Source organism: Mesorhizobium sp. Ca11 (assembly GCF_020165275.1).
In the GTDB taxonomy this organism is placed as follows: Bacteria; Pseudomonadota; Alphaproteobacteria; order Rhizobiales; family Rhizobiaceae; genus Mesorhizobium.
Map to the genome: position 1 here is coordinate 111,102 of NZ_JAIUHU010000008.1, position 192,793 is coordinate 303,894.

The window sequence follows — 192,793 nt, forward strand, 5'->3', positions numbered from 1 at the left end:
GTTGTAGACGATGCCGGGGATCAGGAAGCCGCTCTTGTGCTTCACCGTCGGGTCGGCGATCTCGAAGGCCGGCAGATAGGCGAGCGGGAAGCCGAAGAATTCGAAATTCGAGTTTTCGAAGCGGACCGTCTTCTTCTCGCCGTTCCAGATGATCTTTCGCGCCTTGATGCGCCAGGTCGGCGCTTTGTCCGGCTTGTCTTCGCAAGGCTCGCAGGCGGTGTAGACGCCGTTGTGGAAGGTGGTGAGCACGCCGCCCATGCGCTCCGCGCTCTCGGCGGCGAAATAGGCTTTGTCTATCGTCTCGACGCGCAGCGCGTTCACAAAGCCGTCGGCAAAGTCGTCGGTGATGTCGATATGGTCGGAATTGACCTTGGTGCCGTCGCTGTTGATCAGTTCGACGGCGCCGCTGGCGACAAGGCGCTTGGTGTCGCGGTTATACACCACGCGCTGGGCGACCAGCTTGTTGCCGCCATAGTCGATCTGCACGCCGCCGACGGCCGTCACCGTGTGCTTGTCGTTGTCGTAGACAAGCGTGTCGGCGGCCAGCAGCATCTGGGTGCCGGAAGGGACGGACTTGGCAGTGATCTGCTGCGCCAGCGCGGCTGCCGTCGGCACCGCGCAAGCGAACAGACACGCCAAGGCAGTCGCCCCATAGAGGCGTGCCAAACCGGCCTGCCTATGGCTGCGCAAAACCGCCTCCCTCACTAGCCGTCTTCCTTGTATAGCAGAAACGTCACCCCAAAGAACATAGCCACGACAACCGGAACCCATGCAGCCACCACAGTAGGCACGAATCCGGCTACACCGAATGCCTTGACCAGTACCGAAACGACATAAAGCAGAAAGCCGGCCACGACGCCACCCAGAATCATCGTTGCCGACTGTCCCATTCGCGCAAATCGCATTGAAACCGTTGCAGCAATCAGCGTCATGGCGACGAGAAGGAACGGCAAGGCTACCAGCGAATCAAACTGCATGGCGAAGGCATTCGCCTTGAGTCCGAAGGACCGGGCAACCTCGATCTTGCGCGGCAGCTCGTAGAAGGGGATGGTTTCCGGGCGCGCCAGGCGCTCCTGCACGAATTCCGGCTTGAGATTGGTCGGCACCCTGTCGGACGCCAGCGCCTGGATATTGCCCGCCTTGAAGACCTTTACGTCCTGCAAGTCCCAATAGCCGTCGCGCAGGAAGGCCTTGGCTGCATCCTTGCGTTCGGCGATGTTGCCCTGCGGGTCGAGGATGAAAAACACCGCGTCCGCCATCTCCAGCCCCTGATTGAGGATGGCGCGGGCGCCGATGATGGTGTCGCCCGATTCGGTCTTCTGCCTGAGCCACGGCGTGACGTTGGTCGTGACGGCATTCGACTTGCCGGCCCTGAGGTCGTTCTCCATCTGCTCGGACCAGGAAAAGCCATGCGCTGCGATCGGATTGATCACGGCGACCGACAGCACGCCGAACATCAGCGCGCCGACGCAGCACGGAAACAGGAACTGCCAGGCCGAGACGCCGGCCGAGCGGGCGATCACCAGCTCGTAACGGCGGTTGAGCGACACCAGAGTTGCCATTGCCGAGAACAGTCCGACGAACGGCACCGTCTGCAGCATGATCATCGGCATCCTGAGCGCCGAAATGGCGAAGGCTGTGCCGTAGGTGAAGCCGGGCAGCCCGGTCGTGCGGCCGGAAAGCTCGGTAAAGTCGATCAGGAACACCAGCGCCAGCAGGCCGAGGAAGAACCAGAAGGTGATCGAGACGTAACGGAAGAAGAAATAACGGCTCAGCGTCCAGCCCATGGTCAGGCTCCCTGGCCGGAAGTGCGCCGGACGAGCCAGAGCTTGAATGCTGTCCAGTTGTCGCCGGCACGCTTGGCGAGGCCCGTCAGCCAGTCCGCCCAGCTGACCGGCAATTCCATGGTGCGCGACGATACGATGAACCAGATCGAAACCGCGGAGGCGATGAGCGGTATGGCGTAGAGCAGGTAGACATAGTACCAGACCCTGTCGGCCTTGCCTGCGGCGAAGAAGCCCAGCCACCGCACGAAAAGTGCTATCGCGATTGCCGTGATCAGCGGATTGATGCGCGCCTCCCGGTGCGAGCGCGCGTCACCCGCAACGGCAAGCGCGATCAGCGCGAACACCAGCGAATAGGACCATTCGGCGAGACGCTGGTTGAGCTCCGCCCGGTAGCTGCCCGGTTCGCGCTGGAACATCTTGTCGTTGGGATCCGGGCTGAGCAGATATTGCGTCGTGCGGTCCTTGGGCAAAAGCGTGATGTCGTTCGCCGCCGACATAAACGCCGACATGTCGAAGGCATACGAGGTGAAGCGGATGACGGAGAGGTCGCCGGTCACCGATTTGCGGTTGATGACGCCGTCATTCATCATCAGCACCTTCTCGTCGCCCTTTTCGACGATGCTGCCGGTCTTGGCGTAGTAGGTCAGGCTGGCGCCTTCCTCGCGTGAATCGGCCACGAAGATGCCGCCGAGCCGGTTGCCGGGAAGCCGCTCGCCAACCTGCAGGAACAGGCCTTCGTCGATCTTGCGGAACGTGCCTTCCTGGATGATCAGCGACAGAAGGTCGGCGCGCGATGCTGCCACCAGCTGGCGGTTCTTCTGCCTGGCATAGGGATCGATGGCGTTGTCGACGATGAAGGAAAACGCGCAAGCCGCTATCGCGAGCAGCAGGATCGGCCGCGCGATCGTCCAGCGTGAGGCGCCGGCGGCGCCGAGCACGGCCAGCTCCGAATCAGTGTTCATGGCGCTCAGCGTCTGCGCCACCGCCACCACCAGGGCGAACGGCACCACGATCGGGATGATCGAGGGGATGATGAGTGCCGCGACTTCGAAGAAAGTCAGCGCCGACTGGCCATTGTCGGTGACGAGGTCGATCTTGGCCAGCACCTGCGTGGTCCACACGATCGCCAGCGTCCAGACCAGCGCCGCGAGGAACATCGTCAGCGCGCGGCGCATGATGTAGCGTTCAACGACCTTCATGAAGGCTTTTCTCGATTTTGCCGAACGGCATCATGCCCGCCGACAAGGTAGTGATCCGGCGGCGCCCGCACAACTGCGTCATGGGCGGCTCGCTCCGGTTTGTCGCCCCACGCCACGTGCCCCGGCGTGGCGGAGTCTCCGCGCCAATGAATAAGAAATGCAAAACATCGATGGTTAACAGCAGGTTGCGGCAGCAAGCTAAGGCCGTACCGAGGCGAATCCTTTGTCTATGGTGGCACCGATATAGACCGCGATTTCGGCCAAAGTCTTGCCAAATGGCGGAAAACGACCAAATGTCGCGCACTCTTGCCAAACCTCTCGCCCGTTGAAAATTACCTTTGCCGGCACCCTACGGCCATCCCCGAAAGCAGGACCTGATGACGTCGAGACCATCCATTTCCTTCGCCAAATTCGCCGCGCCCAAAAAGGGCAGCGTCTTCGTCTTCGCGGCCGATGGCGGGCTCGGCGAGGCGGCGAAGGCCTGCGATCCGGCTGGTGCATTGGCTCGCGCCTTTCCGGTCGCCGATTTCTCCGGCAAATTCGCAAGCTCGGCCGAGGTGCTGGCGCCGGAAGGAACGCCGGTCGACCGGCTGGTGGCGGTCGGCGCCGGCAAGGTCTCGAGCCTCGACGACTATGCCTGGCTGAAGCTCGGTGGCGCCGTTGCCGCTTCGCTGCGCAAGGCGACCGAGGTGGCCGTCATCCTCGATCTGCCGGAGCTGCAGCCCGACGGTCGCCAGGCGGCGAGCCTCGCCGCCGGCATCCTGCTGCGCAGCTATTCCTTCGACAAATACAAGACCAGGAAAGACAAGGAAGACGCCCAATCCGACACGAAGTCGGGCAAGCCCGCCAGGGTAACCGTTCACTGCGCCGATCCCGCTGCCGCGAAAAAGGCTTTCGCCGGCGAGGAAGCGGTGGTCGACGGCGTGCTGCTTGCGCGCGATCTGGTCAACGAGCCGGCCAATGCGCTTGGGCCCGTCGAATTCGCCGAGCGCGTCAAGGCGCTGGAGCAGCTCGGCGTCGAGGTCGAGATCCTCGCCGAAAAGGAGATGAAGAAGCTCGGCATGGGCTCGCTGCTCGGCGTCGCGCAAGGCTCGCCGCGCGGCGCGCGCCTGGCGGTGATGCGCTGGAACGGCGGCAAGGCCAAGGACGCGCCGCTCGCTTTCATCGGCAAGGGTGTCACCTTCGACACCGGCGGCAATTCGATGAAGCCGGCCTCGGGCATGGAGGACATGAAGGGCGACATGGGTGGTGCCGCCGCCGTCACCGGTCTTATGCGTGCGCTCGCCGCTCGCAAGGCGAAGGCCAATGTGGTCGGCGTCATCGGCCTGGTCGAGAACGCCGTCGACGGCCATGCCCAGCGTCCCGGCGACATCGTCACCTCTATGTCGGGCCAGACGATCGAGGTGCTCAACACCGATGCGGAAGGCCGCCTCGTTCTGGCCGATGCGCTCTGGTACGCCAACGACCGTTTCAAGCCGAAATTCATGATCAACCTGGCGACGCTTACCGGCGCCGTCATGGTGGCGCTCGGCCAGCATTATGCCGGCCTTTTCTCCAATAATGACGAGCTTGCCGGCCGGCTTTTCGGCGCCGGCCAGGCCTCGCAGGAGCGGCTGTGGCGCATGCCGCTCGGGCCTGAATACGACAAGCTGATCGATTCCAAGAACGCCGACATGAAGAACATCGGCGGCCGCTATGGCGGCGCCATCATCGCCGCGCAGTTCCTGCAGCGCTTCGTCAAGGACACGCCCTGGGCGCATCTCGACATCGCCGGCACCGCGATGGGCGCGCCGTCGAGCGAGATCAACCAGTCCTGGGGCTCGGGTTTCGGTGTGAGGCTGCTCGATAGGCTGGTCCGCGACCACTATGAGGGTTAGGTTTCCGGGATGACCGACATCCTGTTCTACCATTTGACCGAATCGACGCTCGAGGAGGCGCTGCCGGGCCTGCTCGAGCGTAGCGTCGAGCGCGGCTGGCGCGCGGTGGTGCAGACCGGCACGGAAGATCGCCGCGACGCGCTCGACCAGCATCTGTGGATTTTTCGCGACGATTCCTTCCTGGCGCATGCCACCGACCGCGAAGCCTATCCGGCCGAGCAGCCGATCCTGCTCACCACGGGCGAGGGCAACCAGAATGCCGCTCAGATCCGTTTCCTGGTCGACGGCGCGACGCCGCCCAACTTGTCCGGCTACGAGCGCGCCGTCTTCCTGTTCGACGGCCATGACGCGGCACAGCTCGAAGCCGCCCGCGGCCACTGGAAGACGATGAAGGAAGCCGGTCACGCCGTGACCTACTGGCAGCAGACCGCCGACCGGCGGTGGGAGCGCAAGGCCTAAACGGCGATCAGCGGATCCTCAAGTCTATTTCTTTCGGCGCCTCTGGCCGCTCATCCAAGCGTCGGCTTCGGCTTGTATAAATTCAAGATTCTTGCGTTGGAAAGAATCCTCATAGATCACTGTGGCGACAGTCAAGTTGTCACTATGGCCCAATACGATTTCACCGAGCTCGCGCTTACGGATTTCTTCGATAGGTCGCCGGTCGAAATGTATAATGAGTCCATCGAGGTAAAAACGGAAATGCGGAACCTCATAGTCGGGACCGTCCGCCGCTCCGGGAATAACTTTAGTCATCGCTATGGGCGTGTGATTGTGCTCCATGCCCATCGTTGACAACTGAATGAACTGTGTCTGGTAGAAGTCGATCGGATCGGGGTTTCCCTCCAAAACCATTATCCGCAGAGTATCTAGGTCCTCGACGTTGATCTCGACTTCTGCAAATTCCATGCGCTTCGTTGCCCCAGCTCTCCAAAGCAGACTGAGCATGAAGACACGCAATCGACGCCAATCTACTCCGTTTATGGTCCGAATACCCCAGTCGGTCCCGGGAATGGCCCGAACATCTGTCAATTTGGTCATTGGTCCCCAACCTGACCAGACCAACTTGGCCTTGCGTAGCTCTTTGATTGCCCAATCATCCAGCTTCGCAAGAACGTCTTCTCCGGCTCGCGTCACCAATCGATTGTCATACCAACTGCTATGTCTAGTTGTTGGTGCTAGTCCCTTGCCGCCCTGAATAAACGGCGTACCCAAACCGCCCGCCTTGGTGAGCGCGCGCGGTAGAAGGTGAGAGTCGACGAACTTGCCAGCCTTCCCCGTTAGCTGACAGATGCCTTGAACCATTAACTCCCTCCGCCTGGCGCGGGGCATTCGACCGAAATTCTCAGAAATTCGCTGCGGTGCTGTAGTTACACATGCATAGCAGCAAAACAAACGCGAGGCTGGTCGAACGTTGCATTGGGTTGAGGTCCCAGAGTCACTGTTGTCCGCCAACTTGTTAGCACTGATCTTTAGGACAAAAGAACGGCAAATTATCCGTGCGCGACGGGCTGAGCTCGACTCTGCGCCTGAAGATGCCGCCACAACGCCTCGGCCACAGGTCCGTGCGGCTTGTCGCGTCGCCGCACCGCGGCGACGGTTTCGGTGCGGCCGGGAATATGCCGGCCGGCAATCGAGAGCAGCCGTCCGTCGCGCAAGTCGTCCTCGATCAACCAGTCGGGCAGGTGGCCCCAGGCAAGCCCGTGCAGGATCAACTCCTTCTTCATCATATGGTCGGGCACCGAGCAGGAGTGTGCGCCGTCGATGACGAAGAAGTTTTCTGGTGAAGGACGCCGCGCCGTGTCGCGGATCACACATTGGGTGAAGGGCCGCATCGCTTCTGGCGTGACGTCATTCCTCGGGTCGAACGGCAGGAAGCCCGGCGCCACCACCGGCACGAAGGCGACTTCGCACAGGTTGATTCTCTCGAGATGCGGATCGGACGGGTTGGCGCGGTGGAAGACGAGGTCCGCTTCGCTGTCCATCAATCGCTCGACCGGCCCGCCGATCGCTTCATAGTCGAGATGCAGGCGCGTGCGCGGCCGCTCGGCGAAGAAGCAGCTGAGCAGGCCGAGTATTCTGGGCCGAGGGCAGACGTCGCCCATGACGAGGCGCAGCATGGTTTCCTCGCCGCTCGCCAGCTGGCCCGCATAGGTCCGAAGATGCTCGAATTCGCGGATCGTCAGTTGCGCCCGCGCATGGAACAGGCGGCCCTCGTCGGTCAAGCTCACCCGGTAGCCGCTGCGATCCAGCAGCCTCAGGCCAAGTTGCTCTTCGAGCCGGGCGACGGCTGCGAACACCGAGGGATGCGTCCGGTGCAAGGCCTGGGCTGCGGCCTGGAAGCTGCCTCGGCGAGCGACCGCGTCGAAACATCTGAGATCGTGAAGTTTCACGCCATCCATAGTCGAAAAGTCCTACAAAGATTGTCGCATCATAGTAATTTTCTTCGATAGTTACGATGCCTACTTTGCCTCATCGAAAGCCTTCCAAAAGCGCCGAAAGGATGAGGATCCAAAATGACCGACACGCTGCACTTCACTGCGGGCGATGGCGTCCGCATCGGCTACAGGTTGGACGGTCCGGAAGACCGTCCGGTGCTGATGCTCTCCAACTCCATTGCCACGACGTTCCACATGTGGGACGGCCAGGTTCCGGAACTCGCCAAATCCTTCCGCGTGCTGCGCTATGATTTTCGCGGCCATGGCGGCTCCGACGCGCCGGCCGGCGCCTATTCGCTCGACCGTCTCGGCCGCGACGTGTTGGAACTGCTCGATTTCCTCGGGCTTGCCCGCGTGCATTTCCTCGGCCTGTCGCTGGGCGGTTTCGTCGGCCAGTGGCTGGGCATCCATGCACCGGAGCGCATCGAGCGCCTGATCCTTTCCAACACCTCGCCACATCTCGGGCCGGCATCCTATTTCGACGAGCAGATACGCAACGTGCTTGCGGCCGACGACCTGTCGGCGACGGCGGACATGTTCATGCGAAACTGGTTCCCTGCCTCCATGCTTGCCGGTCAAAACAAGACAGTCGAGCCATTCCACGCCGCGATCCTCGCCATGTCGCCGCAAGGCTTGGCGGGATGCTTCGCCGCGGTCCGCGACGCCGATCTGCGCCGCCCGATTTCCCTCATCGCCGCGCCGACGCTGGTCATCGGCGGCGAGGACGACAAGGTGACGCTGGCAAGCCACAGCGAGGCGATCGCGGCGGCGATCCCCGGCGCGGAACTCCTGCTTTTGCCCGGCGTCCACCTGCTCAATGTCGAGCGTCCAGCGGAGTTCATGGAAGCGGTGACGGGCTTCCTTCGGAAGCGATGATCTGGCAGTGCCGCATGAGCTTGGAAACGTCGCTATCGATCGCTTTTTGCGTTAGATAGTGGCCAAGCTCATGCGGCGGGGGGAGAATGCGGATCAGGATCGTCGGAACCGGCAGGGCGGTACCGGCTGAGCGCGTCACGACGCGGACGCTGGAGGAGCGGCTTGGCCTCGGCGAGGGCGCGCTCGAAACCGCGACCGGCGTCGTCGAGCGCTATGTCTGCGAGGGCGAATCGCAAATCGATCTAGCTTGCGCGGCGGCGACGCTGGCGCTTGAGGATGCCGGCCTCGATCCCGGCGCCGTCGACCTGATCATCGGCGGCTGCGGCGTGCCTTATCAGCCGCTGCCGGCGACCGCGCCCTTGGTCATGCAGCGCCTTGGGCTGGCCGACGGCTCGGCTGCCGCCTTCGACGTCAACAGCACATGCCTGGGCTTCCTCACCGCCTTCGAGACCGCGGGCCGCATGATCGAGGCCGGGCAATGCGAGACGGCGCTGGTGTTTTCCTCCGAGATCGCCTCGCGCGCCTTGCCGTGGCAGGATGCGCCCGAGATCGCCGCGCTCTTCGGCGACGGCGCCGCGGCCGCCGTGCTGCGCAAAGGCGGCCAAGGCGAGGGCAAGGTGGCGGCCAGCCTGATGCGCACTTATCCGTCGGGCTGGGAAGCCTGCGGCATCGGTTCGGGCGGCACGCGCTTCGATTTCCGCAAGGAGCAGGAAGCGTTCGCCGCGCACAGCCTGTTCCACATGGACGGCAAGGAATTGTTCAGGCTCACCGCGCGCCATTTCAACGGCTTCGTCGCCGCTCTGCTCGAGCGCGCCGGCTGGCGGCATGGCGATGTCGATCTCGTCGTGCCGCACCAGGCGAGCCCGTTCGCGCTTGCCCATATGGCGCGCCAGACCGGCTTTGCGCCGGAAAAGCTCGTCGACATCTCCGCCCGCTTCGGCAACCAGATAGCGGCTTCCATTCCCTTCGCGCTGGACGTCGCGCGCCGCGAGGGCCGCGTGGCGCCGGGCATGAAGCTGCTCATCCTCGGCACGTCGGCCGGCGTCTCCTTCGGCGGCATGGCGCTGGAGGTCTGAGGAATGGCCGTGCTCGTCACCGGCGCCAGCGGTTTCTTGGGCTCGCATGTGCTAGAGCGGCTGGCTGCGTCCGGCACGCTGGCGCTCGGGCTCGGCCGCGATGAAGCGTGCTGCGCCGCGCTGGAGGCCGCCGGCCATCGCATCGTCCGCCACGATCTCGCGCAGCCGCTCGACGCCGCGCTCGATCCGAGGCTTGGCAGGGTCGAACGGATCATCCATTGCGCGGCGCTCTCTTCGCCTTTCGGACGCCTCGCTGATTTCGAGGCGGCCAACGTCACGGCAACGCGCAACCTTGTCGATTTCGCGCAGCGGCAAGGCGTCAGCCGCTTCGTCCACATCTCCACCCCGTCCGTCTGCTTTGCCTTCCGCGACCAGCTTGGGCTCAGCGAGGACGTGGCCTTGCCGGAGCCCGTCAATCACTATGCCCGCACCAAGCGCGAGGCCGAAAAGATCGTGCTCGGCCAGCCGGACATCCATCCGCTGGCGCTGCGGCCGCGCGGCATCTACGGCAAAGGCGACCACGCGCTGCTGCCGCGCCTGATCAAGGCGGCCAAAAGCCGGCCGCTGCCGCTGTTTCGCAATGGCCGGGCGGCCATCGACCTCACTCATGTCGACGACGTCGTCGACGCGGTCATGGCGGCGCTTACCGCGCCCGGGGAGGCGGAGTGCCAAATCTTCAACATCTCCGGAGGCGAGGTGCTGCCGGTCCGCCGCATTGCCGACGAGGCCTGTGCCCGCGCCGGTCTCGAGGCGCGCTGGCGGCCGACGCCGCTCATGCCGGCGATGCTGGCGGCGGGCCTGATGGAAGCAGTGGCGCACCGGTTGCCTGGCCGCCCCGAGCCGCCGGTCACCCGCTATGGGCTCGGTCTCTTCGCCTATGCGCAAAGCCTCGATATTTCCAAGGCGAAGCGGATGCTTGGCTGGGCACCGAAGATCTCGTTCGAGCAAGGGCTTGACCGCACGTTTTCCGGTGATGCGCAGGCATGAGGATCGTCTTCGCCAACAGCGCCTGGGTGAGCGCCGCCGAGCGATTGATCCTGCGCGGCGGCAGCTGGCAAAGTGTCAGGCTGCGTGTCCGCTACGGGCTGTTCTTTCACCCAACTGCCGGGCCTGTGCTCATCGACACCGGCTACACGCAAGAAGCTTTGAGCGGGGCGCGGCGCAGCCGCATGCTTCGGCTCTACGGTGCGCTGCTGAAACCCGAGCTCAACTCTGCCGAACAGGTGTTGCCGGTGCTACAGAGTTTCGGCCTGTCGCCCGACGACATCCGCACAATCATCGCCACCCACTTTCATGCTGACCACATTTCGGGCCTGTCGCTGTTCCGCAACGCGCGCTTCATCGCCAGCGATGCGGCCTGGGCTCGGGTCAAGGCGCGAGGCCCGGGGCGGAATCTGCGGCATGGCGTCTTCGCCGAACTCTTCCCTCCGGATTTCGAGGCGCGGCTGGAGGGCATCTCCGCAAAGCCCCGCGTAACGCGGCAGGGCGCTATCCCCGGCGGCGCCGATCTCTTCGGCGACGGCAGCGTGATCGCGGTCGATCTTCCAGGACATGCCGACGGCCACTTCGGCCTGCTGTTTACCGGACCGGACCGGCCGCTGCTCTACGCCGTCGATGTGCAATGGCTGCTCAAGGCCTTGACCCATAACCGCGCGCCGGGTTTCCCGGCCACTCTGATCGCCGAGGACGCGGTGGCGATCGAGCCGACCAGCGCCATGCTGCGCCGCTTCATCGCTTCCGGCGGCGAAGTGATGCTCTGCCATGATCCCGCTCCGACATCTTACGACCTCGCACCGGAGGCCGCATGAACGGGCTGGCGGAAGCGGCAGGCTCCTTCGCCTTGACGCGCTGGGTCTCGCGGAAGAGCCGCGCGGATTTCGAGCGCTGGCAGGCGGCCGCCTTGCGGCGCTTCCTCGAGCGCGACCTGCCGCGCGCGCCGTTTTACGGCAAGGCGCCGGCGTGCCTCATCGATCTGCCGGTCACCGAAAAGGCGCTGCTGATGGCGCGTTTTGAGGATTTCAACATCCACCGTCTCACCGTCGCGCAAGCCTGGGCGGTCCTGGCGGGCGAGGGCCGCGCCGGACCGCTCACTATCGGCGCCAGCACCGGAACATCGGGCAATCGCGGCCTGTTCGTGATTTCCGAGGCCGAAAAATACCGCTGGCTGGGCGCGATCCTGGCCAAGGCGGCGCCCGATCTTCTCTGGCGCAGCATGCGTGTCGCCGTCATCCTGCCGCAGAACACCGGGCTTTACGACAGCGCCCGCAAATCGCGCCTGATAAAGCTCGCCTTCTTCGATCTGACCTCGGGCCCGGAAAGCTGGCGCTCCGCGCTCGAAGCCTTCGATCCGACGGTGATTATCGCGCCGCCGAAAATCCTGCGGCATTTCGCAAGCGAGGGTTTCCGTCTGCGTCCGAAGCGCGTCTTCTCGGCGGCTGAAACGCTGGATCCGGTTGACCGTCCGGTTATAGAGGATTTCTTCCGGCTGGCGCTCGATCAGATCTACATGGCGACCGAAGGCTTGTTCGCGGTCACCTGCCGGCAGGGCGGACTGCATCTCGCAGAAGACTCCGTCTTCTTCGAATTCGAGCCGGCGGGCGAGGGGCTGGTGACGCCGTTGGTGACAACCTTTCGCCGCCGGACACAGATCATGGCGCGCTACAGGATGAACGACCTGCTGCGCTTGTCCGAAGCACCTTGCCGATGTGGTTCGCCGCTGCGCTGCCTCGACGAGATCGTCGGCCGCATGGATGATGTGTTCCGGCTCATGTCGCCGGACGGCCCGGTGCTCGTCACGCCGGATGTGCTGCGCAACGCTGTGCTCAAGGCCGATCGCCGCATCGACGATTTTCGTCTTGTCCAGACCGGGCCGGACAGGGTCGAGCTCAGCCTTCCGCCAACGTTCGCGGATGATGCCGCGGCGGCCGCGCATCAAGCGGTGCAAGCGTTGCTGGATGCGCGACAGGCGGTCGCCACCGTCACGCTCGTCCGCGCGCCGCTGCCGCTGGAGACAGGCCACAAGCTGCGTCGCGTCGAAGCCCGCCTGGAGCGCGCGCGATGAGCGGCGCGGCGATGTCGCAAAGGCCTGTGCAGCAGGCCGACCGGGTCGAGAACAAGCCGGCAAAGGTCGAGGCTTTCGTAAGGCTCTTCAACGAGATGCCGGTGCGCCATCTCATCGCCAATCTGGACACGAAAGTCGAGACGCTCGAAATCGCCGCGCGAGTTTTTCCGCTGACGTTGAACGACGGGAGTAAGGCGCACAATTGCTATATCTGCTGCCCGACCAGCGCCTATATCGACTACGCTATGGACGAGACGCGCAACTTCGCCGCCCATCCTCTGTTGCGGCGCGCGCTGAGTACCCTGATTGGAGCCTGCGCGCCGCTGGTCAGGGCGAGCGGCCTCGACCGTCAGGCGCAGGTCAACAACTGGCTCTATTCGACCAATCCGGTGCCGCTGCTCGACCGGCCGGCGATCGCGTCGCTGCGCGCGGCCCTGACCGCGCGTTTCCCCGATCGCGCCATCGTCATCCGCTCGTTGAACGATATTGCCGATCCGGCGACCATTGCCGCCTTGAAGGCCGAGGGGTTTCGCATGCTGGCGGCGCGCCAGATCTACATCTTCGCCGATCGCAGCGCCGCGCCCGCAATGACGCGCGACATGAAACGCGATCGCGCCTGCCTGCGCACAACGCCGTTCGAGCGAGTGGGCAATGAAGATTTCACCGAGGCCGATTATGCGCGCGCCGCTCAGCTCTACACCATGCTCTATCTCGACAAATACACGCCGCTCAATCCGCACTACACCGCCCGCTACATCGCCGAAATGCATCGGCGCGGCATCATCAGCCTGGCGGGGTTGCGCCGGCCGCGCGGCGAGCTGGTCGCCGTCACCGGCCTGTTCGAAAACGGCGGCACGCTGACCCAGCCCATCGTCGGCTATGACACCAGCCTGCCGGTCGCCGACGGGCTTTATCGCATGATGATGGCGGTGGCGCAGGACCATGCGACTTCGCGCGGCCTGTTCTTCAACATGAGCGCGGGCGCCGCCGATTTCAAACGCCGGCGCGGCGCGGTCGCCGCGATCGAATACAACGCCGTCTATGCCGGGCATCTTGCGCTTCGCCGGCGCTTGGCGATCCGTATCATGGAGGCCGTGCTGGCGCTGGTCGGCATTCCCCTGCTCAGGAGGTGCGAACTGTGAGCGAGCGCGGCGGGAAAGCCCATTGGCAGGCGGTGGCGTTGTCGACCGACATCGGCAGGCGGCCGAAGCGCATCCTGTTCGACGGCGCGCCCGTAGTGCTGTTCCGCTCGGCGCAAGGCATTGCGGCACTTTTCGATCGTTGCCCGCACCGATTGGTCGAGCTGTCGAGCGGCAGGATCGTCGGCGGGGAGATTGAATGCCCCTATCATGGCTGGCGTTATGACGGCGAGGGACGCTGCACCGCGATCCCCGGCCATGTCGGCGCCATGCCGCATTACCGGGTCCGCCGCTACGCCGCGATCGAGCGCGACGGCATCGTCTTCATTTCTTCCGGCTCGCCGACGAGCGAGCCCTACCTGCACTGCATGCAGGGCAAGGATGTCATCGTGCGGCGGGTGCGCTCATCGACGCAGTCGACGGTCATCGATGCGGCGGAAAACATCCTCGATGCCACCCATACCCATTTCACCCATAAAGGCCTGCTGCGCGGCCTGACCTCGAAGCGCCATCTGGTGCGGGTCGAGGTGACCGGCGGCGAGGGCTGGGTCGAGGCCTGCTATACCGGCGAGGACCGTCAGCAGGGCCTGATCAGCCGGCTTTTGGAAGGCGAGCGTGCGAAGACCATCGGCCGCTTCCGCCATCCCGGCATCGCCGAGCTCGAATATTGGGGCAGGGACGGGCTGGTCTTAGCCACCACCTTCCATCTGCGCCAGGCCGACGAGCGCACCGTCGAGGGCGTCGGCTGGCTGATCGGACGGCGCCAAGGCCTGCTCGGCGAGCTGAAGGCGCTGGCCTTCAAGCCGCTTTTCAACATCGCGCTGCACCAAGATCGCCGGGTGCTGAAATCGGCCAGCGACAATGCCCGGCTACCGCCCCAAGCCCTGCCGGTGATCGGCCCCCTCGATTTCCTGCGCCGCGACATCGCCGCGATCATGGATGGGAAGATGCCAGCGGCTGCGAGTGAGACAAGGGTGCATGAGATTGAGCTGTGAATTATAGTGCACATACCTTGATTTGAACGCTTTCGTGAATTATAGTTCACGCATGATCGAGGTCCGGCAGACCGCCGATTTCACCAACTGGCTGGACGCGCTTCGCGACACCGCGGCTCGACAGCGCGTCGTCGCCCGCATCCGTCGCGTCGAGATCGGTAACATCGGTGATGTCAAATACTTCGATGGCATCGGCGAGCTTCGGATCGACCATGGCCCAGGCTACCGGCTCTACTTTGTGAAGATTGGAAACGCCGTGATCATACTGCTCTGTGGCGGCGACAAGTCCAGCCAAAGGCGCGACATCGCCAAGGCGAAACAGATGGCAAAGGAGATATGACTATGCCTCTCGAAACCACCCGCTTCGACATTCTCGACCACCTGAAAACTCCGGAGGATCGCTTGGCCTACATCGAAGCTGCCTTCGAGGATGGTGATCCCGCGCTCATTACGCACGCGCTTGGCGACGTAGCGCGCTCCATAGGCATGACGGCCGTGGCGAGAGAGGCTGGCGTTACGCGCGAGGCGCTTTACAAAGCACTGAGCGAGAAGGGCGACCCGCGCCTCAGCACTCTGCTGGGCGTCACTAGGGCGCTGGGTTTGCAACTTGAAGTCAAGCCTGTCGGCCCGGGCTCACTCGGGGCTTGAAGCGCTTCCAGCAGGCCCATTCCATTCGATATCGCGCGTCGATGCCGCCTGCAGGCTGATGCGTTCGCGCAATGCCACCCCAGCAATCTCCGCCAGCGCCGGCCATTGCGCTCTTGTGGGCGCCGAATCGGCTGGCCAATCGAGCAATTCCTTGCCCCCGCGCATCGCCTTTCGGAATTCGCCAAGCCCGCCCGAACGCAGCGCCGCCGGCAGTCCGTAAATCCACATCGCGAGCCGCACCGTTTGCGGGGCGATGACGTCGGGCGTGACTTCCTGACCGTCGCCGAGCACGGCATCCACGAAGCGCCCCGGATCGCGGAAGAAATGCAGGCCGCTCACCGCGCGCGGATTGCATTCGAGCGGCAGCACACGGCCGCTCGGCTCGCGCATCAGGTCGAAGGAAATCTGCCCGGTCCACGTGGTGCCGGCTACGATCCGCTCAACCAGCTCGCGCGCGGCCTCGTCCTCGATCCGCTCGAAGAAGATGCCTGCTCCCTTTCCGGCACGATAGAGCGAGCGGTAGAGCGCGAGCGCCTTGAGCCTGCCCTGGCGCGCCACCGCATAGGCGCTGATCTCCTCGCCTTCGACAAAATGCTGTGCCACCCAGGGCATGGTGGCCGAGGGCGCGATCGCATCGAGTGCTTCAGGCGGCGGACGCAGCAGCACATGGCTAGCAAAGCGCGACCAGACCGGCTTCAACGCCAGCTCGCGAGAGCAGCCGCGCACAACCTCGCTATCGCTACGCGAGCTGAGCAGCGTCGTTTCCGGCACCTCCAGCCCGAGCCGTTCGGCGAGCCGGATGAAGCTGTGCTTGTTGTGGACCTCCGCCAGCAGCTCGATATCGGGTGCGAACAGAAGCGCCGGCATGCTCCTGCCGCGCCAGGCAAGCGCAAGGTGAAAGACCTCCTCGCAGGTCGGGACGACGAGGCCGATGCCCTCGGCCCGGATCAGCTCCTCAACCGCATCGGCATAGGCCCGCGGCTCGAAGCGCGGCGGCGGCAATCGATGATAACGCGCGCAGGCTTTGCTCGCCGCCGCGATCGGCCGCGCCGGCGTGTCGGCCAGGATCACCCTATGGCCCGCGCCATGGAGAAGGCGCGCGAGATGCAGCGCAACCGGCGCCCGCGCCCCGGTAATCAGGATGGATCCGTCAGCCCCCGGCATCGCTCATTCGCGTCGTTCCCATCGCGAAAAATCGTTGCGCGAAATCGGCGTGATTGGCAACGCGGGCAGCGATCGATGCCGGAGCGGCAAGATCATTTCTTACGCGGCTTCGCCTTCTCGGTCGCCGGCTTGCGCGGCCAGTGCCAGCCTTCGCCCTCGCCATGCGCGGCCTGCGGCCGCGCCACATAGGCGAGCGCGCCATTGGCCTCGAGATAGACGCGCGACAGCATCTCGGCGAGCACGCCCGACGTCACCGCCTGCAGCCCGGCGATCACCAGGAAGAAGCCGGTGATCAGCATCGGCCTTGTGCCGATATCCTGCCCCCAGAAAACCTTGATAGCGAGGAGATAGGCAAGGATCAGCGAGCCGAGCACGCCGAACACGATGCCGATGCCGCCGAAGAAATGGCCGGGCCGCGTGCGGTAGCGCAGGAAGAAGAACATGAAGACGAGGTCCAGCACCACGCGGAAGGTGCGCGAGATGCCGTATTTCGACTGGCCGTGGATGCGGGCGTGATGCGTCACCACCTCCTCGGCGATGCGGCGCGGCGTCGTCACCGTCGCGAGCCAGGCCGGGATGAAGCGATGCATCTCACCATAGAGCCGCACGCTGCGGATGACGCTGCCGCGGAACACTTTCAGGCTGCAGCCATAGTCCTTGAGCCGCACGCCGGTGACGCGGGCGATCAGCCTGTTGGCGATGCGCGAGGGCAAGCGGCGCATCCAGAAACCTTCCTTGCGGTCCTTGCGCCAGCCGGCGACGAGGTCGAGATCCTCGGTCAGCAGGCGGTAGACCATGCGTGGAATGTCGAACGGGTCGTTCTGCAGATCGCCGTCGAGCGTCGCGATGACGTCGCCGCGCGCGGCGTCGAGGCCGGCCTGCATGGCGGCGGTCTGCTTGTAGTTGCGCACCAGTTCCACGCCATGCACATGCGGCCCGTATTGGGCCGCCAGCCGGCGGATCTCGGCGGGCGTGGCGTCGGTGCTGCCATCGTCGACCAGCACCACTTCCCAGGGCTGGCTGTAATTTTCCATCGCCTGATGGATGCGGACCAGCAGCGGCTCGACATTGTCGGCTTCGTTGTACATCGGGACGACGATGGAGAGCTTGTGCTCGGGCATGACGGCGCCCTCGGGCAATCCAGAAGCCGGAATGGGAAGTACGTTCATGGCGCTCATTTCCTTGCCGGCCCCGCCGACGGGGTTTCCGGCAGCGTCGATTTCGAGGGGAACAGCCAGGCGATCGCACCGGTTGCGACCGCCGAGCACAGGATGAAGAGATGCAGCGCGAGCGCGGCCTGCAGGCCGTCCTTCATGGCAATGCCGGAATAAAGCAGTGCGGCGGCCGCGCCCGCTTCATAAGTGCCGAAGCCGGCGACACCCTGCACCGGCAGGATGGCGGCCGCCTCGGCCCCGACCGCGCCGGGAAAGGCGGTCTGGAACGAGGTATCAAGTAGCATGGCGAGCAGCCAGCCCTGCACGCCGAGCTTCAGCGCCCAATTGGCCATCGTCCACCACCAGCCGTAGCGCGAGCGTCCCGTCGCTTCGGTGAAGATGTCGCGCAATTTGCCGAGCTTCGAGACGATCCTGCCGCCCGCCGCCCAGTTGTGCGGCGCGCGCGCCCAGCGCGGCAGGTACCATGCGGCGGCGATCAGCGCCGCGATGCCGGCGGCCCGCAGCGCCGGATGCAGGCCCGGCCAGACGAGGCAAGCCAGCACGCCGACGACGAAGGCGTCCTGCAGTCTGAACCACAGTAGCGAAGCGCTGGCGCGCACGATCGGCACGCCGAACACCTGGCGCAAAAGGATCGGAAACGCCGTCTCGCCGCCGCGGAACGGCACGATGTTGATCATCGCATTGTGGATCAGGATGACGCGAAGCACGGCGCCGAAGCGGCCGTTCACGTCGCCGCGGAACTCGTCGCAGACACGCAGCGCCCTGAGCACATAGGTGACGAACAGCGCCCCCGCGACCGCTGCAAAGGCGCCCGGCGTGATGGAGGCGAAGGCATCGCCGACCATCTTCCAGCGCTGGTCGCTGGCAAGCCATGCCAGCAGCGCCAGAGTGACGATTATCGATATCGCTCGCTTCAAACAGGTCTCCAACGGGCCGCCCGGTCGGGGCGGAAGCGCCATTCGAGGGCCTGCAAAGGGGGCGCTCTCGAATGTCGGCCCGGCCGGCGCCGGTCCGATATCGGATCCGTGCCGGCTTTTTCAAGGCGCTGTTCCTATAGAGCAATTTCAGGAAAAGTGTGAGCGGTTTTCCGTCCGGAATTGCGTCAAAACAAAGAGATAGAGCGGTTCGCCGTTTCCGTGAAACGGTGAAACGCTCTGGCGCAGCGGCGGCGGCGAATCCACAAGCTTGGTTGGAGCAGCGATTGGGGCGGCGAAAAGCGGGCGGACATCGCGTCCGCCCGATATGCCGATTAAGCCTTACTCTCCGCCCATCTCTTTCTTGAACTGATCGAAATCGACCTGCATGCCATTGAAGATGGTGCTCCAATGGCGCGTCAGCGCCGCCATGGTGACGGCCTCCTGGATCTCCTCGTCGGTGGCGCCGGCGTGCTTGGCGTTCTGGGTGTCCGACCAGATGCAGTAGCTGCAGGGGATCTGCGCCGCGACCGCCAGCGAGATCAGCGACTTCTCCTTCGGCGTCAGCGCCGTCTTGTCGCTGAGCTCGATGGCCTTGACCTCGGCCCAGGCGCCGGGCAGACCGGCCTTGGGGAATTGTTTGATGAAGCTCGGCACACCGCCCATGGTCGACTGGATGTCCTTCAGCGCCGCGTCATAGTCATCGGCGCGGGCCGGCGCGGAGGCGAGCAATGCGGCAGACACGCCCGCCGCGGCGATCAGCGAGGCGAAGCGAAGGCAGGAATGCGCGGTTGAGATGATGCGAATGACTGACATGATATTCTCCTCTGGTTTTTGTTAGCCTTACGATGTAAGGTGTGTGGAAGATGAACCTTACAGTGTAAGTTGTCAAGCGCCATGGATGCACCGAGCAGAAAAAAGCGACCCCGCGGAAAACTCTCCCGCGAGATGATCGAGGACGCCGCCTTCGAGGTGATCGAGCGGGAAGGGCTTTCCGGGTTTTCGATGCGCAAGCTCGCCGCCAGGCTCGGCTGCGAAGCGATGAGCATCTATCACCACTTCCCCTCGCAGGCGCATCTCTACGAGGCGCTGGTTGACCGCCAGATGAGCGGGCTTGTAATCCCCGACGACAGCCTGCCCTGGCGCGAGCGGGCCCGCATCGGCATGCAGGAATTCCGGCGCGTCGCCACCGAGCACCCGGCCTTTGCGCCGTTCATCGTCGTCTACCGAATGAACTCGCCGCCCTGCCTCGCCAAGCTCAACGCCATCATCGGCCTGTTCGAGGATGGCGGCTTCGGCCCCGAGCTCAGCGCCCGCCTGTTCCGCGCCGCCGGCTACTATCTGATGGGCGCGATCCTCGACGAGACGGCCGGCTATGCCAAGGGGCCTTCGGCGGTCACCACCGTCAGCGATGAGGAGCTGGCGCGCGACTATCCGAGCGTCGTGAAGGCCGGCGCCTATTTCGGCGCCGCCGGCTTCGACAAGACTTTTGAGCTTGGCCTGGAAATGTTTCTGGACGAGATGGAGCGGGTCCGCGAAGCTGCGCGAAACGAACCCGCCAAAAATAGCAGCGATCTCGCTCAGAAACCAAGGCTCTGAATGCGCTTCCTGTGTGTCCTTCTCCTCATCGCCGGTGCCGCCATCGGCATCTTCTATCCCTGGGCGATGAGCAATTTTTCCGGCCACCCCATCGGCACGTATCGCGTCTATGAGGGCGGCCGCTTCCGGCCCGCCACCGTGCAACTTGCCGCAAGCGACGCTCCGGTAAGGGTGCTGGTCGACCTGACCGCGCGGGCCGAGCGCGTCGCGGGCCAGCAGCGCACGGTGCTGACGCTGACCGCAGCGCATGGCGGCCGTACGGTGCTGGCCTCGGCGCTCTCCTTCAACCACACGGACAATCCGCGCCAGGCCAGCCCGCAACTGCCCGACAAGATCTTTCGCGACGAGGCCGGCGTCATCGATAAGGTCGCGCCCGGTCCTTACCTCTTCACCGTCGGACCCGGCGATGCCGACGGCATCGCCATGCGCGCGGTCGATCTCATCCTGCGTGCGGACACCGGCTCGATCGACGAACGCGCGCGGCCGGCCGGCTATACGCTGATGGGCGTTGGTCTTGCCGGACTGGCGGTTTCGCTGGTCTTCGGGCGCCGCGGCGGCGGCCCGCAAAATCCCAATTCGCAACCGCCACCGCCGCGCTGGGGCCGCAACGGTTCGCCACGAGCATGATGCCGAAAAGTGTGAAGCGGTTCTCGCTCGACATCATGCTCTCCAAAGGTAAGCGCGCATGAACTATCGCCACGCCTACCACGCCGGCAATTTCGCCGATGTCGTCAAGCATGCCGTGCTCGCGCGCCTCGTCGAATATCTCAAGCAGAAGGACAAGGCTTTTCGCGTCATCGACACCCATGCCGGGATCGGCCGCTACAATCTTGCCTCGGTCGAGGCCGGCAAGACCGGCGAATGGCAGACCGGCATCGGCCGGCTGGTAGAGTCCGCGCTTGAGCCGCAAGCGGCGGCGCTGCTTCAGCCCTATCTGGAAGCGGTACGCGCGCGAAATCCCGACGGCGGCCTGAAACATTATCCCGGCTCGCCGCTGATCGTGCGCCATCTCCTGCGCAGCCAGGACCGGCTGACAGCGATCGAGCTGCATCCCGAGGATGCCGCGCGGCTGAAATCGGTCTTTGCCGGCGATTTCCAGACAAGGGTGATCGAGCTCGACGGCTGGCTGGCGCTCGGCGCGCAACTGCCGCCGAAGGAAAAGCGCGGCCTCGTCCTCATCGATCCGCCCTTCGAGGAGGAGGGCGAGTTCTCCAGGCTCGTCGAAGGCCTGCAGAAGGCGCATCGGCGCTGGTCGGGCGGCATCTACGCGCTCTGGTACCCGATCAAGGACCGCAAGGCGGTCACCGCTTTCCGCACGGCGTTGACGGAGACCGGCATTCCGAAGCTGCTCGACATCGCCTTCGAGATCCGGCCCGCCTCGAACGAGCCCAGCCTCGACGGCAGCGGGCTGGTGGTGGTCAATCCGCCCTACACGCTGGAGAGCGAATTGGGGCTGATGCTGCCGGTGCTGCACAAAGCGCTCGCCCTCCAGCAACCGTCGCGCTGGTCGCTCGAGTGGCTGGCGGGCGAGTAAGGCGACCGCATCGCCTAAACCAGCGCCGTGGGCGTAATACCGGTCAGCCGCCGGCTTTCGCGGATCAGATGCGCCTGGTCGGCATAGCCGGCCTCGATGGCGAGCAGCGCGGTCGAGGCGTCGCCTTGCTGTCGTTGCAAGCGCCGGTACCGATGGAAGCGCAGGATGCGGTCGAGCGTCTTGGGGCCATAACCGAAGGCGTCCTCGAAGCGGCGTCGCAGCGTCCGTTCGCTCATATGCAGCTGGCGCTGCAGGAAGGGAACCAGCGGCGTTTCCGGCGGCAAACCTTTGTGAATGACGTCGAAGGCCCGGCCCATCTGCGGGTCGAGCGTATCGCGGCCTTCGGTGCGCATACCGACCGTCTCTTCCAACTGCCGCAACATGGCCGGCAGATCGGTCGGAGCCTTGATGCGATCCGATAGTTCGCGGGCCCGCGTACCCCATAGTTCCTGGAGATCGAGCCGCCCGCCGACGATTTCGCAGGCCGGCACGCCCAGCCAGCCGGCGGCCGCGCCGGGACGGAAGCGGAAGCCGACGATCACCGCGCCGGCCGGCGGCCTCTCGATCTGCGGCTCCTTGTCCGGCCCGGCCACGCGGAAGCGGCCGTCGATCCATTGTAGGTCGATCGTCGCGTCCGGCGTGATGACGATGGGCGGAACGGCGCGGTCGTCCATGCGGTGGACCCAGACCGCGCAGAAGGCAGCGGCAAGGCCGCCAGCGACGGGCCGCTCGCGAAAGAAGCCGGTGGTCTGCGCCAGGACCGGTTCCATTCTCTCTCCGATCTGCTCCAGCAAGGTTGCCGGATCGGTGCGACGGTCATTTTGGCCGAAATATTCAAGGCCGGCCACGTCATCCATGGCAAAACGGACGCAACTTCACCGCGCTTCACGCGCTCGCATCAGACCGCATCCGTTTGCGGCTGTGTCACGGATATAGAAAGGAGTGAGAGAAATGAAAGCTCGCATCACCGTATTGACGCTCGGCGTCGACGATCTGGAAGCGTCGCTCAAATTCTATCGCGACGGCCTTGGGCTGCCGACGGAAGGCATCATCGGCCGGGAATTCGAGCATGGCGCCGTCGCTTTCTTCGAACTCGCCGGCGGCTTGAAATTCGCCATCTTCGAACGGTCCAGCATCGCCCATGACGCGACGGTGCCGCAGAGCGGCCGCAGCCCGACCGAGCTCACCATCGGCCACAATGTCGGCAGCGAGGCCGAGGTCGATGCCGTGATGGCCGAGGCCGTCAAGGCCGGCGCACGCGTGGTCAAGCCGGCGCAAAAGACTTTCTGGGGCGGCTATGCCGGCTATTTCCAGGATCCCGACGATCATCTGTGGGAGGTCGTCTACAACCCGGCCTTCATTCCGCTGGATTGAGCAAAGCGAAGCGCGTCGTCGAGAGAGGAGGCCATCATGCCCGTTCAATCCGTTCAAGCGCTTGGCGCTCTCCTCATCGGCGGCGTGTTCGTCTTCGCCGGCATCGAGCATTTCCTGAAATTCGGCGCGATGCGCGACTATCTGGCCGCGCAGAAATTTCCGGCTCCGGCCTTGATGCTGGCCGTCGGTTCGACGGTCGAGGTCGCTGCCGGTTTCCTGCTTGCCGTTGGCATAACTCGGCCCTTTGCCGCCGGTGCGCTCACGCTGGCGACGAACGTCATGCTGCTACGCTTCTGGGCCGTGGAGGAGCCCGCGAGGCAGGTCCTGCGCAACGCATTCCTGATCAACATTGCCGTCATCGGCGGGCTGCTGCTTGCCGGCACAGTTTAGGTTGGATGGGGTTTCAGGTCAGGCCGGCTGACCTGAATCTCCATGCAACCCAATTAGCCGGTGAAGTCTGGAACGAAGTTTTACGGAAACCATTGTTTTCGCAACCGCTTGACCGCCGCCAAGTGCTCCCGCACAGTGTGCGGAACCGACCTTGAGAGGCTGTCATGACTCGCTTCGCCCATTCCGCCCTTGCCGCGCTGATTTCGCTATGCACCCCGTTGGCCACATCGCTGGGCTTCAGCCAGGCAGCGCATGCCGCCGACCTATCCATCTACACCGAGGATGACGGCAGCGTCTGTGGCGAGGCCTGGGTGCTGAACAAGATCACCGACCGCTTCTCTTATCAGGTGCATCACGTGCCGCATCTGCCGGACGTCGCGATCACTGATTTCCGCAACATCCGCCAGCATCGTTATGAGCCGGCGAGCGATGAATGGCCGATCGGCCGCCACTATTGCCGCGCCACCGTCAACCTGACGGACGGCCGCGACCGTTCGATCTTCTACCTGATCGAGGAAGGCCAGGGCTTTGCCTCGATCGGCGACAATGTCGAATTCTGCGTCTCCGGCTTCGACCGGTGGCTGGTGTATAACGGCCGCTGCCGCGTGCTGCGATAATATTTTGCGGGCTGGTAGACATTGAGGTCGGCGCTCTACGGCGCCCCCCTCTGGCCTGCAGGCCTCTCCCCCACAAGAGGGGAGATTAGCGGCTTCGGCGTCCAGCTGCATTCTGCAGCCTTGGTGATTGGCGAAAGCCGGCGCGCCATCTGATTTCCCCCCTTGTGGGGAGATGGGGCGCTGTCCTGCCGACCTGTCGGAAGTTGGCTTCTGGTTTTCAGAGGTCGCCGCCGGCAGCCATGCAAGCAGCTCCCGCTCACAGCCAGCTCCGCTGCCGCTCACTCAGGCTGCCTTGCGGCCCGATACGTAAGCCTCGATCAGCTCGACCAGTTGCTTCTGCAATTCCGGCGCGTCGAGCATGTTGCGCCGTGCCGCGTTGTGGATCACGCCCTCGATCGCCGAGGAGAGCACGCGCGCCATCGTCTCGGTATCCTTGCGGCGCTTGCGATACTGCGCGACGGCAGCCGCATAATGTTCGAGATAGCGCGCCTGGAACGAGGCATGGGCGGCGCGCGAGCCGCGGTCGCCGGGCGCCTCGTCCAGCAGCACCTGGTGCAGCGTCGGATGGATCGAGTGCGCGCCGATCATGCCGCGCACCAGCTCGCGCGCGAATTGCCTGAGCGGCTTCTCGTCGGCCGCCGCTTCGCGAATCACCGACAGCACATGATCGAAGTGGCGGCGCCGGATCGCTTCGACCAGGGCGAGCTTGTCGGGGAAATATTGATAGAGCGAGCCGATGCTGACGCCCGCGGCCTCTGCCACCTTGTTGGTGGAAAAGCCTGCCCAGCCGAGCTCGCTCAAAACGTGAGCACCGGCTTCGATGATCGCCTCGACGGTGGCGATCGAACGCGCCTGGCGCGGCTGCTTGCGCATGCGTGCGGCCGGCTTTGCAACGCGAGTAGACATGCTGGCCCGTCTCCCGAGAATATAGACAGGATACTCACATTCAATTCACCAACGCAAATGGGGCGGTAAAGATGAGTGCCAAGACCTTGCTGAAGGGCATGCTCGCCTACCAGGCGCGGGCGAACGACGAGCTGGTGGAGAAGCTTGCCGGGATGGATCCGTCTCGCGACGCCGGGGAACGCCACGCCGCGATCCGCCTGATGAACCATATCCATGTCGTGGCGCGGATTTTTGCCGCGCATCTGAAGGGCGTCGCCCATGGCTATGCGAGCGACAATACGCCGGACACGCCCGAGCCGCGCGCGTTGCGCGCCGCCTTGGCCGAGATCGACGGCTGGTATCTCGACTATCTCGAAGCCGTTTCGGAGCAAAGGCTTGCCGATCCTGTCGCTTTCACCTTCACTGACGGCGACAGGGGCTGCATGACGAGGCAGGAGATGCTGATCCATATCGTATTGCACGGCAGCTACCATCGCGGCGAAATCGGCCGCATGCTGGCCGCCATCGCGCTCTCGCCGCCCTGGGACACCTACGCCGTCCATCTGCACCAGGCCGAGCCGGCGCGCCGCCTGCGGCGCGGACGCCACCCGGCGGGCGTTTGAATGCGGCGCGTGAATATGAGCTTTAAGCTCACTTTAAAGCGCTCAAGCTTTGGTCGTCGCATCTGGCCGGTTCGTCTGTAGATGTTTCTGCTGGACAAGATGAAGTCGACGCTCGACGGCCTCTTGTCTATTATGAGCACTCTGCTCACATTGTGATGCAAGGTTATGCCGCTGGTCGATGGAGGATCGGGCGATAGAAGCCGCGCGAAAATCTGTGCGCCAGGCCGTCACTTCGAAAGTGATAGATTCGCTCACAATTTTTCCATGAGATGCATCTTAAAGCGTTTCGTGTAACCAAAATTCAATAACTGAAAATCATTGTGTTGCTTCGCTGGCTAGACAGTCGCGAGTCAGATATGCATAGACACGCCGGGTCACTCACGACCATTGGCAAAACGCAAGGGGCATCGCATGGCAAAGACGACAACCAAGGCGCCGGCGGCGAAAGCGCCGGCAAAGAAGCCGGCAGCTAAGGCTGCCGCGAAACCTGCAGCAGTGAAGAAGGCAGCCGCACCGAAGGCAGCCGCCAAGGCCCCGGCCAAGGCAGCAGCGAAGCCGGCAGCGAAGGCTGCGGCTAAGCCCGCCGCCAAGAAGCCGGCAGCGAAGGCTGCGGCCAAGCCCGCCGTCAAGGCAGCGGCAAAGCCGGCGGCCAAGCCCGCCGCCAAGAAGCCGGCAGCGAAGGCCGCGGCCAAGCCCGCCGCCAAGGCTCCGATGAAGGCCGCCGCCGCCAAGGCACCGGCAGCCGTGAAGAAGGCAGCTCCGGCCAAGAAGCCGGCCGCCAAGAAGTAATCGCGTAGCTTCGCTCGCGAACCGCAACAGGTGAGGGCGGGTGCCACTCAGGCACCCCTCTCGCCAATTCGGTGTCACGGCGAGCGGAGTCGGAGCGCACGCTCCTCCTAAAGCTCTCGGTAATTTTGCTGCCAGGCAAAACTTCCGGGAGCTTTTTTTGTTGCCGCGCCCGGGCGTCAAAAATGTATTGGCCAAGCTGGATCGGCCTTGCTGGGCCGTTGCCCTGGAGACCCATTCGGTCAACAGTGCCGCAGATAAACTGGAAAGCCGATCATGCCGAAGCTGCTTTACGCGCCCACGTCTCCTTATAGTTCGAAGGTCCGCATGGCGGCCCTCCATGCCGGGATCGCCATCGATCTCGTGCCGGTCAAGACGGAGGACAGGCCGGCCGAGCTGATCTCGGCCAATCCGCTCGGCAAGATCCCGGTGCTGGTGCTGGAGGACGGCCGGTCGGTCCATGACAGCCGCGCCATCACGCAACATCTCAACCGGCTGTCGAAGAATGCGCTGTTCCCTCGCAATCCCGACAAGCGGCTCGAAGCGGAAGTTCTCGAGGCACTGGCCGACGGCATCTGCGACTGCGCGCTGTCGATGGTCTATGAACGACGCACGCGTCCGGAAGCGATGGTCCACCAGCCCTGGCTCGATCGCCAGTGGGCGAAGATCACCGCCGCGCTCGACCTCATCAACGCCAACCCGCCGAAGCTGCCGAAGAAGATCACCGCCGGCCATATGGCGCTGCGCGCCTGCCTCGCTATCTGGCGCTGCGCTTTCCCGGCCAATGGGAGAAGGGCCGCAGCCGGCTCGTGCGCTGGGCCGCGAGGTTTGATGAGAAGTTTCCGGAGCTGAAGGGCAGCGTGCCGGGGTGACGGCGGCGCCTCCTTCTCCCCTTGTGGGAGAAGGTGGATCGGCGCGCAGCGCCGAGACGGATGAGGGGTGTTGGACGGAGTGGGACTCTGGCGAACCCGGTGCCGTCCATCGCTGATGAATGCGTCAAGCTGGAGCACCCCTCATCCGTCCGAGCTTCGCTCGGCCACCTTCTCCCACAAGGGGAGAAGGGGAAGACCGCCTTGAACCCCGTCCGTTTCCATGCTTGCCTGACACCGCCCAAGTCGGAGTGGTGACATGGCAAAGCCCTCAACCAGCCTCGCGCCCGACCCTATGGTCGAGCGTCTGCGTGCGGCGCTCGACCGGCGCGCCTTCACCGAGCAGAAAATGTTCGGCGGCACCTGCTTCATGATCGACGGCAACATGCTGATTGGCACGTCGAAGCGCGGCTTGCTAGTGCGTGTCGGCAAGGCCGCGCATGCGGCCGCAGTCGCGCGGCCCCATGCAAGCCCGATGGAAATGGGCGGGCGCTCGATGGAAGGGTATGTCCATGTCGCGCCGGAAGGCACAGCCACGGAGGCGGATCTCCGTGGCTGGCTCGGCCTTGCGCTGGCATTCGTCGAAACTTTGCCGCCGAAACCCGCCAAGGTCGCAAAGAAACGCGCGTAAGCCGCTCGTCGCATCGGCCTTGCGGACCGCGATGGGTCAGTGTTGTTAAGCTGGCCTCGAGGAACGAACGGCCAGGGGAGGAAGCAATGGCACTCAATGGGCATTGCATGTGCGGTGCTGTGGCCTGGACCTATTCAGGCGAGATCACGCGCAACCTGGTCTGTCACTGTACCGATTGTCAGCGGGCGACATCCGCCCCCTTCACGGCCTTTCTGGGAATGAGGCCGGACAAGCTGAGCTGGAGTGGCGACATCAGGCACTATGAAAGCAGCCCGAATACTTTTCGCGGTTTCTGCCCGTCCTGCGGCGCGAGGCTCTACTTCCGCTCCGACCGATGGCCTGCCGAGATCCATGTCCACGCCGCCACGCTGGACGACCCGGGCGAGTACCGTGCGGATGCGCAAGTCATGATGCGCTCAAGAGCAAAATGGCTCGACCGGCTGCAGTCGATTCCAGTCCATGAGGATTTCCAGCAGGCGCCGTCGACGCCGACTCCCTGAAGTCAGGGCGATACGGCTCGCGTGCAGTTTGTTGCCTGCTCGTACAAGGTTCTCGAAACCGGCAAGGGCAGAAGGACAGGATTACAAACACAAAAAAAGCCGGGCTCAAGGCCCGGCTTTTTCGTGTCGTGGCTTCTACGACTTAGAACTTCATACCGACGCCGAAGGTGACGCGGTTGTCCTTCGACTTGACATTGCCGAAGCCGTCAAAGTCCTTGTCGCCGTAATCGGTGTAGCGGTACTCGACGCGGCCGAACACGTTGTCCGTGATCTTGATGTCGGTGCCGACGCCGGCCGTCCAGCCGAGCATGGCCTTGCTGTCGCTAACTCCGGGAGCTTCCACCTTCTGGTTCTTGGCAGCGAGACCGCCAGTGCCATAGAGCAGGATTTCCGGGGTCACTGCATAGCCGAGGCGGGCGCGCAGCGAACCGTCGACACCGCCCTTGGCGCGGATGCCGGCGCTGTCGCCCTTGACGCCGTTGTAGCCGAGATCGGCTTCAGCACCGTAGACGAAGTTATCCTGCTGCCAGTTGTAGCCGCCGAACACGCCGCCGACGAAGCCCTTGGTCTTGACATCCGGACCGCCGGAGCGGAAGTCGGCATGCCCGCCGAAGCCGTAGCCCAGGCTGATACCGGCATAGGGACCGGCCCAGGAAGCGACCGGAAGCTCCGCAACCGGGGCGGGAGCCGGCGGCTCTTCGGAAACGACGTCAGCCGCAAAGGCGGTGCCAGCAAAGGCGAACAGCCCGAGCGCAGCGGCAAGCGGCGCGAATTTGAGATTGGTCTTCATTGTTATACTCTCCTTAAGCCACAAGACACTTAGGCTTTTTTGTTCATGAAACGCCCCGGCCCGTCCGGGGGGATAAACGGGCTTGGCGCTCAACGGTTCCGAATGTCGTGCTGAAATGCGGCTGAAGCGAACCTGAACTTGGGTCATTCCCCGGCGCGAATAAGGCCGAAAGTTGACGTTGCATCTTCGCAACAGCGAATGTCAGCAGGCTAATCATGTTGCGCTGCACACCGCTTGGTTCAAGGGGTCCGGCGACATATATTGCCGTGAACGGCGCCCCGAATCCGATGGGGCGGAGGCGCGTCCGGGCCGCTTCGCCACATTCCTGCCCCAGGTGGAAATGGCATTTAACGCTTGGCCCGTCACATTGTGCCGGCTTCCCGGAATCGTGAAGCCGATTGAGGATTGACACCATGAGACAAGCCACGACCGTCGCGCTGGTGACGGGTGGAGCAAGGCGGATCGGCAAGGCGATCGTCGAGGATCTGGCCGCCAATGGCTTTGCGGTCGCCATCCACGCCAATCGCTCCGGCGACGAGGCCGAGGCGCTGGCGAAGACGATCGTGGCCGGTGGCGGCCGCGCCGCCGTTGTCGCCGCCGATCTCACCGACATGGATGCCGTGGGTGATCTTGTCGGTCGCGCGCAGGCGGCGCTCGGACCCGTCACGCTGCTGGTCAACAACGCTTCCTTGTTCGTCGACGATCGCGTCGAGGATTTCGACTGGCAAGCCTGGGACCGCCACTTCGCCATCCATGTGAAGGCGCCGGCGCTTTTGGCGCAGAACCTTGCTCGCGCGCTGCCGCAAGACGGGGAGGGGCTGATCGTCAACATCATCGACCAGCGCGTCTGGCGGCCGACGCCGCGCTATTTCTCCTATGCGCTGTCGAAATCAGCGCTGTGGACGCAAACCCAAATGCTTGCACAGGCGCTCGCACCGCGCATCCGCGTCAACGCCATAGGCCCCGGCCCGACACTGAAGAACAAGCGCCAGGACGACGACGATTTCGAAAGCCAGGTCGAGGGCCTGATCCTGAAGCGCGGCCCGCAATTGCCCGAATTCGGCGCCACGATCCGCTATCTGTGGCAGGCACGCTCGATGACCGGCCAGATGATCGCGCTCGATGGCGGCCAGCATCTTGCGTGGCAGACGCCCGATGTGACAGGCATGGTGGAATGAGTCCCGTAGCCCAAAGAGACAAACGAAACGGCGCCGCCGACGATCTGCCGCCCGATATCGACCCCGAGATGGACGTTGAGGACGAGGCGACGGAGGAGATCGTCGAGGCCGAGCCTTTGCCGTCCGGCCCCGAGGTCGCCTTCACGGCCATCGACTGGACGCCGCATGCCGGCGACGCCGACGGCATGGTCGGCGCAGAGGTGATCCAGACCCTGGTCAAGCGGCTGCCCAACCAGCCCGGCGTCTATCGCATGATGAACGCCGCCGGCGACGTTCTCTATGTCGGCAAGGCGCGCAGCCTGAAGAAGCGCGTCACCAATTACGCGCAGGGGCGCTTCCACACCGCCCGCATCGGCCGCATGGTGCGCGAGACGGCGACAATGGAATTCGTCGTCACCCGCACCGAGATCGAGGCCCTGCTGCTCGAGGCCAACCTCATCAAGCGGCTGCGGCCCCGTTTCAACGTGCTGATGCGGGACGACAAGTCCTTCCCCTATATCCTCTTGACCGGCGACCATGTCTCGCCCGGCATCTACAAGCATCGCGGCGCACGCTCGCGAAAAGGCGACTATTTCGGCCCCTTCGCTTCCGCCGGCGCCGTCGGGCGCACCATCAATTCGCTGCAGCGCGCCTTCCTGCTTCGAAGCTGCACCAACTCTTTCTACGAGAACCGCACAAGGCCGTGCCTGCTCTATCAGATCAAGCGCTGCGCCGGGCCTTGCACCGGCGAGATCTCGCATCAGGGCTATGCCGAGCTGGTCGCCGAGGCCAAGGACTTCCTCTCCGGCCGCAGCCAGAAGGTAAAGACCGAAATCTCGGCCGCCATGCAGCAGGCCTCCGAAGAGCTCGATTTCGAGCGCGCCGCCATCTACCGCGACCGTCTTGCGGCGCTCTCGCATGTCCAGGCACATCAGGGCATCAACCCGCAGACGGTCGAGGAGGCCGACGTCTTCGCCATCCACCAGGAGGGCGGCCAGACCTGTATCCAGGTATTCTTCTTCCGCACCGGTCAGAACTGGGGCAACCGCGCCTATTTCCCCAAGGCCGATCCGGCGCTGGAGCCGGCGGAGGTGCTGGGCTCGTTCCTGGCGCAATTCTATGACGACAAGCTGCCGGCGCGCACGCTGCTGCTTTCCCAGGCCGCGCAGGAACAGGAACTGCTCGCCGAGGCGCTCTCCACACATGCCGGCCGCAAGATTACGATTTCGGTGCCGCAGCGCGGCGAGAAGAAGGAACTGACAGACCACGCGTTGCAGAACGCGCGCGAGGCGCTTGGTCGCAGGTTGGCCGAGACCTCGACGCAGGCGCGGCTGCTCGCCGGCTTCGCCGAGACCTTCGGCCTGGCAAAGCCGCCGGTGCGCATCGAGGTCTACGACAACTCGCACATCATGGGTACCAACGCGGTCGGCGCCATGGTCGTCGCCGGACCGGAAGGTTTCGTCAAGAACCAGTACCGGAAATTCAACATCCGCTCCACCGAGATCACGCCGGGCGACGATTTCGGCATGATGCGCGAAGTGATGCAGCGGCGCTTTTCGCGGCTGCTCAAGGAGCATGGCGACGTCCAGCCCGGCTCGGCCGTCGAGGACGAAGCCGGCGAGGAGGATCTGGTCGCCGGCAATGGCGGCTTCCCGGCCTGGCCGGATGTCATCCTGATCGACGGCGGCCAGGGCCAGATGACGGCCGTGCGCCAGATTCTTGCCGATCTCGGCGTCGAGGACAGGGTGGTGGCAATCGGTATCGCCAAGGGCCCGGACCGCGACGCCGGCCGCGAGCGCTTCTTCGTCAAGGGCAGGGACTCTTTCATGCTGCCGGTGCGCGATCCGGTGCTCTATTTCGTCCAACGCCTGCGCGACGAGGTGCACCGTTTCGCCATCGGCTCCCACCGCGCCCGCCGCAAGAAGGAGATGGTCAAAAGCCCGCTCGACGAGATCGCCGGCATCGGCCCCGGCCGCAAGCGTGCGCTGCTCCACGCCTTCGGCACCGCCAAGGCAGTCAGCCGCGCCGCGGTCGAGGACCTTGTCAAGGTCGACGGCATTTCGGAGCACGTGGCGAAGCTGGTCTACAATCACTTCCACGAGAGCTGAGGGCTGGTCGCGAGCATGGAAGGTTGACCAAGGCGTCGGTGTGGTGAGGGGTGCCATACCATGGAGCGTCCGCTTCGCTCCCGCTCCGCCCGTGGTGACGAAGTGCCTGGGCTTCGCCCAATCCTCGACGTTTCAAGTAAAGGCCGACTTCGAAGCCGCAATCCTCCGCCTCCGAAACAGAAATACCGCAAGTCGAGAGAGGTGCTTCACGCCGACCTTCGCGCCATTTTTCCCTGGTCAATCGAATCTCGGCTGTTGACCCCCTACATTGGCTTCTGATTTGAGTACGTCTGGCGGTGGAGATTTCCCGAGACGACATGGCACAGCGCGCGTTCAACCTGCCGAACATCCTTACCTATGCCCGCATCATCGCGGTGCCGCTGGTCGTGCTGTGCTTTTTTCTTGAAGGCCACCTGAAGTCGTCCGACTTCGCCCGCTGGTCGGCGCTGGTCATTTTCCTGCTTGCCTCGATCACCGATTACTTTGACGGCTATTTCGCGCGCGCCTGGCAGCAGACTTCCAACATCGGCAAGATGCTCGACCCGATCGCCGACAAATTGCTGGTCGCCACCTGCCTGCTCCTGCTTGCCGCCGACACCGACCGCCATGGCGGCATCGCCGGCTGGTCGCTATGGGCGGCAATCATCATCCTGTGCCGCGAGATCCTGGTTTCGGGCCTGCGCGAATATCTGGCCGCCTTGAAGGTGTCGGTGCCGGTGACCCAGCTCGCCAAATGGAAGACCACCATACAGATGGTCGCCATCGCCTTCCTGCTGGTCGGCCCGGCCGGCGACAAGATCTTTCCGCTGACCACGCAGATCGGCCTCGTGCTGCTGTGGGTCGCGGCACTTGTCACGCTCTACACCGGCTACGACTATTTCCGCGCCGGCCTCAAGCACATCATGGACGAGTAGGAAGCGCGGATGTCGACGAAACTCATCTATTTCGCCTGGGTGCGCGAGCGGATCGGCAAGCCGGAAGAGGACGTCGACTTGCCTGCCGGCATCGAGACGGTCGCCGATCTGCTGCGCTGGCTGAAGTCGCGCGGCGAGGAGTATGAGAACGCGCTGCAATACCCTGACGTCATCCGCGTCGCCATCAACCAGGAGCATGTCGGCCATCGCGAGAAGATCGAAGGCGCGCGCGAGATCGCCCTGTTTCCGCCAATGACCGGGGGCTGACATGGCCGGCGCGGTCGTGCCCGCCATCCGCATCCAGCGCGAGGACTTCGACGTCGCCGCCGAGATCGCCGGCCTGACCAAAGGCCGGACCGATATCGGCGCCGTGGTCACTTTTTCCGGCCTTTGCCGTGACGAGCAGGGCGCGCTCTCGGCGCTCGAGCTTGAGCACTATCCCGGCATGGCGGAGGCCGAGATCGGCCGCATCGCCGCCGAGGCCGCCGGGCGCTGGCCGCTGCAGGGGCTCACCGTCATCCACCGCCACGGCAAGATAGCGCCGGGCGAGAATATCGTGCTGGTGGTCGCGGCCTCACCGCACCGGCAGGCGGCCTTCGAGGCGGCGAATTTCCTGATGGACTACCTGAAGTCGCGTGCGCCCTTCTGGAAGAAGGAACACCGCGCCGACGGCTCCGAGGGCAGCTGGGTCGAGGCCAAGGAAGCCGACGATCAAGCTGCGGAGCGCTGGAAGAAACAGGGCGAATAATGCATGTCGCCCAGAACTGTGCAGCGGTTCTGGGGCAACGACATGCATCAGAAAAACTCCCGTTCGGCCATTGAACGACCGCAATCCCTCCCCAGCCTGCCGGGTGGTTTGATTTGCTTGGCGGGAGCAATCTCATGCTGGACCGGATCGCGGAATTCTTCATTTTCGGGCTGGTGCCATTGGTCGTCGGTGCGCTCGCCGTGCCGGAAGCGACCAACGCCGGCGAAATGACGATCGCGGGCGAGGTGACCTACCGCGAGCGCATCGCGCTGCCGCCCGACGCCGTGCTCGTGGTGGAGCTCGCCGATGTTTCGCTGGCCGACGCGCCGGCAACCGTGGTCGCTAGGCGCAGGATAGCGCCCACCGGCCAGGTGCCGATCAGGTTCGACATCGGTTTCGATCGCAAGGCGATCCAGAACGGCCGGACCTATGCGCTGCAGGCGCGTATTACCGTTGGCGAACGGCTGATGTTCGTTACCGCTACAAGTCATCAGGTCGATCCGCTGACGGGCAAGCCTCAGACGGTTCTGCTGAAAATGGCGCGCTGACGTCGCGCGCCGAGCCCGACCGCGCAACTTTTGTGCCTGGACACCGTTTTCTCCGGAATAAACCGGCAACGCCGGGCGTTCACCTATGCAGATGGCGGGCAGGCAAAGGGACAATGTCCCTTCACTTAAGCCGCCAGACCGAATGCGCGGGCTCGATCTGGCCACTCAAAGGAGACCAGACATGAAAAAGCGCACGCTCATCCTCGCAGCCGCGGGTGTATCGTTGATTGCCTTTGCCGGCGTTGCCCGGGCGGACGACCATCTGTTCAATGCCGAGCAGCATGGCCTCAGCCCTGACAGCCAGCCGTTCCAGACCAACAAGGCCGGCCACAGCGGCGACCTTGCGCCTGGACAGGGCAGTCCGTTCACCGGTGAGGAGACGAAGACGCCGTCTACCGATACCGAGGCAGCGAACGCCCATGCGAATGTGAAAGACCGTCAGGCCAAATGACGTCCGCCCGCCGGGGGCCGGCGGGTTTTATGAGCAATTCCGGGAAAAACGGGGCGCGTTTTCCGTCCGGAATTGCATCGAAAACAACAGAGCATGATGTCGTCCGAAAACCGCTCCGCTTTTCGGCATCATGCTCCGGCGGGCCTGACCGTCTCAACGGCTCTGTCCGTCATTTAAGCACGCCGCAATTGACCACGCTGTTGCAACCGCCTAGCTTCCCTCGAAAATGGGGATGGGGTTCCCCCGAAACCGCCCTTATGGGCTGATGACTCCTGCCAGGCGTGCTCTCGCGCGGCAGGATTTGTTTTTCCGCTCCGCTTCGTGCCTGTTCTTGTGAGGTGATTCCGGTTTGGGATCGCGTTTGGAAAGGCATTGAAGCGATGACCCTTGCGGCTTGCGCCCTGGTCCTGATCGGCGGTTTCTTCGGCGGCATTTCCCGCTTTTTCCTCTCCGGCGTGGTCGGCCGTTCCATCGGCGAGACCTTTCCCTGGGGCACGTTGTTGGTCAATGTTTCCGGCGCCCTGGCCATCGGCGCCTTCGCCGGCGCGGCACGCTCGGTCGGCGGCGTCTTCGCCAGCGATCTCGTGCGCGACCTGATCGTCGTCGGCCTGTTCGGCGGCTACACCACGGTGTCGTCCTTCTGCCTGCAGACGCTCAACCTGGCGCTCGAAGGCGAGGGGCGGCTGGCCGCCTTCAATGTCGTCGCGTCGTCGGCTCTGTGCGTGCTGTTCGTCGCCCTTGGCTTCTGGGCGGTGGTGTGGGTGTTTGGTTCATCCATCGGGGCTGCGGGCTGAGCGATGGTGGACAGGCAGATGGCAATGCGGCTTTATCTGGCGGTCGGCTGCGGCGCGGCGATCGGCTCGCTGGCCCGCTTCCTGTCGGGCTATGTCATCGTCTCCCTGCTCGGCCTGAATGCGCTTTGGTCGACCGCTTTCGTCAATGTCGTCGGCTCCTGGATCATCATGGCTTTCGCCACGCTCACCGGGCCGGACGGCCGCCTGATGGTCGGGCAGGCCGGGCGCAACTTCGTCATAGCCGGCTTCTGCGGCGGCCTCACCACGTTCTCAGCGATGAGCCTCGACACCTTCACTCTGCTGTTCGAGGGCGACTTGCCGCTGGCCGCGACCTATCTCATCAGTGTGGTCGGCCTGTCGCTCGCCGCCGCGTGGCTGGGCTATCTCACGGCGTCCAGGCTCAACCGCCTGCCGGTCGACAGGCAGTCGGCCAATAGGTGATGGGCCACACAGGTGATCAGGGAGAAGAGAACATGGAACTTCCCGCGCAATGCGCGCTGCTCAGGATATTCTTCGGCGAGGACGACAGGGCGGCCGACGGCAAGCCGCTGCATGAAGCGATCGTGATCAAGGCGCGCGAGACCGGCATGGCCGGCGCCACGGTGCTGAGGGGCCCACTCGGCTTCGGCCGCTCCAGCGTGCTCCACACCGCCAAGATCCTGCGCCTGTCGCAGGATTTGCCCATCGTCGTCGAGATTGTCGACGCGCCGGAGAAGATCGATGCGCTGATCCCAGAGATCAAGGCACTGACCAGGACGAAGAGCTGCCTGATCACCCGGGAGAAGGTGGAAGTCATCCGCTACGGTGACGGGGATTGAACTCCCCGGTCTCCCCGTCACCGCCTCGGAGACGGCGGCCGATGGCTACTTCATCGAAGACACCGGCGGAAAACAGTCTCATCGCCTCTATCGCCAGGTCCGACGCCTCGGGACTGCCTAAGACGATGCCGCGCTCCTCGCAGACCTCGTCATAGATACGCTTCAACAGGACAAGATCGTCCGGATAGGCAAGGCCACTTTCAGAAACATGAGGCTTGATCATGCCTCCCTCCTCGGTTCGGCGGAAGCGCGGCTCACAGCCGCCGACGCCCAGCGCTACTTTTGCCAATTTCGCTGAACCTAGGGCAGGCGGCGGATGTGACCACCCGCTTCAAACAAAAACGGCCCGCTGGAGCGGGCCGTTCCGTGAAACTCGAGCTTGCGCCTCAGCCGACGATCTCAGTGTCCGAAAACCAGTACTTGATCTCCTGCGCGGCGGTTTCGGGCGCGTCCGAGCCATGCACCGAATTCTCGCCGATCGACAGTGCATGTACCTTGCGGATGGTGCCCTCGGCGGCGTTCGCCGGATTGGTGGCGCCCATCACTTCGCGGTTCTTGGCGATGGCGTTCTCGCCCTCCAGCACCTGCACGATGGTCGGCGCCGACGACATGAATTCCACCAGTTCGCCGAAGAACGGGCGATCCTTGTGGACGGCGTAGAACCCTTCCGCCTCGCGGCGGCTCATCCACACGCGGCGCGATGCGATGACGCGCAGGCCGGCGTCTTCCAGCATTTTGGTGATGGCGCCCGTCAGGTTGCGCCTGGTCGCGTCCGGCTTGATCATGGAGAAGGTGCGTTCGATCGCCATAGGGTCGTCCTTGTTGTGGGAATGCAAATTGGAGTGGCGGGCTCTATACAAGCCGCCCGGCGGCTTGCCAAGGGGAGGCGGCTTCTGGTCAAGGCGAGCGCTTTGCGGGATAATTGGACGGCTGCGAACGCGCTGGACGCAGCTTGGAGCCGAGGCGATGAACTGGCCCTATCTCAGTCGCGGCGACATGGCGGGCATTGTCTTAGTGGCCGTGGTTCTTGCCTTGGCTGTCTTCGCCCTGCTGTTCTTCCCGCAGCGCGCGGAGCAGAATTTCGGCTTCGGCCCGGAATGGCAGTGCGTGCGCATGGAACAGGGCGATCCGATCTGCGTGAGGCTGGCCGACGGCAATGCGCCGAACGGGGACGCGCGCGACAAGGACGCGTCAAAATAGACGCGAATGGCACTGCACAGGGATTTTGACCGGTCGGCTTCAGTCGGCTCTGATCTAAAGCTCGACCTCAATGGTCAGCTTCGGCGAATCCCCTGCCTTGAGACCTTCGCGCTGGCGCACCGAGGCCTTGACGGGCAACAGAAGGCTGCCGGACGCCTTGTCGGGAAAGAGCGATGTTTGCCACCTGGTCTTGCCGATCGCCGCCGTGATGCCGAGCGAGCCCCAAGGGCGCGCCAGCCCCGCCATCGCCGCCTTGATCCGTGCCGCGAACTCCACCGGTAGTGTCACGAAATGCCAGCCGCCCTTGCCCGGGTAGACCCAAATCTCGGCTCGCATCTCATAGCGCAACATGCCAGCCCCCAACACTCGCAGACTTCACGCCGCCGCCGCGACCTGCCGGCCGAGCCCGCCATGCAGGTCGAGACAGCGCTCGAACCAGCGGGCGATGCTGTCGCCGTCGTCGAGCAACCGGAAAGGCGAGGCGATGCGGCCCCATTGCAGCGCCCCGAACACGATGTAATCGGCAAACAGCGGCGCCTCGCCGCCGATGAAAGGCTGATAGGCGAGTGTCGAGCGCAGCGGCTCCAGCGCGGCGCGGAAGGCCGGGAGCCCGGCATCGCGGTTGGCCACGACGTCTTCCAGGCGCTTGCCATAGCGCTGCTCGCGATTCTCGCGGAAATAGGCAGCGTTCGGTTCGTCCTGCATCGCATGCAGATTGGTCAGCGCCACCGTCGCGATGTAGGGGTGTATGGTGAGCTGCGACCAGCGCTCGATGAAGCGTGCCATCGCCTTGCCGCCTTCGCCGGAAAAAAGCGTCGGCCGTTCCGGATAGGCTTCGTCGAGATAGAGCGCGATGGCGAAGGAATCGGCGACAACCCGCTCGCCGTCGCGGATCACCGGCACCGTCCTCGACACGCCGGCTTCGACTTTCGGCACCTCCAGGAAGCGCGTCGGCACGTTGGTGGCGGCAAGTCCCTTATGCGCCAGTGCCATCTTGGTCTTCCAGCAATGCGGGCTGAACGGGCGGGCGACGTCATGGCCGACGAGGTCATAGAGCAGAATGGTCATTGGCGGGTCCGTTGCTGCGGGTTACGAAGGGTCCGGATTCGGGTCAAGCCGGGTGGGAAGAATGAAGCAGCATTTCATGATGTTTGCGGCGTACAATCAATGGGCCAATGGCCGTCTCTATGATGCCGCCGCCGATCTTGCCGAAGACGAGCTCGGTCGCGACGTCGGCGCCGTCTTCGGCTCGATGCTCGGCACGCTCAACCATCTGCTCGCCGTCGACCGCGTCTGGATGAAGCGCTTCACCGGCGAGGGCGACGCGCCTTCGAACACCGCCGCCATGCTCTACCACGCCTTGCCGGCCCTGAGGCTGGCGCGCGAGGCCGAGGACAGGAGGATCGTCGACTGGGTGGGCGGGATTGGTGACAAGACGCTCGCCGGCCGTTTCTCCTACATGACCGTCGACATGCGCACCGTCTCGCAGCGCCTTTCGCCGGCGCTCGGCCATTTCTTCAACCACCAGACCCACCATCGCGGCCAGGCGCATATGGTGCTCACGGTGCTCGGCCGGCCCTCGGTGTCGCTCGACCTGGCACTATTCCAGCGCTCCGAGGAAGGTCGCGCCTACGCCTGAGCGCTGCGTGGTCCAGGCTTTTCCGCGAGCCGATTGTTGATCAAACTCGACCATCAAGGAAGACGCGGAATCAGCGAATTTTTCCTTGAAAAAATGGAACCCTGACCGAGCCCGTTCGTATTCCCTTCATTCCCTCTCGCACAGGCATGCGCACGGACCCGGCAGTCCGGCGATGCAGTGCGAAAAAAGTGGCAACGAAGGAGAATGCCATGAATGGTATCGTAGAAAAAATCGCCGGCACATTGATCGGCGGCATCGCCATTCTCGCCGTGCCGGCGAATGCCGCTGGTCTCGACATCGGCTTTGGTATTGGCAACACTGGCGTCGCGGCGGGTAACCCGGGCGGCGCGGGCACCGGCACGGGCTCCTCGATGGGTGGCTCAACCGGTCTCGGCACTGGCTTTGGCAGCAGCATCGGCGGCGTCGGCGTGGGCGGCACCGGCGGCTTCAACGCCGGCACTACTGGCTCGATCGGCGGCGTCGCGGGCACGACTACCGGGACAGGCACCTCGTTCGGTGCGACCGGCGGCATCGGCGGCACCGACACGGTGGGCGGCGCCAGCGGCTTAAACGCCGGCACCAGCGGCTCGATTGGCGATGCCATGGGCACGACCACCGGCACCCCGTTCGGTGAGACGGGCAGCATCGGCGGCGTCGGCACAGTAGGCGGCGGTGGTTTGAACGCCGGCACCAGCGGCTCGATTGGCGGTGCCATGGATACAACCACCGGCACCTCGTTCGGTGCGACCGGTGGCGTCGTCGGTACCAGCTCCGTGGGTGGCGGCGCCGGCGGCTTGAACGCCGGCACCAGCGGCTCGATTGGTGGTGCCACAGGCACAATCATCCCCAACACTGGTACCTCGTTTGGTGCGACGGGCGGCGTCGGCGGCACCGGCACGGTGGGCGGCTCCGGCGGCTTCAACGCCGGCATCGGCGGCTCGGCCGCCGGCTCCACCATAGGTTCCGGCAATACCTCGACCGGTGGAATCGGTGGCACCGTGGGTGGTTCGGGCAGCTCGACAGCCCACTAAAAGGAAAAGCAGAGCCCGCCGCCGTGGAGGCGGGCCTGCCGTTCGCGTTATTGCTGCGCGCACCGAGCTTGCATTGAAGCCGATATTGTTCTCCCGCTGGACAATCGACCGGTTGCAGCGGGGCAATACCATGCAGCCAACGGCCAACCGGGAGCATCGGACCGGCCGTGAGGCTCTGCGGCACTCCTGCCGCGTTGCCGGCTGCGGCCGGCGGTGCCTGACGAGGCCTCCGGCCAGTCGGAGAGCCTTCCGTGGTGGCTTTCTGCTTGCCCCCACCGCAGGCGGTGCCGACGGCGTGTTAACCACACTTGCATTGAAGCTAATATGTTAGGACTTCTTTTGCGCTCGCGCTCCACAATAAGCGTGTTGCAGTGGGAGCAAAGGGCATGCGCATCGATTTGTCCCCGACAAGTTGGGGCAGGGTCGTGGTGGTCACCGCCGCCGGTACCGCCTTTTTCATCGCCGCCGCTTTCTTCGTCGATTCCTTCAATTTCCCCTCGCTGTCGCCGCAGGCGCTGCTTTGGGCGCAACTCACGGACCTTTTCCTGCCGCTTGTCCTTGGCGGCTCCTTCCTGTTCTTCCTGATGTGGAAGATGCGCCAGCTGGCCATCACGCAGAAGGAACTCGGCGTCATTGCTGCGACCGACAGCCTGACGGCGGTCTTCAATCGCGGTGCCTTCTCGATGCTGGTCGAAGCCTATCTCGAGCGGGCGCGCGACCAAACGGTCGCCGACACCGGCGCGCTGCTGATCGTCGATGCCGATCACTTCAAATCGATCAACGACCGCCTCGGTCACGATTGCGGCGACCAGGCGCTGAGGTTGATCGCCGCGACGATCAAGGGGCAACTGCACGGCGCCGACATTGTCGGACGCATCGGCGGCGAGGAATTCGCGGTCTTCCTGCCCGGCGCCGACGCCGCACGCTCGTTTCTGGTCGCCGAATCCATCAGGCGCCGCATCCGCGAGGCCGAGTTTGCGCCCGGCGGGCGGCCTTGGCCGCTTTCCGTGAGCATCGGCGGCACCGCCTTCAGCGGCCCGACCACCTACCATGACATGTTCCAGGTCGCCGACCGCCATCTCTACAAGGCCAAGTCCAATGGCCGCGACCAGGTGAGCTTCGAGATTCCGCGCGGCGGGCCGGCGGGTGATGCCGCCGGCACGGTCCACTGAATCCGAGGACAACGGTGCCTGCGGTTGAGCAGCGGCCTCTGCTGGCGGATCAACTGGCGCTCGACATCGAGATAGGCCTGATCGGGCCCGCCGCGGTCGGGGTCGACCCCGGCTGATGCACCACCGCCATCAGCATGCCGTGTTCGGCGAGCAGGTTCAGCCACTTCAGCGCTTCCCATTTAGGCGTCGCGCCGCCGCGGCCCGTGAGGCTGCGATTCATGTAGCCGGGATAGGAAAGCAGGCGCTTGCCCGCCGAGGCGCCGCAGGTGCCGATCCTGACCGCCTTGCCGTCGGCGGTGACCCAGGCATAGACGGCTTCGCCGAGTTCGCAGGCCTTCGGATCGGTTATCGTCACTCGGATCGACGACTTGTCCCGGCCAAGCCGCATTTCGGCCGCCGGCTTGAAACGCTCGCGATCGAGAAACATCCGCCCTCCCGATGCATGTCGCCGGAAGTGTGCAACGGTTCCGGGACAACGACATGCATCAAAACAAAGACTTAAAGCGCGTCCGCAACTGACATTGTGAACGGCAACCGTCCGTGTGGTGTTTCACGCAGCCGTCGAAAGTTTTCACGCGATTTCGCAGCGCCGCGTATGCCAGCAACGGTCCGTTCATTCTTTGGCGGCTAGTGTCGGAGACTGGCCTCAGCCGATCCGCGAGCGACCGTGTTCGATCTCATCGACTACAAGGCGGTGCTGGTCATCGCCCTCATCTTCATTCCGCTCGAGCAGCTCCTGCCGCTGCATGCCGAGCAATCGGCCACGCGCCGGCATTGGCTGAACGACGTCTTCTATCTGCTCTTCAACGGCATCGTCATCAAGTTCGGCCTGTTGCTGGTGATCGGCGCTGCGATGCTGGTGGTCCCGCGCGTCCTTCCCGAGGCGCTTTCGGCCGCCGTCCGGTCGCAGCCTTTATGGCTGCAGACGATCGAGGCCCTGCTCATCGCCGATATAGGCTTCTACTTTGCCCATCGCGCCTTTCACACGGTGCCGTTCCTGTGGCGTTTTCACGCCATCCATCACTCGATCGAGGAGATGGACTGGCTGGCCGGCCACCGCGTGCATCCGGTGGATCAGATCCTGACCAAGTCGGCTTCGTTCCTGCCGCTCTTCGCCCTGGGTTTTTCCGGGGAAGCGGTTCTCATCTATGTGCTGATCTATCACTGGCAGTCGGTGTTCATTCACTCCAACACCCGCATCAAGTTCGGGCCGCTGAGATGGCTGATTGCCTCGCCGCAGTTTCATCACTGGCACCATGCCAACGAACGCCAGGCCTATGACAAGAACTTCGCCGGACAGTTGCCCGTCCTCGATCTGATCGGCGGCACCTTGTTCATGCCGCAACATATGCCGGAAAAATACGGCATCGACGAGCCGGTGCCGCAGCTCTATCACCAGCAGCTCGTCTATCCCTTCGTGACCGCGGCCGAGCCGGTCGCGCCGATCGCAGAAACGTTACCGGCGGCCGCCAAGCCGGAATGACGTCACGGAAAAACCCGCCACTGAGGGCGGGCTTTCCGGGAGGGCGGTCTTCTGTTGTAAAATTCAGGCGGCAAAGCCGCCATAGCCGCGCGCCACCGGCTTGACCGAGACGACCGGCTGCTCCGAAGGCCACAAGACGCCTGCCGTCACCGCGAAGGTGATCAGCGCATCGCGCGCGGCCTCGACCGGGATTTCTCCATTCCGCGCGGCCTCGCAGGCCTTCACCGCGGCGCCATAGCTTAGGCGGCGGCGCGACGGCGGGAACTCGGTCAGGAAATCATGCATCTCGAACAGCGAGGCGATCATGCGCTTGTGGCCGGCGCCGACGCTGAGGGCGACCGGTGTGAAGAACGTCCTGTCGTGCATTCGGACCTCGTCAGTTGGCTGCGGAGGCGGCGAGCCTCCCTGGCTGGGGAAGGACGCCACACAACGCGGCTTGCGGCGGGAGGTTCCACGCATGCCGCTGTTTTCTCAAGGATGGCGTGCTCCCCGCTGGCGCGGAGACAAATCGGGCTCTTTGCCTTGCAGTCGCTGGAACGGCCAGACAGCCTATTTCCACATGCCGCGCATGCGGGCGCCGAGGTCGACCTTGACGCCCGGCCGCTGGCGCGGGTCGTCCTTGAGCGCGGCGCTCGCCCAGGACGACTGCTCGAAGGCCGAAAGCATCGAGGCCGGGATGAAGCGCGTGCGCGAGGCATAGACGTGGCGGTCGCCGCGCGCCGCCTGGTTGTGCGGATAAAAGCGCTGCGGCACGACGAGATGCAGGCTGTCCTTGGCCCGGGTCATCGCCACATAGAGCAGGCGTCGCTCCTCCTCGATGTCCTCCTTGGTGCCGACGCCGAGATCGGCCGGGATGCAGCCGTCAACGGTATTGAGCACGAAGACGTTCTTCCATTCCTGGCCCTTGGCCGAATGGATGGTCGATAGGATGAGATAGTCCTCGTCGCGATGCGGCGGTCCGGCCTGGTCGCTTGTGGCGTCGGGCGGGTCGAGGGTGAGCTCGGTCAGGAACCGCTCGCGCGACGGATAGGTCGATGCGATCTGCTCAAGCTGGTGGAGATCGGCCCGGCGCGTGATCGCATCCTCATGGATGCGCTCCAGATGCGGCTCGTACCACAGCCTGATCCGCTCGAGGTCGGCCGGCCATTTCGCGCCGGCGCGTAAACCGCCATAGATGTCGAGGAAGACCGGCCAGTCCTGCGCCGCGCGCTGCGGCGGCCGGAACCGTGCGAGGCCCAGTGTCTCGTCCAGCGATGTCGCCATGGCGTCGACGATCTGCGAGGCGGCGGACGGGCCGATGCCCGGCATAAGCTGCAGCACGCGAAAACCGGCGATGCGGTCGCGCGGGTTCTCGGCAAAGCGCAGCATCGCCAGCATGTCCTTGACATGCGCGGCATCGAGGAATTTCAGCCCGCCGAACTTGACGAAGGGAATGTTGCGGCGCGTCAGCTCCACCTCCAGCGGCCCGCTATGGCTCGAGGTGCGGAACAGCACCGCCTGTGCCTTCAGCGCCGTGCCCGCCTCGCGCTCAGCCAGGATCGCCTGGCATACATAGTTGGCCTGCTCGGCCTCGTCGCGCACGCTGACCAGTTGCGGTTTGTGCGAGGACCGGCGCTCGGTCCACAGATTCTTGGTGAAGCGCTCGCTGGCCTCGCCGATCACCTTGTTGGCGGCGGCCAGGATCGTCTCGGTCGAGCGGTAGTTGCGCTCCAGCATGACGATCTCGGTGGGCTTTGCGAATTGTTTCGGGAAATCGAGGATGTTGCGCACTTCGGCAGCGCGGAAGGAATAGATCGACTGTGCGTCGTCGCCCACCACGGTCAGCCCGGCGCCGTCCGGCTTCAGCGCTAGAAGGATCGAGGCCTGCAGCCGGTTGGTATCCTGGTACTCGTCGACCAGCACGTGATCGAAGCGGCCGCCGAGATGCGCCGCGATCTCCGGCTCGGCCGCCATCTGCGCCCAGTAGAGCAGCAGGTCGTCGTAATCGAGAACGTTCTGCGCCTGCTTGGCCTCGACATAGGCCGCGAACAGCTCTTTCAGCTGGTCCGCCCATCCTGAGCACCAGGGGAAAGCCGAGCCAAGCACTTCTCCCAGCGGCGCCTGCGCATTCACCGCGCGCGAATAGATCTGCAGGCAGGTGCCTTTGGTGGGAAAGCGGCTTTCGGTCTTCGAGAATCCCAGCTCGTGCCGCGCAAGGTTCATCAGGTCGGCCGAATCCTCGCGGTCATGGATGGTGAAGGCCGGGTCGAGGCCGATCTGTTCGGCATAGTCGCGCAGCAGTCGCGCGCCGATGCCGTGGAAAGTGCCGGCCCAGGCCAGCGCGTCGGCGATGATTGCCGCGTCGCGCCCCAGCACCTCGCCGGCAATGCGCTCGACGCGCTTGGCCATCTCGGCCGCCGCGCGGCGCGAGAAGGTCATCAACAGAATGCGGCGCGGATCGGCGCCCTTGACGATGAGATGGGCGACGCGATGCGCCAGCGTGTTGGTCTTGCCGGAGCCGGCGCCGGCGATCACCAGCAGCGGCGCCGCCACCTTGCCGTTGCCATGCATCACCGCCAGCCGCTGCGCGTCGTTCAGCCGGCCAAGATAGGCGGGCGCCTCGAAGGACGAATCACGAGCGGCGATGTTCATCGCCCATCAAGCATCGTTTCCGCTTTGTTCGCAATAATTTCCTCGCCCCGCGCGAGCGGGAAGAGGTGGCCGCGAAGCGGCCGGAGAGGGGCAGCGCCGGCATCCACGCTTCACCGGAAGGGGCTATTCCCAATCGAAAGAGCCGCTACCGCTTCGGCTCGACCCCCATCGCCGCCGACTGGCGCCGCAAATTGCGCCTTTCGTCGCCCGGCATATCCAGCGGCGCGACGTCTCCAGGCACTTCGTCGATGATCCTCACGGCAACGCGATAGGCGGTGTAGGCAAAAAGCCCGGCAAGCAGAAGGCGGACCATAATTAGTTTCCTCGTTGCGTTCGATTGGCTCGGGATTCCAACCGGACTCGGATCGGTTGGTTCCCGCCGGTCAACGCAACCAAACCGCCACCGCCCCGTTTGCCCCTCAAAGGAGCGAACGAGAGGAGGTCGTCATGAAGAAGCTTCCTGTGCTGCTGGCTCTTGCGGCAGGGCTCGTGCTCGCCGCCTGCGACAACAGCGTGCCGCCCACCAAGGCGCCGGGCGATGAAGTCAACCAGAACCCGCAGGTCGACAAGAACCCTGTGCCGAAATCGACCACCGGCGGCGATCAGCCAGGCACACCGCCGAAGCAATAGCGCCAGGGCCGGCCTTGCCGAGATTATCGTCGGGCTGAAACGAAGAAGGCCGGCGCTGCTTGGGAGGAAGCTGGGTAGCGCCGGCCAAGCGGGAAAATCAGGCCCGCCGCACAATCCAACATAGCTGAGTCTCCGCTTCGCGTCATGGTGCGATCGCGGTAGCCGGCTATGGAGCCACCGGAAAATCACGAAATTCTGCAGGGCCCGTCATTGCGAGGCCTCCGATGGTGCGGGATTCGCTCAAGTGAGCATCCGTGGAAGACTGGCCTTCACGCCATCGCCACGCGCCGTACCGGCACGTTGGCGATCTCGATGTCCAACTGGCGCTGCGTCAGCGCCGCTTCGGCCATGATCCACCGCTTGAACAGCTCGACCTTGCGGGCGCCGACCGCCTTGATGGGGCTGACGAAATACCAACCCGCCGTGTTGGGATGGTGGACCGCGAAGGGGGCCACCAGCCGTTCGGCGCGGATGTCGCTTGCCATATAGGCGCGGTTGGCGACGGCAAAGCCCATGCCGGCATTGGCCGCTTCGTAGGACATCATGCAGCTATCGAAATAGACGCTCCTCGTTTCGCCAAGCACGAAGCTTGCGCCGGCAAAGCCCAGCCACGACTGCCAGTTCTGCGTGCACGTGTCAGAGTGTAGCAGCGTGAAATAGCGCAGATCCTCCGGCACGACCTTCGACAGCGGTTTGTCGCCCAGCACCTCATGGAAGAGTTTGCGGCTGCACACCGGCGTCAGGTCTTCCTTGAACAGCAGCTCCGACGTGAGACCGGGGAAATTGCCGTCGCCATAACGGATTTCGAGGTCGTATTCCGAAGTCGAGAATTCATGCGTGGCGTAAGAGGTCGACACCCGCATCTCAATATCAGAATATTGATGCTGGAAGGCCGAAAGCCGCGGAAACAGCCAGCGCGCCGCAAAGGTCGGCAGCACGCAGATCCGCAACACATGCGCCTGCGACTGGCCGGTAGCCTCCATGCTGGCCGCCACGATCCGCTCCAGCGCCTCGCGCACGCGCGCCACATAGGTCTCGCCCTCCGGCGTCAGCGACACGGCATTGCCGCCGCGCTCGAAGATCTTGAAGCGAAGCTGGTCCTCCAGGCTCTTGACGCGCTGACTGACGGCGGAAGCGGTGATGAACTGCTCCTCGCCGGCACGCGTGAAATTCCTGTGCCTCGCGGCGCTTTCCACGATTTTCAGCGAATTGAGATTGACCTGACTGAGCAGTCGCACGGGGTTTCGACCTTAAGCTGCGCTTACGCTACCACCAGCATTCCTAAATTTACAGGGGTAGGCGTTTAAATGACTGTTAACCAAGTGTTGCCCCCATCTTGGAGAAAATAGAATGAACGCCCATACAATTCCCGAACTGCGCTGTGCAATGAGCCGCGAGGCCATCATTGGTCATGAGACCTCCTGGAAAGTGTCGGGTTTCGGCGTCGCCCAGTATCGTCACGGTTACGACCCGGCTCTGCTTGCCGCCATCGAAGAAGCGGCGCTCAAATTGAAGGCCAGCCATGCCGTGCACAAGCACCTCGACCTCACCTTCATCACTGGTGCCGACCGCTATATTCCCGAGATCAAGGAGCTCTTGCACGACAAGCTGCGCCTGGAAAGATTGTCCGACATGATGGGAACCAAGCTCGAGCCCTATCCGCTGTCGATCGTCGGCTCGACCGTCACCTTCATGAATCCAAGGGATGGCGCGGTCGAATGGCATTGCGACGGCGTTCCGGTGACGGAGCTCATTCCGCTGTCGATCAGCGATCCTCTCATCGGCGGTCATCTGGAAATCTACTGCGACGATTCCGAGACCGGCCGCTCGATTCTGGAATCCGGCCGCGAGCTGCCGCGCAACAAGATCATGCGCATCGACCACAAGATGAATTACGCCACGCTCGGCCAGTTCCTCGGTGTGCTCCACCGCACCGCGCCGATCCAGCTCGGCGAGCGCGTCACCCTGGTGCTCAACCAGCGCTCGACGGCCAAACCCTATGTCGACGACAACCGCATGTTCTACCTCGCCGCCGACAACGACCATGACCGTGCCTGGGTGAACGAGCTGGCCGAGGATGTCTGGACCAACCAGCTGCCCGCCTACCGCCGCCATGCCGAGGAACATCCCGTGCCGCAGCCGACGGCGGAAGCGGTTTCCGGCGGGGCGAGGGAGTCTTGGTAATGACCGACGATCCGGTCGAGTGTCAGCCGCCTTCAGTGTCGCTGAGCCTCGGGCCGGTCATGCCGGAAAGCCAAAGCCTTTCCGGCGCCCGCGGCGCGGCGCTTGCCTTCGCCCTCGGCGCCGTGGCGCTGTGGGCGACCAACGCCCTGGTCGGCAAGACGTTGCTTGCCGTCTATCCGGTGTCGCAAGTGCAGTTCCTGCAATTTTGCGGCGCGACCCTGGTTTTCGCGCTGATCCGGCTCTTTCCTTCCCCTCTTGTGGGGGAAGGTGGCCGAGCGAAGCTCGGTCGAATGAGGGGTGCTGGACGGATCGCCGACGCCGGAGTTCCTTCCAACACCCCTCATCCGTCTCGGCGCTTCGCGCCGATCCACCTTCTCCCACAAGGGGAGAAGGGAAATGCCGCGCTCGCCTATCTCGTTGGCTTCCTCGGCCTGGTCGGCACCATGGTCCTGCAATATATCGGCTTCGCCTCGGCGCCGGTCATCGAGGCGAACCTTGTCGCCTATACTTGGCCGCTGATGACTGCCGCGGCGGTCATCCTGCTTGGCAGGCCGCGGCGTCCGCTGTTGCTCGGGCTGGCGGCGGCGCTTGGTTTCGTCGGCGTGGCGCTAGTGATCTCCGGCGGCCGAGCGCATTTTTGGTCCAACAGTGCATGGTTCGAAGGCGGCAGCCTTGTCGGCTATCTCGCCGCTTTCGGCTCCGCGCTCTGCATGGCCTTCTACTCGTTCGCTGTCGGCCGCCTCGCCGTGTCGCCCGAGCGGCTGCTCCTGCCTTCGGCGCTGATCGGTGTCGCGCTCACCTTCGCCTGGTGCCTGCATGATGGCGTCGTGCGCCCGAGCGGCGCGCATCTTCTGCTCGGCTTCTATCTCGGCGCCGGCCCGATGGGGCTCGGCTATTATTTCTGGTCGCGCGCGGCAAAGCTCGACCACGGCGGCAGGATAGCGGTCGTCGCCTATCTGACGCCGATAGCTTCCACGTTTCTGCTGACGCTCTCGGGCGAAAGCTTGTCGATGACGGCTGTTGCCGGCGCCGTCCTCGTCATTGGCAGCTGCCTTGCGGTCGGCATCGAAGGTACGGAGAGCAGGCACAATGTCCAAAATGGCCGTTGACGAGGACGAACGCCGCGCCAGGCAGGAGGCGCACTGGCTGGTCAGGGAGTTTGGCGCGGAGGCGCCGCTCTATGCGGCCATGAAGGCCGAAAAGGCCATCGAGCAGAAGGACTTTAGCCGCTGCGCGCGCTGGAAGCGCGTGCTGGAGATCCTCGCGGAGAGGCCGCCTGCCGAGCTCAGGCGCGGTATCGCCGCCGGATGAGCGATTTGCCATGGGGCCGCCGAATCGCGCATGGTCGAGCATCCGGCGGGGGGATTGCCGTTGCCGTGCTGGAACTTGGCCTGAACTTCGATTTTTCAGCAACTCCTACCGTAGGTTGAAGTGCTATAGCCCTTTTTACCTATCCAGGCGGGCGGCCGGTGCTATAAAGCGTGCGCTATAGCTATTAGAATTCCTAACTTGCGCGTTTCCAGTCCGTGTAGAAACATCGCCTGGTATTGAGTCTCGTAGCTTTACTGACTCTGGACGGTCCGTTGGGGGACAGGTCCAATTCGATACACCGACGAAAGTCTTAAAAAAAGAGCTGGCGATTTGAGGGCCAGCAGAAGGTGAAAAAATTGTCCAACATCGACGACAAGACTGCAATCGAACTGACCGCCGACATTGTCTCGGCCTATGTCGGCAACAATCCGCTCCCTGCATCCGGCCTGCCCGATCTGATCGCCAGCGTCAGCGCGTCGGTGCGCAGGCTCGCCACCGGCAGCGTTGTCAAGGAGGCGGTGGCGCAGACGCCTGCGGTCAACCCGAAGCGCTCGGTTTTCCCCGACCACATCGTGTGCCTGGAGGACGGAAAGAAGTTCAAGTCGTTGAAGCGTCACCTCGCGACCGATCATAACCTGACGCCGGACGAATATCGTGCGAAATGGGGCCTGCCCGCCGATTATCCGATGGTGGCGCCGAGCTACTCGGCCACCCGCTCGGCGTTGGCCAAATCCTCCGGCCTCGGCCGCAAGCCGGCCGGCGGCGACGCGGCCAGGAGCAAGGGCAAGCGTAAGGCCAAGGCGTGAGGCATGTTGCCCGCAGCGGATGATGTCGCGCCATGGCCATTGCGCGACCATCTGGCCGACCTTGCCGCGTTGCGCCGCGGGGTCGCCGCGCAGTGCTCAGTGAGTGCGGCTCACGGCGTCAAGGCGCGGCGCATCCTGTTTTCGCTGGGCAGTCCGTCCGGCGACCTGCTTGCGGCGCTGGACGCGCTCGACCGGTTCGAGCGCGCCATCATCGAATGCGACGCTCCGCCGGTAATCGAGGCGCACAGGCTGCAATGTCTCGCCGTCCTTGAGCAATTCCAGGAAAAGTGTGAGCGGTTAGGCTCGGCGACTTCGGCGTAGCCTTTCCGCCCGGAACTGCGTCAAAACAGGGAGATGGAGCGATTTACCGTTTCCTCGAAACGGTGAAACGCTCTGGACCGCCTTATGGCGAGCGCTCAGCCGAGGACCTGAGGCGGCTCCGCCGGCCGGACCTGCTTGGGGTCCTGCTCGTTGGCCAGGCTCTCCGCCTCGACCGCCGTCATCTCAAGAAGGTAGACGAGCATGTTGTAGCGCGTGCGCGAGAGCATCTTCGCCAGCTTGCGCGTGATTTCCGCGACATATCGCAACGTGCGTGGATCGTTGATCGCCGCGCCCATCGTGAGCTCCTGAATGCCAGAGCCAAGTTTTCTTGGATCAAGTTATCGTTGGCGCCAACTCACGACTCACGGCGCATCGGCAAGGTCGCAGGTTTGCGATAAAAACTGAAATCAATTTTTGATAAGCATCATGCTTGGGTCAGAAGATTTCGCTGCCTTTTTGGTGGTATCGTCGCTTGCTGCATCAATATTGAGCACGAGGCAAACTTGCGGTTGTCTGCTTGCGACGGGTTGATCTTTCTCCGGGAATGTTGATCGCCGTGGCAGTCAGGAGCGACGTCGGGTGCGGCTTAGTTCTTGTAGGCAGAACAAAAGGCGGGCGGGTTGTCGTTGCCGATCATGGCGCAGCCGCGCTTGATCTCGTCGATCATCATGCTGCATGCATTCTGCCCGTTGCAGGGCGGATGGGTCGCCGGCGACACCTGGACGCATTGCGAGACATACTCGTCCGACTTCGCCTTTCCCGCGGATTGCACGCATGGCCGCGTGTCGTTCCGGCTTGCCTGTGCAGGGGCGGGTTTCGCAGATGCCGTGCCAGCCGTCGCGGGCGCGGCGCTGCCGCCGCTTTGCGGCACGCAGGAGAGGTCGCCTTCGGGACATTGCAACTGGTGCTGCAACTGCGCCAGCCGCACCTTGGTCAACTCCGCCTTGCAGGACTCGATCAGGCTCGAATGCGCGGAGCCATCGGCATAGGGCTCGGTGCGGAAGGCGCATTCCTTGTCGCGGAACGGGATCCAGGCGCGCTGCGCCTCGCGCAGGCGCTTCAGGTCGGCGGGAGCCAGACGTCCCGCCAGCTCCTTGTAGACTGCATTGAGCCCCGCGTCCGCCGAAGCGGCATTCGCGGCCGTGCAGGTCGCAAGGTCGGCCTGCGTCTTCGCTGCCGCGCAGTCGATGGTTGCCGCACGGGCGGCGGGAGTGGTGGAAAGCATGGTCAGCCCGGCGACGACTGCGAAAATCGCGACCGCCAGCGAGGCCGAAAGGAGAGAGGTCTTGGCTGACATCTGATCTGTCCTCTGCTTGAGCCGAACCCGCCGCTCGCGCCAGCATAGGTTGAGACGACCGCGGCGATCAACGCCAAACCTGTGACGTGGCAAGCAAAGTGTGACCGGGCGAAAGCAGAGGAACGAACAATCCTTCCTTGAGGGGAGACATTCCGGCAGGCCGGCAGGATAGAAGGGCGTGTCCGCCAGCCTCTTCGTCAATCATAAGGCGAAGCCTAGGATGCTTTTCCGGAATCGATTTGGATCAACAGGTGTTTCGGCTCCCGCGTCTCCAGCCGGTTCGCAATCTTGGCCGCTTGGGGCGAGATTGGTTGGCCCTGCAGCCCGCTCGCGGGTTCAGCGGCGAGAGCAATGTGAGCGGTCTCGTCTTCGAACAGAACCACCTGCGTCGCCAGCGCGGTTGTCGTGGCGACCTGGAAGAAGATGAAAGCCAGGGCGAGATAGCGGATCACGGGCGTCCAAACGCTTCGGCCGGCAACTGGTTCCAGTCCTTCGAGTTTTTTGCTGAACGGCCAAACACAGCGAGCGCGGGTCTCATCCCGGGCCCTGGCTCTTGCGAAGCGCCGATCTCCCGTGCAAAAGCCGGCCATGCTTATCATCAACGACCTTACGCTGCGCATGGCGGGGCGGCTGCTTCTCGATCATGCTTCATTGACGCTGCCGGCCGGCACAAAGGCCGGCCTTGTCGGCCGCAACGGCACCGGCAAGACGACGCTGTTCAAGGCGATCACCGGCGATTTCCCTTCGGAAACCGGTTCGATCAGCCTGCCGAAAAGCATCCGCATCGGCCAGGTGGCGCAGGAAGCCCCCGGCACCGAGGAGCCGCTGATCGACATCGTGCTCAAGGCCGATATTGAGCGCACCGCGCTGCTCGAAGAGGAAAAGACGGCGACCGACGCGCACCGTATTGCCGACATCCACATGCGGCTGGCCGACATCGACGCCCACTCGGCCGAGTCCCGCGCGGCCACCATCCTTGCCGGCCTCGGCTTCGACGACGCGGCGCAGCGCCGCCCGGCTTCCTCCTTCTCGGGCGGTTGGCGCATGCGCGTGGCTTTGGCCGCAGTGCTGTTTTCCGAGCCTGACCTTCTGCTGCTCGACGAGCCGACCAACTATCTCGACCTCGAAGGCACGCTCTGGCTCGAGAATTACGTCTCGAAATATCCGCACACGGTTCTGCTGATCTCCCACGACCGTGACCTGCTCAATCGCGCCGTCAATTCCATCGTCCACCTCGATCAGAAGAAGCTGACCTTCTGGCGCGGCGGCTACGACCAGTTCGAGCGCCAGTACACCGAGCAAAAGGAACAGCAGGAAAAGGGTCGCATCAAGCAGGAAGCCGCCCGCAAGCATATGGAATCCTTCGTCGAGCGTTTTCGCGCCAAGGCCTCCAAGGCCAGGCAGGCGCAGTCGCGCATCAAGGCGCTGGAAAAGATGAAGCCGATCGCGGCGATCGTGAACGACACGGTGCGGCCATTCTCGTTTCCGGAGCCGGTGAAGACGGTGGCATCGCCGATCGTTGCGCTCAACAACGTCAGTGTCGGTTATACGCCCGGTGAGCCGATCCTGAAGAAGATGACCTTGCGCATCGATGCCGATGACCGCATCGCGCTGCTCGGCGCCAACGGCAACGGCAAGTCGACCTTCGCCAAACTTCTGTCCGGCCGGCTGAAGCAGGAGGCCGGCACGATGACGGTAGCGCCTGGGCTGAAGGTGGCGATCTTTGCCCAGCACCAGCTCGACGATCTCAGGCCTGAGGAAAACGCCTACGAGCATGTTCGCAGGCTGATGCCGGAGGCGCCGGAATCGAAGGTGCGCGGCCGTGTCGCCCAGTTTGGGCTTACCACCGAGAAGATGAACACCGCAGCCAAGGATCTGTCCGGCGGCGAGAAGGCGCGGCTTTTGATGGGGTTGTCGGCCTTCGAGGGGCCGAACCTGTTCATCCTCGACGAGCCCACCAATCACCTCGACATCGACAGCCGTGAATCGCTGATCCATGCACTGAACGATTTTCCGGGCGCCGTGATCCTGATCTCGCACGATCGGCATCTGCTCGAGGCGACGGCCGACCGGCTGTGGCTGGTCAAGGACGGCGCGGTCAATCCCTATGACGGTGACCTCGAGGATTATAAGACGCTGGTCACCGGCGTTTCCGCCAACCGCCGTGAGCAGAAGGAGGCGGACAAGGCGTCCAAGGCCGATCGCCGCCGCGAGGCGGCCCAGCGCCGTGCGGCACTGGAGCCTTTAGCCAAGGAAATCCGCGCCACCGAGGCGCTCATGGACCGCATCCGCAGGCGCATCGACCTGATCGAGGACGAGCTTGCCAATCCGGCGGTCTACGAAAAGGACCCCTCGACCGCGACGCAGCTCGCCAAGGAGCGCTCGCAACTGGCACAGACGCTGGCGCAAAACGAGGACAAATGGCTGACGATGTCGGCGGAGTATGAGGAAGGGATCGCGGAGTAGCGCGGTTCCCCTTCTCCCCTTGTGGGAGAAGGTGGATCGGCGCGCAGCGCCGAGACGGATGAGGGGTGTTCCAGCGGAGTGAGACGCTGGGAATTGGGTAAAGCGGTGCGGGAAACGTCGATGTCCAGAAAATTGTGGATCAATGCAGGCAGCCTTCTGGCGGTCGACTCGAACGCAAGTGTCAAATGCCCGGAATGTGGCGAAGCGGACCTCAAAGTTTTCGACACCAAGGCAGGCGAAGATCATATCGAGCGGCACATGCGCTGCCCGAAATGCGGCGCTTATAGCGCGCTGTATAAAAACATCACTGAGTAGCCGACATTAGGTTTGATTCCAGCTTGGCAGTTGCCTTGCAAGACAACCGCCTCATTTCTTCCAACACCCCTCATCCGTCTCGGCGCTACGCGCCGATCCACCTTCTCCCGCAAGGGGAGAAGGGGGAGCCCATCTGGCCCTACACCTCGTCCCTAAAACCCGCTACACACCCCGCATGAACCAGCACGCCAAGCTCCGGATCGGCCATTCGGCCTGCCCGCATGATTGCCCCTCCACCTGCGCCCTCGAAGTCGAGCTGCTCGATGACAACCGCATCGGCCGCGTCCACGGCGCCAAGGCGAACAGCTATACGGCGGGTGTCGTCTGCGCCAAGGTCGCGCGCTATGCCGACCGCGTCCACCATCCCGACCGGCTGCTGAAACCGCTGGTGCGCGCCGGGGCCAAGGGCGAGGGCGCCTGGAAGGAAGCCAGCTGGGAAGCAGCCCTCGACCTTGTGGCGGAAAAATTCATCGCAGCCGAAGCGAAATACGGCTCGGAGACGGTCTGGCCTTATTTCTACGCTGGCACGATGGGGCTGGTGCAGCGTGACGGCATCCAGCGGCTGCGCCACGCCAAGAAATACTCGGGCTTCTTTGGCTCGATCTGCACCAATCTCGCCTGGACTGGCTGGATGATGGGCGCGGGCGCGCTGCGCGGTCCCGATCCGCGCGAGATGGCCAAATCCGACTGCGTGGTGATCTGGGGCACCAATGCCGTGGTCACCCAAGTCAACGTGATGACCCATGCGACCAGGGCGCGCAAGGAGCGTGGGGCCAAGATCGTCGTCATCGACATCTACGACAACGCCACGATGAAGCAGGCCGATCTCGGCCTGGTGCTGAAGCCCGGCACCGACGGCGCGCTCGCCTGCGCGGTCATGCACGTGCTGTTCCGCGACGGGCTGGCCGACCGCGCCTATCTCGAGAAATACACCGATGATCCGCGTGGGCTGGAAGAACACTTGCGCGTCCGCACACCCGAATGGGCGGCCGCCATAACCGGGCTATCCGTCGCCGAGATCGAGGCATTCGCCCATCTCGTCGGCAAGACCAAGAAGACCTACTTCCGCCTCGGCTACGGCTTTGCCCGCCAGCGCAACGGCTCCGTCAACATGCATGCCGTCTCCTGCATCGCCGCCGTCACTGGCGCCTGGCAGTATGAGGGCGGCGGCGCCTTCCACTCCAACTCCGGCATCTTCCAGCTGAACCAGGACGTGCTGGAAGGCACCGCGATGCGCGACCCGAAGGTGCGCTATCTCGACCATTCGCGCATCGGCCCGGTGCTGACGGGCGCGGCCGACGCGCTCTATGGCGGTCCCCCGGTGACGGCGATGCTGATCCAGAACACCAATCCGGCCAATGTCGCCCCGGAGCAGCGGCTGGTGAGAAAGGGTTTTCTGCGCGAGGATCTGTTCACCTGCGTGCATGAGCAGTTCATGACCGACACGGCCAAGCTCGCCGACGTCGTGCTGCCAGCGACGATGTTTCTGGAGCATGACGACATCTATAAGGGCGGCGGCAACCAGCACATCACGTTGGGCCCCAAGCTGATCGAGCCGCCGGAGGGGCCGCGAACCAACCACTATGTCAATGAGGAGCTCGCTAAGCGCCTCGGCGTCGGCGACCGTCCGGGCTTCGGCCTGACCGAGCGCGAGCATATCGACATCATCCTCGGCAAGCGCGGGCTCGGCAGCTTCGACAGCCTGAAGGCTGAGAAGTGGGTCGACCTGCAGCCCGGCTTCGACGACGCGCATTTCATCAACGGCTTCGGCCATGCCGACAAGAAATTCCACTTCCGGCCCAACTGGACCGGGCAGTCGGCGCCCAACCGGCCGCCGAAAAGCATGGGTCTGTTCGGCCCGGTGGGACGGCTGCCGGAATTCCCCGATCATGTCGAGCTGATCGAGGTCGCGGACGAGGAGCATCCGTTCCGGCTGGCGACCTCGCCGGCGCGCAATTTTTTGAACTCGACTTTTGCCGAGACGCCAGTGTCGAAGGCCAGGGAACGCCGGCCCGAATTGTTGCTCCATCCCGAAGATGCCGCGGCGCTCGGCATCGAGGATGGCGGCCGCGTCGAAGTGGGCAACCGGCGCGGCGACGTGGTGCTGCACGCAAAATTCTTCGACGGCGTGAAGCGCGGCGTGGTGGTCGCCGAAGGCATCTGGCCGAACAGCGCGCATGAGCGCGGCGAAGGCATCAATGTGCTGACCGGTGCCGATGCGCCCGCGCCCTATGGCGGCGCCGCCGTCCATGACAACAAGGTGTGGCTCAGGGCGCTTTGACCCACTTCGCGGTCTGCCATCGCTTGGCGGCTCACCAGGTGGGATCTCGGCCTTCGAGATCATCGTCCGGGACGACCTGCGATTGGCGCCCATGGCTGGCGTAGGGATCCACGTAAGCCATCTTGAGTGCGTCGCCTACCAAACCGGACATGGCATTGAGCGATGCGCCGAGCCTCGGAAAGCCTCGCCGCAGCAGTTTAAGGCGTCGGACTATGATCGGGCTTGTGGTGAGGATGTCAGCCATGATGTCCTCCTGTAACGGCGACAATGGCGCTGCCTCCCACGCAGGTCCTTGGCTTGAACCTGAAGAGACCTGAACGGCTCTGAATTTGCCTGAAGCGAAGAATCCCGAACGGCCCTGAAGTTCGCCTTCAGGGTTATCTTGGACTATCCTCCCCGCGAGGGTGGTGGCCAATGGACTTGGAGTTTGGGAACTATCGTTTGAGACGAGCCGAACGGCAGTTGCTAGGCCCGAAAGGGCCGGTGGAGCTTTCGGCGCGTTCCTTCGACATCCTCGCCATGTTGCTCGACAGACCCGACGAGGTGATCGGCAAGACCGAACTTCTAGATGCGGTCTGGTCCGGCGTGGTGGTGGAGGAGAATACGCTGCAGGTCCACATTTCGGCGCTGCGAAAATTGCTGTCTGCCGAGATTATCGCAACCGTGCACGGTCGCGGCTATAAATATGCAGGCCCCAGGCCCTTCGCGGTTAAGGCGGATGTTACGCGGTCGTTCAGACCGTCCATCGCCATACTTCCTTTCGACAATATGAGCGGCGATCCGGAGCAGGATTATTTCAGCGACGGCATCACCGAGGACATCATCGCCGAGCTTGGCAAGTATAAGGAGTTTCTGGTCATCGCGCGGAACTCCTCCTTCCAGTTCCGCGGCAAGGCGCATGATCCGGCGGAGGTGGCGAGCAAGCTTGGCGTCCAATACGTCGTCGAAGGCAGCGTGCGGAAGATCGGCAACAGGGTGCGGATCGCCGTGCAGCTAACCGATGCGTCGTCGATGGCACATATCTGGGGCGAACACTACGACCGGGAACTCGACGACATTTTCGCCATCCAGGATGAAATCACCCGGATGATCGCGGCGCGTCTGGCTCGGCAGGCCAGAACCGCGATTTCGTCGCGCGCCAGAGGCCGCCCGACCAACAACATGTCGGCCTATGAGTTTTATCTGCGGGCGCTGCAACTGGCCGCGGTCTATGACACTGTGCTCCAAGCGGAACCATTTCTGCGCCACGCGGCAAAGCTCGATCCGCAGTTTGCTGCCGCCCACGCCATGCTCAGCTTTGTGGAGTCGATCAAGTACTATTGGGACTACAACAATCCCAGCCATTTGCATTCCGGACTGGCGATCGCAAGAGCGGCGTTGGACCTTGATCCCGACGAGGCCTATGGGCATCTCGCCACCGGCTTCGCTCACTTGTACCTGCGCCAGTTCAAACAGGCTGAATTCAGCCTTGACCGGGCCGTCGCGCTCAATCCGAACGATCCATTCATTCTTAGTATCCGCGCTATTTTCCTCAATCACACGGGCAGGCCGGAGAAGGGGCTTGATGAGATAGCCGAAGCCCAGCGCCGCGACCCATACGCCGTGGGATGGTATGACGACTTCCGTGGCGTCCTTCTGACGACGGCCGGACGATATCGCGAGGCAGTCGTCTGCTACGCGAAAATGGCGACTGTAACACCGTGGTCGCTCATCCGTCTTGTCATCTGCCATTCCGAACTCGGCGAAATCAGGCAAGCGCAAGAGGTCCTGGCAAAGGTAAAGGCGCATTATCGCGGACTAAGCCTCGACCAGATCATCGATACCGAAGTGGATTTCTACCAGGATGCCGCCATATGCGGGCGCTATCGCGCGATCCTCGATCATGTTGAGAAGGCGCAATAGCGCCGTCGCGGCCCGTAGCCTTGCTACTTCGCCGCCTGCGCGTCCAGCGTCTTGATCTCGTCCGCGGCCGCCTTCACATTCGTGTACAGTTCGCTCTCGTCTCGCCCCGTTTGCCGTGGCCTGCAATCGTTTGAATCAATTTGCCAAGGCGGCATGCTAGAGGATTGTTCCGACTCAGTTTTCGACAGGATCGCCATGCCGCAGCCGCTCAGGATAGCCATCGCCGGCGCGCTCGGCCGCATGGGCCGGCAGATGGCGGAAGCCGTCGCGGCCGATCCGCGGCTGCAGCTCGTAGCGCGCTTCCATCGACCGGGCAGCATGGGCGAGGGGCTGGTCGAGCGCGATGAAGCGCTGGCGCTTGCCGATGTGGTCGTCGACTTCACCACGCCCGCAGCTTCCGCCGAACTGGCCAAGGCCTGCGCGGCGCGCGGCGGTCCGGCGCTGGTCATCGGTTCGACCGGCTTCAGCGCCTCGGAACTGGCGGCGATTGCCGACGCCGCGAAGAAAGTCGCCATCATGCGCTCCGGCAGCTACTCGCTCGGGCTCAACATGCTGACCGGCCTGGCCGAGCAGGCGGCAAGGGCGCTTGCCGCCGACGACTGCGACATCGAAATTTTTGAAGCGCATCATCGCATGAAGGTCGATGCGCCGTCGGGCACGGCGCTGATGCTGGGCGAGGCGGCCGCGCGAGGACGTGGCGTCGTGCTGGACGATGTGGCGAGACGCGCCCGCGATGGCCTCGTTGGTCCGCGCAATGCCGGTGAGATCGGCTTTGCCGTTATGCGCGGCGGCAGCATCGTCGGCGAGCACAGCGTCAGCTACCTGAGCGACGGCGAGAGGCTCACGCTTTCGCATGCCGCCGGCGACCGCTCGATGTTCGCCCGCGGCGCCATCGCGGCTGCGCTCTGGCTCGCCGGACGGCCGCCCGGCGAATACGACATGCGCGATGTGCTGGGCTTCACTGCCTCGTGACCGGAAACCCCGCCGGACTCCATTCCGCGGCCTCTAAATCGGCTGAAAGCCAGCTGAAAGCTTGGCCATGCCATGACAGTTTTGTGGCGGTCGCCACATGAACGGCCTGGGAGCGGCCGACAGGAGGAATGCGGCGCGGCGCGCCGCCCAGTGGAGGAAGACTAGTGACCCGTTTCATCTCTAAACGCGCCCTGCGTTCAGTGGCGCTGACGCTTGCCATGATTGGCGCTGGCGCATCGACGGCATCGGCAGCCGACAAGATCACCATCATCGTCGGCGGCATGGAAAAGCAGATCTATCTGCCGGCCGTGCTCACCCAGCAGCTCGGCTACTTCAAGGACGAGGGGCTGGACGTGGAGTTGGTGAACTCCCGCGCGGGCGTCGAGGCCGAGAACGAATTGCTGGCCGGTGCCGTGCAGGGCGTCGTCGGCTTCTACGACCACACCGTCGATCTGCAGTCGAAGGGCAAGTACATCCAGTCGATCGTGCAGTTCAGCCAGGCGCCGGGCGAGGTCGAGCTGGTCTCGGCCAAGCACCCGGAAATCAAGTCGCCGGCCGACTTCAAGGGCGCGACGCTCGGCGTCACCGGCCTCGGCTCCTCGACCGATTTCCTGACACAGTATCTCGCGGTTCGCAGCGGCCTGAAGCCGGGCGACTACACGCTGCTTCCCGTCGGCGCCGGCAACACTTTCATCGCCGCCGTCAAGCAGGACCAGATCCAGGCCGGCATGACCACCGAGCCGACCATCGCTAAGCTGCTCCAGACCGGCGAGGCCAAGGTCCTGGTCGACATGCGCACGCCCGAAAAGACCAAGGCGGCGCTCGGCGGCGACTACCCGGCTGCCTCGTTCTACGTCCAGTCGAGCTGGCTCGAAGGTCACAAGGACGAGGCGCAGAAGCTCGCCAACGCCTTCGTCAAGACGATGAAGTTCATCGCCGGCCATTCGGCCGAGGAGATCGCCGACAAGATGCCGAAGGACTATTATGCCGGCAGCAAGGACCTCTATGTTCAGGGCCTGGCAGGCGGCAAGGCGATGTTCACGCCGGATGGCCGCATGCCGGCCGATGGACCGCAGACCGTGCTGAAGGTTCTGTCGACCTTCTCGAAGAGCCTGCAGGGCAAGCAGATCGACCTATCGAAGACCTACACGACAGAGTTCGTCGACGCGGCGAAGTAGGCGCCGGCAGGCGAGGGCGGACGGACCCCGTCCGCCCTTGAAAGCAAGAGCTTGCGTCGGCCGACTGATCAATTCGGCGGCCGTGTTTCCGGATGCCGGCGAGCAGGGCCCGCGGGCCCGGATCGCGCCATCCCCGCGCCACCACAACAGGAGTGTGCCATGCAATCGCAGACCATGGCGGCGGAGAAACTGTCTCCCGCCGCGCCGCCGGTTGACGCCGCGATAGCCATCGACGATGTGACGCTGCGCTTCGTCACGCCCGACGGCCACATGATGACGGCGATCCGCGATTTCACCATGACGGTGGCGCGCGGCGAGTTCGCCTGCGTCGTCGGCCCGACCGGCTGCGGCAAGTCGACGACGCTCAACCTCGTCACCGGCCTGTTGCGTCCGACCACCGGCAATGTCCGGGTCATGGGCAATCCGGTCACCGACATCAGCCGGGACATCGGATTCGTCTTCCAGGCCGACGCGCTGTTTCCGTGGCGCAGCGTCCTCGACAATGTCGCCGCCGGTCCGCTCTTCCGCGGCACGCCGAAGAAAGAAGCCTATGAGAAGGCGCGCGACTGGATCGGCCGGGTCGGCCTTTCGCGGTTCGAGAAGCACTATCCGCACCAGCTTTCGGGCGGCATGCGCAAGCGCGCGGCGCTTGCCCAGACCTTCATCAACCAGCCCAAGATCCTGTTGATGGACGAGCCCTTCAGCGCGCTCGACATGCAAACCCGCACGGCAATGCAGGACGAATTGCTGGACCTCTGGTCAGGGCTGAAATCATCCGTCGTCTTCGTCACGCATGATCTCGAGGAAGCGGTAGCGCTGGCCGACAAGGTCTATGTGCTCACCGCAGGCCCGGGCACGGTGAAGAGCGTCTACCGCATCGACCTGCCGCGCCCGCGCGTCATGTCCGACATTCGCTACGACCCGAAATTCATCGAGATTGCCAAGGTGATCTGGAACGATCTGCGTGAGGAAGTGCAGCTCGGCCAAAGCCGTGGCTTGCAGGCGAGCCATTGAAAGGAGACTTGCCATGACCGCCATCTCTCCAACCGATCAGGCCGCCGCCCGCGCCACCTCGATCGTCGCCGCGGAAGCGCAGGCGAGGGCACGGCTGCGCAAACGCCATGCTCTGGTCATCGGCCTGCGCCTCGCGATCCTCGTCGTCTTCCTAGGCCTTTGGGAACTCTGCGCCGACTACAACATCATCGACCCGTTCTTCTTCTCCAGCCCGTCGGGCATCTGGGAACAGATCTGGTCCTGGATCACCGAGGGCACCTCGCAGGGGCCGCTCTGGCTGCAGATCTATGTGACGCTGGAGGAAACCTTCCTCGGCTTCGCTATCGGCGCCGTCGGCGGCATCGTGGCGGGCATCATCCTTGGTCGCAACAAGCTGCTGGCCGATGTGTTCTCGATCTACATCAAGATCGCGAACTCCGTGCCGCGCGTGGTGCTCGGCTCGGTGTTCATCATCGCGCTCGGGTTGGGCATGGCTTCCAAAGTGGCGCTGGCCGTCGTCATGGTGTTCTTCGTCGTCTTCGCCAATGCCTTCCAGGGCGTGCGCGAGGCCGACAGGGCGATGATCGCCAACGCCCAGATCCTCGGCGCCTCGCCGTTCCAGATCACCCGCTCGGTCATCATCCCTTCGGCGATGAGCTGGATCCTCGCCAGCCTGCATGTCTCGTTCGGCTTTGCGCTGGTCGGCGCCGTCGTCGGCGAGTTCCTCGGCGCCAAGCAGGGCATGGGCCTTTTGATCTCCACCGCACAGGGCGCCTTCAACGCCAATGGCGTCTTCGCCGCCATGATCATCCTGGCGGTGATGGCGCTGGTGGTGGAGTTCATCATCACCCGCTTCGAGAACTATGTGGTAAAGTGGCGCCCGGCGCCGTTCAACGAGCAGGGGACCTGAGCGATCACCGCACACCATCATGTCTGGTGTGCGGCTTCACCCAGTGTATGACAAAGTCATGCGCCTTGTGCTATACTGAGGGGCATCGAGGAGACGAGCCATGCGAAACTCCCAGCCCCTGACGATCACACTGCCGCTCGAGATGGCGCAGATGGTGAAAAATAAGGTTGCCTCGGGCGAATACGCCACCGAGAGCGAAGTCATCCGTGATGGCCTGCGTACGTTGGCCGCCCGTGACGCGGCGATTGAACGCTGGCTGCGCGAGGCAGTTGTGCCGACGATGCAGGATGCGCGCGCCCATCCTGAGAAGCTTTTGACGGCCGAGCAGCTGCGCCGCAATCTCTCTGAGCACATCAACGCGGTCGCCGCCAAACCGCGCTCCGGTGCATGAAATATCAGGTCAGGTTCCATGCTGCCGCCGAGCGGGACATTGCCGAGTTGCTGACCGAGCTCGCGCCAAAGGCTGGCGTGGCAACCGCTTTGCGTTTTGTCGGGCGCATTGTCGACTATTGTCTCGACTTTGAAACTTTTCCGGAGCGGGGCACGCGTCATGACGAAATCGCACCGGGTTTGCGCACGGTAGGATGGCGCCGACGCGCAACGATCGCGTTCGAAATCGTGGATGACAAAGTGGTCATCCTCCGGATTCTTTATTCGGGTCGTACGCTCGAATTGCCGGACGAAGAGTCCGAGCATTGAGGTAGGCCTTAGGCCAGCGGCAGCCGGACCTCGACTTTGAGCCCGCCCGCGGCGGCGTCGCCCAGAGTGACGCTGCCGCCGGCATTCTCGACCACCTCGCGCACGATCGCCAGGCCGAGCCCGCTGCCTTCCTCTGCCGAGCCGGCGAGGCGGTAGAAGCGTTCGAAGACATGCTCCCGTTCCTCGGCCGGAATGCCGGGGCCGGTGTCGGCGACCGTCAGCACGCCCTCGCGATCGACCATCGCCAGCCTGACAGTCACCGCGCCGCCAGCCGGCGTGTAGCGCAGCGCGTTGTCGACCAGATTGACGATCATCTCGCGCAGCATCGTGCCGTCGCCGATCACCGCCACCGGTCCGTTCTCCTCGAGGCCGAGGTCGATGTCGCGCTTGATCGCCACCGGCGCCTGCGCTTCCAGCACATGGCGGGCAGCTTCGGTGAGGTCGATGCGGTCGGCGCGTGGCCGCCGGCTGCCGGGCTCGGCGCGCGAAAGCGTGAGCAATTGTTCAGCGAGCCGCGCCAGCCTGCCGGAACTCGCTTGCAACGCGACCAGCGCCTCCTGGCGCCGATCGGACACGGTTTCCCGCAAGGCATAGCTTGCCTGCGTCGACAAGAGCGCCAGCGGCGTGCGCAACTGGTGCGCGGCATTGGCGATGAAGCGTCGCTGCGCCGCCATTTGCGCCCGCACGCGCTCCATATAGGCATTGAGCGCCTCGATCAGCGGCCGGATCTCGCTCTGCGCGCCCGGGACCTCGACCGGATCGAGATCGCTGCGGCTTCGCGAGCGCACGGCATCGCGCAGCCGGATCAGCGGCGCCAGGCCGCGGCGCAGGCCAAGCAGCACGAACACGCCGGCAATGGCCACCAAGGCAAGCTGCTGGGCGAAGGCGCTGAGCCACAGGCGCTTGACCATGGCGTCATGTCCGGCGAGCGTGACGCCGACCGTGACCTTGATCGGCGAATCGCTGCCGGCGCCGATCACGGCATGGCTGAGCGTTGCCAGGCGCAGCGGGTGATCGCGGTAGGTGGCCTCGACGCTGCCGCGATCCGGCGCCTCGGGCAGGTCCGGATAGCCGCTCAGCAGCCGCCCGCCGGCGGTCTCGACGCGATAATAGACGCTGTCGCGGTCGCCGGTGTCGAACATCTCGATCGCCGCCGGCGGCACGGTGGCGTCGAGCGCGCCGTCGGCCATCGCCACCTGCTCGGCGATGGCGCGTGCCGAGCCGACCAGCATGCGATCGGTGACGAGGTCCGCCGTCGCCAGCGCGTTGCGCTGGCTGGTCCACAGATTGATAGCGGCGAGCCCAGCCAGCGGCAGCACCACCCAGGCCAGCAACTGCAGGCGAAGGCTGCCGAACCGGAGCCTGTCGATTTTCATGGCGCCGGATCGTCGTGGCGCAACAGATAGCCCAGGCCGCGCAAGGTGGCGATCTGGACGCGCGATCCCTCGAGCTTCTTGCGCAGCCTGTGCACATAGATCTCGATGGCGCTGGGGTCGGCGTCGGTGTCGAAGTCGTAGATCGCGGTCGAGAGCGCCGCCTTGCTCACCGTGCGACCGGCCTTGACGACGAGCTGTTCCAACACCGCGTGCTCGCGCGGCGTCAGCGACAGCGTCGCGCCGGCAAGCGAGAACAGCCTGGTGTTGGTGTCGAAGGTGAGATCGCCGCAGGAAACGACCGGCGCGGTGCGGTCGTTGGCACGGCGCAGCTGCACGCGGATGCGCGCTTCCAGCTCCTCGATCTGAAATGGTTTCGCCAGATAATCGTCGGCACCTTCGTTGAGGCCCTTGACCCGGCCGTCGAGGCTGGCATTGGCGGTAAGCACGATAACCGGCACCGGGTTGCCGCGTGCGCGCAGCCTTTTCAGCACCTCCATGCCGCCCATGCGGGGCAGGGCAAGGTCGAGGATGATCAAAGCGTGATCCCCGGCGGCTAAAGCATGCTCGACATCCTCGCCGTCATGCACGACGTCGACGACATAGCTCGCCTGGCGCAGCGTCTTGCTCAGCCAATCGGCCAGTTCGCGATTGTCCTCGACAAGCAGCAGCCGCATCGTTCGTCGCTGTTCCTCCCAACGGCGTCGACCTTCGCCAAAGCGCGGCAGGCGGCGTCCAAATTGGTTCCCGAGGCAACCGATAGTATCGATCCGCGCGCAAGGCAAACGTGGTTTCTCGGCGACCGCCACCCCGGTCATGGTGCCTGCCGAGCCACCTGTTCGGTCGTGCAAGTGACAGAACCGAACCGTTCGGTTCAATTAATGTTGACGGTTCGTATAGCTGGGGTGAACACCGGCACCTGTTATCTATGTGCCGCATCGCGCGACGATCCCCGTAACCGATTGATATTAAATAACAAGAATGTGGCGCTCAGTCGTTCACTCAATTTCAAGATCGAACCGAACGGTTCGGTTCACAATTTTTCGTGATTGGAAATGGCAACAGGGCCGACCCATTTCGGGGTGGTCCGAGCGACGCGAATTTCCATTACGGCACGCCACTAGACGGACACGACTTTTGAAATCTGGAGTATCTGAAATGAACAAGATTGCTTTTGCCGCCGCTGCTTTCCTCATTGCCACGGGCAGCGCTTTCGCTGGCAGCGACCACTACGGTTCCGACAACGTCAACCAGCCGGCCGTAACGGCCCCTGCGGGCAACGTCGACAACACCGTCACCGGTTCGATCCGCAAGCTCGACAAGTTCGAGCAGCGCGAGTTCCACATCACGCCTGATCAGAACCAGCCGCAGTCGGGCCAAGGCATCTGGGGCCGCTAACCGGCGCGCCTCCTAACCCGCTTGAACCAACAACCTTCAAATCTGGAGTAACTCATATGACCAAGATCGCTCTTACCGCCGCCGCCCTGCTTGTTGCCACTAGCGCCGCTTTCGCCAGCTCGGACAATTACGGAGCGGCCAATGCCAAACAGCCGGCTGTCACCATCGACCGGACTGTGACGACCTCGATCGCGAAGTCGGACGCGGATGTCCGAAGGCCGGTGGTGCAGGGCACCGATCACAACCTGTTCGGCAACCACTGATCCGACCCGGAAAAAAGCAGGCGGCGGGCTTGTCCCGCCGCTCTGTTTTTCTGCAGCCGGCTAACGCCGTTTGAATCGCATCACAAGTATTTGTTATCACAAGCATTTGTAATCGTTTGTCTTTTTCTGAGCGAAGTCCGATCCGACACTGCCATGGCAGCTGAAAAGCGAACGCGCCGGGAATAAACCCAGGCCGCCGCGGGTCTTTTCGGCAGCGGGGCCATCCTCCCAAGGCCATCGCCCGACGAAACCAAACGGACAAGGAAAACCGAAATGACCAGGATCGCTCTCACCACTGTCGCAATGCTTCTCGCGATGGGCTCCGCCTTCGCCGGCAGCGACCACTACGGCGCCGATGGCGTCAACCAGGCAGCCACCGTTGGCTCCGACACCAGCGTCACGGCTTCGATCCCGAAGCACAACACAGTCAAGCCGGCCCCGAAGGTCGATACCGAGATGAAGACTGGCGCGACCGGCGCTGCGGATTGGCCGGGTCCGCCATCGGACAACTGGGGCAATTGAGCTCGTCTTTGAAAATATTGAAGGCGGCGGGCTTGCCCGCCGCCTTGCTTATGGGCCGCCAGGCTTCGGGCTACGTCAAATCCTTCGGCCGAACAAAATGCGTCAGTCGGGCGCCACGGAAGTCGAGATCGGCCCAATCCTTGTCCAGCGTGAACCGGACAAGAGCTGCCGTCGGAAACTTCGCTTCGATCTTCTTGAAAACGCTCTCATCCGTTCCGGGGCCGGCCAGCCGCAACACAAAGTGCTGCAGGCCGGGATTGTGGCCGATCACTATCAGGCTCGCTGCCTTGGCCTGCCGCACGCGCGCCAGGATCGCACCGGCAGCCGCCTCGTAGAGTTCGTCGGCGAATTGCGCCGGCACGTTCTTCGGGAGTTCGGCCGCAACCAGCCGCCAGGTATCGCGCGTGCGCAGCGCCGGCGACACCAGCGCCAGATCCGGCAGCCAACCGCGCTGGGCAAGCTCCCGCCCCATCAGCGGCGCCGTCTTTAAGCCGCGCGCGGCTAGCGGCCGGTCGAAATCCTCAAGCTTGGGATCGTCCCGACTCGACTTGGCGTGGCGGAGGATAAGAAGTTGTCTCAGGGGCATTGCAGCCTCTACGGCGTGATCCGCGCCAGCTGCTCGAGGTCGGTCTCCTCGCGCAGCGGGTCGGGCGCCATCACCACCGAGGTGGCGTTGTCGGCGTCGTCGGCGAAATGGGCAAGCACGGTGTGGCCCTTTTCCATGCGCGCCTTGCCTTCGGCGACCAGACCCAGCGCCAGCGGATAGAGCCGGTGCTCCACCTTCAGCACGCGCGCGGCAAGCGTGTCCTCATTGTCGCCGACCATCACCGGCACGGCGGCCTGCGCGATGATCGGGCCGTCATCCATCTCGGGCGTGACGAAATGCACCGAGCAGCCATGGATGCGAACACCGGCGCGGATGGCCCGCGCATGCGTGTCCAGACCCTTGAAGGCCGGCAGCAGGGCAGGGTGGATGTTGACCATGCGCCCCTGCCATTTCTCGACCAAGCCGCGGCCGAGGATCCGCATATAGCCGGCCAGGGCAACGATGTCGGCGCCGAAGCCGACAAGCGCGGCGTCGAGCGCAGCGTCATAGGCATCCTTGGTCGGATGGTCGGCGCGCTGGATGACCTTGGTGGCGATGCCGCGCGACTGGGCGATGCCGAGGCCGGCCGCGTTGGGGCGGTCGGAAATGACGCCGACGATTTCCGCCGGATAGATTGGATCGGCGGCGGCCGCGATCAGCGCCGTCATGTTGGAGCCGCGTCCCGAGATCAGGACGACCGTGCGTTTCCTGCTCATAGGCCGATCGAGCCCCGATAGATGACGCCGGCGTCGCGGCGCGGCACGATGCGGCCGATCGGCGTCACCGTCTCGCCGGCTTCCTGCAGCACCGCCGCGACCTGCGCCGCCTGGCCGGAGGCGACCGCGAGGATCATGCCGATGCCGCAATTGAAGGTGCGCATCATCTCTTCCGGCGCGACGCCGCCGGTCTTGGCCAGCCACGAGAACACCGGCGGCACGTCGATCGCTTCGAGGTCGAGCTCGGCGGAAAAATCTTTGGGCAAAACGCGCGGAATGTTTTCCGGGAAACCGCCGCCGGTGATATGGGCCAGCGCCTTGATGCCATGCGTGTTGCGGATCGCTTTCAGGATCGACTTCACATAGATGCGCGTTGGCTCGAGCAGCGCCTCGGCGAGGCTGAGCTCCTCGTTGAATGACGCCGCATCGCTCCAGCTAAGGCCGCTCGCGGCGACGATCCGGCGCACCAGCGAAAAGCCGTTGGAGTGCAGGCCGGACGAGGCAAGGCCGAGCAGCACGTCGCCTTCGACAATGTCGTCGGTCGGCAGCAGCTGGCCGCGCTCGGCGGCGCCCACGGCGAAGCCCGCAAGGTCGTAATCCTTGTCGTGATACATGCCCGGCATTTCGGCGGTCTCGCCGCCGATCAGCGCGCAGCCGGCCTGCCGGCAACCTTGCGCGATGCCGCCGACGATTGAAGCGCCCTGGTCCGGGTCGAGCTTGCCGGTGGCGAAATAATCGAGGAAGAACAGCGGCTCGGCGCCCTGCACGACGATGTCGTTGACGCACATGGCGACGAGATCGATGCCGATCGTGTCGTGCTTGCCGGCATCGATGGCGATCTTGAGCTTGGTGCCCACACCGTCATTGGCCGCGACCAGCACCGGATCGGTGAAGCCGGCGGCCTTCAGGTCGAACAGTCCGCCGAAGCCGCCGATCTCGCCATCGGCGCCCGGCCGGCGCGTGGCGCGCACCAGCGGCTTGATCTTCTCGACCATCAGATTGCCGGCATCGATGTCGACGCCAGCCTCGGCGTAGGTGAGCCCGTTTTTGCGCTCGGCCTTGTCGCCCTTGCTCATCGTCGGCTCGTCCTCGTTTCCATTGCCGGCTCTTCGCATGAATGGTTTCGGGGAGCAAGGATGACGGTCGTTTCTGCCGACAAAAGCTTGGAAAGTGAGCAGGCGATTGGCGAAGGCCGAGATGGCGGCCAATCTCCCCCCTTGCGGGGGAGATGTCCGGCAGGACAGAGGGGGTGTGAAGGAACATCAGCGTCGGCAATAGTTCTGCCGACACGGCGAAAGAAGAACTCCGAGATGCCCAGGGACAGCACCCCCTCTGACTTGCCAGGCATCTCCCCCCGCAAGGGGAGATCGGCAGCTTCAGCGCCGCTCCTCCCTTGCCCAATTTACGTATCTCCCTCATCTATTCTCCAATAAAAATCGCGACGGGATCTCACGTGACCCTTCCCAACATGATCACGATCATGCGGCTGCTGCTCGTGCCCGCGGTGGTGCTTGCCATGCTGCAGGCGCGTTGGGACTTGGCCTTTGCCGGATTTCTCGTTGCCGGCATCTCCGACGGCGTCGATGGCTTTATCGCGCGTCGCTGGAACCAGTCGTCCAGCCTCGGCGCCTATCTCGATCCGATCGCCGACAAGCTTCTGCTGGTCTCGGTCTTCGTCGTCATGGGTTTTGCCGGCGAACTGCCGCGTTGGCTGGTGGTGACCGTGGTCTCGCGCGACGGGCTCATCGTCTGCGCCGTGCTCTTGTCCAGCGTGATGAGCCATCCGGTCGAGGTCAAGCCGCTCTTCGTGTCGAAGGCCAACACCGCCGCGCAGATCGTGCTGGCGGCGCTTGTGCTGGGCGAACTTGCCTTTGCCGTGCACCTGGACCCGTTGCGGACCGCACTCATATTGCTGACCGGGGTCTTGACCGTGGCTTCGGCCGCAGCCTATCTCGTGGCCTGGCTAAGGCATATGAGCGGCTATGGCGAAGGCTCCCGAACGAGCAACTCCCAAACCGGCGACATCAAGTCGGGCATCGGCAAATCGGGCGGCTCCAACACGGGCGCCTGACGGCGAAGCCGCGGTGATTGAGGCCGACGACAGCTCGGGCGGGCTTCGCCGCCAGGTCTTCTTCTGGCTGGCGACGGCGGTCCTGCTGGCGCTGTTCCTCTACATTTTCTCGGGCATCCTCCTGCCTTTCGTCGCCGGCATGGTGCTCGCCTATTTCCTCGACCCGGTCGCCGACTGGCTGCAGCGGCTCGGCCTCTCGCGCCTGATGGCGACCGTGGTGATCCTGATTGCCTTCATCGTCGTGGTGGTGCTGGCCTTGGTTATCCTGGTGCCGGTGCTGGCCACCCAGATGGCCGATTTCGCCCGCAAGCTGCCGGAATATCTCACCCGCCTGCAATCGCTGATCACCAGTTTCGACCCGAAATGGCTGGAGCAGCGTTTCGGCGTCAACGCCGCCGGTCTGCGCGACGGGCTGAATTCGCTGCTCACCTCCGGCTTCAGCCTGCTCACCACCGTCTTCACCTCGATCTGGAGCTCCGGCGTGGCGCTGGTCTCGGTGGTGAGCCTGTTCGTCGTCACCCCGGTCGTCGCCTTCTACATGCTGCTCGACTGGGACCGCATGGTGGCCGAGGTCGACGGCTGGGTGCCGCGCGATCATGTCGAGACGGTGCGCGCGCTTGCCCGCGACATCAACACCGCCACTGCCGGCTTCGTACGCGGGCAGGGCACGCTTTGCCTGGTGCTCGGCGCCATGTATGCCACGGGCCTGACGCTGACCGGCCTGAACTTCGCCATCCTCATCGGCTTCTTCGCCGGGCTGATCTCCTTCATCCCCTATGTCGGCTCTTTGACCGGGCTGGTGCTCGCCGTCGGCGTCGCCTTCGTCCAGTTCTGGCCGGACTGGACCATGGTGGTCGCCGTGGCCTGCGTGTTCTTCGTCGGCCAGTTCATCGAGGGCAACATCCTGCAGCCGCGGCTGGTCGGAAAGAGCGTCGGCCTGCATCCGGTGTGGCTGATGTTCGCGCTGTTTGCCTTCGGCGCGCTGTTCGGCTTCGTCGGCCTTTTGATTGCCGTGCCGGCCTCGGCGGCGATTGCCGTGCTGGTGCGCTTCGCCATCGCCCGTTATCTGGAATCGCCGCTTTACAAGGGCAACGGCACACTGCCCGCGCCGCAATTGCCGGCCGACCGCGGCGGCGGCCATCGCTCGACGCGGGGCTGAAATGACGGCTCAGTCAGCCGACCCGCCGCGCCAGCTGCCGCTCGATCTCGGCCACGGCACCGGCTATTCGCGCGACGAGCTCGTCGTCTCGGGCACCAATGCGCAAGCGGCATCGCTGATCGACCGCTGGCCGGACTGGCCGTCGCCGGTGGTCGTGCTGGCCGGGCCGCCCGGCTCGGGCAAGACGCACCTCGCCCGGATCTGGCAGGATCGGACGCATGCCGTCGCCATCGATCCCGGCCGGATCGGCGAGCACATTGCCGGGCTCGGCAGCAGGCCGGCGCTCATCGACGACATCGACAAGGCGGCGATCGACGAGCAGGGCCTGTTCCACCTGATCAACGCCGTGCGCGGCGCGGGCTCGACGCTGCTTTTGACGGCGCGGCGTTTCCCCTCCGCCTGGCGCGTCGCGCTGCCCGATCTCATCTCGCGGCTGAAGGCGGCGGCGACGGTCGAGATCCACGAGCCGGACGACCTTTTGCTCGCCGGCGTCATCACCAAGCTCTTCGCCGACCGCCAGGTCGAGGTCGAGCCGCATGTGGTGCAATATCTGGTGCGTCGCATCGAGCGCTCGCTCGCGACCGCCATGCGCGTCGTCGAGCGCCTCGACCGCGCCGCACTCGAACGCAAGACGCCGATCACCCGCGCCTTGGCCGCCGAGACCGTGAGCGCCATGGACGAAGGGCAGGGCGAGTTCGATATTTAGCCACCGATAGCGCCCGGCGGTTACGCCCATAGCCCGGTCAGATGCTGGGCCAGAAGATACACGCCTGTGCGCCGCGATGTAACAGGCGGCGACAAGGACGAAAAACATCAGGCTGGGGGACCGCGACCGCGCGACGCCACCCGGTCTCTTGCTCGGCCGGTTGTTCCACCGGCGACAAAGTTGGAAGCGAGGGATTATTCAAGCCACAGCCGGTGTGTTCCGTGATCAACCCGTGGGAGCCAGCGGCCTAGCCGTCCCATTTCGGAACAGCCTTTCCGGCATCGCTCTTGCAAGGCAGACAATGCCGGTTGATCCCGGTCCCGGTCGCGTTCCTGATCGGGTTGTAGGCTCGCCGGGCTCGAGGTGTTGGGGTTCTCGCCCGGCGGGTTTACCGTTCCTCCGAACTGCGGCCTTGAGCTAGACTATCAAATGGTCTATTTAATGGACCAAATCATGGTCCATATAGGGTTGTCATGCAGATATCCGTGACAGACGCCAAGGGGCAACTGACCGAACTGGTGAGGCGCGCCGAGGCTGGAGATGAGATTATCCTGACCCGCCACGGTCACGCGGCCGTGCGTCTCGTCCCGGTACGGTCCGCGCCGGACCGGAAGCACCGCCGGAGCCTGCTGCAGGCCGTCCGGGCCTCCGGCGCCGCGAAAGCCAGTGCCGGCCCGCCTGCGGCGCGCAGCCAGGATTTCCTCTATGGCGATGACGGCCTGCCGGAATGATCGCGGTCGATACCTCGGCCTTGATCGCCATCGTCCTCGACGAGCCGGCGGCGGACGCCTGTATCGCTACGCTTGAAACGGAAGACGAACTTCTGATATCGGCCGGAACCGTAGCCGAGCTCCTGATTGTTGCCGCACGACGCGGCGTGGCCGAGGAAGTGCAATCCCTGCTCGACGGGCTCGGCTTCGAGATTGCGCCAGTCACGGAAGGCGCGGCTCGGCGTGTTGCCGAGGCTTACGCACGATGGGGCAAAGGCATCCACCCCGCGGCGCTCAACTTCGGCGACTGCTTCGCTTATGAGGTGGCGAAGGACCGCGCTTGCCGGCTGCTCTATGTCGGCGAGGATTTCTCCAAGACGGATGTCGAAGGCGCGATTTGAGCGATCCGGAAATGGGCTAGGTCGGCTTTCCCTTGAGCCTGTCCCGTAGCCGGCGCAGTTGCCGCCGCCACCATGGCTTCGGCTTGCGCGGGACTAGGACCATCTTGCCGTCGATGACGGCGTCGTCCACCCAGTCATGCACCCGCATGCGCCAGCTGGTTGAGACGCGGGCAAGCAGGGAGAGCGGATCGCCGCCGCTGATCCGCACCAGTTCCGGATCCTTCAGCAAAAGGCAGAAATCGAAATCCTGGGCGATGAGCGCGCGCAGGAACACGATCTGGCGCCGCATGCGGTGGAAGTCGCTTCCCTGTCCGTTGACCATGCTGCGGGCGCCGATCCACTGATGAAGACGGGCGCCCCTTAGCGTTTCGGCGGGCGGGCGGAAGGAAACCTGTTGGCGCCCGTCTTCGATGCGGCTTGTCGGTGTCAGTGGATACCAGAAATCGAGTGGCGCGGGGATCGGCACCCTGACGCTGGCTTCGGCAAGCGCGGCTTCGCTTGCGCCACGCCTGAGGCAGATCGCACTCTGCGCCGCAAATCCCAGTTCAGCAAGCGCATCGAGCAGCAAGCTTCCGCCACCGATGGTGAAAGCCGCGTTGATGCGGTCGCTTATGAGGGGAGACCACAAGTCGCGCGGCACCCATGTCAGCCGCCGCCTGGCGCCATCCACGACGACGATGATGTCTGTGTTGGCGTCCCAATTGTCCCTGTCGAGGATCGCCACGACCACGGCTGCCAAATGAGAGCCCCCTCTGGCCAGATGCCGGGGCGGGACCGGCTTGGTTCTTTCCGGGAAGGAAATAATGGTCGGAGTGGCGTGATTCGAACACGCGACCCCCTGATCCCAAATCAGGTGCGCTACCAGGCTGCGCTACACTCCGACGTCCCGCGGCGTATAGGGGGCGCACGCCCGGAAGGCAACACAAAAACGGAGGTCAAAAAGCGACCCGTTCGGCTCAGCGTTGCTGGCCGGCGATCTTCCTGGCGATCGCAGCGCCCTGGATCCTTGCATTGGCAAAGCAGCCGCGAATGCTCGGCCGCATGCCGGTGAACCAGAGTCCGGGCAGCTTCGGGTCGTTCGCGGCGCCGTTGAACAACGGCACGCCCTTGGCGTCGAGCACGCCGAGCCGGCCCAGCATCGTCTCCAGCCCCGTGCGGTAGCCGGTGGCGGCAATGACGATGTCGGGCGCGATTGTCTGGCCATTGTCCAGCACGACGCCGTCGCGCCTGAATTCTCGCAGTTGCGGCAGCACGATGATGCGCCCGGCCTTGATGGCGTCGACCGCGCCGTCGTCGGCGGCGATCGCCGTATAGTCGGAGCCGAGCCGGCTTGCGCCGCCCGCCGGGGCGGGGGGCAGGCCGTGTTTGGTAAGGTCGCCGAACACCAGGCGCTGCGTTGCCGCCATCACCGCGTCCGCGAGCCTTGTCGGAAGGCTGGCCATGAGCGGCGATATGCGGTGCACGGCGATCTTGCCGATACGCTTGGGCAGCAGCGAAGGTCCGTTGCGCGCCGAAAGCCACATCTGGCCCGTCTCGACGCGGGAAAGATGATTGAGCGCGTCGAAGCCGGAATTGCCGGCGCCGATCACCAGCACCGTCTTGCCGGCATAATCGCTCGCCCTGCCGAAATCGGCCGAGTGGATGATCGATCCCGAAAAATCCTCCATGCCTTTCCAGGCCGGGATGAAGGGTTGCCGGTCGCGCCCGGTGGCGATCACCACATAGCGCGCCGCCTTCAAGCCCGCGCTTGTCCGCAGCAGCCAGCGGTCGCCACGAAATTCGATCTCATCGACCTTGACGCCGAAGGCTATCGGCAGCCGGTGCCTCTCGGCGAAATCGTTGAGATGGCCGATGACGGCGCTGCGGTGCGGGAAGGCCGGCGTTCCTGCCGGAAAGGATACGCCCGGCAGCGAGGAAAGGTCGCGATGCGTGTTGAGGTGCAGGTTGTCGTGGCGGCGATGCCAGGGCTCGGCCAGCCGTTGCTCGCGTTCCAGGACCTGCACCGTCACATCGGCCTTGGCCAGCGCATAAGCGGCGGCAAGCCCGGCGGCGCCCGCGCCGATGACCATCGCGCCTTCCAGTATCGCTGGTTCGCCGACCCCCGACGGCAAGACTTTCGCTTCCGCGTCCATTGGTGTCTTTATCGTCGCCATCATGCCTTCAACTGGCACGGCCATGTATCTGACATATGCCGCTCACGTGCCAAAAGGAATAGGCGGATGTTGCGAGACGTCCGGCATTGTGTCGCGGATTTTTACAAGCGCCGGCTAATGAGCCGGGTCGGCGTGGCGATGCACCAGCTTGAACGCGCCATCCTCCAGCCGGAACACTTCCGTCACCCGCAGGGTCATCTCGGTCGCCTCGCCGTTCTTGCCGATGCGCGCCTTGGCGTGCTGCAAGCCGCTCCAGAAGGCCAAATCGCCGCTTGCCGAAGCCTGCAGCACCTCAAGGTCGGTGTTGCCGCCCTTGTGGAAGCTTGCAGCGTCGCGTTCGTAGCGGCCGGCGACCGCTTCGGCGCCTTCGAGATGGTCGCCGCGCGGCGAGAAAAACGTCGCCGGTCCGGCGTGGGTGACGATCGCCTTCAGCGAGGTGGCATCGCCATTGACATAGTCCTCGGCGATCTTCTCGCGCTGCTTCATGAAGGCATCGAAGGACGAGCCGCCGGGGTGCACCCTCCTGATCCAGCTTTCCAGGCCGGCCATGAAATTCTCGAGGAAGGCGGCGGTGTCGGCATTGGTGACGGCGCCCTTATCGTCGAGCAGCTCCGCGACATTGCCGATATAGGCCTCCGGCTGCTGCATCACGGGCATGTCGAGGAAGACGAAGGTCTGCCGAAGCGCCTGGTTGGAGCCGAAGGCGCCGATCTTGCTCGGGCTGACGCTGACGACTCCGGCGGGCAGGTCCTTGAACACGCTCTTGCCCGGCGGACGCGAGCCGACATCGAGCGCGTTTTTCAGGCAGCCCGGGATCGAGCGGTTATATTCCGGGGTGACGAACAGCACCGCGTCGCATTCGCGTATCGCCGCACGAAAAGCCGACCACGCCGCAGGCGGGCTGTCGCCATCCAGATCTTCGTTGTAAAGCGGCAGGTCGCCGATCTCGATGAAGCGGCAGCGCACCGAATCCGGCGCGCGGGCGGCGAGCGCCTTGGCGATCTTGCGGCTGAAGGACTGGGCGCGCAGGCTGCCGACAAGGACAGCAAGCTGCAGGACGGCGTGTTCGGTTGCATTGGTCATGGCGAAACGTCCGGTTCTGATTTGCCTCACAGGGTAGGACCGGCTCGGGCCGGCCGCCCGACCTTTCGATAATGTCGCCAGCCCAGTGAGGTTCCCTACGTCATGGCGGGCCCCTGGCCGCTTGCGGCCTTGCCGCCGCGGCCATTGCACAGTAATGACGGATTGGCGCGAGATTTCAGGCATCCTGCAGGGTCTCGGATATTGCGCCGAACAAAGGTGCCCGGTCTTCGGGCGGCAAAGAGGTGGTCATGTCCGCGCGTATTTTCAGTCCAGCCAAAACCGCGATGCAGTCCGGCAAGGCCAAGACAGGACATTGGGTGTTGGAATTCGACCCCGCCCAGCGCAAGAAGATCGATCCGCTGATGGGCTACACCACCTCGGGCGACATGCTGAGCCAGGTGAAGCTCACCTTCGAGACGAAGGAAGAGGCTGTGGCTTATGCCGAGAAGCAAAAGATCGCCTATCGCGTGGAAGAGCCGAAGGAAGCCAAGCGCCGGCAGATTTCCTATTCGGACAATTTCCGCTATGACCGCAGGACGCCCTGGACGCACTGACTCCCGGTCTTGCGTCGCCTGGCGTAACCCGCCTCAGCCGGCCCGGCCGGCCGACGGTCCCGTAGCTCAGCTGGATAGAGCACCGGCCTTCTAAGCCGATGGTCGCAGGTTCGAATCCTGCCGGGATCGCCATTTTTGGCGCCGTTTTGCGCGGACTTACTTCCGCATCAGCTTAGGAGAGGGCTCGGTCAGCCATTGCTTGCCGTCTTTCTCACTGGCCCACGGATTGCCGAAGGCCTTGGTGGGCAACGGTTCCTCGTCAAACTCGAGCCGCACCTTCACAGCCCGCCGCTCGCGCCGATGCTCGGCTTGCTTGAATGCCTTGTCGCTGTCGGCTGTGGTCATGCCGACGATCGGGGTATTTCTGCGGGACCGACTCATGGACGTGTCGCTTGGCTTGCGTTTTCGGGCGGACAAGCCCGAAGATCTGGTCAGCGCTTAAAAGTCTTCGGCTACCCTGCCGCTCGCGCCACCAAGATATGTGTTCCAGACGTAGTCGCGGATCAGCTTTCGATGCTCGGTTGTTCTGCGGTGATAACTGGGACGGTCAGGGTAGGATACGCCGGCAACATGGAAGAATGCTTCCTCGATGATCTCATGGTGTCCGACCGCGCCCGCCATCGTCATCGGATTTTCCCGAGCGATGGCTACCGCGACGTCACTTGTCCTGTCCAAATGCGAGTAAAGGACGTTCCAGTTTGCGCCGCCAGTATCAAGCCCCATCTTCAAGCGGGGTTCGAAATTCAGTTTTCGTCCCGCCGTGGCGGAGAAGCGATAGAAGCAGAAGCCTGCCCATAGATTCCAGTGTCGATCGGTCGGCCTCGGCTCGTGGATATGATTTCGACCTGGAAGGAACAGCTTGCCGTAGACAGCCTTGCCTTCCATCTTGGCCGGAATGTCAAACGGCATTACCGGAAAACAGTCATGATCAATGAAGCCGAATAACTCAGGCTCCAAGTGCCGTATGATGTTATGATAAGTCCAGCTTATCGCGGTTCCGTGCGATCTGGACAGATGTTTTTCCACCCGCATCGGAAGCGCCAAATAAGGAACGCCTCTCAGTTTGCAGATGCTTTCTATTGCCTGTCTCGACGCCTGATCGGTCGAATTGTCGACAACGGCCAGGGTCATTCTCGGCGGGTGCATTTCCCATGCCTTGGCCAGCGCATCTATGACCCAGGGTGTATTGAACGCCACCGTAAAACAGACACGCGATGCACCAGTGGCTTTCAGGCGGTCTGCAAAACTGCGTCCGGCAGCTCGGCCCCTGTGCTCGAAAGCCTTGTACACTAAGCCATTTCTGGCTTCCTTCGCCGCGATGACTGCCGGCGCTCTGGTTATGATATCGACAATCTTCAGGCCCATTTGGCGTGCATAACTTGACGCCAAGTGGAAGGGAAGTCCGTCCTTCAAATCCCTTCATGCCCCGGCCTTAGTGACGGCTTGAAGCACAGCCGCTTCGCTTGAACGCTTGCAAACGGGGAAATTGCAGCCATAAGCGGCTGCATGAAGATTTTCGTGCCAGTGGAAGAAGCGATCCGTCATCTGCGCGACAGTTTGTTCGCAAAACTCAGATCTTTCGACTGGTTTCAGACTATCAGCCTGCTGGCTCTCAAGGACGACGTCATTCTCGTTACGAAACAGTTTGACGATCACATTCTAACATTCTCGCCTCGAGAAACCATCGGCAAGGACCTGTTCCGGAAGGGGCACTACCAACGCGATTTGGCCAATCGGGTTCTTGACCTTGTCGGCGTTCCGAAGGGAAGGGTGTTGCTGGAACTCGGCGCGAATATAGGCACGCACACCGTTTATTTAATGCGCAGCGGCAAGTTCGATCGAGCAGTCTCGGTGGAGCCGGATCCACGTAACCTCAAGCTACTGAAGCACAATTTATCGCTCAATGAGCTTTCGAGCCTGGTGACTGTCTTTGAATGCGCCGCTGGCGACAGAGAGGGCTCTATCGATCTCTATTTCGGCGATGACAATTTTGGCGCGAGCAGCGTAGTTAAGCCAAATGGCCATTCACGATCGATTCGGGTGCAGCTTCGTCGCGTGGACGGCATCCTGGCTGATGCCGAGGTCAACCTTGAGGATGTTGGCCTGGTATGGATGGATATCGAAGGCGCCGAGCCCGAAGCGCTGAAATCCATGGCTGAACTGGTGCGGCTTCGAGTGCCCATTCTCATGGAATACGGCCCTTGGCGGTATGGACCGGCAAAAACTGAGGAAATGGCCGAATATCTCTCCAGCCACTACAGGCGATGTATTGTCTTCGGTGGCAAAACCGAAAAGGAAATGAATATTCGCGATGTGTTCGATCAGCGAGACATTCTTCTTCTGCCCTGAGCTCTCATAGCCAACTTAGAGCGACCACCTGTCCCGCTGGCGCCACAGGTCCATGGGAGTTCGCCACAAGCGATACCAGCCGGCTCTTCTTATTTGCTCGGCAATTGGAGCGTCGCTGTACATCTTGAAGAACTGCAGCACGCGCGGACTGGCGAAAGCCTTTTTGCCGCGTGTGTTGTAGTCGCTGACCGGAAGACGGTGTCGGCTCAGAGCCAAGCCATTTCGAGAGAGCGCGACGCCGATGCAAAACTGCTCCGGTGCGTCTGTGTTGGTCAATTCGCGTACGGCCAACATCGCGGAATAGGCCTCCGTCAATGCACTGGCATTGGCTCTATGAATGCCAAGGATTCCGCTTTGCCACATCGGCTCGTGCCCAGTCAGGGTATAGTCTCCGATCTTGACGCCTTTGCCTGTGAGAACCGGGTAAAGCCGATGCTCGCCCTCACACTTGCGCATGAAAGAACGGGTCGGAGAAATCTGGCGAAACCCTCTGGATGGATCGACATAAGGGTAATGGTCGGAGTCCATGAAGATGAGGCGGTCCGCGTGCTTCAGAATCTCGATCAAGGACGCCGCCTTGATACCAAAATGATAGCGCCAGCCGAAAGACATCAGCTCTTTCTGGTCGGCGGTTATAGCGATCGTCCCTACGGGGTATTGACGAAAGAGTTCGGGTCTGTCGGTTGCGACGATTATTTTGGCGCTTGGGCAATTGTGCAAAAGCTTAAGCGCGCTGAGCAGTGCGCCAAAGTGATAAACCTCGTTATCGCCATACGCGATATAACCAAAAACGTCGTCCATTCGACCTGAAATGGGAGAAGTGTCTGAAGTCCTCCCACTACCACACGCGCTTGTGCAATCCACTCAAAAGTTCCTCGATGGATCGGTTCCTTGCACCTGTTCGCACGTTTCTTTGTTGATGGTTCGGCCGATCCGAGGCTATGTCGCGGGAGCGTTGGGGAGATATTGAATGTCGGCGCTTTCCAAATGGCTGAGGGATGTGCGCTCCAAATTGCCGGAGCACGTCACGATCGGCCGCCACACTTACGGCGTGACGTGGCGGAAGGTGCTTTTTCCCTCGAAGGATGCTCCGCTGGAGATCGGTGCCTTCTGCTCGGTCGCCGGCCAGGTGCTTTTCATGTGCTCTGGCCAGCATCCGACCGACAGGGCAACTTCGTTTCCGATCCATAGCCGATTGCTGAAGCAGCGCGAGCCGATCGCTAATGGCGGCAGACCGGGCGGCATCACCATCGGCAATGATGTCTGGATCGGCCACGGCGCCATTATTTTGCCGGGCGTCGAGATCGGCGATGGCGCTGTCGTCGGGGCAGGGGCTGTGGTCACGAAGAACGTGCCGCCTTACGCCATTGTCGGCGGGTCTCCGGCGGCGCTGATCCGGTATCGCTTCTCGCAGGACATCATCGCAAAGCTGCTCGCCATCCAATGGTGGCATTGGGACGACAAGAAGATAAAAGCCGAGGCGGACACGCTTACCGGCCCGATCGAGACTTTCACCGAAAAGCATTTTGTGTCAGTCACCACAACGAGGTGACGGTTAGCGGTTAGCGGAAAATGAAGTCGTGTTTCTTCCTGGCGACCGATGCCAACTACTTTCCGTATGCCTGCCTGGCGGCGCGCCGGATAATTGATGTCTCCACGCCCATCGACGGCTTTCTGCTCTACACCGGTGCAAGCGCAACGGACCTTGAAGTCGCCCGCCATCTGCTGAAAGCCAAGGTCGAGCTGGTCGATGTCACGGATTTCATGACGAATTTCGGCTTTCGCTTTGGAACATACAGCATTGCCGCTTACGTTCGGCTTTTCGCCGATCAGTTTCCGGTTTTCGAGCCGTACGATCGCATCGCATACACGGATTGCGATGTTCTCTTCAACAGAGATATCAATGACTTGGCCGGCCAGCGGCTGCACGCACCGCTGCTCGCCGCGCATGACGACTACATGTATTTCAGGCCTTCATACCGGCAAAAGCTCAAGCTGGCGCCCGGCGCGCCGTATTTCAATTCCGGTGTCGTCGTCTTCGACATGAACGCTGTCCGGGAGAGCGCCCTGCTGGAGCAGACGCGCAAGGCCGCCATTCATGGCCAGATGAATGATCAAAATGCCCTGAACGTCGTCTTCGAGGGCAAGTGGCAGACGATGCACCCCAACTGGAATTTGCAATCGCTCGGAACGAGAGATTTTCGTTTCTCGCAAGCCTGGGCCAGGCATTTCGCGGGCGGTAAGCCGTGGGGCAATCAGGTCGGCGTCGAACTCGAAGCTCTCAGGATATGGCGCGACCTGGCAAAGGACACGCCTTGGGGCAAGCCGTTCGAGCAGCGCATACCCTTCGAGCGCGGCGTGATGAAGCGCTTCTTCCGGCGCTTCGATGCTGTTGCCGGTCTTTTCGGCAAGGACGTGCAGCGCCGCCGGGCCAGATATGACGGCACGAAGATGCATCGGCTCTACGCCCGGCAGGCGGATGAAGGAGCAATGGCGGTCCAGTTTCCCGAAGTGCTTGGCGATTTCGCCTGATCAGGCATCGCTTCGCCCTCATTGAAAACAAAGCCCGCCGCGGCAATGGGAAACCGCGACGGGCTTGGCGACGCCCCTGATGGGACGCCATTGGAAAATCGAGGGCTATGCCAGCAGGCCGGCGACCTTGGCCGCCTTGCGCAGTGTCTTGCGGGCTTCCACCGGGCTGCGCAGGCCGTCGAGCGCATCGCGGCAGACACGGCTTGCCGAGCGCCAGGCGCCGCCGCGCGCCGGCCCCGGCCAGCGCTGGTCGAGGCATTCCATCGCCTCGAAACAGCTTGATACCTTGCGCTGGCCGTTTGGCTGGAAATCGATCACGACTGGTTCGGAAAACCAGACATCGTTCATCACTTCCTCCGTTCTTGTGATTGTCTTTAGAGCAAGCAATCGGCGCCGGATGGGCGCCCGATGCAGGTTCGCGAGGCGATGCGGAACCCGCGCGTTAACCAACCATCGCGCATTAGGTTCCGAAGAATCTTAAGGTGGCGACAGGCCGCGTTCGGACCGGCTCATGGGCATCGGTTGGCGCGCGATCCGGGCCGCTAAATCGCGCGACCAAGGGCCTTTAAAACGCTCTATTCCACCAGCACATGCGCCTCGCGCGCGGCGACGATAAAGGCCTCCCTGGCGTTGTCCGCCGCGATGTCGCCGCGGATCGCCCGGCGGCAGGCGCGCAGCGCCGCGCCATGCAGCGCGCTGCCGGCATCGCGCCATTGGCCGGTCAGCAGTTCGACGGCTTGCTCCGCGTTGGATATATGCCGGATAGAGCCGGAAACGCCGACAGCGACTTCGACCGGCCTGGAAAACCATCCCTGGATCATCGCGAAAGCTCTCCCGAAATATGTCGGAACACGAAATTTTGCCGCGTGGTTCCGATCCGGAACGTCAACTTAACGTGAAGCCATCTCACGAAGGCGGCGCACGCTGCTCATCTGCCAAGCGGCCGCCGCGAAAGCTCCATCAATTCCGCCTCGTCGGTGATGCCCGCCATGTAATTGGCGATGATGCGCGAAGCGCGCGCTTCCTTCTGTTCGGCGGTCTCGCCCTCGACATTGCCGTTCGCGTAGACACGGCCAAGCATGGCCGTCTCGTCAGGGGTGAATGTGTTGCGCACAGCGGTCATGGCTTCCTCCTAATAGCCCGGCCCCTCTCTGCCCCGGCTAACATATTAGCATGCTTCAAGATCGGGAGTGAGTCGCCAGTACATAGCCGCAGGCCTCTTTGGTCAGGCGCCTCGGCCGGCCTGCTTCCGCGGCTGCGGCTGACCGCTGTTTTGTCGGGTCTCGTTATATTCTTGCCGAATGAGCGTTGCGCTGATACGCATTAGCAGCACGGAATTTTTCCGAGTCTGCATTGACTTGCGTCGAGAAAAGCGCCGTGCGTTCTGTCCGAGACCAGCAACCCCGACGTGGTGGCAACCGGGTTACGAAGGGGTTCTGGTCGAAAAGAAGCAGGGCAGGTCCCGTCCAAATCGGGGCAGGCCCGTCAACGCTCTGGAACTCCGAAGCCATTGCCCCCATGGCCTTCGGAAGAGCATGAACCATGGGGAAATCGATGGTCACCAAGAAACTTACCGCCAACGCAGAAAGCGCGGCAGCCTTTCTTGCGGTGATGGGCAACGAGAAGCGTCTGCTCATCATGAACTACCTCGCTGAGGGCGAACTCTCGGTCGGCGTGCTCGCCGACAAGGTCGAACTCAGCCAGTCGGCGCTGTCGCAACACCTGGCCAAACTGCGCAGGTTTGGCCTTGTCGAAACCCGCCGCGATCGTCAGATGGTCTATTATTCCTGCAAGTCTTCGGCAGCGCGCGAGCTTCTGACACTGCTCGATGGCCTGCTGACGACGGACAAGCCGCTTGCCGGACCGGCAAGGCAGGCCTTGGTCGAAAGGATGCGGCGGCCGCAAGCCGCCTGAACAGACTGGCACGCACGGACGAGGCCAGGGGGCCTTCGTCCGGCGCGGCACTTCCATGGCGCAGACTGCATGCAAGCGGCCGCATCGTGACCCGCCCACGTTTCCTTGAACCGCTCCTGCCATATTGCTCGCCGGCGGTTTCATCACGTTTGTTTGAGAGGCGACGCTTGGAAGTCCGATTTCCGCTGCAGGCCGCTGATAGTAAATGATTTTTATGTATGAGCGGGGTCTGGCTCAGCCGAAGATTACAGATTTGTAAGTCGCCTGGTCGGGCGCTGTTGGCTAAATTTCGAGTCGATCCACACCCCCGGATCATGACGGCGCCAAGCTTCCACTTCGGCTCCGTAAGGGGCTCGCCGCTCCGGCGGGCCTCTTTCGTTTCGGGCCGACGATGTGCCTTGCCGCCCGCCGACGCATCGCTCTAGCGTGCGCCGCGCTGCCTTGTGATGACGCTGCGCAGGGCGAGCACCAGCACGGTGATGATAATCAGGATCACCGAGAGCGCGGCGATCGCCGGGTCGATGTTGTCGCGCAGGCCCATCCACATCAGGCGCGGCAGGGTGATGGCGTTGACCGAGGTGATGAACAGCGTCACGCCGATCTCCTCCCAGGAGAGCACGAAGGAGAGCAGCGCCGCGGTGACGATGCCGAACTTGATGTTGGGCATGATGACGCGCGTCGCGCGCTCCCACACGCTGGCGCCGAGCCCGCGCGCGGCAAGGTCGATGCGCCGGTCGAGCTGGCTGAGCGACACGAGGATGAGCACCGTGGCGAAAGGCACGGTCATCACCGAATGCGCCATGGCGACGCCCAGCCAGGTATCATACCCGAAGAAGGAGGTGATGCCGGAAACCGAGGTGAGCAGGAAATAGAGCGTCACCGCCGAGACCACCGGCGGCACCACCATCGGCAACAGCACGAAGCCGACAAGGGCGGCGGTGAAGCGCGGCTGAAACATCCACACGCCGAGGCTGAAGGTGAGGGCAAGCGCGGTGGAAAGGATGCTGCTGACGATGCCGATCCTGAGCGAAAGCAGGATCGAGTCCAACCAGCGCGGATCCTCGATCAGCGAACGGTAGTGGCGCAGCGACAGTTCACCCGTCGGCATGGTCAGCATCCGGCTCGGCGTCAGCGACACCGGGATGACGGCAAGCAGCGGCATCAGCAGGAACAGCGCCACCACCACGGCGAGGAGCAGCGAGACGGGGCCGGGGCGGTAGGTCGGCATCTTGGCTACACCAATTGCTTCGGTTTGACGTAGCGGAACAGCAGCGCCATCAGCGCGCCGACGAACACCACCAGCACGACGCTGATCGCCGCGCCCAGCCCCCAGTCCGGGCTCTGGAAGATGCGCAGATAAATGAGCTCTGCGATCATCACGCTGCGGCCGCCGCCGAGGATTGCCGGCGTGACGAAGAAGCCCAGCGAGAAGACGAAGGTGATCAGCGCCGAGCCGATGATGCCGGAGCGCGTCATCGGCACGAACACCGTCCAGAAGGTGCGCATGCGGCTGGAGCCAAGGCCACGCGCCGCAAGCAGCACGCGCTCGTCCAGGCTACGCATGGCGGATGCCAGCGGGAATACCGCGAAAGGGATGAGAAAATGCGACATGCCGACGATGACGCCGAACTCGTTGCGCACCAAAGTCAGCGGCTCCGAGATGAAGCCGACCGATTGCAGCCAGGTGTTGATCAGGCCGCGGTTGGAGAGCAGCGCGACCCAGCCGAAGGCGCGCGTCAGCACCGAGATCCAGAAAGGCACCAGGATGCAGAACTCGGCCAGCACACGCTGCACCGGACTGCCGCGCACCCACACCACGGTGATGGCATAGGCGGCGGTGACCGAGACCACGGTGACGATCGCCGCGATGCGCAGCGTGCGGATGAACACCGACTGCACCAGGTCGTCGGTGAGCAAAGCGTGGTACTGGCCGAGGCCTGGCGTTGGGAGGGTAAAACTCCACTTCACCACGCCGAGGAAGGGCCAGGCATAGGCAAGGATCAAAAACAGGAGCAGCGGCGCCATCAACAGCGCCGCGCCCATCCTGTCGGAGAGGGGGCCTCTCATCGGTCAGAAATCTCGGCCTGATCAGGCCGAGATGATCTTGGTGTATTCGTCGAGCGCGGCGCCGTAATTCTTGGCGTACCACTCCATGTCGAGCGGGATCTGCTTCTTCATGTTGTCCGGATCGACCGGGTTGATGCGCTTCTTGTCGGCCGGGATCAGCGCATCGGCCGCCGGATTGGCCGGGCCCTGTCCGAGCTTGTCGAACATCACCAGCTCCTTCTGCGGATCCTGGGTGCTGGCGATGAACTTCATCGCCGCGTCCTTGCCGCCGGGATTGTTCTTCAGCACCGCCAGCGCGCCGGGCGAGATCAGGCCCTGGTCCCAGATGAACTTGATCTGGCCGCCGGAGTCCTGCTCGATCAACGAGGCGCGGGTCGACCATACGATCGCCATCGAAGCCTCGCCGTTGAGCAGCACGCTCTGGCTTTCGGCGCCGCCGCCCCAATAGGAGACGACGTTTTCCTTGAAGGCGGCGATCTTGTCATGCGCGCGCTTCAGGTCGAGCGGATAGAGCGAGGCGGGTGCCACACCGTCGGCCAGCAGTGCCGCTTCCCAGCTCGACACGCCCCATTTGTAGAGCGAGCGCTTGCCGGGGAATTTCTTGACGTCGAAGAAGTCGGCCATTCCGGTCGGCGCGTTGGAGCCGAATTTTTGTGAGTCGTAGGCGATCACATAGGAGAAGAAGTAGGTCGAGGCGGCATATTCCCAGCCGAAGCCCGGCCGCATCTTGCTCTTGTCGACGACCTTGTAGTCGATCGGCTCGAGCATGCCCTGGCCGCCGAGCGTGATGGCCGAGAACGGATCGACGTCGACCAGGTCCCAGGTCGGCGCGCCGCTCTTGTACTGCGCGGCGATAGCACCTTCGGTCGGGCCGGAGCCGTCCATCTTGACCGGGATGCCTGTTTCCTTGGTGAAGGCCTGGCCGTAAGCGGCATCGTAAGCCGTTATGGCGTCGCCGCCCCAGTTCACCAGCACCAGCCCTTTGGTCTCGGCTTGAGCGCCGGTCGAGCGCAAAAGCATCGGCGTGCCGGCGAGCACGAGGCCCGCAAGCTGCGCGAACTGCCGGCGCGATATCTCGCCGCGCTTGGTCCGCTCGGCGAGGGATTCGATCGTCTGTTTCTTGGTTTCGTTCGTCATGTCAGTTCCCCTTGTTGTCGTTGATTTTGAACCGGAAGCCGGGCGGCGAATTAAGGCCGCGGCGGCGCTCTCTATTGTCCTCCGTCCGGAAGGAGGAAACCCTTTTCCGCCGGCCAGGTCAGCCAGACGGAATTGCCTTTGCTCAGCGCCGCGGCTGCGACCTCGTTCGGCACCGATACGGTGACCTTGGCGCCCTGGCGCGTGGTGAGGTCGAGCTTGGTCGCGGCACCGAGATAAGTCGAGGCGACGGCCGTCGCCGCGATGCCGTTTTGGTTGGCGAACGCTTCCGGCGCGATCGACATGTCCTCGGGGCGGATGGCGAGGATGGCGTCGCCTTTGATCGCCTCGGCCTTGCAGCGCATGTTGACCGCGCGGTCTTCGCAGAGCCCGGTCGCGCCATTGTCGGCGGGGCGCACGCCCTTCACCGGCAGCATGTTGATCTCGCCCAGGAACTCGGCGACGAAGCGGTTGGTAGGCCGGTTATAGACCTCGTCAGGCCTGCCGACCTGCAACAGCTTGCCGTGGTTGAAGATGGCGACGCGCGACGACAGCGCCAGCGCCTCGCTCTGGTCGTGCGTAACGAAGACGAAGGTGGTGCCGGTCTCCTGGTGCAGCCGCTTCATCTCGGCCTGCATCTGGCCGCGCAGGCTCTTGTCCAGCGCCGAGAACGGCTCGTCGAGCAAGAGCACGCCCGGCTCGAACACCAGTGCGCGGGCCAGCGCCACACGCTGCTGCTGGCCGCCGGAAAGCTGCGCCGGCAGCTTCTTCTGATGGCCTTTCAGTCCGACGCGTTCGATCATCTCGCCGACACGGCTTTTGATCTCTGCGGCGGATTTCTTGCGCACCTTGAGCGGGAAGGCGATGTTCTGTTCCACGCTCATATGCGGGAACAAAGCATAGCCCTGGAACACCATGCCGGCGGCGCGTTGCTCGGCCGGCCGGTTGGTGATGTCGACACCGTCGCTGAAAAGCTTGCCTTCGCTCGGCTGCACGAAGCCGGCGAGGATCATCAGGAAGGTGGTCTTGCCGGAACCGGATGGTCCGAGCAGCGTCAGGAATTCGCCGCGGCCGATATCGAGCGTCAGATTATCCAGCGCCCGGAACGAGCCGAAGCTCTTGCCGATCCCGTTCGCCTTGATCTCTGCGGCCCGGCCGGGTTGCTGCATCCTGCCTCTATCCTCACCGTCAAGCCAAATCGTAGGCACGGCTGCGGCTCACCGCAACCGAATAGTTTTCGCCTGATCGGCAAATTTGATTCACGCGTGGTGCGGAGCGGCGACGCGGCAGCGCCGATCTCAATACTTAGCCAGGCTGCTCTCCGACAGCTTCGCCCTCAGCCAGTCGCCGAAGGCATTGAGCACCGGGTGCCCCGCCTTGGCGTGCTCGAAGACCAGAAAATAGGAGCGCGGCGACGGGACGGTCGCCTCGAACGGCTTGACCAGCCGGCCTTCGCTCAGCGCCTGGCGGCCGGTCAGCTCGTCGCCGAGCGCAATCCCCTGGCCGGCGATTGCCGCCGAAAAGACCAGATTCATATCGGAAAAGAAGATGCCGCCTTCGGTATCGGGATTTTCCACCTTGGACAGCGCCAGCCAGCGCGCCCAGTCCTCGGTGTCGGAAAGATGCAGGAGGTTGGCGCGCAGCACGTCGGCGGGTTTGGAAAAACCGCCGACCTTGTTGAGCAGTCTCGGGCTGCAAAGCGGCGTGAAGGAGACCTCGCACAGCAGTTCCACCGCCCGGTTCGGCCAGTTGCCGACGCCGAAGGCGATGAAGGCGTCGGCATCCGGATTGCTGACATCGTCGAGCCGCCGCGGCGTGAGCACCGAGAGCGTCACGTCCGGGTACATCTGCTGGAACTCGCCGATATGCGTGCACAAAAACATTGAGGCGAAGCCCGGCGGGCAGGAGATGGCGAAGGAGCCGCCGACCCCGGCGCCGCTGTTCTGGGTCCTCGCATCGCCGAGCACGGTCAGCGCCTTTCGGACGTCGGCCGCGTAGCGCTGGCCGCGCGGCGTCAGCGCCACGCCCTTGCCGATGCGCTGCAGGAGATCGAAGCCGAGGTCGCGCTCAAGCAGCCGCAGCTGATGCGAAACCGCGCTGCGGGTGAGGTGGAGTTCGTCGGCGGCGCGCCAGACGCTGCCGTGACGGGCGAAGCTGTCGAGGGCGCGCAGCGCCTGCGTGGATGGTATTCGCAAGAGGCCTCAGGTGAACCGAATTTGCACGAGCCGGGAAAACATATCACTTTTTGATGCGCCGCTTCACTGCTTTCTTTACGGCATGGAGGAACCGGTGACGACCTCGGCGCAAGAAACCGCGCTTGCCTGCATCGACAGCATCCAGCCGTTGCTCTCGGCCTGGACGCGCACCATCTTCGATTTCGGCGAGACCGCCTGGCGCGAGTACCAGTCGGCGGCCTGGTATGTGGATCGGCTCAAGCGCGAAGGCTTCTCGGTCGAGGAAGGCTCGGGCGGCATGCCCACGGCCTTCTGCGCCCATTGGACGAATGGCGACGGCCCCGTGATCGGCATGTATGGCGAATACGACGCCGTGCCCGGCAATTGCCAGGACGCCGCGACGGTGAAACGCGCGCGGCCGGGCCTTGGGCAGGAGGCGGGTGGCCATACCGATCCGCATTCGGGCCTCGGCATCGGCAGCCTCGGCGGGCTTTTGGCCACCAAGGCGGCGATGCTGGAGCACGGCATCAAAGGCACGCTGCGCTTCACCGGCGAGCCGGCCGAGAAGGTGCGGGGCTCCAAGCCTATCCATGCTGCCAAGGGCTATTATGACGGCCTTGCCGGCATGATCTCCTTCCATCCCTTCTACATGCTGCCGCTCTGCAACACCGCGCGTTGGGACACGCATTGCGGCGCCGCCTATGCGATGATCTACCGCTTCATCTGCGACGAGCCGGAAAATTGGGTTCGCGCCAGCGACGCAGCACCCATCCCGCAAGCGCATTCGGCGGTCAGGGCGCCCGGCGCCAACGACGCGCTGATGATGATGTACATGGCCTCCAAGGCGCTGCGCGATTCCATGCTGACGCATCAGGGCGGCTGGTCGATCAGCGAGGCAATCCTGACCGCGGGGCAGGCGACCGCCGACAACCTTCCGGCCGGCCTTGCCGAGATCCAGTACATGATCCGCGTGCCGACCATTGCCATGGCCGAGCAGGTGACTGCCGTGCTCGACCGTAACGCGGAAGCCGCGGCAAAGATGAGCGGCTGCCGTTACGAGCGCCACTGGGTGTCGAAGTCGCGTCCGGGGCTGGCCAACCACGCCATGGCCGACATCACCTATCAGTCACTCTCGATCGTCGGCGCGCCGCGCTGGAGCGAGGAGGCGAGGGCGATCGCCCGCGAGGTCCAGGTCAATGCCGGCGGCGAGGCGACGGAGAACCCGTTCATCGACGAATTGGAGCGGCTGATTTCGCCGCAGGACGCCGAGGCGATCCTGCGCCGCGACCTGCCGCCCTCGCAGGTGAACTCCACGTCGGACGATTACACCGACATGAGCTGGCATGCGCCGACGTCGCGCTTCTATGTCGCCCGTCCGGCACTGCGCGCCGCCACGGGCCACACCTATCCGGCCTGGGTGATGAACGCACTGGGCGGCATTCCGGCGACCATCGACCCGATGGTCACCTGCGCCGCGAAGACGGTCGCGCTGACGGCGCTGCGGCTGCTGGAAGACAAGGCCGCGCGTGACGCCGCGATGGACGAATTCGTCAAGCGAACCGGCGGCGGCGTCGGCGGCTCGAACTGGATCGCGCCGCTCTGCGACTACGAACCGCCGATCAAGTTCCGCTGGCCCGAATATGTCACCACGCCGCGCGGGCGCGACTGGTGGATCCCGGCCGCTTCGATCTCATGACACGAAACAAACCATCCCGAGGAGAACACTATGACTGTCCATGACCGCATCATCGCCGAGCCGTTCTCGCTGCAGCGCCGCAACCCCAATGGCGGCACCAAGCCGCTGACCGCCTGGGGCTTCGCCAACGAAACTGATGTGCTGACCGACGTGCTGCTCGGCTCGCCGAACTTTCTGCGCCACCTGTCGACCAGCTCGCTGTCGCGCAAGCATCTGCGCGAGGCGCCTTGCAACATCCAGATCGCGCAGGCGCAGCACAAGGACCTTGTCGCGGCCTACGAGCATTTCGGCGTCAACATCCACTGGCACGAGCCGACGCCGGAATTGCCGATGCAGGTCTATTCGCGCGATTCCAGCGTCATGACTCCCTATGGCGCCTTCATCACCGCCATGGCCAATTGGTGGCGGCGCGGTGAGAATTATGCCGCCATCCGTACCTATGAAAAGCTCGGCATTCCGATCTACGACATGGTGACCGCCGGCACTTTCGAGGGCGGCGATTTCAACGTCATCGAGGAGGGCGTGGTGCTGATCGGCTGCGGCGGTGCCCGCACGCAGGAAGAAGGCGCGCGTCAGGTGCAGGCCTGGTTCGATAAGGAAGGTTGGGAGACGCGGCTCGCCTTCATCGACGAATATTACGTCCATATCGATCTGATGGTGGTGCCGATCGCCGAGAAGCTCACCGCCGTCTGCCTCGCCTGCACCGAGCCAGGCATTGTCGACTGGCTGAAGGGAAAGGGCCACGAGATCATCGACGTGCCCTTCCAGGACACGATGGCGCTCGGCTGCAACTTCATGTCGCTCGGCAAGGACAGGGTGATCGCGCCGACTTCCAGCCAGAGCCTCATCGGCCAGCTGAAGGCGCGCGGGTTTGAAGTCGCGGCCGTCGACATGAGCGAGATCTCCAAGACCGGCGGCGGCATCCACTGCATGGCGCAGGCGCTGAAGCGCGTGCCGGCATAACCGATTTCGAACCTCGGCAGTTGCCGGCGATGAAAGCTTATCCCCTGGCCGTCGGGCCAGGGTATTTCTCTTTGCAGGCTCGGCCTGTCAGGAGACTTCGCCATATCCGTTCCGATCATTCTGGCCCTGCGCTAGGCTCCGGCCAGCCGAAACAGGATTGCCGCAAAGATGATCGTTCAGGCCTGCATCAACGGCGCCCGAGCCGCCGACTTCCACCCGGCATTGCCGCTCGATCCCGAGGCGATGGCGCGCGACGCCGCAGCCTCGATCGCGGCGGGCGCGGCCGAGCTGCACGTGCACACGCGCGGCGCCGACGGTCGGGAGAGCCTGGCGCCGGAGGCGATGGACAGCACGGTCGCAGCACTCCGCCGCGCCTGTCCAGGCACGCTGATCGGCGTATCCACCGGCGCCTGGATCGAGAAGGACGATTTGCGCACGCTGGTTGCCATTTCCGGCTGGCGCGAGCTGCCCGATTATGCCTCGGTCAATCTCAGCGAGACGGCGGCGCCCGTCGTCATGGAAAGCCTGCGCCAGCGCGGCATCGCCATCGAAGCCGGGCTCGCTTCCATTGCCGACGCCGAGCGTCTCGTCGGTCTCGACCATGGCGGGCGGGTGCTGCGCGTGCTGGTCGAGATTTCCGAGCAGGCGCTGGATGAAGCCTTTGCCGTGGCAGATGGCATCGAGACTGTGCTGGAACGCGCCGGCATCCACCGCTCGATTCTGCTGCACGGCGAGAACGACACGGTTTGGCCGTTCGTGGAAAGGGCGGCCGCGCGGAAGGTGTCGACGCGGGTCGGGCTGGAGGACGGCAAGGAATTGCCGGATGGAAGCGTGGCGGACGGCAACGCCGCGCTGGTGGCTGCGGCGGTGGCGATTTACCGCGCTCGGTGATCTTGTTCCTCGCCTCCACGAAGTGGGGGAGAGGTGGCTCGGCGAAGCCGAGACGGAGAGGGGGAGCGCCCTACGAAGACCCCCTCTTCGTCCGCTTCGCGGACACCTCTCCCCCGCCTTTGGCGGGGGCGAGGAAAGCGCTACTGCGTATCCGCGATGGCCCTCAACTCGGCGCGCTTCTCATCCGACACAACGGCAAGATCCAGCACCTTCTGCAGACCCGCCGCGTGGCGGAAGGTCGGCTCGGTCTGCGCGCCGCTCTTCACCGCCTCGACGAAGCGCTGGTAGTTGGTCGGGACGGTGCCGGCGTCGAGCTCTTCCCATTTGGCGTTCTCGACATTTTCGCCGACGCAGGCCTTGAGCATCGAGCCGTCGAGATTGTGCACCACCTCGATGCCGCCCTTGTCGCCATGGATGCGCAGGCGCAACTCGTTGATGTGGCCGGTGGCCCAGCGGCTGGCATGCACCACGCCGAAGGCGCCGTTGGCGAAGTCGAGCGTCATGGCGAAACTGTCGTTGGCGTCGAGCTGGTACTCGCCGATGCGGTTGCCCGGCGCCTTGTCGAAGGCGCGCAGCCTGCAGAAGACATGGTCGATATCGAGCGCCGCGCCATAGCTGGCGAAATCGAGGATGTGGATGCCGACATCGCCGAGCACGCCGTTTGAGCCGTGGCCGCGCGACAGCCGCCACAGCCATTTCGGATCGGTGCGCCAGTCGCCCCAGAATTTCGACACCAGCCAGCTCTGCAGGTAGGACGCCTCGACATGGCGCACCGTGCCGATCTCGCCGGCCTGCACCATCCGGCGCGCCTTCTGCAACGCGGCGACGTTGCGATAGGTGAGGTTGACCATGTTGACGATGCCGGCGGATTCTGCGGCATCGGCCATTTCGTTGGCTTTGCGGAAATTTTCCGCCAGCGGCTTCTCGCACAGTACCGGCTTGCCGGCGTCGACCAGCGCCATGGTGGTCGGATGATGGATGCGGTCGGGCGTGACATTGGCGACCGCGTCGAAATCGCCCCAGTCGAGCGCCGCCTCCAGCGAGGTGAAGCGCTTCGGGATCTTGTAGGCGTCGGCATATTCGCCGACGCGGGCCGCATCGACATCGACGGCGCCGACGATCTCGACGCCCTCGATCGCGCCGAAGCGGCGGGCATGTTCCTGCGCCATCCAGCCGGTACCGAGTATCAAAAGCCGCATTTTTTGTCCCTTTGAGCGATTTGGTTCGATTCAATAACGGGGGGGGGAAATGTGACCCGGGCGCTGTTTTGGCGCAATCCCAAACGAAGCGGAGAGGCGCTTTTTAGCGAAAACCGGCCTCGCCATGCGCATGCAGCCTGGGCCCGCGCTCCTCGATCGGCTCCAGCGCCTTTTCCACCGGCACGTTCGGCGCGTCGAGGATGGCGGGCTTCGCCCCTTGCGGGTTGTGCGCCCACTTCACCGCATTGCGCAGCACCTTCTGCACGGTGGCGTCGTGATAGGTCGGATAGGTTTCGTGTCCGGGGCGGAAGTAGAAGACATTGCCGGCGCCGCGCCGGTAGGTCAGGCCCGAGCGGAACACCTCGCCGCCCCGGAACCAGGAGATGAAGACGGTTTCCAGCGGCTCGGGCACGGCGAACTGCTCGCCATACATCTCCTCGTTCTCGAGCTCGAAGAACTCGCCGATGCCTTCGGCGATGGGATGGCTGGGGCTCGTCACCCAGAGCCGCTCGCGCTCGCCGGCCTCGCGCCACTTCAGCGTGCAGGGCGTGCCCATCAGCCGCTTGAAGATCTTCGAGAAATGGCCGGAATGCAGCACGATCAGCCCCATGCCTTCGAAGACCCTGCGCGCTACGCGTTCGACCACCTCGTCGGCCACCGCGCCATGGTCCTTGTGACCCCACCAGACGAGCACGTCGGTTTCGGCAAGGCGGGATTGCGGCAGGCCGTGCTCCGGCTGCTCCAGCGTCGCGGTCGAGGCTGATATGCCTGCGTCGGTGTTCAACGCCGTGGCAATGGTCGCGTGCATGCCTTCCGGATAAATCGAGGCCACCACCTCATTGGTCCGCTCATGGATGTTCTCGCCCCAGACGACAGCGCGAATTGTCATGGATTGCCTCGTGAGTGATTGGGAGCCGCCCCGCGCCATAGATAGCGCCTTCGCCCGGTATTGGAAGCGGTTTTCGCAATGCGGTGAATGCCTGTGGAGTGCCGCCACGCTCCTTGCTTCGCGCTGGACGATGAGTTCGCGAGGCCGATTGGCAAGCTTCCCTTCCCGTGCGCAATATTGGCCATGGGCGAAGTGCTTGTAGGCGCAGCGATCTTTGCTTGTCTGGCCGGGGCCTCGCTGGTCAGCCTGGTGGTGCACGAGCGTTTCCCTGCTCACCACCTTCAGGACGACACCAGCGCAGTGGTGCGGCTTGCCGCGAACCTGTTCGTGGTGATGTCGTCGCTTATGCTCGGCCTGATGATCAATTCAGCCAAGAACACATTCGAGGCCATCAACGGCAACGTCCACACCTTCGCCACCGATCTCATCCTGCTTGATCGTACGCTTCGACATTACGGACCGGAAGCGGACAGCGCCCGGCAATCGCTGACCGCATACGTCCAGCGCGTCGTCGATACCTCTGCCGCCGACAGCGACACCACCGTTGTCCCGAACAGGCTGGCGGAACTGCTGCTCAATCAGGTCGGCGACATCCTGGCGGGATTGACGCCGGCGGATGCCAGGCAGACCGCCGCACAACAGGCAGCGACACAGCAACTGCAGAAGCTGATCGAGCAACGCTGGATACTGGCCGAACAGTCCGAGGGCGCCATACCCGCGCCACTGATCGTTCTGCTCGTCGCCTGGCTGACGCTGATCTTCGCCAGCTTCGGCTTCCGGGCGCCGCGCAACGGCACCATCGTCTTCACCTGCCTCGTTTCCGGGGCGCTGGTCGCCGCGGCGATCTATCTGATCGTCGACATGGACAGCCCGTTCTCAGGCCCGATCCAGGTCTCGCCGGCGCCCCTGCAACGGGCGCTGGCTGAACTGACGACGCAATGAGTTTACCGGCCGGGCTGGCCGAGCAATTCGACCAGCAGTCTCGCCGCTGCCTTGGCGCCGTCGGTGCGGATCATGCCGGCGATAGTGCTCGCGCGGGCGCCGGCCGCCAGCGCCCTCTCCAGCGCCGCCGACAGCGACTGCGCCGTCGGCACGGGACCGTCATGCGCGGCGCCGATGCCGAGCTCGGCCGCCCGTCGCGCCCAATAGGGCTGGTCTCCGATCTGCGGCACGATCACCTGCGGCGCTCCCGCCCGTGCGGCGGCGACGGTCGTACCGGCGCCGCCGTGATGGATGACGGCGGCGACGCGGCCGAACAGCGCCTGCTGGTTGACCTCGCCGACGGCAAAGCAGTCGTCGCGATCGTCGACGGGGCCCAACTCTGCCCAGCCATGCGCGAGCACCGTACGGAGGCCCTTGGCGCGGATCGCCTCGATGGTGGCGGGGCCGGCTTCGTTCGCGACCGATATGGAACCGAAGCCGACATAGACCGGCCGCGGGCCGGCATCGAGGAAGGCTTTGAGCCCGTCGGGCAGGGGCCGCTCGTCCGGCAGGATGAAGGCGCCGGTCTGCACGGCGTCGATCAGGTCCGAGCCTGGCCAAGGTCCTAGCGTCGGGTCGCAGGCGAGCAGGACGGGATTGCCGTAGACATAGTCCCGGACATTTTCTACCGGGGGCAGTCCGAGCGATGCGCGATGGCCGTTGATCGCCTCGCCGAAGAGGGCGTTCTTGGTCCGGATGTCCAGCTCCCACAGCAGCCGGTTGTCGGTCACGCCGGCCGGCAGCGGATGGCCCGGATATTCATGCGGCCGGTTGTGCGGCGAGGGCAGCCAGATGGGGCAGAACGTGCCGAGCATGTAACGCATGCCGCGTTGTTCCGCGACCAGCCGCGCGGCCGCGCAGGACGGGAAGAGGCCGAACGCCACCACTGCATCGCAGCCTTCGGCGGCCGCGCTCAGCGCCTCATATTGCCTGGCGACGATCTCGGCCGCCTGGCCGGAAATGAGCCGGGCCCGGTCCTCGGGCGAGGCCGATCGCGAGCGGTTGACCATTTCCTTCGCCCATTCGCGCACCGGCGCGAAGGCCGGTGCCAGCGTCACGTCGGCGCGGGCCAGAAGGGCGGCAAATTCCTCGTCGCCCGGCGCGCTGACCCTGGCCTCGACGCCATGCGCCTGCAACGCTGCGCCCAACGCCGCCAAAGGCTCGACGTCGCCGCGCGAGCCATAAGTCGATAACAAGATACGCATTCCATGCTCCGTGTCGTTTTTCGGAGCAGCGTTGATACGCCATGGCCGGGGGCTTGCCGCAAGCCCGGGCTGCGCCATATCTACCTTCTGGGAAGGGTCGTTGTTGCGTCCTCGGTTGAGGTCGCGATCGCAATTCGAAGCGGCGACGACATACCAGCATCCGCGCGCATCCGCGCGAAGCCCTTCGGATCGGCAAGTGGGGATCGGCCAGTGCCGGCGACAAGCTCGCCGGCCGGATAGGGTTTAACCCTGGCGGCCTTCCTGGGCGACCCGGGTGGGGGAGCTTGTGAGGCGCGGGACGACGACGAGACGCTTGATCTTGCCGTTTTTGTAGGCGGCAAGGAAGCGGTGATAGTCCTTGAAGACGACGCAGCCATTGGATTCCGCACGGCCGCCGCGCAGCATATAGGTGTGCGCAAGCAGGCCGTTGCGGCCATATTTGTTGTTGCCGCTGGTCGGCGTGAGCCTGATTGCCTCGACCCCGTGAAAGCGCGACTCGCGCATCGACAGATTGTAGGTGTCGGGCGGCGTCGGGCCGACATTCTTGCGGTTGACGAAGCGCGGCTGGTCGACCATCGAGCCCAGCCCTGAATGCGCTTCCAGCTTCGAGCCGTCGGGCATGTAAACGGTCCTCGCCGAAATATCGTAGACGGCAACGCCATTGCCCGTCGTGGGTCCATTGAAAAGGTTGCGGAACGCGCTGCCGAGTCCGCCGCGCTCCGGCGTGTCGGGCTTGGCATAGGCGAGCATCTCGGACGCCTGCGCCTTGCGCTTGCCTGGCTTGGAGTCGGTCACGAGCGGTTTCGAGTCTGTCACGCCCGGCAGGGCCTGATCGCCGTTCCTCGGCGAGACCGCCGTCGGTGCGCCTTGCGCGGTATCGGCAGCGGCCGGCCGTGGCTTGGCCTTGGCAACCTGCGGCTTCGCGGTTTCGGGCTTCTGCGTCCTGGCGGCGTTTTCTTCGGGCGCTTCGGTGGCGCGTTCGAGCGTGGCGCGCGGGCGAAGGCCGGGCACGGCAATGGTGTCGGGCAGATCGTCCTGCGGCGGCAGCGAGGCGACCTGATACGTGCCGTCCTTGCCGTTGTCCGGTTTGGCGGCGACATCTGGCGCGTCGGCGTTTTCGAGCGCGACGGCGGTCGGAAGGTCGGCCGTGTCCTCCGGCGCTATGTTGGCAAGCGCCAGCGCCAAGTCGGAAGCGCCGGCGATTTCGGCCGGCCGCGAACCGAAGCGGGCTTCCGCCGGGGCGCCTGGCAGCGCGCCGCCGAAGCGGCTCGCCGAAGGCAGGCTGGCCAGCAGGAACGGCGCCTTCTCGGCGCGGGCAAAGGCATCGGCAAGCTTTTGCGGCGAAAGCGCGGCGCGCTTTACAACGCCGTCGAAGCGGTCGACGGCCCCGGCGGCCGAAGCCACCACGACGTTTTCATGCGCGACGCTATCCGGCGCCGGCAGCTTGAGCCGCGCCGTCTTGCCGGCGTGGCCTTCTTTCTTCAATTTTTCAGGAGCTTGGCCGTAATGCCTGAAGCTTGTCGCGAGGCTGAAGCAGCCGGAGTCGCAGCCGCCGGTGAGCGAGCCTGCCTTGTAGCCGCCATTGACGGCAAGGTGCGGCGCCCAGGCGTTGGCGATCTGCCGGCGCTGGTCGCCAAGCGCGATGTTGCGCGGCGAAAGTAGGCCTTGCGGCAATCCGTTGGAAGCGGCGGTCAGCGAGGCGCTCACCGAATGGAGCCCCGCCAAGGTGGCAGCGGACCACAGCACGAGGGCGGCGCCGACAGCAGGCACCACGACCCAACGATGACCAGACTTTTGCGAAGTTACCCCCCCATGAGGAGCGTCACCCCGGTTCTTCAAACGCAAAAACGCCATACGACCACTCTCAATCGGCATGCCGGTTTGCGGACCTGGCACCCGTCACGATCACAGTTCGCTGGTGCCCCCTGCACCTTCACGCGTCTGTTGCCGATTGATTCAAAAGATGGACAAAGTTGGTTAACCAATCCCTCCACCAATCGCCGATTTGGCGACGGTCCATACGAAAAAAGAGCCCTCCATGATCTATGCCACGGTAAAAATGCTCTTCCTCACCCGCTTTGCTGCCCGTTTTTCCGGCCTCTGTCAAGAAAACGTGAAGGCTGGAACCGCAGCATCTCCAGCCGGCTAGAGGCCGATTGGGGTCAAAATGCGACGATCTGAAGAATTGCGGAACAAGCCAGTCGCAAAACCCTTGGACCAGGTTTTGGGGAGTGCCGGCGGCCGGCGCGGTCTCCTTATTGCGAGGATCGCCCTAAAAAGCCACCCGCTGACTGCAGCGACGAAGCCGGAAACGTCAGCGCCGTTCGTCAGGGCTGTCGGCGACACCGACATGGTGCCGATAGACCATCTTCCAGCCCTTCCATCCGGTGAACAGAAGAATGAGGACCACGAGCAGGGACAGTATTAGACCGATCGGAATGACCGCAGCCTCGCCATGAACATAGCGCGAATACCAGTTGTAGAGCTCGATCAGGACGACAATCACATTGCCGCCGGCGTGAAGCCATGCATCCCGAAGATTGCGGACCTGGTCATCGCCCAGCACATCAGTCAGGCCGGCAACAGCGGCCAGGGCCGCCATGATCAGACCGGCCCCGAGAAGCCACAGCGAGCCTGTCACCCAACCGGGATTGCCCGTTCGCCAGAAGATCAGGTCGCAGACCAAGGTGGCGACGAAAAACGCGATGGGAAAGGGGATCAGCATCGGGTGGATCGGATGGCCGCCGATGCTTGCCGTGCTGCGCGGATAGTGGGTCATGGCGACGCCTCCAAGCTAGCTGGGCCGACTGACCCTGCCCAACGGAGCTGGCCAGCCGCGACAGAGAACATGAAACCCCGGCGGCGGTGGAATGTTCCATTGCGCGCCGGCCGCTCGCAGCGCCGCGCCGACGCCTTTGCGCCGATAAGCCGCGAAGCTCGGCTGTTTGCCGGCAGAAGCTTTTCGGTGCTCGGTTCGGTGCCCAATGTAGCCGACCGACGGGTCCGGCCTTCATCAGCGAACGTCGATGACGACCATCAGACCGCCGCCACCCTTCTCCTCGGCATTGTTATTCGTGGTGTGATGCGGGATGTGGCAGTGAATCAGCCACTTGCCCGGACGCCTCGCTGTCCAGACGACATCATATCGCTGGCCCGGTCCGACATTGACCGTATCGGCAAGAAAACGTGCGGCGGCGGGAATCGTCTCGCCGTCGCGGGCGACCACTTCGAACGGGCCGCCGTGGATGTGCATCGGGTGTATGAAGCCGTTGTTGGTGCCGATGAAGCGGACCTTTAGCGTCTCGCCGACCTTCATATGGATCGTATCGGTCGACGGATAGGCCTTGCCGTTGATGGTGAAGAAGTTCGGCATGCCGCCGTCCATCGGCATCGATGGATAGGTCAGGCCTTCGCGGACCAGCCATTCCTGCAGCTCGATGACATAGTCGTGGTCGGCGGCGACCTCGTCGGCGGGATTGGCGGGATCGATGATCAGCGCGCCATAGAGGCCGAGTGCCTGGGTGCGGTCGGGCTTGGCGTGCGGATGATAGAAGTAAGTGCCGTGCTGGGTGGCGGTAAACTCGTAGGAATAGGTCTGCCCGGGCTCGATCGGCGCCTGGGTGATCTCGGCCGGCCCGTCCATCTGATTGGGCAGGATCAGGCCATGCCAGTGCACCGTTGTTTCCTCCGGCAAGGCGTTGGTGACGTTGATGCGCACCCGGTCGCCCTGACGGATATGGATGCGCGGGCCCGGAATCTGACCGTTATAGGCATAGGCGTCGACCGTCACGTCCGGCAGGATATGCCAGCGGATCACCGACGGCCTCAGCTCGAACACCTTCACGCCGTTTTCCATGCGGAACGGCAGGTCTTGGTCGCCCTTCGCAGCCAGACCGTAAGATGCGCTCACCAGCCGAGGATCGGCCGCCGCCATGTCGCGCATGGTATCGGCCGGTGTGTCGCGATCCATGATCATGCCCTGGGGCATGATCACTCCGCCGACGTCGCGGGCCGAGAGCCTGAGGTTCAGCCAGTTCGCAGGCGCCGCCATGCCGATCGCCAGGGCCAGAGCGGAAACCGCACCGAGCGCCGCGATTTGCGGTGTGGTCGCGTCAGAGCGCATGTGATGGCCGGCGGCGCGCTGTTCGCCCGCCGGTTCGTGGCCCTGCCGGGCATGGCCGTGCCCGCTCGCTTCGGCCGGTTGCGGGCGCTCGGTCATCAGCCCGTGCTTGAGGCCGCGCGCGACCAGCCAGACATTGGCGGGATAGGCCAGCGTGAAGCCGGCGATGACGCCCAGCGACATCACGCCCCAGAACAGAAGTTCGGTGGGCTCCATGGCGCGCATGTCGCGGCCCATCATCAGGAAGCTCATGACCGGCGCCATGCCGGCCATCATGAAGTTCATGGAGATGAACTCGGGCAGGAAGCTCTTCTTCACATTCTCCCAATAGCTGCCGCCCATCATCGATTTCATGAACAGCGATTGGAAGATGAACAGGCCGAAGGCGAAGCCGGCGAGATATTCGACGATGAGGTCGAGCCACATCGGCAGGCCGAGCGTGGCGGTGACGACCGCGGCAAGGATGATCCCGGTGGCGTCGCCGGCGACACAGTGAATGGTCGAGCCGACGCCCTGCTTCCAAAGAGGCTTTGTGAAGGCCTCATGCTCGCCGGGGCGCGGTTCCTTGTCGGCCAGCACATAAAGCAGCAGGCCGAGCGGGCCCATATAGAGCGTCACCAGGATGAAGCCCCATTTCATCACCACCGGCTCGGGATTGTTGCGGTATTGGTCGAACCCGACATAGAGCGTCGAAGCGGCCGCGAGCACGAACCAGGCAACGAGGAAATAATCGATCGGTTGGATGAGCATGATGCGGCCTCTGCTCGATGAAACGGCTGGTTGCATCCCCGCGGATGAACGCGGCCGAGGCCACTACGATCCATCTTGCGGAATTTGCGGCTCCAGCCTTCGATCGAACTTGACCTTCCAGCAACTGGAACCCTTAGCGTCGGCGGCGAGGCTTGCGGCGGGCTCTCAATTGAGATCGAGGAGCGAAAAATGCATCGACGCGGTTTTCTGGCGGCAAGCCTGGCGACGGTTCTGGCGAGCCCGCGCGCGCTGGCGCAGATGAAGATGGACGACATGTCGAACATGCCCGGTATGGACCATGCCGGCCATGACATGGGCTCGATGGGTCAAGGCCCCGTGGCGCTGCCCCAGAACCAGCCCTTGCGCGAATTGCCGCTGCTGGCGAATGAAGCGGCCGGGTCCGGCCTGTTCAAGGCGAGGCTGACAGCAGAGTCGGCCACGGCGCGCTTTGCCGCCGACCGGGACACGCCAATTCTTGCCTATAACGGGATCAGCCCAGGACCGCTAATCGAGACCCAGGAGGGCGACCGCGTCGAGATCACCTTCGCGAACCGGATCGAGGGCGAGCCAAGCACCATCCACTGGCATGGCATGCCGGTGCCGGCGGACCAAGATGGCAATCCGATGGACCCGGTGGCGGCGGGCGCCGACCGTGTCTACGCCTTCGAACTGCCCGAAGGCTCGGCCGGCTCCTACTGGTATCATCCGCACCCGCATGGTCGGACGGCCGAGCAGGTTTATCGCGGCCTTGCCGGTGCGTTCGTCGTCAAGGCCAAGGCCGATCCGATCCCGGCCGCCTATGGAGACACCACGCTCTTCCTAACCGACCTTCGCCTCGCCGCCGACGGTTCAATGCCCGAAAACACCATGACCGACATGATGAACGGCCGCGTCGGCGATCACGTGCTGGTCAACGGCCAGAAGAATCCGCGGCTCGCCGTGGCAATGGGCACGAAACGGCGCTTGCGGCTCTACAATGCCACCAATGCGCGCTTCCTGAGGCTTGCTTTCGTCAACGCGGCAATGACGGTGATCGGCAGCGACGGCGGCCTGATTGAGGCGCCGGTGGCGGCCGACGAGATCCTGCTCAGCCCGGCCGAGCGCGTCGAGCTGGTCGTCGCTTTCGACAAGCCGGGGACAGCAACCCTCACCACGCTCGACTACGACCGCGGCTGGATGGGGCCGGGCCGGCCGGAGGACAAGGGGCTCGCCCTGCTGACAGCCGACGTCTCGGACACGCAGGCCGAGCCGATGCCGCCGCTGCCCGAGCGGCTGCGGCCGATCGCGCGATTTGGCCAGCCGACGGTTAGCCGCCGTCTCGTCTTCACCGAGACCATGGCGATGAAGCCCACCGGTATGGAGATGGGTTTTCTGATCAACGGCATGGCGTTCGACATGGGGCGCATCGATATCGTCGCCAGGGCCGGTGACACCGAGCTCTGGGAGATCGTCAACCAGGCCGACATGGACCATCCTTTCCATCTCCACGGCACGCAGTTCCAGCTCATCGAGCGCGAGCGCGACGGCAAGGTCTCGAAGCCGCCCTATCTGGCATGGAAGGACACGGTCAACGTGGCGCGCGGGGAGACGGTGCGGCTCGTCACGCGCCAGGAGCGGCCAGGGACGCGCATGTATCACTGCCACATCCTCGAGCATGAGCAGCTGGGTATGATGGGCGTCGTCGACGTGCAGGCATGAGGTCTGGCATCGTTTGCGCGGCGGCAGTGCTGGCCCTCGCCGTGTTGCCGGTAGCCGCACCGTCGCTGGCTCGGGACCCGGACAACGCGATCGTTACGACGCGCCAGGCCGCGATGAAGGAGATGGCCGCCGCAGCCAAGGCGATCGCCGAGATGTTCGACGGCAAGCGCGCCTATGAGCGGCGGCCTTCAAGGCAGCGGCGGGCACACTCAGCGCCCGCACCGGCGGTGCTCTGATTGCAGAATTCCCGCGGGGCACAGTTGGCGCGTCGTCGGCCGCCAAACGGGAGATCGACCAGGCCCGGCCGGAGTTCGAGGCGCTCGCCCGCCATATCGGCCGGCTTGCCAATGCGCTCGCCGCCAAGGCCGGGAACGCGCCCGCCGAGATTACTGCCGACATGCGAATGACGGGACCGCCCGTAGACGGCGGCAGCCTGCTTGGCAAGCGCCCGGGCGTCGCCGAGGCCGATCCCGCAAAAATGCCGGCGGAGCATCTCCTGCACCTCATTCTGCAGGACTGCACGAGCTGCCATTCGAAGTTCCGGCGGAAAATCGAATGAGGCCGGATGCGTTCAGTTGCAAGACCTGTGGGCGAGGCGAAGAGGGGTTCGGTGGCAGTCGGCTTGCCCCAAAAGAAGTCATCCTCGCCGCACGCGGGGCGAGCTCTTGCGGCACAGAGCAGTCAGCCCGACCCCACTGGCCTCGCAGCCGGGCGAAATCGTCGAGGATTGCTAGGCGCTCGCCCTATCTTGGTCGGGCCTTGGTGCTCGCCAGTCATTCACTTGCTGCCCTGCTGTACTGCCCCGGGCACGATCAGAGCGCCCTGATCAGGTCCCGAAAATTTGAAGCCGATAAAAAATAGGACGATGATGAGAACGCAGATTGCCAGCACCGTGACGAGGGTCCTTCTCGGGTTTTCGGCTGGCGGTCTGTCTTCCATGGCAATTCGCCTCGGATTCTAAACTCGGCGACAATGCCGGGGTTCCCAACGCCGCGCCGACCAACGGACTGGCCGAACCACGTCAGGACGCGGCTTTTAGCGGAATGTTCCTAACTAATACGGTGCGGGCCTGCGCTTCCGAATTCCCAGCATCATACTTGCGTCTGTGCTAATATATAACGATTACGCACTTTCGTGCGTAGCCAACATATTGGGAGGATGCGATGAAAACCATGAATCGCAGGTCTGCAATTGCTCTCAGCATGACGGCCGCCGCGGTCACGCCCTTGTTCACCCTGATGGCATCCGCAAAGACCAAGAAATACGGTCCGAAGGATGGCAAGGAGATAGCGCCCGGCATCAGAGTGGTTGAGGTAGGCACCGGCAATTCCGACATTCCCGCCTACAAGAGCATTTCAATTGTCGACGTGGTCTTCCAGCCCGGAGCGCACGCGCCCGCAATGGTGATGGACAACGACATGGTATGCACGATTACGTCGGGCGCTTTCACGGTCAAGAAAAAGGACAAGGAATTCAAGCTCAAGGAAGGCGACATGTACACCTGTTCCAAGGGCAAGACCGACGAGGCGACGAATACAAGCAAGGAGGTGGGCGTGCATCGCATCGCAGTCTTGATACCTGCCTAGCAGGATGGCATCCGGCCGGACGATCGGTTGCCATCGCCAGTCCAGCCGAGGTTTGGGAAAATTCGCGCGGAAGACGATGCGCGATGCGCGCCTTAGCCGAACCAGGGACCAACCTCGTCTTGCCGCTGAGTTGTGCGCCCAAGGTCAGTGCTTGCGAGACACTGCGGAGCGCCGCCTCCATCAAGGCGGCGCCGGCGGCCAAGGGCCAGCCGGGCGATGACTGCGGCGACATGGGCGCATTGTGAACAATCCCTCCAGGCCGCCGCGTAGCGTCTGCCGGCGGCTTGGCGCCGCCTCGCGATTCTGAGAGGGGCGGCTCCGAGTCCGCGAGGGGCATCACAAAAATGACGCGCTCTCACCGCTATATACCAGGCTGGATGCGCTAAAGCAGGGTTCATCATTATGGATGCCAGCGAATTGCAGGCCATAGGCGATACGCTGATGCGCGTCGTCACACCCGATATGAAACCGAAAGACCTGCTCAAGGCGGTGCGAAAACTGCATCCGGACGCCAAGAAGAGGGATATTGCCCGCGCGGCCTTCCACGCCATTATCGCCAACGCCGACCAGGATCCCGGCAAGTCGCGCAACCTTCAGGCCTTCGCGCTTGCCGAGCGTACCCAGCAATCGGAATAAATTGCCGCGAATTGTAGTTTTGGGCTTGCCGGAAATTTAATAAGCGTCCTCTAATTTAATGGCTCAGCCGGCAGCTGGAGCCAATTCCAGGAAAAAGTGTGTCACGGTTTTCCGTCCGGAATTACCCCAGCCCCAACCGGTAATGAGCCCATGACCAAGAACCTCGGCAATGCCAAACCCAGCACTCCTGCCAAGGAGATGAACCCCTCGCTATTCGGCAAGGCCGCGCCGGCATTGTTTCCGCTGCTCGTCGCGGCGCTTGGCTATCTCATCGGCCGGCATTTCTTCGGCTTTTGACGGGCCGGCGTCCGGCACGCTATTTCCAGCCGGCCCAAGTGCAATTGTCGTCTCGACCATCCTCCTTGCAGCTTTGGTCCTAGGGCCTAGGTCGTTCTTGTCCTTGGCCGGGCCCAAGCGCATGCTGGTGGCAGCCGGCGGCCTCGCAAACTCCGGTCAGGCCCGGCCGCCGAACCCAGTATCACCCCCCCCCCAAAGGCTGCCGGGCCGCCGTCTATGCGGCGAATTCTTCCGCGCTCGCCCACGGCCAACTGCCGCACTGCCTAAATCTGCAGTACCGCTCGGACGCCTTCAAATTCCGTTGCTGCATCGTCTCGCAGACCGAACGCCATGTGGAAGTCGAACTCGGCTGCACCTAGGCGCAATGGCATGTCTTCGCCGCCACGCTCGCTTTTATTCGGGAAACTCGCAAATATGCCGAATAACGGCGGGTGCTCTTGCACTAAAGAACAATAAGCCACGCTTTTCGGCAATTCCAGACGCGCTAGATTGTATTGTGGGTCGGAGATAGGCAGTTCTTCGAATGAAGAGCAGGAGCTGTATATGGTAACAAGCGAGCCAGACAGTGTCCGCGTAAAAACCGTTAATGGCCAATGGATCGTGCGCGTCGTCGACGGCGGCAGGCTGAAGCAGCAAGTGTTCGACATTCACGCGCAGGCCGAGATCTTCGCCGAGGAGGAGCGGCTGCGACTGGGGCTGCCGGGCGAGCCTCCGGCCGAAGAGCCAGTCGGACCGCTCCCACACGGGCGGGCTCGCTGACGGGCGGGGGGTAGCCGGACCACGCCAATCGCTGAGGTCGGAACAGACCTATCCCTGGTGCTCGGCTCTGAGCCTCTCTTTCATCCGTTCAAGCGCCGGCGGACCGCCGGCCGCCAGATCGTTGGCGACCCGGGCCAACTTATCGTCGGCCTTGCGGTATTTGCTGCCCCAGGCGCCGAGCGTTGCCAGAACCGGCAAAAGGTCGATGCCGGCCTCGGTCAGCCGGTAGATCGCCTTCAGACCGTGGCTCGGGTCGTCGCTGCGGGTGAGGATGCCTTCGTCGACCAGCGTCTGCAGCCGCTCGGCCAGCGTGCGCGACGAGATGCCTTCGTCGGATTGCAGGAACTCGCGAAAGTGCCTTTTCCCGGCGAAGGCCAGGTCGCGAATGATGAGCAGCGTCCAGCGGTCGCCGAGCAGTTCGAGCGAGAGGCTGATCGGGCAGCCGGATCGTTCCTTGGTCGACATCAGCATGGTTCCATTTTTAAATCACTTTACTATTGACATCGTTCTTGCCTTGCGTCAAATGGTTCCAGAAGTAAATCATTTGACGAGAGAAGATCGATATGAGCCGGCAAGTCAAGCGTACGATGGTGGTCGTCGGCGCAACCAGCGAAGTGGGCGCCGAGGTCTCGGCCAGACTGACCGGCGCAGGGCACAAGGTGCGCGGCATCGCCCGTAGCCTCGGCGTCGCACTCGACGATCAGGCGGCGCTCGACGCTGCCTTCTCGGGTGCCGACAGCGCTTACGTGATGATCCCCTTCGATGTCACCGCGCCCGATCTGCATCACTTTGAGGACGAGGTCGGCGCACGGCTGGCATCCTCCATCGCCAAGGCGGGCCTGCGCCGGATCGTGCTGCTCAGCGGCCTCAATGCCCATCTCAGAATGGGTACCTCGCTTGGCGCCGCGCTGATGGAAAAGCGGCTTGCCGCGCTGGGCCTGGAGGAACTCGTCTATCTGCGCGCCTCCTTCTTCATGGAGAATTTCATCAAGGGCATGGGCTTCGTCGAGCAGGCGGCGTCCGGCGTCTTCGGCTCGCCCTTCCGCGGCGACCTGCCTATGCCGCTGATTGCCGCCAAGGACGTTGGCGAACGCGCCGCCGCTCTATTGAATGCCGAACACTTTCCGATCCAGCGCGTTGTCGAATTGCACGGCGGCGGCTCCTACACGTTCGAACAGGCCACCGAGATCCTGGGCAGGGCGATCGGCAAGGAGGTCGCCTACGATGAAGTGCCGTTCGCCGATGCGCGGGCCGGTATGGTCGCCAATGGCATATCGGCGAGTTTTGCCGATGCGCTGGGCGAGACGGCGGCAAGCTTCAACAGAGGCGAGCGCTGGGCGCTGGAAGCACCCTCAGCCGAAAATGCCACCCCGACCAGCTTCGAAGCCTGGGCGCAGGCTTTCGCCCGCTCGCCCGCCGCGGCGCGAGTCGTCACAGGCAGCAATTCCTGACCAGGGAGACCGGACATGAGAAAGCTCATCCTGCAGATGCAGATATCGGTCGACGGTTTTGTCGGCGCCGACGAGGTCCGTCGCTGGCAACTCTGGGAGTGGGGCGACGACAGCGCCTGGGACGAGGAGCTTAAACGGGACTTCAACGCCGTTTTCACGACCATCGATACCATCCTGTTGAGCCGCAAGATGGCTGAGGAAGGCTATCTGACCCATTGGGGCAACGCGGCGAGGAAATATCCGAAGGACCGCTTCTTTGCCTTCGCCCAGCGCATCGTCGAGGCCGAAAAGGTGGTGGCGAGCGATAAGCTCGGGGCCTCGCGCTGGGAACGAACGCGCGTCGTAAGCGGCGACTTGCCGCGTGAGGTCAACGCGCTGAAGCAAGGCGAGGGCGGCGACATCGCCGTGTTCGGCGGCGCCGGCTTCGCCTCGGCGCTGATCGCCGCCGACCTTGTCGACGAGTTCCAGCTCTTCATCAATCCGGCCGTTCTGGGCAGTGGCCGCCGCATCTTCGACAAGGGCGGCTTTGGCAGGCTGAGGCTCCTCGGCTCCAAGCCCTATGCCTGCGGCATGGTGGTGAGCCGCTATGCGCCGGCGAGGTGAGAAGGCAATCGATGGGAGATCGCTCTGCCTGAATCAATCTGGCAGCGCGGCTTCCTAACTACCTGTCTGGCCATGCCTTTCCCGGATGGCTTGGCAACCGCCCCCGCTGACCAGCCGCAGCTGCACGCCTGGCGTGATGGACCGCTGCCAAGCGGCGCGGCCGTTGCCCACGGCGGCAAACCAGCGGGCTTCGCACGATGTCAGGCCGATAAGCACCCGGCCGGCATATTCGGCCGGCGCGCCATTGGCCGCATCGAACACCGTCCAGCTGCTGCCAGGCGGCTCCTGCACCGGGACGAACCTCATCGGAGACTCCATCTGTGAAGAGATGGGCAATATAGCAGGCGCGACTTGGCGTTCCTATGACGTGGTTCACATTGGCACACATTTACGGTGGATAGCACCGCTGCGGCTGCAAGCCACCAATCTCCTTGGCCGCTTTTCCTACTGCCCGGCCTGGTCGGCGTCGGTCAGCGTGCCGAGGAAGGCGACGATGTCGTCGATCTCGGCATCGGTCAGCGCCGGCTTGTCGCCGGGCTTTTTGCCGTTGAAGGGCGGGTCTGTGTTGAGGTTTCCCCAGTAAGCCTTTGGCAGATCGTCGAATTTGTCGACCGTGCCGTCGGTCTTCTTCGGATACCAGCGCCCGGGATCCGTATCGCGGCTGGCGTAGAAGGCGACCGCGTCGCGCAGCGTGTGGAAATAGCCGTTGTGGAAGAAGCTTTTCCGCAAGGCAACGTTGCGCAGCGTCGGCGTCTTGAACAGGCCGCAATATTCGACGCGGTCCTTGAGATCGGTGCGCAGCGGACCGCACAGGCCGAGGTCGACATAATTGGGATCGGCATTGGCGGGGATCGCCGGGTTGCGCGGCACGGCAATCGCGATCAGGCCGTAATCAGTGAATTGCGGCGGCTCGCCGTCATTGGCCGGTTCGCTGAGATGACAGCTCGCGCAATTGCCCTTCGCTGCGTCCTCGAACAGCATGCGGCCGCGCAATTCCTGCGCGGAAAGTTGCGCCTTGCCGGCAAGGAAAGCGTCGTAGCGGCTGGAATAGGGATAGAAATCGGCGCTGCTCTGCTCGAAGGTGCCGAGCGCTTCCACAGCGGCGTCGAAGGCGTCTTGCGGATGGTCGAAGACATCGGCGCCGAAGGCCGCCTTGAAGGCGCCGGCATAAGGCGCGTTGCGCAGGCTGGCGACCACTTGGGCCGCGTCCTTGTTGCCCATCTCGAAGGACGACAGCAGCGGGATTCTTGCCTGGTCCTTGCCGTGGTCGGCGCGGCCGTCCCAGGTCAGGCCCCCGGTCGGGCCATTGTCGACGCTTTCGTCGCCTTCGTCCTCGGAGTCGTAGAAATGCTCGGTGAAGGCGGGCGCCGCCTGCAGGTAGCGCAGCGACGGCACGGCGCGAACGCCTGGCTGGTCAAGATTGGCTCCGCCCATTTCGACCGGCGCCGCCGAGGGCGGCCCGAAAGCATGGTTGGGATCGTGGCAGGATGAGCAGGCCTGCTTGCCCGAGGCCGAGAGCGACGGGTCGAAGAACATCTGTCGCCCCAGCGCCGTCAGCGCCTCGGCGCGGGCGAAGGCTTCCTGGCGCGTCATCGGGCCGGGATGGACACCGGATGGCTCCTCGGTGTTGGCGGGCGCGGTGGAGGCCACGATCATGGCCGCTGCAATGGCGATCGCGTGATTTTTCCGACGTCCCATCGTCTTCGGCGATATCCCTGATTTCTTCGCCCGGTTTCTTTGGCGGCGTAAGGATCGAGTGCAACGGATTGATGACCGGTCTTCCCGCTCACGAAACCGTGTTCGGCCGGGGCCGAACTGTCACAAAGGTGACAAGGCGTCGAAGTAGCTGGGCATTGATGCAGTTGCGTTCCTGCATTGCCGTCCTCCAGCCATTCCCAAGCCACGAGGCATTTTCCAATGATCCGGTCCTTTCTCTCCCTTTGCCTCGCCTCCACGGCGCTGGCATCGCTCTCTGCCGCTGCCCAAGCGGCGCCTGCCGGTTACGACAAGATCGACACCGTCGTCGTCATCTACGCCGAGAACCGCAGCTTCGATAACCTTTATGGCGGCTTCCCCGCCGCCAACGGCCTGGTCAACGTTTCGCCCGACCAGGCGCGCCAGCTCGACCGCGACGGCAAGCCGCTTTCCGAACTGCCGCCGGCCTGGGGCGGACTGACCGGCAAGGGCGTCACGCCGGCGGTGACGGAGGCGCAGAGCGCGCATCTGCCCAATGCGACATTCGCCATCGACGATCCCAAGGGCTTCAACGAGAATACCGGCGTCATCACCCATGATCTGTGGCATCGTTTCTATCAGGAGCAGATGCAGATCGACGGCGGCCGGAACGACAAGTTCGTCGCCTGGGCCGATTCCGGCGCGCTGGTGATGGGCCACTATGACGGCTCGATTCTGCCGATGTGGGCGATCGCCAAAAAATACGTGCTGGCGGACAATTTCTTCCAGGGCGCCTTCGGCGGCTCCTTCCTCAACCATTTCATGCTGGTCTGCGCCTGCGTGCCTTACTATCCAAATGCCGACACCAGCCCGGTGAAGGCCCAGATTGCCGTCGTCGAGCCGGATGGCGTGACGCTGAAACCGGCCGACAATTCGCCGCCCTCGGCGCTGGGCGGCGTGCCGAAATTCGCCAATGACGGCGCCATCACGCCCGACTTCTACGCCGTCAACACCATGCAGCCGCCTTACCAGCCAAGCGCCAACAAGCCGGCCGAGGGTGGCGACAGGGCGCTGGCCGATCCGGCGCAGCCGACCACGCTGCCGCCGCAGCACGAGATCACCATCGGCGATCTGCTGTCGCTCAAGGGCATTTCCTGGGCGTGGTATTCGGGCGCCTGGCAGGCGGCGCTCGACGGCAAGAACGCGACGCCCGTGCCGAACTTCCAGTTCCACCACCAGCCCTTCAACTATTTCGCGGCCTATGCGCCGGGCACGGCCGCGCGGGCCGAGCACATCAAGGATGGCGGGCTCGGCGGCACCGAGTTCATCAAGGCGATCGACGACGGCAAGCTGCCGGCAGTCTCTTTCTACAAGCCGCAGGGCAACCTCAACGAGCATGCCGGCTATGCCGACGTGACCTCCGGCGACCAGCATCTGGCCGACCTCGTCGCGCATCTGGAGAAGAGCCCGCAATGGGCGCATATGCTGGTGGTCGTCACCTATGACGAGAATGGCGGCTTCTGGGATCATGTCGCGCCGCCCAAGGCCGATCGCTGGGGCCCGGGCAACCGCATCCCGGCCTTCATCATCTCGCCCTATGCGAAGATGGGGATGGTCGATCACACGCAGTACGACACGACCTCGATCCTGCGTTTCATCACCGCCCGCTACGACCTGCCTGTGCTGCCCGGCATCGTCGCCCGCGACAAGGCGCTGCGCAACCACGACCAACCGCCGATGGGCGATCTGACGGCAGCGCTCGATCTGACGAAGTAGCCTCTCAGAACCCGGGTTCCTCGCCCCCGCCAGAGCCGGGGGAGAGGTGTCCGCAAAGTGGACGGCGAGGGGGCTTCGCAGGGCGCTCCCCCTCTCCGTCTCGGCTTCGCCGAGCCACCTCTCCCCCATTTCATGGAGGCGAGGAAACGCCAATCGCGCAAGGCCTGCCTCGGCGATTGCCTCAGTGAATTCCCGTCCGCTATCAATGGCCTCCAAACTGGAGGCGACACGATGGCAGACTTGAAAATCAGGACCCGCAACGTCGGCGCGCTTGCCGTCCTGCCGCCGGGCGGCCTGCCAGCGGTCACCACCCCGACCGGTGGCACGGTCGATGTGGTCACGCAGGTCAGCGCGCCCGGCTTCAGCCCGCTCGACCTGCTCCATGCCTCTTTGGCCGCCTGCATGGTGCTCAGCGCCCGCATCGCCGCCACCCGCCTCGGCGTCGCCGACCGGCTCGGCGAGGTGAGGGCGGATGTCAGCGGCGAGAAGGCGAAGGACGAGCCCTCGCGGGTCGAGGCATTCATCGTCAAACTGGAGATCACCGGCGACCTTGATGCCGCAATGAAAGAACGGATCCTGGCGGACGCGGAAAACATCTGCACCGTCTCCAACACGCTGCGCGGCGCGCCCGCGCTTCGTTCCACGCTGGGGTGAGCGCAATGGCGTATCTTTCGTCGATCGACTACGCGACCGCCTCGGACGACATCCGCGCCGAGCACGACCGCGAGCTCGCGCTGCGCGGCCGCATGACCAACATGAAGCGCATCCTGCTCCACTCGCCGGCCGCCCACCGCATCTACGCCGAATGGTTCACGCTGCGCGACCTTCTCAAGCCCACACTCGACGACCGCGCCATCTGGCTGTTGTCGAAAGCGATGGCCGAGACCATGCGCGCCGAGATTCCCGTGACCTTCTTTCGCCGCGCATTGATCGAGAACGGGCTCGACCCCGAAGCGATCGAACCGACCGCCGACGAGACGCTGCTGATCTCCTTCGGCATGGCAATCGCCGCCGATGCCAATGCCGTCCCGGCAGAAACCTGGGCCGCACTCAAGGCGCGCTACGACGAGACGCTGCTGGTCAACCTCACCGCCTTCGCCGGCATCATGGTGGCGACCTGCGTATTCACCAATGCGGTGAAGGTGGATCTCGATCCGGAGCTGGAGGAGTATCGGAGGCAGTGAGGCGCGACTTCTCCTTCTCCCCCTGTGGGAGAAGGTGGATCGGCGCGTTAGCGCCGAGACGGATGAGGGGTGTTCCAGCTTGGCGATAAGATTGAAATCGCCGCCGCCTCATTCCTTCCAGCACCCCTCATCCGACCTCGCTGCGCGAGGCCACCTTCTCCCACAAGGGGAGAAGGGAAAGCCGGCGCCCACCCCCGCAGGAATCGGGTGGCCGATGCTCATCCTTCGCCCCACTTTGACACCAAGCGAAGGAGCCAACCCATGACCATCCATTCCCTCAACACCAAGCGCGCCAGCCGCTCCGCCGAATCCCGCGTCGCAGCACAAGATTGGCGCGCGCTGGTCTCTGAACTCAACGCCCATGGCTGTGCCGTCATGCCCGGCATGCTGTCGGCGGAAGAATGCGCCGATATCGCCGCGCTCTACCCGCATGAAGAGCATTTCCGCAGCCATGTCGTGATGGCGCGCCACGGCTTCGGCAAGGGCGAATATCGGTATTTCAAATATCCGCTGCCGGACCTGATCGAGGGCCTGCGCACCACGCTCTACCCGCGCCTCGCCACGGTCGCCAATGACTGGAACGAGAAGATGGGTGTTGCCCAGCGCTATCCGGCCGAGCACGCCGCCTTCCTGAAACGCTGCCACGATGAGGGCCAGGTAAAGCCGACGCCGCTTCTGCTGCAATACGGCCCCGGCGATTTCAACTGCCTGCACCAGGATCTCTACGGCGAGCTTGCCTTTCCGCTGCAGGTGGCGATCCTGCTGTCCGAGCCCGGCGAGGATTTCACCGGCGGCGAATTCGTGCTCACCGAGCAGCGCCCGCGCATGCAAAGCCGCGCCGAGGTGGTGCCGCTCAAGCGCGGCGATGCGGTAATCTTCGCCGTGCACAACCGGCCGGTGGAGGGCACGCGAGGTTACTATCGCGTCAACCTGCGCCACGGCGTTAGCCGCCTGCGCTCAGGCGGGCGACATACGCTCGGCATCATCTTCCATGACGCGAGGTGACACTCCCCGAGGCGGCGTTTTTTTCTACGCTCCCGGCCGCCGATAACGGATCGATTTCGCCCTGCCCAGCGCGTCCATCATCTCCTCGACGCTGAGGAGGACGGTGGTCTCGCAGGAGCTGAGCGCCCCTCCGGCACCGATGGCGAGCACGACGGACGCCATCGAAACATTGTCCGGCGCCTCCCACAGGTTCCAGCCGTCGTGTTCGCCGAACGCGTACCAGAACCCGTGCAGCTTTCCGCCCACCGATTCTATGTATGAGCTGGCTGCCTTGCGGCGATCTTCGGGGTTTTCGATCATTCGCGCCCATGTCTCGGGCGTGTAGCTGAAGCGCGTCAGGTACATGGCCATGGTTGACCTCCCTTGCCAGAGCCCATCAAGTGGTTGGCTCCAGCACTAAGCGCTCGATCTGTCGGCGACGCGAATCAATTTTACCTCGGCTGGTCTGCCTCAAAGGGAATACGCCGAGCGCGGCATGCGGCGCTTCTGCCTCTTCCCCTCGTGCCCGCATTCGCGTAATGCCCCGGGCAAATCCCCGCCACGTCAGCGCAGTTTCCCGGACCGTCCCATGATCCGTCTCGAAAATATCGGCAAGCAGAACGGCCGACAGATCGTCTTCATCGAAGCTTCCGCCGCCTTGCAGAAGGGCGAGAAGATCGGGCTTGTCGGCCCGAACGGCGCCGGCAAGACGACCCTGTTTCGCATGATCATTGGCCAGGAGCAGCCCGATGAAGGCCAGGTCTCGGTCGATCGCGGCGTCACCATCGGCTATTTCAGCCAGGATGTCGGCGATATGGGCGGCTTGAGCGCCGTCGCCGAAGTCATGGAAGGCGCCGGGCCGGTCAGCGCGGTCGCCGCCGAAATGCGCGAGCTCGAGCACGCCATGGGCGATCCCGACCGCGCCGACGACATGGATCAGATCATCGAGCGCTACGGCGAGTTGCAGCACCGCTTCGAGGAGCTTGACGGCTATGCGCTGGACGGTCGGGCGCGCGAGGTGTTGGACGGCCTCGGCTTCAGCCAGGAGATGATGGACGGCGACGTCTCAAAACTCTCCGGCGGCTGGAAGATGCGCGTGGCACTCGCCCGCATCCTCCTGATGCGGCCCGACGTCATGCTGCTCGACGAGCCGTCGAACCATCTCGACCTCGAAAGCCTGATCTGGCTGGAGAAATTCCTCAAGGATTATGACGGCGCGCTGCTGATGACCTCGCACGACCGCGAGTTCATGAACCGCATCGTCACCAAGATCATCGAGATCGACGCCGGTGCGCTCACCTCCTATTCCGGCAATTACGAATTCTACCAGGAGCAGCGCGCGCTGGCCGACAAGCAGCTGCAGGCGCAGTTCGAGCGCCAGCAGGCGATGCTGGCCAAGGAGATTGCCTTCATCGAGCGCTTCAAGGCGCGTGCTTCCCATGCGGCCCAGGTGCAGAGCCGGGTGAAGAAGCTCGACAAGATCGACCGTGTCGAACCGCCGAAGCGCCGCCAGACGGTGACTTTCGAATTCCAGCCGGCGCCGCGCTGCGGCGAGGACGTGGCGACGCTGAAGGGCATCCACAAGGCCTATGGCAGCCGCAATATCTATTCGGGCCTCGACTTCCAGATCCGCCGCCGCGAGCGCTGGTGTGTGATGGGCGTCAACGGCGCCGGCAAGTCGACGCTTCTGAAGCTGGTCGCCGGCGCCTCCGAGCCGGACGAAGGCTCCGTCGCGCGCGGCCCGAGCGTCAAGATGGGCTATTTCGCCCAGCACGCCATGGAGCTGCTCGATGGCGAGCGCACCGTCTTCCAGACGCTGGAGGACTCGTTTCCGCAGGCAGGCCAGGCGCCGCTCAGGGCTTTGGCCGGCTGCTTCGGCTTTTCCGGCGACGAGATCGAAAAGAAGTGCCGCGTGCTTTCCGGAGGCGAGAAGGCCCGGCTGGTGATGGCGCTGATGCTGTTCGATCCGCCAAACCTGCTGGTGCTCGACGAGCCGACCAACCATCTCGACATAACCACCAAGCAGATGCTGATCGAGGCGCTGTCGCAATATGAAGGCACGATGCTGTTCGTCTCGCACGACCGCCATTTCCTGGCGGCGCTGTCGAACCGCGTGCTCGAGCTGACGCCCGACGGCGTCCACACCTATGGCGGCGGCTACACCGAATATGTCGCCCGCACCGGCCAGGAGGCGCCGGGACTGAGGGGGTAGGGCGAGACCTTACGCAATTGGCGGCGGCGCATTCCCCCTGTCGGGGCGAGCCCCGGCGCTTACCCCCTCGTCAGCCCGCGATCGATCAGCCGCGCAAGCCGCGCCGAGAACGCCTTGGCGTCGGCCGGCTTGTCGCCGTCGAGCACACGTGCCTCGTCGTAAAGCAGATGCGCGGCGTCTTCCTTGAACGCCTTCTCGTCGTCGCCGAGCTTTGCCAGTGCCGCCACGCGCTCGTGGCGCGGGTTGATCTCGAGGATCGGCTTGGCCGCCTTGTCGAGCCGGCCGGCGGCGTTGAGCAGGCGCTCGAACTGGCGGTCCGGGCCATGCTCCGGCGCGACAAGGCACACGGCGCTTTCGGTCAGCCGGTCGGAGGACTTCACGTCCGAAACCTCCTCGCCAAGCGTCGTCTTCACGAAAGCCAGGAAGGCGGCAATATCCGACGACGTCTCCGCGTCGGGCTTCGCCGCATCTTCGGGCAGCGCGATATCGGCGAGCTCGGCCGCGCCCTGCGTCACGGACTTGAACGGCTTGCCGTCGAATTCCGGCGCCATCGTCACCCAGAAGCTGTCGACGGGATCGGTGAGGAGCAGCACCTCGATGCCGCGTGCGCGAAAACCTTCGAGCTGGGGCGAGGCTTCGAGCCGGGCGCGATCGTCACCGGCCATGAAGAAGATCGCTTTCTGTCCTTCCTTCATCGCTGCGACATAGTCGGCAAGGCTGCGCCAGCCTTCGCCTGAGGTCGTCGAACGGAAGCGGGCAAGCTTCAGCAGCTGCTCGCGTCGCTCGTAATCCTCATAGAGACCTTCCTTGAGGACGACGCCGAAATTTTCCCAGATTTTGGCGTAGGCTTCGGCATCGTTTTCGGCCGTCTTGGCGAGATCGCCGAGAACGCGGTTGGTCACGCCCTTGCGGATCGCTGCGAGCAACGGGCTTTCCTGGATCATCTCGCGCGAGACATTGAGCGGCAGGTCGGCGGAATCGACCAGGCCGCGCACGAAGCGCAGATAGCGCGGCAGCAGATCGGCTTCGTCGGTGATGAAGACGCGCCGCACATAGAGCTTCATGCGGCCCTTGCGGTCCTGGTCAAACAGGTCGAACGGCCGCGATCCCGGCACGAAGGCGAGCACGCTGTATTCCTGCCGGCCCTCGGCGCGGAAATGGATGGTCGAGGCTGGCTCGTCATACTGGCCGGCGATGCTGCGGTAGAAGTCGGTATATTCCTCCGGCTTGATCTCGCTCTTTTGCCGCACCCAAAGCGCCGTGCCGTCGGCAATGTCGCGCGGTTCGGCGCCGGGCTTTTCGACAAATGTGATCGGCACCGGCACATGCCCGGATTGCGACTTCGCCAAGCCCTCGAGCCGATAGGGCGTGGTGTAGGACGAGGCGTCCTCCATCAGATGCAGCACCACCCGCGTGCCGCGCTTGGGTGCTGCCTCGATCGGCGCTGGCGCGATCTCGTAGGTGCCCTTGCCGTCGGACGACCAGCGGAAAGCCTCATTGCTGCCGGCCTGGCGGCTGATGACGTCGACCCGGTCTGCGACCATGAAGGCGGAATAGAAGCCGACGCCGAACTGGCCGATCAGCTGCGTGTCTTCCGCCGCGTTGCCGGCCTCGACGCGCTCCATGAAGGCGCGCGTGCCGGAGCGCGCGACCGTGCCCAGCGCCTCCGCCATCTCGTCGCGGCTCATGCCGATGCCGTTGTCCTCGACCGAAAGCTCCTTGTTGTCCGGATTGGCGGCAATCGTGATGCGCGGCTTGGCATCGTCGCCCAGAAGCTCTGGCCGGCTCACCGCCTCGAAGCGCAGCCTCTCGCAGGCGTCCGCCGCATTGGAGATCAGCTCGCGCAGGAAAACGTCTCGGTCCGAATAGACCGAGTGCACCATCATGTGCAGCAGCCGCGAGACGTCCGCCTCGAATGTCCTGGTTTCCTTTGCCTTGGTGTCCGTCGTCATTCAGAATTCCTGCGCTCGTTGCGTTGTCCGCCGCGCCAGCACGCGCCGGGTTTCAAATTTTCAGCCATTGTTGCTTGTGGATGCGCTCCCTGCCAGCGCCGCAGGCGCCAGCGAAACCAGGTCCGGCGCCAGGATATCGTGGCGGCGGGCGAAAGCAACAAGGGTTGCCCGCACCGTTTCCGCATCGATCTCGCCGGCAATGCCGGCTTTGCAGGCGTTGAGCGCGATCGCATGCGCGCTGCTCCTGCTCGCGGCCGGCCAATCCTGCAGCAGGGCATAGGCTTCCATCACGGTCTCGAGCCGGACCGGCAAACCCATTCCGACAAGGATGGTGACAGGCTCTTCAAAGCGGTCGTGGTTCATGGTCAGAACCCTCATTCGGGTGCATCATCATGGCGCCTTGACGATGGCCGGTCGTCCCGGCCAGCACATGTCGGCGCGGGTAGGGCGGTTGCAGGACGACGCCGTGCGGCCGCGGCTGGCCGATGCCGTTGAACGCCTGCACACCCACCGGGCCCGCCGGCGTGTGCGTCGCTGAATTCTGCCGGTTAAGGCGCGGCGGGGGCAGCGCCTTGTGTGCCTTGGCGAGGGCCTCGATCCAGGCGGCGACCGCCAGTGGCACCGGTGCGCGCCCCTCGAGCCAGCGCCTCACGTCGTTTCTGGGCCAGCCAAGCTCCTCGGCGACGTCGGCAGCTTCCCATCGCAAGATTCTCAGGCATTCGCGCAATCGTCCTGCAATCATGGCAATCCTCGTCCGTTCGCAGTCACATGGGCCCCGCCTTGGAGGCGAGGCCCGACCTTCGCTAGCCGCCCCCGGATGTTTCGGTGGCCGACACGTGCTGTGCGGCAAGAAACATCAGCGTTGAGGCGACGGTCCGCCGGTTCCACCCGGCGGATTCGGCCGTGTCGAGCAAGCCTGCCAGCAGCGGCTTCAATGCGCTTCGGCATTCGGCTTCATAAGCGAGGAATTCGCTTGCCGGGCGCGTCGGCGCCGGAACCGAGCCATTGCCGCTCATCATATCCATAATGGCCTCCCATCGTGCATTTCGAAACGCCCGCTCCCGTTGCCGGAAGCGGGCTCCCGTCGGCGTCTCAGAAGTCCATGCCGGCGCCGGCCGGCATGGCCGGAGCGGCCTCCTTCTTCGGCTTCTCGGCCACCATGGCCTCGGTGGTGACGAGCAGTCCGGCAACCGAGGCCGCATCCTGCAGCGCGGTGCGCACGACCTTGGCGGGATCGATGACGCCCTGTTTGTAGAGGTCGCCATATTCGCCGGTCTGGGCGTTCCAGCCATAGGCGAATTCGGTCTTCTCGCGCAGCTTGCCGACGATGATCGAACCTTCCGACCCGCTGTTCTCGGCGATCTGGCGCGCCGGGGCCTCGATCGCGCGCCGCACGATATCGACGCCGTATCTCTGGTCCGGGTTGTCGACGGCGACTGCGTCGAGCGCCTTGGCCGCCCTGAGCAGGGCAACGCCGCCGCCGGGCAGGATACCTTCCTCGACCGCCGCGCGCGTGGCGTGCAGCGCGTCGTCGACGCGGTCCTTCTTCTCCTTGACCTCCACTTCCGTCGCGCCGCCGACGCGGATCACGGCAACGCCGCCGGCGAGCTTGGCCAGCCGTTCCTGCAGCTTCTCGCGATCATAGTCGGAGGTGGTCTCCTCGATCTGCGCCTTGATTTGCGTGATGCGGCCCTGGATCTCCTCCTTCTTGCCGGCACCATCGACGATGGTGGTGTTCTCCTTCTCGATCGCGACCTTCTTGGCGCGGCCGAGCATCTCCAGCGTGACGTTCTCCAGCTTGATGCCGAGATCCTCGCTGATGGCCGTGCCGCCGGTGAGGATGGCGATGTCCTCCAGCATGGCCTTGCGCCGGTCGCCGAAGCCCGGCGCCTTGACGGCGGCGACTTTCAGCCCGCCGCGCAGCTTGTTGACCACCAGTGTGGCCAAAGCCTCGCCCTCGACATCCTCGGCGATGATCAGGAGCGGCTTGCCGGACTGGACCACGGCTTCGAGCACGGGAAGCAGGGCCTGCAGATTGCCGAGCTTCTTCTCGTGGATCAGCACATAGGGCTCTTCGAGCTCGACGCGCATCTTGTCCTGGTTGGTGATGAAATAGGGCGAGAGATAGCCGCGGTCGAACTGCATGCCTTCAACGACTTCCAGCTCGGTCTCGGCGGTCTTGGCCTCCTCGACGGTGATGACGCCTTCGTTGCCGACTTTTTCCATAGCCTCGGCCAGGAAGCGGCCGATCTCGGCATCGCCATTGGCCGAGATGGTGCCGACCTGGGCGATCTCGTCGTTGCTGGTGATCTTGCGGGCGTTGACCTTGAGTTCGGCGACGACGGCATCCACCGCCTTGTCGATACCGCGCTTGAGATCCATCGGGTTCATGCCCGACGCAACGGCCTTGGCCCCTTCGCGAACGATCGCCTGGGCAAGCACGGTGGCCGTGGTGGTGCCGTCGCCCGCGAGGTCGCTGGTCTTCGAAGCGACTTCGCGAACCATCTGGGCGCCCATGTTCTCGAACTTGTCCTCGAGCTCGATCTCCTTGGCGACGGTGACGCCGTCCTTGGTGATGCGCGGCGCGCCGAACGACTTGTCGATGACGACGTTGCGACCCTTCGGACCGAGCGTCACCTTCACCGCGTCGGCGAGGATGTTGACGCCGCGCAGCATGCGCTCGCGGGCGTCGGAATGGAATTTGACTTCCTTGGCAGCCATTGGATCACTCCTTGTTTAGGCAGCTTTCATTGACTGGGTTGCGGTTCGATCGAAGCCCCGGTCAGGCGGCTTTCTTCAGCGTCGCGGCCTGCTCGATCACGCCCATCACATCGCCTTCCTTCATGATGAGCAGATCCTCGCCGTTGAGCTTGATCTCGGTGCCGGACCACTTGCCGAACAGGATGCGGTCGCCGACCTTCACGTCGAGGGGCACGAGCTTGCCGCTCTCGTCGCGGGCCCCCGGGCCGACGGCGATGACTTCGCCTTCCTGCGGCTTTTCCTTGGCAGTGTCGGGGATGATGATACCGCCGGCCGTCTTCTCTTCGGCCTCGATGCGGCGCACGAGCACGCGGTCATGCAATGGACGGAACGTCATATCGTTCTCCTTCAGGACAAACAGATTGCGAGCAGTTCCTCCGCTCCGGACCGGCAGGACCGGAGCGGGGCTCGCGCGACCCTTTCGGCATCGCGCGCATGTCGAGCTAATTTTGCCTTCATCTACTTTCAAGGGGGTACCGCAAATTTTTTGGCACTCTCGACCGTTGAGTGCTAGCGCGCTGAAAACATGCGGTAAATTGGCCCGCTCCGATAACGGAGAGGCTTGAATTCGCGATTGAGTTGAACAAGATTATCGGTGCCCGGCAGCGCCGGGACCGGTGAGAAATTGGAACCCGAAGCAAGGAGTTTTTGGAGACGGAGGACAGAAATGGACCGACAGACGCTTTCGCCGATCATTCCTTCCCTAGCTCCCGAACTATCAGACCTTTCGCTCGACCGGCTGCTGTCGCCGGCCAGGCATTTTCAGCACCCGCGGGATGTGCTGGAGGACGGCTCGCTCGATATATGGGAAAAGCGGGCGATCCTTTCGTCCTGGGCGTCCGATGCTTGCGCCGTGGAATCGATGCCGGCGCTGCGCCAGCCGCCGGGCACCGAGCGGCCGGTCTCCTTCGACGACATCATGGATGCGCTGCGCCGGCTTGATGCGCTGGCTCCGCCGCCCAGCGGCCCTGCCGATGACGACCACCGGCAGGTGGTCGACCGGCTGAGCGCGTGAAGGCCCGAAGGCGATGGCGGTCAGCAAGGAATTCCGCTTGCAGATGAATGGGTATGGCTTGACCACTGCCGAGATCCATTATCATCTGCCCGACCATCCCAGCCTGCTCCAGCTTTACGTCTGGCAGGACTATGATCTTGCCCCGGATTTCCCGGCGCTGAGGGGCTTTCTGGGCTTTTGGCAGCGCGAGCTGGCTGGCGCCTTGCATTCTGTCCGTGTCGCTCACCATCGGCTCATCAGGGCGTCGGAGTGGCGGGCCGTCGACGGGATCATCGCGATCCATTGAAGATCAGCTCCCCGAGGCGGTCGTGGTTGTGCGGCCGCCTCCAACTCATGATTCGCCTGCCTGCATGCAGACGAAGGGACTGACTTTCACGACCTTGAAGGCGGCTTCGGAGCGGGGCCTTGACGTGCCCGTGTTGAATTCCCAGATCGATTACGCCGGTGCTTGAGAGAGACCGGCAAGGTCAAGGGGCGCCGCTTCCTTGGCGCCCCTCGTATCTATGTTGCTCAATGGAGGATGTAGCTATGAGAACCACGTTTGACTTCAGTCCCCTGTTCCGGTCGAGCATCGGCTTCGATCGAATGCTGAACGCGCTCGAGACGGCGAGCCGGATCGAGACCGTCGACAATTGGCCACCCTACGACATCGCCAAGACTTCGGAAGACGACTACCGCATCAGTATGGCGGTGGCTGGGTTCTCGCAGGACGAACTGGCCATTACCCAGGAGCAGAACATGCTCATGGTCTCTGGCCAGAAAGCCGGCGAGGACAAGGGTGAGTACCTGCATCGTGGCATCGCCGGCCGTGCGTTCCAGCGCCGCTTCGAGCTTGCCGACCACGTCAAGGTCGTTGGCGCCAGCTTGGTCAATGGGCTGCTGACGATCGATCTGAAGCGCGAAATTCCAGAAGAGATGAAACCGCGGCGGATCGAGATCGCGGCCGACAAGGCAACGCTCAAAGGCACGACAAAGAAGATCGAAGGCGAGAAGCACGCCGCCTGAGGGCTTCTTGTGAGCGCATCCGCGCTATGCGCCGGGCGCTGCCCGGCGCGTAGGTGCTTTTCGAGCCGATGAACAGAAAGGAGCAAACCATGAGTGTCCGTGATCTGATCCCCTGGGGCCGGAGCAACGGCAACCAGCTTCCAAGCATATTCCGCGACAGTGAGCGCGATCCGTTCCTGTCGCTGCATCGCGAGGTGAACCGCCTGTTTGACGACGTTTTCCGCGGCTTCGACAGCCGGTTGCCGTCTTTTGGCGGTGTCTCCGCCCTCGGCGCCGGTTGGCCGAGCGTCGAGATCTCCAACGGCGAGAAGGAGATCAAGGTGATGGCCGAGGTGCCGGGCCTCGAACAGAAAGACATCGAGGTCCTGCTCGACGACGGCGTGCTGACGCTGAGAGGCGAGAAGCGCTCCGAGACGGAGGACAAGGATAGGCAGTTCTCCGAGCGCTATTACGGCCGCTTCGAGCGCCGCATCCCGGTCGGCTACGAGGTCAAGGAAGACGAGGTGGATGCCCGCTTCAAGAACGGCGTGCTGACCGTCACCTTGCCGAAGAGCGAGAAGGCGCAGTCGCAGGTCAAGCGCATCGACATCAAGAGTTGATGCACCGACGCGGGAGGTCGGCCCATCCGCCTCCCGCGTCGACTCCCATAGAGCCACGGCAACCGGATGCTCGCGCAAGCAACTCCACTCGATCGATCATGGGCGGCCGAGGAAGAGAAAATTTATACGGCGGGAGCTTCTTTTTTCCGTCCAGAAGTCTTCGCATCGCTCATCTGAATGATGACAAGCAGCTCGCTGTCTTTCCCTTCTGCTGCGCATGCTTTCAGCACCTATCCGGAGAGAAAGCTAACATATGTTAGGAACGGGAGAGGGGCTCACCTAGCGCGGATCCGCATCAGATTGGGACCGGCGATAACCTTAATTTTGGTTTCCTTTGCACAGGCTTCCCGAACGGAAGGTAACGCGATAGATTAGTAATTCGTTAAGTACGCCCGGGGGCGAGCGTAAAAGATGTGTCGTCGAGCGTAAGGGATGTGCCGTGATGAATTTCAAGTCTCTGATCAAGCGGGCCGAGGACGTCGATAAGGAATTTCAGGAACTCCAATCGGATCTGGCGGAGGCGTTCGAGGACGTTCTCAAAGATGACGAACAGCCGCCGTCGGAAGACGACGCCGTCGCCGGTCGGGAACTGGTTGCAAGCGACGAGAATCCGCCGGCCGAAGAGCCGTCCGACGCATCGGCATCGCGGCTGACACCGCATACCCAGACGCGGCTGGCCGCCCTGGAGGCCGTCACCGGGCTTTTCCGGGACGGGCAGGGCCATCTGCAGGAGATCGAGGCAAAGCTGGCGGAGATCGCCACTGCACATCATATGACGCGCGAAGTCCTCAACGTCTTCCATCGCGACGTGTTGCGCTCCAACGAGCTGGAGCTGGCAAACCTCGCTCTCACCGCCGAACACAAGACATTGTCGGAACAATTGCTTGACGCCGCCCGCCGGCAGCGCGAACGCGACGGCGCGGCCGAAGCGTGGCAGCAGCGCGAGGCGAGCCTCGTCCAGGACCGGGAGCAGCTGCGCTCGGCGCTTGCGGCGGTGCGCCTGGAGCTGGTGGAGATGGGCAATGAGACCGCCAGGCGCGAGACGGAGTTCGGCGAGATTGTCAAAGCCCTGACGGCCAAGACCGTCGAAGTCGACAGGCGCAGCGCCGAGAACAAGCTGCTGCGCGAAAAGCAGGTCGGCCTTTCGGTCGATCTGGAGCAGGCGCAAAAGCGCGAGGCGGAGGCCCGGCACAAGTTCGACGAGTTCGCGGCAACCCACGCCAGCGAAACCGCCCATATCGCCGAGCTGATGGCTCAAATCGGCAACCACGAAAAGGAAGAAACCCGGCTGCAGAAAGCGCTCGAGGCAGCGCAGGCCAGGCTTGCCGAAACAATCGAGGCGGCGCGGATCGCCGAGAGCGACAGCACCGCCGAATTGGCACGCAGCCACGCGGAAATGCGCGGTTTGCGTGCCGAGATCCAGGAACTGCAGTCGCGTCTGGATAAGGTCTCGACCGACAATGGCGAAGCCACGGACGAGATCACCAGGCTAAAGGCGCAGCTGAACGACGCCGTCACCGAACGCCAGATTGCGGAGAAAAGGCTCGCCGTTCTCAAGGACGAGAGCGAAGCCGACAAGAAGAACCTGTCCGAGGTCAGCACCAATTTCTCACGGCTTTCGCTGCAGCAGGCGTCGGAGCAGATCCAGCTCGATATCCAGAAGCAGGAATGCGAGGATTTGCGCGCCGAAGTCGAAGCGCTCAACGCCCGCATCCGGGAATTGCTGCCTTACGAGCGCCTGCATCGGGTGACCGACGCAAGGTCGCGCATGGATGCCGCGCCTCAAACCAACGCGATCATCGCGGAAGCGGCGCGCCCCGTCGCGCGGCGCGTTTCTCGGCGCAACATGCGGGCGAACGGAGGCTGAGGGTTTCGAGCGGCTCGGCTTCGACAGCGCCGGCCCGCTCTATCTCTATGGTTTGAAACCGCTCCACGTCGAGAGCCGCTGCGCTTTCCTGGAATTGCCCTGGCGGACTATTTTCCAGCCATGTCGTCGGCAAGGTCCTGCGCCTGCTTGAGCAGCGCCGGGAAGGACGGGTCGCCGGGCAGGCGCTGGGCCATGCAGGCGCGGTAGTCGGCGTCGCCCTTTTCCCAGGCGGCGTTGGCGGGATCGGAGACCTGCGGATCGTCCTGGTCCGAACCCTGGTCGGCCTGCTGGGCTTTCTGCGCGGCGGCGTCGGCGGCTGCCCAGATTGAATCGCAGGCCGCGATCTTCGGCACGGCGGGCGAGGCGGGTGCCTCGGCAATCAGCACGCGGTCGCCTTTGACGACCGCCACGACGACGTGCTGGTCGTAGATCGGTCCGACATCCTGGGTCCAGCCGCCGAGCCGCGCGACCACCGCATCGGCGCCGTCGGGCTTCTTCAACGAAAAGTCGAGCGTGCCCGAGAATGCCGCGTCGCTGCCGATGGCCTGGGTGTAAAAACTGTCGAGCTTCAACGCCGCGCCGATGTCGGCGGGCAGCTTGAAATCCGCTTCCGCTTCGGACGATTTGGACTTGAGCCAGCGCTCGGTCAACCCGCGCGTCGAGGCGACGATGCTTGGGCCGTCGTCGCTCTGCGCATATCGCAGCCCGTCCAGCATGCCGTAGCCGATATCGGAAGCGTTGAGGCTTTGAACATTGATGGTGCCGGTCGCCGGGAAACCCTTGACGGAAAGGGGCCCGAGAATGCCGGCGAGGCGCTGCTGGAGGTCGGCCAGCGCCTTCTCGTTCTGGGCATCGATGGTTTCGATCGCTGTATTGGCGCTTTCCTGCGCGGTGATATCGGCGATCGCCTTGTCGCGCGCGGCGATATAATCGTCTTCCGCCGAGGCGGCATATGCCGCGCTGCCCGCCAGCGCAATGAGAAGCGTCAAGACCAACCGCATGCTGCAACCCCAAATTAGCGATCAAAGCCCTTGGCAGCCATCGCCCGACTTGGCGGCTTTTGCGTGGCGGAAATCATGGTAGAGCCAAATCTTTATTCCGCCTTGCGCTTCTCCACCTCGGCCTTCCTCAGCAAGAACCGCTGGATCTTGCCGCTCGGTGTCTTCGGCAGTTCGCTGACGAACTCGACCTCGCGCGGATAGGAGCGCGCCGACAGTCGCGTCTTCACATGCTGGGCGAGTTCCTCGGCCAGCGCCTCGCTGCCCTTGAAGGCGGGCGCCAGCACTACGAACGCCTTGACGATCTCCGTGCGCTGCGGATCGGGCACGCCGACGACGGCCGCCTCGTTGACCGCCGGATGCTCGATCAGCGCGCTTTCGACATCGAACGGTCCGATGCGGTAGCCGGATGAGGTGATGACATCGTCGGCCCGCCCGATGAAGGAGACGGAGCCGTCCGTCTCATATTCCACCGTGTCGCCGGTGCGGTAGTAGCCGCCCGCGATCGCCGGCGTTTCCGCTTGGTGGTAGCCGTCGAACCAGCGCAGCGGCGAGTTGGCGATATCGACCGCCAGCACGCCGGGTTGGTTGGGGCCGAGTTCGTTGCCTGCCTCGTCCAGCACCACCATGCGGTAGCCGGGCATGGCAAAGCCGGCCGAGCCGGCGCGGACCGTATGCGCCAGACCATGATGGTTGTTGACCATCATGCCGTTCTCGGTCTGGCCGTAATGATCGTGGATCGGCGCTGCAAGATGCGCGTCGAACCAGCGGATCACCTCCGGATTGAGCGGCTCGCCGGCGCTGCTCACCACGCGCAGCCTGCCCTTGACGCGGGCCGCGGCCTCGGGCCCCTCCGCCATTAGCAGGCGATAGGCTGTCGGCGAGCCGGCCAGGCTGGTGACGCCCAGATGCTCGATGATGTCGTAGGTCGATTTGGCGTTGAAGGCGCCTTCGTAGAAGGTGGTGGCGATGCCGAGCTGCAAAGGCCCGGTGATGGCGTAGTAGAGCCCATAGGCCCAGCCGGGATCGGCGATGTTCCAGAAGATGTCGTCGGGCCGAAGCCCGATCGCGTCACGCATATAGGCCCCGAAGGCAAGCAGCGCGCTGAGCGGCACCGGCACGCCCTTTGGGTGCCCGGTCGTGCCGGAGGTCGACATCATCATGAACAGGTCGGTGCCCTTGCGCATGACCGGCTCGCTATCGGAGGAGGCAGCCGCGAGCGCCGCGCGGAAATCGACGTCGCCTGCTGCAATTGCATCGCCGGGGCCAATAATTGTGGCGATGCGCGGGTGGTTTTCCACCTCGTCGAGCTTGGCGCGGTTTGCGGGGTTGGTCACCACCAGCTTCGCCTTGCTGTAGCTCAGGCGATGCTCGATAGCCTTCGGCCCGAAAGCGGTGAACAGCGGCTGGTAGACCGCGCCGACGCGCCATGTGCCGAGGATCAGCGCCACCAACTCAGGGATGCGCGGCAGCATGCCGGCGACGACGTCGCCAGGGCGCACGCCGAGACTTTTGAGCAGGGTGCCGACGCGGCCCGCCATGTCGGCCAGATCGTCGAAGGAGTATTCGCGCAATTCACCGGCAGCCGAGATCGCGCGCAGCGCCAGCCGGTTTTCGCCGGTATAGCGGCCGCAGCATTCGACATAGGCGTTGATGCCGGTCGCCGGATCGCCGTGGAGGCGCGCGATCTCGTCCTCGATGCGGAATTGCGCAACGGCATCCTCATAGCGCGGCACCGCCGCTGGCGTGTCGGTCATGGCAATCCTCCCTCGGCGGCGGATCATCTCCCATGATCGCCGCCGGAGGAGATTGCATGAAAGGAGGGCGCTGGTCGATTGCGGCAGCGTCTTTCTCCCCGTGTAGTGCCGGGGAGCTCCTTATCCACGCTTCCGATAAAGGCTCAGCGTTATCTCCTTGCCCACGCCCACGGGCGTCAGCATGAAATAATCATAGACCACGATTTCGCCGCTCGGACCGACCATCCGCTTCGACCAGATCGGCGCTTCCTCGACCCGCATCTCGGCCCATTGGCGCGCGAAGTCGGGGCTCAGCGCCTTGAGTGGATCGAGCACGGCGCGGATGTCGGCAGCAGACGCGTATTCGACGGTCGCGGCGCGGAATTGCGCGATCGCCGAGCGAGCTACCACTTCCCAGTCGGCGAACAGGCCGCGCCAGGCGGGATCGAGGAAGAACCGCGCCAGCAGGTTGCGCCTTGCGGGATCGTCCTGATCGAAGCCGCCGAACAAATCCGCCGCCTCGTCGTTCCAGGCAATGAAGTCCCAGGCGCGGTTGAGCGCATAGGCCGGGTTGGGCGAGAGCGTGGCGAGCAATCCGACAATGCGCGGATCGGGCGAGGGGCCTTCGAGCGGCGTCGCCTCAGGCCGCCATTCCGGCTTTGCGAGCTTGAACAGGTGCTGGTGTTCCACAGGCACGAGGTCCAGCACGTCGGCGAGCGCATTGAGCACCTGCGCGGAAGGATTGGCCTCGCGGCCCTGTTCTAGCCACGTATACCAGGTGGCGCTGATCCCTGCGAGCAGCGCGACTTCCTCACGCAGCAGCCCGCTTGCGCGCCGTCGCGTGCCAGTGCGGATGCCATGCCGTGACGGCTCGACGCGTTCGCGCATGGCGCGCAGGAAGCGGCCGAGTTCCTTACGCCTGTCCATCTCGGTGGTCTGTTCCAGCATGCTCGTGCCTCGAAGGGGGTGGCGACGCTACTAGCAGCGCCGCTCATCTTGTACCACCTTGCTACCAGTATAATGAGGCCAGCGCATCGACAATCACGCCGCGTCGGAACGCGGCGCCCGACAAAGGATTCCGCAAATGAATGCGCTGAAAAACATCAGGAATATCGACTACACCGTCCTCTTCGCCCGCGACATGAAGGAGATGCGGCGTTTCTATGAGGACGTGATGGGCTTTCGCGTCCATTCCAGCCTGGGCGAGAGCTGGATCGCCTACCAGGTCGGCTCGTGCCTGCTGGCGCTCACTGAGCGCGGCGTGATGTTCAACGACTTGCCGACCCCGGCGGGCGCGCTCTCCATGCAGCTCGCCTTCCGGGTGACGCCCAGTCAGGTTGACCAATGCGCCGAGACGTTGCGTGAGAAGGGCGTGGCGATCGAAAGTGGGCCGACCGACCGGCCCTGGGGTCACCGCACGCTGTTCTTTCGCGACCCCGACGGCAATGTGCTGGAGATCTACGCCGATATCTAGCCTTGCGGCAGTTGAATGCCTTGCGTCAAGCGGCTCGTCGACTTCTACGAGAACAGTCACGGGCATCAAGCTCACGGTCTACACCGAGGATTTCGCCGAGCTGCTTGCTTCACGCCGGTGACGGCGGAGGCGATTGCGAAGCTCAAGCGGTGAGAGTTCCAATTTCCCAAAACGGCGTAAGGCGGTATGCGGTTGACCACATCGACCATCCGGCCGATAGGGACGGCGAACCAGAGAACCGCAATGACCACCGATCTCAAACAACTGGCCGCCCCCGACGCCGCCTGGCAAGCCGAAGTCCGCGCCGGCGTGCGCCATGTCCGCGACCTCGCCTCGCTGCCGCTTTCGGCCGCCGAGCGCGCCGTCATGCAAGAAGCCGCGACCGCGCACAAGGTGCGCGTGCCCAAACCCTATCTCGATCTTATCGACTGGAGCGACCCCAACGATCCGATCCGCGCCCAGGTGATCCCGTCGCCGGGCGAGCTCGTCACCGCCGAAGGCGAGCTCGACGACCCGATCGGCGATCATGCCTTCAGCCCGGTGCCCCGCCTGACGCACCGCCACGCCGACCGCGTGCTTTTGTTCCCGACCTATCAATGCGCGGTCTATTGCCGCTTCTGCTTCCGCAAGGAATCGCTGATCTCGATCGGCCGCGGCTACACAAGCGAAGCGCTGGAGCCGGCGCTGGTCTACATAGACGGGCACCCGGAAATCCGCGAGGTGATCCTGACCGGTGGCGATCCGCTGTCGCTGCCGGACAAGGCGCTGGCTGAAATCCGCGCCCGGCTGGAGGCGATCCCGCATCTGCGGCTTCTGCGCATCCACACCCGCGTGCCCGTGGCGCTGCCGTCGCGCATAACCTCCGGCCTGGTCGAGGCGCTGCAGGGACGGCTGATGGTGACGGTTGTCACGCACTTCAACCATCCGCGCGAGCTCACCGCCGAAGCCGAGGCGGCCTGCCGCACGATGCGCCAGGCAGGTTTCGTGCTGCTCAACCAGAGCGTTCTCCTCAAAGGCGTCAACGACAAGGTCGAGGTGCTGGAGGAGCTCTGCCGCGAGCTGATGTACCGTCTCGGCGTAAAACCCTATTACCTGCACCACGGCGACCTCGCGCGCGGCATGGCGCATCGCCGCACGACGATTGCCCAAGGCCAGGCGCTGGTCGCGGAACTGCGCCGGCGCTTATCCGGAATCTGCAATCCGACCTATGTCATCGATCTGCCGGATGGCGGCGGCAAGGTGCCGCTGGCGGCGAGCCATATCGAGGGGCGGGACGGCGAAACGTGGCGCATTCGCGGCCAGGACGGGAAGGCGAGGAGCTACAGCGAGGTGGTGGCGGACTGCTGAGTGCCCGCATGCCGCTCGGGCGCGGCCCGGCCGCCTCGTTGGGGCATTCTGCCGGGCCTGACCGGCCGCCGCCGGCTGCGAGTCCGAGGCGTGGGACTGCCATGTGAACCACCTGCATTTATTCCTCTGTTTGCACGATGCGGCGTCGCACCAAAGGCGCGACACTGTCATCGATCCGTTTGGATCATCGTAAAGTCCCTTAGCTGCCTAGTCCCCAGCTGGGTTCACCTAGCGATCCTCTCGAGGCCCCGCGTGCTCCTCCCCGGAGCACGCGGGGCCTTCGTTTGTTACCGCCGGGTCGCAACATCGCCCTCTTGCTGTGGGAACCGGATTCCGCGCCTCGCATTCTATCAGCGGGGACTAAAGGAGTTCGGCATGAAGGCTTTGTTGGGAATTATCGGCGGCTTCGTGCTGACCCTTGCCGTGTTCGCCAGCGGGCTCGCCTTCGCCACCTGGCTGCTCGCCGCCAAGCCAGTGCGCCAGGCGACCCCGGCGATCGGCGTTTCCGAGCTCTGGACCAAGGACGCTCAGCCGGTCGATCCGCAAAAGCAGAATCTTCAGCGCATTCCCGCCCAGCAGGCTGCCGTCGCGCCCGCCCCAGGGGGCGAGCCGGCCAAGACCGACAGCGCAGTGCAGACGGCGACGCTCGCGGCGCCGACCGCACCCGCGCAGCCGCAGCAGTTGCAGCCCACGACCGCTCAGCCGAACCAGCCCGCAGCCGAGCCTGACGCGACCCAGCCTTCCCAGCCGGCTCCGGCCGATCGGCAGGCCGAGCAGCAATTGCCCGTGGCCCATCTGCAATGGTGCTCGGCCCGCTATCGCAGCTACCGTCCGGCGGAAAACAGCTACCGCGCCTACAGCGGCGAGCTGCGCCCTTGCATCTCACCCTATTACGACCCGATGGGCGACCGCACCGCCTCGACCGGCTCAAACGATCGGCAAGGCCAGGGTGGTCAAGCGGTAGCGGATGATCGGCAAACCGCCGCGGCCGATGATCAGACGAGCGACGACCAGGCCGAGATGGAAGGTTACGCCCCGTCGGGCGACGGCTACGTCACCACCTATGGCGGCCCGCCGGAAGAGATCTCGCCCGAGGCCGGGGCCGTGCGGGCACAGGGCCGGCAGATCTCGGCCGCCCATATCGACGATTGCTTCAGCCGCTACCGCTCCTACGATCCGCAGGACAACACCTACCAGCCCTTCGACGGCGGCCCGCGCCGCCAGTGCGAGTAGTGTTTCTGGCCCGCGACAGCGAAGAGGTGATCGCGAAGCGACCGGAGAGGGGCTGCGACACAAGCAGGTTCGCTCTAGCCTCTCGCGCGCCCCCGCCAACTCAGCCCACGACCTTCCCCGGATTCATCACATTGCCCGGATCGATCAACTCTTTGATCGCCTTCGCCAAATCCCGCTTAACCGGATCAGCATGCCGCTCATAGGCCTCGCGTTTCTCCAGCCCCACCCCATGCTCAGCTGAGAACGAACCGCCGGCCTCGCGCAGCCCCTCATAGAGCACGTCCTCGATCGCCTCATGCCGCTCATGTGGAACCGGCCCTTCGCAATTGAGGGAGATGTGCAGATTGCCGTCGGCGAGATGGCCGTAGACATAGGGCGCATATGAGGCGTCGAGCTTCTTCAGCCCCGCCTCGATGCGCGCCACATAGGCGTCCAGCGCGCCGGCTGGCACGGAGACGTCGAACGAGGGCGCCATAGGGTGCGCGCGCTCGATCTCAACAGTCTCCTCGCGCAGCCGCCACATCGCTGCGGCTTGGCCCTCGGAGCTCGCGACCAGCCCGTCGACGATGCCGACCTCTTCCCAGATCGCCGCCAGCCCGCCCTCGAGCACGCTTCTCGCCGCCTCGATCGAGTCGGCGCCTAGGCCCAGCACCAGCAGACAGGGCGCATCGAGCGGCAGGCTGCCCGAGGCATAGTTCAGCGACCGCTGCATGAGGGACGCAAAATTACGCCACAGGATCTCGGCGGCGGTGAGCCTCGCGCTGGCCGAGTTCAAAAAATGCCGCACGATGTGCTGGGCGCTGGCCGCATTCGGCACGCCGACAAGCGCGGTGGCACTCGCCCCGGCCACCGGATCGAGCCGCAGCGCCACGCGGGTGACGATGCCGAGCGTGCCTTCCGCGCCGATGAAGAGATGCTTCAGATCGTAGCCTGCGCTGGTTTTCAGCACCCGGGTGAGATCACAAAACAACCGCCCGTCCGGCAGCACGGCCTCCAAGCCATGCACGCGGTGGCGCATTGTGCCGTTGCGAAAGGCCATGATGCCGCCGGCGTTGGTGGAAACCATGCCGCCGATCGTGGCGCTGCCGCGCGCGGCAAGGTCGATGCCCGGGTCGAGCCCATGCTGGGCTGCCGCCTCCTGCAGCGCGCCCAGCGTCACGCCCGCCTGCACGATCGCCACGCGCGTGAACGGATCGATGTCCTCTATTCTGTTAAGCCCGCCAAGGTCGCAGATCACCTGCCCTTGGGAAGTGGCTGCTCCGCCCGCCAGCCCGGTGCGCCCGCCCTGCGCGACAAGACGGATGCCACGCTCCGAACAGAATTTCACCAGCGCCGCGACCTCTTCGACATCGCGCGGACGCACCAGAGCCGAGGCGCCGAAATTGCGGGTGTCGAAGCCAGGATCGCGCGAGGCGAGCTCGGCGGGTCCCAGATGGTGGCGTTGGGGAGGGCGGCGCGGAGAGAGGGGAGGAGGGCCATGAAATGGATCCGGCGTCGGACGTGAAGCTCGTCCTATAGAGGAACCGCAGCCCGGGAGTCACGCCGGCACGCCCATCGAATCGCCCGGGTCCACAACCATACCGGCTCGGTTCAGGAACATTCCGCGTTTGGCGGAGTTGACAGGACGGCCCGCTCGTTTGAGGCCACACCGGTTCATGGCGGGCTTCGGGAGGAAGCTATGATCCATGTCACCCCTTCACTTCATGTTTCTCGCCGCGGCGCATTGCAAATTGGTCTTGGAGCGACGCTCGCTTCAGCGACCGGCGTCGCCCCCGTTTCGCCTGCTTTCGCACAAGATGACATAAAGGACGAAGACATTTTCCGGTTCGCGCTGAACCTGGAATATATGGAGGCCGAATACTACCTGCGGGGCACCACAGGAAAAGGCATCGACGATTCAGATGCCGGTTCCAAGCCCGGCGAAGTCGTCGGCGGCAAGAAGGTTCCCTTCGAAACGCCTGCACTGGCTGAAATTTTGCGGGAAGTCGCGGAAAATGAACTTGCCCATGTCAGGTTCTACCGCAAGACCCTGGCGTCGAATGCGGTGGACCGGCCGGCGATCGATTTTGATGCCGGCTTTGCCGCGGTCGCCAAGGCGGCCGGGCTCGGTGCCGACTTCGACCCCTTCGGCAACCAGATGAACTTCGTGCTTGGCGGCATGCTGTTCGAGGATGTCGGCGTCACCGCCTACGCCGGTGCGGCAACCGTCCTGAAGAACAAGGAATTCCTGGCAGCCGCGGCTGGAATTCTCGCGGTCGAGGCCTACCACATGGGGATGGCGCGGTCGTCGCTCTATCGCATGGGCGAGAAGGCCTGGAAGGCGGCGAATGCAATTTCCGACGCACGCGACAAGATCGACGGGCCCGATGACAAGGACCAGGGCATTCGCGTCGACGGCAAGGCCAACTTCGTTCCTTCGACGCCGGATGCGATTGCCTTCACAAGGACCCCGCAGGAGGTGCTGCGCATTGTTTATCTGACCGACCAATCGGGTGTCAGCAAGGGCGGCTTTTACCCGAACGGGATGAACGGAACGCTCAAGAGCACCTAGCCGCGAGGATGGACCCGGTCATGATGACCTACAACCTGCGCTGCACAGCATTGGTCGCCGGCCGTCCCATATCGTCTCGACGGGGCACGCGATGAACGTCAGCAGCGAAGCGACCAGATCGTTTTGGGTGCTCGACGCCAGCTTTCCCGGCGCGCCCCGCCTCGAGCAGGACGAGCATTGCGACGTGGCCGTCGTTGGAGCCGGCATCGCCGGGGTTTCGATTGCCTATGAACTGGCGCTGGCCGGACGCAAGGTGGTGCTCGTGGATCGCGGGCCGTTACTCGGAGGCATGACATCGCGCACGACCGCCCATCTGGCGCCGATCTGCGACGATGGCTTGAGCGCGCTGATCGACATGCGCGGCGAGGTTCTGGCGCGCGGATTTCAGGAGAGCCAGCAAGCCGCCGTCAACCGCATCGAGCGGCACGTTGCCAGCCTGGAGATCGACTGCGATTTCCGGCGGCTGGACGGCTTCCTTTTCCCGGCCGCATGGATGGACGAGAAGCAGGCCGCCAGAGAATGCAATAAGGAGTATGCGGCTGCGGCTAAGATCGGCGCCGAGGCTGAACATGGCAAAGGCGTGCCTCTCAAGGGTCATGAATCGGCGCCCATCCTGCGCTACCCCGGACAGGCCGCCTTCCACCCGCTGAAATATTTGCGCGCCCTGCTGGCTGATTTCGAGAAGCGAGGCGGCAAGGCATTCGCCGACAGCGCCGTCATCGAGATCGAGGAGGGGGAGCAGATTCGCCTGAAATGCGATGGCGGCTCCACCGTTACCGCTTCGAACGCGGTGTTTGCCACCAATTCCCCGATCAACACATGGGTCAAGATCCACAGCAAGATGGCGCCTTACCGCACCTATGCCATGGCTTTCGAGATCGCCAGGGGAACCCTCCCGGATGCGCTCTACTGGGACATGGACGATCCCTATTATTACGTCCGCCTCAATCCCGGCCCCGGCAAGACGGACTGTCTCATCGCCGGCGGCCGCGATCACAAATCGGGCGAAGCGGATGACGGCGAGGCGCGCTTTGCCGCGCTTGAAGCATGGATCAGGGCATTGGTGCCAGATCTTGGCGCGGAAAGAGCGCGGTGGTCCGGTCAGGTTCTCGAAACGATCGATTATTGCGGCTTCATCGGCCGAAGCCCCGGCAACGGCAACGTCTTCATGGCCACCGGCGACTCCGGCCAGGGCATGACGCATGGTGCATTGGCCGGACTGCTGATACGCGATCTGATCGTGGACGGATCGAACCCATGGGAAGCCGTCTATGCTCCCGACCGGAAGCCGCCCGCCGCGCTCGCGCACTACGTCAATGAGAACCTTACAACAGTGAAGAATCTCGCCGGCTACTTGCTGCCCGGTGAGGTCAAGTCGGCCGGCGACCTCAAGCCTGGCGAAGGCGGCATCCTGCAGGACGGCTTGAGCAAGTTCGCCGTGTGCCGCGACCGCGACGGCAAGCTGCACCGGCATTCGGCCAGTTGCACGCATCTCGGCTGCATCGTGCACTGGAATTCGACCGAGCAATGCTGGGATTGCCCCTGCCACGGCTCGCAGTTCGCGCCGGACGGGACGGTGCTCAACGGCCCGGCTATCCGCGGCTTGGCCCGGTCGGAGGGTCGCGGGTCTCGCGCGGAGCCCAAGGTGGCGTCCGGAAAGTGACCTATGGCGGTTCACCGTTTAACGCAAACGCCTCGGAGGAAGCGGTGCCCGGACGACCACATAGCCGCTATGTGCCCGGATTTTCGGTGGCCTTTTTCTGGGCCAAGCCTATCGCCTTGTAGATGGCTTTGGTTGTGGCGGATAGGAGTGAAAAAATAATTCCAGGGAAGCTCAAAAATGTTTGGGTGAAATAATCCGAAGGTTTTTGGGGAGCGCCTAGAAATCGATTTACCGCTGTTTCAGGCCCGGATCCGAGATTTCTATTTACCCGGGAAAAAAATAATGGACGTGTAAGTCTTGCTTTGAGCGCAATTGAGGCGCATACAAAAAGTGTTGATTTGGTTGAGTTTGGCTTTCGCCCCGTCGGAGCCGCGCCAATCCTTTCCGAATTTTCGATAGCGAAGCGTTGCGCCGGTCCGGCGCGGCAGCTTGCTCGTTTGAACCCTGGAACGACGCAGGGCGCTGACCACGGATGTACTGGCAGCACCGCAAATCGTTCCAGCGGTTCGACTGAAATAACGCGGAAGTCCATCCTAGCATGTTTTCACGGGAAAGCTGCAATCGTGGCCATTCGCATCGCGTCCACCGTCGTCTGCTTCGGCTCTCCTTGGTGCTGCCGCGCCTCAGACGCGCCGCGACCGCAGAGTATCTACCGATCTCGACGAGGAGGCCCGGAAGGGTCTTTCCCGCGACGCAACGCGGCCTCTTTCATTCACCTGCCGGCGATCCTCCGCACAATGGGGTTCGCACGGTAAAGCATCGATCAACCGGCCTCTCTCGAGGCGGCGCTCGAAGACGACCGGAGACCATCATGACAAGCCTTATGCAGCGCAACACACGGCCGATACGGCACGGCGCCCCGCCGCGCTTGTTCGACATCGGACAGGCGGTCCGTCTGAAGGGAGATTTCCGGACATTGACCGCGGAAGTCTACCACGTCACCGGCACGCTGCCGCCAAAAGAAAACTCGCCTCAATACCGCATCCGCAGCGACACCGAACCGCATGAGCGCGTGGTGACCGAGGATAGGCTGGAATCGGCCGGAACCCCGGCCTCGGATCCCGGCCTGATGCTGATCGAAAGGACGTTCGGACATGGCCAAGGGACGGCAGCGCTCCAATCGCGAGATGAGGACGCCGAAGCAGGGAAGAATTCCGACCAGGCCTGAGCGCCTATTCAATCAAGGCGCCTGCCTTCGGCGCGAAGGGCTCGATGCCGTCGCGCGGCGGGTCTCGATGAAGGTCGTGATTGAATTCTATCGCACGCGCGTCAGCGATGACGCGCATGCCGTCATCGGCCGCGAGACGGTGCTTGCAACGGGTCTCGAGGATGCAATCGAGATCGCGCGGCTTCTGGCGAGGACGCTGAACATGCCGCAGTGGCCGGATGCGGTCACGATCTCCGAAGCTGACGGCGCGGCGCTTTATTCGGAAATTATCGCCGCGCAGGAAGGCGAGGAAAGACAGGTATGAACAGGTCCATGGCCAACGGCGAGACCGAGGCGGGCCACAAGGCCGTATCCGGCTGTTCCCCAAACAACAGAGGCTTGTCGGGTCACGCCTTCAGGGATCATCAATACGGCCGTCGCGTCGAAGCGGATCATTCCTGGACCGTCTACCATGTCTTCACCGGGATTCCGGCGCATGTCGACGGCGCTCCGATGGTCGGGCTGACGCGTGCGCATGCGACGACGAGCATGCTGAATCTCAACCGTCGCAACGTCGAGGCTCGAAAGGAATGGAATAGAACCCGGCCAACTGAACACGCTGAAACACGGGTGGGCAACCCATGACGCTCGCCTTTCCAAATCCCAGCCGGAGTTTCGATCAAACGCGCCGCGCCGTCTGCTTCATTGGCCATGATGGTATGTTCCAGGTCCGCTTCTTCGTCGAGGTCGAGGTCCTTGGGACATTTGGCGATGATGGGGGCAAGGAAAGGGCCGAGATGGCATATCTTTCGGCATTCGACGCCTTGCGCAGCTCCATCCAGGATGCCGCCAGCAAAGCATATGCGCGCGAGCGCCGAAACTCCTACACGCTCACGGCTTCCGGCTTCCGATAGGCAAGAAGCCAATGTCGCAGGGAAAACCCGCAGCCGCGAATAGCCTTAGCCCTGGCTGCTACAAGAAAGGATAATGCCGATGCGTTCCATGAAAACCCCCGAGGCGCCGCCCGCCGCGATCAAGCCGATCGTCAGTCCCTCAAGCATCATGTCCGCGCGGCTGACGGTCAGGAAGGACGAGGCAGCAAGGCGCAAGCTCGCCGACACTGACGGCACCTTGCGGCGGGCGCGTCAGATCGCAGAACGCAATCGCCTGATTTGACATGATGGCCGCCTGACAAGTGCCTCTTGGCTGGGCCTTATGTCTCGCGAACTGTCTTTCCCGCTCCTGGGCATGTCCAAATCCCCAGGCGCAAATTGCCTAAACCGGAAGAAACACCATGGCGATGAAACCCAACTACCGATACGAGCGCAGCAAACGCGATCAGGCGAAGGCGGCAAAGAAAGAGGCGAAGCTCGCGGCCAAGGTGGCGAAAGAGAAAGTGGTGGATCCGGAAGACGAGCGGGCGGGGAGCACTGATAACGGATAATGTCGCGTTAGGCAGGCCGGCCTTGGAACCGCAATGACACAACGAGAGTCCGATCACTTCGAAATCGATGTGGAGTGCCCGCGGTGCCATCACCAGGCGAAAACGCGTGTGGGCTGGATACGCGCTCACACCCAGATGGAGTGTGAAAATTGCGGCGAGATCATCGACATCGAAAGTAAGAATTTCAGGCCGCGCGAGCAGCCTTAAGGCGTCACGAGAATAGCCGCCTCGCGGGCGGCTGCTATGAACGCCTTGCGCGCGAATGAAGCCGGTCGGCGCCCGCTGTTTACATCCGTGCAGGCCTGAATGGCTGCACGGTGCTTGTCGCTTCGCTTGCCGCGCCATCTTCGAAGCAGGAAATCCAGACAGGCGGCGGCATCGCCGATTGCCTCCCGTCCGCCGGCCGGATCAACGATGATCGTCACCGACTGGTCGAATTTTTCATTTGCCATCACTGCGCTTAGGCCGCGGCGCGCAACATGGCAAGCACTGTTTGTTGTGGGCGAACGGGTGGGCGAACGCAAAGATAGGCTCGAGTGATACGACGCTAGGCAGTCGGCGGGAAACCAGCCGCAAAGGCCCCGCTCGCATGCAAGACCAAGGAGAGGCTCCTGGACAGCCCGACCTACTCAGCAAGAGATCAAGCCGGACTGTCCTCGCCGCACCAGCGAGATCGTATCGTGCGCCTTTGTTTCCTGTCTGGCCAGCAAAACCGCAGCAAATGAGAGCCGTTGAGCTGCCGACCGCGACTTGTGCAGAGGTTCGATCGCCGATCAGCAATTCGCTTCTCTAGCTGCTGCTCGCCCAGATCGAGCATCCGACCTTCTGCCGCGTCGCCGGGTCCCGCGCGGTCTTCGCGAACACCCGCCTCAGACCCACCCTGTTGGATGCGACATCCTTGCTTGCGAGGTAGTTCGGGTCGCCGACTTCCCAGTGATAGCGCGTGTTGGCAGGCGCCTGCTTCCAGGTGAATTTCGAGCGGTAGGCCACCTGGCCTGGCGCGGTGTTGTCGAACCGGCAGTCGATGGTCGCCGGCATCATTCCCTTGGCGCTCATCGCGCTGACGACCTTGTCCGCATCGGATGTCGTCAGCCATTCGTCGCGGCTGACCGCTGGTCCGCTCGGCGAATGCGTCATGCATCCTCCAAGCAGCATCAGCGCCGCCATCGTCGCGATTGTCGCGCCTGCTCGCTTGCCGTCTTGCCGATTGAAGCCCATGCTCATCCCCTTGGCTCGGAAAGAGTAGAAAGTCTCGGTCCGGAGGACGCCCGCTGCGCATACCTGCGTATATTAGCGGCTTCACACGCCCGACTCGTCCGCGCATGGCGCTGCCAGCATTCGCGACCGCCCACGCGGAGCCTGTGACCGCCCCGCCACAAAACTTAGCCGCGCCATATCCCTAACGGTCGACACCCGCGAAATTAACCTTTTGTTAACCATTAGCCCGGCACCCTTTAACCATTGAGTAAGGATTCGCCGGACGTGACCTTCGCCGCCCCTTTGCACAACAAATCGATCCGCTTTCGCGCCCGTTCTTTCGTCGCTTTCACGCTGACGCCGGAAGCGCCGATCGCCGACTGGCTGGAGGGGTTGGATCACTGGATCGCCAATTCGCCGGGCTATTTCAACGGGCGCCCGGTGGTGCTGGATTTGAACACCTTGCAGCCGGGGCCGGAGGAGATCGCAGCACTTGTCGGCGTGCTCGGCTCGCGCGGCATCCGCGTCTATGCCATCGAGCTCGAAGGCGCCGAGCTCGGGTCTGAATTGCCGCCGCTCTTGGCCGGCGCCAAGGAGGCGACCGCCGAGGGGCTGCTTGGCCGGGCCGCGCGCAAGGCGCGGGCGGAAGAGCTGGAAATGGCCGTCGCCGGGGAGCGGGCCGAGGTGACCCGGGAAACGATCCAGGCGGCGGCGCCTGCGGAGGTTCTGCAGGCGACCGGCGATGAGCCGGTGGATCCCGAACTGGCAAGGCTGGAAGCGGTCAGGATCGAGCCGGCCCAGACCGAACCGGAAAAGCCAGGGCAGGGCGCCGTGCCGGCGCCTGCCGCCGGCACGCTGATGATCAAGGCGCCGATCCGCTCCGGGCAGTCGGTCTTCCATCCGCATGGCGACGTGATCGTGCTGGGCTCGGTCGCGTCCGGCTCGGAAATCGTCGCCGGCGGTTCGATCCATGTCTATGGCACGCTGCGCGGCCGGGCGATCGCCGGCTCGGAAGGCAATATTTCGGCGCGCATTTTCTGCCGCAAGAACGAGGCCGAGCTGCTCGCCGTCGACGGCTGGTACACCACGGCCGAGGAGATGGAAGGCACCTCGCGCGGCAAGGCCGTGCAGGCCTTCCTCGACAATGATGCGTTGTGCGTGGTGCCGCTCGGCTGAGTTCTTGGCCGCAAGCTTCGGACCGGTTTCGCGTGCGAAGGTTATCGGTGCATGTCGCCCCAAGTGCAGCGGTTTTGGGAGAACGACATGCACCAAAAGCGAATGATCCCGCCGTGCCTGGCACGGCCAGAGAATAAAAACCGCCAATGGAGGCTGGATATATGGGCAAGGTAGTCGTGGTCACATCGGGCAAGGGGGGCGTCGGCAAGACAACCTCGACGGCCGCGCTCGGCGCCGCCGTGGCCAGGACAGGCAAGAAGGTGGCGCTGGTCGATTTCGACGTCGGCCTGAGAAACCTCGACCTCATCATGGGCGCCGAGCGCCGCGTGGTGTTCGACCTCGTCAACGTTATCCAGGGCACGGCGAAGCTTTCCCAGGCGCTGATCCGCGACAAGCGGCTGGAGACTCTCTACCTGCTGCCCGCCTCGCAGACGCGCGACAAGGACGCGCTGACCGAAGAGGGCGTGGCGGAAGTCATCGCCCGGTTGCGATCGGTGTTCGACTATGTCTTCTGCGACAGCCCGGCCGGCATCGAGCGCGGCGCCCAGCTCGCCATGCGCTTCGCCGACGAGGCGGTCATCGTCACCAATCCGGAAGTCTCGTCGGTGCGCGACTCCGACCGCATCATCGGCCTGCTCGACGCCCGCACCATGAAGGCCGAGCAGGGCGAGCTGGTGCAAAAACACGTGCTGGTCACGCGCTATGACGCGGCGCGCGCCGCGCGCGGCGAGATGCTGTCGATCGACGACGTGCTGGAGATCCTCTCGACGCCGCTGCTCGGCATCATCCCGGAAAGCCAGGATGTGCTGCGGGCCTCCAATCTCGGCTCGCCCGTCACGCTCTCGGAACCGCTCAATGGTGCCGCAAAGGCTTACCTCGAAGCGGCAAGACGCCTGGAAGGCGAGGACCTGCCGGTGGTCGTCCCCTTCGAACGCAAGGGCTTCCTCGACCGGCTTCTCGGAAGGAGGGCCGCATGAGCATCCTCGATCTCTTCAAGCGGCGCACCAGCGCGCCGGTGGCGCGCGAGCGGCTGCAGCTGCTGCTCGCCTATGAGCGCCAGAGCCGCGGCCAGCCGGATCTCGTCTCCATCCTGCGCGAGGAGATCATGGCGGTCATCGCCAAGCATGTGCAGATCGACCAGGACTACCTCCAGGTCTCGATGGACCGCGGCGCGACCATGTCGACGCTGGAGATCGACATCCAGATCCCCAACAAGAGCGCCGCGCCGCTCGCCATGGCGGGATGACGCCGGGCGCATTTTCTCTCCCTCGCCAAAGGCGGGGGAGAGGTGACCACAGCGGCCGGAGTGCGGGCCTGCGCCAACGCTTCGTCCTCGGCTTGACTCCAGGATTCACGCCGTTACCTCCGACTTTGAGCGCGGCGGTCCGGAATTCCGTACGCGGTGCAACGCTTTAGCGCCATGGCAGGACCCTGGGTCTGAGCGCGTCGCTTCGTTCCTTGCTCCGCGCCAGGATGACGAAGGCGTAAACCTCACTCTCTTGTCCCACCATCCGCCCCGCACTGCCTCACGACAGCGTGGTGCCCGCGCCCTATCTCCATTCCCGAACCAGGGATGGAGCCAGGATTGACCTCGACGCAGACCGCGAAGCCGGAAACCCATGTCGGCGCAATGCCCGTTCTGGGACTGCTCGGCGCCATCCTGTCGGTTCAGGTCGGCGCCGCCTTTGCCAAGGGGCTGTTCCCGGTGCTGGGCTCGGAAGGCACGACCATGCTGAGGCTCGCCATCGGCGCGCTGATGCTGGCGGCGGTGCTGAGGCCCTGGAAGGTACTGCCCTCGCGGAAAACCCTGCCCTGGCTCGCCGCCTACGGCATCACGGTCTGTGCCATGAACATGCTGTTCTACGCAGCGCTCCAGCGCATTCCGCTCGGCATCTGCGTGGCGCTCGAATTCACCGGGCCGCTGTTCGTCGCTATGCTCGGTTCCCGGCGCCTGCTCGACCTCGTCTGGGTGGCGCTCGCGACAACCGGCATCGTGCTGCTCTCGCCTTTTGCCGATGCCAGAAGCGGGCTCGATCCGCTGGGGGTGGTGCTGGCGCTCGCAGCGGGCGCCTGCTGGGGGCTCTACATCATCTTCGCGCAGAAGGCCGGCGCCGCGCTCGGCGTGCGCACCTCCGCCTATGGCATGGCGATCGCCGCTGTGTTGGCGCTGCCTTTCGGCTTCAGCGCCGCTCAACCCTATCTCGCCGACCCGCACATCATGGCGGGCGCGGCCGTGGTCGGCCTGTTCTCCAGCGCGCTCCCCTTCTATCTGGAAATGCTGGTGCTGGCGCGCATGCCGGCCAAGGTCTACGGCATGCTGGTTTGCCTGGAGCCGGCGGGCGGCGCGCTGACCGGCTTCCTGTTTCTGCATGAGAAGCTCAACTTTTTGCAATGCGCGGGCGTCGCCGCCGTCATTGCCGCCGCCTTCGGCACGGCGGTCGCGGCGCGGCGGCCGGTGTCTTTGCCGGCCTGAATCCATCTTTCGGACCGGGCAATTCCCGGACAATGCGCGAAACGGCAGGCTCGGCGCCTCGCAGCGGTAATCCATCCTGAGCTGCTTCGAAACAAGGACGTGCGATGGTTTGCCGTTTCCGTGAAACGGTGAACCGCTTCGGCACCCGCAGGTGGTTAAGGGATTGGTCGGCTTTGGAAAAACACCCCCGGGGCGGCAATATCCGACCGCATCCGGTGGTTGAAATAAGACCTAAGTCCTATCACGAAATTGCAATAGGTCCGAGTGGACAAGACAAGGGTCGTGGGCCACTTCCTTATGTACGGCTGATTGGGGATGCTTATGCTGCGACATTGCCGGTGGGGTAGTTTGGCCGACGGGCTGAAGGATTGGCACGGAATGCGCGCATCGCGCGGAGGCTGCAGGCTAGTCTTGCCAGTGCTGGCTGCGTTGGCGCTTGTCGTCGCGCCTGTCAGTCTCTCCGTCGATGGTCTCGTCGTGACCAAGGCCTATGCCGACAAAGGCGGCGGTGGTCATGGCGGCAGCGGTGGTGGAAACGGAAGCGGCGGCGGCAACAGCGGGAACGGTGGCGGAAATAGCGGCGGCAACAGTGGAAACGGCAATAGCGGCGGCAACAACGGAAACAGCAATAGCGGCAGCAACAACGGCAAGAGCAATAACGGCGCGAGCAGCAGCGCGGCAGGCACCTCGGATGTCGATAGTCATGTGAACGCCGTTACCGGCGACAAGGTCGAGGCCACCAGCAGCAGCATCCAGGTCACGCACCGCAATGGAATGAAGGAGACGATCGAGAACGGTCGGTTCAGGATGGAAGACAAGTACGGACGCACCATCGTCGACCGCAGGGCCACCATGGCCGATCTCAATCGCCTGAAGAATTTGTGAGACAGAGTTTGTGGGAGTGAGGTTTTATCCGGATTAGATCTTAAGGGACCGAAGGTCAGCGCTGCAAAATCAGGTTGCCACCTTTTGCTTCGTCTCTGCGGTCCTGATCGTCTTGCGATGGAACTTGGCTACTCACCTTGCCCCCGCCTTCGTGCGGGGGTAATTTTTTGCGCCGGCAAAGCCTGTCCGTTGCGACATTGGTCAGCCATGGCGCCGGAAATGGTCCGACGGGTGGGGGCAAGGGTCGTGGGCCGCTTTCGTCGCCCCGCCGGAATGTGAATTCTCGCCGGGATCAACACACCGGTTCCGCCTCGTCTGTGCCGTGAGCGAGCTTCAGCCATGCGGAAGTGGGACCGGAACGAAGAGAAGATATGCGAAACCGCCCCTTCAGCAGGCTCGCCTGGCTCGCGCTGCGTGTGTTTAGCGCGCTGGCGCTGATCTTTGCGCCCTGGCACATCACCTTTGACGGCGCGCCGAGGATTGCCGCAGCCACCGCCGCCGGTAACGGCAATGGCGGCAACGGGGGGAACGGCGGTGGTGGAGGCGGCGGCAGCGGTAATTCGGGATCGGCTGGCGGTTCGAATTCCGGCTCCGCCGGCGGCTCGAATTCCGGCAATAGTGGCGACAACGGCAACAGCAACGGCCAGGGCGACAACGGGAACAGCAATGCCGGCGGCAGCAACCCCAATGCCGGGCCGGGCAACAACAGCGGCAAGGGCAATACCAATCCCGGCGGCAAGAATAGCTACACCAATGCCGCGACCGGCGACACGCTTTCGATTGACGGCGACAAGGTGACCGTCATTCATCGCAACGGTATGAAGGAGCAGGTCCAGAACGGCCGTTTCGAAATGACGGATGCGCAAGGCCGCACCATCATCGAACGGCAGGCGACGGAGGAGGATTTATCGCGCCTGCTGAACTTGTGAGGATTGAGAGTTGAAGAACTGGGGAATTGAAGAACTGAAGAACTGAAGAACTGAAGAGTCCTCTCTTATCCAGTTCCCCGATTCCTCAATTCTTCAATTCCCCAGTGCCTTAGTGCCTTTCCCTCGCCTCATGCATCAGCAGCGCCGCCTCGGTGCGGTTGCGCACGTTGAGCTTGGCGAGCACCCTGGTCATGTGATGCTTGACCGTCTTCTCCTGCAGCGACAGCCGGGCGGCTACCTCCTTGTTGCTCAGCCCTTCGGCGACCAGTTTCAGGATCTCGGCCTCGCGGCCGGTGAGCTGACTGAGGGGATCGGGCTTGCTGCCGGTGGGCTGCAAAAGGTCGGAGAGCAGCCTGGCCGAAAGGCTCGGCGATACGTAGCTCTGGCCGTTGGCGACATCGCGCAGGATCTCGGCCAGCGCCTTGGAGCCCACGCCTTTCAGTACATAGCCGCGCGCGCCGGCCTTCAGCGCCTGGGCGACATCGGCATTGGTCTCCGATACCGTGAGCATGACGATCTTCTGTTCGGGCATCGCTGAAAGGATACTGGCGAGCGCGTTGAGACCGCCGCCTGGCATGCTGATGTCGAGCAGGAGAATATCGGGCGCGCTGGCGCGCGCCAGCCTTTCGGCGTCCTCGGCGCTGGCGCCTTCGCCGACAAGCTCGAAGCCGCCGATTTCGCCGAGGCTGCGCGCCACGCCCTCGCGAAACAGGGGGTGGTCGTCCACTATTGCGATGCGGATGGATGTGCTCACGGTTGCTCCTCGACAGACAAGGCAATCACCAGTCTTGTTCCTTCCGGGCCGGACAGCGTCTCGAACTGCCCGCCTATGCTTTCGATGCGTTCCCTGAGACCCGCAAGCCCAAGGCCCTCGCTTCGGGCCGGGTCAAAACCGGGACCGGAATCCATCACCTCGACCAAAAGCTTGCCGCCTTTCGTCGTGGCTCTGACCTGCTGGCCCTTGCCCTTGCCATGCCGGAAGGCGTTGTTCAGGCCTTCCTGCACGAAGCGATAGACGCTTATCTTTTCCGAGGTGCCGAGTTCCGGCAAGCGCTCAGGCAAGGTTAGCAACACTTTGGTGCTGGTGCGACGCTCATGCTCGGCTACCGCCAGCCGCAAAATGTCGGCGATGGCCTGCGCCTCGATCTGCGGCAGCACCAGCCCGTTGCAGATGCCGCGTATCTCACGCATCGCTTCGCCGAGCGTCTTGTGTATGCCGGCGATCTCGGCTTCGCGCAGCGTGCTCGACGTGGCCGGGTCGACCAGCGCCGGGCTGTCCATCCTCAGCGCGGCAAGCGCCACCAGTTGCGCCGGTCCGTCATGCAGGTCGGCGCCAATGCGCCTCAGATACCGCTCGTTGATCGCTGTGGCGCGGCGCGAGGCGCGTTGAACGCGCTGGCGCAGCGACGAGTTCTGCGCCAGGGCCGTCTGCAATTCGGAAACCTTGGCCTCGAGCGCAGCCTGCTGCGTGACGATGGTGCGGCTGCCGCGGAAAACGATGCCGGAGAGCAGGGCAAGCGCCGCGGCGGTGGCGGCCGCCACCACCAACCAGGTCCACAGCAGGGCCGAGTGGAGCGATTCCTCGAAGTCGCCGGATAATTCGTAGAATTCGCTGACCGCCACGACCTCGCCGGACCACGGCTCGCGCACCGGGTTGTAGATTTCGAGCAGCGGAACGCCCATCGACCGCTCCTTGTCGTCTTCCTCGTCCTCGAGCCTGTTGTATTTGACCATCACGTTGCCGGCGAAAGCGGCGATGAGGTTGGCGTTGGGCCTGATCTGCTTGCCGATCAGGCTGGCATCCTTGGAGTAGAGGATCGTTCCGTCGCGCCGCCACAGCTTGAACGAGACCAGCCTTTTCCCGAGCGCGCCCTGGCCCAGCGTCTCGTCCAGCGCGCGCTTGACGGTGTCGTCGAGTTCCTGGCTCTTGCGCATATCGGGCAGCAAGGGTGCGATCACGCTGTCGACATAGAGCGCGGTGGTGGCGGCGGAATTGTGCAGGACCCCGTCACGGATCTGCGATGTCACCCACAGCCCGACCACGAGCATCACCGCCAGAAGGCCGATACCGCCCGCGATCACGAACTGCCAGGCCAGAGAGAGCCCGCTCCAGATTCGTGCAGGTCGTGTTAAATACCTCCCAAACATCGGCACCATTCACCCACCCGTCCGCGACAGTATAGGTGAGGGGAGGCAATTGCGACACCGACCTTGGTCCGTGCCCGTGGGGAAGGTTAATGGCAGAGCAGGTTTGGGCGCACGCCGACGGGCGGGCTTTGATTCGCAAGCGAGGAGGCTGCTTGCTCCGCCGGGCGGCAAGGCCAGCGCCATTCCTGTTGACGGAGAAGACGCGGGCCGGCTGCCACCTGAAATTACAGGTTCTTTTGCAATGCCGACACAACCACCAATCAAGCCCCGGCTCCAGACCAACGGCATATGCCCCGCGGGATATAGCGCCACACCGCTGATGCCTTGGCCTGGCGCGGTCTCTTCATCGATCGTTGTGGATGTAGACATATAGCGGCGACCTCTCGCGGGCGGCCCGGCTTGCAACCCGTCCATATCGGCGGGCGGGCCGCTCTTTCCCGACATGAACTGCGGACGTCGCGGCAAAAATTTGCCCCCAAAAGAAGTCAGGATCAAGCTGTTGATGGGTCGAACAACCGCCGCATATACAATGGGCTTCATCACGCTGTTGGCAACGCAGTATGGACGTCGGCGAAAAAAAGCGAAAAAGAAACCAGCGGTTGTCGATTTTTGAGCTCGAGGCACTGCGGGAAGCTTTCAGGCAGTCCATTCGGGAGAATGACGTCGCGGAAGCGGAATGGGCGCAACACGCCGAGCTTTTCGTCAAAAGAGCGCTTCGAGAAGACGGTCGTCTTACACGAGTTTGAGCGCTCGGGCGCCTGAAGCAATTCCAGGAAGGTCTGCGCGGTTTTCAGCCTTGGAGTTGCGGCACCGCGGCTTCCAACCGGTCGGACCATTGCGCCGGCGCATAGGACCTCAGCAACAATTGCGGGCGCAGCGGGAAACCGACACTCTATCCCTGCGCCGGCTCCCCCCAAGGAAACCCAAAGGTCGGCGCTTCAGCCCGGCTTGCCAGTCAAAGAGCCGTACTCTTTTACCGCCAAGGCAAGCCGGGCTACCCCAACCGCCGGTCCGGCACTTTCAGCTCGTTTGTCGCATCGGGAGCAGCGTTGCGCGGTGCCGCCAGCCTGGCCCCACGGGTCATTGCAATGCGCAGAGGGTCATCCGCTTTCGCGGAACGAAAAGGGGAGTCGGCGCGTTTTCCGCCGCGATGTCGAGGACTCCTCACCATCACAAGGCCGAAAGCCCTTTTCAGGCTTCCGAGGCGGAGCGCCTGGCGCGTGCGCAAAAGAATGCCAGGCTGAAGGATCTTCGCACCCACGCTTCATGGCTCGTGCTCGATCCGCAGGCTCACTTCCAGGAGGTGATCGACTGTTCGGCATTGCTCGGCGACCTGCCGATCCGAAAGATCGCCGGCGACGGTTAGGAATTCCGTGCCTTTCAGGCTTCAGGCGGGCTGTAGCCGGGCGGCGTCCTGTCGGGATATCTCGATCAGTCGCGCGATCGCCAATGGCGCCATCAGCGCAAAGAATGCCGTGACATCGAGGAGGATCGACCGCGCCAGATCGAACCCGCTGTGGTCGTAGCAAACTGCGAATTGCATCACGCCTGACCCTTTTGACCCTGCACACTGCGCATGTGGTTTCGCGCGCGCCAAAAGCATGGCCCTGATTTACAACAAATACAAGATGTCGCTAATCTAAAGATGGCCGCGCCAGGCCAATGCAATCGATGCCGTCTGGTCAGGCCCCGAAGCATTCAGACTGGCTTTGGCCAGAACAGCCAAGTGAGAGCCAGCGCCGCCAGTACCCAGAGCGCGATCATGAAGGCGAGCCCGGCCTTGCTCACCGGCTTCTCGCGTCGCACCGCCTCTTCGCGGAATTCCTGCATCAGATCGGCCGGGACCAGCCTGACCGCGAGCATGATGCCGACGGGCACGATCACCAAGTCGTCCAGGTAGCCGATGATGGGGATGAAGTCCGGGATAAGATCAACGGGGCTCAGAGCATAGGCAGCGACGGCGCCCGCGGTGGCTTTTGCATACCAGGGGACACGCGGATCGCGGGCCGCAATCCACAGCGCCACCACATCGCGCTTGATCCCTCGCGCCCATTGCTTTGCCGAGTCGAAAGCCGACATGCGCCTATTCTATAGCTGTGCGGGTCTTGAGGCCATTCAGCGATGGCCGGCTCGGCCCCTCAGGCGCAATCCTTCAGTTCGACAACCTCGACGCCGAGGCGGAAGGCCTGGCCATCGGCATAGGAGCGCGCATATTGCTCGGCTTCGAATGGAAAGATGAGCGTTGTGCCGTAGGCGGTGACGCGCACCGTCCACTTCTGGCCCCTGACGAGTTCAACGCCGTGAAGCTTCGCCGTAACCATCTCACCCTCCTCAGATCCGGCACTTCAGCGACATCCGCATAACGTCGCGAAAGTCATTTGAATACAAATAATCCGACTCAATCGTGTCGTTACGGTGTCGCTTCCGACATTGGGTCGTTTGCGTCCGTGAAATGGTTCACCGACAGCAGCGCTTTTTTGCAGGCGCGACCGGGCGGCATGGCCTGCTCGGAACCGCGAAGGCCCCAGGCGGATTAGAGTCCTGGTTCGCAAGGAGACCGCCATGATCCGCAAGCTGAAATCCGGCGAATACCGGCTCTATTCGCGCAAAGTCGATCCCAGAACCGGCAAGCGCCGCAACCTGGGCACCTTCAAGTCCCGCGAAGCGGCAGAAAAGCACGAACGCGAGGTGCAGTATTTCAAGCGTCACTAAGTTAGTCCACCGCTTCACGGCGAGGAGGATCGCGCCTCAGCCACCGGTTTTACCCGTGTGGTCTCGGCGGGGTGCGCGGGCGAGGGTGGCCGGGCACGTTCGAGCCGATATGGTCGAGGTCGCAACGCCTCGTCACCATTTCGACCGAGTTGGTGTCGACCGTCACGCGTCCCAGCACCTGCACGGTCGTGCGTCCGAGATCCTCGTCGACATGCACGACGTCGCCTTCGAGTCTGAGCTTGTCGCCTGGCTTGGCATTGGGCTCGGCCATCGAATAATTATGACCATCGCCGTCGAGCTTCAGCATCACGCGGTCCTTGATGCGCTCGATCACGGTGGCGATGACAGCCACCCGGTCGCCTATCTCCACTGCGGGCCGTGTCATTGCGGCCTCCTTTCGCGCGGTCTCTGGCCGCCGGAGCCGCCTGGCCCCACGGTAGGTGGCGGCAGCCGCTAAAATAAACGGCAAACCAAGCATTTGGTTGCCGCGGGGCTGCCGCTTGCCGCAGCCGGTTGATCACATGAAATCGGGATTTCGCGGCAGAGACTGCCCCGCGGGCCAAGGACCTGCTGCGTCGGCGAGCATCTGCCAGCGGGCACGCTGGGCTGGGCGGCGAGTCCAGCCCTGCCGCGGGCTAGCCTCGAGAGTTCGAGGCGTATTGTCTGTTGGCAGTATCCTACCCTGGGGGATAGGATATTGCGATGACGATACACAGCTCCCATCCCGATATCATCGCCCGGCTCAAGCGAGCGCATGGCCATCTCGCTGCCGTGCTCACCATGTTCGAGCAGGGCCGGTCCTGCCTTGATCTCGCGCAACAGCTCCATGCCGTCGAAAGCGCGGTCGGCAATGCCAAGCGCGAGCTGATCCACGACCATATGGAGCATTGCCTTGTCGAAGGCGGCGAACCGAGCAGGGACACGCTCAAAGAGCTGAAGCAGCTCACCAAATATCTGTGAGGCGGCGATGTGGGAAAAAGCGCTCGACTGGTTCGGCTTCGGTGCGCACGGACATCATGGCGGCCACGGCCACGACCACCATGGGCCGCATGGCCATACTCATGGCGTGATCGACGCGACCATCGCCACCACAGACCGCGGCATCTGGGCGATCAAGTGGTCGTTCGTGATCCTCGCGGTCACGGCCGCGCTGCAGATCGTCGTCGTGATGCTCTCGGGCAGCGTGGCCCTGCTTGCCGACACCATCCACAACGTCGCCGACGCGACCACCGCCATCCCGCTTTGGATCGCTTTTGTGCTCGTGCGCCGCAAACCGACCAGGACCTTCACCTACGGCCTCGGCCGGGTCGAGGATCTCGCTGGCGTCATCATCGTGCTCATCATCCTGGCCAGCGCGCTGGTGGCCGGATACGAGGCGATCAATCGCCTGTTCAACCCGCAGCCGGTGCATTTCCTTGGCTGGTTGGCCGTCGCCGGCATCATCGGTTTCCTCGGCAATGAAGCGGTGGCGGTTTTTCGCATCCGCGTCGGTCGCCAGATCAACAGCGCGGCGCTGGTTGCCGACGGCTATCACGCCCGCACCGACGGCCTCACCAGCCTTGCCGTCGTTGCCGGCGCGGCCGGCGTCTGGCTCGGTCTTCCGCTCGCCGATCCAATCATCGGCCTGCTCATCACCGTCGCCATCTTCGGTATCGTCTGGCAATCGGCGCGCTCGGTGCTGACCCGCATGCTGGACGGCGTCGAGCCCGGCCTCGTTGACGAGATTCACCACGCCGCCGATCATGTCGCCGGGATCGAAAAGGTGGCCGACGTCAAGGCCCGTTGGCTCGGCCACAAGCTGCATGTCGATGTTACGATCGCGGTCAATGACGGCCTTTTGCTTGCCGCCGCGAACAACATCGCCGTATCGCTCAAAGCCGAGCTCTTCGCGCACATCCCGGCACTCGACGTCGCCACGGTGCGCTTTGCCGAGCTGGAGACGGAAGCCGGCCACCATCATGCGCCGGATCCGTTCCTTGTCGACGGCAAGCTAGCCAGCGGGCTGCTCGAAATCGTCGACACGCCGCAGGGCGAGCGCATGCGGCTGCGCCTGTCGCGTCACGCCGAGGGCCTGCGGGCGAACGTCGCTATTGAAAGGGCGGACGGTGCGGTCGAAAGCCTGCCGCTGTCTCCGGTCGGCGGCGACCATCATTATTTGCAGAGCCTGATCGGACCTGCCGAACCGCACGAATTCAGCGCCAGGCTGCAATTGGCGGCCGGTCCCGACACCGAAGATTTGCCCTTCGCCATGGCCGAACCGAAAGGTCACCATCATGAGCGCGCGCATGGATGATGTGACGACGAAGGCTTCGGAAAGGGCATGGCTGGTGGTGGGAATTCGATAAGCCGGATAAAAGACGATCATTGCCCGAGCTCAACGCGATCGGCCAGGCGACGCCGGAGGGAAAGCGGATGGCTGCTATTGTACTCTTTCACTCGGCGCTGGGCCTTCGGGCGGTGGAGCATCAAGCTGCTGAGCGCATGCGAAGCGCGGGGTACGATGTTGTGATGCCGGACCTCTACGCAGGGCTGACTGCGGCATCGGTCGACGACGGGCTTGACTTGATGAGCAATGTTGGGTGGGAAACCATCTGCGACCGCGCCAGGGTGGCGCTCCTCCAGACTTCTCCAAACGCAGTGCTCGCGGGCCATTCCATGGGAGCTGGCGTGATCAGTGCCGTTTGGTCAGAACGAGTCGCTGCCGCCGGCATTGTGCTGCTGCATGGCCTTGCTGATATTCCCAGCAATGTTCGCCGACACATCCCGGTCGCGGTCCACGTCGCCGACCCAGATGCCTTTGCTCAGCCAGAACAAGTTGCCGACTGGTCGGCGTCGGCGAAGCGCTGCCACGTCAGGGCAGAAATTTTCACCTATCCGGGGATCGGCCATTTCTACACCGATCAAGCGCTGCCGGATTACGATGCGTCCGCAGCCGAGCTGACATGGTTGCGCATTCAGGCTTTCCTGAAAACGATCGCACGCAAGACCGGGAGCGGTTCGGTGATTCCGTGAAACGCTGAACCGTTCTAAGCAGCGCCGGCTCGCGGAGCGGGTGAACGGAAAATCGAGCATGCGGCGGCGCCGAGCGCCGCCACCATGGCGAGGATCACCGCAAGGCTCGGCAAGTGGAAGAAGATGTCGCGCCATCTGGGCTCGACGACCGCGCCGGTGCTGAAGGCCTCGCCGCTGTACTGGCACAGGATCCACGACGCGCCGCTGCGCACCATCTCGGCATCGATGTCCGAGATCAGCGCCTTCGCGTTGCGTTCGGTAGAGGGCATCGTGGCCATATAGGTGAGCAGCGCCTTGGCGGCGGCGAGATAGGCGTGGCTGCATTCGTTGAACGGGCTTTCCTCGTCGCCGAGGCTGCCCGGCATCAAGCCCCAGAGGCAATAGGTGAATTGCAGATTGCCGTGATTGTAGAGCCGCCGGAAGGTCGGGTCGGTCGCGGTCTGGCGCTGGGCGAAGTCGAGGATCTTGCCGCGATAGCGCGCGATGACGGCCATCTGGCCGTGGGTCAGGCTGGGGATCTGGATGCCGGGAGGAGGCGGGGCCGAGGATCCGCCATGCGCCTGCGCGGATGTGGCGGCCAGAAATGCGAGCAGCGCCGCAACCGAGCAATTCCAGGAAAAGTGTGCGGCGGTTTTCCGTCCGGAATTGCGAGAAAACGAAAGACCAAAGTGGCTCTGCGGTCGTACCGACCGTTGAGCCGCTTTGTTCGCCAGGGCGCAGAACCGTGGCGGCCAACGCATCGGATTTCAGGCGTAGCGGCGTGCCGGGCTGCGCTGGTCGCGCACCGCGACCACGCGTTCGGCAACCGCGCCGAAGCCGAGCCCGACGACGGTCCACAGCACCAGCTGGATGCCGAGCGAGGCGACGCGGAATTGCCACAGCACGGTCGCCGAGAAGTTCTCCGGCACTTCGTTGATGTCGGGCAGCGCCGCCTTCACCAGCGCGAAGACGACGAGGAAGGCGAGGCCCGCGACGATCGAGGCGTTCCAGGCGCCGAGCCGGTTCCACAGCCGCTGCGCCAGGCCGACCGCCGCCACCATCGCCGCGATCGAGACGACAATCATGATGAAGAACAGCTCGGTGCGGTAGCCGATCGTTTCGGCATTGCCGACTGCGGGCGGGCTGGCCGGGTATTTGAGGCCGGGGACCACGATCACGGCCAGGAAGCCGAGTGCCGCGATCAGCGCCGAGGTGCCGCGCGGTCCGAGCGAGCCCAGCCGGCCATAGGCATAGGCGAAGACCAGCGAGAACAGCCCGCCAAGCGCAGCGCCATAGATCAGCACGCCGGTTGCCAGGCCGATGCCGGCTTGCGTGGCGCGGCTGACCATCTCGGGCTCCGGCGGCCCGCCGGCGGCGTGGGCCTGCTGTTCCTCGAAGGCGATCGCCTTGTCGACCTGCGGCTCGCCATAGACGCGGGCGAAGGCGAACGCCAGAATCCCGGCGACCAGCCCGACAAGCATGCCGCGCAGCAAAAGTTTTCCAACCATGTCACCAATCCCTCCAAGCAATTCCAGGAAAAGTGCGTAGCGGTTTTCCGTCCGGAATTGCGTTAAGCCAACCAAGCAATTCCGGGAAAAGTGCGTAGCGGTCTTCCGCCCGGAATTGCGTTAAGCCAACCAAGCAATTCCAGGAAAAGTGCGCAGCGGTTTTCCGTCCGGAATTGCGTTGGATCAGAATCGAAAGCGGGTTCAGCGATGCTGAACCGCTTTAGTGGCAGGGGAAGCCGAGCAGATGGCGGCCGTCATGCACGAATTCGTGCACATAGGTGCCGCGGATCAGCGAGGTCGCGCCTTCTTCCGCGCCGACGAAATAGATCGCCAGCATCAAAAGCAGCCCGCCGAGGATGGCCCAGGGCAGAAGCTCGCGGACCGGAATCGCAACCGGGCCGTAGCTGGGGGCGAAGGTGGTGTCGGACATATTGACCTCCCTTGGGATACTGCGTCCCGTTGATCGAGTGCTGCGGAATAAGGCCTGACTTTCGGCTGGTGCCGATCACAGTGGCGCGACCGTGCCGGACTCGCACCGGCTTCCAATCCCGTATAGCACTAAGACACTTGTCAGCACTTCGTTCGCCTGTCAACGACATGTAATGGCGGCACGGCTTCGTGAGGCCTGTTTTTCGCTGGGCCACGGAGTTTTTCATGCTTGTCCGCCTGACGATGATCGCAAGCGGAGCGACGGCCGGCATGCGCAAGGGCCGCTTTCCGAACGATGAGCCGCCGGAGCCGCGCGCCCTCGATCGCGCCGGCGCGCTGGCCGCTTCGCTGCGTCGCGCCGACCGTGTCTGGACAAGCCCGGCGCTGGCCGCGCGGCGGACGGCGGAGGCGCTCGGCCTTGATGCGACGGTCGAGCCGCTGCTTGCCGAGCAGGATTTCGCGCGCTGGGCCGGCAAAGGTTTCGAAGAGGTGCAGGCCGAGGATCCCGAAGGTATGGCGGCCTGGTTCGCCGGTACAGACGCGGCGCCCCATGGCGGTGAATCGCTCGCCGACGTCGCCCGGCGGGGCGCTGCGCTGATGGAGCGGCTGGCCGGCGAAAGCGGTCACACCGTCGCGGTGACGCATGCCATGCCGATCCGCGCCGCCATGGCGCATGTGCTCGGCGCACCGCTTTCCTCGGTCTGGAAGATCGACATCGAGCCGCTGTCGCTCACCGAGTTCCGCTGTGATGGCCGCCGCTGGGTGCTGCGCGCGAGCGGCGTCACTGTCGCCGGCTGAACGCCCATGCGTGAACGCTCCATCCGTGAACCCGGCCGGCATATCAAGCCGGCACACCACTGTTTCAGCAATCGCTAACGGAACGGAAACGCCTCGCTGCTATAGTGCGGCCCCGTGGCGAGGAGAGCCTTGCCTGAGGAGCCCGCCGGATATGGCCGATTATCCCGAGACCGAACGTCGTCTTCATGCGCGCGAATTCGTGCTCAAGGAAGCCACGATCATCGCCGCCGGCGTCAGGATCGGCTGCTCGGTCAGAAATCAGCACGAGCAGGGCGCGGAATTGCGCGTCGGTGCCAATGTGGAGATCCCGGACCGCTTTCTGCTCGAGGTCCCGGCCGACGATACGGCCTATCGCGCTTTGGTGCGGTGGCGGCGCAACGACCGCGTCGGCGTGGCGCTCTACAGCAACGCGCCGAAGGACTGATGCTCAAAGATAGCGGCGCACGCCCGCCCTGTAGGCGCGGTAGGGTTCGCCGAACTTGCGTTCCAGATAGGCCTCCTCGCGCAGCACCACGCCGTAATGCAGGATGGGGAAGCTCGCGATGGTCGCGATGACGGCCCACCAACTGTCAAAGAGCAGCCCGATCCCGAGAAGCAGTCCCATCAGGCCGACATAAAGCGGATTGCGGGTGAAGCCGAACGGGCCGCCGGTGATGATCGCGGTGGTCGGCAGCGTCGGGTTCACATTGGTGCCGCCGCGCAACATCGTCGAGCGTCCCCAGGCGATGATCGCAACCGCCAGTGCTGCCAGCACTATGCCGAGCACGATGGTCAGCGGGCGGCCGCCGATCGCCAGCGGCCACACATAGCGCAGGGCCAGCATCGCGATCAGCGCCACGAGAAAGAGCAGCGGCGGAAACACCGCCACGCCCGGATTGTCCGCTTTGTCATCCATAGCCATCTTCATCGACCAGGCGCCATTGCCGCCACTATGCACGGACGCGCATCGTCCAGCAATTCGTGACTTGATCCTGCCTAGGCGATGTGCAGCCCGGCATATCGGGAACACAGCCGTGGCGCGCGCGTTCACTGTCGCCGATCGACAGGGATTGTGCGGATGAGCAAGACAGCCGTTTGGGTGGCGCTGATCGCCATCGTTCTCGTGGGCCTCTATTTGTTGCAGGCTAACGGCATGATCAGATTCTGATCAGGGCGGCGCGTCACCGTTAGCGGGCTCAACAGCAGCGACTCCCTCCGCACCCGCTGGCTGCCTTCTGTTCTTCCAACCAGCGGTCGCGCGGCTTGCAGCTTGACGGCCGTGGCGACAGCTCGACCTCAACCGTCCCGCCAACAAGGCTCGGCTGGGCTGCCCGGTGCAATTCCATCGGGCGAACGCCGTCGCTGACCTCGAAGGTCAGCTTCGCCGCCTGATCGAGAGAGACATGGTCCGAAACCTTGCGGATGATCGCGGCGAATTTGCCGGCTGGCATATGGACCGGTCCGCCTTCGTCCACGTCCCACAGCTGGACGAATATCTCCGACCATGATTCCGGATTTGCTTCGCAATCCAGCGCCGCGAACTGTCCAGCCTTCACCTCGGTGACATGGTACCCTGGCTTTACCGGCCGCCCGCCGTAGCGGAAAACCAGCGGCTTGTCCTTGTAATCGGCCAGCGCCACCAGCAGTTCGCCGATGGTCAGGTCGGAGGGGTCCATAGGAGCGATGTTTTTCAGATTGTCAGAAGAGAGCATGTCGGCTATTCCTCATTTCAATATTTCAAGGATTGTTGAAACGTGGATGAACGTCAAGCCCTGACCGCCTTTGGCGCGCTGTCGCAGGAAACACGGCTGCGCCTGCTGCGGCTGCTGGTCGTTGCCGGCCCGGAAGGCATTGCCGCCGGCTCGCTCGCCGAGCAGGTCGAGGTCTCGCCGTCCAATGTCAGCTTCCACCTCAAGGAACTTGAGCGCGCCGGTCTCGTGACCGCGCGGCGCGATGCCCGCTCGATCGTCTACAGCGCCGAGTTCGACGCGCTGTCCGGATTGATCCGCTTCCTGATGGAGGACTGCTGCTCGGGCCGGCCGGAAATCTGCGCGTCGGCGCTTGCGGCATCTTGCTGCCAGCCGGGCGAGGAGAGCCGGCAATGACCGTAACGCCCGCTATCCGACTCCCATTGTCCAGTCCAGGGTCGACCGATGAACACTTTCGATCTGCCGCGCCGGTTTGCGGCTGAAGCCCTCGGCACCGGTCTGCTGGTGGCGACCGTCGTCGGTTCCGGCATCATGGCCGAGACGCTGACGCATGACACCGCGCTGGCGCTGCTTGGCAACACGCTAGCAACCGGCGCCATGCTGGTGGTGTTGATCACCGTGCTCGGGCCGATCTCCGGCGCGCATCTCAATCCGGCCGTTTCGCTGGTGTTTTGTCTCAACCGGTCGCTGCCTGCTCGCGATCTCCCTGCCTATCTGTTCGCGCAGGTCGTCGGTGGAATCGCCGGCACGATCGCCGCGCATCTCATGTTTGCCCTACCGGCGCTGGAGGTCGCGACGAAACTGCGTACCGGGCCGGCGCAATGGTTCTCGGAAGTGGTCGCGACATTCGGCCTTGTCGCCGTCATTCTCGCTGGCCTCCGCTTCGAGCGGCGGGCCGTGCCGTGGCTGGTCGGGCTCTATATCACGGCGGCCTATTGGTTTACCGCTTCGACGTCCTTCGCCAATCCGGCCGTCGCGCTCGCGCGTTCGCTCACCAACACTTTTTCCGGCATCAGGCCGCTCGATCTGCCCGGCTTCGTCGTCGCCGAATTGCTCGGCGCCCTGATCGCGCTCGCGTTGATGGGCTGGCTGCTGCGGCCCGCGGCCATTCCGCAACCCTTGAAAGCAGAGCCATGACGGTCACGATCTATCACAACCCCGACTGCGGCACCTCCCGCAACACGCTCGCCATGATCCGCGCCAGCGGCGAAGACCCTGTCGTGATCGAATACCTCAAGACGCCGCCGGGCCGCGAAAGGCTGCTCGAACTGATCGCCGCGATGGGGATTTCTGCGCGCGAGTTGTTGCGGGAGAAGGGCACGCCTTACGCCGAACTCGGCCTCGCCGATCCGAAATGGAGCGACGATGAGCTGATCGATTTCATGCTCGCCCATCCGATCCTTATCAACCGGCCCATCGTCGAGACGCCGAAAGGGACAAAACTGTGCAGGCCGTCGGAAGCGGTGCTGCCGCTGCTCGACAATCCGGTGCGGGAGTTCGTCAAGGAGGATGGCGAGAAGGTCGCCTATCCGCCAGGGCAAGCCTGATTGGAAGCCACCGCGCCCATCGCACACAACCGCCGCGTCCTCGTTACGGCTCTTGGCATCACGCAGATTCTCGCCTGGGGATCATCCTACTACCTGCCCGCGGTGCTTGCCGCGCCGATTGCTAGAGATACCGGTTGGTCGTTCGCCTCGGTCGTTGCCGGGCTATCCTGCGGGCTCCTGCTTGCCGGGCTGGTGTCCCCCGTCACCGGGCGGCTGATCCAGCGCCACGGTGGGCGGCCGGTGCTTGCCGCCAGCTCGTTGCTGCTGGCTGCTGCGCATTTGCTGTTGGCGACGGCGACCGACTATCCTCTTTATCTGGCTGCATGGCTGCTCATGGGCTTGGGCATGTCGAGCGGCCTCTACGATGCCGGCTTCGCCACACTCGGCCGCCTCTATGGACAGAGCGCGCGCGGCGCCATCACCAACCTGACGTTTTTCGGCGGCTTTGCCAGCACCATTTGCTGGCCGATCAGCGCCTTCCTTGTCGAGCATGGCGGCTGGCGCACCGCCTGCCTTGCCTATGCCGCGATCCATTTGGCAATCTGCTTGCCGCTCCATCTGTGGATAATACCGTCGCCTCCGGCCGCCGCGCCTGTGCCGGTCAAAGACAGGTCGAAAGAGGCATCGGCCACCGGCAGAGCGCGGGCGCGCTTCATTCTGCTGGCCTCCATTCAGACCTTGGCCGCACTGGTCGCGTCCATGCTCTCCGTCCATCTGCTGACGCTGCTGCAATTGCGCGGCGCGAGCCTGGCAGCCGCCGTCGGACTTGGCGCGCTGGTCGGCCCTTCACAAGTCGGCGCTAGGGTGGCGGAGCTGCTGATCGGCCGCAACCGGCACCATCCGATCTGGACGATGCTGACATCCGTAACGCTGCTTGCCGCCGGAATCTGGCTGCTGCTGACGAGCCAGACTTTTGTTGCTCTCGCCTTGATCCTTTATGGCGCGGGTAACGGCATCCATACGATCGCGCGCGGCGCGCTGCCGCTGGTGCTGTTCGACCCGCAGCAATACGCGGTGCTGATGGGCAAGCTCGCGACGCCCAGCCTTATCGTCCAGGCGGCGGCTCCGTCTGTTGGAGCGCTGCTTCTTGGCACGGGCGGCGCCAATCTTGTCCTGGCCACGCTGGCGCTCGCGGCAACGCTCAACGCGGGGCTGTGTATTTGCCTGCTTGCGAGCATGCGCCGCTGATCCTTGAAGCGGTTCATCGCCCCACGAAATCGCCGAGCTGTCCCGGGCTTTCTCGCCGCTCCAGAGGGAACCCGCCACACATTTTTGACGCGACGGCAATCCACGTGACGCTCGTCAGGCGATAAACGAATACCGCGCCGCGCAAAAAACCCGACCCGGCAATTCAGTCGCGATGCTCCGGCATCGCCTTGAGCTGATCCTTCGTCCAGCTGGTGACTGCATGCACGTCGCCGTCCTCGTCGCGCATGAAATCGAGCTGGCTGGCGGTGACGGCCACCGGCTTGGCGCCGATGCCGAGAAAGCCGCCGACATCGATGACGACTTGGCTGCCGTGCAGGTGGTCGACCGAGCCGATCTTCTCGTCATCCGGGCCGTAGATGGTGGCGCCTTCGAGGATGTCGGGCGTCAGCTCGGCGTTGGTCAGTCTTACGTGGCTGGTGTGGTCCATGGCGCATCTCCTGTGGTTGTACAGGGATGAACCTCTGATCGGGGCGAGGGTTCCGCCGACGGAGCGAAAAGCGAGCGCTGCTCAGCGAAGCGCTGCCCAGCCCGTCACGAGGACGAGGACAAGCGTGACCAGCGCTCCAGAGACATAGAGGATCGTCCTGACGCTGCCGCCCTTGGCGGCGTTGCCGCCGCGCAGGTAGATGATCATGTGGACGAAACGTAGCGCCAAGTGAACCCAGACGAGCACGGCGAGCGTCACCGACTCGACGCCAACCATCATCGCCAGCAACACGGGCACGACGAAGGGCGCGAGCGCCTCGACCGAGTTCATGTGGACGCGATCGATCCGGTAAAGAGAGTTGTCGTCGTCCGCCGGGATCACCGGCCCTGAAAGCTTGCCTGCAAAACCCTTGGACGAGCCTGAGTAGATCGCCAGCGCGACCGAAAGGAGGCAGAGCGCAAGCACGCCGAGGGTGCTCAACCAATAGGCCTCCATTGTATCCAGTGCTCCTCCGATCGCCACCATGCGGGCCATGCCCCCAGGGGGGTGCCGCTGTCAGGCCGCCCGGGCAAAAAGCGCCTGGAACCGCTGCAGGTAGAGCGGCCAGCCCTGATCGCCGTCGACTCCGCTGCGTACGCCTTCCCAGCCTTGGCCATGCCGTTCGATGTGGCGGTGCTCGATTTCGACCCGGGTCCGGTTTTCCGCCTCGGCCGTGAAGCGGACCTCCCACTCGCTCGTCCTGGCGAGGTCGGTTTCGATCTGCCAACGCGGGCTGATGTCCCAGCTCAGAAGCAGCCGGTCGGGCGGATCGTAGGCCAGCACGCGGGCGAAGCGGCACTCTGAGCCGTCGACCCCGCGGTCGTAGACGTGGCCGCCGACGCGCGGCTCGAAGATCGTTTCCGCGATCGGCACGGCAAGCAGATTGTGCTCGCGCGGCTTGAAGCTGCCGAAATCCTCGGTGAACACCTTGAAGGCGCGCGCGATCGGCGCCTCGACGACGACGGAATGCCTTACGGGAGCAGGTGCCGGTTGCTTGATCATGTCTCGTCCTTTGTCGGTCGCTCGACGGCCAGCTTGTAGGCCGCGAGCGTCTTCACCCAGAACTGGTCGATCTCCGCGCGAAACGCCGCGAGCCCATCCGGATCGATCCGGTAAATGCGCTCCTTGCCGGAGCGCGTATCAGCCACCAGCCCAGCATCCTTGAGCACCTTCAGATGCTGCGAGACGGCCGGCCGCGTCACGGGCAGCGCATTGGCGAGCCCGCTGACCGAACTGGGTCGGTCGACCAGCAGTTCGAAGATCGTGCGTCGCGTCTGATCGCCGAGCGCAGTCCAGTATTTCGCGTTAGTAGCCACTAACGCGAAATTAGGGCGAGGCGCTTGCCCTGTCAACCCGGGTGGAGAGTGCCACCTGTGGCCGGTCCGATTGGCTGGCCAACCGCCTCTTGGTGCAAGATTTTCCGTTCATTTCCGTGAATCAGCGCAACGCCGGGATTGGTGGAGGCCGCCCCAACCTCGTCATTCTGTGGCGGAGCAGGGAGCGAAGCGACGCGGCGCAGACCATAGAATGACGATCGCGATGGCGTTTCGGCCAATCTCCAACGCGTGCCACCTGCCAACGCAAACAGAGCCGACCGGTCAAAATCTCAATGCAGTGCCTCTAATCGACACCGCGCTTGCGTGCTTGCAGATCGCGCGCCGCTTGCTCGATCGCAGCGCGGTCGTTGCCCAGCCTGTCGAGCAGTTCCTGCGCCTCGTCGCCCGAAATGCCGGTGCGCATGGCAAGCGCCTCCACCGTCAGCACATCCGCGCTGTCGATCTCGCGCGTTTCGGGCAGCGCATCGTCTGCCGTCATCGGCAGGGCGGCCTCGCGGTCGATCTCCAACTCCGCCTGATGCCAGTGCCGTTCATGATTGCCCAGGATGCCGCCCTCGCGCTGAAAGATCTCATAGGCGCGCTGCCTGATCTTTTCGGTCCGATCGTCGTCCATCGCCGTTCCTCCTTGCGTGTCACAAGAACGCAGGACAGGGCAGAACGATCCGTGGCATCGCGAAGGTGATCGGGTGCTGTGCTGCCGGTTAACATGCCGGGCGTGGCGACAATCGCGCAGGTGGTTCCCCCACTCCGTCTCGGCGCTGCGCGCCGAGCCACCTCTCCCCCCTCCGGAGGGAGAGGAAACGCCAATCGCCGGAGGCGAGCAATGGCAATCGCCAAGTAGAGAGGAAATAGCAATGCCGAGGTCGCGACGTTGCCGGTCAGCATTTCCTCTCCCTCCGGAGGGGGGAGAGGTGGCTCGGCGAAGCCGAGACGGAGTGGGGGACGGCGCTGAAAATTATCGGCCACGTCCGCGGCCATTCCGATCCGAATAGTAAGCCTGGCTGCCCGCCGCTTGCCCCTTACGGCCCGTATATCGCCACCGCTTTGCCGAACATGCCTGGCTCCGGCTTCACGCCCAGCCCCGGGAACTGCGGCACGGCGATATGACCTTGCTTGATGACGACCGGGTGCTTCGTGTCGAAATGGCCCTTGATGTATTCCTGGGCGATCCAGGCTCCTTCCATGCGGCGCGGCTCGACGGTGGCGGCCAGATGCACGCAGGCCGCCGCGATGATGTCGCCGCCCCAGGCGTCGTCGCAACTGTGCGGCAGCGAGCGGATGGCGCAGAGATCGCGCACGGTCGTCATCTTCGTCAGGCCACCCAGACGTGTCACCTTGAAGCCGAAGCCGTCGGCGATGCCCAGCGAGATTGCCCGCAGCACGGCGTTCTGATCCTCGGTGCTCTCGTCGAGATAGACCGGATGCGTCATGCGGCCTTTCAGCGTCGCGATCTCGTCCATCGTGTTGCAGGGCTGCTCGAAGACGAAGGGAATTTGCTGGCAGACCCGGTCGAGATGGATCGCTGCGGCCACCGTCAGGCCTCGGTTGCCGTCGACCGCGATGCGCGCTTTGTAACCGACCGCTTCCCAGACCTTGTGGATGACGGCGACGTCTTCCTCCAGGTTGCGGCCTCCGATCTTGACCTGCAGGCGCCGGTAACCGGCGCTCACCTTGTCGGCGGCGACCCTCGCCGTCTCCTCCGGCGGGCCGACGATCAGCGAATAATAGGCCGGCACGCGGTCGGTCAGCGCGCCGCCCAGCAGCGTCGAGACCGGCACGCCGAGTTTTTGGCCGAGCAGGTCGAGGAACGCCATGTCGAAGGCGGCCTTGGCGTAGCCGTGGCCGTTGAGCCGCTCGTCCATCTGCTTGGCCAGAAGCCGGATCGAGGCGATCTCCGAACCGATCAGCCCCGGCGCGATCTCGGCGATCGCCGCGCGGGCGCCCAGCGCATGATGCGGCTGGTAGACCGGTCCGATCGGACAGGTCTCGCCCCAGCCGGCAAAACCGTCATCGGTAACGATCTCGACCAGCGTCGAATCCAGCGCCTCCACATCGGCGCTGGCCATCCGGTAGACGCCGCCTTTGACCGGCAATTGCGCCGAATAGACGTTGATCCGATCGATACGCATACGGGCTTCCCTCCGAAGGACACGTCGGCAACGGGGCCTTTGCAGGCCCCGCCTACTACATCCGCGCCCTGGCCGAGGTCGGATCGTAAGGCGAATCCGCGATCACCTCGGCGGCCTTCCAGTCGCCCAGGATCGCGACGTCGAGCTTGGTGCCCGGCTTCGAAAACCGCTCGGGCAGCAGCGCTAGTGCCACGTCATGCCCGAGCGCGTAGCCGTAGCCGCCCGACGTGATGCGCCCAACCAGCGCGCCGTCGCTATAGAGCCCTTCATTGGCAAGCGTGCTGGCGCCGTCGGTTTCGATCCTGAGCGTCACGGATCGCCGCTGGTCGTTTCGCTCCTTGTATTTCAGAACCGCGTCGCGCCCGACGAAGTCGCCCTTGTCGAGCCGGATGAAGCGCTCCAGCCCGCTCTCCAGCGCGTTGAGCTCCGGGTTCATGTCGCGATACATGGCGCGATAGGATTTCTCGAGCCTGAGCGACTCCAGCGCGTGCAGCCCGACCAGCCGCATGCCGTGCTTCTCGCCTTCCTTGAGGATCGCGTCGAGCAATCGCCGCTGGTAGGGCAGGGGATGATAGAGTTCCCAACCGAGCTCGCCTTCATAGTTCACCCGCAGCAGCCGCACGTCGCCTGCCAAGGCGACGCTGCCGGTCTTGACGCCGAACCAGGGAAAACTTTCGTTGGAAAGGTCGATCTCCGTGAGGGGCTGCAGCACGGCCCGCGCGTTCGGCCCGACGACGGTAAAGCAGCCGCGGTCGTTGGTGACGTTCTTCAAGGATACGCTGCCGTCGGCGGGAAGTAGTCTGGAAAGGTCGTCGAAGTTCCAGCGTTCGGCACGCGGCGTCGAGATCAGGTAGAACAGGTCCTCGCCAAGCCGCGCCACCATATATTCCGCCTGCACGCCACCGCTGGTGGTGAGGTGATGCGCCAGCGTCACCTTGCCGACGGCCGGCAGGCGGTTGGCGATGATCCGGTCCAGCCAGGCGGCCGCGCTGGGACCTGACACCTCGAACTTGGTCATCGGCGTCATCTCGACCAGGCCGACGGCGCTGCGTACCGCCTGCACTTCCTCGCCGACAAGATTCCCCTTGGGCGTCCAGCGCCAGCTATATTGGTCCTTGGCCTCGACGCCGTCGCGCGCGAACCAGTTGGGCATTTCCCAGCCATTGAGCACGCCCCAGACCGCTCCCAGTTCCGTCAGCCGGTCATAGGAAGGCGCGGTCTTCTGCGGCCGCGCGGCAGGCATGTCCTGCCCCGGGTATTTCTGTTCGGCATGCGTGCCCCAGGCCTCGCGCACCTTCTCGCGCGTCCACTCCTTGTTGGCGTAGTCGCCGAAGCGGCGCGGGTCGAGATCGGATGTATCGATACTGTTGCCGCCTTCGACGATCCGCTCCGACAAATAGTAGCCGATAGCTCCGCCCCACAGGATGCCGCCCGGCACGCCTTCGGCCAGCCAGACATTGGGCAGGCCCCAAGCCTGCCCCATCAAGGGCAGCTCGTCCGCCGTCATCTGGAACGGGCCACGCACATTGGCCTTGATGCCGACGCGCCCGAGCGCAGGCACCAGCTGCAGCGCCTGCTCCCAGTTCCACGACACCGCCTCGAAATCCTCTTCCAGCAGATCGGCGCCGAACCAGTCGGGAACGCCGTCCTCGGCGAAGAGCTTGAGGTGTTCGGTGCGCTCATAGGGCCCGAACATCAGCCCGTCGCCTTCCTCGCGCAGATAGCCCTCGAAACCTTCGTCGCGCAGGATCGGCATTTCGGGGCGGCCCGCGCGCTTGCGCTCCACCACCTCCGGCACCGCCTCGGTGATCCAGTACTGGTGCAGGATGGGGATCGCCGGGATCTCCAAGCCAAGCAGCACGCCGGTCTGGCGCGCGTAATTGCCGGTGGCGCAAATCACATGCTCGCAGGTGATGTCGCCCTTGTTGGTCTCGACCAGCCATTCGCCGGAAGCGGTCCGCTTGAAGCCGGTAACCTCGGTGTTGAGATAGACCTTGGCGCCGAGATCCCGCCCGCCCTTGGCCATGGCATGCGTCACATCGGCCGGCGCGATATGCCCGTCATCGGGATGGTAGAGCGCGCCGAGCATGTCCTTATTGTCGAGCAGCGGCCAGAGCTTGTGCGCCTCATCGGGGGTGAGCAATTGCGCCCGCATGCCCTGCACCTCGGCCACGCTCATATAGCTCTTGAATTCGTCGAGCCGGTCCCTGGAATTGGCGATGCGCAACTGTCCGCATTTGTGCCATCCGACCGGCTGCCCGGTCTCGGCTTCGAGATCCTCATAGATTTCGATCGTCTTGTTGATCATCCGCCCGACATTTATGTTGCGGGAATAGGACGGAATCAGCCCCGCCGCATGCCAGGTCGAGCCGGCGGTGAGCTGCGTGCGCTCGAGCAGCGCGACATCTGTCCAGCCGCGCTTGGCCAGGCCATAAAGAATACCCGCGCCAACGCATCCGCCGCCGACGATCACCACCCGCGCATGTGCTTGCATCGAACCACCAAATCCGGACCATTCTCCAAACCGCGCCGTCGAAGCTACAGGCGAGGCAAGGCGGTGTAACGTTCTGAAAAACTGAGGATGACGATAAATTGAGCTTATGCAGCGATCCGCGATTGGCGGATCGCGACCCGGCATCTCACTGCACTTGCCCGTCCTGCGCCGTCTCGTCCTTGAAGTCGACTTTGGTGCCCGGCTTGACCATGGCGGCGAGGTCCTCGGCGTCCCAGTTGGTCAGCCGGATGCAGCCATGCGAGAAGGTGGTGCCGATCTTGCCCGGGTCCGGCGTGCCGTGGATGCCGTAGCTCTCGATGGAGAGATCGATCCACACCGATCCGACCGGATTGTTCGGCCCCTTGGCGATGGTGAAGGGCCGCTTGCTCTTCACCCCCTTGAAGGCGAATTTCGGGTTGTAGCGATAGGTCGGATTGTGCACCACGCGCTTGACCTCGGCCGTGCCGCTCGGCGCCGGCTTTTCCTCGCTGCCGATCGAGGCAGGATAGACCGCGAGCGCTTTGCCCGACGCATCGAGCGCGCGCACCTGGCGGGCACCCTTGTCGACCTCGACGCTTGCGACGGCCGCGGGAGGATCGCCACGGCCGACATCGGGCACCACCAACGTGGTGTCGGCCTTCCTGAAACCGACTTTGGGATTGAGCAGCCTCAGCAACTGTTCGCTGACATGGAAGCGCTCCGCCAGTTTTTCCCGCCCGTTGCGATAGCCGAGCCGCTTCAGACGCGCCATCCGCTCCATGCGGGCGGGGATGCGCCTGGTGAACGGCCCGCGCACATCCTTGGCCGCGACCTCGTAGTTTATCAGCACCGGACCGGCGAAAGTCGCCGCGAGCTTGTCCCAGGTCTCGCGGGTGAGCTTGCCGTCGGAGGGCAGTCCGTTGGCCGCCTGGAAGGCCGCGACGGCCTTGGAGAAATTGTCGGACAGGCGGCCGTCGATCAGGCCGGGGGAGAAGCGGGCGCGATCGAGAAGGATCTGCGCTCTGAGCACCATCGGATCGATGCCCTTCGGCTCGCCCTCGCTGAATTGCGCCTGGTTGACAGCGGCGAGGTCGAGCTTGGCTGCCAGCGTCCCGCCGCACCCGAGCACGAGCGCCAATCCAGCGATAACAAGCAGCCTGATCATCGACGTCACTCCAGGATCGCGGCAAGAGCCTGTCTCTATGACGCGGCACGATCGATGTGGTTCCTGTCGCGAGGAGCCGCACGAAGATCATCACGAGTGTGCGCTTTCTCCCATATACGTTTGAATTTTAAGCTGGAAACCAGTTCCCATGAACGCAGAGAACTGGCATTATGGTGACAGGGCCTGCGCATTTTCTTATTCCATGGCCCCTTGTCCTGGTAACCGGCGGCTCCCCAACACCCCCCGCCCATGCCGTCGGTTGCCCTGTTGGGCGCTTTTCTGAGCCCGGACGGCGCGTCAGCTGCGGCTAATCATCGGCTGGAATTAAGCTTCTGGATACGTCCCTTATCCAGCCGGAACACGCCGTCGGTACCGCCTTGCTGCTCGAAGTCGGTTTGAAGCTCGTCCCACGTGCCGAGATATGCGCCGCACTCGGCGCAATGGATCGGTGTTGCTGGCTGGGCATCGGCCGGGATCTGCAGACGAATGGTGCCGCAAAACGGGCATTCCAGTTTGTGGTCCAGATATTCGCCAGCCATTTTGCGGAGCATCGCGCAACAAGCACGTCTTCGCAAGCAGGGAATTTCCGGCGAGCTTTGCTTCAGCCGGGTCGATCTTCGAAGCAGCCGGTCGCGAAATGCCGCCGCCAGGTCCGGCGGGCATCCGCCGCATTCAGCCGGTCACACGCGGCTTGAGGTGGACGTCTGAACACGCGCCCTTATGATGCGTGCTTCTCGCAGAAGCGATGGTCGGTCGCGCCCAACGGCCTTTATCAGCCTTCTGGCTTGAGCCTCCGAGATGCCGGTTTTCTCTTTCAGCAGAATGACGAGCTGCTTGTCGTCAATTCGACCGTGGGAACTCCCTTCACCGGGTTCAGTCATATCAAAGATCCTCCTTCCAACCGAACTAGAAGGGCCGCCGAAAGTTTCAACTCGGTTTTGACTGGCTAGGCGCTCCGCGGCGGCATTATCCGCCCAGCGGTCCTCGCAAGGCGAATCGAGCTGGCGGAAAGCCGTCCGGCTTTTGGCTGTCGAGCCCGGAGCTCGCCCGTTAAAGCGGCTCGATCTCCGAAAACAGCCAATCGCGAAACGCCTTCACCTTGCGCTGGCGGATCGCCTCCGGCGGGTAGACCAGATAGAAGCTGGAGACCGCCTTCAGCGCATGGTCGAAGGGCCGCACTAGCCTGCCGGTGGCGAGGTCGGCCGAGACGAGCATGGTCCGGCCGAGCACCACGCCTTCGCCCTGCACGGCCGACTCCACCGCGAAAGTGGCTGAATCGAAAGTGAGCCCGCTATTCGGGTCGACGCCTTCGACGCCGGCGCTGGCCAGCCACGCGGCCCAGTCGATGCGGTAGCCATCGCGGATTAGCGTGTGGTGCTTGAGGTCCTGCGGCTGCTTGAGTGGATGCGGCCCTTCCAGAAGCTTCGGGCTGCAGACCGGAAAGACTTCCTCGCCGGTGAGAAATTCCGACGTCAGCCCGTGATAGTGGCCGGCGCCGTAGCGGATGGCGACGTCGATGCCGTCGCCGCGGAAATTGGTCAGTCGCCCGGTGGTCGAGACGCGCACGTCGATATCGCCATGCGCGCGATGAAAGCGGTAGAGCCTCGGCACCAGCCATTTTCCGGCGAAGCCGTCCGAGGTGCTGACGTTGAGCGTCGAGCCGGAATGGCGCGAGGTTGCGGTTCGCGTCGCCAGCGCGAGCTGGTCGAGCGCCTCGCGCACGGCGACCGCATAGGGCTCGCCGACCGGGGTGAGTCGCACCGAACGCGTCGCCCGCTCGAAAAGCTGCACACCAAGCTGATCCTCGAGATGCTTCACGGCGCGGCTGATCGCGCCATGGGTGAGGTTGAGCTCGTCGGCGGCCCGCGAAAAATTCAAATGCCGTGCAGCGGCCTCGAAGGCCGGCAAGGCGTTGAGCGGCGGCAGTCTGCGGGCCATGACGACAAGCCATTTGTGAGCTGTGGTAACAAATACTTGCCAAATTTTGGTTTGTCCGTCGAGCCTTTTCCAATCAAAAATCCTCACAGAATTTGTGATCAATACTCACTTAAGATCCAACCTGCGAGGACATCATGGCCACCGTTCATCCCTTCCTCTGGTTCAACCTCGATGCCGAAGCCGCGCGAGATTTCTATCTCTCGGTCTTCAAGAACAGCCGCGCGCTGCGGACCATCGAGTTCACCGACAAGCCGCATGCGATCTTCGATTTCGAGCTCGAAGGCCAGTGCTTTACCGCACTCAACGCCGGCGGCGTGCCGCCCTTCAACGAGCGGATTTCGCTCTACATCGAAACCAAGGACCAGGCCGAAACCGATTATTTTTGGAACGCGCTGACCGCCGGCGGCGGCTCGGAGCAGCCCTGCGGCTGGCTGAAGGACAAGTTCGGCGTCTATTGGCAGGTCATTCCCGAACCGGCGCTGCGCCTGATGAACGACCCCGACCGCGCCAAGGCCGACCGGGCGCGTCAGGCGATGTATTCGATGAAGAAGATCATCCTCGCCGATATCGAAGCAGCCCACGCCGGCCGCGCCTGATTTTGAACCCATCGCGGACGGAGAAGACCCATGACCAATCTCCCCATGACATCGCTCAACGGAAAGAAGATCATTGTCGTCGGCGGCAGCTCCGGCATCGGCTTCGGCGTCGCGGCAGCGGCGCTTGAAAGCGGCGCGGAGGTGGTGATCGCCGGCCGTTCGGCCGAAAAGCTGAAGGCCGCCGAAAAGCGGCTCGGCGGGGCAGGGCGCGTGACAGGCATCGCCGCCGACATGGCCAATGAGGCCGAGGTGTCCGGCTTGTTCGAGCAAGCCGGCGCTTTCGATCATTTGGTGGCGACGGCCGGCACGCCGCCGCCCAATTATCCGATCGGCGAGACCGACATGGATTTCGTGCGCCAATTTGTCGACGGCAAGCTGATCGGCGCAGTGATGCTGGCCAAGCACGCTGTGCGCACGCTGAACAAGGCTGGCTCGATGATCTTCACCTCCGGCATCAACAAGGACCGTCCGCCGGTCCCCGGCGGCTCTGTCGTCGCGGCCGTCGCCGGCTCCTTCACCTATTTCGCCCGGGCGCTGGCGCTGGAACTTGCGCCAACCCGCGTCAACATCGTCTCGCCCGGTTGGGTGGATACCGAAATGTGGGACGAGATCGTCGGCGCCGCCAAATCAGGCTATTTCGAGCAGATGGGTGCCCGACTGCCGGTCGGAAAGATCGCCAGTCCCGCCGATATCGCGCCGGCCTATCTCTACCTGATGCAGAACGAGTTCATGACCGGCGAGACCGTCCACATCGACGGCGGGCAAAGGCTGGTGTGAGCGGCAGAGCCGGACCTTGGTTTGAAGGTTCCGGCTTCACCTATTGCCGTCTGCAAGGCTGGGCGCCGCCTTCCAGACCTTCGCCGAGCAATGGCGTTTTCGGCGGAACGCTAATATAGATGATGCTCGAATGAGCAGCGCCTCCGCACCGTCGAGGAACGCCATGCGAAGGGTCATCGTCACTGTGGATTGTCGCCGCGACATGCGCCGATGCTCATGACTGGTACGAAAACAAGGTCGACCCGGTAACCAACTTCAAATGCTGCGGCGGCACGGATTGCCGCCCCATCCCCGAGTCTGCCGTGCAATCCGGGGCCGACGGCGGCTATGTCTATCTTCCCGATGGCTTCAACATCCCGCCAGACCGCGTGCAGGAATCGCCGGACGGCCGATACCATATCTGCGAGAACCATTACGTCATAACCAACCAGCCCTATCTGCGCTGTTTCTTCGCGCCGCGGCTCAAGGTCTCTCGGCTGCTCCCGCGCTAGTCACGGCCTTCGATATCTGCATGGCACCTGACACTGGTCATCGCCACCCTTTGAGCTTTCACTTTCGTGCGAAGCTGAAGGTGAAATGGCTGCCGCGGTGATAGACGGCGGCATGGACGACCGGGGTTCCGCTCCCATCGAAACAGGTTTCCGTAATGAGCAGGGCTGGCCCGAAGTCGCGCAAGTCGTTGCGCTGCACGATTTCGTCGGGCAGCGTTACGGCTGCAACGGAGGCGGCCGACATACGCGGCTGATGGCGGTGCTTTTCCAGCAGGGCGAGCAGCGAGCCGCTCCATTCGATGTCGAAAAGGCGCCCCGGCAAAAGGCTGCGCGGTACGTAGTCGAGTGAATAGATGAGGGGCAGATCGTTGTGCAGCCGCAGCCGTTCAAGCCGGATGACGCGCTCTCCGTCCGCTAACCGCAATTGCTGCTGGATCAATGGATCGGGCGTTTCCTCGGCGATGGAAAGAACCTTGTTGACGGTGTTGTAGCCATAGTGGCGCGACATGTCGGTCACGCTTTCGAACACCGTGATTGGACGGTCGACCTGGACGGCGGAGTTCGCGGTCACGAAGCGGCCGAGACCATGAGTGACGGAGATGATGCCGTCCTGTTCGAGAAGCTTCAGCGCTTCGCGCAGGGCAGGGCGCGAGATGCGGAAGCGCTGCGTCAGCTGGGATTCCGTTGGCAGCCGGTCGCCGGGCTTGAGCCCTTCGGTCCTGATGAGGTCGGCCATGCGGTCGCGCAGCTGAACCGCCAATGTGCGCGCATCCCGAAGCGGCTCGTCCACGTCCCTCTTCCCCATTGTGCCAACTCTCCCTTTGTTGTCGGACAATCGCGCCCGGGTCAAGCGGAGGCATGCCGTGGCGACCGCACGTCGTGTAGGCAACGCAGGCGAGCCTATCCGCAAAATTTCTCTTGAAATGTGCTCCCGCAGATGTCAGTTGTCTTACAACTTAACTGATCGAGGGAACGATGCTCAATTTCGATGAAGCCCGGTTTGTGCGCATCCAATCGGGGGCGGTGGCCTTGCGCGAGCGCATTGAAGCCGTTGTGGCGCAGTGCCTCGCCGCCGAGGCGCAAAACATCTTCTTTCTCGGCACCGGCGGTGCAGCGATCCTGATGCATCCGGCGGCGCAACTGCTGCAGCGCCGATCTGGCTTTCCGGCCTTCGTCGACATCACCGCCGAACTGCAGCTGGTCCAATCCGTGCACCTGACCGACAAATCGATCGTCGTGTTGCCCTCGCTCTCCGGCACCACGAAGGAGAGCGTGGCATTGCTGTCCCGGATCAAGGACGTCGGGGCGACGGTGATCACGCTGGTCGGACATGAGGAGACGCCGCTCGGCAAGGCCGGCGACCATGTCTTCGTCAACTTCGCCGAGGACGACACGTCCTGCGAGTCATTCTATCTCCAGTCGCTCTTCATCGCGCTTGCAGTGCTGAAGCATCGCGGCGAGCTCGCCGAATCCGAACGGATTTTCGCCGAACTGGAGCAGTTGCCGCGACTGTTGCTGGAGGTGAAGCAGAGCTATGAACAGGAAGCCGCCGGCTTCGCGCAAAAACTGGCCGCTTCCGACTATCACATCATAACCGGCGCCGGGAATGTCTGGCCGCAGGCCTGGTACTACGGCATGTGCATCCTGGAGGAGATGCAGTGGATCCGGACCCGCCCCGTGCATGCTTCCGACTTTTTCCATGGCACGCTGGAGCTGGTGGACAAAAATGTTAGCGTGGTGCTCTTCAAGGGCGAGGACAGCGCGCGGCCGCTGGCCGATCGCGTCGAGAAATTCGCACCTACCTATACGGACAAGTTGACGGTGCTCGACACGGCCGATTTTGAATTGCCCGGCATTTCGCCGGATGTGCGCGCGCTGGTTTCGCCGATCGTGCTCGCGACCGCCCTCGAACGGGTCAGCGCGCATCTCGAGGTGATCCGCAACCACCCGCTGACGACGCGCCGCTACTATAAGCGCGTTGTCTATTGAGCTTAGCTCTCGGCGTCAGCTTGATCGCAGCGCAGGATATGAGCAGCCTTCGATTTGCCGCCGTCGGCGACAACTGCATCGACCGCCTCAGAGCGCCGATCGGCCGCTCGCTGGTCGGCGGCAACGCGCTCAACGTTGCCGTCCAGCTCGCGCGGCTTGGCCATAACAGCTTCTATTTCGGCGCGGTCGGCCGCGACGCCGAGGGCGAACGCACCCGCGCTGAGCTCGAAGCCAATCGGGTGGCGGTCAAGCACCTGCGCGTAGGCCAGCGCAACACCGCTTGGACCGACATCAAAGTCTTGCCGTCCGGCGAGCGTTTGATTGCTGCCGAGGATTTCGGCGCCTGCGCCGGTTATGCGCCGGACGAGGCCGAACTGGCGATCCTGGAGGCGATGGATCACGTCCATATCGGCTGGCTGAACGATGGCGGCGCCTTGCGCAGGCGCCTGTCGCGGGCCGGCGTCAGCGTCTCGCAGGACATCTCGGTCAACGCCGATCCCGCCGATCTCGGTGTGGAGGGTTTGAGCGTAGTTTTCTGCTCGACCGGCCAAAATCGCGACGCGGCCGAAGCGATGGCCGCGGATCTCCTGTCGCGCGGCGCAGGCTGCGCCGTCGTCATGCGCGGTGCCGAGGGGTCGATGGCGCTGACGGCCCGCGAGCGCGCCGAGACCGGCATCCGCCCGGTCCAAGTCGTCGATACGACCGGCGCCGGCGACAGTTTCATCGCCGGTTTCCTGCATGCCTGGCTGGCGAGGAAGCCGCTGGTGCAATGCCTCGAAAGCGGCCGCGATCATGCCGCTCTGGCCTGCTGCCATCTCGGCGGCTTTCCCCAGGAGGGGATGCCCCATTGAAGCTCAGCGTTTGAGCGATCGCCCGAACCGTTCCTCGATGCGGGACTGCAGGAATTCGAGCCCGATGGACAAAATCCAATAGATCATCGAGGCGGTGATCAGCATCTCGATATGCCGGAACTCGGTCTGGCCCTGCGTGCGCGCCAGATACATGATCTCCCAGACCCCGACCACCGAGACCAGGGAGGAATCCTTCAGCATCGCGATGAACTGATTGCCCGTCGGCGGCACGATGACGCGCATCGCCTGTGGCAGGATCACCAGGAACATCGTTTGATTGGGGCTGAGGCCAAGTGCGGTGGCGCCTTCCGTCTGGCCGCGCGGGATGCTTTCGATGCCGGCGCGGAAAATCTCGGTCATATAGGCGCCGTAGCAAAGCGACAGCGCCATGATCCCGGCAGGCACGGCCCCGATCACATAACCGACCTGCGGCAGGCCGAGATAGATGATGTAGATCTGCATCAGCAATGGCAGCCCGCGAAACAGCGAGGTGTAGAACGTGGCCAGGCCATAGACGATGCCGTTCTTGGACAGCTTGGCTATGGCGCCGATGAAGGCGATGACCGTCGCGATGGCGATCGAAATGGCGGAGATGTAGAGCGTGGTCACCACGCCCTGCGAGATAAGGAAACCGATCTTCCGGGCGATGAAAGAAAAGGACAGGTCAAAGGAATAGAAGAACAGCATCAGCAGCACGAACAGCTCGATCCATACCGCCACGATCTGCTGCTTGCGCCCGAGTTGCTGTAGCGCCTTCCAGTTGGCGGCCACGATCAGCGCGATCAGCACCGCCGAGACGGCTCGCGCCACCACGGGATTGGCCGCAAGCCATTCGATCGAGCTCGGGATCAGCTTGCCGATCCAGTCTGCCTTGATGCCGAGAGCGTAGAGGCCCGCGGCGAAAGCGGCGAGCGCCAGGCATACGCCGATGCGGCGCGTGGCGTCCGGATAGTTGAGCAGCAGTCTGCCGATCACCTGTCGATATCCCTTCTGGTTAGCGGGGGCGTTCGCGCCACCAATCTTGCGCCTGCAGCTTCCAATACGTGAGTTGCGCCGCGGCAAGCCCCACCGGTCCGCCTGCCCAGGCCAGCCCGAACGGCGCGAACAGAAGGTGGCGGTCCGATTGGCCGAGTACCGCCTCGGCGACCACCTTGCCGGCTATGGCCGTCGTGTTGATGCCGTGCCCGCCAAACGCGGTGAGATACCAGGCGCCTGGCTGCAGCTGCCCGATCTGGGGCATCAGGTGGCGGGCGTAGGCCATCAGCCCCGACCAGGCGAGTTCGGTCTTGAGCGCAGCGAGCTGGGGGTAGGTTCCAACCATCTCCCGGCGCAATTCCCTGGCCAGCGCCGCCGGCGAAGCGGCCCGCGTGGTGATGCGCCCGCCCCAGAGCAGCCGCTTTCCATCCTCCACGACGCGGTAGTAGTCGCCGGCCCGGCGGTTGTCGCCGACGGCATCCGTCGTCGCGATGGCGCCGGCGATGAGATCGGGGGCTTCCTCGCTCAGCATCACATAGGTCGCGATCGGCAACATGGCCCGCTTCAGCCGACCGACCAGCGGTCCTGTATAGCCGCCGGTGGCAAACACCGCTTGCCCCGCGCGTACTTCGCCGCTTGCGGTGCGTAGGGTCTTGTGCGGGCCGTCGAGTTTAGCCTCGATCGCGCTGGAGCCCTCGTAAATCCTGCCGCCCAGCCGCTCGATCTCCGCCCCGATGGCGCGCAGATAGTTCAGCGGATGCATGTGGAAGGCGTTGCCATCGCGCAGGCCTTGGTAGTAGCGCTCGGAACGCAACACAGCGCGCACCTGGTCGCGCTCGAGATATTCGAGCGGATAGTCAAAATCCCGCGCCAGTTTCTCTGCATGAGCCTTCAGTTCGGCGCCGCCGTCATGGCGCAGCACGCCCATGATTCCGGGGCGAGGCTTCGCTGCCGTGATGTCGAGATCCTTGATCGTCTGCCGCACGAAATCGACGCCTTCGATCGACAGCCGGTGCAGCTCTCGTGCCGCCGCCGCGCCGGCCATCGCGGCGATCTTGTCGCTGCCGGTCGCGAAGCCGGGGCTGACGAAGCCGCCGTTGCGGCCCGAGGCGCCGAAGCCGATGCTCTCGGCTTCGAGCAGCACGACCTGTTGCCCGGCGCGCGCCAGCTGCAGCGCCGTCGTCAGACCGGCCAGTCCGCCTCCGACAATGACCGTGTCGCATTCGGCCGGACCCGCGAGCGGCGGTCTGACCTTCTCGTCGGCAAGTGTACGGCGATAATAGGTATCGGGATAAGTCATGATAGGTTCTGACGGAAGCAGGCGGCCTTGAGGGGCCGCCCGCGATGAGCGTCAATCGGCACTGTAGTTCTTGCCGTACCACTTGGTGGTCAGCGTGGCGAGCGTGCCGTCTTTCTTCATCTGGTCGATGATGCCGCCGATCTTGGTGGTCCACTCGGCATCGCCCTTGTCGGCGATCACCACCAGCGGCTCGCGGAAGGCGTAGTCGCCCTCGACGATGCGCAGCGGATAACCGTTCTTGATGGCGTTTTGAGCGGTCTGCTCGGGCGCGATGACCGCGTCGAGCCGCACGCCGTCCCCCAGTCTCAAATCGTCGAAGGGCAGCATGGAATCGGCGAAAGTCCGGATTTCGCCAGGCTGCAGCTTGTATTCGATTGGCGGAAGGCCGGGAGCGTCGATCTCCAATTGGCGGCGGATGAAATCTTCCGACGTGGTGGCGGTCTCGACGCCGATCACCTTGCCGTTCAGATCGTTCACCGATTTTGCCTTGCTGTCCTTGTGGACCACATAGACATAAGGGCTGTAATAATAGATGCCGGCGAAATCGATCACCCTGGCCCGGGCCTTAGTCGGCGTCACCGAGCCGACGCCAAGATCATAGCGGCCCTGCCAGTGGCCGCCGGTCATGGTCGCCCAATCGGGCGTGTCGAAGCTGACCTCGACGCCGAGGCGCTTGGCGATCTCTTTCGAGACGTCGATATCGAAACCGACCAACTGGTTGCTCTCGTCGAGAAAGCTCTGCGGTGGCCAGCCGCTGTTGGTCGCGACCACCATGGCCTTCTTGGTTGTGACGCGATCCAGGGTTTCTCCCGCCCACGCTGCCGACGCAAATGCGAGCGCGCCGGCAGCCAGCGCGAAACAAGCGATAAATCTCCTCACGAAACCTCCCTCTCGTATGTAAGATGTCTGACAACGCAACTTGTCCGTAAGCGGGAGGGTGAGTCAAGCGTCTTTATCGGCGCATCGTCGAGTTTGGCCTGCGATACGCGTTCCCGGCGTTGGCCGGATCGGCATTGGTCGAATTTTCTTGGACTTTTATGCGATCGGCCGCAGCCGCCGGCTGTTATGCGCATTCGCGGATCAGTCGGGCCGCCACCAGCTCTCGACGCTCGCTGCTGAATACCCGGCCCGTTCGGCGCGCCAAAATCCATGCTGAAGGTGTTGCTCATTTCATGGCAGGCGCGGGCGCTCAACGCGTCGGCACAGGCCGCTGCTTCTCAATCCGCGGCGTGCGATCCGTACAAGCGCAAAGGGTCGCTTCTCGACTACGCTTGGGTCTGGTGACCGGCACCTGCCGGACGCTCGGCCTGCGCGTATCCGAAATAGCCCATGATTTCCCGCGCTTCGCCGGCGTCGAAACGGCAGGCCACTTCCATCGGCAGGCTGGATCGCCAGCTGCCCCGATAGTCGGTGATCGGCTGGTTCACCTGGGCGTGCCGGCGAGCGGAATGCGGCGTGCGCACCGCCTTTTCGCGCCCCCATATGACGGGCTGCTGGTGATAGTTCAGAATGCCTGGATCGAAGGCCACGCCGATGAAGCGGCATAGCCGTTCGATGGAAAGCGCAGGCGATTCGATGAAGTCCTCATAACGCCACAGGATGCTTTCGCCCTTTTCGATACGCTCCATCGAGGCCTTGCTGTCGGCGATCCATCTTTGGAAAGCCTTGTCGAAATCGCCCTCGTAACGCTGCCCTAGCGAGGCCACGATGTCCCTGCCGTCGCGCGTGACGACGATGAAGCGCGCGCCCGGGATCGTCTCGATGATCTGCCTCGTATAGTGGATATGGTTTGGGGTCTTTTCGACCCAGACGCTGCGGCGTGAAATGGCTGCCTGCAGCAAAACCGCGCTTAGCTTGGTCCATCGCGCCCCATCGCTTGAGACAAACGCGCTTGTCTCGCGGCGGATAGAGAAAATTTCCGGATGCGCAGCCAGTATCCGGGCGAGCAAAGTTGACCCCGTATGACCGCATCCGCAAATGAATATTGAAACCTTGGGCTTCGGAAGAAGCCGCACCACGCCTCTATTCACGATTTCGTTTCCCCCGGAGATTCTAAACAACCTTTTTCTTCCGGGGATTGCAATAGGGAATGCTTATATGCGGTCAGTGACGAACAGCTAATTGCTGCCGGCGTTTTGACCTGGAGGCAGGGCGGCTGGAGTGAAAGGCTCCGTTGTCAGGCCGGCAGCCCGAGCTGCTTTCGCAGGCTCTTGTCGAATGCCGATGCGGGGACGAAACGGCGCAGGAAACTGACTTGGCGCGCCGTCTTTCCCGCCGCATAGCGCCGCTTCGGAGCGGGATCGGTCGCGGCCGCCAAAACGGTGTTGGCCACCACTTCGGGCGTATCGCCTTTTTCCATCGCCTTCCGCACGGCTGTGGTCATGCCGGCGCGCGCGGCGTCATAGACATCGAGCACCTGGTCCGGCCTGGCCAGATTGTCTTCGAACAAAGTCCGGGTATAGGCCGGCTCAACCAATGCGACGCGGATTCCGAACGGCCGCACTTCGTGGTCAAGCGATTCGGAATAGCCTTCAACGGCATGTTTGGTCGACGAATAAAGCGCGAAATAGGGGGCGGGGATGAACCCCTGCACTGAGCTCAAGTTGACGATCCTGCCCTTTCCTTGACGTCGCATGATCGGCAGCACCGCATTGATCATCCGGATGACACCGAAGACGTTCACGTCGAACAGAGCCTGGGCCTGTGCAGTCGAGGATTCCTCCGCGCCGCCGAGCAGGCCGATGCCGGCATTGTTGACCAGCACGTCGATGCGCCCGGCATCGGCCAGCACCTCATCGACCAGCTTCGCCACGGAGGCGTCATCGGTCACGTCGCAGGTCAGCATGGTAATGCCGTCGGTTTTCTTGGAGACCGCGCGACGGCTCGTTCCGAACACGCGAAAGCCGGCGCTCTGCAGGGCCTTGGCCGTTGCGTGCCCGATTCCGCTGGATGCCCCCGTGACAATGGCGACGCCAGGATTGGTCCTGTTCATGGAGATCACTTTCTTTGGGTTGGACTGGAAAGGCAGGAAAGGCTGGAGCAAAGAGCGTCAGTCACGAGCGGTTCGACCGTTTACGCCGTGCCCGTCCCAGCGCCGGAACAGCACGCTGGCGTTGACGCCGCCGAAGCCGAAGCCGTTGGCGATCGCGTAGTCCATCTCCATCGGCCGGGCCCGGTTTGCGACGAAGTCTATTCCGTCGCCGGCCGGATCGGGGGCGCTCAAATTGAGGGTCGGCGGCGCCACCTGGTCCCTCAGCGCCAGGATGGTGAAGATCGCGCCAATCCCGCCGGCGGCTCCGAGCAGATGTCCTGTCGCCGACTTCGTTCCGCTGACGGCTATGGAGAAATCCGTGCCGAAGACGGTTTTGATCGCTTCGATTTCTCCCAGATCGCCCACCGGCGTGGAGGTCGCGTGCGCGTTGAGATGGCGGACCTCGCGCGGTGAAATGCCGGCCTGGGCGATCGCGATCTCCATCGCGCGGCGCGCGCCATCCCCATCCTCGGGACCGGACGTGACGTGATGGGCATCCGCCGTCGTGCCGTAGCCGACGACCTCGGCGAGCGGTTTCGCGCCGCGCGCCAGCGCATGGCCCAATTCCTCGATGACCAGGATGCCGGCGCCTTCGCCCATGACGAAACCATCCCGCGTCATGTCGAACGGACGCGAGGCCTGATCGGGACGGTGATTGAAGGAGGTTGAAAGCGAGCGTGCCGCCGCGAAGCCGCCCAGACTGACGACGTTCATGCACGCTTCCGTGCCGCCGCACACGGCGATGTCGGCTTCATCGGCGCGGATGATGCGCGCCGCATCGCCGATCGCCTGGATGCCGGCGGCGCATGCCGTTACCGGCGCGCCGATGTGGCCCTTGAAGCCGTAACGGATCGTGATGTGGCCGGCGGCGAGGTTCACCAGGAAAGACGGCACCGTGAACGGCGAAAGACGCCGAACGCCGCGCTGGTCGACGGTCCGCACCGCCTCGGTGATGGCGGGGAACCCTCCGATACCTGAAGCAATGATCGTCGCGGTGCGAAGCCGATCCTTTTCCGACTCCGGCTTCCATCCCGCCTGGGCAAGCGCCTCTTCCGCCGCCGCCAGCGCGAATAGGATGAAGCGATCGATCTTGCGCTGATCCTTCGGCGCCAGGAAGGCATTCGCATCGAGACCGGCTTCGGGATCCTCCTCCAGGGAAAGAACCGTTCCGCCGATCTTTGTCGGCAGGGTTTCCACCATGTCCTCAGGAAGCCTTCGAATGCCCGAGCGGCCGGCCAGGAGACGCGACCACGACGTCTCGATATTTGCGGCAAGGGGCGTGACCGCGCCCATCCCCGTGACAACAATCCGTCGCATCTATTCTCCTATCGATCTGAGTGGCCAGCCCGCGCCGGTCAGACGCTGACGGTGTCGCGAACCTGTTCGGCCGCTGCATCCAGAAAGGCTTGGGCGAGATCGGGATCATTGACGACGCGCGAGAGAACCACCGCACCGACCATCGTCGAGAGGACGGCCATGGCTTTTTCACCGGTTTCCTCGTTCTCAGTCCTGGCAATCATCTTGCCGAGCACTTCAAGATATGCTTTGATGCCGACTTCGAACGACGCTTTTACCTCGGTCCCCTGTCTGGCCACATCCGACCCGAGCGCCGCGACCGGGCAGCCGTCCATCCTTTCCTCGCGATGGCCCATGCTGAGATAGAACTCGATCACCGCCCCAAGCGGATCGCCGGGATTCGCTGCGGTCGCCGCCGTCCATCTGTCGGCAGCGCTCTCCATCGCGCGCCTGGAAGCTTGCGCGGCAAGGTCCTCCTTTGACGCGAACTGCTTATAGAAAGCGCCTTGGGTCAGCCCGGCGCCCTTCATCAGGTCCTTAAGGCCGATACCGTCAAAGCCGTGCTCCCGAAAAAGCCGGCTTGCGACATCGATCACGGTTTGCCGGTTCTGCTCAGCCTGAATGCGGCTCACGCGCATCGTCGACCTCCATATTTTAGATTACGCACGACATCTATAATTCAGTTAGAAGCCGAACGCAATCTATCAATGGGCGGCGCCCCCACGTGGCGGTTTGCTACGGGCTGAATGTGCCTGCGGCAGGCCTAGATCAGCTTCGATGCCGAAGCGCTGCGACGATCACCGCCATCGTCTCGGCGTTGCCGGCGGCGACGGCGGTAAAGGCAAGCGCCGATGCAAAAAGGCCCATTGCCGAAAGACGAAATGCAGCCATTGTGACCTCCTCAGACCGGCCGGAGCAAAACCCGCGGGAAACCGTTAGGTCCCATTAAGACCATGCAGGAAACCGCAAGGATGGCACAATCTGTCGACAAACAGGAACCGCTCGCCCTCCGCTTCGCCGATGACGGCCTGGTGCCCAATCATCCGCGCTGGCCCATGCTCGTCTACCTCGGCGCCGTGCAACTGCCGGACGAAGGCGATCCGGCTGCTGTTCTCGAGGATATTTTCGGCGCCAATGGCTGGGGCGACAGCTGGCGCAACGGCATCTACGGCTTCGTCCACTATCACTCGCGCATTCACGAGGTGCTGGGCATCGCGCGCGGCACCGCCGAGGTCCGCTTCGGCGGCGACAAAGGCAAGGTGCTGAAGGTGAAGGCGGGCGACGTGGCGGTGCTGCCGGCCGGCACCGGCCACCAGCGCCTGTCCGGCTCGGCCGATCTTCTGGTCGTCGGCGCCTATCCGCCCTTCGGCACCTATGATTTGTGCCGGAGCCCGGAGCAGCGCGCCGAGGCGCTGCGCACGATCCCGAAGGTCGGCCGGCCCGACAAGGATCCGCTCTTCGGCGGCGACGGGCCGTTGCTGAAAGCCTGGAGCGAAGGCTGAAATGGCAAGCATCGTCGCCATCGAGCATGTGACGCTGGACGGTGTCTTCCAGGCGCCCGGGCGCGCCGACGAAGACACACGCAATGGTTTTGCGCACGGCGGTTGGGGCAATCCAGGCAGCGACCCGAAGATGCAGGAAGTCATTGGCCACGCCATGGCCGGCGGCTGGTCATTGCTCGCCGGCCGCACGACTTACGAGGATATTCACGAAGCCTGGGCTGTTCGTCAGCCGGCCAGCCCGATGACCAGGGCGCTGACCGGTGCACGGAAGTTCGTCGCCTCGCATGACGCCGGTTATGAGCCGCGCTGGGAGAATTCGGCGCTGCTTGCCGGCGATGCCGGGGAGACGGTGCGCGCGCTGAAGCAAGATCACGACAAGGCGCTGATTGTGTTCGGCAGCGGCAAGCTGCTGCGCGCGCTGATGCGGCACGGGCTTGTCGATGAGCTGGTGCTGATGGTCCACCCTCTGGTGCTGGGCACAGGCTCGCGCCTTTTCGAGCCGGGGCAGGCGACCTCTATGCTGAAGCTGTCCAACCAGGTGTCGACCGCGACGGGCGTGGCGATCCTCACTTATGCATTCGACGGCAAGGCCGCGGCGGAGCGGCCAGAATAACCGGAACCCAGCGGTTCTTCCTCTATGGATAATGCGTTTTCTTCGGCGCGTAGCTTGCCGGATCGAAATCGAGTTCCTTCGGCAGCGGCTGGCTCGAGCATTGCAGGTGCATCTGGCGGGCAAGAAGCCGTCGCTGCTGGTGCTCATGCTCCTTGACCGCCGCCACCATCCCCATGCTGTAAGGGCCAAGAAGCACGCCGAACCCCCAGCCGGGATGGTCCTTCTCGCGCTGGGCGTAGTCCGATGCCGCGGCGCGGGCTTGCTGGCATTCCGGCGATGCCCATTTCGGATCCTGCTGCGACAGCGAAGCGCCATTATCGGCGGCAGAGGACACGCATCCCGCCGCTGCCGCGCAGAGCGCAACGAGCACCGCAATTCTCATCGTTTGAGTCCCTGCTAATTCAAGGCGGAGAGAACACAGAACGCTCCTTCGCACAAGCGAGATAGCGGCGAAAAGTAACGGGCAGGGCGCGACAGCCGCCATCGTCGTCCTTCTGCGCTCCCGAGATTTTTTCAACGTCCCGTTCCGTTTCCGCCCACCATTTCGTCCTTGCTTCCGTCCCAACGAAAAAGGAGAACCGCAATGGCTGGAATGGTCGTCATCTACAAGCAGCCGGCTGACGCCAAGGCGTTCGACAAGCATTATTTCGAGACGCACATACCGCTTGCCAAGAAGATCCCGGGTCTGAGGAAATACGAGGTCAGCCAGGGGCCGATCACGGTGGTGGCCGGACCGTCCGATGTCTACCTGATCGGGACGCTTTATTTTGACGATCTCGAAGCGATGAAGAGGGCTTTCGCAAGCCCGGAGGGAAAGGCGGCCGCCGCGGACCGCCGGCTTTACGCGCCCGATGAATTGGGCATCCAGATGTTCCTCTTCGACAGCAGGGAAGTTTGAGCCCGCGCCGACACAGGACGATCGGCCGCCGAGAATCGCGGCCGCATCGCTGCTTACGTCGACTTTTTCCGCTCGATGTCGATGCGTTTTTGCTCCGCCGCGGCGATCGCGGTTTCCATCACGGCATCCAGATCGGCCATCGCTTCCAGATGGCCGTGATCGACGATCGACTTGCGCAGCATGCGCATGGCCAGCAACGCGTCGTCCAATGCCTGTTCGACGTTTTTGACCATGGCCGGGTCAGCCTTTGCGCCGGCTGCGCTTGTTCGGCGCCGGATCGTCGGCGGCCGGCTTGTCCGGACGATTTGCCATGGCCTTGCGCGCCAGCGCCTCGGCCGCCGACCGGTCCGGATTGCCGGCCGGTATCGTGACCGCGCCGGGCATCGCAGCACCCGGCTGTTCGCCCAAGCCGTTGTCCTCGCGCTCGATTTCCTCGCAAGCCTGATGCCAGTGCTCCTCGTCCTGGCCATTCGCTTCGCCGCTGCGCTGCCAGATCTCATAGGCGCGGCGCTTGATGCGTTCGTATTTGTCGGTTGCCATTGTCCGATCCTCCGTCATCTGTCTTCAAACGCGCGCTGGCCGCGAATGATCCGTGACGGGGACAGGGAATGGATAAGCTTGCGGTTCAGAACCTGCGGCTGAGATAGGCCGATCCGCCGAGGCCAAAGCGCCACTCGGCTTCCACGCCCTTGGTGAGGCCGATCCGGCGACCGGCGAGGATTGCGGCCGGGTCGGCCTCGGAACGGGCGAACTCGAACGGCGGCGCGGTAAGCGAGAGCCCGTTATGCGAACCGTCGATGTCCAGCGCCTGGCAGAGCTTGCCGGGGCCGGAGCAGAGCAGCCGGTCGTCATCCGTTCCGCGCCGCTCGCGCATCGCGGCGATGCCGGATTGCGGCTGGATCGCCCGGATCAGCACGGCGCTGCCCGGCAGGCACACCGCGTTCAAGCACCAATGCAGCCCATAGGAACGATAGACATAGGCGGCGCCGGGCACGCCGTACATCGGCGCGTTGCGCGGCGTGCGGCCGCGAAAGCTGTGCGATGCGGGGTCGTCGGGCCGGTAAGCCTCGGTCTCGACGATGATCCCGCCGACGCCGGCGAGCCCAAGCCTGGCGCCGATCAGCGCGCGCGCGACGATAACCGCGTCGCGGGCGAAGAAATCGGGCCCGACACTAGGCGGCATGGCGATCGGCGTCGTTCGGACAGCTCATCATCGCCGTCCGCTCAGCCCAAAAGATTGCGCGCCGCGCGCATGAAGATCCGCGAGCCGATCGGGATAAGATCATCCGGGAAATCATAGTCGGGGTTGTGCAGGGAAGGGTGCCTTTCGCCGGCGCCGAGGAAGAACATCGCCGACCTCGCATTGTGGCCGAAAATACCGAAATCCTCCGAGGCGCGCATCGGCAGCGCCTCTTCGCTGCGCGCAATGCCTTCCGCGTCGAGCGCGCGCTTGAGATGCTCCACAGCGTCCGGCGCATTGACGCTGGCGAGGAAGATTTCGTGATAGTCGAAACGAACGGCAAGGCCGTGCCTAGCGGCGATTTTTGCCGCGAGCGCCTCCGCGGCGGCGACCTGCTCGGCCATGCGCTCGTCGCGGCGGGTGCGCAGCGTCGCCCACACTTCGGCATAGCCGGGCGCTATGCCGAACACGGCTTCGCCCATCGCGCAATGGGTGACGGTCACCATGCCGAAATCCTCGTCGGTGAAGGTCCCGCGCCCGAGCGCGGGCAGCGCCGGCATCAGCTCGCTCACCGCTGGCATCGGCGAGATGCCGGTTTCCGGCATCGAGGAATGCGCCGTCTTGCCCTCGAGCATGATGCGCATGCCGCGTGAGGCGCAGTTGACGGTGCCGGCCTTCAGCCGCACCTCGCCGAACGGCACGCCCGGCAGGTTGTGCAGCGAAAACGCAAAATCAGGCTGGATCTCGCCAAAGCGTGGATCGGCGACGACCCCGGCCGCGCCGTTGCCGGTTTCCTCCGCCGGCTGGAACATCAAGACGACGCGGCCGCGCGCCGGTCTTTCGCGTCCGAATTGGCGGCCGAGCGCGGCCAGGATCGCGGTGTGCCCGTCATGCCCGCACATATGCGACTTGCCCGGCACCTCGGAGGCATGGGCGACGCCCGAAAGCTCCGCGATCGGCAGCGCGTCGAGCTCCGAGCGGAACAGCACCGTCGGTCCGACCTGTCCGCTGTCATAGACCGCCGCGACGCCGTGGCCGCCGAGCCCGGTCAGCACCTGGTCCGGCCCGGTATCGGCGAGGAAATTCACCACCTCCTTCGCGGTCCTTTCCTCCTCATTCGAGATTTCCGGCTGCCGGTGCAGCTTGCGCCGCCATTCGGTGAGCTCGACGATGTCTCGATTGGTCAGGGTCATGCGTTGGGGCTCCGATGGGTTTTTCAGGTCACACAAACACGATAGGTTTTTTCTCGCGCCGTGCCATGCCGATCAATTCGGATAGGCCATCGGCCTCCGCGAAATCAATGCCGCTATCTCCCCGCCTTCACCTGCGGCAGGTCGCGGCTGATCGGACGAAGGCGACGCTCGTCCTGTCCACCCGCAACGCTCCGCAAAAGTTCAGAACCGTTGCCCGATGGTCCCGTCTTGATAGGGAGCCGTCGCGCGGCTTTCTTTTAGCTCCCGGCATCGGCCAGACTCAATCAAGAAATGCCACGTAAACCGCTGAAATCCTTAACACGATTTTCATTCCGCTCGCCTACCCATTAGAGACATGAAAAGGCATGACGAGCGGCTGGTGTCGGGTCCCTCATCCGAGGGAAGGAGCGAAGCCGTGGAAGCCGGCATCCTGCGCGACCAGCTTGCGGATCTGAGCAAGGGCGTCTTCATCTCGATGCCGATCGGCACGGTGCTCTCGGCCTTGATCCTGGCGGTGCAGCTCTTGTCGGGGGGCGGCCTTGCCGCGGTGCTGTGGTTCGTGGCGATCGCGTTGATCAACGGCGCGCGCGTAGCGCTTGCCGTCACCCAATCGGAAGCCGCCGGCGACAACCCGAGGGCGGTGGGCGCTCGGCTTTCGCTTTATGGCCTGATGGCGCTTGCCTCGGGCGTCGCCTGGTCTTTTCTGGCGCTGCTGAGCGACGGATACACGACCAGCCAGGCGCCGCTCTATCTGATCGTGCTCGCCGGCACTTCGGCCGGTTCGGTCACCTACGGCACCTCCTACGCGCCGGCTTCGATCAATTTCATTATCCTGCCGCTCCTCACCGCCGCCGGCTGCGTGCTTGCAAAGGGCGGCGTTGAAAATTACGTGCTCGCCTTCACCGTGCTGCTTTTCCTTGGCGGCATGGTCAGGAGCGCGCTGCTCGGGCAATTCCGCTTCCGCGAGACGAGCCGGCTCAAATACGAGGCGCGCGAATTCGCCGCCGAGATGGAGCGCAACTCCAGGCGCGACCCGCTGACGAATCTGCTCAACCGCTATGGGCTGGAGCAGGCGATTGCCAAGCTCGGGCTCTCCGACGGCCCGTTCGTGGCCATGCTGATCGACCTCGACGGCTTCAAATCCGTCAACGACACCTATGGCCACAACATCGGCGACGACCTTTTGGTCAGGGTGGCGCGCCGGATCGAGGACCACGCTCCGCAAGGTGCCACGATCGCGCGCATCGGCGGCGACGAGTTCGTGCTGCTTTTCTCCGCCGGCAGGTCGCAGCAAGCGGCCGGCGAGCTTGCATCCGCCATCATCGCTGCCATCGCCAATCCGGATCCGGAGTTGAATTCGGTGCGCGTCGGCGCCTCGATCGGCATCTACCAATCGGAAAAGCCGCGACTGACCGAGATGCTGCTCAAGGCGGATTTCGCGCTCTATGCCGCCAAGCGCGGCGGTAGGAACGAATATTGTCTCTTCGACGCCGGGCTGGACGCCGCGCTGGAACGCAAGAATTGCATCGAGCGCGACCTGCGCGGCGCCATCGAAACCGGCACGCTCTGCTCCTGGTTCCAGCCTTTGGTGCGGCTCGATACCAACGCGGTGGTCGGTTTCGAGGCGCTGCTGCGCTGGCACCATGATGTCCATGGCGCCATCTCGCCACCCGAGATCGTCACTGCCGCGCGCGAAACCGGGCTGCTTTCGCTTCTGACCGAGACGGTGTTCTTCAATTGCTGCGCCATCATCGCAGAGCTCGTGAAGCATGGGCGCCGCGATGTTCGCGTCGCGATGAACCTCTCGCCGCGCGAGCTCGAGGCCGGCAATGTCGACGACATGATCCTCGACGGCCTGAAGGCCAAGGACGTGCCTGCCGCGATGCTCGAGATCGAGATCACCGAGGAGGCGCCGGTCGACCGCGACCGGGTCGACGAAAAGGTCGGGCGTCTGGCGGATGCGGGCATATCGATCGTGCTCGACGATTTCGGCACCGGCTTCTCGACCCTGGTTTCACTCAAGGACAGCCGCATCCGCAAGATCAAGATCGACAAGGATTTCGTGCGCGACCTGGCGAAATCCCTCGAGGACCAGGCCGTGGTCGAGGCGGTGATCGGCCTCGGCCGGACGCTGGGCATCGAGGTGATGGCCGAGGGGGTCGAGACCGACGCCGACCGTATGATCCTGCGCTCGCTGGGCTGCGTGATTGGGCAAGGCTATCTTTTCTCGGCCGCGCTCCCCCTGGGCGATGCGCTCGCCTTCGACGCGACCGGTAGTTCCGCCACCGAGGCCCTTTTCGAGCCACGGCGCACGCCCAAGAGCGGCAGCGCCGCCTGATTGGCCACCGCCAAGGGCATTCATTGACTTGGCGGGCAACCGGCGTCGGAAGGACAGGGTAGCCGCGGCCAGCGTGAAACCTTTTGATTTTTGGGCCGTTGTGGCGCGATGTCCCCGGCCAAGCACAAACCGAAACCGGCCGACAGCGCCACGCAGCGCGGTGCAAGCAAGCCGCGTTCGGCGCCGCCGCGCCAGGACAAGCCGCGCCAGTCGGAACCGCGTGGCGCCACTAAGTCGCGCGCCGAGAGGCCGCGGGAAGACACACGGCACGAAGACCGGCTGAAAGACGACAAGGCGCAGCAACGCAAGCCGCAGGCCGGCGAGGCCGAAGAAAAGGCATCCGCCGATGCCGCGCCGGAAGCCATCGGCCATGCCGGGTCGCCGCCGCCCGAGGCGATCGAGCCGGATCCCGAGCTTTCTCCCGAGGAGGCCGTGCGGGCGCGCAAGAGATATCTGCTGCGGCGCTTCTGGATCAGCGGGCGCGGCTATTGGGGTTTGCGCGGCGACAGGCTTGCCTGGCCGCTGACGATCGGACTGCTCACGCTGATCTGCGTCAATGTCGGCTTCCAATACGGCATCAACCGCTGGAACCGCGCGATCTTCGACGCCATCGAGCTGCGCGACGCGCACACCGTCTACTGGTTGAGCGCCGTCTTCCTGCCGCTGGTCGCCGGCAGCATCAGCCTGGTGGTCGCGCAAGTGTACCTGCGCATGACCATGCAGCGCCGCTGGCGCTCCTGGCTGACCACGGCCGTCGTCCAGCGCTGGCTGGCCAGCGGCCGCTACTACCAGCTCAACCTCGTCAAGGGCGACCATGCCAACCCGGAGGCCCGCCTGACCGAGGATCTGCGCATCGCCACCGAATCACCGGTCGACTTCATCGCCGGCGTCCTCAACGCCTTCCTGTCGGCCTCGACCTTCATCGTGGTGCTATGGACGATCGGCGGCGCGCTGAGCTTTTCGCTGGGCGGTTCCACCATCACCGTGCCCGGCTTCCTCGTCGTCACCGCGGTCATCTACGCGGCGATCACCTCGACCTCGATGTTCGCCATCGGCCGCCGCTTCGTCCAGCTTTCCGAGGACAAGAACCAGGCCGAGGCCGAGTTCCGCTACGTGCTGACGCGCGTGCGCGAGAATGGCGAGAGCATCGCGCTGCTCGGCGGCGAGGAGGAGGAGAACGCCGGCATCGACCGCACCTTCGCCGGCGTGCTCGGCCGCTGGGCGCGGCTCACCGGCCAGCACATGCGCACGGCACTGGTCTCGCAAGGCTCCAGCCTGTTCGCGCCGGTGGTGCCGGTGCTTCTATGCGCGCCGAAATTCCTCGACGGCTCGATGACGCTGGGCCAGGTGATGCAGGCGGCCTCCGCCTTCGCCATCGTGCAGGGCGCCTTCGGCTGGCTGGTCGACAACTATCCGCGCCTGGCCGACTGGAACGCCTCGGCCCACCGCATCGCCTCGCTGATGATGTCGCTGGACGGGCTGGAGCGCGCCGAGGAGAACGACAAGCTGGGCCGCATCCAGCGCGGCGAGACCGCAGACGGCGCGATGCTCAGCCTCAACAATGTTTCCGTGACGCTCGACGACGGCACCGCCGTGGTCAAGGAAACCGAGGTGGAGATCGCGCCTGGCGAGCGCGTGCTGGTCTCGGGCGAATCCGGCTCGGGCAAGTCGACGCTGGTGCGGGCCATCGCCGGCCTCTGGCCCTGGGGCAGCGGCAGCGTCGATTTCCACCCGGGCAAGCGCCTCTTCATGCTGCCGCAGCGCCCCTACATCCCGTCCGGCACGCTGCGCCGCGCCACCGCCTATCCCGCCGCCGCCGAGAACTGGAAGACGAAAGAGATCAATGCGGCCCTCGACAAGGTGGGCCTCGGCTATCTGAAGAGCCGGCTGGAGGAAGAGGCGCCTTGGGACCAGACGCTGTCGGGCGGCGAGAAGCAGCGCCTCGCCTTTGCCCGCCTGCTGCTGCACGCGCCGGACATCGTGGTGCTCGACGAGGCGACCTCGGCGCTGGACGAGAAGAGCCAGGACAAGATGATGCGGACGGTGATCAAGGTGCTGCCCCAGGTCACCATCATCAGCGTCGCGCACCGCGCCGAGCTGGAAGCCTTCCACACGCGAAAGATCACGCTGGAGAGGCGCGAGGGCGGGGCGCGGCTGGTGAGCGATGTCGAGCTCGCGCCGAAGAAGCGCGCGCCGGGCTTGCTGCAGCGCGCGCTGTGGGGCAGCGGCGGCGATAAGGGGTAGTGGCACTCTGACGTCGTGCGCAATCGCCGGCGGCGCCCCCCGCACTCCGCCAATCGCCAAGCGCGCCACCTTCGCAAGCCTGGGTTCCCGGCCCCACAAAGTGGGCTACGCTTTGCACATATCTTCTGTGACTGGCGTGACTGATCAGGCCGAAGCTTGATTGCCAGGTGGTTCCCCCAATCCGTCGCTGCTTCGCAGCGCCACCTTT

At 63.9% G+C, this 192,793-nt stretch carries 230 protein-coding genes, 2 tRNA genes, 2 pseudogenes and 2 riboswitches (1 of these 236 running past the window's edge); of the genes and pseudogenes, 128 read left to right on the forward strand and 106 right to left on the reverse strand.

Going from position 1 to position 192,793, the window contains the following annotated elements; translation table 11 throughout:
• The 3 genes in view from LB538_RS16105 to lptF are tightly spaced (at most 2 nt apart) and all read right to left on the reverse strand, a layout consistent with a single transcriptional unit that may run on beyond the window.
• Positions 1 to 705, reverse strand: partial view of an LPS-assembly protein LptD gene (locus LB538_RS16105; RefSeq protein WP_224524996.1) — the 5' end (the start) only. Its footprint begins 1,704 nt before the window's first position; 705 of the gene's 2,409 nt are visible here — the first part of the coding sequence; its start codon is at positions 703 to 705; its stop codon lies off the left edge, out of view.
• Positions 705 to 1,787, reverse strand: coding sequence for an LPS export ABC transporter permease LptG (lptG, locus tag LB538_RS16110; protein WP_224524991.1), 1,083 nt, complete (start codon positions 1,785 to 1,787; stop codon positions 705 to 707). Before lptG ends, LB538_RS16105 begins: the two co-directional genes overlap by 1 nt.
• A gap of 2 nt (positions 1,788 to 1,789) precedes the next feature.
• Positions 1,790 to 2,986 carry an LPS export ABC transporter permease LptF gene (gene lptF, locus LB538_RS16115; protein WP_224524989.1) on the reverse strand — a complete coding sequence of 399 codons (1,197 nt, stop codon included), beginning with the start codon at positions 2,984 to 2,986 and terminating at the stop codon, positions 1,790 to 1,792.
• Between the two features lie 377 nt (positions 2,987 to 3,363).
• Here lptF and LB538_RS16120 point away from each other — a divergent pair, with 377 nt between their 5' ends.
• Together LB538_RS16120 and LB538_RS16125 are read left to right on the forward strand one after the other, a co-directional pair.
• Complete coding sequence (locus tag LB538_RS16120) at positions 3,364 to 4,863, forward strand: leucyl aminopeptidase (RefSeq protein WP_224524986.1); 1,500 nt, start codon at positions 3,364 to 3,366, stop codon at positions 4,861 to 4,863.
• A 9-nt stretch (positions 4,864 to 4,872) separates the two neighbouring features.
• Positions 4,873 to 5,322: a DNA polymerase III subunit chi gene (locus LB538_RS16125; RefSeq protein ID WP_224524984.1), complete on the forward strand. Its 450-nt coding sequence runs from the start codon at positions 4,873 to 4,875 to the stop codon at positions 5,320 to 5,322.
• A 24-nt stretch (positions 5,323 to 5,346) separates the two neighbouring features.
• On the opposite strand, the gene LB538_RS16130 is transcribed toward LB538_RS16125, so the two are convergent.
• Entirely contained in the window at positions 5,347 to 6,165 is an 819-nt protein-coding gene (locus LB538_RS16130; RefSeq protein WP_224524983.1) for a hypothetical protein, read from the reverse strand.
• A gap of 188 nt (positions 6,166 to 6,353) precedes the next feature.
• Positions 6,354 to 7,262, reverse strand: coding sequence for a LysR family transcriptional regulator (locus LB538_RS16135; protein WP_224524981.1), 909 nt, complete (start codon positions 7,260 to 7,262; stop codon positions 6,354 to 6,356).
• Positions 7,263 to 7,376: 114 nt separating this feature from the next.
• Here LB538_RS16135 and LB538_RS16140 point away from each other — a divergent pair, with 114 nt between their 5' ends.
• The 9 genes from LB538_RS16140 (at position 7,377) to LB538_RS16180 (ending at position 15,093) form a co-directional block, all read left to right on the forward strand.
• Positions 7,377 to 8,174: an alpha/beta fold hydrolase gene (locus tag LB538_RS16140; RefSeq protein ID WP_224524979.1), complete on the forward strand. Its 798-nt coding sequence runs from the start codon at positions 7,377 to 7,379 to the stop codon at positions 8,172 to 8,174.
• A gap of 86 nt (positions 8,175 to 8,260) precedes the next feature.
• On the forward strand, positions 8,261 to 9,250 hold the full coding sequence (locus LB538_RS16145; RefSeq protein WP_140842337.1) for a 3-oxoacyl-ACP synthase III family protein: 990 nt from the start codon (positions 8,261 to 8,263) through the stop codon (positions 9,248 to 9,250).
• Positions 9,251 to 9,253: 3 nt separating this feature from the next.
• Positions 9,254 to 10,237 carry an NAD-dependent epimerase/dehydratase family protein gene (locus tag LB538_RS16150; RefSeq protein ID WP_224524977.1) on the forward strand — a complete coding sequence of 328 codons (984 nt, stop codon included), beginning with the start codon at positions 9,254 to 9,256 and terminating at the stop codon, positions 10,235 to 10,237.
• Positions 10,234 to 11,058 carry an MBL fold metallo-hydrolase gene (locus LB538_RS16155; protein WP_224524975.1) on the forward strand — a complete coding sequence of 275 codons (825 nt, stop codon included), beginning with the start codon at positions 10,234 to 10,236 and terminating at the stop codon, positions 11,056 to 11,058. Before LB538_RS16150 ends, LB538_RS16155 begins: the two co-directional genes overlap by 4 nt.
• On the forward strand, positions 11,055 to 12,311 hold the full coding sequence (locus tag LB538_RS16160) for a F390 synthetase-related protein (RefSeq protein ID WP_224524972.1): 1,257 nt from the start codon (positions 11,055 to 11,057) through the stop codon (positions 12,309 to 12,311). The genes LB538_RS16155 and LB538_RS16160 overlap by 4 nt, the downstream gene beginning before the upstream one ends.
• Positions 12,308 to 13,453 carry a GNAT family N-acetyltransferase gene (locus tag LB538_RS16165; protein ID WP_224524969.1) on the forward strand — a complete coding sequence of 382 codons (1,146 nt, stop codon included), beginning with the start codon at positions 12,308 to 12,310 and terminating at the stop codon, positions 13,451 to 13,453. The genes LB538_RS16160 and LB538_RS16165 overlap by 4 nt, the downstream gene beginning before the upstream one ends.
• Positions 13,450 to 14,445, forward strand: a complete 996-nt coding sequence (locus LB538_RS16170) for a Rieske 2Fe-2S domain-containing protein (protein ID WP_224524966.1) — start codon at positions 13,450 to 13,452, stop codon at positions 14,443 to 14,445. Before LB538_RS16165 ends, LB538_RS16170 begins: the two co-directional genes overlap by 4 nt.
• 52 nt (positions 14,446 to 14,497) lie before the next feature.
• Positions 14,498 to 14,785: a type II toxin-antitoxin system RelE/ParE family toxin gene (locus LB538_RS16175; RefSeq protein WP_095767029.1), complete on the forward strand. Its 288-nt coding sequence runs from the start codon at positions 14,498 to 14,500 to the stop codon at positions 14,783 to 14,785.
• Positions 14,786 to 14,787: 2 nt separating this feature from the next.
• The gene (locus LB538_RS16180; protein WP_095767030.1) at positions 14,788 to 15,093 is read left to right on the forward strand and encodes an addiction module antidote protein; all 306 of its coding nucleotides are present in this window, start codon (positions 14,788 to 14,790) and stop codon (positions 15,091 to 15,093) included.
• Here the strand turns inward: LB538_RS16180 and LB538_RS16185 are convergent.
• The 4 genes from LB538_RS16185 to LB538_RS16200 all read right to left on the reverse strand — a co-directional run bounded on the left by LB538_RS16185 (position 15,079) and on the right by LB538_RS16200 (position 19,162).
• Positions 15,079 to 16,257 carry a hypothetical protein gene (locus tag LB538_RS16185; RefSeq protein WP_224524964.1) on the reverse strand — a complete coding sequence of 393 codons (1,179 nt, stop codon included), beginning with the start codon at positions 16,255 to 16,257 and terminating at the stop codon, positions 15,079 to 15,081. The two genes, LB538_RS16180 and LB538_RS16185, sit on opposite strands and share 15 nt — an antisense overlap.
• A gap of 92 nt (positions 16,258 to 16,349) precedes the next feature.
• A complete protein-coding gene (locus LB538_RS16190) occupies positions 16,350 to 17,426 on the reverse strand; it encodes a glycosyltransferase family 2 protein (protein WP_224524962.1) in 1,077 nt (358 codons plus the stop codon).
• A 5-nt stretch (positions 17,427 to 17,431) separates the two neighbouring features.
• Positions 17,432 to 18,349, reverse strand: a complete 918-nt coding sequence (locus LB538_RS16195) for a lysylphosphatidylglycerol synthase domain-containing protein (RefSeq protein WP_224524960.1) — start codon at positions 18,347 to 18,349, stop codon at positions 17,432 to 17,434.
• A 339-nt stretch (positions 18,350 to 18,688) separates the two neighbouring features.
• Positions 18,689 to 19,162, reverse strand: a complete 474-nt coding sequence (locus LB538_RS16200; RefSeq protein ID WP_224524957.1) for a carboxymuconolactone decarboxylase family protein — start codon at positions 19,160 to 19,162, stop codon at positions 18,689 to 18,691.
• 132 nt (positions 19,163 to 19,294) lie between these two features.
• On the opposite strand from LB538_RS16200, the gene LB538_RS16205 reads away from it, so the two are divergent.
• The 3 genes from LB538_RS16205 to LB538_RS16215 are packed head-to-tail and all read left to right on the forward strand — an operon-like array spanning position 19,295 to position 21,479.
• The gene (locus LB538_RS16205) at positions 19,295 to 19,945 is read left to right on the forward strand and encodes a TetR/AcrR family transcriptional regulator (protein WP_224524955.1); all 651 of its coding nucleotides are present in this window, start codon (positions 19,295 to 19,297) and stop codon (positions 19,943 to 19,945) included.
• Entirely contained in the window at positions 19,946 to 20,572 is a 627-nt protein-coding gene (locus LB538_RS16210) for a hypothetical protein (protein WP_224524953.1), read from the forward strand.
• Between the two features lie 58 nt (positions 20,573 to 20,630).
• Complete coding sequence (locus LB538_RS16215; RefSeq protein ID WP_224524951.1) at positions 20,631 to 21,479, forward strand: 23S rRNA (adenine(2030)-N(6))-methyltransferase RlmJ; 849 nt, start codon at positions 20,631 to 20,633, stop codon at positions 21,477 to 21,479.
• A gap of 14 nt (positions 21,480 to 21,493) precedes the next feature.
• On the opposite strand, the gene LB538_RS16220 is transcribed toward LB538_RS16215, so the two are convergent.
• A complete protein-coding gene (locus tag LB538_RS16220; protein ID WP_224524947.1) occupies positions 21,494 to 22,249 on the reverse strand; it encodes a helix-turn-helix domain-containing protein in 756 nt (251 codons plus the stop codon).
• A gap of 181 nt (positions 22,250 to 22,430) precedes the next feature.
• On the opposite strand from LB538_RS16220, the gene LB538_RS16225 reads away from it, so the two are divergent.
• From LB538_RS16225 to LB538_RS16235, 3 genes are all read left to right on the forward strand, one after another.
• Entirely contained in the window at positions 22,431 to 22,853 is a 423-nt protein-coding gene (locus LB538_RS16225; protein WP_095767036.1) for a VOC family protein, read from the forward strand.
• 36 nt (positions 22,854 to 22,889) lie between these two features.
• The gene (locus tag LB538_RS16230; RefSeq protein ID WP_224524945.1) at positions 22,890 to 23,243 is read left to right on the forward strand and encodes a DoxX family protein; all 354 of its coding nucleotides are present in this window, start codon (positions 22,890 to 22,892) and stop codon (positions 23,241 to 23,243) included.
• A gap of 164 nt (positions 23,244 to 23,407) precedes the next feature.
• Complete coding sequence (locus LB538_RS16235; protein ID WP_095767037.1) at positions 23,408 to 23,860, forward strand: hypothetical protein; 453 nt, start codon at positions 23,408 to 23,410, stop codon at positions 23,858 to 23,860.
• A 282-nt stretch (positions 23,861 to 24,142) separates the two neighbouring features.
• On the opposite strand, the gene LB538_RS16240 is transcribed toward LB538_RS16235, so the two are convergent.
• The gene (locus LB538_RS16240; RefSeq protein ID WP_140541114.1) at positions 24,143 to 24,733 is read right to left on the reverse strand and encodes a TetR/AcrR family transcriptional regulator; all 591 of its coding nucleotides are present in this window, start codon (positions 24,731 to 24,733) and stop codon (positions 24,143 to 24,145) included.
• A 104-nt stretch (positions 24,734 to 24,837) separates the two neighbouring features.
• Between LB538_RS16240 and LB538_RS16245 the strand changes: the two genes are divergently transcribed.
• From LB538_RS16245 to LB538_RS16265, 5 genes and pseudogenes are all read left to right on the forward strand, one after another.
• Complete coding sequence (locus LB538_RS16245; RefSeq protein ID WP_140842305.1) at positions 24,838 to 25,368, forward strand: DinB family protein; 531 nt, start codon at positions 24,838 to 24,840, stop codon at positions 25,366 to 25,368.
• 411 nt (positions 25,369 to 25,779) lie between these two features.
• Complete coding sequence (locus LB538_RS16250; RefSeq protein WP_181174787.1) at positions 25,780 to 26,157, forward strand: hypothetical protein; 378 nt, start codon at positions 25,780 to 25,782, stop codon at positions 26,155 to 26,157.
• Between the two features lie 273 nt (positions 26,158 to 26,430).
• Positions 26,431 to 27,026 (forward strand): annotated as a pseudogene (locus tag LB538_RS16255) (glutathione S-transferase).
• A gap of 256 nt (positions 27,027 to 27,282) precedes the next feature.
• Complete coding sequence (locus tag LB538_RS16260; RefSeq protein WP_224524943.1) at positions 27,283 to 27,654, forward strand: TfoX/Sxy family protein; 372 nt, start codon at positions 27,283 to 27,285, stop codon at positions 27,652 to 27,654.
• An 86-nt stretch (positions 27,655 to 27,740) separates the two neighbouring features.
• Positions 27,741 to 28,154 carry a GFA family protein gene (locus tag LB538_RS16265; protein ID WP_095767042.1) on the forward strand — a complete coding sequence of 138 codons (414 nt, stop codon included), beginning with the start codon at positions 27,741 to 27,743 and terminating at the stop codon, positions 28,152 to 28,154.
• A gap of 142 nt (positions 28,155 to 28,296) precedes the next feature.
• On the opposite strand, the gene LB538_RS16270 is transcribed toward LB538_RS16265, so the two are convergent.
• A complete protein-coding gene (locus LB538_RS16270; RefSeq protein ID WP_224524939.1) occupies positions 28,297 to 28,944 on the reverse strand; it encodes an outer membrane protein in 648 nt (215 codons plus the stop codon).
• Positions 28,945 to 29,357: 413 nt separating this feature from the next.
• On the opposite strand from LB538_RS16270, the gene LB538_RS16275 reads away from it, so the two are divergent.
• The 10 genes from LB538_RS16275 (at position 29,358) to LB538_RS16320 (ending at position 36,482) form a co-directional block, all read left to right on the forward strand.
• Positions 29,358 to 30,122, forward strand: a complete 765-nt coding sequence (locus tag LB538_RS16275) for an SDR family oxidoreductase (protein ID WP_224524936.1) — start codon at positions 29,358 to 29,360, stop codon at positions 30,120 to 30,122.
• A complete protein-coding gene (gene uvrC / locus LB538_RS16280; protein WP_140842299.1) occupies positions 30,119 to 32,209 on the forward strand; it encodes an excinuclease ABC subunit UvrC in 2,091 nt (696 codons plus the stop codon). The genes LB538_RS16275 and uvrC overlap by 4 nt, the downstream gene beginning before the upstream one ends.
• Positions 32,210 to 32,526: 317 nt before the next feature.
• Positions 32,527 to 33,123 carry a CDP-diacylglycerol--glycerol-3-phosphate 3-phosphatidyltransferase gene (gene pgsA / locus LB538_RS16285; protein WP_095767046.1) on the forward strand — a complete coding sequence of 199 codons (597 nt, stop codon included), beginning with the start codon at positions 32,527 to 32,529 and terminating at the stop codon, positions 33,121 to 33,123.
• A gap of 9 nt (positions 33,124 to 33,132) precedes the next feature.
• Positions 33,133 to 33,390 carry a molybdopterin converting factor subunit 1 gene (gene moaD, locus LB538_RS16290; protein ID WP_095767047.1) on the forward strand — a complete coding sequence of 86 codons (258 nt, stop codon included), beginning with the start codon at positions 33,133 to 33,135 and terminating at the stop codon, positions 33,388 to 33,390.
• 1 nt (position 33,391) lies between these two features.
• The gene (locus tag LB538_RS16295; RefSeq protein WP_224524933.1) at positions 33,392 to 33,871 is read left to right on the forward strand and encodes a molybdenum cofactor biosynthesis protein MoaE; all 480 of its coding nucleotides are present in this window, start codon (positions 33,392 to 33,394) and stop codon (positions 33,869 to 33,871) included.
• A gap of 134 nt (positions 33,872 to 34,005) precedes the next feature.
• Positions 34,006 to 34,419 (forward strand): YbaY family lipoprotein, encoded by a 414-nt coding sequence (locus tag LB538_RS16300; protein ID WP_224524932.1) that lies wholly within the window; start codon positions 34,006 to 34,008, stop codon positions 34,417 to 34,419.
• 181 nt (positions 34,420 to 34,600) lie between these two features.
• Positions 34,601 to 34,870 (forward strand): hypothetical protein, encoded by a 270-nt coding sequence (locus LB538_RS16305; protein ID WP_095767050.1) that lies wholly within the window; start codon positions 34,601 to 34,603, stop codon positions 34,868 to 34,870.
• A 219-nt stretch (positions 34,871 to 35,089) separates the two neighbouring features.
• Positions 35,090 to 35,152, forward strand: a riboswitch (Fluoride riboswitch).
• 98 nt (positions 35,153 to 35,250) lie between these two features.
• Positions 35,251 to 35,664: a fluoride efflux transporter CrcB gene (crcB, locus tag LB538_RS16310; protein ID WP_224524930.1), complete on the forward strand. Its 414-nt coding sequence runs from the start codon at positions 35,251 to 35,253 to the stop codon at positions 35,662 to 35,664.
• Positions 35,665 to 35,682: 18 nt separating this feature from the next.
• Positions 35,683 to 36,105, forward strand: a complete 423-nt coding sequence (gene crcB / locus LB538_RS16315; RefSeq protein ID WP_224524929.1) for a fluoride efflux transporter CrcB — start codon at positions 35,683 to 35,685, stop codon at positions 36,103 to 36,105.
• A gap of 32 nt (positions 36,106 to 36,137) precedes the next feature.
• Positions 36,138 to 36,482, forward strand: a complete 345-nt coding sequence (locus LB538_RS16320; protein ID WP_140700021.1) for a DUF190 domain-containing protein — start codon at positions 36,138 to 36,140, stop codon at positions 36,480 to 36,482.
• Here LB538_RS16320 and LB538_RS16325 read toward each other — a convergent pair.
• Both LB538_RS16325 and ndk read right to left on the reverse strand, forming a co-directional pair.
• Positions 36,457 to 36,705: a hypothetical protein gene (locus LB538_RS16325; protein ID WP_224524928.1), complete on the reverse strand. Its 249-nt coding sequence runs from the start codon at positions 36,703 to 36,705 to the stop codon at positions 36,457 to 36,459. The genes LB538_RS16320 and LB538_RS16325 overlap by 26 nt on opposite strands.
• A gap of 163 nt (positions 36,706 to 36,868) precedes the next feature.
• Positions 36,869 to 37,291: a nucleoside-diphosphate kinase gene (gene ndk / locus LB538_RS16330; protein WP_027165590.1), complete on the reverse strand. Its 423-nt coding sequence runs from the start codon at positions 37,289 to 37,291 to the stop codon at positions 36,869 to 36,871.
• Between the two features lie 157 nt (positions 37,292 to 37,448).
• On the opposite strand from ndk, the gene LB538_RS16335 reads away from it, so the two are divergent.
• Positions 37,449 to 37,682: a hypothetical protein gene (locus LB538_RS16335; RefSeq protein ID WP_224524927.1), complete on the forward strand. Its 234-nt coding sequence runs from the start codon at positions 37,449 to 37,451 to the stop codon at positions 37,680 to 37,682.
• Positions 37,683 to 37,736: 54 nt separating this feature from the next.
• Here the strand turns inward: LB538_RS16335 and LB538_RS16340 are convergent, their stop codons facing one another.
• Both LB538_RS16340 and LB538_RS16345 read right to left on the reverse strand, forming a co-directional pair.
• Complete coding sequence (locus LB538_RS16340; protein ID WP_224524926.1) at positions 37,737 to 38,033, reverse strand: DUF1905 domain-containing protein; 297 nt, start codon at positions 38,031 to 38,033, stop codon at positions 37,737 to 37,739.
• 24 nt (positions 38,034 to 38,057) lie between these two features.
• The gene (locus LB538_RS16345) at positions 38,058 to 38,750 is read right to left on the reverse strand and encodes a glutathione S-transferase family protein (RefSeq protein WP_224524925.1); all 693 of its coding nucleotides are present in this window, start codon (positions 38,748 to 38,750) and stop codon (positions 38,058 to 38,060) included.
• Positions 38,751 to 38,811: 61 nt separating this feature from the next.
• Here LB538_RS16345 and LB538_RS16350 point away from each other — a divergent pair, with 61 nt between their 5' ends.
• The 3 genes from LB538_RS16350 (at position 38,812) to LB538_RS16360 (ending at position 41,524) form a co-directional block, all read left to right on the forward strand.
• On the forward strand, positions 38,812 to 39,321 hold the full coding sequence (locus tag LB538_RS16350; protein ID WP_224524924.1) for a DinB family protein: 510 nt from the start codon (positions 38,812 to 38,814) through the stop codon (positions 39,319 to 39,321).
• 209 nt (positions 39,322 to 39,530) lie between these two features.
• The gene (locus LB538_RS16355; protein ID WP_224524923.1) at positions 39,531 to 40,352 is read left to right on the forward strand and encodes a hypothetical protein; all 822 of its coding nucleotides are present in this window, start codon (positions 39,531 to 39,533) and stop codon (positions 40,350 to 40,352) included.
• A gap of 386 nt (positions 40,353 to 40,738) precedes the next feature.
• Entirely contained in the window at positions 40,739 to 41,524 is a 786-nt protein-coding gene (locus tag LB538_RS16360) for a GGDEF domain-containing protein (RefSeq protein WP_095767192.1), read from the forward strand.
• Positions 41,525 to 41,573: 49 nt separating this feature from the next.
• On the opposite strand, the gene LB538_RS16365 is transcribed toward LB538_RS16360, so the two are convergent.
• Positions 41,574 to 41,951 (reverse strand): hypothetical protein, encoded by a 378-nt coding sequence (locus LB538_RS16365; protein WP_224524921.1) that lies wholly within the window; start codon positions 41,949 to 41,951, stop codon positions 41,574 to 41,576.
• 240 nt (positions 41,952 to 42,191) lie between these two features.
• Here LB538_RS16365 and LB538_RS16370 point away from each other — a divergent pair, with 240 nt between their 5' ends.
• Entirely contained in the window at positions 42,192 to 43,007 is an 816-nt protein-coding gene (locus LB538_RS16370; protein ID WP_224524918.1) for a sterol desaturase family protein, read from the forward strand.
• 63 nt (positions 43,008 to 43,070) lie between these two features.
• Here LB538_RS16370 and LB538_RS16375 read toward each other — a convergent pair whose 3' ends face one another.
• The 3 genes from LB538_RS16375 to LB538_RS16385 form a co-directional block, all read right to left on the reverse strand.
• Positions 43,071 to 43,373: a DUF982 domain-containing protein gene (locus tag LB538_RS16375; RefSeq protein ID WP_095767062.1), complete on the reverse strand. Its 303-nt coding sequence runs from the start codon at positions 43,371 to 43,373 to the stop codon at positions 43,071 to 43,073.
• A 183-nt stretch (positions 43,374 to 43,556) separates the two neighbouring features.
• Positions 43,557 to 45,638 (reverse strand): ATP-dependent helicase, encoded by a 2,082-nt coding sequence (locus LB538_RS16380; protein WP_224524915.1) that lies wholly within the window; start codon positions 45,636 to 45,638, stop codon positions 43,557 to 43,559.
• Positions 45,639 to 45,783: 145 nt separating this feature from the next.
• Positions 45,784 to 45,951: a hypothetical protein gene (locus LB538_RS16385; protein ID WP_181165039.1), complete on the reverse strand. Its 168-nt coding sequence runs from the start codon at positions 45,949 to 45,951 to the stop codon at positions 45,784 to 45,786.
• A 134-nt stretch (positions 45,952 to 46,085) separates the two neighbouring features.
• Here LB538_RS16385 and LB538_RS16390 point away from each other — a divergent pair, with 134 nt between their 5' ends.
• On the forward strand, positions 46,086 to 46,268 hold the full coding sequence (locus LB538_RS16390; protein ID WP_140846066.1) for a hypothetical protein: 183 nt from the start codon (positions 46,086 to 46,088) through the stop codon (positions 46,266 to 46,268).
• Between the two features lie 269 nt (positions 46,269 to 46,537).
• Here LB538_RS16390 and LB538_RS16395 read toward each other — a convergent pair whose 3' ends face one another.
• A complete protein-coding gene (locus LB538_RS16395; RefSeq protein WP_224524912.1) occupies positions 46,538 to 47,506 on the reverse strand; it encodes a LysR substrate-binding domain-containing protein in 969 nt (322 codons plus the stop codon).
• 112 nt (positions 47,507 to 47,618) lie between these two features.
• Here LB538_RS16395 and LB538_RS16400 point away from each other — a divergent pair, with 112 nt between their 5' ends.
• The 5 genes from LB538_RS16400 (at position 47,619) to LB538_RS16420 (ending at position 50,890) form a co-directional block, all read left to right on the forward strand.
• Entirely contained in the window at positions 47,619 to 48,452 is an 834-nt protein-coding gene (locus LB538_RS16400) for a hypothetical protein (RefSeq protein WP_181174920.1), read from the forward strand.
• A gap of 59 nt (positions 48,453 to 48,511) precedes the next feature.
• Positions 48,512 to 49,561, forward strand: coding sequence for a DMT family transporter (locus LB538_RS16405; protein WP_224525200.1), 1,050 nt, complete (start codon positions 48,512 to 48,514; stop codon positions 49,559 to 49,561).
• Positions 49,542 to 49,763 (forward strand): hypothetical protein, encoded by a 222-nt coding sequence (locus LB538_RS16410; protein ID WP_224524908.1) that lies wholly within the window; start codon positions 49,542 to 49,544, stop codon positions 49,761 to 49,763. The genes LB538_RS16405 and LB538_RS16410 overlap by 20 nt, the downstream gene beginning before the upstream one ends.
• Positions 49,764 to 50,119: 356 nt before the next feature.
• The gene (locus LB538_RS16415; protein ID WP_095767194.1) at positions 50,120 to 50,569 is read left to right on the forward strand and encodes a MucR family transcriptional regulator; all 450 of its coding nucleotides are present in this window, start codon (positions 50,120 to 50,122) and stop codon (positions 50,567 to 50,569) included.
• 3 nt (positions 50,570 to 50,572) lie between these two features.
• On the forward strand, positions 50,573 to 50,890 hold the full coding sequence (locus LB538_RS16420; protein WP_224524905.1) for a hypothetical protein: 318 nt from the start codon (positions 50,573 to 50,575) through the stop codon (positions 50,888 to 50,890).
• Positions 50,891 to 50,985: 95 nt separating this feature from the next.
• On the opposite strand, the gene LB538_RS16425 is transcribed toward LB538_RS16420, so the two are convergent.
• From LB538_RS16425 to LB538_RS16435, 3 genes are all read right to left on the reverse strand, one after another.
• On the reverse strand, positions 50,986 to 51,186 hold the full coding sequence (locus tag LB538_RS16425; RefSeq protein ID WP_095767070.1) for a hypothetical protein: 201 nt from the start codon (positions 51,184 to 51,186) through the stop codon (positions 50,986 to 50,988).
• 290 nt (positions 51,187 to 51,476) lie between these two features.
• Positions 51,477 to 52,187 (reverse strand): lysozyme inhibitor LprI family protein, encoded by a 711-nt coding sequence (locus LB538_RS16430; RefSeq protein ID WP_224524902.1) that lies wholly within the window; start codon positions 52,185 to 52,187, stop codon positions 51,477 to 51,479.
• A 215-nt stretch (positions 52,188 to 52,402) separates the two neighbouring features.
• The gene (locus tag LB538_RS16435) at positions 52,403 to 52,639 is read right to left on the reverse strand and encodes a hypothetical protein (RefSeq protein WP_140846071.1); all 237 of its coding nucleotides are present in this window, start codon (positions 52,637 to 52,639) and stop codon (positions 52,403 to 52,405) included.
• Between the two features lie 136 nt (positions 52,640 to 52,775).
• Here LB538_RS16435 and LB538_RS16440 point away from each other — a divergent pair, with 136 nt between their 5' ends.
• The 3 genes from LB538_RS16440 (at position 52,776) to LB538_RS16450 (ending at position 57,249) form a co-directional block, all read left to right on the forward strand.
• A complete protein-coding gene (locus tag LB538_RS16440) occupies positions 52,776 to 54,653 on the forward strand; it encodes an ABC-F family ATP-binding cassette domain-containing protein (RefSeq protein ID WP_224524900.1) in 1,878 nt (625 codons plus the stop codon).
• Positions 54,654 to 54,773: 120 nt separating this feature from the next.
• Positions 54,774 to 54,968 carry a hypothetical protein gene (locus tag LB538_RS16445; RefSeq protein ID WP_140846073.1) on the forward strand — a complete coding sequence of 65 codons (195 nt, stop codon included), beginning with the start codon at positions 54,774 to 54,776 and terminating at the stop codon, positions 54,966 to 54,968.
• Between the two features lie 175 nt (positions 54,969 to 55,143).
• Positions 55,144 to 57,249, forward strand: coding sequence for a molybdopterin-dependent oxidoreductase (locus LB538_RS16450; RefSeq protein WP_224524897.1), 2,106 nt, complete (start codon positions 55,144 to 55,146; stop codon positions 57,247 to 57,249).
• 31 nt (positions 57,250 to 57,280) lie between these two features.
• Here LB538_RS16450 and LB538_RS16455 read toward each other — a convergent pair whose 3' ends face one another.
• Positions 57,281 to 57,493 carry a hypothetical protein gene (locus LB538_RS16455; RefSeq protein WP_224524894.1) on the reverse strand — a complete coding sequence of 71 codons (213 nt, stop codon included), beginning with the start codon at positions 57,491 to 57,493 and terminating at the stop codon, positions 57,281 to 57,283.
• A gap of 170 nt (positions 57,494 to 57,663) precedes the next feature.
• Between LB538_RS16455 and LB538_RS16460 the strand changes: the two genes are divergently transcribed.
• The 7 genes from LB538_RS16460 to LB538_RS16490 all read left to right on the forward strand — a co-directional run bounded on the left by LB538_RS16460 (position 57,664) and on the right by LB538_RS16490 (position 63,903).
• A complete protein-coding gene (locus tag LB538_RS16460) occupies positions 57,664 to 59,151 on the forward strand; it encodes a winged helix-turn-helix domain-containing tetratricopeptide repeat protein (RefSeq protein WP_224524891.1) in 1,488 nt (495 codons plus the stop codon).
• Between the two features lie 195 nt (positions 59,152 to 59,346).
• Positions 59,347 to 60,123, forward strand: a complete 777-nt coding sequence (gene dapB, locus LB538_RS16465; RefSeq protein WP_224524889.1) for a 4-hydroxy-tetrahydrodipicolinate reductase — start codon at positions 59,347 to 59,349, stop codon at positions 60,121 to 60,123.
• Positions 60,124 to 60,341: 218 nt separating this feature from the next.
• Positions 60,342 to 61,301 carry an ABC transporter substrate-binding protein gene (locus tag LB538_RS16470; protein WP_224525199.1) on the forward strand — a complete coding sequence of 320 codons (960 nt, stop codon included), beginning with the start codon at positions 60,342 to 60,344 and terminating at the stop codon, positions 61,299 to 61,301.
• 159 nt (positions 61,302 to 61,460) lie between these two features.
• Positions 61,461 to 62,315, forward strand: coding sequence for an ABC transporter ATP-binding protein (locus LB538_RS16475; RefSeq protein WP_224524886.1), 855 nt, complete (start codon positions 61,461 to 61,463; stop codon positions 62,313 to 62,315).
• Positions 62,316 to 62,328: 13 nt separating this feature from the next.
• A complete protein-coding gene (locus LB538_RS16480) occupies positions 62,329 to 63,204 on the forward strand; it encodes an ABC transporter permease (RefSeq protein WP_095767080.1) in 876 nt (291 codons plus the stop codon).
• Between the two features lie 100 nt (positions 63,205 to 63,304).
• Positions 63,305 to 63,595 carry a type II toxin-antitoxin system ParD family antitoxin gene (locus LB538_RS16485; protein ID WP_224524883.1) on the forward strand — a complete coding sequence of 97 codons (291 nt, stop codon included), beginning with the start codon at positions 63,305 to 63,307 and terminating at the stop codon, positions 63,593 to 63,595.
• Entirely contained in the window at positions 63,592 to 63,903 is a 312-nt protein-coding gene (locus LB538_RS16490) for a type II toxin-antitoxin system RelE/ParE family toxin (RefSeq protein ID WP_224524880.1), read from the forward strand. The genes LB538_RS16485 and LB538_RS16490 overlap by 4 nt, the downstream gene beginning before the upstream one ends.
• Before the next feature lie 8 nt (positions 63,904 to 63,911).
• On the opposite strand, the gene LB538_RS16495 is transcribed toward LB538_RS16490, so the two are convergent.
• Both LB538_RS16495 and LB538_RS16500 read right to left on the reverse strand, forming a co-directional pair.
• Positions 63,912 to 65,279, reverse strand: a complete 1,368-nt coding sequence (locus tag LB538_RS16495) for a sensor histidine kinase (RefSeq protein WP_095767083.1) — start codon at positions 65,277 to 65,279, stop codon at positions 63,912 to 63,914.
• On the reverse strand, positions 65,276 to 65,953 hold the full coding sequence (locus tag LB538_RS16500; RefSeq protein WP_140635760.1) for a response regulator: 678 nt from the start codon (positions 65,951 to 65,953) through the stop codon (positions 65,276 to 65,278). Before LB538_RS16500 ends, LB538_RS16495 begins: the two co-directional genes overlap by 4 nt.
• A 481-nt stretch (positions 65,954 to 66,434) precedes the next feature.
• Here LB538_RS16500 and LB538_RS16505 point away from each other — a divergent pair, with 481 nt between their 5' ends.
• The 3 genes from LB538_RS16505 (at position 66,435) to LB538_RS16515 (ending at position 67,459) form a co-directional block, all read left to right on the forward strand.
• On the forward strand, positions 66,435 to 66,674 hold the full coding sequence (locus LB538_RS16505; RefSeq protein WP_095767085.1) for a DUF680 domain-containing protein: 240 nt from the start codon (positions 66,435 to 66,437) through the stop codon (positions 66,672 to 66,674).
• A 56-nt stretch (positions 66,675 to 66,730) separates the two neighbouring features.
• Positions 66,731 to 66,937 carry a DUF680 domain-containing protein gene (locus LB538_RS16510; protein WP_224524877.1) on the forward strand — a complete coding sequence of 69 codons (207 nt, stop codon included), beginning with the start codon at positions 66,731 to 66,733 and terminating at the stop codon, positions 66,935 to 66,937.
• Between the two features lie 273 nt (positions 66,938 to 67,210).
• Entirely contained in the window at positions 67,211 to 67,459 is a 249-nt protein-coding gene (locus LB538_RS16515; RefSeq protein WP_140846085.1) for a DUF680 domain-containing protein, read from the forward strand.
• A gap of 70 nt (positions 67,460 to 67,529) precedes the next feature.
• Here LB538_RS16515 and LB538_RS16520 read toward each other — a convergent pair whose 3' ends face one another.
• From LB538_RS16520 to purM, 3 genes are read right to left on the reverse strand one after another with little or no spacing between them, the layout of a single operon-like run.
• Complete coding sequence (locus LB538_RS16520) at positions 67,530 to 68,045, reverse strand: SixA phosphatase family protein (protein ID WP_140846086.1); 516 nt, start codon at positions 68,043 to 68,045, stop codon at positions 67,530 to 67,532.
• 8 nt (positions 68,046 to 68,053) lie between these two features.
• Complete coding sequence (purN, locus tag LB538_RS16525) at positions 68,054 to 68,761, reverse strand: phosphoribosylglycinamide formyltransferase (RefSeq protein WP_224524876.1); 708 nt, start codon at positions 68,759 to 68,761, stop codon at positions 68,054 to 68,056.
• Positions 68,758 to 69,837 carry a phosphoribosylformylglycinamidine cyclo-ligase gene (gene purM / locus LB538_RS16530; RefSeq protein WP_224524875.1) on the reverse strand — a complete coding sequence of 360 codons (1,080 nt, stop codon included), beginning with the start codon at positions 69,835 to 69,837 and terminating at the stop codon, positions 68,758 to 68,760. Before purM ends, purN begins: the two co-directional genes overlap by 4 nt.
• A 377-nt stretch (positions 69,838 to 70,214) precedes the next feature.
• Here purM and LB538_RS16535 point away from each other — a divergent pair, with 377 nt between their 5' ends.
• From LB538_RS16535 to LB538_RS16555, 5 genes are all read left to right on the forward strand, one after another.
• On the forward strand, positions 70,215 to 70,832 hold the full coding sequence (locus tag LB538_RS16535) for a CDP-alcohol phosphatidyltransferase family protein (RefSeq protein ID WP_224524874.1): 618 nt from the start codon (positions 70,215 to 70,217) through the stop codon (positions 70,830 to 70,832).
• Positions 70,744 to 71,991 (forward strand): AI-2E family transporter, encoded by a 1,248-nt coding sequence (locus LB538_RS16540; protein WP_411909027.1) that lies wholly within the window; start codon positions 70,744 to 70,746, stop codon positions 71,989 to 71,991. The genes LB538_RS16535 and LB538_RS16540 overlap by 89 nt, the downstream gene beginning before the upstream one ends.
• Before the next feature lies 1 nt (position 71,992).
• Positions 71,993 to 72,697, forward strand: coding sequence for a DnaA regulatory inactivator HdaA (gene hdaA, locus LB538_RS16545; RefSeq protein ID WP_224524871.1), 705 nt, complete (start codon positions 71,993 to 71,995; stop codon positions 72,695 to 72,697).
• A 473-nt stretch (positions 72,698 to 73,170) separates the two neighbouring features.
• Complete coding sequence (locus tag LB538_RS16550) at positions 73,171 to 73,428, forward strand: type II toxin-antitoxin system Phd/YefM family antitoxin (RefSeq protein WP_140846092.1); 258 nt, start codon at positions 73,171 to 73,173, stop codon at positions 73,426 to 73,428.
• On the forward strand, positions 73,425 to 73,808 hold the full coding sequence (locus LB538_RS16555; protein ID WP_140846093.1) for a type II toxin-antitoxin system VapC family toxin: 384 nt from the start codon (positions 73,425 to 73,427) through the stop codon (positions 73,806 to 73,808). Before LB538_RS16550 ends, LB538_RS16555 begins: the two co-directional genes overlap by 4 nt.
• Before the next feature lie 16 nt (positions 73,809 to 73,824).
• Here the strand turns inward: LB538_RS16555 and LB538_RS16560 are convergent, their stop codons facing one another.
• The 5 genes and pseudogenes from LB538_RS16560 to LB538_RS29350 form a co-directional block, all read right to left on the reverse strand.
• Positions 73,825 to 74,547, reverse strand: coding sequence for a hypothetical protein (locus LB538_RS16560; RefSeq protein WP_141245331.1), 723 nt, complete (start codon positions 74,545 to 74,547; stop codon positions 73,825 to 73,827).
• A gap of 65 nt (positions 74,548 to 74,612) precedes the next feature.
• Positions 74,613 to 74,689: transfer RNA gene (locus LB538_RS16565), tRNA-Pro, on the reverse strand.
• A 75-nt stretch (positions 74,690 to 74,764) separates the two neighbouring features.
• Positions 74,765 to 75,940, reverse strand: coding sequence for a flavin-containing monooxygenase (locus tag LB538_RS16570; protein ID WP_224525198.1), 1,176 nt, complete (start codon positions 75,938 to 75,940; stop codon positions 74,765 to 74,767).
• 135 nt (positions 75,941 to 76,075) lie between these two features.
• On the reverse strand, positions 76,076 to 76,510 hold the full coding sequence (locus LB538_RS29345) for a nuclear transport factor 2 family protein (protein WP_176477007.1): 435 nt from the start codon (positions 76,508 to 76,510) through the stop codon (positions 76,076 to 76,078).
• Positions 76,484 to 77,044 (reverse strand): annotated as a pseudogene (locus LB538_RS29350) (NADPH-dependent FMN reductase); the annotation flags it as partial. The pseudogene LB538_RS29350 and the gene LB538_RS29345, both read right to left, overlap by 27 nt.
• Positions 77,045 to 77,292: 248 nt before the next feature.
• On the opposite strand from LB538_RS29350, the gene LB538_RS16585 reads away from it, so the two are divergent.
• Both LB538_RS16585 and LB538_RS16590 read left to right on the forward strand, forming a co-directional pair.
• On the forward strand, positions 77,293 to 77,598 hold the full coding sequence (locus LB538_RS16585) for an ETC complex I subunit (RefSeq protein WP_095767098.1): 306 nt from the start codon (positions 77,293 to 77,295) through the stop codon (positions 77,596 to 77,598).
• A 55-nt stretch (positions 77,599 to 77,653) separates the two neighbouring features.
• Positions 77,654 to 77,730, forward strand: a tRNA-Arg gene (locus LB538_RS16590).
• 24 nt (positions 77,731 to 77,754) lie between these two features.
• Here the strand turns inward: LB538_RS16590 and LB538_RS16595 are convergent.
• Together LB538_RS16595 and LB538_RS16600 are read right to left on the reverse strand one after the other, a co-directional pair.
• Positions 77,755 to 77,943, reverse strand: coding sequence for a hypothetical protein (locus tag LB538_RS16595; protein ID WP_095816414.1), 189 nt, complete (start codon positions 77,941 to 77,943; stop codon positions 77,755 to 77,757).
• A gap of 93 nt (positions 77,944 to 78,036) precedes the next feature.
• Positions 78,037 to 78,963 carry a hypothetical protein gene (locus LB538_RS16600; protein WP_224524869.1) on the reverse strand — a complete coding sequence of 309 codons (927 nt, stop codon included), beginning with the start codon at positions 78,961 to 78,963 and terminating at the stop codon, positions 78,037 to 78,039.
• Between the two features lie 141 nt (positions 78,964 to 79,104).
• Here LB538_RS16600 and LB538_RS16605 point away from each other — a divergent pair, with 141 nt between their 5' ends.
• Entirely contained in the window at positions 79,105 to 79,947 is an 843-nt protein-coding gene (locus tag LB538_RS16605) for an FkbM family methyltransferase (RefSeq protein ID WP_224524866.1), read from the forward strand.
• A gap of 15 nt (positions 79,948 to 79,962) precedes the next feature.
• Here the strand turns inward: LB538_RS16605 and LB538_RS16610 are convergent, their stop codons facing one another.
• On the reverse strand, positions 79,963 to 80,748 hold the full coding sequence (locus LB538_RS16610; RefSeq protein ID WP_224524863.1) for a hypothetical protein: 786 nt from the start codon (positions 80,746 to 80,748) through the stop codon (positions 79,963 to 79,965).
• Positions 80,749 to 80,917: 169 nt separating this feature from the next.
• Between LB538_RS16610 and LB538_RS29280 the strand changes: the two genes are divergently transcribed.
• A complete protein-coding gene (locus LB538_RS29280) occupies positions 80,918 to 81,499 on the forward strand; it encodes a CatB-related O-acetyltransferase (protein ID WP_318011872.1) in 582 nt (193 codons plus the stop codon).
• Positions 81,500 to 81,519: 20 nt separating this feature from the next.
• Positions 81,520 to 82,479: a glycosyltransferase family 8 protein gene (locus LB538_RS16620; protein WP_224524858.1), complete on the forward strand. Its 960-nt coding sequence runs from the start codon at positions 81,520 to 81,522 to the stop codon at positions 82,477 to 82,479.
• A 105-nt stretch (positions 82,480 to 82,584) separates the two neighbouring features.
• On the opposite strand, the gene LB538_RS16625 is transcribed toward LB538_RS16620, so the two are convergent.
• The 3 genes from LB538_RS16625 to LB538_RS16635 form a co-directional block, all read right to left on the reverse strand.
• Positions 82,585 to 82,827 (reverse strand): DUF982 domain-containing protein, encoded by a 243-nt coding sequence (locus LB538_RS16625; RefSeq protein ID WP_095767102.1) that lies wholly within the window; start codon positions 82,825 to 82,827, stop codon positions 82,585 to 82,587.
• Between the two features lie 227 nt (positions 82,828 to 83,054).
• Positions 83,055 to 83,300 carry a DUF982 domain-containing protein gene (locus LB538_RS16630; protein WP_095767103.1) on the reverse strand — a complete coding sequence of 82 codons (246 nt, stop codon included), beginning with the start codon at positions 83,298 to 83,300 and terminating at the stop codon, positions 83,055 to 83,057.
• 107 nt (positions 83,301 to 83,407) lie between these two features.
• Complete coding sequence (locus LB538_RS16635; protein ID WP_095767104.1) at positions 83,408 to 83,602, reverse strand: hypothetical protein; 195 nt, start codon at positions 83,600 to 83,602, stop codon at positions 83,408 to 83,410.
• A gap of 431 nt (positions 83,603 to 84,033) precedes the next feature.
• Between LB538_RS16635 and LB538_RS16640 the strand changes: the two genes are divergently transcribed.
• Positions 84,034 to 84,393: an ArsR/SmtB family transcription factor gene (locus tag LB538_RS16640; RefSeq protein ID WP_095767198.1), complete on the forward strand. Its 360-nt coding sequence runs from the start codon at positions 84,034 to 84,036 to the stop codon at positions 84,391 to 84,393.
• Between the two features lie 421 nt (positions 84,394 to 84,814).
• On the opposite strand, the gene LB538_RS16645 is transcribed toward LB538_RS16640, so the two are convergent.
• The 5 genes from LB538_RS16645 to LB538_RS16665 form a co-directional block, all read right to left on the reverse strand.
• The gene (locus LB538_RS16645) at positions 84,815 to 85,621 is read right to left on the reverse strand and encodes an ABC transporter permease (protein WP_224524855.1); all 807 of its coding nucleotides are present in this window, start codon (positions 85,619 to 85,621) and stop codon (positions 84,815 to 84,817) included.
• Positions 85,622 to 85,626: 5 nt separating this feature from the next.
• Positions 85,627 to 86,460, reverse strand: a complete 834-nt coding sequence (locus LB538_RS16650; RefSeq protein WP_095767106.1) for an ABC transporter permease — start codon at positions 86,458 to 86,460, stop codon at positions 85,627 to 85,629.
• A gap of 21 nt (positions 86,461 to 86,481) precedes the next feature.
• A complete protein-coding gene (locus LB538_RS16655) occupies positions 86,482 to 87,597 on the reverse strand; it encodes an ABC transporter substrate-binding protein (protein ID WP_224524851.1) in 1,116 nt (371 codons plus the stop codon).
• Between the two features lie 71 nt (positions 87,598 to 87,668).
• Positions 87,669 to 88,763 (reverse strand): ABC transporter ATP-binding protein, encoded by a 1,095-nt coding sequence (locus LB538_RS16660; protein ID WP_224524848.1) that lies wholly within the window; start codon positions 88,761 to 88,763, stop codon positions 87,669 to 87,671.
• Positions 88,764 to 88,892: 129 nt separating this feature from the next.
• The gene (locus LB538_RS16665) at positions 88,893 to 89,789 is read right to left on the reverse strand and encodes a LysR substrate-binding domain-containing protein (protein ID WP_095767109.1); all 897 of its coding nucleotides are present in this window, start codon (positions 89,787 to 89,789) and stop codon (positions 88,893 to 88,895) included.
• A gap of 82 nt (positions 89,790 to 89,871) precedes the next feature.
• On the opposite strand from LB538_RS16665, the gene LB538_RS16670 reads away from it, so the two are divergent.
• The 3 genes from LB538_RS16670 (at position 89,872) to LB538_RS16680 (ending at position 93,318) form a co-directional block, all read left to right on the forward strand.
• Positions 89,872 to 91,464 carry an amidohydrolase gene (locus LB538_RS16670; RefSeq protein WP_224525195.1) on the forward strand — a complete coding sequence of 531 codons (1,593 nt, stop codon included), beginning with the start codon at positions 89,872 to 89,874 and terminating at the stop codon, positions 91,462 to 91,464.
• A 30-nt stretch (positions 91,465 to 91,494) separates the two neighbouring features.
• Positions 91,495 to 92,427: a dimethylarginine dimethylaminohydrolase family protein gene (locus LB538_RS16675; protein ID WP_224524846.1), complete on the forward strand. Its 933-nt coding sequence runs from the start codon at positions 91,495 to 91,497 to the stop codon at positions 92,425 to 92,427.
• Positions 92,428 to 92,595: 168 nt separating this feature from the next.
• The gene (locus LB538_RS16680; RefSeq protein ID WP_224524844.1) at positions 92,596 to 93,318 is read left to right on the forward strand and encodes a 3-keto-5-aminohexanoate cleavage protein; all 723 of its coding nucleotides are present in this window, start codon (positions 92,596 to 92,598) and stop codon (positions 93,316 to 93,318) included.
• Positions 93,319 to 93,458: 140 nt separating this feature from the next.
• Here the strand turns inward: LB538_RS16680 and LB538_RS16685 are convergent, their stop codons facing one another.
• On the reverse strand, positions 93,459 to 94,517 hold the full coding sequence (locus LB538_RS16685; protein WP_224524842.1) for a Gfo/Idh/MocA family protein: 1,059 nt from the start codon (positions 94,515 to 94,517) through the stop codon (positions 93,459 to 93,461).
• Positions 94,518 to 94,620: 103 nt separating this feature from the next.
• Positions 94,621 to 95,406: a ThuA domain-containing protein gene (locus LB538_RS16690; protein WP_224524840.1), complete on the reverse strand. Its 786-nt coding sequence runs from the start codon at positions 95,404 to 95,406 to the stop codon at positions 94,621 to 94,623.
• 183 nt (positions 95,407 to 95,589) lie between these two features.
• Here LB538_RS16690 and LB538_RS16695 point away from each other — a divergent pair, with 183 nt between their 5' ends.
• Complete coding sequence (locus LB538_RS16695; protein WP_224524839.1) at positions 95,590 to 96,348, forward strand: DUF4239 domain-containing protein; 759 nt, start codon at positions 95,590 to 95,592, stop codon at positions 96,346 to 96,348.
• Between the two features lie 2 nt (positions 96,349 to 96,350).
• Here the strand turns inward: LB538_RS16695 and LB538_RS16700 are convergent, their stop codons facing one another.
• The 4 genes from LB538_RS16700 to LB538_RS16715 form a co-directional block, all read right to left on the reverse strand.
• Positions 96,351 to 97,592, reverse strand: coding sequence for a glycosyltransferase (locus tag LB538_RS16700; RefSeq protein ID WP_224524837.1), 1,242 nt, complete (start codon positions 97,590 to 97,592; stop codon positions 96,351 to 96,353).
• Positions 97,593 to 97,835: 243 nt separating this feature from the next.
• A complete protein-coding gene (locus LB538_RS16705; protein ID WP_224524835.1) occupies positions 97,836 to 99,338 on the reverse strand; it encodes a tlde1 domain-containing protein in 1,503 nt (500 codons plus the stop codon).
• A 568-nt stretch (positions 99,339 to 99,906) separates the two neighbouring features.
• A complete protein-coding gene (locus LB538_RS16710) occupies positions 99,907 to 100,371 on the reverse strand; it encodes a DUF2231 domain-containing protein (RefSeq protein WP_224524834.1) in 465 nt (154 codons plus the stop codon).
• Between the two features lie 234 nt (positions 100,372 to 100,605).
• The gene (locus LB538_RS16715) at positions 100,606 to 102,462 is read right to left on the reverse strand and encodes a DUF4396 domain-containing protein (protein WP_224524833.1); all 1,857 of its coding nucleotides are present in this window, start codon (positions 102,460 to 102,462) and stop codon (positions 100,606 to 100,608) included.
• Between the two features lie 189 nt (positions 102,463 to 102,651).
• On the opposite strand from LB538_RS16715, the gene LB538_RS16720 reads away from it, so the two are divergent.
• From LB538_RS16720 to LB538_RS16730, 3 genes are all read left to right on the forward strand, one after another.
• A complete protein-coding gene (locus LB538_RS16720; protein ID WP_224524832.1) occupies positions 102,652 to 104,160 on the forward strand; it encodes a multicopper oxidase family protein in 1,509 nt (502 codons plus the stop codon).
• Complete coding sequence (locus tag LB538_RS16725) at positions 104,157 to 104,396, forward strand: hypothetical protein (protein WP_224524831.1); 240 nt, start codon at positions 104,157 to 104,159, stop codon at positions 104,394 to 104,396. Before LB538_RS16720 ends, LB538_RS16725 begins: the two co-directional genes overlap by 4 nt.
• A 167-nt stretch (positions 104,397 to 104,563) precedes the next feature.
• Positions 104,564 to 104,719: a hypothetical protein gene (locus tag LB538_RS16730; protein ID WP_224524830.1), complete on the forward strand. Its 156-nt coding sequence runs from the start codon at positions 104,564 to 104,566 to the stop codon at positions 104,717 to 104,719.
• A 218-nt stretch (positions 104,720 to 104,937) separates the two neighbouring features.
• Here LB538_RS16730 and LB538_RS16735 read toward each other — a convergent pair whose 3' ends face one another.
• The gene (locus LB538_RS16735; protein ID WP_224524829.1) at positions 104,938 to 105,099 is read right to left on the reverse strand and encodes a hypothetical protein; all 162 of its coding nucleotides are present in this window, start codon (positions 105,097 to 105,099) and stop codon (positions 104,938 to 104,940) included.
• Positions 105,100 to 105,323: 224 nt separating this feature from the next.
• On the opposite strand from LB538_RS16735, the gene LB538_RS16740 reads away from it, so the two are divergent.
• The 4 genes from LB538_RS16740 to LB538_RS16755 all read left to right on the forward strand — a co-directional run bounded on the left by LB538_RS16740 (position 105,324) and on the right by LB538_RS16755 (position 107,438).
• On the forward strand, positions 105,324 to 105,746 hold the full coding sequence (locus LB538_RS16740) for a hypothetical protein (RefSeq protein WP_224524828.1): 423 nt from the start codon (positions 105,324 to 105,326) through the stop codon (positions 105,744 to 105,746).
• 402 nt (positions 105,747 to 106,148) lie between these two features.
• Positions 106,149 to 106,382 carry a hypothetical protein gene (locus tag LB538_RS16745; RefSeq protein WP_095767121.1) on the forward strand — a complete coding sequence of 78 codons (234 nt, stop codon included), beginning with the start codon at positions 106,149 to 106,151 and terminating at the stop codon, positions 106,380 to 106,382.
• 150 nt (positions 106,383 to 106,532) lie between these two features.
• On the forward strand, positions 106,533 to 106,679 hold the full coding sequence (locus LB538_RS16750) for a hypothetical protein (RefSeq protein ID WP_224524826.1): 147 nt from the start codon (positions 106,533 to 106,535) through the stop codon (positions 106,677 to 106,679).
• Positions 106,680 to 107,222: 543 nt separating this feature from the next.
• Positions 107,223 to 107,438: a hypothetical protein gene (locus tag LB538_RS16755; RefSeq protein ID WP_141245335.1), complete on the forward strand. Its 216-nt coding sequence runs from the start codon at positions 107,223 to 107,225 to the stop codon at positions 107,436 to 107,438.
• A 48-nt stretch (positions 107,439 to 107,486) separates the two neighbouring features.
• Here LB538_RS16755 and LB538_RS16760 read toward each other — a convergent pair whose 3' ends face one another.
• On the reverse strand, positions 107,487 to 107,903 hold the full coding sequence (locus LB538_RS16760) for a winged helix-turn-helix transcriptional regulator (RefSeq protein ID WP_095767125.1): 417 nt from the start codon (positions 107,901 to 107,903) through the stop codon (positions 107,487 to 107,489).
• A 98-nt stretch (positions 107,904 to 108,001) separates the two neighbouring features.
• Between LB538_RS16760 and LB538_RS16765 the strand changes: the two genes are divergently transcribed.
• Together LB538_RS16765 and LB538_RS16770 are read left to right on the forward strand one after the other, a co-directional pair.
• On the forward strand, positions 108,002 to 108,889 hold the full coding sequence (locus tag LB538_RS16765) for an NmrA family NAD(P)-binding protein (protein WP_224524823.1): 888 nt from the start codon (positions 108,002 to 108,004) through the stop codon (positions 108,887 to 108,889).
• Positions 108,890 to 108,904: 15 nt separating this feature from the next.
• Positions 108,905 to 109,492, forward strand: coding sequence for a dihydrofolate reductase family protein (locus tag LB538_RS16770; RefSeq protein ID WP_224524820.1), 588 nt, complete (start codon positions 108,905 to 108,907; stop codon positions 109,490 to 109,492).
• A 54-nt stretch (positions 109,493 to 109,546) separates the two neighbouring features.
• Here the strand turns inward: LB538_RS16770 and LB538_RS16775 are convergent, their stop codons facing one another.
• On the reverse strand, positions 109,547 to 109,798 hold the full coding sequence (locus tag LB538_RS16775; RefSeq protein WP_224524818.1) for a hypothetical protein: 252 nt from the start codon (positions 109,796 to 109,798) through the stop codon (positions 109,547 to 109,549).
• 138 nt (positions 109,799 to 109,936) lie between these two features.
• On the reverse strand, positions 109,937 to 111,148 hold the full coding sequence (locus tag LB538_RS16780; RefSeq protein WP_224525193.1) for a cytochrome-c peroxidase: 1,212 nt from the start codon (positions 111,146 to 111,148) through the stop codon (positions 109,937 to 109,939).
• A gap of 261 nt (positions 111,149 to 111,409) precedes the next feature.
• Here LB538_RS16780 and LB538_RS16785 point away from each other — a divergent pair, with 261 nt between their 5' ends.
• From LB538_RS16785 to LB538_RS16800, 4 genes are all read left to right on the forward strand, one after another.
• Positions 111,410 to 112,942, forward strand: a complete 1,533-nt coding sequence (locus tag LB538_RS16785; RefSeq protein WP_224524815.1) for an acid phosphatase — start codon at positions 111,410 to 111,412, stop codon at positions 112,940 to 112,942.
• A gap of 231 nt (positions 112,943 to 113,173) precedes the next feature.
• On the forward strand, positions 113,174 to 113,596 hold the full coding sequence (locus tag LB538_RS16790; protein WP_224524812.1) for an OsmC family protein: 423 nt from the start codon (positions 113,174 to 113,176) through the stop codon (positions 113,594 to 113,596).
• 5 nt (positions 113,597 to 113,601) lie between these two features.
• Positions 113,602 to 114,126 (forward strand): hypothetical protein, encoded by a 525-nt coding sequence (locus tag LB538_RS16795; protein WP_224524810.1) that lies wholly within the window; start codon positions 113,602 to 113,604, stop codon positions 114,124 to 114,126.
• Between the two features lie 261 nt (positions 114,127 to 114,387).
• On the forward strand, positions 114,388 to 115,131 hold the full coding sequence (locus LB538_RS16800) for a 2OG-Fe(II) oxygenase (RefSeq protein WP_140846994.1): 744 nt from the start codon (positions 114,388 to 114,390) through the stop codon (positions 115,129 to 115,131).
• 24 nt (positions 115,132 to 115,155) lie between these two features.
• Here the strand turns inward: LB538_RS16800 and LB538_RS16805 are convergent, their stop codons facing one another.
• Positions 115,156 to 115,482, reverse strand: a complete 327-nt coding sequence (locus tag LB538_RS16805) for a GYD domain-containing protein (RefSeq protein ID WP_224524808.1) — start codon at positions 115,480 to 115,482, stop codon at positions 115,156 to 115,158.
• Between the two features lie 217 nt (positions 115,483 to 115,699).
• On the opposite strand from LB538_RS16805, the gene LB538_RS16810 reads away from it, so the two are divergent.
• Positions 115,700 to 117,322, forward strand: coding sequence for an ABC-F family ATP-binding cassette domain-containing protein (locus LB538_RS16810; RefSeq protein WP_224524806.1), 1,623 nt, complete (start codon positions 115,700 to 115,702; stop codon positions 117,320 to 117,322).
• 59 nt (positions 117,323 to 117,381) lie between these two features.
• Here the strand turns inward: LB538_RS16810 and htpG are convergent, their stop codons facing one another.
• The 6 genes from htpG to groES all read right to left on the reverse strand — a co-directional run bounded on the left by htpG (position 117,382) and on the right by groES (position 122,371).
• Positions 117,382 to 119,274 carry a molecular chaperone HtpG gene (htpG, locus tag LB538_RS16815; protein ID WP_224524804.1) on the reverse strand — a complete coding sequence of 631 codons (1,893 nt, stop codon included), beginning with the start codon at positions 119,272 to 119,274 and terminating at the stop codon, positions 117,382 to 117,384.
• 60 nt (positions 119,275 to 119,334) lie between these two features.
• Positions 119,335 to 119,652, reverse strand: coding sequence for a DUF982 domain-containing protein (locus LB538_RS16820; RefSeq protein ID WP_411909028.1), 318 nt, complete (start codon positions 119,650 to 119,652; stop codon positions 119,335 to 119,337).
• Positions 119,618 to 120,016, reverse strand: a complete 399-nt coding sequence (locus LB538_RS16825; RefSeq protein WP_224524801.1) for a helix-turn-helix domain-containing protein — start codon at positions 120,014 to 120,016, stop codon at positions 119,618 to 119,620. Before LB538_RS16825 ends, LB538_RS16820 begins: the two co-directional genes overlap by 35 nt.
• A gap of 61 nt (positions 120,017 to 120,077) precedes the next feature.
• Entirely contained in the window at positions 120,078 to 120,293 is a 216-nt protein-coding gene (locus LB538_RS16830) for a hypothetical protein (protein WP_224524799.1), read from the reverse strand.
• A 73-nt stretch (positions 120,294 to 120,366) separates the two neighbouring features.
• On the reverse strand, positions 120,367 to 121,995 hold the full coding sequence (gene groL, locus LB538_RS16835; RefSeq protein WP_224524797.1) for a chaperonin GroEL: 1,629 nt from the start codon (positions 121,993 to 121,995) through the stop codon (positions 120,367 to 120,369).
• A gap of 61 nt (positions 121,996 to 122,056) precedes the next feature.
• Entirely contained in the window at positions 122,057 to 122,371 is a 315-nt protein-coding gene (gene groES, locus LB538_RS16840) for a co-chaperone GroES (protein ID WP_224524795.1), read from the reverse strand.
• A gap of 330 nt (positions 122,372 to 122,701) precedes the next feature.
• Between groES and LB538_RS16845 the strand changes: the two genes are divergently transcribed.
• The 5 genes from LB538_RS16845 to LB538_RS16865 all read left to right on the forward strand — a co-directional run bounded on the left by LB538_RS16845 (position 122,702) and on the right by LB538_RS16865 (position 126,520).
• Positions 122,702 to 123,049: a hypothetical protein gene (locus tag LB538_RS16845; RefSeq protein WP_224524793.1), complete on the forward strand. Its 348-nt coding sequence runs from the start codon at positions 122,702 to 122,704 to the stop codon at positions 123,047 to 123,049.
• 13 nt (positions 123,050 to 123,062) lie between these two features.
• A complete protein-coding gene (locus LB538_RS16850) occupies positions 123,063 to 123,335 on the forward strand; it encodes an usg protein (protein ID WP_140846975.1) in 273 nt (90 codons plus the stop codon).
• A 242-nt stretch (positions 123,336 to 123,577) separates the two neighbouring features.
• Positions 123,578 to 124,054, forward strand: coding sequence for an Hsp20 family protein (locus tag LB538_RS16855; RefSeq protein WP_224524790.1), 477 nt, complete (start codon positions 123,578 to 123,580; stop codon positions 124,052 to 124,054).
• An 89-nt stretch (positions 124,055 to 124,143) separates the two neighbouring features.
• Complete coding sequence (locus LB538_RS16860; RefSeq protein ID WP_224524788.1) at positions 124,144 to 124,653, forward strand: Hsp20/alpha crystallin family protein; 510 nt, start codon at positions 124,144 to 124,146, stop codon at positions 124,651 to 124,653.
• Positions 124,654 to 125,095: 442 nt separating this feature from the next.
• Entirely contained in the window at positions 125,096 to 126,520 is a 1,425-nt protein-coding gene (locus tag LB538_RS16865; protein ID WP_224524785.1) for a hypothetical protein, read from the forward strand.
• Positions 126,521 to 126,627: 107 nt separating this feature from the next.
• Here LB538_RS16865 and LB538_RS16870 read toward each other — a convergent pair whose 3' ends face one another.
• From LB538_RS16870 to LB538_RS16880, 3 genes are all read right to left on the reverse strand, one after another.
• Positions 126,628 to 127,521 (reverse strand): hypothetical protein, encoded by an 894-nt coding sequence (locus LB538_RS16870; protein ID WP_224524782.1) that lies wholly within the window; start codon positions 127,519 to 127,521, stop codon positions 126,628 to 126,630.
• Between the two features lie 92 nt (positions 127,522 to 127,613).
• Entirely contained in the window at positions 127,614 to 129,275 is a 1,662-nt protein-coding gene (locus LB538_RS16875) for an acyl-CoA synthetase (protein WP_224524779.1), read from the reverse strand.
• Between the two features lie 120 nt (positions 129,276 to 129,395).
• On the reverse strand, positions 129,396 to 130,202 hold the full coding sequence (locus tag LB538_RS16880) for a helix-turn-helix transcriptional regulator (RefSeq protein WP_224524776.1): 807 nt from the start codon (positions 130,200 to 130,202) through the stop codon (positions 129,396 to 129,398).
• 136 nt (positions 130,203 to 130,338) lie between these two features.
• On the opposite strand from LB538_RS16880, the gene LB538_RS16885 reads away from it, so the two are divergent.
• The 3 genes from LB538_RS16885 to LB538_RS16895 all read left to right on the forward strand — a co-directional run bounded on the left by LB538_RS16885 (position 130,339) and on the right by LB538_RS16895 (position 133,308).
• Positions 130,339 to 130,728, forward strand: coding sequence for a VOC family protein (locus LB538_RS16885; protein WP_095767204.1), 390 nt, complete (start codon positions 130,339 to 130,341; stop codon positions 130,726 to 130,728).
• Between the two features lie 243 nt (positions 130,729 to 130,971).
• The gene (locus LB538_RS16890) at positions 130,972 to 132,075 is read left to right on the forward strand and encodes a KamA family radical SAM protein (protein WP_224524774.1); all 1,104 of its coding nucleotides are present in this window, start codon (positions 130,972 to 130,974) and stop codon (positions 132,073 to 132,075) included.
• Positions 132,076 to 132,450: 375 nt separating this feature from the next.
• Positions 132,451 to 133,308, forward strand: coding sequence for a BA14K family protein (locus tag LB538_RS16895; RefSeq protein WP_224524772.1), 858 nt, complete (start codon positions 132,451 to 132,453; stop codon positions 133,306 to 133,308).
• 100 nt (positions 133,309 to 133,408) lie between these two features.
• On the opposite strand, the gene LB538_RS16900 is transcribed toward LB538_RS16895, so the two are convergent.
• Positions 133,409 to 134,671 carry an FAD-binding oxidoreductase gene (locus tag LB538_RS16900; protein WP_224524770.1) on the reverse strand — a complete coding sequence of 421 codons (1,263 nt, stop codon included), beginning with the start codon at positions 134,669 to 134,671 and terminating at the stop codon, positions 133,409 to 133,411.
• Between the two features lie 315 nt (positions 134,672 to 134,986).
• Between LB538_RS16900 and LB538_RS16905 the strand changes: the two genes are divergently transcribed.
• Positions 134,987 to 135,859: a ferritin-like domain-containing protein gene (locus tag LB538_RS16905; protein ID WP_224524768.1), complete on the forward strand. Its 873-nt coding sequence runs from the start codon at positions 134,987 to 134,989 to the stop codon at positions 135,857 to 135,859.
• Positions 135,860 to 135,950: 91 nt separating this feature from the next.
• Positions 135,951 to 137,522: an FAD-dependent oxidoreductase gene (locus LB538_RS16910; protein WP_224524767.1), complete on the forward strand. Its 1,572-nt coding sequence runs from the start codon at positions 135,951 to 135,953 to the stop codon at positions 137,520 to 137,522.
• Between the two features lie 67 nt (positions 137,523 to 137,589).
• Here LB538_RS16910 and LB538_RS16915 read toward each other — a convergent pair whose 3' ends face one another.
• Complete coding sequence (locus LB538_RS16915; RefSeq protein WP_224524765.1) at positions 137,590 to 138,054, reverse strand: hypothetical protein; 465 nt, start codon at positions 138,052 to 138,054, stop codon at positions 137,590 to 137,592.
• A 279-nt stretch (positions 138,055 to 138,333) separates the two neighbouring features.
• On the opposite strand from LB538_RS16915, the gene LB538_RS16920 reads away from it, so the two are divergent.
• The 6 genes from LB538_RS16920 (at position 138,334) to LB538_RS16945 (ending at position 140,113) form a co-directional block, all read left to right on the forward strand.
• Positions 138,334 to 138,690, forward strand: coding sequence for a hypothetical protein (locus LB538_RS16920; RefSeq protein ID WP_224524763.1), 357 nt, complete (start codon positions 138,334 to 138,336; stop codon positions 138,688 to 138,690).
• Positions 138,691 to 138,757: 67 nt separating this feature from the next.
• Positions 138,758 to 138,994: a hypothetical protein gene (locus LB538_RS16925; protein WP_140545023.1), complete on the forward strand. Its 237-nt coding sequence runs from the start codon at positions 138,758 to 138,760 to the stop codon at positions 138,992 to 138,994.
• 8 nt (positions 138,995 to 139,002) lie between these two features.
• Entirely contained in the window at positions 139,003 to 139,314 is a 312-nt protein-coding gene (locus LB538_RS16930; protein WP_224524760.1) for a hypothetical protein, read from the forward strand.
• The gene (locus LB538_RS16935; protein WP_224524758.1) at positions 139,311 to 139,583 is read left to right on the forward strand and encodes a DUF1488 domain-containing protein; all 273 of its coding nucleotides are present in this window, start codon (positions 139,311 to 139,313) and stop codon (positions 139,581 to 139,583) included. The genes LB538_RS16930 and LB538_RS16935 overlap by 4 nt, the downstream gene beginning before the upstream one ends.
• A gap of 79 nt (positions 139,584 to 139,662) precedes the next feature.
• On the forward strand, positions 139,663 to 139,845 hold the full coding sequence (locus LB538_RS16940) for a hypothetical protein (protein WP_224524755.1): 183 nt from the start codon (positions 139,663 to 139,665) through the stop codon (positions 139,843 to 139,845).
• Positions 139,846 to 139,963: 118 nt separating this feature from the next.
• On the forward strand, positions 139,964 to 140,113 hold the full coding sequence (locus LB538_RS16945; protein WP_224524753.1) for a hypothetical protein: 150 nt from the start codon (positions 139,964 to 139,966) through the stop codon (positions 140,111 to 140,113).
• 203 nt (positions 140,114 to 140,316) lie between these two features.
• Here LB538_RS16945 and LB538_RS16950 read toward each other — a convergent pair whose 3' ends face one another.
• Together LB538_RS16950 and LB538_RS16955 are read right to left on the reverse strand one after the other, a co-directional pair.
• Complete coding sequence (locus LB538_RS16950; protein WP_095770102.1) at positions 140,317 to 140,565, reverse strand: DUF982 domain-containing protein; 249 nt, start codon at positions 140,563 to 140,565, stop codon at positions 140,317 to 140,319.
• Between the two features lie 337 nt (positions 140,566 to 140,902).
• The gene (locus LB538_RS16955) at positions 140,903 to 141,331 is read right to left on the reverse strand and encodes a hypothetical protein (RefSeq protein ID WP_224524751.1); all 429 of its coding nucleotides are present in this window, start codon (positions 141,329 to 141,331) and stop codon (positions 140,903 to 140,905) included.
• 264 nt (positions 141,332 to 141,595) lie between these two features.
• Here LB538_RS16955 and minC point away from each other — a divergent pair, with 264 nt between their 5' ends.
• The 6 genes from minC to LB538_RS16985 all read left to right on the forward strand — a co-directional run bounded on the left by minC (position 141,596) and on the right by LB538_RS16985 (position 146,773).
• Positions 141,596 to 142,486: a septum site-determining protein MinC gene (gene minC, locus LB538_RS16960; RefSeq protein ID WP_224524750.1), complete on the forward strand. Its 891-nt coding sequence runs from the start codon at positions 141,596 to 141,598 to the stop codon at positions 142,484 to 142,486.
• 161 nt (positions 142,487 to 142,647) lie between these two features.
• A complete protein-coding gene (gene minD, locus LB538_RS16965; protein ID WP_095770099.1) occupies positions 142,648 to 143,463 on the forward strand; it encodes a septum site-determining protein MinD in 816 nt (271 codons plus the stop codon).
• Entirely contained in the window at positions 143,460 to 143,732 is a 273-nt protein-coding gene (gene minE / locus LB538_RS16970; protein ID WP_042638296.1) for a cell division topological specificity factor MinE, read from the forward strand. Before minD ends, minE begins: the two co-directional genes overlap by 4 nt.
• Positions 143,733 to 144,071: 339 nt before the next feature.
• Positions 144,072 to 144,959, forward strand: a complete 888-nt coding sequence (locus tag LB538_RS16975; protein WP_224524749.1) for an EamA family transporter — start codon at positions 144,072 to 144,074, stop codon at positions 144,957 to 144,959.
• A gap of 417 nt (positions 144,960 to 145,376) precedes the next feature.
• Positions 145,377 to 145,844 carry a hypothetical protein gene (locus LB538_RS16980; protein ID WP_318011875.1) on the forward strand — a complete coding sequence of 156 codons (468 nt, stop codon included), beginning with the start codon at positions 145,377 to 145,379 and terminating at the stop codon, positions 145,842 to 145,844.
• 371 nt (positions 145,845 to 146,215) lie between these two features.
• Complete coding sequence (locus tag LB538_RS16985; protein WP_224524747.1) at positions 146,216 to 146,773, forward strand: hypothetical protein; 558 nt, start codon at positions 146,216 to 146,218, stop codon at positions 146,771 to 146,773.
• Between the two features lie 109 nt (positions 146,774 to 146,882).
• On the opposite strand, the gene LB538_RS16990 is transcribed toward LB538_RS16985, so the two are convergent.
• From LB538_RS16990 to LB538_RS17000, 3 genes are all read right to left on the reverse strand, one after another.
• Positions 146,883 to 147,527, reverse strand: coding sequence for a response regulator (locus LB538_RS16990; RefSeq protein ID WP_224524745.1), 645 nt, complete (start codon positions 147,525 to 147,527; stop codon positions 146,883 to 146,885).
• Entirely contained in the window at positions 147,524 to 148,921 is a 1,398-nt protein-coding gene (locus LB538_RS16995; protein ID WP_140847000.1) for a sensor histidine kinase, read from the reverse strand. Before LB538_RS16995 ends, LB538_RS16990 begins: the two co-directional genes overlap by 4 nt.
• 539 nt (positions 148,922 to 149,460) lie before the next feature.
• Entirely contained in the window at positions 149,461 to 149,757 is a 297-nt protein-coding gene (locus LB538_RS17000; RefSeq protein ID WP_224524743.1) for a hypothetical protein, read from the reverse strand.
• Positions 149,758 to 150,071: 314 nt separating this feature from the next.
• Between LB538_RS17000 and LB538_RS17005 the strand changes: the two genes are divergently transcribed.
• Positions 150,072 to 150,287, forward strand: coding sequence for a hypothetical protein (locus LB538_RS17005; protein ID WP_224524740.1), 216 nt, complete (start codon positions 150,072 to 150,074; stop codon positions 150,285 to 150,287).
• A gap of 21 nt (positions 150,288 to 150,308) precedes the next feature.
• On the opposite strand, the gene LB538_RS17010 is transcribed toward LB538_RS17005, so the two are convergent.
• From LB538_RS17010 to LB538_RS17020, 3 genes are all read right to left on the reverse strand, one after another.
• Complete coding sequence (locus LB538_RS17010) at positions 150,309 to 150,464, reverse strand: hypothetical protein (protein ID WP_181170782.1); 156 nt, start codon at positions 150,462 to 150,464, stop codon at positions 150,309 to 150,311.
• A 155-nt stretch (positions 150,465 to 150,619) separates the two neighbouring features.
• Positions 150,620 to 151,000 carry a YkvA family protein gene (locus tag LB538_RS17015; RefSeq protein ID WP_224524736.1) on the reverse strand — a complete coding sequence of 127 codons (381 nt, stop codon included), beginning with the start codon at positions 150,998 to 151,000 and terminating at the stop codon, positions 150,620 to 150,622.
• Between the two features lie 59 nt (positions 151,001 to 151,059).
• Positions 151,060 to 151,242 carry a hypothetical protein gene (locus LB538_RS17020; RefSeq protein ID WP_036258067.1) on the reverse strand — a complete coding sequence of 61 codons (183 nt, stop codon included), beginning with the start codon at positions 151,240 to 151,242 and terminating at the stop codon, positions 151,060 to 151,062.
• Positions 151,243 to 151,483: 241 nt separating this feature from the next.
• On the opposite strand from LB538_RS17020, the gene LB538_RS17025 reads away from it, so the two are divergent.
• Positions 151,484 to 151,633, forward strand: coding sequence for a hypothetical protein (locus LB538_RS17025; RefSeq protein WP_095770090.1), 150 nt, complete (start codon positions 151,484 to 151,486; stop codon positions 151,631 to 151,633).
• 49 nt (positions 151,634 to 151,682) lie between these two features.
• Here LB538_RS17025 and LB538_RS17030 read toward each other — a convergent pair whose 3' ends face one another.
• Complete coding sequence (locus LB538_RS17030; RefSeq protein ID WP_140846805.1) at positions 151,683 to 152,018, reverse strand: hypothetical protein; 336 nt, start codon at positions 152,016 to 152,018, stop codon at positions 151,683 to 151,685.
• Positions 152,019 to 152,335: 317 nt separating this feature from the next.
• Between LB538_RS17030 and LB538_RS17035 the strand changes: the two genes are divergently transcribed.
• The 3 genes from LB538_RS17035 (at position 152,336) to LB538_RS17045 (ending at position 154,645) form a co-directional block, all read left to right on the forward strand.
• The gene (locus LB538_RS17035; RefSeq protein WP_224524733.1) at positions 152,336 to 152,593 is read left to right on the forward strand and encodes a metal-sensing transcriptional repressor; all 258 of its coding nucleotides are present in this window, start codon (positions 152,336 to 152,338) and stop codon (positions 152,591 to 152,593) included.
• 7 nt (positions 152,594 to 152,600) lie between these two features.
• Entirely contained in the window at positions 152,601 to 153,926 is a 1,326-nt protein-coding gene (locus LB538_RS17040; RefSeq protein ID WP_224524730.1) for a cation diffusion facilitator family transporter, read from the forward strand.
• A 71-nt stretch (positions 153,927 to 153,997) separates the two neighbouring features.
• Positions 153,998 to 154,645: a dienelactone hydrolase family protein gene (locus LB538_RS17045; protein ID WP_224524727.1), complete on the forward strand. Its 648-nt coding sequence runs from the start codon at positions 153,998 to 154,000 to the stop codon at positions 154,643 to 154,645.
• A 14-nt stretch (positions 154,646 to 154,659) separates the two neighbouring features.
• Here LB538_RS17045 and LB538_RS17050 read toward each other — a convergent pair whose 3' ends face one another.
• From LB538_RS17050 to LB538_RS17060, 3 genes are all read right to left on the reverse strand, one after another.
• A complete protein-coding gene (locus LB538_RS17050) occupies positions 154,660 to 155,139 on the reverse strand; it encodes a hypothetical protein (RefSeq protein WP_224524725.1) in 480 nt (159 codons plus the stop codon).
• 252 nt (positions 155,140 to 155,391) lie between these two features.
• Positions 155,392 to 156,132, reverse strand: a complete 741-nt coding sequence (locus LB538_RS17055) for a CbtA family protein (protein WP_224524724.1) — start codon at positions 156,130 to 156,132, stop codon at positions 155,392 to 155,394.
• 220 nt (positions 156,133 to 156,352) lie between these two features.
• Positions 156,353 to 156,562 (reverse strand): CbtB domain-containing protein, encoded by a 210-nt coding sequence (locus LB538_RS17060; protein WP_095770085.1) that lies wholly within the window; start codon positions 156,560 to 156,562, stop codon positions 156,353 to 156,355.
• A riboswitch (adenosylcobalamin (AdoCbl) riboswitch) is annotated at positions 156,554 to 156,705 on the reverse strand. It overlaps the preceding gene by 9 nt.
• An 81-nt stretch (positions 156,706 to 156,786) precedes the next feature.
• Between LB538_RS17060 and LB538_RS17065 the strand changes: the two genes are divergently transcribed.
• Positions 156,787 to 157,359 carry a histidine phosphatase family protein gene (locus tag LB538_RS17065; protein WP_224524722.1) on the forward strand — a complete coding sequence of 191 codons (573 nt, stop codon included), beginning with the start codon at positions 156,787 to 156,789 and terminating at the stop codon, positions 157,357 to 157,359.
• 151 nt (positions 157,360 to 157,510) lie between these two features.
• The gene (locus LB538_RS17070) at positions 157,511 to 157,783 is read left to right on the forward strand and encodes a PilZ domain-containing protein (protein ID WP_224524721.1); all 273 of its coding nucleotides are present in this window, start codon (positions 157,511 to 157,513) and stop codon (positions 157,781 to 157,783) included.
• A 3-nt stretch (positions 157,784 to 157,786) separates the two neighbouring features.
• Here the strand turns inward: LB538_RS17070 and LB538_RS17075 are convergent, their stop codons facing one another.
• Together LB538_RS17075 and LB538_RS17080 are read right to left on the reverse strand one after the other, a co-directional pair.
• Positions 157,787 to 158,254, reverse strand: a complete 468-nt coding sequence (locus LB538_RS17075; RefSeq protein WP_224524720.1) for a methyltransferase family protein — start codon at positions 158,252 to 158,254, stop codon at positions 157,787 to 157,789.
• 280 nt (positions 158,255 to 158,534) lie between these two features.
• Entirely contained in the window at positions 158,535 to 159,050 is a 516-nt protein-coding gene (locus tag LB538_RS17080) for a DUF6428 family protein (protein ID WP_224524719.1), read from the reverse strand.
• Between the two features lie 42 nt (positions 159,051 to 159,092).
• On the opposite strand from LB538_RS17080, the gene LB538_RS17085 reads away from it, so the two are divergent.
• From LB538_RS17085 to LB538_RS17100, 4 genes are read left to right on the forward strand one after another with little or no spacing between them, the layout of a single operon-like run.
• Positions 159,093 to 159,443 (forward strand): ArsR/SmtB family transcription factor, encoded by a 351-nt coding sequence (locus LB538_RS17085; RefSeq protein WP_224524718.1) that lies wholly within the window; start codon positions 159,093 to 159,095, stop codon positions 159,441 to 159,443.
• Positions 159,444 to 159,491: 48 nt separating this feature from the next.
• The gene (locus tag LB538_RS17090) at positions 159,492 to 160,184 is read left to right on the forward strand and encodes an MIP/aquaporin family protein (RefSeq protein WP_224524716.1); all 693 of its coding nucleotides are present in this window, start codon (positions 159,492 to 159,494) and stop codon (positions 160,182 to 160,184) included.
• Entirely contained in the window at positions 160,181 to 160,594 is a 414-nt protein-coding gene (gene arsC / locus LB538_RS17095; protein ID WP_140544977.1) for an arsenate reductase (glutaredoxin), read from the forward strand. The genes LB538_RS17090 and arsC overlap by 4 nt, the downstream gene beginning before the upstream one ends.
• On the forward strand, positions 160,595 to 161,782 hold the full coding sequence (locus tag LB538_RS17100; protein ID WP_224524713.1) for an MFS transporter: 1,188 nt from the start codon (positions 160,595 to 160,597) through the stop codon (positions 161,780 to 161,782).
• A 163-nt stretch (positions 161,783 to 161,945) separates the two neighbouring features.
• Here LB538_RS17100 and LB538_RS17105 read toward each other — a convergent pair whose 3' ends face one another.
• The 10 genes from LB538_RS17105 to LB538_RS17150 all read right to left on the reverse strand — a co-directional run bounded on the left by LB538_RS17105 (position 161,946) and on the right by LB538_RS17150 (position 171,311).
• Positions 161,946 to 162,230 carry a hypothetical protein gene (locus LB538_RS17105; RefSeq protein ID WP_040980340.1) on the reverse strand — a complete coding sequence of 95 codons (285 nt, stop codon included), beginning with the start codon at positions 162,228 to 162,230 and terminating at the stop codon, positions 161,946 to 161,948.
• An 81-nt stretch (positions 162,231 to 162,311) separates the two neighbouring features.
• On the reverse strand, positions 162,312 to 162,710 hold the full coding sequence (locus LB538_RS17110; protein WP_224524709.1) for an MAPEG family protein: 399 nt from the start codon (positions 162,708 to 162,710) through the stop codon (positions 162,312 to 162,314).
• A 75-nt stretch (positions 162,711 to 162,785) separates the two neighbouring features.
• Entirely contained in the window at positions 162,786 to 163,271 is a 486-nt protein-coding gene (locus LB538_RS17115) for an SRPBCC family protein (RefSeq protein ID WP_224524705.1), read from the reverse strand.
• A complete protein-coding gene (locus LB538_RS17120) occupies positions 163,268 to 163,585 on the reverse strand; it encodes an ArsR/SmtB family transcription factor (RefSeq protein ID WP_224524702.1) in 318 nt (105 codons plus the stop codon). Before LB538_RS17120 ends, LB538_RS17115 begins: the two co-directional genes overlap by 4 nt.
• Before the next feature lie 304 nt (positions 163,586 to 163,889).
• On the reverse strand, positions 163,890 to 164,219 hold the full coding sequence (locus LB538_RS17125; protein ID WP_224524699.1) for a DUF2934 domain-containing protein: 330 nt from the start codon (positions 164,217 to 164,219) through the stop codon (positions 163,890 to 163,892).
• Positions 164,220 to 164,625: 406 nt separating this feature from the next.
• Positions 164,626 to 165,735 carry a mandelate racemase/muconate lactonizing enzyme family protein gene (locus LB538_RS17130; protein WP_224524696.1) on the reverse strand — a complete coding sequence of 370 codons (1,110 nt, stop codon included), beginning with the start codon at positions 165,733 to 165,735 and terminating at the stop codon, positions 164,626 to 164,628.
• A gap of 55 nt (positions 165,736 to 165,790) precedes the next feature.
• Positions 165,791 to 168,229, reverse strand: a complete 2,439-nt coding sequence (locus LB538_RS17135) for an FAD-dependent oxidoreductase (protein ID WP_224524693.1) — start codon at positions 168,227 to 168,229, stop codon at positions 165,791 to 165,793.
• A gap of 145 nt (positions 168,230 to 168,374) precedes the next feature.
• Entirely contained in the window at positions 168,375 to 169,373 is a 999-nt protein-coding gene (locus LB538_RS17140; protein ID WP_224524691.1) for a L,D-transpeptidase, read from the reverse strand.
• A gap of 311 nt (positions 169,374 to 169,684) precedes the next feature.
• Complete coding sequence (locus tag LB538_RS17145; protein ID WP_095768463.1) at positions 169,685 to 169,912, reverse strand: hypothetical protein; 228 nt, start codon at positions 169,910 to 169,912, stop codon at positions 169,685 to 169,687.
• Positions 169,913 to 170,423: 511 nt separating this feature from the next.
• Positions 170,424 to 171,311 (reverse strand): transcriptional regulator GcvA, encoded by an 888-nt coding sequence (locus tag LB538_RS17150; protein ID WP_224524688.1) that lies wholly within the window; start codon positions 171,309 to 171,311, stop codon positions 170,424 to 170,426.
• A 134-nt stretch (positions 171,312 to 171,445) separates the two neighbouring features.
• On the opposite strand from LB538_RS17150, the gene LB538_RS17155 reads away from it, so the two are divergent.
• From LB538_RS17155 to LB538_RS17165, 3 genes are all read left to right on the forward strand, one after another.
• On the forward strand, positions 171,446 to 171,907 hold the full coding sequence (locus LB538_RS17155) for a VOC family protein (RefSeq protein ID WP_224524686.1): 462 nt from the start codon (positions 171,446 to 171,448) through the stop codon (positions 171,905 to 171,907).
• Between the two features lie 30 nt (positions 171,908 to 171,937).
• Entirely contained in the window at positions 171,938 to 172,684 is a 747-nt protein-coding gene (locus LB538_RS17160; protein WP_224524684.1) for an SDR family oxidoreductase, read from the forward strand.
• 302 nt (positions 172,685 to 172,986) lie between these two features.
• A complete protein-coding gene (locus LB538_RS17165; RefSeq protein WP_224524683.1) occupies positions 172,987 to 173,175 on the forward strand; it encodes a hypothetical protein in 189 nt (62 codons plus the stop codon).
• A gap of 58 nt (positions 173,176 to 173,233) precedes the next feature.
• Here LB538_RS17165 and LB538_RS17170 read toward each other — a convergent pair whose 3' ends face one another.
• Positions 173,234 to 173,965: a GntR family transcriptional regulator gene (locus LB538_RS17170; RefSeq protein ID WP_224524681.1), complete on the reverse strand. Its 732-nt coding sequence runs from the start codon at positions 173,963 to 173,965 to the stop codon at positions 173,234 to 173,236.
• A gap of 185 nt (positions 173,966 to 174,150) precedes the next feature.
• On the opposite strand from LB538_RS17170, the gene LB538_RS17175 reads away from it, so the two are divergent.
• Positions 174,151 to 175,164 carry an SIS domain-containing protein gene (locus LB538_RS17175; RefSeq protein WP_224524680.1) on the forward strand — a complete coding sequence of 338 codons (1,014 nt, stop codon included), beginning with the start codon at positions 174,151 to 174,153 and terminating at the stop codon, positions 175,162 to 175,164.
• A gap of 38 nt (positions 175,165 to 175,202) precedes the next feature.
• The gene (locus LB538_RS17180) at positions 175,203 to 176,015 is read left to right on the forward strand and encodes a PfkB family carbohydrate kinase (protein WP_224524679.1); all 813 of its coding nucleotides are present in this window, start codon (positions 175,203 to 175,205) and stop codon (positions 176,013 to 176,015) included.
• A gap of 3 nt (positions 176,016 to 176,018) precedes the next feature.
• Here the strand turns inward: LB538_RS17180 and LB538_RS17185 are convergent, their stop codons facing one another.
• The 8 genes from LB538_RS17185 to LB538_RS29195 form a co-directional block, all read right to left on the reverse strand.
• The gene (locus LB538_RS17185; RefSeq protein ID WP_224524677.1) at positions 176,019 to 176,990 is read right to left on the reverse strand and encodes an amino acid ABC transporter permease; all 972 of its coding nucleotides are present in this window, start codon (positions 176,988 to 176,990) and stop codon (positions 176,019 to 176,021) included.
• A 19-nt stretch (positions 176,991 to 177,009) separates the two neighbouring features.
• Positions 177,010 to 178,290 (reverse strand): NAD(P)/FAD-dependent oxidoreductase, encoded by a 1,281-nt coding sequence (locus LB538_RS17190; protein ID WP_224524675.1) that lies wholly within the window; start codon positions 178,288 to 178,290, stop codon positions 177,010 to 177,012.
• A gap of 51 nt (positions 178,291 to 178,341) precedes the next feature.
• Positions 178,342 to 179,169: a transporter substrate-binding domain-containing protein gene (locus LB538_RS17195; protein WP_224524673.1), complete on the reverse strand. Its 828-nt coding sequence runs from the start codon at positions 179,167 to 179,169 to the stop codon at positions 178,342 to 178,344.
• A gap of 386 nt (positions 179,170 to 179,555) precedes the next feature.
• Entirely contained in the window at positions 179,556 to 180,320 is a 765-nt protein-coding gene (locus tag LB538_RS17200) for a sulfotransferase (RefSeq protein ID WP_318012433.1), read from the reverse strand.
• Positions 180,321 to 180,466: 146 nt separating this feature from the next.
• Positions 180,467 to 181,282, reverse strand: coding sequence for an oxidoreductase (locus tag LB538_RS17205; RefSeq protein ID WP_140631914.1), 816 nt, complete (start codon positions 181,280 to 181,282; stop codon positions 180,467 to 180,469).
• Between the two features lie 57 nt (positions 181,283 to 181,339).
• Entirely contained in the window at positions 181,340 to 182,638 is a 1,299-nt protein-coding gene (fabF, locus tag LB538_RS17210; RefSeq protein ID WP_224524669.1) for a beta-ketoacyl-ACP synthase II, read from the reverse strand.
• 38 nt (positions 182,639 to 182,676) lie between these two features.
• Positions 182,677 to 183,255, reverse strand: coding sequence for a TetR/AcrR family transcriptional regulator (locus LB538_RS17215; RefSeq protein WP_224524666.1), 579 nt, complete (start codon positions 183,253 to 183,255; stop codon positions 182,677 to 182,679).
• 130 nt (positions 183,256 to 183,385) lie between these two features.
• Positions 183,386 to 183,508 (reverse strand): hypothetical protein, encoded by a 123-nt coding sequence (locus LB538_RS29195; protein ID WP_263482351.1) that lies wholly within the window; start codon positions 183,506 to 183,508, stop codon positions 183,386 to 183,388.
• An 80-nt stretch (positions 183,509 to 183,588) separates the two neighbouring features.
• Between LB538_RS29195 and LB538_RS17220 the strand changes: the two genes are divergently transcribed.
• Positions 183,589 to 184,119: a cupin gene (locus LB538_RS17220; protein ID WP_224524664.1), complete on the forward strand. Its 531-nt coding sequence runs from the start codon at positions 183,589 to 183,591 to the stop codon at positions 184,117 to 184,119.
• Position 184,120: 1 nt separating this feature from the next.
• Positions 184,121 to 184,732, forward strand: coding sequence for a dihydrofolate reductase family protein (locus LB538_RS17225; protein WP_224524663.1), 612 nt, complete (start codon positions 184,121 to 184,123; stop codon positions 184,730 to 184,732).
• 22 nt (positions 184,733 to 184,754) lie between these two features.
• Here LB538_RS17225 and LB538_RS17230 read toward each other — a convergent pair whose 3' ends face one another.
• Positions 184,755 to 185,114 carry a hypothetical protein gene (locus tag LB538_RS17230; RefSeq protein WP_224524662.1) on the reverse strand — a complete coding sequence of 120 codons (360 nt, stop codon included), beginning with the start codon at positions 185,112 to 185,114 and terminating at the stop codon, positions 184,755 to 184,757.
• A gap of 201 nt (positions 185,115 to 185,315) precedes the next feature.
• Between LB538_RS17230 and LB538_RS17235 the strand changes: the two genes are divergently transcribed.
• Positions 185,316 to 185,630: an EthD family reductase gene (locus LB538_RS17235; protein ID WP_224524661.1), complete on the forward strand. Its 315-nt coding sequence runs from the start codon at positions 185,316 to 185,318 to the stop codon at positions 185,628 to 185,630.
• A gap of 53 nt (positions 185,631 to 185,683) precedes the next feature.
• Here LB538_RS17235 and LB538_RS17240 read toward each other — a convergent pair whose 3' ends face one another.
• From LB538_RS17240 to LB538_RS17255, 4 genes are all read right to left on the reverse strand, one after another.
• Entirely contained in the window at positions 185,684 to 185,863 is a 180-nt protein-coding gene (locus LB538_RS17240) for a hypothetical protein (protein ID WP_140847661.1), read from the reverse strand.
• A 7-nt stretch (positions 185,864 to 185,870) separates the two neighbouring features.
• Entirely contained in the window at positions 185,871 to 186,170 is a 300-nt protein-coding gene (locus tag LB538_RS17245; protein ID WP_181174971.1) for a DUF2934 domain-containing protein, read from the reverse strand.
• A gap of 85 nt (positions 186,171 to 186,255) precedes the next feature.
• Complete coding sequence (locus tag LB538_RS17250; RefSeq protein WP_224524660.1) at positions 186,256 to 186,813, reverse strand: DNA-3-methyladenine glycosylase; 558 nt, start codon at positions 186,811 to 186,813, stop codon at positions 186,256 to 186,258.
• 41 nt (positions 186,814 to 186,854) lie between these two features.
• Positions 186,855 to 188,003 (reverse strand): amidohydrolase, encoded by a 1,149-nt coding sequence (locus tag LB538_RS17255; protein ID WP_224524659.1) that lies wholly within the window; start codon positions 188,001 to 188,003, stop codon positions 186,855 to 186,857.
• A gap of 415 nt (positions 188,004 to 188,418) precedes the next feature.
• Between LB538_RS17255 and LB538_RS17260 the strand changes: the two genes are divergently transcribed.
• Positions 188,419 to 190,341 carry a putative bifunctional diguanylate cyclase/phosphodiesterase gene (locus LB538_RS17260; protein ID WP_224524658.1) on the forward strand — a complete coding sequence of 641 codons (1,923 nt, stop codon included), beginning with the start codon at positions 188,419 to 188,421 and terminating at the stop codon, positions 190,339 to 190,341.
• Between the two features lie 108 nt (positions 190,342 to 190,449).
• Positions 190,450 to 192,585, forward strand: a complete 2,136-nt coding sequence (locus tag LB538_RS17265; RefSeq protein WP_224524657.1) for an ABC transporter ATP-binding protein/permease — start codon at positions 190,450 to 190,452, stop codon at positions 192,583 to 192,585.
• The last annotated feature ends 208 nt before the right edge of the window (positions 192,586 to 192,793 follow it).

Excerpts from the sequence above, each read along its gene's own strand:
- LB538_RS16200 (WP_224524957.1), bottom strand. The coding sequence starts at position 19,162 with ATGTCAGTCATTCGCATCATCTCAACCGCGCATTCCTGCCTTCGCTTC.
- LB538_RS16720 (WP_224524832.1), top strand. The coding sequence starts at position 102,652 with ATGCATCGACGCGGTTTTCTGGCGGCAAGCCTGGCGACGGTTCTGGCG.
- LB538_RS16190 (WP_224524962.1), bottom strand. The coding sequence starts at position 17,426 with ATGAACGTACTTCCCATTCCGGCTTCTGGATTGCCCGAGGGCGCCGTC.
- LB538_RS17205 (WP_140631914.1), bottom strand. The coding sequence starts at position 181,282 with ATGAACAGGACCAATCCTGGCGTCGCCATTGTCACGGGGGCATCCAGC.
- LB538_RS17235 (WP_224524661.1), top strand. The coding sequence starts at position 185,316 with ATGGCTGGAATGGTCGTCATCTACAAGCAGCCGGCTGACGCCAAGGCG.
- fabF (WP_224524669.1), bottom strand. The coding sequence starts at position 182,638 with ATGCGACGGATTGTTGTCACGGGGATGGGCGCGGTCACGCCCCTTGCC.
- LB538_RS17070 (WP_224524721.1), top strand. The coding sequence starts at position 157,511 with ATGGCCGATTATCCCGAGACCGAACGTCGTCTTCATGCGCGCGAATTC.
- LB538_RS16695 (WP_224524839.1), top strand. The coding sequence starts at position 95,590 with ATGGGCGAAGTGCTTGTAGGCGCAGCGATCTTTGCTTGTCTGGCCGGG.
- LB538_RS16500 (WP_140635760.1), bottom strand. The coding sequence starts at position 65,953 with ATGCGGCTGCTGCTTGTCGAGGACAATCGCGAACTGGCCGATTGGCTG.
- LB538_RS16670 (WP_224525195.1), top strand. The coding sequence starts at position 89,872 with ATGGAGGAACCGGTGACGACCTCGGCGCAAGAAACCGCGCTTGCCTGC.
- LB538_RS16610 (WP_224524863.1), bottom strand. The coding sequence starts at position 80,748 with ATGGACGACGTTTTTGGTTATATCGCGTATGGCGATAACGAGGTTTAT.
- LB538_RS17245 (WP_181174971.1), bottom strand. The coding sequence starts at position 186,170 with ATGGCAACCGACAAATACGAACGCATCAAGCGCCGCGCCTATGAGATC.
- LB538_RS16210 (WP_224524953.1), top strand. The coding sequence starts at position 19,946 with ATGCGCTTCCTGTGTGTCCTTCTCCTCATCGCCGGTGCCGCCATCGGC.
- LB538_RS17125 (WP_224524699.1), bottom strand. The coding sequence starts at position 164,219 with ATGGACGACGATCGGACCGAAAAGATCAGGCAGCGCGCCTATGAGATC.
- LB538_RS16920 (WP_224524763.1), top strand. The coding sequence starts at position 138,334 with ATGACAAGCCTTATGCAGCGCAACACACGGCCGATACGGCACGGCGCC.
- LB538_RS16515 (WP_140846085.1), top strand. The coding sequence starts at position 67,211 with ATGACCAGGATCGCTCTCACCACTGTCGCAATGCTTCTCGCGATGGGC.
- LB538_RS16495 (WP_095767083.1), bottom strand. The coding sequence starts at position 65,279 with ATGAAAATCGACAGGCTCCGGTTCGGCAGCCTTCGCCTGCAGTTGCTG.
- LB538_RS17050 (WP_224524725.1), bottom strand. The coding sequence starts at position 155,139 with ATGGCCGTCATCGCGCGCTATCGCGGCAAGATCCTCGACTTCGCCCAG.
- LB538_RS16640 (WP_095767198.1), top strand. The coding sequence starts at position 84,034 with ATGGTCACCAAGAAACTTACCGCCAACGCAGAAAGCGCGGCAGCCTTT.
- LB538_RS16600 (WP_224524869.1), bottom strand. The coding sequence starts at position 78,963 with ATGGGCCTGAAGATTGTCGATATCATAACCAGAGCGCCGGCAGTCATC.
- groL (WP_224524797.1), bottom strand. The coding sequence starts at position 121,995 with ATGGCTGCCAAGGAAGTCAAATTCCATTCCGACGCCCGCGAGCGCATG.
- LB538_RS16755 (WP_141245335.1), top strand. The coding sequence starts at position 107,223 with ATGGTAACAAGCGAGCCAGACAGTGTCCGCGTAAAAACCGTTAATGGC.
- LB538_RS16145 (WP_140842337.1), top strand. The coding sequence starts at position 8,261 with ATGCGGATCAGGATCGTCGGAACCGGCAGGGCGGTACCGGCTGAGCGC.
- LB538_RS16470 (WP_224525199.1), top strand. The coding sequence starts at position 60,342 with ATGATTGGCGCTGGCGCATCGACGGCATCGGCAGCCGACAAGATCACC.
- LB538_RS16855 (WP_224524790.1), top strand. The coding sequence starts at position 123,578 with ATGAGAACCACGTTTGACTTCAGTCCCCTGTTCCGGTCGAGCATCGGC.
- LB538_RS16185 (WP_224524964.1), bottom strand. The coding sequence starts at position 16,257 with ATGCCGGGGGCTGACGGATCCATCCTGATTACCGGGGCGCGGGCGCCG.
- LB538_RS16675 (WP_224524846.1), top strand. The coding sequence starts at position 91,495 with ATGACTGTCCATGACCGCATCATCGCCGAGCCGTTCTCGCTGCAGCGC.
- LB538_RS16380 (WP_224524915.1), bottom strand. The coding sequence starts at position 45,638 with ATGAACATCGCCGCTCGTGATTCGTCCTTCGAGGCGCCCGCCTATCTT.
- LB538_RS16450 (WP_224524897.1), top strand. The coding sequence starts at position 55,144 with ATGAACCAGCACGCCAAGCTCCGGATCGGCCATTCGGCCTGCCCGCAT.
- LB538_RS16220 (WP_224524947.1), bottom strand. The coding sequence starts at position 22,249 with ATGGAACCGGTCCTGGCGCAGACCACCGGCTTCTTTCGCGAGCGGCCC.
- LB538_RS16215 (WP_224524951.1), top strand. The coding sequence starts at position 20,631 with ATGAACTATCGCCACGCCTACCACGCCGGCAATTTCGCCGATGTCGTC.
- LB538_RS16135 (WP_224524981.1), bottom strand. The coding sequence starts at position 7,262 with ATGGATGGCGTGAAACTTCACGATCTCAGATGTTTCGACGCGGTCGCT.
- LB538_RS16230 (WP_224524945.1), top strand. The coding sequence starts at position 22,890 with ATGCCCGTTCAATCCGTTCAAGCGCTTGGCGCTCTCCTCATCGGCGGC.
- LB538_RS16550 (WP_140846092.1), top strand. The coding sequence starts at position 73,171 with ATGCAGATATCCGTGACAGACGCCAAGGGGCAACTGACCGAACTGGTG.
- minE (WP_042638296.1), top strand. The coding sequence starts at position 143,460 with ATGAGCATCCTCGATCTCTTCAAGCGGCGCACCAGCGCGCCGGTGGCG.
- LB538_RS16485 (WP_224524883.1), top strand. The coding sequence starts at position 63,305 with ATGCGAAACTCCCAGCCCCTGACGATCACACTGCCGCTCGAGATGGCG.
- LB538_RS16745 (WP_095767121.1), top strand. The coding sequence starts at position 106,149 with ATGGATGCCAGCGAATTGCAGGCCATAGGCGATACGCTGATGCGCGTC.
- LB538_RS16425 (WP_095767070.1), bottom strand. The coding sequence starts at position 51,186 with ATGGGCGCGGCGATCAACGATCCACGCACGTTGCGATATGTCGCGGAA.
- dapB (WP_224524889.1), top strand. The coding sequence starts at position 59,347 with ATGCCGCAGCCGCTCAGGATAGCCATCGCCGGCGCGCTCGGCCGCATG.
- LB538_RS17105 (WP_040980340.1), bottom strand. The coding sequence starts at position 162,230 with ATGGACCACACCAGCCACGTAAGACTGACCAACGCCGAGCTGACGCCC.
- LB538_RS17030 (WP_140846805.1), bottom strand. The coding sequence starts at position 152,018 with ATGACACGGCCCGCAGTGGAGATAGGCGACCGGGTGGCTGTCATCGCC.
- LB538_RS16150 (WP_224524977.1), top strand. The coding sequence starts at position 9,254 with ATGGCCGTGCTCGTCACCGGCGCCAGCGGTTTCTTGGGCTCGCATGTG.
- LB538_RS16760 (WP_095767125.1), bottom strand. The coding sequence starts at position 107,903 with ATGTCGACCAAGGAACGATCCGGCTGCCCGATCAGCCTCTCGCTCGAA.
- arsC (WP_140544977.1), top strand. The coding sequence starts at position 160,181 with ATGACGGTCACGATCTATCACAACCCCGACTGCGGCACCTCCCGCAAC.
- purM (WP_224524875.1), bottom strand. The coding sequence starts at position 69,837 with ATGAGCAAGGGCGACAAGGCCGAGCGCAAAAACGGGCTCACCTACGCC.
- hdaA (WP_224524871.1), top strand. The coding sequence starts at position 71,993 with ATGACGGCTCAGTCAGCCGACCCGCCGCGCCAGCTGCCGCTCGATCTC.
- LB538_RS16300 (WP_224524932.1), top strand. The coding sequence starts at position 34,006 with ATGCTGGACCGGATCGCGGAATTCTTCATTTTCGGGCTGGTGCCATTG.
- lptG (WP_224524991.1), bottom strand. The coding sequence starts at position 1,787 with ATGGGCTGGACGCTGAGCCGTTATTTCTTCTTCCGTTACGTCTCGATC.
- LB538_RS16335 (WP_224524927.1), top strand. The coding sequence starts at position 37,449 with ATGAACTGGCCCTATCTCAGTCGCGGCGACATGGCGGGCATTGTCTTA.
- LB538_RS16690 (WP_224524840.1), bottom strand. The coding sequence starts at position 95,406 with ATGACAATTCGCGCTGTCGTCTGGGGCGAGAACATCCATGAGCGGACC.
- LB538_RS16365 (WP_224524921.1), bottom strand. The coding sequence starts at position 41,951 with ATGTTTCTCGATCGCGAGCGTTTCAAGCCGGCGGCCGAAATGCGGCTT.
- LB538_RS17250 (WP_224524660.1), bottom strand. The coding sequence starts at position 186,813 with ATGCCGCCTAGTGTCGGGCCCGATTTCTTCGCCCGCGACGCGGTTATC.
- LB538_RS16905 (WP_224524768.1), top strand. The coding sequence starts at position 134,987 with ATGATCCATGTCACCCCTTCACTTCATGTTTCTCGCCGCGGCGCATTG.
- LB538_RS16710 (WP_224524834.1), bottom strand. The coding sequence starts at position 100,371 with ATGACCCACTATCCGCGCAGCACGGCAAGCATCGGCGGCCATCCGATC.
- LB538_RS16785 (WP_224524815.1), top strand. The coding sequence starts at position 111,410 with ATGATCCGGTCCTTTCTCTCCCTTTGCCTCGCCTCCACGGCGCTGGCA.
- groES (WP_224524795.1), bottom strand. The coding sequence starts at position 122,371 with ATGACGTTCCGTCCATTGCATGACCGCGTGCTCGTGCGCCGCATCGAG.
- LB538_RS16240 (WP_140541114.1), bottom strand. The coding sequence starts at position 24,733 with ATGCGCAAGCAGCCGCGCCAGGCGCGTTCGATCGCCACCGTCGAGGCG.
- LB538_RS17155 (WP_224524686.1), top strand. The coding sequence starts at position 171,446 with ATGGCCACCGTTCATCCCTTCCTCTGGTTCAACCTCGATGCCGAAGCC.
- LB538_RS16660 (WP_224524848.1), bottom strand. The coding sequence starts at position 88,763 with ATGCAGCAACCCGGCCGGGCCGCAGAGATCAAGGCGAACGGGATCGGC.
- LB538_RS16295 (WP_224524933.1), top strand. The coding sequence starts at position 33,392 with ATGGCCGGCGCGGTCGTGCCCGCCATCCGCATCCAGCGCGAGGACTTC.
- LB538_RS16915 (WP_224524765.1), bottom strand. The coding sequence starts at position 138,054 with ATGGACTTCCGCGTTATTTCAGTCGAACCGCTGGAACGATTTGCGGTG.
- LB538_RS17240 (WP_140847661.1), bottom strand. The coding sequence starts at position 185,863 with ATGGTCAAAAACGTCGAACAGGCATTGGACGACGCGTTGCTGGCCATG.
- LB538_RS16345 (WP_224524925.1), bottom strand. The coding sequence starts at position 38,750 with ATGACCATTCTGCTCTATGACCTCGTCGGCCATGACGTCGCCCGCCCG.
- LB538_RS17180 (WP_224524679.1), top strand. The coding sequence starts at position 175,203 with ATGAGCAGCCTTCGATTTGCCGCCGTCGGCGACAACTGCATCGACCGC.
- LB538_RS16160 (WP_224524972.1), top strand. The coding sequence starts at position 11,055 with ATGAACGGGCTGGCGGAAGCGGCAGGCTCCTTCGCCTTGACGCGCTGG.
- LB538_RS17080 (WP_224524719.1), bottom strand. The coding sequence starts at position 159,050 with ATGCTCTCTTCTGACAATCTGAAAAACATCGCTCCTATGGACCCCTCC.
- LB538_RS16480 (WP_095767080.1), top strand. The coding sequence starts at position 62,329 with ATGACCGCCATCTCTCCAACCGATCAGGCCGCCGCCCGCGCCACCTCG.
- LB538_RS16870 (WP_224524782.1), bottom strand. The coding sequence starts at position 127,521 with ATGCGGTTGGTCTTGACGCTTCTCATTGCGCTGGCGGGCAGCGCGGCA.
- LB538_RS16910 (WP_224524767.1), top strand. The coding sequence starts at position 135,951 with ATGAACGTCAGCAGCGAAGCGACCAGATCGTTTTGGGTGCTCGACGCC.
- LB538_RS16420 (WP_224524905.1), top strand. The coding sequence starts at position 50,573 with ATGTTGCCCGCAGCGGATGATGTCGCGCCATGGCCATTGCGCGACCAT.
- minD (WP_095770099.1), top strand. The coding sequence starts at position 142,648 with ATGGGCAAGGTAGTCGTGGTCACATCGGGCAAGGGGGGCGTCGGCAAG.
- LB538_RS17000 (WP_224524743.1), bottom strand. The coding sequence starts at position 149,757 with ATGGTCCGACCGGTTGGAAGCCGCGGTGCCGCAACTCCAAGGCTGAAA.
- LB538_RS17225 (WP_224524663.1), top strand. The coding sequence starts at position 184,121 with ATGGCAAGCATCGTCGCCATCGAGCATGTGACGCTGGACGGTGTCTTC.
- LB538_RS16155 (WP_224524975.1), top strand. The coding sequence starts at position 10,234 with ATGAGGATCGTCTTCGCCAACAGCGCCTGGGTGAGCGCCGCCGAGCGA.
- LB538_RS16250 (WP_181174787.1), top strand. The coding sequence starts at position 25,780 with ATGGCAAAGACGACAACCAAGGCGCCGGCGGCGAAAGCGCCGGCAAAG.
- LB538_RS16950 (WP_095770102.1), bottom strand. The coding sequence starts at position 140,565 with ATGGCAAATGAAAAATTCGACCAGTCGGTGACGATCATCGTTGATCCG.
- LB538_RS17190 (WP_224524675.1), bottom strand. The coding sequence starts at position 178,290 with ATGACTTATCCCGATACCTATTATCGCCGTACACTTGCCGACGAGAAG.
- LB538_RS17060 (WP_095770085.1), bottom strand. The coding sequence starts at position 156,562 with ATGTCCGACACCACCTTCGCCCCCAGCTACGGCCCGGTTGCGATTCCG.
- crcB (WP_224524929.1), top strand. The coding sequence starts at position 35,683 with ATGGCAATGCGGCTTTATCTGGCGGTCGGCTGCGGCGCGGCGATCGGC.
- LB538_RS17090 (WP_224524716.1), top strand. The coding sequence starts at position 159,492 with ATGAACACTTTCGATCTGCCGCGCCGGTTTGCGGCTGAAGCCCTCGGC.
- LB538_RS16830 (WP_224524799.1), bottom strand. The coding sequence starts at position 120,293 with ATGATGAGCGGCAATGGCTCGGTTCCGGCGCCGACGCGCCCGGCAAGC.
- LB538_RS16260 (WP_224524943.1), top strand. The coding sequence starts at position 27,283 with ATGGCAAAGCCCTCAACCAGCCTCGCGCCCGACCCTATGGTCGAGCGT.
- LB538_RS16120 (WP_224524986.1), top strand. The coding sequence starts at position 3,364 with ATGACGTCGAGACCATCCATTTCCTTCGCCAAATTCGCCGCGCCCAAA.
- LB538_RS16235 (WP_095767037.1), top strand. The coding sequence starts at position 23,408 with ATGACTCGCTTCGCCCATTCCGCCCTTGCCGCGCTGATTTCGCTATGC.
- pgsA (WP_095767046.1), top strand. The coding sequence starts at position 32,527 with ATGGCACAGCGCGCGTTCAACCTGCCGAACATCCTTACCTATGCCCGC.
- LB538_RS16165 (WP_224524969.1), top strand. The coding sequence starts at position 12,308 with ATGAGCGGCGCGGCGATGTCGCAAAGGCCTGTGCAGCAGGCCGACCGG.
- LB538_RS16460 (WP_224524891.1), top strand. The coding sequence starts at position 57,664 with ATGGACTTGGAGTTTGGGAACTATCGTTTGAGACGAGCCGAACGGCAG.
- LB538_RS17145 (WP_095768463.1), bottom strand. The coding sequence starts at position 169,912 with ATGGCTGGCGAATATCTGGACCACAAACTGGAATGCCCGTTTTGCGGC.
- LB538_RS17055 (WP_224524724.1), bottom strand. The coding sequence starts at position 156,132 with ATGGTTGGAAAACTTTTGCTGCGCGGCATGCTTGTCGGGCTGGTCGCC.
- LB538_RS16340 (WP_224524926.1), bottom strand. The coding sequence starts at position 38,033 with ATGTTGCGCTATGAGATGCGAGCCGAGATTTGGGTCTACCCGGGCAAG.
- LB538_RS16225 (WP_095767036.1), top strand. The coding sequence starts at position 22,431 with ATGAAAGCTCGCATCACCGTATTGACGCTCGGCGTCGACGATCTGGAA.
- LB538_RS16800 (WP_140846994.1), top strand. The coding sequence starts at position 114,388 with ATGACCATCCATTCCCTCAACACCAAGCGCGCCAGCCGCTCCGCCGAA.
- ndk (WP_027165590.1), bottom strand. The coding sequence starts at position 37,291 with ATGGCGATCGAACGCACCTTCTCCATGATCAAGCCGGACGCGACCAGG.
- LB538_RS16205 (WP_224524955.1), top strand. The coding sequence starts at position 19,295 with ATGATCGAGGACGCCGCCTTCGAGGTGATCGAGCGGGAAGGGCTTTCC.
- lptF (WP_224524989.1), bottom strand. The coding sequence starts at position 2,986 with ATGAAGGTCGTTGAACGCTACATCATGCGCCGCGCGCTGACGATGTTC.
- LB538_RS16570 (WP_224525198.1), bottom strand. The coding sequence starts at position 75,940 with ATGGACGCGGAAGCGAAAGTCTTGCCGTCGGGGGTCGGCGAACCAGCG.
- LB538_RS17115 (WP_224524705.1), bottom strand. The coding sequence starts at position 163,271 with ATGATCAAGCAACCGGCACCTGCTCCCGTAAGGCATTCCGTCGTCGTC.
- LB538_RS16400 (WP_181174920.1), top strand. The coding sequence starts at position 47,619 with ATGAACGCCCATACAATTCCCGAACTGCGCTGTGCAATGAGCCGCGAG.
- LB538_RS16625 (WP_095767102.1), bottom strand. The coding sequence starts at position 82,827 with ATGAACGATGTCTGGTTTTCCGAACCAGTCGTGATCGATTTCCAGCCA.
- LB538_RS17130 (WP_224524696.1), bottom strand. The coding sequence starts at position 165,735 with ATGCGTATCGATCGGATCAACGTCTATTCGGCGCAATTGCCGGTCAAA.
- LB538_RS16940 (WP_224524755.1), top strand. The coding sequence starts at position 139,663 with ATGCGTTCCATGAAAACCCCCGAGGCGCCGCCCGCCGCGATCAAGCCG.
- LB538_RS16880 (WP_224524776.1), bottom strand. The coding sequence starts at position 130,202 with ATGCTGGAACAGACCACCGAGATGGACAGGCGTAAGGAACTCGGCCGC.
- LB538_RS16595 (WP_095816414.1), bottom strand. The coding sequence starts at position 77,943 with ATGACCACAGCCGACAGCGACAAGGCATTCAAGCAAGCCGAGCATCGG.
- LB538_RS16410 (WP_224524908.1), top strand. The coding sequence starts at position 49,542 with ATGTCCAAAATGGCCGTTGACGAGGACGAACGCCGCGCCAGGCAGGAG.
- LB538_RS16750 (WP_224524826.1), top strand. The coding sequence starts at position 106,533 with ATGACCAAGAACCTCGGCAATGCCAAACCCAGCACTCCTGCCAAGGAG.
- LB538_RS16630 (WP_095767103.1), bottom strand. The coding sequence starts at position 83,300 with ATGATCCAGGGATGGTTTTCCAGGCCGGTCGAAGTCGCTGTCGGCGTT.
- LB538_RS16325 (WP_224524928.1), bottom strand. The coding sequence starts at position 36,705 with ATGATCAAGCCTCATGTTTCTGAAAGTGGCCTTGCCTATCCGGACGAT.
- LB538_RS17040 (WP_224524730.1), top strand. The coding sequence starts at position 152,601 with ATGTGGGAAAAAGCGCTCGACTGGTTCGGCTTCGGTGCGCACGGACAT.
- LB538_RS16890 (WP_224524774.1), top strand. The coding sequence starts at position 130,972 with ATGACCACCGATCTCAAACAACTGGCCGCCCCCGACGCCGCCTGGCAA.
- LB538_RS16775 (WP_224524818.1), bottom strand. The coding sequence starts at position 109,798 with ATGAGGTTCGTCCCGGTGCAGGAGCCGCCTGGCAGCAGCTGGACGGTG.
- LB538_RS16445 (WP_140846073.1), top strand. The coding sequence starts at position 54,774 with ATGTCCAGAAAATTGTGGATCAATGCAGGCAGCCTTCTGGCGGTCGAC.
- LB538_RS16635 (WP_095767104.1), bottom strand. The coding sequence starts at position 83,602 with ATGACCGCTGTGCGCAACACATTCACCCCTGACGAGACGGCCATGCTT.
- LB538_RS16810 (WP_224524806.1), top strand. The coding sequence starts at position 115,700 with ATGATCCGTCTCGAAAATATCGGCAAGCAGAACGGCCGACAGATCGTC.
- LB538_RS16780 (WP_224525193.1), bottom strand. The coding sequence starts at position 111,148 with ATGATCGTGGCCTCCACCGCGCCCGCCAACACCGAGGAGCCATCCGGT.
- LB538_RS16995 (WP_140847000.1), bottom strand. The coding sequence starts at position 148,921 with ATGTTTGGGAGGTATTTAACACGACCTGCACGAATCTGGAGCGGGCTC.
- htpG (WP_224524804.1), bottom strand. The coding sequence starts at position 119,274 with ATGACGACGGACACCAAGGCAAAGGAAACCAGGACATTCGAGGCGGAC.
- LB538_RS16305 (WP_095767050.1), top strand. The coding sequence starts at position 34,601 with ATGAAAAAGCGCACGCTCATCCTCGCAGCCGCGGGTGTATCGTTGATT.
- LB538_RS16385 (WP_181165039.1), bottom strand. The coding sequence starts at position 45,951 with ATGGTCCGCCTTCTGCTTGCCGGGCTTTTTGCCTACACCGCCTATCGC.
- LB538_RS17255 (WP_224524659.1), bottom strand. The coding sequence starts at position 188,003 with ATGACCCTGACCAATCGAGACATCGTCGAGCTCACCGAATGGCGGCGC.
- LB538_RS29195 (WP_263482351.1), bottom strand. The coding sequence starts at position 183,508 with ATGGCTGCATTTCGTCTTTCGGCAATGGGCCTTTTTGCATCGGCGCTT.
- LB538_RS17230 (WP_224524662.1), bottom strand. The coding sequence starts at position 185,114 with ATGAGAATTGCGGTGCTCGTTGCGCTCTGCGCGGCAGCGGCGGGATGC.
- uvrC (WP_140842299.1), top strand. The coding sequence starts at position 30,119 with ATGAGTCCCGTAGCCCAAAGAGACAAACGAAACGGCGCCGCCGACGAT.
- moaD (WP_095767047.1), top strand. The coding sequence starts at position 33,133 with ATGTCGACGAAACTCATCTATTTCGCCTGGGTGCGCGAGCGGATCGGC.
- LB538_RS17140 (WP_224524691.1), bottom strand. The coding sequence starts at position 169,373 with ATGATCAGGCTGCTTGTTATCGCTGGATTGGCGCTCGTGCTCGGGTGC.
- LB538_RS17265 (WP_224524657.1), top strand. The coding sequence starts at position 190,450 with ATGTCCCCGGCCAAGCACAAACCGAAACCGGCCGACAGCGCCACGCAG.
- LB538_RS16405 (WP_224525200.1), top strand. The coding sequence starts at position 48,512 with ATGCCGGAAAGCCAAAGCCTTTCCGGCGCCCGCGGCGCGGCGCTTGCC.
- LB538_RS16730 (WP_224524830.1), top strand. The coding sequence starts at position 104,564 with ATGACGGGACCGCCCGTAGACGGCGGCAGCCTGCTTGGCAAGCGCCCG.
- LB538_RS16895 (WP_224524772.1), top strand. The coding sequence starts at position 132,451 with ATGAAGGCTTTGTTGGGAATTATCGGCGGCTTCGTGCTGACCCTTGCC.
- LB538_RS16650 (WP_095767106.1), bottom strand. The coding sequence starts at position 86,460 with ATGAGAGGCCCCCTCTCCGACAGGATGGGCGCGGCGCTGTTGATGGCG.
- LB538_RS16355 (WP_224524923.1), top strand. The coding sequence starts at position 39,531 with ATGAATGGTATCGTAGAAAAAATCGCCGGCACATTGATCGGCGGCATC.
- LB538_RS16360 (WP_095767192.1), top strand. The coding sequence starts at position 40,739 with ATGCGCATCGATTTGTCCCCGACAAGTTGGGGCAGGGTCGTGGTGGTC.
- purN (WP_224524876.1), bottom strand. The coding sequence starts at position 68,761 with ATGAGCAGGAAACGCACGGTCGTCCTGATCTCGGGACGCGGCTCCAAC.
- LB538_RS16540 (WP_411909027.1), top strand. The coding sequence starts at position 70,744 with ATGGCGAAGGCTCCCGAACGAGCAACTCCCAAACCGGCGACATCAAGT.
- LB538_RS17175 (WP_224524680.1), top strand. The coding sequence starts at position 174,151 with ATGCTCAATTTCGATGAAGCCCGGTTTGTGCGCATCCAATCGGGGGCG.
- LB538_RS16885 (WP_095767204.1), top strand. The coding sequence starts at position 130,339 with ATGAATGCGCTGAAAAACATCAGGAATATCGACTACACCGTCCTCTTC.
- LB538_RS16805 (WP_224524808.1), bottom strand. The coding sequence starts at position 115,482 with ATGGCCATGTACCTGACGCGCTTCAGCTACACGCCCGAGACATGGGCG.
- LB538_RS16245 (WP_140842305.1), top strand. The coding sequence starts at position 24,838 with ATGAGTGCCAAGACCTTGCTGAAGGGCATGCTCGCCTACCAGGCGCGG.
- LB538_RS16875 (WP_224524779.1), bottom strand. The coding sequence starts at position 129,275 with ATGACCGACACGCCAGCGGCGGTGCCGCGCTATGAGGATGCCGTTGCG.
- LB538_RS16930 (WP_224524760.1), top strand. The coding sequence starts at position 139,003 with ATGGCCAACGGCGAGACCGAGGCGGGCCACAAGGCCGTATCCGGCTGT.
- LB538_RS16790 (WP_224524812.1), top strand. The coding sequence starts at position 113,174 with ATGGCAGACTTGAAAATCAGGACCCGCAACGTCGGCGCGCTTGCCGTC.
- LB538_RS16180 (WP_095767030.1), top strand. The coding sequence starts at position 14,788 with ATGCCTCTCGAAACCACCCGCTTCGACATTCTCGACCACCTGAAAACT.
- LB538_RS16320 (WP_140700021.1), top strand. The coding sequence starts at position 36,138 with ATGGAACTTCCCGCGCAATGCGCGCTGCTCAGGATATTCTTCGGCGAG.
- LB538_RS16140 (WP_224524979.1), top strand. The coding sequence starts at position 7,377 with ATGACCGACACGCTGCACTTCACTGCGGGCGATGGCGTCCGCATCGGC.
- LB538_RS16390 (WP_140846066.1), top strand. The coding sequence starts at position 46,086 with ATGAAGAAGCTTCCTGTGCTGCTGGCTCTTGCGGCAGGGCTCGTGCTC.
- LB538_RS16490 (WP_224524880.1), top strand. The coding sequence starts at position 63,592 with ATGAAATATCAGGTCAGGTTCCATGCTGCCGCCGAGCGGGACATTGCC.
- LB538_RS16765 (WP_224524823.1), top strand. The coding sequence starts at position 108,002 with ATGAGCCGGCAAGTCAAGCGTACGATGGTGGTCGTCGGCGCAACCAGC.
- LB538_RS17160 (WP_224524684.1), top strand. The coding sequence starts at position 171,938 with ATGACCAATCTCCCCATGACATCGCTCAACGGAAAGAAGATCATTGTC.
- LB538_RS16865 (WP_224524785.1), top strand. The coding sequence starts at position 125,096 with ATGAATTTCAAGTCTCTGATCAAGCGGGCCGAGGACGTCGATAAGGAA.
- LB538_RS17215 (WP_224524666.1), bottom strand. The coding sequence starts at position 183,255 with ATGCGCGTGAGCCGCATTCAGGCTGAGCAGAACCGGCAAACCGTGATC.
- LB538_RS16985 (WP_224524747.1), top strand. The coding sequence starts at position 146,216 with ATGCGAAACCGCCCCTTCAGCAGGCTCGCCTGGCTCGCGCTGCGTGTG.
- LB538_RS17065 (WP_224524722.1), top strand. The coding sequence starts at position 156,787 with ATGCTTGTCCGCCTGACGATGATCGCAAGCGGAGCGACGGCCGGCATG.
- LB538_RS16455 (WP_224524894.1), bottom strand. The coding sequence starts at position 57,493 with ATGGCTGACATCCTCACCACAAGCCCGATCATAGTCCGACGCCTTAAA.
- LB538_RS17020 (WP_036258067.1), bottom strand. The coding sequence starts at position 151,242 with ATGGTTACGGCGAAGCTTCACGGCGTTGAACTCGTCAGGGGCCAGAAG.
- LB538_RS16620 (WP_224524858.1), top strand. The coding sequence starts at position 81,520 with ATGAAGTCGTGTTTCTTCCTGGCGACCGATGCCAACTACTTTCCGTAT.
- LB538_RS16270 (WP_224524939.1), bottom strand. The coding sequence starts at position 28,944 with ATGAAGACCAATCTCAAATTCGCGCCGCTTGCCGCTGCGCTCGGGCTG.
- LB538_RS17035 (WP_224524733.1), top strand. The coding sequence starts at position 152,336 with ATGACGATACACAGCTCCCATCCCGATATCATCGCCCGGCTCAAGCGA.
- LB538_RS16265 (WP_095767042.1), top strand. The coding sequence starts at position 27,741 with ATGGCACTCAATGGGCATTGCATGTGCGGTGCTGTGGCCTGGACCTAT.
- LB538_RS16740 (WP_224524828.1), top strand. The coding sequence starts at position 105,324 with ATGAAAACCATGAATCGCAGGTCTGCAATTGCTCTCAGCATGACGGCC.
- LB538_RS16375 (WP_095767062.1), bottom strand. The coding sequence starts at position 43,373 with ATGCACGACAGGACGTTCTTCACACCGGTCGCCCTCAGCGTCGGCGCC.
- LB538_RS16645 (WP_224524855.1), bottom strand. The coding sequence starts at position 85,621 with ATGCCGACCTACCGCCCCGGCCCCGTCTCGCTGCTCCTCGCCGTGGTG.
- LB538_RS16685 (WP_224524842.1), bottom strand. The coding sequence starts at position 94,517 with ATGCGGCTTTTGATACTCGGTACCGGCTGGATGGCGCAGGAACATGCC.
- LB538_RS16700 (WP_224524837.1), bottom strand. The coding sequence starts at position 97,592 with ATGCGTATCTTGTTATCGACTTATGGCTCGCGCGGCGACGTCGAGCCT.
- LB538_RS16860 (WP_224524788.1), top strand. The coding sequence starts at position 124,144 with ATGAGTGTCCGTGATCTGATCCCCTGGGGCCGGAGCAACGGCAACCAG.
- LB538_RS16350 (WP_224524924.1), top strand. The coding sequence starts at position 38,812 with ATGAAGCAGCATTTCATGATGTTTGCGGCGTACAATCAATGGGCCAAT.
- LB538_RS16820 (WP_411909028.1), bottom strand. The coding sequence starts at position 119,652 with ATGAGGGTTCTGACCATGAACCACGACCGCTTTGAAGAGCCTGTCACC.
- LB538_RS16725 (WP_224524831.1), top strand. The coding sequence starts at position 104,157 with ATGAGGTCTGGCATCGTTTGCGCGGCGGCAGTGCTGGCCCTCGCCGTG.
- LB538_RS16175 (WP_095767029.1), top strand. The coding sequence starts at position 14,498 with ATGATCGAGGTCCGGCAGACCGCCGATTTCACCAACTGGCTGGACGCG.
- LB538_RS16770 (WP_224524820.1), top strand. The coding sequence starts at position 108,905 with ATGAGAAAGCTCATCCTGCAGATGCAGATATCGGTCGACGGTTTTGTC.
- LB538_RS29345 (WP_176477007.1), bottom strand. The coding sequence starts at position 76,510 with ATGGCCGGCCTGGAAAGCTGGATCAGGAGGGTGCACCCCGGCGGCTCG.
- LB538_RS17075 (WP_224524720.1), bottom strand. The coding sequence starts at position 158,254 with ATGGATGACAAAGCGGACAATCCGGGCGTGGCGGTGTTTCCGCCGCTG.
- LB538_RS16130 (WP_224524983.1), bottom strand. The coding sequence starts at position 6,165 with ATGGTTCAAGGCATCTGTCAGCTAACGGGGAAGGCTGGCAAGTTCGTC.
- LB538_RS17135 (WP_224524693.1), bottom strand. The coding sequence starts at position 168,229 with ATGCAAGCACATGCGCGGGTGGTGATCGTCGGCGGCGGATGCGTTGGC.
- LB538_RS16945 (WP_224524753.1), top strand. The coding sequence starts at position 139,964 with ATGGCGATGAAACCCAACTACCGATACGAGCGCAGCAAACGCGATCAG.
- LB538_RS16125 (WP_224524984.1), top strand. The coding sequence starts at position 4,873 with ATGACCGACATCCTGTTCTACCATTTGACCGAATCGACGCTCGAGGAG.
- LB538_RS29280 (WP_318011872.1), top strand. The coding sequence starts at position 80,918 with ATGTCGGCGCTTTCCAAATGGCTGAGGGATGTGCGCTCCAAATTGCCG.
- LB538_RS16585 (WP_095767098.1), top strand. The coding sequence starts at position 77,293 with ATGTCCGCGCGTATTTTCAGTCCAGCCAAAACCGCGATGCAGTCCGGC.
- LB538_RS16430 (WP_224524902.1), bottom strand. The coding sequence starts at position 52,187 with ATGTCAGCCAAGACCTCTCTCCTTTCGGCCTCGCTGGCGGTCGCGATT.
- LB538_RS16605 (WP_224524866.1), top strand. The coding sequence starts at position 79,105 with ATGAAGATTTTCGTGCCAGTGGAAGAAGCGATCCGTCATCTGCGCGAC.
- LB538_RS16795 (WP_224524810.1), top strand. The coding sequence starts at position 113,602 with ATGGCGTATCTTTCGTCGATCGACTACGCGACCGCCTCGGACGACATC.
- LB538_RS17005 (WP_224524740.1), top strand. The coding sequence starts at position 150,072 with ATGTCGAGGACTCCTCACCATCACAAGGCCGAAAGCCCTTTTCAGGCT.
- crcB (WP_224524930.1), top strand. The coding sequence starts at position 35,251 with ATGACCCTTGCGGCTTGCGCCCTGGTCCTGATCGGCGGTTTCTTCGGC.
- LB538_RS16275 (WP_224524936.1), top strand. The coding sequence starts at position 29,358 with ATGAGACAAGCCACGACCGTCGCGCTGGTGACGGGTGGAGCAAGGCGG.
- LB538_RS16520 (WP_140846086.1), bottom strand. The coding sequence starts at position 68,045 with ATGCCCCTGAGACAACTTCTTATCCTCCGCCACGCCAAGTCGAGTCGG.
- LB538_RS16655 (WP_224524851.1), bottom strand. The coding sequence starts at position 87,597 with ATGACGAACGAAACCAAGAAACAGACGATCGAATCCCTCGCCGAGCGG.
- LB538_RS17220 (WP_224524664.1), top strand. The coding sequence starts at position 183,589 with ATGGCACAATCTGTCGACAAACAGGAACCGCTCGCCCTCCGCTTCGCC.
- LB538_RS16510 (WP_224524877.1), top strand. The coding sequence starts at position 66,731 with ATGACCAAGATCGCTCTTACCGCCGCCGCCCTGCTTGTTGCCACTAGC.
- LB538_RS16505 (WP_095767085.1), top strand. The coding sequence starts at position 66,435 with ATGAACAAGATTGCTTTTGCCGCCGCTGCTTTCCTCATTGCCACGGGC.
- LB538_RS16475 (WP_224524886.1), top strand. The coding sequence starts at position 61,461 with ATGCAATCGCAGACCATGGCGGCGGAGAAACTGTCTCCCGCCGCGCCG.
- LB538_RS16955 (WP_224524751.1), bottom strand. The coding sequence starts at position 141,331 with ATGGGCTTCAATCGGCAAGACGGCAAGCGAGCAGGCGCGACAATCGCG.
- LB538_RS16935 (WP_224524758.1), top strand. The coding sequence starts at position 139,311 with ATGACGCTCGCCTTTCCAAATCCCAGCCGGAGTTTCGATCAAACGCGC.
- LB538_RS16555 (WP_140846093.1), top strand. The coding sequence starts at position 73,425 with ATGATCGCGGTCGATACCTCGGCCTTGATCGCCATCGTCCTCGACGAG.
- LB538_RS17015 (WP_224524736.1), bottom strand. The coding sequence starts at position 151,000 with ATGTCGGCTTTCGACTCGGCAAAGCAATGGGCGCGAGGGATCAAGCGC.
- LB538_RS16440 (WP_224524900.1), top strand. The coding sequence starts at position 52,776 with ATGCTTATCATCAACGACCTTACGCTGCGCATGGCGGGGCGGCTGCTT.
- LB538_RS17025 (WP_095770090.1), top strand. The coding sequence starts at position 151,484 with ATGATCCGCAAGCTGAAATCCGGCGAATACCGGCTCTATTCGCGCAAA.
- LB538_RS17150 (WP_224524688.1), bottom strand. The coding sequence starts at position 171,311 with ATGGCCCGCAGACTGCCGCCGCTCAACGCCTTGCCGGCCTTCGAGGCC.
- LB538_RS16715 (WP_224524833.1), bottom strand. The coding sequence starts at position 102,462 with ATGCTCATCCAACCGATCGATTATTTCCTCGTTGCCTGGTTCGTGCTC.
- LB538_RS16735 (WP_224524829.1), bottom strand. The coding sequence starts at position 105,099 with ATGGAAGACAGACCGCCAGCCGAAAACCCGAGAAGGACCCTCGTCACG.
- LB538_RS17010 (WP_181170782.1), bottom strand. The coding sequence starts at position 150,464 with ATGCAATTCGCAGTTTGCTACGACCACAGCGGGTTCGATCTGGCGCGG.
- LB538_RS16680 (WP_224524844.1), top strand. The coding sequence starts at position 92,596 with ATGATCGTTCAGGCCTGCATCAACGGCGCCCGAGCCGCCGACTTCCAC.
- LB538_RS16925 (WP_140545023.1), top strand. The coding sequence starts at position 138,758 with ATGAAGGTCGTGATTGAATTCTATCGCACGCGCGTCAGCGATGACGCG.
- LB538_RS16825 (WP_224524801.1), bottom strand. The coding sequence starts at position 120,016 with ATGATTGCAGGACGATTGCGCGAATGCCTGAGAATCTTGCGATGGGAA.
- LB538_RS16845 (WP_224524793.1), top strand. The coding sequence starts at position 122,702 with ATGGACCGACAGACGCTTTCGCCGATCATTCCTTCCCTAGCTCCCGAA.
- LB538_RS16850 (WP_140846975.1), top strand. The coding sequence starts at position 123,063 with ATGGCGGTCAGCAAGGAATTCCGCTTGCAGATGAATGGGTATGGCTTG.